General features: G+C 70.9%; 199 protein-coding genes, 3 pseudogenes and 1 riboswitch (2 of these 203 running past the window's edge). Of the genes and pseudogenes, 120 read left to right on the plus strand and 82 right to left on the minus strand.

Translation table 11 applies throughout. From position 1 onward, the window contains the following. A protein-coding gene (locus BLV01_RS10200) for an alpha/beta hydrolase (RefSeq protein ID WP_091798409.1) crosses the window boundary here: on the minus strand, positions 1–620 show its 5' portion. 121 nt of this gene lie to the left of the window's left edge; the window shows 620 of its 741 coding nt (coding positions 1–620); the start codon lies at positions 618–620; its stop codon lies off the left edge, out of view. Between the two features lie 226 nt (positions 621–846). Further along, positions 847–1,278 carry an OsmC family protein gene (locus BLV01_RS10205; RefSeq protein ID WP_091798412.1) on the minus strand — a complete coding sequence of 144 codons (432 nt, stop codon included), beginning with the start codon at positions 1,276–1,278 and terminating at the stop codon, positions 847–849. Between the two features lie 377 nt (positions 1,279–1,655). Here BLV01_RS10205 and fusA point away from each other — a divergent pair, with 377 nt between their 5' ends. The 14 genes from fusA to BLV01_RS10275 all read left to right on the plus strand — a co-directional run bounded on the left by fusA (position 1,656) and on the right by BLV01_RS10275 (position 15,890). Then, positions 1,656–3,719: an elongation factor G gene (gene fusA, locus BLV01_RS10210; RefSeq protein ID WP_091798415.1), complete on the plus strand. Its 2,064-nt coding sequence runs from the start codon at positions 1,656–1,658 to the stop codon at positions 3,717–3,719. Positions 3,720–3,755: 36 nt separating this feature from the next. Continuing rightward, positions 3,756–4,673, plus strand: a complete 918-nt coding sequence (locus BLV01_RS10215) for a tetratricopeptide repeat protein (protein WP_091798418.1) — start codon at positions 3,756–3,758, stop codon at positions 4,671–4,673. A 62-nt stretch (positions 4,674–4,735) separates the two neighbouring features. Further along, positions 4,736–5,152 carry a DUF4087 domain-containing protein gene (locus BLV01_RS10220; RefSeq protein ID WP_091798421.1) on the plus strand — a complete coding sequence of 139 codons (417 nt, stop codon included), beginning with the start codon at positions 4,736–4,738 and terminating at the stop codon, positions 5,150–5,152. Continuing rightward, positions 5,149–6,405, plus strand: coding sequence for a mechanosensitive ion channel family protein (locus BLV01_RS10225; protein WP_175485852.1), 1,257 nt, complete (start codon positions 5,149–5,151; stop codon positions 6,403–6,405). The genes BLV01_RS10220 and BLV01_RS10225 overlap by 4 nt, the downstream gene beginning before the upstream one ends. Positions 6,406–6,475: 70 nt before the next feature. Beyond that, positions 6,476–6,871 carry a thioredoxin family protein gene (locus BLV01_RS10230; RefSeq protein ID WP_091798427.1) on the plus strand — a complete coding sequence of 132 codons (396 nt, stop codon included), beginning with the start codon at positions 6,476–6,478 and terminating at the stop codon, positions 6,869–6,871. A gap of 85 nt (positions 6,872–6,956) precedes the next feature. After that, entirely contained in the window at positions 6,957–7,586 is a 630-nt protein-coding gene (locus BLV01_RS10235) for a LysE family translocator (protein ID WP_091798430.1), read from the plus strand. A gap of 156 nt (positions 7,587–7,742) precedes the next feature. Then, positions 7,743–8,474 carry a tellurite resistance TerB family protein gene (locus BLV01_RS10240; protein WP_091798433.1) on the plus strand — a complete coding sequence of 244 codons (732 nt, stop codon included), beginning with the start codon at positions 7,743–7,745 and terminating at the stop codon, positions 8,472–8,474. 120 nt (positions 8,475–8,594) lie between these two features. After that, positions 8,595–9,125, plus strand: a complete 531-nt coding sequence (locus BLV01_RS10245) for a hypothetical protein (RefSeq protein ID WP_139178599.1) — start codon at positions 8,595–8,597, stop codon at positions 9,123–9,125. A 378-nt stretch (positions 9,126–9,503) separates the two neighbouring features. Next, positions 9,504–10,265, plus strand: a complete 762-nt coding sequence (locus BLV01_RS10250) for a hypothetical protein (protein ID WP_091798441.1) — start codon at positions 9,504–9,506, stop codon at positions 10,263–10,265. Then, positions 10,262–11,008, plus strand: coding sequence for a hypothetical protein (locus tag BLV01_RS10255; RefSeq protein WP_091798444.1), 747 nt, complete (start codon positions 10,262–10,264; stop codon positions 11,006–11,008). Before BLV01_RS10250 ends, BLV01_RS10255 begins: the two co-directional genes overlap by 4 nt. 16 nt (positions 11,009–11,024) lie before the next feature. Beyond that, positions 11,025–11,480: a PIN domain-containing protein gene (locus BLV01_RS10260; protein WP_091798448.1), complete on the plus strand. Its 456-nt coding sequence runs from the start codon at positions 11,025–11,027 to the stop codon at positions 11,478–11,480. Between the two features lie 187 nt (positions 11,481–11,667). Then, positions 11,668–12,492, plus strand: coding sequence for an AraC family transcriptional regulator (locus tag BLV01_RS10265; RefSeq protein WP_091798451.1), 825 nt, complete (start codon positions 11,668–11,670; stop codon positions 12,490–12,492). A 168-nt stretch (positions 12,493–12,660) separates the two neighbouring features. After that, positions 12,661–13,632, plus strand: a complete 972-nt coding sequence (locus tag BLV01_RS10270; RefSeq protein ID WP_091798454.1) for a DMT family transporter — start codon at positions 12,661–12,663, stop codon at positions 13,630–13,632. 197 nt (positions 13,633–13,829) lie between these two features. Further along, complete coding sequence (locus BLV01_RS10275; RefSeq protein WP_091798457.1) at positions 13,830–15,890, plus strand: TonB-dependent receptor family protein; 2,061 nt, start codon at positions 13,830–13,832, stop codon at positions 15,888–15,890. A 24-nt stretch (positions 15,891–15,914) separates the two neighbouring features. Here BLV01_RS10275 and BLV01_RS10280 read toward each other — a convergent pair whose 3' ends face one another. The 5 genes and pseudogenes from BLV01_RS10280 to BLV01_RS10300 form a co-directional block, all read right to left on the minus strand. After that, complete coding sequence (locus tag BLV01_RS10280) at positions 15,915–16,406, minus strand: hypothetical protein (protein ID WP_091798459.1); 492 nt, start codon at positions 16,404–16,406, stop codon at positions 15,915–15,917. A 295-nt stretch (positions 16,407–16,701) separates the two neighbouring features. Further along, complete coding sequence (locus tag BLV01_RS10285; RefSeq protein ID WP_091798462.1) at positions 16,702–18,960, minus strand: DUF5916 domain-containing protein; 2,259 nt, start codon at positions 18,958–18,960, stop codon at positions 16,702–16,704. A 480-nt stretch (positions 18,961–19,440) separates the two neighbouring features. Then, complete coding sequence (locus BLV01_RS10290; RefSeq protein ID WP_091798464.1) at positions 19,441–20,898, minus strand: DUF3734 domain-containing protein; 1,458 nt, start codon at positions 20,896–20,898, stop codon at positions 19,441–19,443. Positions 20,899–21,028: 130 nt separating this feature from the next. After that, positions 21,029–21,814: a 3-hydroxybutyrate dehydrogenase gene (locus tag BLV01_RS10295; RefSeq protein WP_091798467.1), complete on the minus strand. Its 786-nt coding sequence runs from the start codon at positions 21,812–21,814 to the stop codon at positions 21,029–21,031. Positions 21,815–22,306: 492 nt separating this feature from the next. Then, positions 22,307–22,771: pseudogene (locus BLV01_RS10300) on the minus strand (SET domain-containing protein-lysine N-methyltransferase); the annotation flags it as partial. 239 nt (positions 22,772–23,010) lie between these two features. On the opposite strand from BLV01_RS10300, the gene BLV01_RS10305 reads away from it, so the two are divergent. The 9 genes from BLV01_RS10305 (at position 23,011) to BLV01_RS10345 (ending at position 30,050) form a co-directional block, all read left to right on the plus strand. Beyond that, on the plus strand, positions 23,011–23,490 hold the full coding sequence (locus BLV01_RS10305) for an SUF system Fe-S cluster assembly regulator (RefSeq protein WP_091798469.1): 480 nt from the start codon (positions 23,011–23,013) through the stop codon (positions 23,488–23,490). Positions 23,491–23,506: 16 nt separating this feature from the next. Then, positions 23,507–24,982 (plus strand): Fe-S cluster assembly protein SufB, encoded by a 1,476-nt coding sequence (gene sufB, locus BLV01_RS10310; protein ID WP_091798472.1) that lies wholly within the window; start codon positions 23,507–23,509, stop codon positions 24,980–24,982. Then, a complete protein-coding gene (locus BLV01_RS10315) occupies positions 24,979–25,182 on the plus strand; it encodes a hypothetical protein (RefSeq protein ID WP_091798475.1) in 204 nt (67 codons plus the stop codon). Before sufB ends, BLV01_RS10315 begins: the two co-directional genes overlap by 4 nt. Positions 25,183–25,231: 49 nt before the next feature. Continuing rightward, positions 25,232–25,612 (plus strand): hypothetical protein, encoded by a 381-nt coding sequence (locus BLV01_RS10320; protein WP_139178600.1) that lies wholly within the window; start codon positions 25,232–25,234, stop codon positions 25,610–25,612. A gap of 19 nt (positions 25,613–25,631) precedes the next feature. Further along, positions 25,632–26,396, plus strand: a complete 765-nt coding sequence (gene sufC, locus BLV01_RS10325; RefSeq protein ID WP_057946636.1) for a Fe-S cluster assembly ATPase SufC — start codon at positions 25,632–25,634, stop codon at positions 26,394–26,396. A 25-nt stretch (positions 26,397–26,421) separates the two neighbouring features. Next, a complete protein-coding gene (gene sufD / locus BLV01_RS10330; protein ID WP_091798481.1) occupies positions 26,422–27,717 on the plus strand; it encodes a Fe-S cluster assembly protein SufD in 1,296 nt (431 codons plus the stop codon). Between the two features lie 103 nt (positions 27,718–27,820). Continuing rightward, positions 27,821–29,062, plus strand: coding sequence for a cysteine desulfurase (locus tag BLV01_RS10335; RefSeq protein ID WP_091798485.1), 1,242 nt, complete (start codon positions 27,821–27,823; stop codon positions 29,060–29,062). Continuing rightward, positions 29,059–29,601, plus strand: coding sequence for a GNAT family N-acetyltransferase (locus tag BLV01_RS10340; protein WP_091798488.1), 543 nt, complete (start codon positions 29,059–29,061; stop codon positions 29,599–29,601). The genes BLV01_RS10335 and BLV01_RS10340 overlap by 4 nt, the downstream gene beginning before the upstream one ends. Before the next feature lie 125 nt (positions 29,602–29,726). After that, positions 29,727–30,050, plus strand: coding sequence for a Rieske (2Fe-2S) protein (locus tag BLV01_RS10345; RefSeq protein ID WP_091798491.1), 324 nt, complete (start codon positions 29,727–29,729; stop codon positions 30,048–30,050). 90 nt (positions 30,051–30,140) lie between these two features. Here the strand turns inward: BLV01_RS10345 and BLV01_RS10350 are convergent, their stop codons facing one another. The 3 genes from BLV01_RS10350 to BLV01_RS10360 all read right to left on the minus strand — a co-directional run bounded on the left by BLV01_RS10350 (position 30,141) and on the right by BLV01_RS10360 (position 32,740). Further along, positions 30,141–31,619 (minus strand): XVIPCD domain-containing protein, encoded by a 1,479-nt coding sequence (locus BLV01_RS10350; RefSeq protein WP_139178601.1) that lies wholly within the window; start codon positions 31,617–31,619, stop codon positions 30,141–30,143. 26 nt (positions 31,620–31,645) lie between these two features. After that, positions 31,646–32,131, minus strand: a complete 486-nt coding sequence (locus BLV01_RS10355; protein WP_091798497.1) for a hypothetical protein — start codon at positions 32,129–32,131, stop codon at positions 31,646–31,648. A gap of 243 nt (positions 32,132–32,374) precedes the next feature. Next, on the minus strand, positions 32,375–32,740 hold the full coding sequence (locus BLV01_RS10360) for a hypothetical protein (RefSeq protein ID WP_139178602.1): 366 nt from the start codon (positions 32,738–32,740) through the stop codon (positions 32,375–32,377). Between the two features lie 389 nt (positions 32,741–33,129). Here BLV01_RS10360 and BLV01_RS10365 point away from each other — a divergent pair, with 389 nt between their 5' ends. From BLV01_RS10365 to BLV01_RS10395, 7 genes are all read left to right on the plus strand, one after another. Next, the gene (locus tag BLV01_RS10365; RefSeq protein WP_091798502.1) at positions 33,130–35,430 is read left to right on the plus strand and encodes a TonB-dependent receptor; all 2,301 of its coding nucleotides are present in this window, start codon (positions 33,130–33,132) and stop codon (positions 35,428–35,430) included. Positions 35,431–35,531: 101 nt separating this feature from the next. Continuing rightward, the gene (locus tag BLV01_RS10370; RefSeq protein ID WP_091798505.1) at positions 35,532–36,218 is read left to right on the plus strand and encodes a Fe2+-dependent dioxygenase; all 687 of its coding nucleotides are present in this window, start codon (positions 35,532–35,534) and stop codon (positions 36,216–36,218) included. Continuing rightward, positions 36,215–36,850, plus strand: a complete 636-nt coding sequence (locus tag BLV01_RS10375) for a PepSY-associated TM helix domain-containing protein (protein WP_091798508.1) — start codon at positions 36,215–36,217, stop codon at positions 36,848–36,850. Before BLV01_RS10370 ends, BLV01_RS10375 begins: the two co-directional genes overlap by 4 nt. A gap of 40 nt (positions 36,851–36,890) precedes the next feature. Further along, positions 36,891–37,406, plus strand: a complete 516-nt coding sequence (locus BLV01_RS10380; protein ID WP_217633486.1) for a DUF2271 domain-containing protein — start codon at positions 36,891–36,893, stop codon at positions 37,404–37,406. 166 nt (positions 37,407–37,572) lie between these two features. Beyond that, positions 37,573–38,388, plus strand: coding sequence for a DUF4198 domain-containing protein (locus BLV01_RS10385; RefSeq protein WP_091798511.1), 816 nt, complete (start codon positions 37,573–37,575; stop codon positions 38,386–38,388). 3 nt (positions 38,389–38,391) lie between these two features. After that, the gene (locus BLV01_RS10390) at positions 38,392–39,567 is read left to right on the plus strand and encodes an FAD:protein FMN transferase (protein ID WP_254782589.1); all 1,176 of its coding nucleotides are present in this window, start codon (positions 38,392–38,394) and stop codon (positions 39,565–39,567) included. Beyond that, positions 39,564–41,216, plus strand: coding sequence for a sulfite reductase subunit alpha (locus BLV01_RS10395; RefSeq protein ID WP_091798514.1), 1,653 nt, complete (start codon positions 39,564–39,566; stop codon positions 41,214–41,216). Before BLV01_RS10390 ends, BLV01_RS10395 begins: the two co-directional genes overlap by 4 nt. Before the next feature lie 216 nt (positions 41,217–41,432). Here the strand turns inward: BLV01_RS10395 and BLV01_RS10400 are convergent, their stop codons facing one another. Next, positions 41,433–42,050: a HutD/Ves family protein gene (locus tag BLV01_RS10400; protein WP_091798517.1), complete on the minus strand. Its 618-nt coding sequence runs from the start codon at positions 42,048–42,050 to the stop codon at positions 41,433–41,435. 418 nt (positions 42,051–42,468) lie between these two features. Further along, positions 42,469–42,810 (minus strand): ComEA family DNA-binding protein, encoded by a 342-nt coding sequence (locus BLV01_RS10405; RefSeq protein ID WP_057950004.1) that lies wholly within the window; start codon positions 42,808–42,810, stop codon positions 42,469–42,471. A 218-nt stretch (positions 42,811–43,028) separates the two neighbouring features. Between BLV01_RS10405 and BLV01_RS10410 the strand changes: the two genes are divergently transcribed. Further along, the gene (locus BLV01_RS10410) at positions 43,029–44,558 is read left to right on the plus strand and encodes a M20 family metallopeptidase (protein ID WP_091798520.1); all 1,530 of its coding nucleotides are present in this window, start codon (positions 43,029–43,031) and stop codon (positions 44,556–44,558) included. A 215-nt stretch (positions 44,559–44,773) separates the two neighbouring features. Beyond that, complete coding sequence (locus BLV01_RS10415) at positions 44,774–45,073, plus strand: GlsB/YeaQ/YmgE family stress response membrane protein (RefSeq protein ID WP_343124241.1); 300 nt, start codon at positions 44,774–44,776, stop codon at positions 45,071–45,073. 221 nt (positions 45,074–45,294) lie between these two features. Here the strand turns inward: BLV01_RS10415 and cysN are convergent, their stop codons facing one another. Both cysN and cysD read right to left on the minus strand, forming a co-directional pair. Beyond that, positions 45,295–47,307 (minus strand): sulfate adenylyltransferase subunit CysN, encoded by a 2,013-nt coding sequence (cysN, locus tag BLV01_RS10420; RefSeq protein ID WP_091798522.1) that lies wholly within the window; start codon positions 47,305–47,307, stop codon positions 45,295–45,297. Then, the gene (cysD, locus tag BLV01_RS10425) at positions 47,307–48,272 is read right to left on the minus strand and encodes a sulfate adenylyltransferase subunit CysD (RefSeq protein ID WP_091798524.1); all 966 of its coding nucleotides are present in this window, start codon (positions 48,270–48,272) and stop codon (positions 47,307–47,309) included. The genes cysN and cysD overlap by 1 nt, the downstream gene beginning before the upstream one ends. A 507-nt stretch (positions 48,273–48,779) precedes the next feature. On the opposite strand from cysD, the gene BLV01_RS10430 reads away from it, so the two are divergent. Genes BLV01_RS10430 through BLV01_RS10440 form a run of 4 tightly spaced genes read left to right on the plus strand, consistent with a single transcriptional unit; the run spans position 48,780 to position 53,369 of the window. Then, on the plus strand, positions 48,780–50,597 hold the full coding sequence (locus tag BLV01_RS10430; protein ID WP_175485874.1) for an assimilatory sulfite reductase (NADPH) flavoprotein subunit: 1,818 nt from the start codon (positions 48,780–48,782) through the stop codon (positions 50,595–50,597). Next, on the plus strand, positions 50,597–50,884 hold the full coding sequence (locus BLV01_RS25380; RefSeq protein ID WP_139178603.1) for a hypothetical protein: 288 nt from the start codon (positions 50,597–50,599) through the stop codon (positions 50,882–50,884). Before BLV01_RS10430 ends, BLV01_RS25380 begins: the two co-directional genes overlap by 1 nt. Continuing rightward, positions 50,881–52,620, plus strand: a complete 1,740-nt coding sequence (gene cysI, locus BLV01_RS10435; RefSeq protein WP_091798527.1) for an assimilatory sulfite reductase (NADPH) hemoprotein subunit — start codon at positions 50,881–50,883, stop codon at positions 52,618–52,620. The genes BLV01_RS25380 and cysI overlap by 4 nt, the downstream gene beginning before the upstream one ends. Continuing rightward, the gene (locus BLV01_RS10440) at positions 52,617–53,369 is read left to right on the plus strand and encodes a phosphoadenylyl-sulfate reductase (protein ID WP_091798530.1); all 753 of its coding nucleotides are present in this window, start codon (positions 52,617–52,619) and stop codon (positions 53,367–53,369) included. Before cysI ends, BLV01_RS10440 begins: the two co-directional genes overlap by 4 nt. Before the next feature lie 118 nt (positions 53,370–53,487). Here the strand turns inward: BLV01_RS10440 and BLV01_RS10445 are convergent, their stop codons facing one another. Both BLV01_RS10445 and BLV01_RS10450 read right to left on the minus strand, forming a co-directional pair. After that, complete coding sequence (locus tag BLV01_RS10445) at positions 53,488–54,975, minus strand: NHL repeat-containing protein (RefSeq protein WP_091798533.1); 1,488 nt, start codon at positions 54,973–54,975, stop codon at positions 53,488–53,490. 516 nt (positions 54,976–55,491) lie between these two features. Beyond that, positions 55,492–56,475 (minus strand): LysR family transcriptional regulator, encoded by a 984-nt coding sequence (locus tag BLV01_RS10450; RefSeq protein WP_091798538.1) that lies wholly within the window; start codon positions 56,473–56,475, stop codon positions 55,492–55,494. A gap of 386 nt (positions 56,476–56,861) precedes the next feature. Between BLV01_RS10450 and cysG the strand changes: the two genes are divergently transcribed. The 6 genes from cysG (at position 56,862) to BLV01_RS10480 (ending at position 62,779) form a co-directional block, all read left to right on the plus strand. Beyond that, complete coding sequence (cysG, locus tag BLV01_RS10455) at positions 56,862–58,289, plus strand: siroheme synthase CysG (protein WP_254782605.1); 1,428 nt, start codon at positions 56,862–56,864, stop codon at positions 58,287–58,289. A gap of 47 nt (positions 58,290–58,336) precedes the next feature. Continuing rightward, positions 58,337–59,314: a cysteine synthase A gene (gene cysK, locus BLV01_RS10460; RefSeq protein WP_091798544.1), complete on the plus strand. Its 978-nt coding sequence runs from the start codon at positions 58,337–58,339 to the stop codon at positions 59,312–59,314. Positions 59,315–59,880: 566 nt separating this feature from the next. Beyond that, on the plus strand, positions 59,881–60,924 hold the full coding sequence (locus tag BLV01_RS10465) for an aminoglycoside phosphotransferase family protein (RefSeq protein WP_091798548.1): 1,044 nt from the start codon (positions 59,881–59,883) through the stop codon (positions 60,922–60,924). An 11-nt stretch (positions 60,925–60,935) separates the two neighbouring features. Further along, positions 60,936–61,655: an N-acetylmuramate alpha-1-phosphate uridylyltransferase MurU gene (gene murU, locus BLV01_RS10470; protein ID WP_091798551.1), complete on the plus strand. Its 720-nt coding sequence runs from the start codon at positions 60,936–60,938 to the stop codon at positions 61,653–61,655. Between the two features lie 58 nt (positions 61,656–61,713). Further along, entirely contained in the window at positions 61,714–62,265 is a 552-nt protein-coding gene (locus BLV01_RS10475) for an RNA 2'-phosphotransferase (RefSeq protein WP_091798554.1), read from the plus strand. Positions 62,266–62,269: 4 nt separating this feature from the next. Then, positions 62,270–62,779, plus strand: a complete 510-nt coding sequence (locus BLV01_RS10480) for an O-acetyl-ADP-ribose deacetylase (protein ID WP_091798557.1) — start codon at positions 62,270–62,272, stop codon at positions 62,777–62,779. Positions 62,780–63,752: 973 nt separating this feature from the next. Here BLV01_RS10480 and hda read toward each other — a convergent pair. From hda to BLV01_RS10495, 3 genes are read right to left on the minus strand one after another with little or no spacing between them, the layout of a single operon-like run. Next, the gene (gene hda / locus BLV01_RS10485; RefSeq protein ID WP_091798560.1) at positions 63,753–64,484 is read right to left on the minus strand and encodes a DnaA regulatory inactivator Hda; all 732 of its coding nucleotides are present in this window, start codon (positions 64,482–64,484) and stop codon (positions 63,753–63,755) included. Beyond that, positions 64,481–65,659, minus strand: a complete 1,179-nt coding sequence (locus BLV01_RS10490) for an AI-2E family transporter (RefSeq protein ID WP_091798563.1) — start codon at positions 65,657–65,659, stop codon at positions 64,481–64,483. Before BLV01_RS10490 ends, hda begins: the two co-directional genes overlap by 4 nt. A gap of 8 nt (positions 65,660–65,667) precedes the next feature. After that, positions 65,668–66,756 carry a DUF2066 domain-containing protein gene (locus BLV01_RS10495; protein WP_091798566.1) on the minus strand — a complete coding sequence of 363 codons (1,089 nt, stop codon included), beginning with the start codon at positions 66,754–66,756 and terminating at the stop codon, positions 65,668–65,670. 313 nt (positions 66,757–67,069) lie between these two features. Here BLV01_RS10495 and purM point away from each other — a divergent pair, with 313 nt between their 5' ends. From purM to BLV01_RS10535, 8 genes are all read left to right on the plus strand, one after another. Next, positions 67,070–68,134: a phosphoribosylformylglycinamidine cyclo-ligase gene (purM, locus tag BLV01_RS10500; RefSeq protein ID WP_175485853.1), complete on the plus strand. Its 1,065-nt coding sequence runs from the start codon at positions 67,070–67,072 to the stop codon at positions 68,132–68,134. 285 nt (positions 68,135–68,419) lie between these two features. Beyond that, positions 68,420–69,025, plus strand: coding sequence for a DUF2238 domain-containing protein (locus tag BLV01_RS10505; RefSeq protein ID WP_091798569.1), 606 nt, complete (start codon positions 68,420–68,422; stop codon positions 69,023–69,025). 60 nt (positions 69,026–69,085) lie between these two features. Then, entirely contained in the window at positions 69,086–69,538 is a 453-nt protein-coding gene (locus BLV01_RS10510; RefSeq protein ID WP_091798572.1) for a hypothetical protein, read from the plus strand. 32 nt (positions 69,539–69,570) lie between these two features. Beyond that, the gene (locus tag BLV01_RS10515) at positions 69,571–69,993 is read left to right on the plus strand and encodes a hypothetical protein (protein WP_091798574.1); all 423 of its coding nucleotides are present in this window, start codon (positions 69,571–69,573) and stop codon (positions 69,991–69,993) included. Positions 69,994–70,021: 28 nt separating this feature from the next. Next, on the plus strand, positions 70,022–70,444 hold the full coding sequence (locus tag BLV01_RS10520) for a DUF4259 domain-containing protein (protein ID WP_091798577.1): 423 nt from the start codon (positions 70,022–70,024) through the stop codon (positions 70,442–70,444). Positions 70,445–70,594: 150 nt separating this feature from the next. Then, positions 70,595–71,284: an HAD family hydrolase gene (locus BLV01_RS10525; RefSeq protein ID WP_091798581.1), complete on the plus strand. Its 690-nt coding sequence runs from the start codon at positions 70,595–70,597 to the stop codon at positions 71,282–71,284. Further along, a complete protein-coding gene (locus BLV01_RS10530) occupies positions 71,281–72,567 on the plus strand; it encodes a DUF5690 family protein (RefSeq protein ID WP_091798584.1) in 1,287 nt (428 codons plus the stop codon). Before BLV01_RS10525 ends, BLV01_RS10530 begins: the two co-directional genes overlap by 4 nt. A 60-nt stretch (positions 72,568–72,627) precedes the next feature. Next, complete coding sequence (locus BLV01_RS10535) at positions 72,628–73,785, plus strand: TIGR03364 family FAD-dependent oxidoreductase (RefSeq protein WP_091799134.1); 1,158 nt, start codon at positions 72,628–72,630, stop codon at positions 73,783–73,785. A 298-nt stretch (positions 73,786–74,083) separates the two neighbouring features. On the opposite strand, the gene BLV01_RS10540 is transcribed toward BLV01_RS10535, so the two are convergent. Beyond that, entirely contained in the window at positions 74,084–74,608 is a 525-nt protein-coding gene (locus BLV01_RS10540) for a hypothetical protein (protein ID WP_139178604.1), read from the minus strand. A gap of 368 nt (positions 74,609–74,976) precedes the next feature. Between BLV01_RS10540 and BLV01_RS10545 the strand changes: the two genes are divergently transcribed. Further along, positions 74,977–75,468 carry a hypothetical protein gene (locus BLV01_RS10545; protein ID WP_139178605.1) on the plus strand — a complete coding sequence of 164 codons (492 nt, stop codon included), beginning with the start codon at positions 74,977–74,979 and terminating at the stop codon, positions 75,466–75,468. 27 nt (positions 75,469–75,495) lie between these two features. Here the strand turns inward: BLV01_RS10545 and BLV01_RS10550 are convergent, their stop codons facing one another. Both BLV01_RS10550 and phnF read right to left on the minus strand, forming a co-directional pair. Further along, positions 75,496–77,649: a tetratricopeptide repeat protein gene (locus tag BLV01_RS10550; protein WP_139178606.1), complete on the minus strand. Its 2,154-nt coding sequence runs from the start codon at positions 77,647–77,649 to the stop codon at positions 75,496–75,498. 328 nt (positions 77,650–77,977) lie between these two features. Further along, positions 77,978–78,772, minus strand: coding sequence for a phosphonate metabolism transcriptional regulator PhnF (phnF, locus tag BLV01_RS10555; protein ID WP_175485854.1), 795 nt, complete (start codon positions 78,770–78,772; stop codon positions 77,978–77,980). A 136-nt stretch (positions 78,773–78,908) separates the two neighbouring features. On the opposite strand from phnF, the gene BLV01_RS10560 reads away from it, so the two are divergent. From BLV01_RS10560 to BLV01_RS10580, 5 genes are all read left to right on the plus strand, one after another. Beyond that, entirely contained in the window at positions 78,909–80,051 is a 1,143-nt protein-coding gene (locus BLV01_RS10560; protein ID WP_091798595.1) for an alpha-D-ribose 1-methylphosphonate 5-triphosphate diphosphatase, read from the plus strand. 1,020 nt (positions 80,052–81,071) lie between these two features. Beyond that, positions 81,072–83,318: a TonB-dependent receptor gene (locus BLV01_RS10565; RefSeq protein ID WP_091798598.1), complete on the plus strand. Its 2,247-nt coding sequence runs from the start codon at positions 81,072–81,074 to the stop codon at positions 83,316–83,318. Positions 83,319–83,461: 143 nt separating this feature from the next. Continuing rightward, positions 83,462–84,145 carry a phosphoribosylglycinamide formyltransferase gene (purN, locus tag BLV01_RS10570; RefSeq protein ID WP_091798601.1) on the plus strand — a complete coding sequence of 228 codons (684 nt, stop codon included), beginning with the start codon at positions 83,462–83,464 and terminating at the stop codon, positions 84,143–84,145. 116 nt (positions 84,146–84,261) lie between these two features. Beyond that, complete coding sequence (locus BLV01_RS10575) at positions 84,262–84,984, plus strand: DUF3108 domain-containing protein (RefSeq protein WP_091798605.1); 723 nt, start codon at positions 84,262–84,264, stop codon at positions 84,982–84,984. Next, positions 84,984–85,673 (plus strand): DUF3108 domain-containing protein, encoded by a 690-nt coding sequence (locus BLV01_RS10580; protein ID WP_091798609.1) that lies wholly within the window; start codon positions 84,984–84,986, stop codon positions 85,671–85,673. Before BLV01_RS10575 ends, BLV01_RS10580 begins: the two co-directional genes overlap by 1 nt. A gap of 176 nt (positions 85,674–85,849) precedes the next feature. Here BLV01_RS10580 and murA read toward each other — a convergent pair whose 3' ends face one another. Further along, entirely contained in the window at positions 85,850–87,106 is a 1,257-nt protein-coding gene (gene murA, locus BLV01_RS10585; RefSeq protein ID WP_091798612.1) for a UDP-N-acetylglucosamine 1-carboxyvinyltransferase, read from the minus strand. Positions 87,107–87,361: 255 nt separating this feature from the next. Next, on the minus strand, positions 87,362–87,598 hold the full coding sequence (locus BLV01_RS10590; protein WP_091798615.1) for a BolA family protein: 237 nt from the start codon (positions 87,596–87,598) through the stop codon (positions 87,362–87,364). Positions 87,599–87,938: 340 nt separating this feature from the next. Here BLV01_RS10590 and BLV01_RS10595 point away from each other — a divergent pair, with 340 nt between their 5' ends. The 15 genes from BLV01_RS10595 to ptsP all read left to right on the plus strand — a co-directional run bounded on the left by BLV01_RS10595 (position 87,939) and on the right by ptsP (position 100,193). Beyond that, a complete protein-coding gene (locus tag BLV01_RS10595; RefSeq protein WP_091798617.1) occupies positions 87,939–88,961 on the plus strand; it encodes a KpsF/GutQ family sugar-phosphate isomerase in 1,023 nt (340 codons plus the stop codon). Between the two features lie 105 nt (positions 88,962–89,066). Then, on the plus strand, positions 89,067–89,615 hold the full coding sequence (locus BLV01_RS10600; RefSeq protein ID WP_091798619.1) for a KdsC family phosphatase: 549 nt from the start codon (positions 89,067–89,069) through the stop codon (positions 89,613–89,615). Then, positions 89,612–90,178: an LPS export ABC transporter periplasmic protein LptC gene (gene lptC / locus BLV01_RS10605; RefSeq protein WP_091798621.1), complete on the plus strand. Its 567-nt coding sequence runs from the start codon at positions 89,612–89,614 to the stop codon at positions 90,176–90,178. The genes BLV01_RS10600 and lptC overlap by 4 nt, the downstream gene beginning before the upstream one ends. Continuing rightward, complete coding sequence (gene lptA / locus BLV01_RS10610) at positions 90,159–90,737, plus strand: lipopolysaccharide transport periplasmic protein LptA (RefSeq protein WP_091798623.1); 579 nt, start codon at positions 90,159–90,161, stop codon at positions 90,735–90,737. The genes lptC and lptA overlap by 20 nt, the downstream gene beginning before the upstream one ends. After that, positions 90,737–91,456, plus strand: a complete 720-nt coding sequence (gene lptB, locus BLV01_RS10615; protein WP_091798624.1) for an LPS export ABC transporter ATP-binding protein — start codon at positions 90,737–90,739, stop codon at positions 91,454–91,456. The genes lptA and lptB overlap by 1 nt, the downstream gene beginning before the upstream one ends. Positions 91,457–91,556: 100 nt before the next feature. Continuing rightward, a complete protein-coding gene (locus tag BLV01_RS10620) occupies positions 91,557–93,005 on the plus strand; it encodes an RNA polymerase factor sigma-54 (RefSeq protein ID WP_091798626.1) in 1,449 nt (482 codons plus the stop codon). A 335-nt stretch (positions 93,006–93,340) separates the two neighbouring features. Further along, entirely contained in the window at positions 93,341–93,676 is a 336-nt protein-coding gene (raiA, locus tag BLV01_RS10625; RefSeq protein ID WP_057946585.1) for a ribosome hibernation-promoting factor, HPF/YfiA family, read from the plus strand. Positions 93,677–93,730: 54 nt separating this feature from the next. Continuing rightward, positions 93,731–94,195 (plus strand): PTS sugar transporter subunit IIA, encoded by a 465-nt coding sequence (locus tag BLV01_RS10630; protein ID WP_091798628.1) that lies wholly within the window; start codon positions 93,731–93,733, stop codon positions 94,193–94,195. A 148-nt stretch (positions 94,196–94,343) separates the two neighbouring features. Then, the gene (gene hprK / locus BLV01_RS10635) at positions 94,344–95,294 is read left to right on the plus strand and encodes an HPr(Ser) kinase/phosphatase (RefSeq protein WP_091798630.1); all 951 of its coding nucleotides are present in this window, start codon (positions 94,344–94,346) and stop codon (positions 95,292–95,294) included. 62 nt (positions 95,295–95,356) lie between these two features. Then, entirely contained in the window at positions 95,357–96,211 is an 855-nt protein-coding gene (rapZ, locus tag BLV01_RS10640; RefSeq protein ID WP_091799140.1) for an RNase adapter RapZ, read from the plus strand. A 479-nt stretch (positions 96,212–96,690) separates the two neighbouring features. Next, entirely contained in the window at positions 96,691–97,089 is a 399-nt protein-coding gene (locus tag BLV01_RS10645) for an EF-hand domain-containing protein (protein WP_091798632.1), read from the plus strand. 64 nt (positions 97,090–97,153) lie between these two features. Next, on the plus strand, positions 97,154–97,471 hold the full coding sequence (locus tag BLV01_RS10650) for a hypothetical protein (RefSeq protein ID WP_091798635.1): 318 nt from the start codon (positions 97,154–97,156) through the stop codon (positions 97,469–97,471). Between the two features lie 216 nt (positions 97,472–97,687). After that, a complete protein-coding gene (locus BLV01_RS10655; RefSeq protein ID WP_091798638.1) occupies positions 97,688–98,080 on the plus strand; it encodes a PTS sugar transporter subunit IIA in 393 nt (130 codons plus the stop codon). 120 nt (positions 98,081–98,200) lie between these two features. Beyond that, positions 98,201–98,470 carry an HPr family phosphocarrier protein gene (locus BLV01_RS10660; RefSeq protein ID WP_091798641.1) on the plus strand — a complete coding sequence of 90 codons (270 nt, stop codon included), beginning with the start codon at positions 98,201–98,203 and terminating at the stop codon, positions 98,468–98,470. Positions 98,471–98,483: 13 nt separating this feature from the next. After that, complete coding sequence (gene ptsP, locus BLV01_RS10665; protein ID WP_091798644.1) at positions 98,484–100,193, plus strand: phosphoenolpyruvate--protein phosphotransferase; 1,710 nt, start codon at positions 98,484–98,486, stop codon at positions 100,191–100,193. Positions 100,194–100,217: 24 nt separating this feature from the next. Here the strand turns inward: ptsP and BLV01_RS10670 are convergent, their stop codons facing one another. Then, a complete protein-coding gene (locus BLV01_RS10670; RefSeq protein ID WP_091798647.1) occupies positions 100,218–101,360 on the minus strand; it encodes a serine hydrolase domain-containing protein in 1,143 nt (380 codons plus the stop codon). A gap of 317 nt (positions 101,361–101,677) precedes the next feature. Between BLV01_RS10670 and mgtE the strand changes: the two genes are divergently transcribed. Further along, the gene (gene mgtE / locus BLV01_RS10675) at positions 101,678–103,039 is read left to right on the plus strand and encodes a magnesium transporter (RefSeq protein WP_057946577.1); all 1,362 of its coding nucleotides are present in this window, start codon (positions 101,678–101,680) and stop codon (positions 103,037–103,039) included. A 66-nt stretch (positions 103,040–103,105) separates the two neighbouring features. On the opposite strand, the gene BLV01_RS10680 is transcribed toward mgtE, so the two are convergent. The 5 genes from BLV01_RS10680 to BLV01_RS10700 all read right to left on the minus strand — a co-directional run bounded on the left by BLV01_RS10680 (position 103,106) and on the right by BLV01_RS10700 (position 106,976). Then, complete coding sequence (locus BLV01_RS10680; RefSeq protein WP_175485855.1) at positions 103,106–104,290, minus strand: XVIPCD domain-containing protein; 1,185 nt, start codon at positions 104,288–104,290, stop codon at positions 103,106–103,108. After that, positions 104,242–104,805, minus strand: coding sequence for a hypothetical protein (locus BLV01_RS10685; protein ID WP_139178608.1), 564 nt, complete (start codon positions 104,803–104,805; stop codon positions 104,242–104,244). The genes BLV01_RS10680 and BLV01_RS10685 overlap by 49 nt, the downstream gene beginning before the upstream one ends. A 119-nt stretch (positions 104,806–104,924) precedes the next feature. Next, a complete protein-coding gene (locus tag BLV01_RS10690) occupies positions 104,925–105,860 on the minus strand; it encodes an aspartate carbamoyltransferase catalytic subunit (RefSeq protein WP_091798656.1) in 936 nt (311 codons plus the stop codon). Between the two features lie 64 nt (positions 105,861–105,924). Continuing rightward, on the minus strand, positions 105,925–106,413 hold the full coding sequence (ruvX, locus tag BLV01_RS10695) for a Holliday junction resolvase RuvX (RefSeq protein WP_091798659.1): 489 nt from the start codon (positions 106,411–106,413) through the stop codon (positions 105,925–105,927). Continuing rightward, on the minus strand, positions 106,410–106,976 hold the full coding sequence (locus BLV01_RS10700; RefSeq protein WP_175485856.1) for a YqgE/AlgH family protein: 567 nt from the start codon (positions 106,974–106,976) through the stop codon (positions 106,410–106,412). Before BLV01_RS10700 ends, ruvX begins: the two co-directional genes overlap by 4 nt. A gap of 393 nt (positions 106,977–107,369) precedes the next feature. Between BLV01_RS10700 and BLV01_RS10705 the strand changes: the two are divergent. Beyond that, positions 107,370–107,909 (plus strand): annotated as a pseudogene (locus BLV01_RS10705) (DNA-3-methyladenine glycosylase I); the annotation flags it as partial. 556 nt (positions 107,910–108,465) lie between these two features. Continuing rightward, complete coding sequence (locus BLV01_RS10710; RefSeq protein ID WP_091798662.1) at positions 108,466–110,274, plus strand: DUF4153 domain-containing protein; 1,809 nt, start codon at positions 108,466–108,468, stop codon at positions 110,272–110,274. A 139-nt stretch (positions 110,275–110,413) separates the two neighbouring features. On the opposite strand, the gene BLV01_RS10715 is transcribed toward BLV01_RS10710, so the two are convergent. The 3 genes from BLV01_RS10715 to BLV01_RS10725 are packed head-to-tail and all read right to left on the minus strand — an operon-like array spanning position 110,414 to position 113,666. Further along, a complete protein-coding gene (locus BLV01_RS10715; RefSeq protein WP_091798665.1) occupies positions 110,414–111,487 on the minus strand; it encodes a Rieske 2Fe-2S domain-containing protein in 1,074 nt (357 codons plus the stop codon). Beyond that, a complete protein-coding gene (locus BLV01_RS10720) occupies positions 111,484–112,599 on the minus strand; it encodes a hypothetical protein (RefSeq protein WP_254782590.1) in 1,116 nt (371 codons plus the stop codon). The genes BLV01_RS10715 and BLV01_RS10720 overlap by 4 nt, the downstream gene beginning before the upstream one ends. Continuing rightward, positions 112,596–113,666: an ATP-grasp domain-containing protein gene (locus tag BLV01_RS10725; protein ID WP_254782591.1), complete on the minus strand. Its 1,071-nt coding sequence runs from the start codon at positions 113,664–113,666 to the stop codon at positions 112,596–112,598. The genes BLV01_RS10720 and BLV01_RS10725 overlap by 4 nt, the downstream gene beginning before the upstream one ends. A gap of 498 nt (positions 113,667–114,164) precedes the next feature. Here BLV01_RS10725 and BLV01_RS10730 point away from each other — a divergent pair, with 498 nt between their 5' ends. Next, positions 114,165–115,064: a hypothetical protein gene (locus tag BLV01_RS10730; RefSeq protein WP_091798671.1), complete on the plus strand. Its 900-nt coding sequence runs from the start codon at positions 114,165–114,167 to the stop codon at positions 115,062–115,064. Positions 115,065–116,094: 1,030 nt separating this feature from the next. Here BLV01_RS10730 and BLV01_RS10735 read toward each other — a convergent pair. Next, a complete protein-coding gene (locus BLV01_RS10735) occupies positions 116,095–117,261 on the minus strand; it encodes a PilT/PilU family type 4a pilus ATPase (RefSeq protein ID WP_091798673.1) in 1,167 nt (388 codons plus the stop codon). Positions 117,262–117,375: 114 nt separating this feature from the next. Next, entirely contained in the window at positions 117,376–118,413 is a 1,038-nt protein-coding gene (locus BLV01_RS10740; RefSeq protein WP_091798676.1) for a type IV pilus twitching motility protein PilT, read from the minus strand. A 214-nt stretch (positions 118,414–118,627) separates the two neighbouring features. Between BLV01_RS10740 and BLV01_RS10745 the strand changes: the two genes are divergently transcribed. Next, positions 118,628–119,284 (plus strand): YggS family pyridoxal phosphate-dependent enzyme, encoded by a 657-nt coding sequence (locus BLV01_RS10745; protein WP_254782608.1) that lies wholly within the window; start codon positions 118,628–118,630, stop codon positions 119,282–119,284. A 20-nt stretch (positions 119,285–119,304) separates the two neighbouring features. Here the strand turns inward: BLV01_RS10745 and BLV01_RS10750 are convergent, their stop codons facing one another. Then, a complete protein-coding gene (locus BLV01_RS10750; protein WP_091798681.1) occupies positions 119,305–119,934 on the minus strand; it encodes an HAD family hydrolase in 630 nt (209 codons plus the stop codon). A 111-nt stretch (positions 119,935–120,045) separates the two neighbouring features. Here BLV01_RS10750 and proC point away from each other — a divergent pair, with 111 nt between their 5' ends. After that, complete coding sequence (gene proC, locus BLV01_RS10755; protein WP_091798684.1) at positions 120,046–120,882, plus strand: pyrroline-5-carboxylate reductase; 837 nt, start codon at positions 120,046–120,048, stop codon at positions 120,880–120,882. Then, the gene (locus BLV01_RS10760) at positions 120,879–121,340 is read left to right on the plus strand and encodes a DUF4426 domain-containing protein (protein ID WP_139178609.1); all 462 of its coding nucleotides are present in this window, start codon (positions 120,879–120,881) and stop codon (positions 121,338–121,340) included. The genes proC and BLV01_RS10760 overlap by 4 nt, the downstream gene beginning before the upstream one ends. Positions 121,341–121,682: 342 nt before the next feature. On the opposite strand, the gene BLV01_RS10765 is transcribed toward BLV01_RS10760, so the two are convergent. Then, entirely contained in the window at positions 121,683–122,705 is a 1,023-nt protein-coding gene (locus BLV01_RS10765; protein ID WP_175485857.1) for a lipase secretion chaperone, read from the minus strand. Positions 122,706–122,707: 2 nt separating this feature from the next. Beyond that, positions 122,708–123,652 (minus strand): lipase family alpha/beta hydrolase, encoded by a 945-nt coding sequence (locus BLV01_RS10770; RefSeq protein ID WP_091798693.1) that lies wholly within the window; start codon positions 123,650–123,652, stop codon positions 122,708–122,710. 293 nt (positions 123,653–123,945) lie between these two features. Here BLV01_RS10770 and BLV01_RS10775 point away from each other — a divergent pair, with 293 nt between their 5' ends. Then, positions 123,946–124,743, plus strand: a complete 798-nt coding sequence (locus tag BLV01_RS10775) for an ABC transporter substrate-binding protein (RefSeq protein WP_091798696.1) — start codon at positions 123,946–123,948, stop codon at positions 124,741–124,743. A 124-nt stretch (positions 124,744–124,867) separates the two neighbouring features. Here BLV01_RS10775 and aac(6') read toward each other — a convergent pair whose 3' ends face one another. Together aac(6') and pdxH are read right to left on the minus strand one after the other, a co-directional pair. Further along, the gene (gene aac(6') / locus BLV01_RS10780; RefSeq protein ID WP_091798699.1) at positions 124,868–125,326 is read right to left on the minus strand and encodes an aminoglycoside 6'-N-acetyltransferase; all 459 of its coding nucleotides are present in this window, start codon (positions 125,324–125,326) and stop codon (positions 124,868–124,870) included. Further along, on the minus strand, positions 125,323–125,928 hold the full coding sequence (pdxH, locus tag BLV01_RS10785; protein WP_091798701.1) for a pyridoxamine 5'-phosphate oxidase: 606 nt from the start codon (positions 125,926–125,928) through the stop codon (positions 125,323–125,325). Before pdxH ends, aac(6') begins: the two co-directional genes overlap by 4 nt. Positions 125,929–125,945: 17 nt before the next feature. On the opposite strand from pdxH, the gene BLV01_RS10790 reads away from it, so the two are divergent. Further along, positions 125,946–126,824, plus strand: a complete 879-nt coding sequence (locus tag BLV01_RS10790; RefSeq protein ID WP_139178610.1) for a kinase — start codon at positions 125,946–125,948, stop codon at positions 126,822–126,824. 138 nt (positions 126,825–126,962) lie between these two features. Here BLV01_RS10790 and BLV01_RS10795 read toward each other — a convergent pair whose 3' ends face one another. After that, entirely contained in the window at positions 126,963–127,166 is a 204-nt protein-coding gene (locus BLV01_RS10795; protein WP_057946557.1) for a dodecin family protein, read from the minus strand. Positions 127,167–127,323: 157 nt separating this feature from the next. Between BLV01_RS10795 and BLV01_RS10800 the strand changes: the two genes are divergently transcribed. Genes BLV01_RS10800 through BLV01_RS10810 form a run of 3 tightly spaced genes read left to right on the plus strand, consistent with a single transcriptional unit; the run spans position 127,324 to position 129,447 of the window. Beyond that, positions 127,324–127,890, plus strand: a complete 567-nt coding sequence (locus tag BLV01_RS10800; protein ID WP_091798704.1) for a shikimate kinase — start codon at positions 127,324–127,326, stop codon at positions 127,888–127,890. Then, the gene (gene aroB / locus BLV01_RS10805; RefSeq protein ID WP_091798708.1) at positions 127,887–128,993 is read left to right on the plus strand and encodes a 3-dehydroquinate synthase; all 1,107 of its coding nucleotides are present in this window, start codon (positions 127,887–127,889) and stop codon (positions 128,991–128,993) included. Before BLV01_RS10800 ends, aroB begins: the two co-directional genes overlap by 4 nt. A gap of 4 nt (positions 128,994–128,997) precedes the next feature. Next, positions 128,998–129,447, plus strand: a complete 450-nt coding sequence (locus tag BLV01_RS10810) for a hypothetical protein (RefSeq protein ID WP_139178611.1) — start codon at positions 128,998–129,000, stop codon at positions 129,445–129,447. A 169-nt stretch (positions 129,448–129,616) separates the two neighbouring features. Here the strand turns inward: BLV01_RS10810 and BLV01_RS10815 are convergent, their stop codons facing one another. After that, on the minus strand, positions 129,617–130,288 hold the full coding sequence (locus BLV01_RS10815; protein ID WP_139178612.1) for a hypothetical protein: 672 nt from the start codon (positions 130,286–130,288) through the stop codon (positions 129,617–129,619). Between the two features lie 206 nt (positions 130,289–130,494). Between BLV01_RS10815 and BLV01_RS10820 the strand changes: the two genes are divergently transcribed. The 3 genes from BLV01_RS10820 to hemE all read left to right on the plus strand — a co-directional run bounded on the left by BLV01_RS10820 (position 130,495) and on the right by hemE (position 132,782). Continuing rightward, positions 130,495–131,064: a hypothetical protein gene (locus BLV01_RS10820; protein ID WP_217633487.1), complete on the plus strand. Its 570-nt coding sequence runs from the start codon at positions 130,495–130,497 to the stop codon at positions 131,062–131,064. Between the two features lie 190 nt (positions 131,065–131,254). Then, positions 131,255–131,509 carry a WGR domain-containing protein gene (locus BLV01_RS10825; protein ID WP_074864201.1) on the plus strand — a complete coding sequence of 85 codons (255 nt, stop codon included), beginning with the start codon at positions 131,255–131,257 and terminating at the stop codon, positions 131,507–131,509. A gap of 196 nt (positions 131,510–131,705) precedes the next feature. Continuing rightward, on the plus strand, positions 131,706–132,782 hold the full coding sequence (gene hemE / locus BLV01_RS10830; RefSeq protein ID WP_091798717.1) for a uroporphyrinogen decarboxylase: 1,077 nt from the start codon (positions 131,706–131,708) through the stop codon (positions 132,780–132,782). A 237-nt stretch (positions 132,783–133,019) separates the two neighbouring features. On the opposite strand, the gene BLV01_RS10835 is transcribed toward hemE, so the two are convergent. From BLV01_RS10835 to BLV01_RS10850, 4 genes are all read right to left on the minus strand, one after another. After that, positions 133,020–133,325 (minus strand): cupin domain-containing protein, encoded by a 306-nt coding sequence (locus tag BLV01_RS10835; protein WP_091798720.1) that lies wholly within the window; start codon positions 133,323–133,325, stop codon positions 133,020–133,022. A gap of 144 nt (positions 133,326–133,469) precedes the next feature. Then, the gene (locus BLV01_RS10840; protein WP_254782592.1) at positions 133,470–137,135 is read right to left on the minus strand and encodes a hybrid sensor histidine kinase/response regulator; all 3,666 of its coding nucleotides are present in this window, start codon (positions 137,133–137,135) and stop codon (positions 133,470–133,472) included. Then, entirely contained in the window at positions 137,132–140,668 is a 3,537-nt protein-coding gene (locus BLV01_RS10845) for a hybrid sensor histidine kinase/response regulator (RefSeq protein WP_254782610.1), read from the minus strand. The genes BLV01_RS10840 and BLV01_RS10845 overlap by 4 nt, the downstream gene beginning before the upstream one ends. Positions 140,669–141,036: 368 nt before the next feature. Then, the gene (locus BLV01_RS10850) at positions 141,037–144,609 is read right to left on the minus strand and encodes a hybrid sensor histidine kinase/response regulator (protein WP_091798725.1); all 3,573 of its coding nucleotides are present in this window, start codon (positions 144,607–144,609) and stop codon (positions 141,037–141,039) included. A gap of 383 nt (positions 144,610–144,992) precedes the next feature. On the opposite strand from BLV01_RS10850, the gene BLV01_RS10855 reads away from it, so the two are divergent. The 3 genes and pseudogenes from BLV01_RS10855 (at position 144,993) to BLV01_RS10865 (ending at position 147,026) form a co-directional block, all read left to right on the plus strand. After that, positions 144,993–145,817, plus strand: coding sequence for a YceI family protein (locus tag BLV01_RS10855; RefSeq protein ID WP_091798728.1), 825 nt, complete (start codon positions 144,993–144,995; stop codon positions 145,815–145,817). After that, positions 145,814–146,350 (plus strand): annotated as a pseudogene (locus BLV01_RS10860) (cytochrome b); the annotation flags it as partial. The gene BLV01_RS10855 and the pseudogene BLV01_RS10860, both read left to right, overlap by 4 nt. 121 nt (positions 146,351–146,471) lie before the next feature. Continuing rightward, the gene (locus BLV01_RS10865) at positions 146,472–147,026 is read left to right on the plus strand and encodes a YceI family protein (protein ID WP_091798734.1); all 555 of its coding nucleotides are present in this window, start codon (positions 146,472–146,474) and stop codon (positions 147,024–147,026) included. A gap of 178 nt (positions 147,027–147,204) precedes the next feature. On the opposite strand, the gene BLV01_RS10870 is transcribed toward BLV01_RS10865, so the two are convergent. Next, positions 147,205–147,435 (minus strand): glutaredoxin family protein, encoded by a 231-nt coding sequence (locus tag BLV01_RS10870; RefSeq protein ID WP_091798737.1) that lies wholly within the window; start codon positions 147,433–147,435, stop codon positions 147,205–147,207. 214 nt (positions 147,436–147,649) lie between these two features. Between BLV01_RS10870 and BLV01_RS10875 the strand changes: the two genes are divergently transcribed. From BLV01_RS10875 to BLV01_RS27165, 9 genes are all read left to right on the plus strand, one after another. Further along, positions 147,650–149,053 carry an L-serine ammonia-lyase gene (locus BLV01_RS10875; RefSeq protein ID WP_091798740.1) on the plus strand — a complete coding sequence of 468 codons (1,404 nt, stop codon included), beginning with the start codon at positions 147,650–147,652 and terminating at the stop codon, positions 149,051–149,053. A 14-nt stretch (positions 149,054–149,067) separates the two neighbouring features. After that, entirely contained in the window at positions 149,068–149,817 is a 750-nt protein-coding gene (locus BLV01_RS10880) for a hypothetical protein (RefSeq protein WP_254782593.1), read from the plus strand. Between the two features lies 1 nt (position 149,818). Beyond that, positions 149,819–150,556, plus strand: a complete 738-nt coding sequence (locus BLV01_RS10885; RefSeq protein ID WP_091798743.1) for an alpha/beta fold hydrolase — start codon at positions 149,819–149,821, stop codon at positions 150,554–150,556. A 476-nt stretch (positions 150,557–151,032) separates the two neighbouring features. Continuing rightward, entirely contained in the window at positions 151,033–153,891 is a 2,859-nt protein-coding gene (locus BLV01_RS10890) for a xanthine dehydrogenase family protein molybdopterin-binding subunit (RefSeq protein ID WP_091798746.1), read from the plus strand. Further along, on the plus strand, positions 153,888–154,469 hold the full coding sequence (locus BLV01_RS10895) for a (2Fe-2S)-binding protein (RefSeq protein ID WP_091798749.1): 582 nt from the start codon (positions 153,888–153,890) through the stop codon (positions 154,467–154,469). The genes BLV01_RS10890 and BLV01_RS10895 overlap by 4 nt, the downstream gene beginning before the upstream one ends. Further along, a complete protein-coding gene (locus BLV01_RS10900) occupies positions 154,466–155,743 on the plus strand; it encodes a cytochrome c (RefSeq protein ID WP_091798752.1) in 1,278 nt (425 codons plus the stop codon). The genes BLV01_RS10895 and BLV01_RS10900 overlap by 4 nt, the downstream gene beginning before the upstream one ends. 177 nt (positions 155,744–155,920) lie before the next feature. Further along, positions 155,921–156,925, plus strand: coding sequence for an alpha/beta fold hydrolase (locus tag BLV01_RS10905; protein WP_091798755.1), 1,005 nt, complete (start codon positions 155,921–155,923; stop codon positions 156,923–156,925). Between the two features lie 577 nt (positions 156,926–157,502). Next, complete coding sequence (locus BLV01_RS25385; protein WP_139178613.1) at positions 157,503–157,832, plus strand: hypothetical protein; 330 nt, start codon at positions 157,503–157,505, stop codon at positions 157,830–157,832. 68 nt (positions 157,833–157,900) lie between these two features. Continuing rightward, positions 157,901–159,913: a glycosyl hydrolase family 18 protein gene (locus BLV01_RS27165; RefSeq protein ID WP_091799162.1), complete on the plus strand. Its 2,013-nt coding sequence runs from the start codon at positions 157,901–157,903 to the stop codon at positions 159,911–159,913. Positions 159,914–160,456: 543 nt separating this feature from the next. On the opposite strand, the gene BLV01_RS10915 is transcribed toward BLV01_RS27165, so the two are convergent. The 4 genes from BLV01_RS10915 to BLV01_RS10930 all read right to left on the minus strand — a co-directional run bounded on the left by BLV01_RS10915 (position 160,457) and on the right by BLV01_RS10930 (position 165,343). Continuing rightward, positions 160,457–161,665, minus strand: a complete 1,209-nt coding sequence (locus BLV01_RS10915; RefSeq protein ID WP_091798758.1) for a DUF3089 domain-containing protein — start codon at positions 161,663–161,665, stop codon at positions 160,457–160,459. Positions 161,666–161,895: 230 nt separating this feature from the next. Continuing rightward, the gene (locus BLV01_RS10920; RefSeq protein WP_091798761.1) at positions 161,896–163,041 is read right to left on the minus strand and encodes a homoserine dehydrogenase family protein; all 1,146 of its coding nucleotides are present in this window, start codon (positions 163,039–163,041) and stop codon (positions 161,896–161,898) included. Continuing rightward, entirely contained in the window at positions 163,038–164,249 is a 1,212-nt protein-coding gene (locus BLV01_RS10925; protein WP_091798763.1) for an O-succinylhomoserine (thiol)-lyase, read from the minus strand. Before BLV01_RS10925 ends, BLV01_RS10920 begins: the two co-directional genes overlap by 4 nt. 26 nt (positions 164,250–164,275) lie before the next feature. Then, positions 164,276–165,343, minus strand: a complete 1,068-nt coding sequence (locus tag BLV01_RS10930) for a homoserine O-succinyltransferase MetX (RefSeq protein WP_091798767.1) — start codon at positions 165,341–165,343, stop codon at positions 164,276–164,278. A 69-nt stretch (positions 165,344–165,412) separates the two neighbouring features. Then, a riboswitch (SAM riboswitch) is annotated at positions 165,413–165,547 on the minus strand. Positions 165,548–165,720: 173 nt separating this feature from the next. On the opposite strand from BLV01_RS10930, the gene BLV01_RS10935 reads away from it, so the two are divergent. The 7 genes from BLV01_RS10935 to BLV01_RS10965 all read left to right on the plus strand — a co-directional run bounded on the left by BLV01_RS10935 (position 165,721) and on the right by BLV01_RS10965 (position 173,577). Continuing rightward, complete coding sequence (locus tag BLV01_RS10935; RefSeq protein ID WP_091798770.1) at positions 165,721–166,821, plus strand: hypothetical protein; 1,101 nt, start codon at positions 165,721–165,723, stop codon at positions 166,819–166,821. A gap of 42 nt (positions 166,822–166,863) precedes the next feature. Then, a complete protein-coding gene (locus tag BLV01_RS10940) occupies positions 166,864–167,811 on the plus strand; it encodes a peptidoglycan DD-metalloendopeptidase family protein (protein ID WP_091798772.1) in 948 nt (315 codons plus the stop codon). 188 nt (positions 167,812–167,999) lie between these two features. Then, positions 168,000–169,604 (plus strand): peptide chain release factor 3, encoded by a 1,605-nt coding sequence (locus BLV01_RS10945; RefSeq protein WP_091798775.1) that lies wholly within the window; start codon positions 168,000–168,002, stop codon positions 169,602–169,604. A 5-nt stretch (positions 169,605–169,609) separates the two neighbouring features. After that, the gene (locus BLV01_RS10950) at positions 169,610–170,098 is read left to right on the plus strand and encodes a hypothetical protein (protein ID WP_091798779.1); all 489 of its coding nucleotides are present in this window, start codon (positions 169,610–169,612) and stop codon (positions 170,096–170,098) included. Positions 170,099–170,338: 240 nt separating this feature from the next. After that, positions 170,339–170,587, plus strand: coding sequence for a hypothetical protein (locus BLV01_RS10955; RefSeq protein WP_091798782.1), 249 nt, complete (start codon positions 170,339–170,341; stop codon positions 170,585–170,587). A 138-nt stretch (positions 170,588–170,725) separates the two neighbouring features. Beyond that, entirely contained in the window at positions 170,726–171,403 is a 678-nt protein-coding gene (locus BLV01_RS10960) for a PAQR family membrane homeostasis protein TrhA (protein ID WP_091798785.1), read from the plus strand. Positions 171,404–171,582: 179 nt separating this feature from the next. After that, on the plus strand, positions 171,583–173,577 hold the full coding sequence (locus tag BLV01_RS10965; protein ID WP_091798788.1) for an AsmA family protein: 1,995 nt from the start codon (positions 171,583–171,585) through the stop codon (positions 173,575–173,577). A gap of 116 nt (positions 173,578–173,693) precedes the next feature. Here BLV01_RS10965 and BLV01_RS10970 read toward each other — a convergent pair whose 3' ends face one another. The 4 genes from BLV01_RS10970 to mtgA form a co-directional block, all read right to left on the minus strand. Further along, complete coding sequence (locus BLV01_RS10970) at positions 173,694–174,296, minus strand: hypothetical protein (RefSeq protein WP_139178614.1); 603 nt, start codon at positions 174,294–174,296, stop codon at positions 173,694–173,696. Between the two features lie 251 nt (positions 174,297–174,547). Further along, the gene (locus BLV01_RS10975) at positions 174,548–174,976 is read right to left on the minus strand and encodes a CBS domain-containing protein (protein ID WP_091798794.1); all 429 of its coding nucleotides are present in this window, start codon (positions 174,974–174,976) and stop codon (positions 174,548–174,550) included. Continuing rightward, a complete protein-coding gene (locus BLV01_RS10980) occupies positions 174,936–175,979 on the minus strand; it encodes a glycosyltransferase family 2 protein (protein ID WP_091798797.1) in 1,044 nt (347 codons plus the stop codon). Before BLV01_RS10980 ends, BLV01_RS10975 begins: the two co-directional genes overlap by 41 nt. A 189-nt stretch (positions 175,980–176,168) precedes the next feature. After that, the gene (gene mtgA, locus BLV01_RS10985; RefSeq protein ID WP_091798799.1) at positions 176,169–176,933 is read right to left on the minus strand and encodes a monofunctional biosynthetic peptidoglycan transglycosylase; all 765 of its coding nucleotides are present in this window, start codon (positions 176,931–176,933) and stop codon (positions 176,169–176,171) included. 207 nt (positions 176,934–177,140) lie between these two features. Here mtgA and BLV01_RS10990 point away from each other — a divergent pair, with 207 nt between their 5' ends. The 4 genes from BLV01_RS10990 to BLV01_RS11005 all read left to right on the plus strand — a co-directional run bounded on the left by BLV01_RS10990 (position 177,141) and on the right by BLV01_RS11005 (position 185,564). After that, positions 177,141–178,055, plus strand: a complete 915-nt coding sequence (locus BLV01_RS10990) for an Hsp33 family molecular chaperone HslO (protein WP_091798802.1) — start codon at positions 177,141–177,143, stop codon at positions 178,053–178,055. 171 nt (positions 178,056–178,226) lie between these two features. Continuing rightward, entirely contained in the window at positions 178,227–179,069 is an 843-nt protein-coding gene (locus tag BLV01_RS10995) for an XOO1806 family protein (protein ID WP_091798805.1), read from the plus strand. A 448-nt stretch (positions 179,070–179,517) separates the two neighbouring features. Continuing rightward, positions 179,518–182,364, plus strand: a complete 2,847-nt coding sequence (locus tag BLV01_RS11000) for a TonB-dependent receptor (RefSeq protein WP_091798808.1) — start codon at positions 179,518–179,520, stop codon at positions 182,362–182,364. A 296-nt stretch (positions 182,365–182,660) separates the two neighbouring features. Then, positions 182,661–185,564, plus strand: coding sequence for a TonB-dependent receptor domain-containing protein (locus BLV01_RS11005; protein WP_091798811.1), 2,904 nt, complete (start codon positions 182,661–182,663; stop codon positions 185,562–185,564). Between the two features lie 211 nt (positions 185,565–185,775). On the opposite strand, the gene BLV01_RS11010 is transcribed toward BLV01_RS11005, so the two are convergent. The 6 genes from BLV01_RS11010 to BLV01_RS11035 form a co-directional block, all read right to left on the minus strand. Then, positions 185,776–187,047 (minus strand): aspartyl/asparaginyl beta-hydroxylase domain-containing protein, encoded by a 1,272-nt coding sequence (locus BLV01_RS11010; protein ID WP_254782595.1) that lies wholly within the window; start codon positions 187,045–187,047, stop codon positions 185,776–185,778. 304 nt (positions 187,048–187,351) lie between these two features. Beyond that, positions 187,352–188,299 carry a DUF4097 family beta strand repeat-containing protein gene (locus BLV01_RS11015; RefSeq protein WP_091798816.1) on the minus strand — a complete coding sequence of 316 codons (948 nt, stop codon included), beginning with the start codon at positions 188,297–188,299 and terminating at the stop codon, positions 187,352–187,354. A gap of 18 nt (positions 188,300–188,317) precedes the next feature. Continuing rightward, positions 188,318–188,965: a hypothetical protein gene (locus tag BLV01_RS11020; protein ID WP_091798819.1), complete on the minus strand. Its 648-nt coding sequence runs from the start codon at positions 188,963–188,965 to the stop codon at positions 188,318–188,320. Next, complete coding sequence (locus BLV01_RS11025) at positions 188,962–189,549, minus strand: RNA polymerase sigma factor (protein ID WP_254782597.1); 588 nt, start codon at positions 189,547–189,549, stop codon at positions 188,962–188,964. Before BLV01_RS11025 ends, BLV01_RS11020 begins: the two co-directional genes overlap by 4 nt. Before the next feature lie 370 nt (positions 189,550–189,919). After that, on the minus strand, positions 189,920–191,713 hold the full coding sequence (locus BLV01_RS11030) for a phosphoenolpyruvate carboxykinase (GTP) (protein ID WP_254782599.1): 1,794 nt from the start codon (positions 191,711–191,713) through the stop codon (positions 189,920–189,922). A 47-nt stretch (positions 191,714–191,760) separates the two neighbouring features. Next, complete coding sequence (locus tag BLV01_RS11035; protein ID WP_091798825.1) at positions 191,761–192,441, minus strand: TetR/AcrR family transcriptional regulator; 681 nt, start codon at positions 192,439–192,441, stop codon at positions 191,761–191,763. Positions 192,442–192,801: 360 nt separating this feature from the next. On the opposite strand from BLV01_RS11035, the gene BLV01_RS11040 reads away from it, so the two are divergent. The 5 genes from BLV01_RS11040 (at position 192,802) to BLV01_RS11060 (ending at position 199,570) form a co-directional block, all read left to right on the plus strand. After that, positions 192,802–195,288 carry an acyl-CoA dehydrogenase gene (locus tag BLV01_RS11040; protein WP_091798828.1) on the plus strand — a complete coding sequence of 829 codons (2,487 nt, stop codon included), beginning with the start codon at positions 192,802–192,804 and terminating at the stop codon, positions 195,286–195,288. Between the two features lie 285 nt (positions 195,289–195,573). Further along, positions 195,574–196,044: a hotdog fold domain-containing protein gene (locus tag BLV01_RS11045; RefSeq protein WP_091799168.1), complete on the plus strand. Its 471-nt coding sequence runs from the start codon at positions 195,574–195,576 to the stop codon at positions 196,042–196,044. A 241-nt stretch (positions 196,045–196,285) separates the two neighbouring features. Further along, entirely contained in the window at positions 196,286–198,529 is a 2,244-nt protein-coding gene (locus BLV01_RS11050; RefSeq protein ID WP_139178616.1) for a hypothetical protein, read from the plus strand. Between the two features lie 88 nt (positions 198,530–198,617). After that, a complete protein-coding gene (locus BLV01_RS11055) occupies positions 198,618–199,001 on the plus strand; it encodes a hypothetical protein (RefSeq protein WP_091798835.1) in 384 nt (127 codons plus the stop codon). Between the two features lie 323 nt (positions 199,002–199,324). Beyond that, positions 199,325–199,570 (plus strand): XAC0095 family protein, encoded by a 246-nt coding sequence (locus tag BLV01_RS11060; protein ID WP_091798838.1) that lies wholly within the window; start codon positions 199,325–199,327, stop codon positions 199,568–199,570. Between the two features lie 543 nt (positions 199,571–200,113). Here BLV01_RS11060 and BLV01_RS11065 read toward each other — a convergent pair. From BLV01_RS11065 to BLV01_RS11075, 3 genes are all read right to left on the minus strand, one after another. Further along, the gene (locus tag BLV01_RS11065) at positions 200,114–200,704 is read right to left on the minus strand and encodes a TonB family protein (protein WP_091798842.1); all 591 of its coding nucleotides are present in this window, start codon (positions 200,702–200,704) and stop codon (positions 200,114–200,116) included. A 115-nt stretch (positions 200,705–200,819) separates the two neighbouring features. Then, positions 200,820–201,401, minus strand: a complete 582-nt coding sequence (locus BLV01_RS25395) for a hypothetical protein (protein WP_139178617.1) — start codon at positions 201,399–201,401, stop codon at positions 200,820–200,822. 225 nt (positions 201,402–201,626) lie between these two features. Next, entirely contained in the window at positions 201,627–202,799 is a 1,173-nt protein-coding gene (locus BLV01_RS11075) for an MFS transporter (RefSeq protein ID WP_091799171.1), read from the minus strand. A gap of 496 nt (positions 202,800–203,295) precedes the next feature. Here BLV01_RS11075 and wrbA point away from each other — a divergent pair, with 496 nt between their 5' ends. Further along, on the plus strand, positions 203,296–203,895 hold the full coding sequence (gene wrbA, locus BLV01_RS11080) for an NAD(P)H:quinone oxidoreductase (RefSeq protein ID WP_091798855.1): 600 nt from the start codon (positions 203,296–203,298) through the stop codon (positions 203,893–203,895). A gap of 223 nt (positions 203,896–204,118) precedes the next feature. Here the strand turns inward: wrbA and BLV01_RS11085 are convergent, their stop codons facing one another. The 6 genes from BLV01_RS11085 to BLV01_RS11110 form a co-directional block, all read right to left on the minus strand. Further along, complete coding sequence (locus BLV01_RS11085) at positions 204,119–204,469, minus strand: DUF1304 domain-containing protein (protein ID WP_091798860.1); 351 nt, start codon at positions 204,467–204,469, stop codon at positions 204,119–204,121. 347 nt (positions 204,470–204,816) lie between these two features. After that, positions 204,817–205,944 (minus strand): NAD-dependent epimerase/dehydratase family protein, encoded by a 1,128-nt coding sequence (locus BLV01_RS11090; RefSeq protein WP_091798863.1) that lies wholly within the window; start codon positions 205,942–205,944, stop codon positions 204,817–204,819. Further along, entirely contained in the window at positions 205,941–207,287 is a 1,347-nt protein-coding gene (locus BLV01_RS11095; protein WP_091798866.1) for an NTP/NDP exchange transporter, read from the minus strand. The genes BLV01_RS11090 and BLV01_RS11095 overlap by 4 nt, the downstream gene beginning before the upstream one ends. Positions 207,288–207,500: 213 nt before the next feature. Next, on the minus strand, positions 207,501–208,652 hold the full coding sequence (locus BLV01_RS11100) for a hypothetical protein (RefSeq protein ID WP_091798869.1): 1,152 nt from the start codon (positions 208,650–208,652) through the stop codon (positions 207,501–207,503). 52 nt (positions 208,653–208,704) lie between these two features. Further along, positions 208,705–209,589: a metallophosphoesterase gene (locus tag BLV01_RS11105; protein WP_175485858.1), complete on the minus strand. Its 885-nt coding sequence runs from the start codon at positions 209,587–209,589 to the stop codon at positions 208,705–208,707. Further along, a complete protein-coding gene (locus tag BLV01_RS11110; protein WP_091798875.1) occupies positions 209,586–210,989 on the minus strand; it encodes an NTP/NDP exchange transporter in 1,404 nt (467 codons plus the stop codon). The genes BLV01_RS11105 and BLV01_RS11110 overlap by 4 nt, the downstream gene beginning before the upstream one ends. A 448-nt stretch (positions 210,990–211,437) precedes the next feature. Between BLV01_RS11110 and BLV01_RS11115 the strand changes: the two genes are divergently transcribed. Continuing rightward, on the plus strand, positions 211,438–213,030 hold the full coding sequence (locus tag BLV01_RS11115) for a GMC family oxidoreductase (protein WP_254782601.1): 1,593 nt from the start codon (positions 211,438–211,440) through the stop codon (positions 213,028–213,030). A 402-nt stretch (positions 213,031–213,432) separates the two neighbouring features. Beyond that, a complete protein-coding gene (locus BLV01_RS11120; protein ID WP_091798882.1) occupies positions 213,433–214,857 on the plus strand; it encodes a serine hydrolase domain-containing protein in 1,425 nt (474 codons plus the stop codon). A gap of 229 nt (positions 214,858–215,086) precedes the next feature. Here the strand turns inward: BLV01_RS11120 and BLV01_RS11125 are convergent, their stop codons facing one another. The 9 genes from BLV01_RS11125 to BLV01_RS11160 all read right to left on the minus strand — a co-directional run bounded on the left by BLV01_RS11125 (position 215,087) and on the right by BLV01_RS11160 (position 223,659). Continuing rightward, positions 215,087–215,617, minus strand: coding sequence for an SRPBCC family protein (locus BLV01_RS11125; protein ID WP_175485860.1), 531 nt, complete (start codon positions 215,615–215,617; stop codon positions 215,087–215,089). A gap of 288 nt (positions 215,618–215,905) precedes the next feature. Next, the gene (locus BLV01_RS26255) at positions 215,906–216,673 is read right to left on the minus strand and encodes a hypothetical protein (RefSeq protein WP_175485861.1); all 768 of its coding nucleotides are present in this window, start codon (positions 216,671–216,673) and stop codon (positions 215,906–215,908) included. A gap of 189 nt (positions 216,674–216,862) precedes the next feature. After that, positions 216,863–217,594 carry a hypothetical protein gene (locus tag BLV01_RS25405; RefSeq protein ID WP_139178619.1) on the minus strand — a complete coding sequence of 244 codons (732 nt, stop codon included), beginning with the start codon at positions 217,592–217,594 and terminating at the stop codon, positions 216,863–216,865. Between the two features lie 1,017 nt (positions 217,595–218,611). Next, positions 218,612–219,007, minus strand: coding sequence for a glycine cleavage system protein GcvH (gene gcvH, locus BLV01_RS11135; protein WP_091798891.1), 396 nt, complete (start codon positions 219,005–219,007; stop codon positions 218,612–218,614). Between the two features lie 136 nt (positions 219,008–219,143). Further along, positions 219,144–219,782, minus strand: coding sequence for a 2-hydroxychromene-2-carboxylate isomerase (locus BLV01_RS11140; protein ID WP_091798894.1), 639 nt, complete (start codon positions 219,780–219,782; stop codon positions 219,144–219,146). Between the two features lie 198 nt (positions 219,783–219,980). Further along, entirely contained in the window at positions 219,981–221,102 is a 1,122-nt protein-coding gene (gene gcvT / locus BLV01_RS11145) for a glycine cleavage system aminomethyltransferase GcvT (RefSeq protein ID WP_091798897.1), read from the minus strand. Positions 221,103–221,418: 316 nt separating this feature from the next. After that, positions 221,419–222,255, minus strand: coding sequence for a hypothetical protein (locus BLV01_RS11150; RefSeq protein ID WP_091798901.1), 837 nt, complete (start codon positions 222,253–222,255; stop codon positions 221,419–221,421). A gap of 2 nt (positions 222,256–222,257) precedes the next feature. Beyond that, the gene (locus BLV01_RS11155) at positions 222,258–222,698 is read right to left on the minus strand and encodes an NfeD family protein (RefSeq protein ID WP_091798904.1); all 441 of its coding nucleotides are present in this window, start codon (positions 222,696–222,698) and stop codon (positions 222,258–222,260) included. 1 nt (position 222,699) lies between these two features. Beyond that, positions 222,700–223,659, minus strand: coding sequence for an SPFH domain-containing protein (locus BLV01_RS11160; protein WP_091798907.1), 960 nt, complete (start codon positions 223,657–223,659; stop codon positions 222,700–222,702). A gap of 105 nt (positions 223,660–223,764) precedes the next feature. On the opposite strand from BLV01_RS11160, the gene BLV01_RS11165 reads away from it, so the two are divergent. From BLV01_RS11165 to BLV01_RS11175, 3 genes are all read left to right on the plus strand, one after another. Further along, positions 223,765–224,370, plus strand: coding sequence for an RNA polymerase sigma factor (locus BLV01_RS11165; protein WP_091798910.1), 606 nt, complete (start codon positions 223,765–223,767; stop codon positions 224,368–224,370). Beyond that, on the plus strand, positions 224,363–225,259 hold the full coding sequence (locus BLV01_RS11170; protein ID WP_091798913.1) for a hypothetical protein: 897 nt from the start codon (positions 224,363–224,365) through the stop codon (positions 225,257–225,259). Before BLV01_RS11165 ends, BLV01_RS11170 begins: the two co-directional genes overlap by 8 nt. Before the next feature lie 133 nt (positions 225,260–225,392). Beyond that, on the plus strand, positions 225,393–226,685 hold the full coding sequence (locus tag BLV01_RS11175; protein WP_217633489.1) for a PDZ domain-containing protein: 1,293 nt from the start codon (positions 225,393–225,395) through the stop codon (positions 226,683–226,685). 387 nt (positions 226,686–227,072) lie between these two features. Here the strand turns inward: BLV01_RS11175 and BLV01_RS11180 are convergent, their stop codons facing one another. The 3 genes from BLV01_RS11180 to BLV01_RS11190 all read right to left on the minus strand — a co-directional run. After that, positions 227,073–228,029, minus strand: a complete 957-nt coding sequence (locus BLV01_RS11180) for a DUF6607 family protein (RefSeq protein ID WP_091798920.1) — start codon at positions 228,027–228,029, stop codon at positions 227,073–227,075. Between the two features lie 70 nt (positions 228,030–228,099). After that, positions 228,100–228,663: a hypothetical protein gene (locus BLV01_RS11185; protein ID WP_091798922.1), complete on the minus strand. Its 564-nt coding sequence runs from the start codon at positions 228,661–228,663 to the stop codon at positions 228,100–228,102. Between the two features lie 3 nt (positions 228,664–228,666). Then, positions 228,667–229,317, minus strand: the 3' end of a protein-coding gene (locus tag BLV01_RS11190; protein ID WP_091799174.1) for a TonB-dependent hemoglobin/transferrin/lactoferrin family receptor. It continues 1,587 nt past the right edge of the window; 651 of the gene's 2,238 nt are visible here — the last part of the coding sequence; its start codon lies beyond the right edge, outside the window; its stop codon occupies positions 228,667–228,669.

Consider the following 229,317-nt stretch of genomic DNA (forward strand, 5'->3'; position numbering starts at 1 on the left):
ACGTGGCTGCCCGGCAAGGCGATCAGGCTGGCGCCGACCGCGGCGGCGAACCGTGCGCTGCGTTGCGGATCGACATCGGTATCGCCGTGGCTGGCGATGCACAGCACCGGGCAGGCCGGCACCGGCGCCTCGATCCCGGCCTGGGCCTGGCGCAGCGCCGCGCCGGATTCGTCGCGCCAGCGCCGCAGCGCATACAGCGCGGCGGCCTCGTCGGCGTCGGGCATGGCGCGGCGGGTCGAGGCCAGGCTCGCCTCGCGCCGCCACGGCACCCGCGCCGGCCAGTCGCGCGCCGGTTTCTCGGCCGCCCACGGCAGCGGCGGCAGCGGGTTGACCAGCACCAGCGCGTCGGCGAGATCGCCGCACAGCCACGCCAGCAACCCGCCGAGGCTGGCGCCGACCGCGGCGCGCGGGCGCGGCAGCGCGGCGAGGGCGGCGCGCATCTGTTCGCGGTAATCGTCCAGCGTGGTCGCTTCCAGGCCGGCCGGCGCGGGCTGCAGGTCGGGCGCGTGCGCAGCGATGCCGCGCGCGGCGAAGACCTCGCGCCACAGGTTCCATTCCCAGCCGCCGGCGCCGGCGCCGTGGATCAGCAAAGCGTGGCGGATGGCGGACGGCTCGGACATGCGGGGCGACGTTGTTGGGCGCGGCGACTGTAGCAGCGGCGCGAGCGGCGACGGCCGCAGCGCCGGCGCGACCGTCGAATCCGGAGTACCGGCCACCGCTGCGCGCGACGGACTCCGGCCTTGCCGATGGGTTCGCGCGTATCGCTACCAGCGTCTGGATTCGCGCCGCCGTTGCGGCGGCTGCGGGCGGTTGGCGACCGCGCGCGAACCGCCGCCCGGTCCGGCCTCAGGCCAGTTCGGCTTCCAGGCTCACCGGCACCGCGCTGAGCGCTTTCGACACCGGGCAATTGGCCTTGGCGTCCTCGGCGATGGCCTGGAACTTGGCCGCATCGATCCCCGGCACCTGCGCCTTCACCTTGAGCCGGATCTGCGACAGCGAGGGTCCGCCTTCCATCGACAGATCGACTTCGGCGCGGGTGTCCAGGCTGGCCGGCGGGTGCCCGGCCTCGGTCAGCTTGGCCGACAGCGCCATGGTGAAGCAGCCGGCGTGCGCGGCGGCGATCAGCTCTTCGGGATTGGTGCCCTTCTCTTCGCCGAAGCGGCTGTTGAAGCCGTAGCGGGTGTTGTCCAGCAGCCCGCTCTGCGGCGTGCTCAGGCGGCCCTGGCCGTTCTTGAGGTCGCCTTCCCAATGCGCGGTGGCGTGACGCGAGATACCCATGGTGTGCGGCTCCGATTGTTGGGGGAGGCCCAGGGTAGCGGCGAAGGTGTTACGGGACAGGGAACGAGCGGGCAAACACAGCGAAGGCGGCGAAGGGCGAACGGGACTGGCGCGAACGCGGCCGCCCCCGGGGACGTTCGTCCGCACCCTGCGCTCGCGTGTTTTCGTCGCTGCGCCCGTGCCGCACTGCACCACCGGCAATCGCCAAGCAGTGCGCGCTTCCGGCCGCCGGGCTTGACCCACCCGGCGCGCTGCGCGAGCCTGTCCTCCCGGCCCCCGCCGGCCCGCCATGACCGCCCGCCGAGCGCCACGCTCGGGCGCGCAGCGCGGACAGCCATGACGGCCTTCCGACCCTAGCCTCAGGGAGAAGTCCGCTCATGTCCTACAGCACAGAACAAATCCGCAACGTGGCCTTGGCAGGCCACCCTGGCGCCGGCAAAACCACGCTGTTCGAAGCCCTGCTGCACGCCGGCGGCGCAGTCCAGACGGCAGGCACGATCGAACGCGGCAGCACCGTGTCCGACTTCGATCCGATCGAGAAACAGCGCGGGCACTCGCTGGATTGCGCGATCGCCAGCATCGATCACGGCGCGGCGCCCAATCAGCTCGTCCACGTCAACCTGATCGACACCCCCGGCTATCCGGACTTCCGCGGTCCGACGCTGTCGGCGCTGGCCGCGGTGGAAACCCTGGCGGTGGTGGTCGATGCCGACAGCGGCGTGCAGTACGGCACCCGCCGGATGATGGAGCACGCCAAGGCGCGCGGCCTGTGCCGCGCGATCGTGGTCAACAAGATCGACCACGACGGCGCCGACACGGCACGGGTGCTCGCCGACCTGCGCGAGACCTTCGGCGCCGAATGCCTGCCGCTGAACCTGCCCGCCGACGGCGGCGCCCGCGTGGTCGACTGCTTCGGCAGCGCCGAAGGCGACAGCGACCTGGGCGCGGTCGGCGAGTGGCACCAGAAGATCATCGACCAGGTGGTGGAGATCAACGAGACGGTGATGGGGCACTACCTCGACCTCGGCGAAGGCGGCCTGTCCGGGCAGGAGCTGCACGACGCGTTCGAGCAATGCTTGCGCGAAGGCCACCTGGTGCCGGTGCTGTTCTGCTCGGCGCGCAGCGGCGCCGGCATCGCCGAACTGCTCGACACCGCCGAGCGGCTGTTCCCGCACCCCGGCGAAGCCAATCCGCCGCCGTTCGCCAAGGGCGCCGGCGAGGATGCGCAGCCGATCCAGGCCACGCCCGATCCCAAGGCGCACGTGATCGCCGACGTGTTCAAGATCGTCAACGATCCCTTCGTCGGCAAGCTCGGCGTGTTCCGCGTCTACCAAGGCACGGTGCGCAAGGACACCCAGTTGTTCGTCGACGACGGCAAGAAGCCGTTCAAGGTCGGGCACCTGTTCAAGCTCAAGGGCCGCGACCATGTCGAGATCGACCAGGCCGTGCCGGGCGACATCGCGGCCGTGGCCAAGGTCGACGAGCTGCATTTCGACGCGGTGCTGCACGACAGCCACGACGAGGACCACATCCACCTGGCGCCGCTGAACTTCCCGCGGCCGATGTTCGGCCTGGCGGTGGAGGCGGCGAGCAAGGGCCAGGAGCAGAAGCTGTCCACTGCGCTGCACAAGCTGGCCGAGGAAGACCCGTGCTTCCACGTCGAGCACGAGACCGAGACCAACGAGACCGTGATTCGCGGCCTGTCCGACCTACACCTGCGCATCAACCTGGATCGGCTCAAGGACAAGTACGGGGTGGAAGTGCAATCGCGCCCGCCGCGCATCGCCTACCGCGAGACCGTCGCCGGCCGCGCCGAGGGCCATCACCGGCACAAGAAGCAGACCGGCGGCGCCGGCCAGTTCGGCGAGGTGTTCCTGCGCATCGAACCGCTGCCGCGCGGCGGCGGCTTCGAGTTCGTCGACGAGGTCAAGGGCGGCACCATCCCCGGCCAGTTCCTGCCGGCGGTGGAGAAAGGCGTGCGCCAGGTGCTGCACGACGGCGCCGTGGCCGGCTATCCGATCCAGGACGTGCGCGTGGTGGTCTACGACGGCAAGTACCACAGCGTCGACAGCAAGGAAGTGGCCTTCGTCGCCGCCGGCAAGAAGGCCTTCCTCGACGCGATCGGCAAGGCCCGCCCGCAGGTGCTCGAACCCATCGTCGATCTGGAGGTCAACGCGCCGGAGCAGCACATGGGCGACATCAGCGGCGGCCTGGCCAGCAAACGCGCGCGCATCAACGGCACCGACAGCGTGCGCGGCGGCGAGATCGTGGTGCGCGCGCAGGTGCCGCTGTCGGAGCTGGAAGGCTATGCGGCCGAACTGAAGTCGGTGACCGCCGGGCGCGGCCGCTACTCGCTGGACTTCAGCCACTACGAACCGGTGCCCGGCACGGTGCAGCAAAAACTGGTCGAGGCCTACAAGCCGCGGCACGAGGAAGACTGATACCGTGTGCGCCCCCACCGCCACGGCTTCTTCGCCATGCCCAAGCCCCGCAGCGCGCGCGAACGCGCCGAACTGCTCAACGAGTACGGCCACCGCCTCGGCGCGCGCGGCGAGGACGAGCGCGCGCTGAGCTTCTACGCCCAGGCGGCCCAGGCCGATCCGGCCTGGGCCGCGCCGTGGTTCAACATCGGCCTGCTGCACAAATACTTCGGCGACTGGGACCAATCGCTGCTCGCCAACCGCGAAGCGCTGTCGCGCGAACCCGGCCACCAGGGCGCGTGCTGGAACCTGGGCATCGCCGCGACCGCGCTGCGCGACTGGCGCAGCGCGCGCGAGGCCTGGCAGCGCTACGGCCTGCCGATCGAACCCGGCGACGGCCCGCTGCAGGCCGATTGCGGCCTGGCGCCGGTGCGGCTGGACCCGGACGGCCGCGGCGAAGTGGTCTGGTGCGACCGGATCGACCCGGCCCGCGCGCGCATCCGCAACGTGCCGCTGCCCGACAGCGGCCATCGCTACGCCGACATCGTGCTCAACGACGGCGCGCCCAACGGCAGCCGCCGCATCGGCGAGCGCGAGTATCCGGTGTTCGATCAACTGCAGTTGTGGCAAGCCTCGCCCTACGCCACCTTCGAAGCCTGGATCGAAACGGCCGAGCCCGACACCCTGGCCGCGCTGGCGCAGCGCGCGCATCGCGACCACGGCCAGGCCCAGGACTGGACCGACAGCGTGCGCCACCTGTGCCGCGCCTGTTCGCTCGGCGACGCCGATGCCGACGCCGGCCATGACCACCCGCCGCTGCAGGCCTCCGCCGACGGCGCCGGCGCGCGCTGGGTCGGCCTGGCCGCGCGCGAGGAAGCCGGCGCGCGCGCGATCCTGGACGATTGGCTTCACGCCCATCCGGCGGCGCGCCTGCTGCAATGGCGCCTGGCCGTGCCGGCGGGCGCGGCGGACTGACGCCGACCGTCGAAGCCGCCGTGGCAGCGGCTACCATGGCGGCACTTCATGGAGAACCGCGCATGGCCCGTCACGGACGTTCCCTTTCGCTGCCGCGCCTGGCGTTGGCGTGCGCCGCCGTGCTGCTCGCCGGCCACGCCGCCGCGGCCGGCCCGAAGCCGGAAACGCGCTGCGGCTGGTTCATCAACCCGACCCCGGGCAACGCCTGGCTGATCGACCCCGACGCGCAATGGACCGTGGGCTTGCAGGGCGGCCATCAGGCCGAAGGCCCGTGGCCGCAGCCGCCGTCGGAAAAAGAGTGGGTCAAGCACGAAGGCGACCCGCGCGGCTACGGCTACGGCTGCGCCTGCCTGAAAGTCGTGACCGGTTTCGACCAAAGCATCGTCCGCATCCTCTCGGCCAAGGGCAAGCCGCTCGCGCAATGCCGCCGCGACCGCGCCCTGACCGCGCTGGAACCGGACTACAGTTCCGACCAATGACCGCCGCGCCCAAGCCGCCGCCGCTGGACCGCGACCCGGAGCTCGCCGAAGTCGTCTCCGACGCCATGGACGTGGTGTCGAACCCGACCGACCTGCTGGTCACCCTGCTGGCGCTGACCCTCGCCGCCGCGGTCGGCGTGCTGGTCACGCGCACGCTCAAGCAACGCATCGGCCACCAGCGCCCGGTGCTGCTGACCCTGGTCGAGTACCTGTGCACGCCGGTGCTGACCCTGCTGACGCTGGGGGTGTTGAGCCTGTTCGGCGGCTCGTTCGGCAATCCGCTGATCGGCCTGGCCGCGACCTTGCTGCTGCTGTTGCTGGTGATCCGGTTCTTCGGCATGGCCGTGGAACTGCTGTTCCGTCCGACCCTGCCGCTGAAGATCATGCTGCGCGCGGTGACCGTGGTGGCGTGGCTGGCGCTGGTGGTCGGGGTGTTCGTCGACCGCAGCCAGCCGCTGGCCAAGCTCTACGGCGCCAGCTTCAAGTTCGGCGGCATCAGCGTGTCCAGCCAGGGCCTGGTCGCCGGCCTGATCGGCGGCGTGGTGATCGCGATCGTCGCGCTGTGGGGCGACAAGACCGTCGCCAAGCTGCTGCGCCGCAGCCGCACCCTGCAGCCGAACTACATCCTGGCGCTGTCGCGCATCTTCAGCGTGGCGATCTGGATCGCCGCGACCCTGGCGATCTTCGCCGCCAGCGACATCAACATCACCGCCCTGGCCGCGTTCGGCGGCGCGCTCGGCATCGGCCTGGGCCTGGGCCTGCAGAAGCTCGCGGCCAGCTACATCAGCGGCCTGATCGTGCTGTTCGAGCAATCGGTGCGGGTCGGCGACAACATCGTCAGCAACTCGGTGTCCGGCCGGGTCACCCGCATGACCGTGCGCTACACCATGATCCGCACCCGCGACGGGGTCGAAGCGATCGTGCCCAACGACCTGCTGACCAACAACGTCATCGTCAACCAGTCCTGGTCGGACCGGAACCTGCGCCTGGTCTGCGGCGTGCTGGTCAAGGGCGACACCGACCTGGAACGGGCGCGCGCGCTGTTCGTCGAGGCGATGAACGCGCAGGCCCGGGTGCTGCAGGAGCCGGCGCCGCACGTGTACATCACCGGCGTCAACGACAAGGGCATCCAGCTCGACGGGCACTTCTGGATCTCCGATCCGGAGAACGGCCAGAACAACGTCGCCTCCGACATCTACGACGCGACGCTGGCCGCGTTCCGCCACAACGGGGTGCAGCTGGTCGCGCAATAGCGCCGGCCGGCGGGACGCAGCGTCCGCCGTACGTCCTGTCCGCACCGCCGCCGCGCAGTAGCATGGGCCGATGACCGACACCGCTCACCCGCGCTTCTTCTGGCAGTTCCCGATGCAACTGGTCCGGCACGCGCGGCTGGACGAGTTCCTGCCCGACGACGGCCGCCTGCGGATCTTGTTCCTGTGGGGCAAGGACTGCCCGAACTGCGATATCGCCAAGGGCCAGATGCTGCTCGCGCAGGAGCGCTTGCGCTGGCCGGACGTGGACTGGCTGCACGACAACGTCTACGAGGACGCGGCCATGGGCACCCACTTCGGCCTGCACGGGATCCCGGCGTTCCTGGTGTTCCGCGGCGCCAGGAAGCTCGGCCGGATCGGCCAATGGCCGGGCACCGAGGCCTTCGTCGCGGCGATCGAGAAGCTGCGCGCGGCCGATCCGGCGGCCGCGACACCACCGGCGGCCTGAGCGCGCACCGCCGCGCGGCCGCCGGCTTGGCGAGCGGCGCGAGCCGGCGCAGACTTCGGCTCCATCCCCTTCGCGCGCCGCCGCCATGTTCGACGCCTCCACCCTCGCCGCCTACCTCATCGCCGCCGCCGTGCTGGTGTTCATTCCCGGCCCGGGCACCGCCTGGATCGTCGCCCAGAGCGCCGCCGGCGGCACCGCGCGCGGCATCCAGGCCGCGTTCGGGCTGGAAACGGCGACCCTGATCCACGCCCTCGCCGCCGGCCTGGGCCTGTCGGCGCTGCTGGCGACCTCGGCGCTGGCGTTCGAAGTCCTCAAGTACGCCGGCGCCGCGTATCTGGTCTGGCTCGGCATCAAGGCCTGGCGCGGCGGCCCGGCGGCGACGGCGCAGGCCGGCGACGCGCCGCCGCCGGCGCGGATTTCCGCACGCCAGGTCTATTTGCGCTCGGTCATGACCGGCGTGCTCAATCCCAAGGTGGCGCTGTTCTTCCTCGCCTTCCTGCCGCAGTTCGTGCATCCCGAACGCGGCATGGTGTGGCTGCAGTTCCTGGTCCTGGGCGCGTTGCTGTCGCTGATCGGATTGAGCAACAGCCTGATCCTGAGCTTCGCCGTCGGCCGTTTCGGCCGCCGCTTCGGCGGCGGCGGGCGCTGGAAGGAGCGCCTGACCGGCAGCGTGTTCATCGCCCTGGGCCTGCGCCTGGCGGTGCAGCAGCGCTGAGCGGCGCGCGCGTCGGCGCCGTTACGACCGGTCGTGCGGATCGGACCTGCTTGAACCGGGCCTTTACGCAGCCGTGCCGCCGGATGCGCGCGGCTTGAACCGGCGCCGGCGCAACCACAGGTCGGGATATCACGACCTCGCACCGGAGCGCCGCGCATGAAGACCCAAGGCTTTCTCGACCAGTTGCTCAAGACCGCGCAGAACAGCCTGGGCGGCGGCGGCCTGGGCGACCTGCTCGGCGGCGGCAAGCCGCTGGCGCGGACCGAGCCGCAACGCGGCCACGAACGGCGCGAGGACGAAAAGCGCGGCCTGCTCAACGCCGACTTCGGCAAGGGCGCCCTGACCGGCGGCGCGCTCGGCCTGCTGCTGGGCAACAAGAAACTGCGCAAGCACGCCGGCAAGTTCGCCCTCGCCGGCGGCGTGGCCGCGGTCGGCGTGCTCGCCTACAAGGCCTACGGCGACTACAAGCGCCAGCAGGAAGGCCCCGGCGCCGCGGAACCGCGCACCGTCGACCGCCTGCCGCCGCCGCAGGCCGAACAGCACAGCCGCGCGATCCTGCAGGCGCTGGTCGCCGCGTCCAAGGCCGACGGCCACATCGACGCGCGCGAACGCGAGGCGATCGAAGGCGAGTTCGTGCGCATCGACGGCGACGCGCAGCTGCGCACGTGGCTGCACGCGGAACTGGAAAAACCGCTGGACCCGGCCGACGTGGCGCGCGCCGCCGAGACCCCGGAGATCGGCGCGGAGATGTACCTGGCCAGCCTGCTGGCGGCGGACGAACAGAACTTCATGGAACGCGCCTACCTCGACGAACTGGCGCGCCAGCTCAAGATCGACGACGCGCTCAAGGCGCGGCTGGAGCAACAGCTGCGCGACGCGCAGGGCTGAGCGCCGCGGGCGTCCGCCTTCGCGACGCCCGCCACGCTCCGTCGCCCGCGCAGTCGCCACCGGCCGAGGCAACCGCTAGCATCGCCGACGCGCCGCCCGGCGCGCCTGCGGACCGACGCCATGCGATTGCTGATTCCCGCCCTGCTCGCGCTGACCTTCGTCGGCTGCTCCTGCCAGCGCAGCGCCGACGACGACGGCGACAACGGCCGCACCCCGCCGGCCCAGGCGCCGGCAGCGCAAGCCGCCGCCACGCCCAGCGCCGCGCAGCTGCGCGCCCAGGCGCTGGAACAGCGGCGCCTGCAGGCCTACAACGACGCCGTCGGCACCCTGCACCTTTACCTGCAACGCGTCGGCGCCGGCGATCGCGACGCCGCCGACAAGTTCTGGGGCTACCAGCGCATGCCGCGCAGCAGCGAGGAAGGCGGCCTGCGCGCGCTCAGCAACCTGCGCGGGCTGCGCATCGAGAACCGGACGCCGGAGCCGCTGGACCGCGAACCGGTACCGGAACTGCTGCGCATTCCGGTCGAATTGCGCGCGACCCTGGAGAACGGCGAGAACCGTCGCTACACGGGCTGGTATCGCCTGCGCCGCAACCAGGTCGAACAACGCTGGGAGCTGACCGGTGTGCTGATAACGGCGAAGTTGCAGTAAACGCGAGTTCCGCGGCGAACGCGCGTCCCGCGATCGCGCCTCGCCAGGCGGATCGCAGCAGCGGTTGCGCCCTGCGCGAACTCACTGCACGCCCATGGCCGGATCGCAGCCGCGGCAGCCTCCCTGTAGGAGCGGCGCAAGCCGCGACCGCGCCCCTACCCGCCCGCGCGCGCATCCGCACCTGCGCACACCCGACCCCGCGCCGCGCCCTGAAGCGCAAAGCGCACCCGCCGATCCCGCACCGCTGAACCCACGCTGCGCACCGAGCCGCCGCGGCGGCGGACCGCCAACGCGCGAACGCCGCAGCCCGCCGGCGCGGCTTACACTGGCCGACTCGCGCCGCCATCGCGGCGCGCCCCGGATGTCCAGGATTCCGCCATGCGCCTTTCGCCCGTGTTCGCCCTGTTGACCGCCGCCGCGCTGGCGGCCGCGCTCGCCGCCTGCGGCGGCAAGGACGCCGCCGCGGGCGGCGACGGCACGGCCGCGGGCGAGGCCGCCGCGCTGCCGGTGCCCGAAGGCGGCGGCCGCGGCGGCATCACCGGCATGCCCGAAGCCGGCCAGCCCGGCCCGGCCGGCGCCCCGGTCGCCGAGGCGCAACTGGACGAGAACGGCAACCCGTTGCCGCCGGCCGATCCCGCCGCGCTGCCGGCCGATCCCGCCGCCGTCGCCGCGACCGATCCGGCCGTGCCGGTGCCGGCCAGCGCCGACCCCGCCAACGCCGATGCCGCCGCGGCCGGCAATCCGCCCGCCGACGGCGCCGCCACCGAACCCACCGCCGAGGACGCCGGCGCCGTGGTCCGCGATTACTACGCCGCGATCAACAGCCGCAACTACGGCCGCGCCTACGCGCTGTGGTCCGACGGCGGCCGCGCCAGCGGCCAGGACGCGCAACAGTTCGCCAACGGTTTCGCTCAGACCGCCGGGGTGAGCGTGGAACTGGCGCCGGCGGGCCGGGTCGACGCGGGCGCCGGCCAGCGCCATATCGAAGTGCCGGTCTCGATCACCGCCACCCAGCGCGACGGCAGCCAGCGCCGCTACGTCGGCGGCTACACCCTGCGCCGCACCGTGGTCGACGGCGCCAGCGCCGAACAGCGCGCCTGGCGCATCGCCAGCGCCGACATCCGCGAGCTTAAGCCGTGAGCGCGACCCGCCTCGCCGCCACGCTGGCGTTCGCCGCGGCCCTGGCCGGTTGCCAGCGCGAGGCGGCGGCGCCCGCGGCCACCGCAGCGGCCGCGAACAAGCCCGCTGCGACCGCCGCGACGGCACCGGCAACGACGACCGCGTCGAACGACGCGACCGCGCGGCCCGCGCTCGCGCCGGTGAGCGACTACGTGCTGCCCGGCGCGCTCGCGCCCGATCTTGGCGTCGAACAGCTGCGCCAGTTGTTCGGCGCCGACAACGTCGCCATCGACGAGCACCTGCCCGGCGCGGAAGGCGAGGAATTCCGCGGCGTGCGCCTGTTCGACGGCGACCCGACCCGGCGCGCGCGCGTCTATTTCCAGGACAGCGAGAAACTGCGCGGCCTGTCGATCGTCGTCGTCGACGAACCGCGCAGCCGCTGGCGCCTGGACAACGGTTTGAAGATGGGCCTGAAGCTGAGCGAACTGGCGCGCCTCAACGGCAAGCCGCTGCGCTTCTTCGGCCTGGACTGGGACTACGGCGGGATCGTTTCCGACTGGAACGGCGGCGCGCTCGCGCCGAAGGACGGCGATCCGGTGCGGCGCAACGCGCGCCTGGGCCTGGCCGAGGACGCACCCACGCAAGCCAAGGTGCCGGCCGGCGACGGCGAGTTCTCCAGCGACGACAAGCGCTACCCCCAGCAAGGCGCGTTGCTGCAAGTCGGCGAGTTGAGCGTGTCCTTCCCCGGCGAGGACGATCTTTGACGCCGCGGCCGCACGCATGAGCGCCGCGCCGCGGATCGTGCTCGACAGCAACGTCTGCCTGGACCTGTTCGCGTTCGCCGACCCGGCGGTGGCGCCGTTGCTGCAGGCGCTGCGCAGCGGCGCGGTGACCGCGGTCACCGACGCGCCCTGCCGCGAAGAATGGCAGCGCATCCTCGACTATCCCCAGCTCCGGCTCGATCCGGCGGCGCGCGCGCGCTGCCTGCGCGAGTACGACGAATTGCTGCGGCCGTTCGCGCACGCTGGCGAAGGCGAAACCAAGCTGCCGCGCTGCGCCGATCCGGACGACCAGAAGTTCCTGGAACTGGCCCATGCCGCGGGCGCGCGCTGGTTGCTCAGCCGCGACCACGCCCTGGTGGTGCTGGGGCGGCGCACCGCGCGGGCCGGCTGGTTCGAGATCATGACGCCGCGGACCTGGGTGGCGCTGGAGGCGTGGCGTTCGCGCAGGGATTGATCGCGGCCTGAGACAAAAGCGTCGGGCCTGAAGACCCTCCCACGACAGCCGGCTGCGGCCGAAGGCGCAGGCCCGTGTGGCAGCGCTCTTAGACCCGATGCGCCCTGCTTTTGTGGGAGGGCCTTCAGGCCCGATGCTTTCGTCTCAGATCGCCGCGCCCCCCAAACCCACATGCCATACTCGCCCCATGCAAGGCGTGCCCGCCCGCTTCGACGCCACCTCCGACGCCGCCCAGTTCCGGCAGGTCGCGCATCGTCCGGGGGTCGAGCTCTACCGCGCCCACATCGTCCGCCACTCCTTCGACCCGCACACCCACGAGGCCTACGGCCTGGGCGCGATCGAATCGGGCGTGGAGCGTTTCCGTTACCGCGGCAGCGACCACCTCGCTCCGCCGGACTCGCTGGTGCTGATGAATCCGGACGTGCTGCACACCGGCCACGCGGTCACCGCCGAGGGCTGGCGCTACCGGATGATCTACGTCGAACCCGAGGCCGCCGCGCGGATCACCGGCGAGCAAGGCTGGTGGTTCGACGACGCGGTGCGCCACGATCCGGCGCGCGCCCGCCGGGTCACCGCGCGCCTGGATGCGCTGTGGCATGCGCGCGAACCGCTCGCGTTCGACAGCCATCTGCACGCCTTGCTCGACGAATTCCGCGACCACGCGCGGATGCCGCGGCGGGCGCGGCCGGAAGCGCCCAAGCGCTTCGCCCCGGTGCTGGACTACCTGCGCGCGCAACTGGCCGAGCGGGTGACCCTGGAAGAACTGGCCGCGGTCGCCGAGCTGAGCCCGTTCCACTTCCTGCGCCAGTTCCGCGCGCAGTATCACGTCACCCCGCAACAGATGCTGATGGCGCTGCGCCTGTACGAGGCCAAGCGCCTGCTCGCCGCGGGCCTGCCTGCGGCGCGCATCGCCGCGGAGACCGGGTTGACCGACCAGGCCCACTTCACCCGCGCGTTCCAGCGTCGCTACGGGATCACCCCGGCGCGCTATCAGAAGCAGCTGCGCGGCTGAGCCGATAGTCCGCGGTAAGCGCGGCGCGGGCTGCGACTGCGAAACCGCGCTTGCGGCGCGATCGTGCGAGCCCTCGGTCGCGGCTCGCGCCGCACCTGCAGGGGCCCTTCGCGCCGGACCGCAATCTGGTACAAGACGCCGCCCGCCGCGCCGCGCCATCCTGCGGCCATGCTGCTAGGAACCCTCTACGCCCTGCTCGCCGGCCTGATCTGGGGCCTGGTCTTCGTCGGCCCGCTGTTGCTGCCCGAATACCCGGCCGCGCTGCAGTCGGTCGGCCGCTACCTCGCCTTTGGCCTGATCGCGCTGCCGCTGGCCTGGCTCGACCGCAAGGCGCTGCGCCAGCTCGGCCGCGCCGACTGGATCGAGGCGCTGAAGCTGTCGCTGATCGGCAACCTGCTCTACTACCTGTGCCTGGCCAGCGCGATCCAGCGCGCCGGCGGGCCGCTGCCGACGATGATCATCGGCACCTTGCCGGTGATCATCGCGATCAGCGCCAACCTGCGCAACGCGCGCCGCGACGGCCGTCTGCCGTGGGCGCGGCTGGCGCCGTCGCTGCTGCTGATCGCGCTCGGCATCGCCTGCGTCAACCGCGCCGAACTGCGCGAACTGCAGGCGCAGTCGCACGCCGACCTGCGCCGCTACGCGCTCGGCGGACTGCTCGCGTTCGGCGCGGTGATCTGCTGGACCTGGTACCCGCTGCGCAACGCCGACTGGCTGCGCGCGCACCCCGGCCGCAGCCCGCGCAGCTGGGCCACCGCGCAGGGCGTGGCGACGCTGCCGCTGGCGCTGGCCGGCTACATCGCGCTGTGGCTGTACATGGGCGCGACCCACTCGCCGTTCCCGATGCCGTTCGGCCCGCGCGCCGGCTATTTCGTCGCGCTGATGGTCGCCATCGGCCTGCTCGCTTCGTGGGTCGGCACGCTGTGCTGGAACGAAGCCAGCCAACGCCTGCCGACCGCGCTGGCCGGGCAGTTGATCGTGTTCGAGACGCTGTTCGCGCTGACTTACGCCTTCATCCTGCGCGGGCAGTGGCCGCCGGCGCTGACCTTGGCCGGAATCGGGCTGCTGGTGGCGGGCGTGCTGTGGGCGTTGCGGATCAAGCCGGTGCCGCCGGAGGTGGCGGTGGAAAGCGCGGCGTGAGTGGGGCTGCGATCCGGAACGAGAACATCGGGCCTGAAGGTCCTTCCGCAAAAGCGTTGCGCGGCGCGCCCATCAAGAGAGTCTGACGCGGTGTCGCGGCGCGAACGGCCAGGTCCGATGGCGCGGCATTTTGCCGCATCTGCGCGTGCGGACCCGGCACTAGGCTGGCCGACATTTTCCCGCGGCCAGGACCTCGCATGCGCATCGTCACGCTTTCGCCGGTTTTGCTGTCGCTGGCCTTCGCCGGCGCCGCCCATGCGCAGTCCGCCGCCGCCGAGGCGACCACGCTCGACCGCTTGCGCGTGCACGGCCAGCGTCCGACCACGGTCGCCGCCCCGGCGCAGGCGCGCGAGCGCCTGGCCCAGCGCGCCGGCGCGACCGCCTGGATCGATGGCGAGTCCTACCGCGGCGGCCGCGTGAGCACGCTGACCGATGCGCTCGGTTACGCGCCCGGCGTGTTCGTGCAGCCGCGCTTCGGCGCCGAGGAAGCGCGATTGTCGATCCGCGGCTCGGGCCTGCAACGCACCTTCCACGGCCGCGGCCTGGAACTGCTGCAGGACGGCAGCCCGCTCAACCTCGCCGACGGCGGTTTCGATTTCCAGGCGGTGGAGCCGCTGAGCGCGCGCTACATCGAGGTCTACCGCGGCGCCAACGCGCTGGAGTACGGCGCGGCCACGCTCGGCGGCGCGATCGATTTCGTCTCCCCGACCGGCTACGACGCCGCGCCGCTGCGCGCGCGCATCGAAACCGGCGCGTTCGGCTATCGCCGCGGCCAGTTCGCCGTCGCCGGCGCCGTCGGCGCCGCCGACGGCTACGCCAGCCTCAGCGGCCTGCGCCAGGACGGCTTTCGCGACCACGCCGCACAGGAAAACTATCGATTGTTCGCCAACGCCGGCTACCGCTTCGGCGACAGCCTCGACGGGCGCGTCTACTTCACCCATGTCGATACCCGCTCGGCCCTGCCCGGCAATCTCACCCTGGCCGAATCGCGGCGCGATCCGCGCCTGGCCGCGCCGGGCAACCTGTCGCTGGACCAGCGCCGCGACTATCGCCTGGACCGTCTCTCCGCCCGCCTGGCATGGTCGCCTTCGGCCGCCGGGACGCTGACGCTGTCGGCGTACTACGCCGACAAGTCGCTGCACCATCCGATCTTCCAGGTGTTGCGCCAGGACAGCCAGGACTACGGCCTGGACCTGCGCTGGCGCGGCCGCTACCAGGCGCTCGGCCTGCGCCACGACCTGGTCGCCGGCGTCGCCTACGCGCAAGGCGACGTCGACGACCGGCGCTGGTTCAACCTCGCCGGCCGCGCCGGCGCGCCGAGCAACCGCTTCGACCAGCGCGCGCGCAACGCCAAGCTGTACCTGGAAAACCAGAGCTGGCTGTCGCCGCAGTGGGCGCTGTCGCTCGGCGCGCAGGCGCTGCGTTCGCAGCGGCGCTCGCGCGATCTGCTGATCGCCGGCGGCCGCGACGAAAGCTTCGACCAGCGCTACCGCGGGGTCAGCCCCAAGCTCGGCCTGCGCTACCTCGCCGGCGACGGCCTGCAGCTGTACGCCAACCTCAGCCGCAGCCTGGAACCGCCGAGCTTCGGCGAACTCAGCGGCGGCCCCGGAGTGACGCCGGTGGACAAGCAGCGCGCCGACAGCGGCGAGTTCGGCCTGCGCCTGCAACGCGACACCCTGTCGCTGGATTTCGCCGTGTACCGCGCGCGCATCCGCGGCGAACTGCTCTCGCTCAACGACCGCGACGGCAATCCGCTCGGCACCGTCAACGCCGGCCGCACCCTGCACCAGGGCGTCGAGTTCGGCGCGGGCTGGAACTTCGCCCGCGCCTGGACGCTGTCGGCCAACTATCTCTACAACGACTTCCGCTTCGACCGCGACCGCGTCTACGGCGACAACGCGCTCGCTGGCGTGCCGCCGCAACAGTTGCGCGCGCAGCTGCGCTGGTCGGCGGACGAACGCCTGTACATCGAGCCAAACCTGGAATGGGCGCCGCAGGACTACTGGATCGACCACGCCAACAGCTTCAAGGCGCCCGGCTACGCGGTGGCCGGCCTGCGCGTGGGCGGGCGCATCGCCGCGCAGTGGAACTGGTTCGCCGATGCGCGCAACCTCGCCGGCCGCAAGTGGATCGCCAGCACCAACGCGATCGCCGATGCGCGCGGGCAGGACGGGCGCAACGTCCTGCCCGGCGACGGGCGCGCGCTGTATGTCGGGCTGGAATGGTCGGGCGAGCGCAGCGCAGCGCGCGGCGACTGAAGCGCGGCCGCCGCGCGCATGCGCTCAGTTCCAGCAGCTGCTGGGCTGGTCGATCACGGTGATCCAGAAGCGCGTGGCCGCATCGATGTTGCCGTAGGCCTGCCAGCCCCAACCGCCGTCGCCGTCGTGGTGGCCGGCCATGCGGTAGCCGGGGCCGAACTCGGCGCGGCAGAACGCATCGGCTTCGCCGCGCGACTTGAACGAATCGCCGCGCACCGCGCGGCTCAGGGCGATGTTGCCCTTGGCCCAGCCGTTGTAATAGTCGGTCGGCACCGGCGAAGGCGCGCCGTCCTGGTTCAGGCACAGCACCGGCAGGCGCGCCGAACACACGGTGTCGCCCCGGTAGGCGTCGCATTCGGGCGAAAAGCAGGCGACGCGATCCACGCCGTTGGCGTGGCCGGCCTTGCGCCAGGTCACGCCCTTGCCGCCGGCGGCGACGGCGGAAAACGCGATCAGGCTCAGCGCCAGGGTGCAGCCGGCGATACGGGCGGCACGGCGTATGGCACGAACGTCCATGGACTTGCTCCTTGTCGGAGGTAGGCGGGGACGCCGCCGCCCGCGTGCGCGCACGGCCCGGCGAGCGGCCGTGCGCGCGCGGGGAGACGCGCGCCGGCACGCGCAGGGGTTGGCGTGCCGGGGCGAACGTCTAGCACCGCCGCGCGCGCCGAACCGGTACTGCTAAGCCCTTTGCCGGCCGCATCGGCGATCCCAGGCGCGCGGTCACACCCCGCGCGCGCGGCCGATACCGGAACATCGACCCGCGCCGCGTTCGCGCGCCGCTACCGTCGTCGTCGCCTGCGCGCGACGGCGGTCAAATCTCGAACCGGTACGACAGCTTGACCAGCAACTGCTCGCTGTCGCGCAGGCCGAACGCATCGCCGAACTCGCTGCCGACGTCGCGCCGCCGCGCGCCTTCCTCGAACATCTCGCCGCCGCGCACGTAGGCGATGTACAGGTACGACAGCGGCGCCAGTTCGTAGCGGTAGCGGACCTGGAAGGCGAGATTGCGCAGGCTGAAGTCCGGCACCGCCTCGTCCACCGGCAGCGGCCGCCCGGCGCCGTCGACGCGGTAGACCTGGCGCCGGCGCGCGTCCACCGCGATGGTCTCCAGCCGCACCCGCAGCTCCTGCCTGTCGTCGATGAACCACTGCAGGCCGCCGTTGAGGCTGAGGATGTCGGCGCGGAAATCGGCGATGCGGTTGTCGCCGCGCCACAGCAGCCAGGCCGGATCGTGGTTGTATTCGAGCCCGGCGAACAGCAGCGTGCGGTCGCTGACCTGGTAGCTCGGCTCCAGGTACAAGGTGGCCCGGCCCTGCTCGAGATCGCCGAGCCCGTCGGCCTTGTAGTAGGCCTCGGTGTACAGCGACCACGGGCTGTTGCCCTGGCGCGGGCGCAGGCGTTCGTAGCTCAGGAAGCCCTTGGCCGGCATCCGCACCACGCCGTGGCCGCGGGTCAGCAGATCGTCGTGGCCGCCGCTCCACAGCGAGGCTTCGACGAACTCGGTGCCGCCGTCGCGCATGTTGCTCTGGCGGTTGACCGCGACCGCGTCGGCGATGCGCACGCCGTCGTCGCTGTAGCGCCGCGATACGGCGAAGTGCCAGTCCTGGCCGGCGTAGGCCGAGTCGGCCGGCAGCGCGGTCGTGCGCTTGGCCAGGTCGTAGCGCAGGTAGTTGAAGTTGTTGCGTTCCAGGTAGCCGAAGTCGTTGAGCATCAGCTCGCGCCCCAGGTGCAGGCCGTACAGTTGCTGGCGCCAGCCGCCGCCCATGTCGTAGTCCACCCGCAGCTGCGCGCCGCTGTCGCGCCGGTTGCGCCCGCGCTGCTGCACGTCGGACGCCACCACCGTGCCGCGCAGCGACCATTGCGCGTTCGGCGCCCAGCGCTGGTCGAATTCGTAGACGTTGGCGGTGCGGTCCTGGAACGGCCGCTCGACCCGGGTGGCCATCGCGCCCAGGCCGAAGCGCTCGAAATCGCGGGTGACGCGGGCGGCGTAGAAATCGCGGCCGGCCGCGTCGCCTTCGCTGGCGGCGAACACGCCGTAGTTGAGCCCGGCGGCGCTGCCGTTGAGCTTGATCGCCGCGGTCACGTCGCCCGAACCGTGGCCGTCGTCGGCCTGGCCGCCGACGCGGCGGGTGTAGATCAGCCGGCTGTTGTTGTACGAACCGAACGGCACGTCGAAGAAGCCCTGGTTCTCGGTGAAGAACGGGCGCTTGTCGCTGAAGAAGCTCTCGGTGGCGCTGAAGTTGACGGTCAGCTCGTCGCTCTCGACCTGGCCGAAGTCCGGGTTGACGGTGGCGCTGAGCTGGAACGCGCCGCTGGGTTTCCAGAACAGGTCGAAGCCGCCGTCGACGTCGCTGGCGTGGCCGACCGCGTCGCCGATGCCGACCACATACGGGGTGATCGCCAGCAGCGATTGCCGGTAGGCCGGCACCTCGACGCGGTTGAACGCGCTCAGGTAGCGCGCTTCGGTGTAGTGCACCGCCGGCCACGACAGGCGCTCGCCGCTGGACGCGACGACCCGGTCGAGCTGGATGCCCAGGGTGCGGGTGCCGTCGGCGCCGCCGCGCATCGGCGCGATGTGCCAGGGGATCAGCATCTCGGCCGACCAGCCCTGCTCGTCTTCGCTGGTGGCGTGCAGCCAGTGGCCGTCCCAGTCGTTGTTGAAGCGGTTCTCGTTGGTGACGGTGGCGTCGGTGATGCTGTTGGCCAGGGTCACGGTGAAGTTGTAGCCGGTGCGGCCGTCGCCGTCGAAATCGACGTAGAGGTTGACCCGGTCGACGGTGCCGTCGCCGTCGCGCTGGGTGTGCTGGCGCATGCGCGGCACTCCGGCCGGCTGGGCGTTGCGGAACGCCACGGCCAGGCCGCGCTCGGTCGCCATCAGCCAGGCCTGGGTCGGCAGCCGGCCCGGCTCGCGCGAGAGCGGCTGGGTATGGCGGAAGTCGTCGATGCGCTGGGCGCCGGCCCACTCCTGCGGGTCGATGCGCCCGTCGATCTCCACGGCGTGCGCGCATGGCGCGAGCAAGACGATGGCGCAGGCGGCGGCCAGCAGGCTGATGGTGCAACGATGGCGCATGGCGCGCTTCCCCGGACGGCGTGGACCGTTGCGGGCGAACGGCGCCGCGCACGGGTCGCGGCGAACGGCACCGCGACGGCGCGCAGACTAGCGGCGCGGCGGCTTTGCGCTAACTGGCGTAAGTCATGGCAACCCTCGGCGTTCGCGGCGCATCGGAGCCATGGGAGCGGCGCTCAGGCGGGCGCACGGCCGCGGCATGACAAAGGTCAAGCGGCGCAGGCCGCGGCGTCATTCCTGCAGGAGCGGCGCGAGCCGCGACCGCGGAGCATCGGACTCGCGCCGTCGGCGTGAACGAGCGCGGTCGCGGCTTGCGCCGCTGCTACAGGGGGCGACCGTGGTTTCGTACCCGACTGTAGGAGCTGCGCGAGCTGCGACCGCGGTAGGACCGGTTGCGTCGCAGCCGCGGTGTCGCGGTCGCGGCTTGCGCCGCTGCTACAGGGAATAACGCCGAAGCGGCCGGGCACAGCGGTACCGACGCGCTCAGGGCGCGGTCGCGTCGTGCGCCACGAACGCCGACTCGCCCAGCGGCAGTTGCAGCCAGTCCGGATGGCTCAGCGCCCGCGCGATGTCGCCCTGCCCCGACAGCCAGTGCTCGCGCATCGCCACCCGGCCGAACTGGTAGTCCTTGAAATGGCCGATCTTGGCGCGGTCGCGGTAGATCAGATGGATCACGCTGTAGCGGCGGTCGCAGGCCAGTTCGGCCGCGTGCTGAGCCCAGGGGTTGCTCGCGCGCACGTCCTCGGGGATCTCTTCCAGCAGTTCGCGCAGCAGCCGGCGGTAGTGCTGGAACACGCGCTGGGTGTCGGTGATCAGGCGGGTGCGGCTGGAGTACTGGATTTCCTTCTGCCGTTCGGCCACGTCGAGCAGGTTTTGCGGCAGCTCGCCGCGCGCGTTCCACAGGTCGACCTGGAACACCAGGGTGTCGCGGCGCGGGCTCGCGGTCAGCACCTGCGACAGCGGCGTGTTCGAGACCAGCCCGCCGTCCCAGTAGAACTCGCCGTCGATCTCGATCGCCGGGAACGCCGGCGGCAGCGCGCCGGAGGCGAGGATATGGCGCGCGTCCAGGCGCATCTGGGTGTTGTCGAAATATTCCAGGTTGCCGGTGCGCACGTTGACCGCGCCGACGCTGACGCGGATGCCGCCGTGGTTGAGCCGGTCGAAGTCGACCAGCCGCTCGAGCGTGGCGATCATCGGCGAGGTGTCGTAGAAGCTCGCCGCGGCGGGGCCGGGCTGGCCGCCGGCCCACAGCGACGGGTCGGGGCCGAGCCAGGCGCGCGGCTGGTAGAAACCGCGCTGGCCTTCGATCAGCGCGCGCCAGGCCTCCCAGGTGTCGAGCCAGGCGCGGGTGTCGGCGTCGATGCCGTCGAAGCGCGCTTCCTGGCCGAGCGTGGTCGCCGGGAACAGGTTCGGGCGCGAGATCGTGTCCCAGAACGCGCGCAGCGCGGCCATGCGCCGGTCTGGCGGGTTGCCGGCGATGATCGCGGTGTTGAACGCGCCGATGGAGATGCCGGCGATCCAGTTCGGCGCGATCCCGGCTTCGAACAGGCCTTGGTAGACGCCGGCCTGGTAGGCGCCGAGGGCGCCGCCGCCCTGCAGCACCAGGGCGATGTTCTCGGGCAAGGCGGGCGCGGCGTCCTGCACCCGCCGCGCCGATTCGCGGGTGGCGCGTTCGGTGGCTTCGGCGCGGCGCGCCTGGCGCGGGGTCGCCGGGGCGGGCCCGGCCGCGCGGCGGGCGCGGGCCGGCGGCGCAGCGGCGCGCGCGGCGGCGGGCGGACGCTTGGGCGGTTCCTTGCGCGCCGGGGTCTTGGCCGGCGGGTCTTGCTTGGCCGGCGTCGCCGGCTTGGGATCGCGCTTGGCCGGCGCGGACGGACGGGGATCGCGCTCGGCCGGCGCGCGCGCGGCGCGGGCGGCGGTCTTGCGGGAACGCGGAGCGGGCATGGTGGCCTCCGATCGTGGCGGCCGGGTCGTGGCGGCCCTGGGCGGGAGGGCCTTCAGGCCCGATGCCTGTGTTCCCATTCCAGCGATCGGATCGGGAGGCATCGGGCCTGAAGGCCCTCCACGCAGCGGTTTACTGCATGTACCAGCCGTGGCTGACCACGAAGCTCTGCCCGGTCAGCGCCGCGCTCGGGAACTCGGCCAGGAAGCGCACCGTCTGGGCCACGTCCTGGACCGTGGTGAACACGCCGTCGACGGTGTTGCCGAGCATGACCTTCTTGATCACCTCGTCCTCGCTGATGCCCAGTTCCTTGGCCTGCTCGGGAATCTGCTTGTCCACCAGCGGCGTGCGCACGAAGCCCGGGCAGACCACGTGGCTGCGCACGTTGTGCTTGGCGCCTTCCTTGGCCAGCACCCGCGACAGGCCCAGCAGGCCGTGCTTGGCGGTGACGTAGGCCGACTTCAGCGGCGAGGCCTCGTGCGAATGCACCGAGCCCATGTAGATCACCACCCCGCCCTTGTCGCCCTTGTACATGTGCGGCAACGCGGCCTTGGTGGTCAGGAACGCGCCGTCGAGATGGATGGCGAGCATCTTCTTCCAGTCGGAGAACGCGTAGTTCTCGATCGGATTGACGATCTGGATGCCGGCGTTGGACACCAGGATGTCGATGCCGCCGAGCTGCGCGACCACCTGCTCGATGCCGGCGTTGACCGCGGCCTCGTCGGTGACGTCCATGGCCACGCCGATGGCGCGGCCGCCGGCGGCGGCGATCTCGTCGGCCACCGCCTGCGCGCCGGCCTGGTTGAGGTCGGCGATGGCGATGGCGGCGCCGGCGCGGGACAGCTCGAACGCGATTTCCTTGCCGATGCCGCTCGCGGCCCCGGTGACGACGGCGACTTTGCCTTGGATCGAACTCATGGAACCACTCCTGGACGATGCGGAAGACGATGCGGGAAGCGCGCGCCGCGACGGCGGACCGGCGGCCATTGTCGCCGCACCGCGTTATCGCGGCGTGGCGGCGAACGCATCGCAGTGTCCTGGCGACGCGGGGGCGTCGGGAATCGGACCTTCGTACGCGGGGGAAGTTGCGCGGGGAGTTTGCGCAATCGGCCGGTCCGGACGTAGCCGGATGCCCCAGCTGCAGGAGCGGCGCAAGCCGCGACCGCGAAAACGAAGCGCCGGCGAAAGCCCAGCTTCTTACGCTTCACCCGGCCTGTGGGCCGGCCGGGACGTACGCAAGGCATCCGACTTGCGCGGACGCCCCATTGGCGCAGTCGCGGCTCGCGCCGCTCCTACAGGCAGCGGCCGCCGCCTCGCGCGGACCCGTCAGTCCTTGTTCTTGCCCTTCTTGTCCTTCTTTTTCTTCTTGTCCTTCTTCTTGTCCTTGTCCTTCTTCTTTTTCTTCTTGTCTTTCTTCGGCTGCAGCATCGTCCCGGTGCAGTCCGGCGAGCCGCAGCGGCACTCCCAGATCTTCTTGAGTTCCTTGGTGTGCTTCTCGGCCAGGGTGATGCCGTAGTTGTAGGACAGCTCCTCGCCCGGGACGATGTCGCGGATCGCCTCGATGAACACCTGGTCCAGGCGGCGGTCGTCGCCTTCGTCCTCGTTCAGCACCGCCTCGCAGTTGGGCGAGCAGCTGTGATTGATCCAACGCGCCGTATTGCCGTCGTAATTGGCGTCGATCACGTACTCGTCGTTGAGGGTGAACAGGAAGGTGTGGCCGGAGTCGGCATCGCCGGTGTCGCCGGCGTCGGCCTCCTCGTGGGTGCGGCGGCGGCCCTTGTACTCGATGACGCGTTCGCCCTTGGCGATCGGGGCGACGGCGAATACACCGTTGCCGTGGATGGCTGAACGACGGGCGGCGATCTTGCGCGGCATGACGATTTCCAAAATGACGAACCGGCATTCTCGCCTGCCGGGGGCGTCCGCCGCTATCGCCGGGGTCGCTTTTTCCGCCGCGTTCATGCCGATGCGCGTCGCCGCGCCGGGCTGCGGAGCCGGGCGCCGCGGCGTCGCCCAGGCCGCTGAATCGCGCAAAACCCCCGGCTGGCCCCCGGCGGAATAAAACCGTACAATTTCGGTACGAATTCAAGCCAGCCCTCAGCGCCCCCACGCCGATGCTCCGCGTCACCAAGCTCACCGACTACGCCACGGTCGTCCTGACCGTCCTGGCGGCCCAGCACGACCGCGTCCTCAGCGCGGCCGAACTGGCCGAACGGGCGGGCCTGGAAGCGCCGACGGTCAGCAAGGTGCTCAAGCCGCTGGCCCAGGCCGGGCTGGTCGAGGGCTTCCGCGGCGCCAACGGCGGCTACCGGCTGGCCCGTCCGGCCGACGAGATCGGCCTGATCGAGATCGTCGAGGCGATGGAAGGCCCGCTCGGCATGACCGAATGCAGCCTGCACGAAGGCCAGTGCGGCCTGGAGCGCCAGTGCGGCGTGCGCGCCAACTGGCGCTGGATCAACGACGTCGTGGTCGAAGCGCTCAGCAACGTCACCCTCGCCCAGATGCTCGCGCCCGCCCCGGCTTTCGCGTCCCCACTTTCCACCGAACCCGCCGCCACCGCCAAGCGCATCGACCTGCGCCTGGCCGGCGCATAGACAGTAGGCAGCCGCCATGGCCACCGACATCAAGACCGCGCCCGCGCAGGCGGGCGACCTCGCCAATCGCGAGATCCACGAGCAGCTCGGCCGCCGCTACGAGGCCGGCTTCGTCACCGACATCGAGTCCGACAGCCTGCCGCCGGGCCTGGACGAAGACACGGTGCGCGCCCTGTCGGCGAAGAAGAACGAGCCGCAGTGGATGACCGACTGGCGCCTGGCCGCCTACCGCCATTGGCTGACCATGCCGATGCCGCACTGGGCCAAGCTCAACATCGCCCCGATCGACTTCCAGGCGCTGAGCTACTACAGCGCGCCCAAGGCCAAGTACAACTCGCTCGACGAGGTGCCGCAGGAGCTGATCGACACCTACGACAAGCTCGGCGTGCCGCTGCACGAGCGCGCGCGGCTGGCCGGCGTGGCGGTGGACGCGGTGTTCGACTCGGTCTCCGTCGGCACCACCTTCCGCAAGGAACTGGCCGAGAAAGGCATCGTCTTCTGCTCGATGTCCGAGGCGATCCGCGAGCACCCCGAACTGGTGCAGAAGTACCTCGGCAGCGTCGTTCCGGTCGGCGACAACTACTTCGCCGCGCTCAATTCGGCGGTGTTCTCCGACGGCAGCTTCGTGTTCATCCCCAAGGGCGTGCGCTGCCCGATGGAGCTGAGCACCTACTTCCGCATCAACGCCGGCCACACCGGCCAGTTCGAGCGCACCTTGATCGTGTGCGAGGACCAGGCCTACGTGTCGTACCTGGAAGGCTGCACCGCGCCGATGCGCGACGAGAACCAGCTGCACGCCGCGGTGGTCGAACTGGTCGCGCTGGAAGACGCGCAGATCAAGTACTCCACGGTGCAGAACTGGTATCCCGGCGACGAGGAAGGCCGCGGCGGCATCTACAACTTCGTGACCAAGCGCGGCGAATGCCGCGGCGCGCGCAGCAAGATCAGCTGGACCCAGGTCGAGACCGGTTCGGCGATCACCTGGAAGTACCCCTCGTGCGTGCTGCTGGGCGACGACTCGGTCGGCGAGTTCTATTCGGTCGCGCTGACCCACCACCGCCAGCAGGCCGACACCGGCACCAAGATGATCCACGTCGGCAAGCGCACCAAGAGCAAGATCGTCAGCAAGGGCATCAGCGCCGGCCGCGGCCAGAACACCTACCGCGGCCTGGTCAAGGTGGAGAAGAGCGCCGCCGGCGCGCGCAACCACACCCAGTGCGACAGCCTGCTGATCGGCAAGAAGTGCGGCGCCCACACCTTCCCCTACATCGAGGTCAGGCACCCCGACGCCACCGTCGAGCACGAGGCCACCACTTCCAAGATCAGCGAAGACCAGCTGTTCTACTGCCGCTCGCGCGGCATCGGCGAGGAAGACGCGGTGTCGATGATCGTCGACGGCTTCTGCAAGAGCGTGTTCCGCGAGCTGCCGATGGAGTTCGCGGTCGAGGCCAAGAAGCTGCTGGAAGTGAGCCTGGAAGGTTCGGTCGGATGAGCGCGGGCGTCGTGCGCACCTTGCGTTTCGTCGCCCCGGACGAGCAAAACGCCGGTTCGTCGCGCTATTGGCGTTCGCGTCCGCTGGAAGAGCGCTTGCAGCAAACGCTGAACCTGCATCGCGAGGGCAACGAGTTGTTCAAGAACGGCAATCCGCCCTTCGCCTACGTCATCGAGTTGCGCGATGTCCCGGCTCCCTGACGACTGGCGCGACTTCCTCGCCGCACTGGGCGCGAACGGCGTGGATTACATGTTGGTCGGCGGCATCGCCCTCGGCGTGCATGGGCATGTGCGATACACCCAGGACATGGGCGTCTGGTTCCGCGGCACCGAGGACAACGCACGCCGGCTGATCGGCGCGCTGCGCGACTTCGGTTTCGCCGACCTGCAGGCCGAACCGGCCGCTTTCTGCGCTCCACGCGCGATGCTGGTCCTGGGAACGGAACCGAACAAGATCGAACTGATCAACTTCGCCGATGGCGTGGACTTCGACGAATGCTTCCCGAACCGGCTCATCGTGCCGCTCGCGGGAACCAGCGTCTCGGTCATCGGAATCGACGATCTGCGCAAGAACAAAAAGGCCGTCGGCCGCCTGCAGGATCTGGCGGACCTGGAACGGCTCGACGACTGAACCCACCAAGAATCCAGCCATGCTCAAGATCGAAAACCTCCACGTCTCCGTCGCCGGCAAGGAAATCCTCAAGGGCCTGACCCTGGAGCTGATCCCCGGCCAGGTGCACGCCATCATGGGCCCCAACGGCGCCGGCAAGTCCACGCTCGGCAACGTGCTCGCCGGCCGCGAAGGCTACGAGGTCACCGCCGGCAGCGTCGAGTTCGACGGCCGCGACCTGCTCGCGCTGGAGCCGGAGGAACGCGCCGCCGCCGGCGTGTTCCTGGCGTTCCAGTACCCGGTCGAGATCCCGGGCGTGAACAACACCTACTTCCTGCGCGCCGCGCTCAACGCCCAGCGCAAGGCGCGCGGCGAGGCCGAGCTCGATTCGATGCAGTTCCTCAAGCTGGTGCGCGAGAAGCTCGCCGTGCTGCACCTGAAGGACGAGCTGCTGCACCGCGGCGTCAACGAAGGCTTCAGCGGCGGCGAGAAGAAGCGCAACGAGATCTTCCAGCTGGCCTTGCTCGAACCGCGCCTGGCGATCCTCGACGAAACCGACTCGGGCCTGGACATCGACGCGCTCAAGGCCGTGGCCGACGGCGTCAACGCGCTGCGCTCGCCCGAGCGCGCGTTCCTGGTCATCACCCATTACCAGCGCCTGCTCGACTACATCAAGCCCGACGTGGTCCACGTGCTCGCCGACGGCCGCATCGTCGAAACCGGCGGCGCCGAACTGGCGCTGGAGCTGGAAGCGCACGGCTACGCCTGGCTCAAGGACCGGGTCGCGCCGCAGAGCGCGGCCTGACGGCGCGAGCACAGGAGACCACCCGATGAGCGCCTTGCTCGACGCTTTCGCTTCCGCCTTCGACGCCCTGCCCGCGCGCGAAGCCGCCGGCCTCGGCCAGACCCGCCGCGCCGCGCTCGACGCCGCGCTGCGCGACGGCCTGCCCGGCCCGCGCACCGAAGCCTGGAAGTACACCCCGCTGCGTTCGCTGGAACGCCGCGCCTTCGCCCCCGCCGACGCCGCGCCCGCGGCGTTCGACGCCGCCGCGGTCGCCGGCATCCCGGCGCCGCGCATCGTCTTCCACAACGGCCGCTTCGATGCCGTCCACAGCGACCTGTCCGGCCTGCCGGCGGGCGTGAGCCTGCAGCCGCTGTCGCGGGTGCTGGCCGGCGACGACGCGCGCGAAGCCAACTTCCTCGCCCGCCGCTTCGAGCGCGCCGACGAAGTGTTCGCCCGCCTCAACGCCGCGCTCGCCGACGAAGGCGCGGTGCTGCGCGTCGACGCCGGCGTGCGCGCCGACACCGCCGTGCACCTGGTGTTCGTCGCCAGCCCGAGCGAGGGCGACCGCGCCTGGCACCTGCGCCACCTGATCGAACTGCGCGAGGGCGCCGGCCTGACCGTGGTCGAGCACCACCTGGCCAGCGACAGCCACACCCACCTCGGCAACAGCCTGACCCACGTCCACCTCGCCCCCGATGCGCAGCTCGCGCACGCGCGGGTGCAGGACGAGGCGCTGGGCGCGACCGTCATCGCCCGCACCGACGCGGTGCTGGCGCGCGCCGCGCAGTACCGCCGCCTCGACCTGGAACTGGGCGCCGCGCTGAGCCGCCACGAACTCAACGCCGCGCTGCACGGCGAGGGCGCGCAGGTCCACGCCAACGGCGTGCTGCTGGCCACCGGCCGCCGCCATCTCGATACCCGCCTGGGCATCGATCATGTCGGCCGCGACACCCAGTGCGAACTGGTCTGGCGCGGCCTCGGCGCCGGCCGTTCGCGCGCCGCCTTCCACGGCGGCATCCTGATCCGCGAAGGCGCCGACGGCAGCAACGCCGAGCTGTCGAACAAGAACCTGCTGCTCAGCGAAGGCGCCGAGATCGACACCCAGCCGGTGCTGGAGATCCACGCCGACGAAGTGCAGGCCGCGCATGGCGCCACCGTCGGCCAGCTCGACGCCAACGCCCTGTTCTACCTGCGCTCGCGCGGCCTACCGGCCGAAGCCGCGCGCGCCCTGCTCACCGCCGCGTTCTGCCGCGAGACCGTCTCGGTGCTCGAGGACGACAGCGTGCGGGCGATGCTGGAGGTGCGGCTGAACCTGGCGCTGGAACGGCTGCAACCCGCTTGACGCGAGCGCTGCGCGCGGCGGCGCCGGGCGCGGGCGACCGCGCTTCGCCGCCCGCGCCCGCTTCGCCCACCTTCCCGCCTATTCCTCGCTTATCGGGATCACGATGACCGTCGCTGCCCCCACCACCACCGCCATCGACTGGGCCGCCGTCCGCGCCGATTTCCCGGTCCTCACCCGCGAAGTCCACGGCAAGCCGCTGGTCTATTTCGATTCGGCCAATACCGGCCAGAAGCCGAACGCGGTCATCGAGGCCGTCGACGATTTCTACCGCCGCCACAACGCCAACGTCAGCCGCGCCGTGCACACGCTCGGCACCGAGGCCACCGAGGCCTACGAGGGCGCCCGGGCCAAGCTGGCGCGCTTCCTCAACGTGCGCGGCGACGAACTGGTGCTGTGCAGCGGCACCACCTTCGCGATCAACCTGGTCGCCTATTCCTGGGCGCTGCCGCGGCTGCAGCCCGGCGACGCGATCGTGCTCACGCGCATGGAGCACCACGCCAACATCGTGCCGTGGCAGTTGGTGGCGCAGCGCACCGGCGCGACGATCAAGGTCGCCGAACTCGACGAACTGGGCCGCCTCGACCTCGCCCGGCTGTATTCGCTGCTGACCCCCGAAGTGAAGCTGCTGGCGCTGACCCACGTCTCCAACGTGCTCGGCACGGTCAACCCGGTGCGCGAGATCTGCCGCGAAGCGCGCAAGCGCGGCATCGCCACCCTGGTCGACGGCTCGCAGGCCGCGCCGCACCGCGCGCTCGACATCGCCGCGATCGGCTGCGACTTCTACGCCCTCACCGGCCACAAGATGAGCGGCCCCACCGGCACCGGCGCGCTGTGGGCGCGGCGCGAGCACCTCGACGCGATGCCGCCGTTCATCGGCGGCGGCGAGATGATCAAGGAAGTGCGCTTCGAAGGCACCGTGTTCGCCGACGGCCCGCGCCGCTTCGAGGCCGGCACGCCGAACATCGCCGGTTTCGCCGGGCTCGGCGCTGCGGTCGATTATTTGTCCGCGCTCGGCATGGACAACATCGAGGCGCGCGAACAGGCGCTGCTGGAGCGCTTCACCGCCGCGCTCGGCGAGGTCCCGGGCCTGCGCATCTTCGGCACCGCGCCGGACAAGGCCGCGGTGGTGAGCTTCCTGGTCGAGGGCGCGCACGCCCACGACCTGGCCACCCTGCTCGACCTGGAAGGCGTGGCGATCCGCTCCGGCCACCACTGCGCGCACCCGCTGATGCAGCATTTCGGGGTCCCGGCCACCTGCCGCGCCTCGCTGGCTTATTACAATACCTTCGAAGAAATCGACGCCTTCGTCGCCGCCCTCAACAAAGTCCGCACGCTACTCGCATGAGCCTCGACGCCCTGACGTTCCGCCCCGCGACCCTGGCCGACACCGACGCGGTCGTGGCCCTGGTCGAATCGGCCTATCGCGGCGACTCCGGCCGCCGCGGCTGGACCACCGAATCGGACCTGCTCGACGGCCGCCGCACCGGCGCCGACGAGATCCACGCCGTGCTGGCCAAGCCGCAGAACATGATCCTGCTGGCCGAGCTCGACGACGGCGGCGGCCCGCGTCTGCTGGCCTGCGCGCACATCGCGATCGAGGACGGCGCCGGCTATTTCGGCATGTTCTCGGTCGACCCGGGGCTGCAGAACGGCGGCATCGGCAAGCGCGTGCTGGCCCAGGCCGAGCGGATCGTGCGCGAGCAATGGCAGACGCCGACGATGCGCATGACCGTGATCAACGTGCGCGAGGAACTGATCCAGTACTACGTGCGCCGCGGCTACCTGCGCACCGGCCGGTTCAAGCCGTTCCCGTACGGCGACGCGCGCTTCGGCCTGCCCAAGCGCGAAGACCTGAGTTTCGAGGTGCTGGAAAAGGCGCTGTAAGGCTGGGGAAGCGGGGAAACCGGGGAAGCCCGCAACGGGTACCGGCCCGGCCTCGCGCGCCCCGGTTATCCTCCCTGCCGGTTCCCGTGCTCCTCTTTCCGCGTCACCCAACAAGGAAGCTGCCGATGAACGACTGGGTCTTCGTCTGCGCCACCTCGCAACTGCTGCCGGGCGAGTCCACCGTCGCCTGGGACGGCGACACCGCGATCTTCGTGTGCAACTACGACGGCGATTACTACGCGCTGGAAGACCGTTGCTCGCACGAGGACTTCGAATTGTCCTCCGGCACCTTCGACGCCGAACAGGCCAGCATCGAGTGCGTGCTGCACGGCGCGCGCTTCGACGTGCGCGACGGCCGGCCGCTGTGCGCGCCGGCGTACGAACCGGTGGCGAAGTTCCCGGTCAAGGTCGAGGACGGCGGGGTGTGGACCCGCGACGATCGCGAGTGAGGCGGTCGCGCGGCTGGTAAACAACTGCGGTTCCCAGCGCGGCCATCGGCCATATCGCCCGCAAGCGACGCAGGCCCGCAGGTTCACTCGTTACCGCGCCGGCGCCTTGAACGCCGGATCGTCCTGCATCGGCGCGGGCGGCGTGCGCTCGCCGCCATGCGCTTGCGCCGGCTGTTGGGCCAGCGTGGAGCGAATCTGCTGCGAGGCCTGCGCCAGGCTGGTGGCGCTGTCTTGCGTCGCCGGCAGCAAGGCCAGTTTCGCCGTCGGGTTGCCCAGTTCGCCCTGACCCGCGATCAGGCCGCTGCGGTCGTTGTTGAACACGGCGAAATCGATTCGATCCAGCCGCTCGTTCTGTCCGCCTTGCGGCCGCTGCGCGCCGGCGAGGCTGGCGTAGGCCAGATTGGCGGCGGCTTGCTGCAAGCGTTCGCCCAAGAGTGCGCCGGCGGGGATGTTCGGCGAACGCTCGATCGCGGCCAATGCCTGTTGGAAGCGTTCGTGGCCGGAGTGGGCGCGGTCGGTGATGGCCGGTGTTTCGGCGGGCGAAGGCGTCGGCAGGCTTGGCTCGGGCTGAACGGATTGCGTCGATGCGCCTTGCTCGGACGCAGGCGCACCTGGTTGCTGCATCTGCGCGCGCGGCGCGGGGCCGATATTGAACTCGGCGAAACTGCCCTCGCGGACCAGTCGATCGAGGTCGACCGTGATCTCCGGGTTGCTTGCGCTCCAGCCTGCGCCGATGTTCTGGTTGCCCTCGTCGGCGCGCTCGTTGTTCCCGTAAGGATTGCGCAACGTCACCCGTGGTTCGTTGGTCTGCGCATCGCGCGATACGCCCACCACCATGTAGGCGTGGCTTTCCTCAAGGCCATCGCGAACGTCCCGGCCCTGCGTCGCCATCGACACCGGGCGATGAGTCGCCAGCGCCTGCTCCACCTCAGCGTAAACCGCATCCAGCTCCAACTTGGCCCCCTGCAAAGGCGCCCGGTACGGCGGCGGCTCGGAAGGTTTGACATGGTCGGGGCCGGTGGGCCGCATCGGTGGGGCGTCGGGATTCCGGATCTGCAGGCTGCGGCCCGACTCGCCGGTCAAGGCATACATGCCGTCGGCCAGACCGCCGCCGCCCCTCGGATCGCCGATTGTGCGGTAGCCTCTGCTCAGATTTACTTGCCCCTGCGCATCGCGGCCATACAATTCGGCGAAACCGGCTTCGATTACGGTCGGCCACAGGGGGCCATTGCGCTCGCGGTTGTTGTCGGCGACACCGCCGCCCATCGCCCCGATATTCCGGCGAATATCCTCCTGCGACACGACAATCGATTCCCGGATCGGATCGCTCTGCCCTCGGCCGCGTTCCTCCGCGCTCGGCGGACGATAAAGCGTTACCGTGAACTCGCCGCTCTCGGCGTTAAAGCGAATAGCATCGCGTATCCGATCAGGCTGCTGTTCGCTGAGAGAACCCATCGGCGCAAGGAAATAGCAGTTGTAGATTTCGTCCTGATGAATATCCACGGCCCGCGGACGGCCATCAGTCCCATACAAATCGGCATTCGTGTACTGCCGTGCTTCCCTTGCCATATCTACTTCCTCTTGCGTTGCATGCCTCAGTTCTTTGCAGCAGGCACAAGCTCCAGATAACCGACCAGACGGCGTTCACCGGTATCGGGCAGAAAATCGCGGGTCAATACGAAGGCCACGTATCGCTTTGAGCCATCGCCGAATGTCCACAGAAAGAGCCGATAGTTGTCGTCGTCATACCAGCCTTCGACCAGCATCGTGCCGCCCAAGTTCTGGGTGACAAACTGATGCGCCTTTGAGCCGATCGACGCCCCTGCGGTGAACCCAGGCTCGGTCAAGACGAAACGCTGCCCGACCACCCGATACTCGTGCTTCAGATACTGCTCCACCCAGCTCACCATCGCCGCCTTGGCGCGCCGCTGTTCGTTCGGCGGCGACACCCGATCCCGCGGCTCGGGCGTCGCCCACTTCTGCATGTCCTTGAGCGTGCTGTTCGCTGGCTCGATGGTCTTGCAACTCGCCAACGCGCAACACGCCAGGACGAGTAAGACAACGAGGGGGCGGCACTTCACGGCGAAGCTCCTTTTGCCAGGTGCGACCAGTTTAGACCGTGCCAGTCGTCGGCGGGCATAGCCTCAGGCTCAAAGGCTCGGTTTGATCTAACCCTGCGGATCTTCCGAGTAAAAAGCGCACATTTAATGCCTCACAGATCGCACAAGCTCGAAATAACCGGCCAGAGCGCGCTACTGAGTACCGGGCAAGAAATCATTGGTGATCGCCAAAGCAACGTAGCGCGGCGAGCTATCGCCGAGCTTCTATAGGAACATCATGTAATTGTCATCGTCGAGCCAGCCATCGACCTGCATAGCTCCGCTCAAGGTCTGTGTGGCGTATTGATTCGCTTTGGAGCCCATCGCCGCAAAGTCAGTATCCCCAGGCGCGGTCAAGACGAAACGCCGACCGATCACGCGGTACTCGCGCTTCAGATACCGCTCGACCCATCGCACCATCGCCGCTTTGGCGCGCCGTTGTTCGTTCGCGGGCGACACGCGGTCCCGCGGCTCGGGCGTCGCCCACTCCTGCATGTCCTTGAGCGTGCCGTTCGGCGGCTCGATGGTTTTGCAACCCATCAGCGCGCAGCACACCAGGACGGACGCGACAGCGAGAGGGCGAAGCGTCATGGCGGGCATCCTTTTGCCGAAGACGTTCAGTGTAGAACTGGCTCTTCGTGAGCAAGCACGCCCTCTCGCCCCGATGTTTTTGAGTCGCCGACAAAGCGCCAGCGGATCGCCGCGCAACTGACCGGACCACGTCTGGCGCGCGGTCAAAAGGCATTCGAAGACGTCGCGCAATGAGCTCGAGTCCGCAAGCCGGGCGCGGCTTGCGCCGGGCGCCCGCATCGCCAGATGGCGACTGTTTGGCGGCGGCCCCATGCACAGATATGCGACGAAAACGGTTACAGCCGGGTTTCACGTTCAATTTTCGTTGCAAATGAGAATCCATCTCATTAGTATCCCGACCCGACGCGGCCCCCGGGGTCGCGGCCCTTTTCCTGCCCCCAGAGATTCCCATGTCGCCCACGAAGTTCGTCGTGTCGCCGCTCGCCGGCGCGCTCGCCCTCGCCATCAGCCTGCCCACCCTCGCCGCTCCCGCCCCGGCCCCCCAGGCCAAGGACGTGGAAGGCGTCGAGGTGCACGGCCAGCGCGTGCAGAAGGCCAGCAGCGGCAAGTACACCGCGAACCTGCGCGATACCCCGCAGACGGTCACCGTGATCGACCGCAACACCATCGACGGCCAGAACCTGCTGTCGCTGCAGGACATCCTCAGCACCCTGCCGGGCATCACCTTCGGCGCCGGCGAAGGCGGCGGCGGCTTCGGCGACAAGATCAACCTGCGCGGCTTCGACGCCACCAACGACATCACCGTCGACGGCGTGCGCGACAGCGGCATGTACAGCCGCACCGATCCGTTCAACCTGGAATCGGTGGAAGTGATCAACGGCGCCAACTCGGTCTATTCCGGCGCCGGCTCGGTCGGCGGCACCGTCAACCTGGTCAGCAAGTCCGCCGGGCTCAACGAGTTCCACAAGGCCTCCATCGCCGCCGGCACCGACGCCTACGCGCGCTTCACCAGCGACAGCAACTTCGTGCTCGGCGAAGGCACCGCGCTGCGCCTGAACACCATGGCGCACCAGAACGACGTGCCGGGCCGCGACGTCGAGGACAATCAGCGCTGGGGCGTGGCCGCCTCGCTCGGCTTCGGCCTGGGCGGCGACACGTCGTGGACCCTGAGCTACCTGCACCAGAGCGACGACAACACCCCGCAATACGGCCTGCCGTTCTTCAACGGCGACGTGCTGCCGGGCATCGACCGCGGCAATTACTACGGCTACAGCAACATCGACCGCCAGGAAGTCGAGCTCGATTCGCTGACCTCGGTGATCGATCACAGCTTCAACGAGCGCTTCAAGCTGCGCAATCTGACTCGCTGGCAGCAGGTCGACCAGTTCTCGCTGGTCGACGCCGTGCAGGGCACCTGGTGCCTGGCCAACGGCACCAATCCCACCGGCGCCGCCTGCGGCGCGACCCGCCCGGGCAACTACAGCCCCAGCGGCCCGCGCGGCTACGGCCGCGACACGCGCAACACCACGATCTACAACCAGACCGACCTGACGCTCAACTTCAACACCGGCGCGATCGAGCACAATCTGGTCGCCGGCTTCTCGATCCTGCACGAGAAGTTCGACCTCGACGTCACCAGCGACTTCCGCAACCCCAACGGCACCAACCCGTTCCTGGCGGGCCTGCCGCAGATGAACATCGCCAACCCGGACCACATCTATCGCGGTCCGCTCAACCGCACCCTGACCGGGCGCACCGAGGGCGAACTCGACAACCGCGCGCTGTACGTGTTCGACACGCTCAAGTTCAACGAGCAGTGGCAGCTGAGCCTGGGCGCGCGCTACGAGCGCAACGAGGGCAAAACCAACAGCGCCGTCGTCGTGCAGGCGCCGACCGCCGCCAACCAGCCGCTGCCGGCGCAGCCGATCGGCACCGTCACCGGCTACGGCGTGCCGACCAAGAGCAACGACGATCTGTTCTCCTACCGCGCCGGCCTGGTGTTCAAGCCGGTCGAGAACGGCAGCGTCTACATCGCCTACGGCAATTCCAAGACTCCGTCGAAGGCCTCGGTCAACGGTTCGTGCACGCCGCAGAACTGCTCGGTCGATCCGGAAACCGCGGTCAGCTACGAACTCGGCACCAAGTGGGACTTCCTCGACGGCCGCCTCGCGCTGACCGGTTCGGTGTTCCGCAACGACCGCAAGAACTACAAGGTCGCCGACCCGGCCAACCCGCTCAACCCGTCCGGCCTGCAGCAGCTCGACGGCCGCGCGCGCGTCGACGGCGTGATGCTCGGCCTGTCCGGCCTGCTGACCGACCACTGGGCGGTCTACGCCAACTACGCCTTCCTCGACAGCGAAGTGCTGCGCGGCGTGTCCAACCGTCAGGCGCAGCTCGGCCAGGACTTCACCAAGGGCGACCGCCTGCTGAGCGTGCCGGAGCATTCCTTCAGCCTGTGGACCACCTACGACCTCAGCCCGAAGTGGCAGATCGGCTACGGCGCGACCTACCAGGGCAAGATCTGGCTGACCCAGCACAGCGCGACCAACGTCAACGGCCCGCTGACCACCTACGGCAGCTACTGGACCCACCGCGCGATGGTCGCCTACAAGATCAGCCGCCAGGCCCAGCTGCAGCTCAACGTCAACAACCTGAGCGACGAAGAGTATTTCACCCGCATCCGCAACAACGGCTGGGCCACCCCGGGCGACGGCCGCCAGGTGGTGCTGAGCGCCAACTTCTCGTTCTGAACGCAAGCCAAGTGGCGGGAGGCGTCGGCTTCACGGTCTAATCGACGCTTCCCGGCCACGCGCGCCGCCCGGATCCGCCGGGCGGCCGCATCGAGGTAACCATGCTGCTGCACGTGCCCAAGGTTCTCACCGCCGAACAGGTCGCCCATTGCCGGGCGCGCCTGGACCAGGCCGGCTGGGCCGACGGACGCATCACCGCCGGCCACCAGTCGGCCAAGGCCAAGGACAACGCGCAGTTGCCGGAAACCGATCCGGCCGCGCGCGAGCTCGGCGCGCTGATCCTCGACGCGCTGTCCAAGAATCCGACGTTCTTCTCCGCCGCCCTGCCGCAGCGCGTGTATCCGCCGCTGTTCAACCGCTACGCCGGCGGGCAGTCGTTCGGCTTCCACGTCGACAACGCGATCCGCTACGACCGCAGCCGCGGCGGCATGGACGCGGTGCGCACCGACCTGTCGGCGACCTTGTTCCTCAGCGCACCCGACGAGTACGACGGCGGCGAGCTGGTCATCGAGGACACCTACGGCTCGCACAGCGTCAAGCTGCCGGCCGGCGACCTGGTGCTGTATCCCGGCACCAGCCTGCACAAGGTCACCCCGGTCACCCGCGGCGCGCGCATGGCGTCGTTCTTCTGGATCCAGAGCCTGCTGGCGGAAGACGCGCAGCGCCGGCTGATGTTCGAACTCGACGTGGCGATCCGCCGGCTCAACGCCGACGTGCCCGAGCATCCGGCGCTGGTGCAGCTGACCGGCGTCTACCACAACCTGCTGCGGCGCTGGAGCCAGACGTGAGCGCTGCGGCCGCCAACGGCGCCGATCCCAACCGCCGCGCGTACTGGCTCAAGACCCTGCACCGCTGGCACTGGATCAGCGCAGCGCTGAGCCTGGTCGCGCTGCTGCTGTTCTCGGTCACCGGCATCACCCTCAACCACGCCGCGCAGATCGAATCCAAGCCGCGCGTGGTCAATCTCAAGGAAACCCTGCCGGCGAGCCTGCTGCGCAGCCTGCGCGGCGAGCGCGCCGCCGACGCGCCGCTGCCGGGCAATGTCAACGACTGGCTCGCCGATGCGTTGGACGTGCGCACCGACGGCCGCAAGGGCGAGTGGAGCGACGGCGAGGTCTACGTGTCGCTGCCGCGTCCCGGCGGCGACGCCTGGATCAGCATCGACCGCGAGAGCGGCGCGATCGAATACGAACGCACCGACCGCGGCTGGATCGCCTGGCTCAACGACCTGCACAAGGGCCGCAACACCGGCACCGCCTGGCGCTGGTTCATCGACCTGTTCGCGGTGGCCTGCCTGCTGTTCGCGCTGACCGGCCTGTGGCTGCTGCAGTTGCACGCGCGCCAGCGCGGCAAGACCTGGCCGCTGGTGGTCGCGGGGCTGCTGCTGCCATTACTGATCGTCGTCTTGTTCATGCATTGAAGAATCCGCAGACATTCACCGCAACTTTCCGGAGCGCTCCATGAAGCCGTCCATGTTCAAGATCCTGATCCCGGCGCTGACCCTGCCGCTGCCGGCGTTCGCCGCCGATCTGGAACTCAACATCGAAGTGCCGCGCATCAACGCGGCCGAATATCACCGCCCCTACGTCGCCGCCTGGATCGAGAAAGCCGACAACTCCGTGGCCAGCAACCTGCTGGTCTGGTACGACGTGGACATGAAGAACGGCGAAGGCACCAAGTGGCTCAAGGACATGCGCCAGTGGTGGCGGCGCAGCGGCCGCACCCTGACGATGCCGGTCGACGGCGTCAGCGGCGCGACCCGCCCGGTCGGCCAGCACGCGGTCGCCTTCAAGGGCGCGTCCAAGCAACTCGCCGGCCTGGCTCCGGGTAGCTACACCCTGGTGGTGGAAGCCGCGCGCGAAGTCGGCGGCCGCGAAATGGTGACCATCCCGTTCGAGTGGCCGGCCAAGGCGCAGAAGCTGTCGGCACAAGGCAAGACGGAGTTGGGCAAGGTCGCGGTGACGGTCAAGCCGTGATGGCGCGGGCAACGAAGGCACTCGGCGGAAACAAGGCGATGGCGGGGTTTGCCGCTGCGCAGGTTTCCTGCCTGGTTCGTCGCCTCGTTCCCGCCGCTTCCGCACGGCCCCGCATCGCTTCGCTCTCCCTGTTTCCCCTCATTCCCTTCATTCCCGGACTCACGCCATGAACCTCAAACTCGCACTCGCCGCCGCCACCGCCGTCGCCGCGCTCGGCCTCAGCGTCACCGCCCACGCCCACAAGGCCTGGCTGCAACCCTCGCAGACCGTGTTCTCGGAGAAGGGCTCGTGGATGACGGTCGATGCGGCCGTATCCAACGACCTGTTCTACTTCAACCACGTGCCGCTGCCGCTGGAGCGGCTGCAGGTGACCGCGCCGGACGGCAGCGCGGTGCAAGCGCAGAACGGTTCCACCGGCAAGCTGCGCAGCGTGTTCGACCTGCAGCTGCAGCAGGAAGGCACCTACAAGATCGCGATGAACAACGAAGGCATGTTCGCCAGCTACAAGCTCGGCGGCGAAGCCAAGCGCTGGCGCGGCAAGGCCAGCGAGTTCAAGGGCGCAATCCCGGCCGGCGCGACCGAGGTCAACGCCTCCGAGAGCCTGGGCCGGGTCGAGACCTTCGCCACCGTCGGCAAGCCGAGCACGGGCGCGTTCAAGACCACCGGCAAGGGCATCGAGCTGGTGCCGGTGACCCATCCCAACGACCTGTTCGCCGGCGAAGCGGCGACGTTCCAGCTGCTGGTCGACGGCAAGCCGGCCGCGGGCCTGAAGATCGAAGTGGTGCCGGGCGCGACCCGCTACCGCAACGAACAGGCCGAGATCCACGTCGCCACCGGCGCCGACGGCAAGTTCGAGGTGAAGTGGCCGCAGGCCGGCATGTACTGGCTGGAAACCGCCAGCGAAGACGCCAAGACCACCCTGCCCGACGCCAAGCAGCGCCGCCTGAGCTACGTGGCGGTGTTCGAAGTGCTGCCGCAGTAAGCGATGGCTGCGCGCGCGCCGCAGGCGATGTGGTCGTGGACGGGCGCCGTGGCGCCCGCCCACGGCGCGGCTGCGCGCGCGCAGGACGGTTTCGCGCCGAGCGTCTTCGCGCCGGCGTCCGCGCCGAGCCTCGCCGCGCGCGCGACGTTCGACGCGTCGGCGATGTCCGCGCCCGCCGCGCTGCACGAGTTGCGCGGGCTGAGCATGGGTACGACCTGGTCGGTCAAGCTGGTCGCGCCCGTGTCGGCCCTGATCGGCCTGGAACGCGGCATCCAGGCGCGGCTCGCCGAAGTCGTCGCGCAGATGAGCACCTGGCAAGCGGATTCGGACATCAGCCGCTACAACCGCGCCGCAGCCGGCAGCGCGCACATCCTGCCGGCGCCGTTCGCCGAGGTGCTGCACGCGGCGCTGGCGCTGGCCGCCGACACCGACGGCGCCTACGACCCGACCATCGGCCCGCTGGCCGACCTGTGGGGCTTCGGCCCCGCCGGCGCGCGCACCCAGGCGCCGGCCACCGCGCCGCTGGCGCAGGCGCGCGAACGCGTCGACTGGCGCCGGCTGCGCTTCGATCCCGCCACGCGCGAGCTGTCCCAGCCGGGCGGCGCCTATCTCGATTTTTCCTCCATCGCCAAGGGCTACGGCGTCGACCGCGTCGGCGACTGGCTGCTCGCGCAGGGCGTGGCCGATTGGCTGGTCGAAGTCGGCGGCGAACTGCGCGCGCACGGGCGCAAGCCCGACGGCTCGGCCTGGCGCATCGCGGTCGAGCGACCCGGACGCGAGGACGAAGCCGCTGCGGTGATCGCGCTCGACGGCCTGGCCATCGCCACGTCCGGCGACTACCGGCGCTATTTCGAACAATCCGGGGTCGAGCCGTCCAACTGCGGACGCTCCGGCGCCGAACGCGCCGGCACGGCCGCCGGCGGCGCGCGCCGCTACTCGCATACGCTCGACCCGCGCACCGGCGCGCCGATCGACAACGCGGTGGCCTCGGTCACCGTCCTGCACGAACGCTGCATGCACGCCGACGCGCTCGCCACCGCCCTGACCGTGCTCGGCGCCCGCGCCGGGTTCGCCTACGCCAACCGCCGCCAACTCGCCGCGCTGTTCGTGCTGCGCGAAGGCAACGGTTTCGTCGCCCGCACCACGCCGGGCTTCGTCGCCCGGCAGCGTTCCGCATGACTTCGAACGCCGGCGCGCGCGAACGCGCACTCAACCTGTCGCTGCTCGGCAATGCGCTGGCGCTGCTCGCACTGGCGGCGCTCGCCGCGGCGTTGGCGCGCTGGCAGGCCGACGCCTGGCAGTGGGTCGCGCCCGGCCGCGGCCGCTGGTGGATGGCCGCCGCACTGGTCGCCGCCTATGCCGGCTTCGTCGCCGCGGTCGCGCGCTCGCGCAGGCGCAGCGCGCGACGCGAGGCCTTGCCGGCGATCCACGCCGACCGCCGCGGCGATTGGCTGGTCGCCTTCGCCAGCCAGACCGGCTTCGCCGAACAACTGGCGCGGCGCAGCTGGCAGGCGCTGCGCGACGCCGGCCTCAACGCCGACCTGGCCGTACTCGGCACGCTCGACGCCACGCAACTGGCGCACTACCGCCGCGCGTTGTTCGTGGTCAGCACCACCGGCGAGGGCGACGCGCCCGACAGCGCCGCGGCGTTCGTGCGCAAGGCGATGGGCGCGGCGACGCCGCTGCCGCAATTGGGCTTTGGGGTGCTCGCCCTGGGCGACCGCGAATACGTCGAGTACTGCGCATTCGGCCATCGCCTCGACCACTGGCTGCGCCACGCCGGCGCGCAGCCGCTGTTCGACCTGGTCGAGGTCGACAACGGCGACGCCGGCGCGCTGCGCCACTGGCAACACCACCTGGGCCTGCTCGCCGGCCGCACCGACCTGCCCGACTGGAGCGCGCCGGCCTATGCGCCGTGGCGCCTGCGCGAGCGGCGCATCGCCAATCCCGGCAGCGCCGGCGCGGCCGCGTTCCATCTTGCGCTGGTGCCGGCCGACGGTTCGGCGCTGCAATGGCGGGCCGGCGACATCGCCGAGATCGGGCCGCGCAACCCGGCCGACGAGGTTGCGCAATGGCTGGCCGCGAACGGCTTCGACGGCGCCGCGCGCGTGCGCCGCGACGAGGCCGAGACCGCGCTGGCCGATCTGCTGCAACGCTCGCGCCTGCCTGCCGCCGCCGACGCGCGCGGCCAGAGCGCGCAGGCGCTGGCCGACGCCCTGGCGCCGCTGCCGCACCGCGAGTACTCCATCGCCTCGGTTCCCGCCGACGGCGCGCTGCGCCTGCTGGTCCGGCAGATGCGCCGCGACGACGGCCGCCTCGGCCTGGGCAGCGGCTGGCTGACCGAACACGCCGGCGACGGCGCGGCCATCGACCTGCGCATCCGCACCAACCCGTCCTTCCACGCGCCCGACGATGCGCGGCCGCTGATCCTGATCGGCAACGGCACCGGCCTGGCCGGGCTGCGCGCGCTGCTGCGCGAGCGCATCGACGCCGGCCATCGCCGCAACTGGCTGCTGTTCGGCGAACGCAACGCCGCCTGCGACCTGCACTACCGCGACCAACTCGAAGCGTGGCTGGCCGACGGCCGGCTCGAGCGCGCTGACTATGCGTTTTCGCGCGACGGCGCGCAGCGGGTGTACGTGCAGGACCGCGTGCGCGAACGCATCGACCAGGTGCGCGAATGGGTCGACGCGGGCGCCGCGGTCTACGTCTGCGGCAGTCTGGAAGGGATGGCGCCGGCGGTGGACGCAGTGTTGCGCGAAGCGCTCGGCGACGAAGCGCTGGAAGCGATGGCGGCGCAGGGGCGGTATCGGCGCGATGTGTATTGATCGGTGCGCGTTCGCGGAGAACGCGGCGATCTGAGCGGGAAACGTCGGGCCTGAAGGCCCTCCCGCAGGTCCGCACGACCGCTGGAAGTCCGACTGTAAGAGCGGCGCGAGCCGCGACCGCGACACCGCGCCTACGACGCCAACCGCAGCACGCCGATCACGACGATCGCCGTCTCGCCTCCGCCGTCATTCGCGCAAACTGGTTGCCCACGCAGCTCAGGCTTCGCCGACGCGCACCAGCAACACTTCGCCGCCGCCTTCCAGCACATGGCGCAGGCGATCCTCGCCCGCCGCCAGGATCGCGGTATCGCCCGCCTGCAGCGGCGCCAGTCCCGAGCCGTCGGCGAAGTGCGCCTGGCCCGCCAGCAGGTGCACGGCCCAGCTCTGGCCAGGTTCGGCGAACAGCACCATCGGGCCGACCAGCGGCCGGTGCCAGAGCTCGGCGCGGACCCGGCCACGGCGCCACATCAGGTTGAAGTCGTGGGTCGGGCCGTCGATCAGCTCGCCGGTCACCGTGCGTTCGCCGGCGAAGCGCAGTTTGTCGTGCGGCGGGTGCAGCTCGACCGCCTCGCCCTCGTCGAAACGCAGGCGCAGGCCGTTGCCGCTGAGCAGGACCAGTTCGCGGTCGATCCCGGGGAAGGCCGAGAACGGCGCGTCGCTCTCGATCTCGGCGATGGACAGGCGCCAGTCCCAGTCCTGCTCGCCCTGCGCCACGCGGTCCTGGCCGGCCTCGCGGCGCATGCGCACGATCTCGCGGGTCCAGCCGAACTGGTTGCGCCAGCGCTCGCGGCGGTATTCGTTGGCGGGGATGCACCAGGACGGGCGGTCGGACATGGCTGCGCAGGGCTGGCTGAACGGAGCGGCCAGTCTAGTGGGTCTGGGTGGGGGGCCCAAGCGCTGGCGGTCCCGGGGCGGGGATCGAGGCGCATCACAACAGGCCGGGCCTGTGGGCCGGGGGCTGAGTGAGAACAGTGCTGGGCGGGGCTCGCGAGGGGTGGCGCCGGTGTTTGCCTGGCGCGGTCGCGGCTTGCGCCGTTCCTACAGGGGCCTGTAGTACGGCGTAGGGGCTTGGGGGTTTGTCGCTTCGGGGGCAGCGGCGGGGCTGCGTTGCTTCGGTTGGGTGCGCCCCGCCGCGGATCCATCCGCGGCGGGGCAGCGTACTTCCGTGTCCAGGGACCTCCCCCCGAATCCTTCGGGCATCCTTGCCCGATCAGCTACCGGCTCCGCATCCGTACGGTGCCGGCAGGCTTGTTCAGCGCTTACTGGCGGCGCGCGGCGCCGCGATGGCGCCGGCGGTGTTGATGGGGCGACCCTGCGCCGGCGCCCCACCCACCACGATACGGTCCCGGTTCTTTTCCACCGTCTTCAGACCGATCCCCTTGACCAGGGCCAGCTGTTCGACGCTGCGGAAGGCCCCGTTGGCCTTGCGGTAAGCGACGATCGCTTCTGCCTTGGACGCCCCGATGTTGAGCAGCACGCGGTCCAGCGTGGCCGCATCGGCGCTGTTGATATTGACCTTCTCGGAGGCGTAGGCGCTGCCGGCGAGGACCAGCGAGAGCACCAGCGACTTGGCGATGAGGGCAAACGACTTCATGTTGAGCTCCTTGAGATTGGATTCCGTTCCAGTCCGGCCGACTTGCTTCCTTGAGTCCTTGTCTGCCGGTGGAGACAGTCTCCATGTCTCGACGGGCACAGGTTATCGCCGCTTGCGCCCCGGCGAAGTCGGGCGGAGCCGCAGCGCAGGGTAGGAAAAGTCCTACACGCCCCGGCAGGCGTAAAATGGCGGCCTTCCCCAGCTCCGAGGCCCCGTTCATGGACGCCAGCAAGGTCGACCGCTACGTCGGTCAGAAGTGGGACGACGAAATCGTCCCGCAATTGGTCGAGTACATCCGCATCCCCAACAAGTCGCCGATGTTCGACGCCGACTGGGTCAAGCACGGCTACATGGACGATGCGGTCAAGCTGATGGAATCCTGGGCCAAGGCCCAGACCATCCCGGGCATGCAGGTCGAGGTGGTCCGGCTGGAAGGCCGCACGCCGCTGATCTTCATCGACATCCCCGCGTTTGCGGGCAAGCCCGCGCATGGCGCCGCCGATGCCTCGGCACAGACACGCGACGAGGATTGCGTGCTGTTGTACGGCCACCTGGACAAGCAGCCGGAGATGACCGGCTGGGACGACGGCCTCGGCCCGTGGAAGCCGGTGATCAAGGGCGACAAGCTGTTCGGCCGCGGCGGCGCCGACGACGGCTACGCGATCTTCGGCTCGCTGACGGCGATCCTGGCGCTGCAGGACCAGCAGGTCCCGCACTCGCGCTGCGTGATCCTGATCGAGGCCTGCGAGGAGTCGGGCAGCTACGACCTGCCGGCCTATGTCGACCACCTCGCCGACCGCATCGGCAAGCCCTCGCTGGTGGTGTGCCTGGACTCGGGCTGCGGCAACTACGAGCAGCTGTGGTGCACGACCTCGCTGCGCGGCCTGGCCGGCGGCAACTTCACGGTCAAGGTGCTCAGCGAAGGCGTGCATTCGGGCGACGCCTCGGGCGTGGTGCCGTCGAGCTTCCGCCTGCTGCGCCAGCTGCTGTCGAGGCTGGAGGACGAGACCAGCGGCAAGATCCTGATCGAAGGCCTGTACGTCGACGTGCCGGAAGAGCGCATGGAGCAGGCGCGCCAGGCCGCCAAGGTGCTCGGCACCGCGGTCTACGACAAGTTCCCGTTCCTGCCCGGCATGACGCCGATGGCCGAGGACCTGTCCGAACTGGTGCTCAACCGCACCTGGCGCCCGGCGCTGTCGGTGACCGGCGTGGACGGCATGCCGGCGCTGGCCTCGGCCGGCAACGTGCTGCGCCCCCACACCTCGGTGAAGCTGTCGCTGCGCCTGCCGCCGACCCTGGACGGCAAGCGCGCCGGCGAGCTGCTCAAGGAAGTGCTGCTGCGCGATCCGCCCAACGGCGCGCAGGTGTCGCTGGAACTGGAGAAGTCCTCCAGCGGCTGGAACGCGCCGGCGATGTCGTCGTGGCTGTCCCAGGCGATCGACGCGTCGAGCCGCGAGTTCTTCGGGGCGCCCGCGATGTACATGGGCGAAGGCGGCTCGATTCCGTTCATGGGCATGCTCGGCGAGAAGTTCCCGGGCGCGCAGTTCATGATCACCGGCGTGCTCGGCCCGCATTCCAACGCGCACGGCCCCAACGAGTTCCTGCACATCCCGATGGGCAAGCGGGTGACCGCGTGCGTGGCGCGGGTGGTGGCCGAGCATCACCAGGCCAGCCAGCGCGGCGAGACCACCGGTGCGGGAGTCGTCGCCGACAGCGGCGATCGTCACGGCGGCCACGGCTGCTGCTGAGCCCCGGCGCCGGGCCATGGACGAGAAAGCGGGCCGGTCGGCCCGCTTTTTCTTTGTCGGCTCGATAGCGGCCGGATCGCGAATGGTGCCGGCGCCGCTGCGCGCGCAGGCGAAAAGCACAGCGCGGCAGCGGGTGTTTCGGCCCGGCGGCACCGGCTTAACCCCCGCCCAATCCACCCGCCGCGCCCTCACGCGGCGGCGACGCCGGCGCTCACATGATCCCTGCGCACTCCATCCCGGTGCGCTCCATTCCTTCGAGGAGGCAGGCCATGTTCGGCGGCATCATTTCCACGATCATCATCGGCGCGGTCATCGGCATCCTCGCGCGCTTCTTCAAGCCGGGGGCGGATCCGATGGGATGGATCCTGACCATCCTGCTCGGCATCGCCGGCGCGTATGTCGGCAGCCTCATCTACGGCGGCGGCGGATTCATCGGGCTGATCGTGTCGGTGGTCTGCGCGATCGTGCTGTTGTTCCTGTACGAGTTCATCCGCAGCAAGTCGGCGAAGAGCTGAGCGGCGGTCCTCGCGTCGCTCGAACGAACGCCCCGGCGAAAACCGGGGCGTTCTGGTTTGGGCTGGACGGCGATCGCGCAGAAGCGTCGCCGTTTCAGTGGCGCGGCGCGGCTCGCGCCGCTCCTACAGGAGGCGAACAAAGCCGCAAGGCGCCCTGTAGGAGCGGCGCGAGCCGCGACCGCGACGCGACGGATCGCGGCGCGGGCACGAAGCCCGGCGGCTCAGCCGCGCAGGTAGTCGACCACGCGCTGGGCCAGCGCCTGCGAGTCCTCGTCCAGCGTCGCCAGATGCAGCTCCGGCGACTCCGGCGCTTCGTACGGCGAGTCGATGCCGGTGAAGTTCGGAATCTTGCCAGCGCGCGCCTTCGCGTACAGGCCCTTGACGTCGCGGCGCTCGGCTTCCTCCAGCGGCGTGTCGACGAAGACTTCGACGAATTCCTCGGTGCCGAACAGTTCGCGCGCCAGTTGGCGCTCGGCGCGGAACGGCGAGATGAAGCTCACCAGCACGATCAGGCCGGCGTCGGTCATCAGCTTGGCGACTTCGGCGACGCGGCGGATGTTCTCGACCCGGTCGGCGTCGGTGAAGCCCAGGTCCTTGTTGAGCCCGTGGCGGACGTTGTCGCCGTCGAGGATGAAGGTGTGGTGGCCGAGCGCGTGCAGTTGCTTGTCGACCAGGTTGGCGATGGTCGACTTGCCCGAGCCCGACAGGCCGGTGAACCACACGCAGCGCGGCTTCTGCTGCTTGGCGCGGGCGCGCGCGGCGTTGTCGACGTCGACCGGCTGCCAGTGGATGTTCTCGGCCCGGCGCAGGGCGAAATCGAGGGTGCCGGCGGCGACGGTGGCGTGAGTCTGGCGGTCGATCAGGACGAAGCTGCCCAGCTCGCGGTTGTCGCGGTAGGCCTCGAACGCGATCGGCTGGTCCAGGCCGATGTTGCACCACGCCACTTCGTTGAGTTCGAGCCGGCGCGCGGCCAGCTGGGCCTGGGTGTTGACGTCGATCTTGTGCTTGATCTCGGTGATGCTGGCGCTGACCGTGCGCGTGCCGATCTTGAGCCAGTAGGACCGGCCAGGCAACAAGGGGTTGCCATCCATCCACAGCAGGTGCGCGGCGAACTGGTCGGCCACTTGCGCCGGCTGCGCCGCGCCGGCGATCACGTCGCCGCGGCTGATGTCGAGTTCGTCGGCGAGGGTCAGCGTCACCGCCTGCCCCGCCACCGCCTGTGCCAGGTCGCCGTCGGCGGTGACGATGCGCTGCACGCGCGAGCGCCGGCCCGACGGCAGCGCCACGATCTCGTCGCCCGGGCGCACGCTGCCGGCGGCGACGGTGCCGGCGAAACCGCGGAAATCCTGGTGCGGGCGGTTGACCCACTGCACCGGCAGGCGCAGGCCCAGGTCGGCGCGGTCGCGGGCGACGTCGACGGTTTCCAGGTGTTCGAGCACGCTCGGGCCGCGATACCACGGGGTGGCGTCCGAGCGCGCGGTGAGGTTGTCGCCTTCCAGCGCCGACAGCGGCACCGCCTGCACGTGCGCGATGCCGAGCTTGGCCGCCAGTTCGCGGTACTCGTCGACGATGGCTTCGAACACGCTCTGGTCGAAGCCGACCAGGTCCATCTTGTTGACCGCCAGCAGCACGTGGCGGATGCCGAGCAGCGAGACGATATAGCTGTGCCGGCGGGTCTGGGTCAGCAGGCCCTTGCGCGCGTCGACCAGCACCACCGCCAGGTCGGCGGTGGACGCGCCGGTGGCCATGTTGCGGGTGTACTGCTCGTGGCCGGGGCAGTCGGCGACGATGAACTTGCGCCGCTCGGTGCCGAAGTAGCGGTAGGCCACGTCGATGGTGATGCCCTGCTCGCGCTCGGCGGCGAGGCCGTCGACGAGCAGGGCGAAGTCGATCTGGCCGTTGCGGGTGCCGTGGCGGCGGCTGTCGGCGTCGAGCGCGGCCAGCTGGTCCTCGAACAGGCGCTGGGTGTCGTGCAGCAGGCGCCCGATCAGGGTGCTCTTGCCGTCGTCGACGCTGCCGCAGGTGATGAAGCGCAGCAGGCTCTTGCTCTCGTGCTGCTTGAGGTAGTCGGCGACGGCTTCGCCGACGGCATGCGGGGTCGACGCCTGCGGATTGGCGAACGCCACCACGCTGCCGCCCGACTTGCCGCCGCCCGCGTCCGGCTTCGCATCGCCCGCGTCGCCGCGCTGCGCTTCGGCCAGCGCCGAATCCCGAATTCCGAATCCGGTGGCCATCAGAAGTAGCCCTCTTGCTTCTTGCGCTCCATCGAGGCGGACGGATCGTGATCGATCATCCGGCCCTGGCGTTCGGAGGTGGTGGCCACCAGCATCTCGGCGATGATCTTCTCCAGCGTGTCGGCTTCGGATTCGATCGCGCCGGTGAGCGGATAGCAGCCCAGGGTGCGGAAACGCACGTTGCGGACCTGCGGGGTCTCGCCGGCGCGCAGCGGCAGGCGCTCGTCGTCGACCAGGATCAGCGCGCCGTCGCGCTCGACCACCGGGCGCTGCGCGGCGAAGTACAGCGACGGCACCGGGATGCGCTCGCGGAAGATGTACAGCCACACGTCGAGCTCGGTCCAGTTCGAGATCGGGAACACGCGCACGCTCTCGCCGGCGTGGATGCGGGTGTTGTAGAGGTTCCACAGTTCCGGGCGCTGGTTCTTCGGGTCCCAGCGGTGCTGCGGGTTGCGGAACGAGAAGATGCGCTCCTTGGCCCGCGACTTTTCCTCGTCGCGGCGCGCGCCGCCGATGGCGGCGTCGAACTTGTTCCAGTCCAGCGCCTGCTTGAGCCCCTGGGTCTTCATCACGTCGGTGTGCACGGCCGCGCCGTGGCTGACCGGGCCGATGCCCTGGGCCAGGCCGTCGGGGTTCATGTGCACGCGCAGGTCGACGCCGGTCTCGGCGGCGCGGCGGTCGCGGAAGGCGATCATCTCGCGGAACTTCCAGCCGGTGTCCACGTGCAGCAGCGGGATCGGCGGGCGCGCGGGATAGAAGGCCTTGAGCAGCAGGTGCAGCAGCACCGAGCTGTCCTTGCCGATGGAATAGAGCATCACCGGGTTGCGGAACTCGGCCGCGACCTCGCGCAGGATGTGGATGCTCTCGGCCTCGAGCCGGTCGAGATGGCTCAGCGCCTGGGCCAGCGGCGTGGCGTTGTCGGAAACGGGATCGAAGGCGGCGCTCGGTACGGGTGACGCACTCATCGCAAAGGGGCTCGCTCGCCGCGTTCCTGGGACGGCGGGACGACGCGGCGGCGTCCGGCCTGCAAAAGGTTGGGTCCGACTTCCATGGACGCCTGCGCGGCGACCCGGCGTCCATGGAATCACAATGTTCGTTACCTGTCGCGCAAGCTGCGCCGGGCGGCGCGGTCCAAATGAGACACCGGTCGCGCCGGACCGCGCAGCGCGATCGTGAATGCGCGCGCGCCAGCGCTGCCCGCCGGGGGGGACCGGCCGCACGGCGACGGCCGGCGGCGACCGCGGCGGAGCCCGGACCGGACCCCGTTGCGGGCGTCGCCTTGGATCGCATTAGAAATCCCCCCGGATTCGGGGAGAAATGAACGCAAGGCATTAACGAATAACCGAGCATCCTTTCCGCGCGCCCGGCGTGCGCTCGTAGCCTGCTGACTCCGAAGCCAGACGCAGACCGCCACCGTGCCTGCCGCCGCCCCGTCCGCCGCGCTGCCCGCGCCGCCCCTCGCCGCTCCGCCCCTGCTCGCCGCGCCGCTGCCGGCCGATCGGCTGGATTCGCTCGCTCGTCTCACCGATGGACTGGATCGCGACAGCCTGTGGTGGCTGTCCGGCTATGCCGCCGGGCTGGCCCGCTCCGGCCTCGCCGTGGCCACGGCCGCCGCGCCGGCCGCGGTCGAGACCCGCACCGGCGAGCGCCTGACCATCGTCTACGGCAGCCAGACCGGCAACGCCAAGCGCCTGGCCGAACAACTCGCCGCGCAGGCCGAGGCCGCCGGCCTGGGCGTGCGCGTGCTGCGCGCCGACGCCTACCCGACCCGCGAACTCAAGGGCGAGCGCCTGCTGTACCTGGTGGTCAGCACCCAGGGCGACGGCGACCCGCCGGACGACGCGCGCGGCCTGGTCGACTTCATCGCCGGCAAGCGCGCGCCCGAACTCAAGGGCGTGCACTACGCCGTGCTCGGCCTCGGCGATTCGAGCTATCCGCAGTTCTGCGCGATCGGCGCGCGCCTCGACGCGCGCCTGGCCGAACTCGGCGCCACCCGCGCCTTCGCCCGCGGCGATGCCGACCTCGACATCGAGACGGTCTCCGGCCCGTGGCTGCAGCAGGCGCTGGCCCAGGCCAAGGACACCCTCAAGCCGGCCGCCGCGCACCTGGCGACGGTGACGCCGCTGCGCCCGATCGCGCCGGCCGCGCCGACCCATCACCGCGACGCCCCGTTCGCCGCCGAACTGATCGGCAACCGTCGCCTGATCGCGCGCGCCAGCAGCGCGCGCGGCGCGGTCGCGGCCGACAAGGACATCCGCCACATCGAGCTGTCGCTGGAGGATTCCGGCCTGCACTACCAGCCCGGCGACGCGCTCGGCCTGTGGCCGCGCAACCCGCCGGCGCTGGTGCAGGCGGTGCTGGAGACGCTGCAGCTCGACGGCGACGCCGCCGTCGCCCACGCCGGCCAGACCCTGCCGCTGCGCCAGTGGCTCGGCGACAAGCGCGAACTGACCAAGCTGGCGCGCCCGTTCGTCGCCAGCCACGCCGCGCACGCGCGCAGCGACGAACTCAACCGCCTGCTCGCGCCCGACCAATCGGCGCAACTGGCCGACTTGCTGGCGCGCAACCAGGTGATCGACCTGCTGCAGCGCTTCGACGGCGGCTGGTCGGCCGAGGAACTGGTCGCCGCGCTGCGCCCGCTGACCCCGCGCCTGTACTCGATCGCCTCCAGCCAGAAGGCGGTCGGCGAGGAAGCGCACCTGACCGTGGCCCACGTCGAGTACGAAAGCGAGCTCGGCCTGCGCTGGGGCGCGGCGTCGCACCAGTTGGCCAGCGCCGAGGAAGGCGAGCGCCTGCCGGTGTTCATCGAAGCCAACGAGCGCTTCCGCCTGCCCGCCGACGGCAGCCGCGACATCGTCATGATCGGCCCGGGCACCGGCGTGGCGCCGTTCCGCGGTTTCGTCCAGGACCGCGCCGCCGATGGCGCGTCCGGCCGCAACTGGCTGCTGTTCGGCAACCCGCATTTCCGCACCGACTTCCTCTACCAGACCGAGTGGCAGGCGGCCCTGAAGTCGGGCCAGCTGCACCGGCTGGACCTGGCGTTCTCGCGCGACCAGGCGCACAAGGTCTACGTCCAGCACCGCCTGCGCGAGCACGGCCGCGAACTGTACGACTGGCTGCAGAACGGCGCCCACCTGTACGTGTGCGGCGACGCCACGCGCATGGCCAAGGACGTGCACGCCGCGCTGCTGGCGGCGATCGCCGAGCACGGCGGCCGCAACGCCGAGGACGCCGAGGACTACCTCAACGATCTGCAACAACAAGGGCGCTACGCCCGGGATGTCTACTGATGTACGCCGTCGCTGTCCGCTGGTCGGAACACTACATCGTCGAACCGCGCCGCACGTCGCACGACGGCGCGGGGTTTGTGGCGTCTACTGAGCCTCGCGGGACGCTCGCCGCTGCGCCCGCAACGATTGCCCCGGCAGTCCGGATGGAGCGCGAACCCCGCGCCGGCGCTCACGAGCGCGCCGACAAGAACGCGCCGCCGCCGTCGCGACGCGCTCCGTTCGGGCTGCAACTGCGCGCCTCGCGCGCGGCCTTCGCCCGCGCCGCCTTCGCCGGAGCCGGCGCATGAGCGCGCATTCGGTGGAGGACATCAAACTCGCCAGCGCGCGCCTGCGCGGCAGCCTGCTCGACAGCCTGGCCAACCCGTTGACCGGCGCGCTCAACGACGACGACCAGACCCTGATCAAGTACCACGGCAGCTACCAGCAGGACGACCGCGACGTGCGCGAGGAGCGCCGCGTGGCCAAGCTGGAGCCGGCCTACAGCTTCATGATCCGCACCCGCACCCCGGGCGGCGTGGTGTCGCCGCAGCAATGGCTCAAGCTCGACTCCATCGCCACGCGCTTCGCCGAGCGCGGCCTGCGCGTCACCACGCGCCAGGCGTTCCAGTACCACGGCGTGATCAAGACCGAGCTCAAGGCGACGATGCAGGCGATCAACGCCGCGCTCATCGACACCCTGGCCGCGTGCGGCGACGTCAACCGCAACGTCGCGGTGGCGGCCAATCCGCAGTTCAGCGCCAGCCACGCGGAAGTCTTCGCCCAGGCCGCGGCGCTGTCGGAACACCTGCTGCCCAAGACCCGCGCCTACTACGAGATCTGGCTCGACGAGGAGCTCGTGGCCGGCAGCGGCAGCGAGGACGAGTCGATCTACGGCCAGGCCTACCTGCCGCGCAAGTTCAAGATCGGCTTCGCGATCCCGCCGTACAACGACGTCGACGTGTTCGCCCAGGACCTGGGCTACATCGCCATCCTCGAGGACGGCAAGCTGCTGGGCTACAACGTCACCATCGGCGGCGGCATGGGCGCGACCCACGGCGATCCGGAGACCTATCCGCGGGTCGCCGACGTGATCGGCTTCGTCACCCCGGACCAGGTGACCGCGGTCGGCGTGGCGGTGGTCACCGCCCAACGCGATTTCGGCAACCGCCAGCTGCGCAAGCGCGCGCGGCTCAAGTACACCATCGACGATCGCGGGCTGGACTGGTTCAAGGCGGAAGTCGAACGGCGCGCCGGTTTCACTCTCCTTCCGGCGCGTGCGTTCGCCTTCCGCCACAACGGCGATCGCTTCGGCTGGGTCGAGGGCGACGACGGCCGCGCGCACCTGACCCTGCGCCTGCCGGCCGGGCGCATCGTCGACGGCGCGCTCGACGGCCGCGGCGACGAAGTGACCCACCTCAGCGGCCTGCGCGCGATCGCCGAACTGTTGCTCGACGCCGAAGGCGCGCAGTTCCGGATGACCCCGAACCAGAACCTGACCATCGCCGGCGTGCCGGCGGCGCTGCGCGAGCGCGTGGATGCGCTGACCGTGCAGCACGGCCTGGACGGCTACCGCAGCGCCAGCCCGGTGCGGCGCAACGCGCTGGCCTGCGTGGCCTTGCCGACCTGCGGCCTGGCCATGGCCGAGGCCGAGCGCTACCTGCCCGAATTCGTCGATGCGGTGGAAGCGCTGCTGCAGCGCCATTCGATCGCCGACGCGCCGATCAACCTGCGCATCAGCGGCTGCCCCAACGGCTGCTCGCGCCCGTACCTGGGCGAGATCGCCCTGGTCGGCAAGGCGCCCGGCCGCTACAACCTGATGCTCGGCGCCGACCACCGCGGCCAGCGCCTGAACACGCTGTATCGCGAAAACATCGTCGAGGCCGAGATCCTCGCCGCGCTCGATCCGCTGCTGGCCGCCTACGCCGGCGAGCGCGAGGACGGCGAAGGCTTCGGCGACTACCTGGTGCGGCGCGAGGTCGTGACCGTGCCCTACCCCACGCCCACCGGCATTCCCGTCCAACTGGTTGCACAGGCCCGCCCATGAGCGCTCCGACCGATCCCGTCACCGCCGCCGAGTCGCCGCGCGCGCTCGCCGAACTCAACGCCTGGCTGGCCACGCAGACGGCCGAGCAGCGCGTGGCCTGGGCGCTGGAGAACACCGCCGGCGAGCACGCGCTGTCGTCGAGCTTCGGCGCGCAATCGGCGGTGTCGCTGCACATGGTCGCGCGGCAGGCGCCGCGGATCCCGGTGATCGTGATCGACACCGGCTATCTGTTCCCGGAAACCTATCGCTTCATCGACGAACTCGGCGAGCGCCTGGCGCTGAACCTCAAGGTCTACCGCCCGCAGATGGGCGCGGCCTGGATGGAAGCGCGCTTCGGCAAGCTGTGGGAGCAAGGCCTGGAAGGCCTGGAGCGCTACAACCGCCTGCGCAAGGTCGAGCCGATGCAACGCGCGCTGGCTGAGTTGGGCGTGCGCACCTGGATCGCCGGCCTGCGCCGCAGCCAATCCGGCAGCCGCGCAGGGCTGGAGTTCCTGCAGCTCAAGGACGGCCGCTGGAAGCTGCATCCGCTGGCCGACTGGAGCGACCGCGACGTGTGGCAATACCTGCAGGCGCACGACCTGCCGTACCACCCGCTGTGGCACGACGGCTATGTGTCGATCGGCGACGTGCACACCACGCGCCGGCTGGAGCCGGGCATGCGCGAGGAAGACACCCGCTTCTTCGGGCTCAAGCGCGAGTGCGGCCTGCATTTCGACAGCGAGCCGCTGGCCGAGGACAAGGCCGCCTGAGCGACGGCGGCGCGAGCGGACGCGACGCGCTCGATCCGCCCCACGCGCGCGCAGCAGCCGGCCCGCGCCGCGCAAGCCGGCAGGCTCGCCCAAGCCGGCGCGCGTAGCGACGCCGTGCTCATTCCACCGTGCAGCGCACCTGGAACCGCAACCCGCCGCCCGCGGCGATCGGCGGCAGCCGCACGCCGCCGCCGCTGAGACGGGCGAAGCTCAACTCGGCCGGCGCCGGACACGTCGCCGTACCGACGACGCTGCACGATCCCGCGACCACCTCGCAGTCCTTGAGCCCCGACGCGGCCGTGTCGCGCAGCAACGCCTGGTCGGCGACCGAAGGCCCGGCATTGCCCACCGCGAGGGTGTAGACGCTGGCCGCGCCGCTGCGCACGGTGTCGTCGCCGCGGTCGCTGGCGCCGGCGGCCGGCGTGTTGGTCTTGGTCACCGACAGATCGACCTCGCGTTCGTTGCCGAAGGTGCACAGCACGTCCGCGCCGGCGTTGTCGCGGTCGGGCATGACGAAGCGGCCCGATGCGCCGCGGCCGCTGGCGACCGCCGCGTTGCCGTCGGATTCGTTGACGCAAGTCCACGACGTCGCATAGCCGCCGAGTTGGGCGCTGCCGCTGGCCGCCTCGCCGATCGTGTAAGCGTTGCCGGGCAGGCCCAGCACCGGTCCGGCGACCGCCGCCTGCAGGCCGCCGGCGCCGCCGCCGGTGGTCGCCGCGTTGCCGGCGGCCCAGCCGCCGCCGCCGATGCTCAACGCGAACTGGTCGCCCGCCGCGTTGCGTCCGTCGGGCAGGTTCTTGCGCAAGCGGATGGTGTAGGGATAGCCGCACGAGGCCAGGTCGCTGCCGCTGGAAGTGCTTACCGGCCCGTTGGAGACCGCGCCGGTGGACGGATGCAGTTGCGAGACCGCGCCGTTCGCCCCCACCGTCAGCAGACCGTCGTTGAAGGCGATGCCCGGATAAGTGCCGCCGGAGCCGAGTTCGCCGGTCACCGGCGACGCCGCCATGTTCCCGCCCGCCGCCAGTTGCTGCGCGGTGACGCGATAAATGCGGCTGCCCGAGGCCGAATTGCCCGACACCAGATACAGGTTGCCGAGGTTGTCGAACGCCAGGTCGCCGTTGTTGCCGGAGACCTCGGTGATGGCGCCCGCCTGCGCCACCGCATTGCTGCGCGGGTCGTAGGAAAACAGGCCCCAGACGCTGTTGTTGCTCGTGTTGGCCTGGGGCGCGGCGGAGTAGAACAGGCGATTGGCCGGATTGAAACCGCCGGCGACGAAATTGCTGGCGAAGGCAGGCACGCCCGCCGGGATCGGCGATTGGGTCAGCGCGCCGGTGGCGGCGTTGTAGGCGAACACCCGGCCCTTGTCGGCGCCGCCGGCGACCACGCCGTAGATCACTTCGCCGCCGCCGGGCGGCAGGCCGATGCCGTTGAGCAGCGCGTTGCCGATCGCCGGCACGGTGGCGATCGTGGCGGTCGCGCCGGTGACCGGGTTCAGGCGCCGGATCACCCGGGTGTTCTGGTCGATCGAGTATTCGGTATCGACGCCGCAGGTGAAAGTCTGCGCAGCGGCGGGCGGCAGTGCCGGCGCGATCAGGCACGCGAGCAACAGGCGCAGCGCCCAGCCGCGCCCGCGCGGGCAGCGGCGCGCGGCGTGCGGACGCTCGGGTCGGCGTGCCGGCCGGGGCTCGGGCGCTGCGGGAACCGGTCTGGCGGCCGCGCCCGGTTGCGAAGCGGGCGCGGTTTCGATGCGGACGGGAATGATCACAAAAGGGCGGCCGGTCGGGTTTCTGGAGAAATCGACAGGACGCAACGAATTCAGACACGTTTTTTACGCCGCGTCGGCTCAGCCCAGCGTGGGCACGAACTGCACAGCCGGCACGCATGAGAAATGCAGACAACGCGCCAGGACGGCGGTTTTGGCGACCGACTCGCCACGCGCTTGGGACGCGGGACTCGGCCGCGTATCGGCGCCGCCGTCAGGCGCGGAGGCGGCGGCGCGGCGCCGTGGATGGCGGCGCCGCGCCGGTGCGGCGGACGCGGACCGACCGCGCGATCCGCACGCGGCGCAGCGGCTCCCGTCTCGCCTTCGTCGCGCGGGCCACGCCGCGCGCGGCGCCCAAGCTCAGGAACTGATCGACTGGGTCAGCTCGATCCAGCTCGGCGCCTTCGGCCATGCCGGTTCGAGATTGCCTTCCAGCACCCGGCGCAGGTCGCGCCGGTCGATCTGCGGCGCCAGGCCGTGGACCAGCTCCAGCGCGTAATCGCGCAACACCCGCGCGCGCGGGATCACCGCCCAGGTGATGCATTCGGGCACCGCGTCGGGCGCGGTCAGCGCCTTGAGGTCGTCGTCGCGCGAGGTCACCGCCATCTCGGCCAGCAGGCCCACGCCCAGGCCGGTGCGCACGTAGGTCTTGATCAGGTCGGCGTCGCGCGCGGTCATCGCCAGCTGCGGCTCGTGGCCGCCGGCGGCGAAGGCGCGGCGCAGCGAGGATTCGGGCCGGTTCGAGGATTCGTAGCTGATCAGCGGATGCGCCGCCAGTTCGGCCAGGGTCGGCGCGCGGTCGAGCTTGGCCAGCGCGTGCGCGCGCGGCACCAGCACCACCCGGCGCCAGCGGAACAGCGGCACCGCCAGGCCGCCCTCGGGCGGCGCGCCGGCGGTGCTGATCACCGCCAGGTCGGCGTTGCCGTGCGACAGATGCGCCAGCACCTCGCCGTCGGCCGCGGCCTGCAGGTGCACGCTGACCTGGGGGAAGTCGCGCTTGACCTGGGCGATCGCCGGCGGCAGCACATAGCGCGCCTGGGTGTGGGTGGTCGACAGCACCAGCCGGCCGGCGTGCTGGCCGCGTTCGTTGGCGGCGTAGGCGCGGATGTTGGACGCTTCCTCGAGGATGCGCCGCGCATGCGCGAGCACGCGCTCGCCGGCCGGGGCGATCGCTTCCAGGCTGCGGCCCTTGCGCACGAACAACAGAAAGCCCAGCTCGTCCTCAAGCTGCTTGAGCTGCTTGGACAGGCCGGGCTGGGTGGCGTGGACGCGTTCGGCGGCGAGGGTGATGTTGAGGCCGGAGTCGGCGATGGCGACCAGGTAGCGCAACTGGGTCAGGGTCATGGGGTGGCGATCCAGAATGAGTGTCGGGGCGGAATGCGGCGAACGGCGCAGCGGCGACAACAGCCGGCGCCCGCGTTGCCGCGGCAGCTCGGGCGCATCGCACGCATTCGCTGGCACTTCGCGTCCACGTATTTATCGCTCTATTCGGATGAAAGGATTTATAGATTAACCAGCCGTATATCCGCTGTCCAGTATCCGTCCGGCAACGCAGCGGCTCATTACGTGACGGCATGTGCAAAGGCGGGGCCGTCATTTCCGCGGCGCCGGGCGGCGGCCGTAGGGTCGTCGCATCCTCCTCCCGACGCACCCTCGCCGCCGTGACCCGCGCCTCGTCCCGCTCCGAACACGACCAACACCCGCCGGCCGGCGAACGGCCGGCCGGCGGCTTGTTCCCGCTGTTCGCCGACCTGCGCGGCCGCAGCGTGCTGGTGGTCGGCGGCGGCGCGGTCGCCCAGCGCAAGGCCGCGGCCCTGCTCGAGGCCGGCGCGCGGGTGCGGCTGGGCGCGCCTGCGCTCAATCCGGTGTTGCGCGCCTGGGCCGCGGAAGGACGCATCGAACACCTGCCCGGCGAATTCGCGCCGCACTGGCTGGACCAGGCCTGGCTGGCGATCGCCGCCACCGACGACGCCGCGGTCAACCGCGCCGTCGCCGCGGCCGGCGAAGCGCGGCGGATCTGGGTCAACGTGGTCGACGACGTCGAAGCCTCGGGTTTCCACGTGCCGGCGCGGGTCGAGCGCGGGCCGGTGCAGATCGCCATCTCCAGCGGCGGCGGCGCGCCGATGCTGGCGCGGCACCTGCGCGAACGACTGGAAACCGAACTGGACGAATCGCTGGGCGCGCTGGCGCAGTTGTTGAACCGCGAACGCGCGCGCATCCGCCGCCACTATCCCGACCTCGGCCAGCGCCGGCGCTTTTTCGAACGCGTGCTGGCCGGCCCGATCGCGGCGCTGCTGCGCGACGGCCGCCACGACGAGGCGCAGCGCGCGTTCGGCGCGGCCTTGATCGACGACAAGCCCGCCGCGGCGCCGGCCGGTTCGGTGGTGCTGGTCGGCGCCGGCCCCGGCGATGCCGGGTTGATGACGCTGCGCGGCCTGCGCGCGCTCAACCAGGCCGACGTGATCCTGCACGACCGCCTGGTCAGCCGCGAAGTGCTGCAACTGGCGCGGCGCGACGCCGAGCTGATCGAAGTCGGCAAGCAGGCCGGCAACCACCACACCACCCAGGAGCGCATCCACGAGCTGATGCTCGAGCATGCGCGCGCCGGCAAGCGCGTGGTCCGGCTCAAGGGCGGCGATCCGTTCGTGTTCGGCCGCGGCGGCGAAGAGCTGGAAACGCTGGCGCAGGCCGGCATCGCGTTCGAAGTCGTGCCCGGCATCACCGCCGCGCTGGCTTGCGCCGCCTACGCCGGCATACCGCTGACCCATCGCGACCACGCGCAGTCGCTGCGCCTGGTCACCGCGCATCTCAAGGATTCGGCCGGCGATCTCGACTGGCAGGCGCTGGCGCAGGAAAAGCAGACCCTCGCCGTGTACATGGGCGTGGCCGGGCTGGACGTGCTGCGCGACAAACTGATCGAACACGGCCGCGCCGCCAGCACGCCGTTCGCGCTGGTCGAGAACGGTTCGCGCCGCGAACAGCGCGTGGTCACCGGCACCCTGGCCGAGCTCGCCGAACGCGCGCAAGGCCATCGCGTGCAATCGCCGGCGCTGCTGATCGTCGGCGAAGTCGCGGCGCTGGCGCAGCGCCTGCACTGGTTCGGCGCGGCGCCGCTGACCGAACCGCCCGCCGACGCCGCACTGGCCCAGGCCGCCTGATTCCGCATCGCCCGATTCCTCATACCCCACGCCACGGGAGCCTCCTCATGTCGCTGCACGAAAGCATCCTCGACACCATCGGCGACACGCCGATCGTCAAGCTCCACCGCATCGCGCCCAAGCACATCACCCTCTACGCCAAGGTCGAATCGTTCAATCCCGGCGGCTCGGTCAAGGACCGCCTCGCGCTGGCGATCGTGCTCGACGCCGAACGCAGCGGCGAACTGAAGCCCGGCCAGACCATCGTCGAAGCGACCTCGGGCAACACCGGCATCGCCCTGGCGATGGTCGCCGCCGCGCGCGGCTACCCGTTCGTGGCGGTGATGACCGAGACCTTCTCGATCGAGCGACGCAAGCTCATGCGCGCCTACGGCGCCAAGGTCATCCTGACCCCGGCCGCCGAGCGCGGCACCGGCATGGTGCGCAAGGCCGCCGAACTGGCCGAGCAGCACGGCTGGTTCCTCGCCCGCCAGTTCGAGAACCCGGCCAACCCGGCCTATCACCGCAACACCACCGGCCCGGAAATCCTGCGCGATTTCGCCGGCAAGCGGCTGGATTACTTCGTGTCCGGCTGGGGCACCGGCGGCACCCTCAGCGGCGCCGGCCAGATCCTCAAGCTGGCCCGGCCGGAACTGAAGATCGTCACCTCCGAGCCGGCCGGCGCGTCGCTGCTGGCCGGCAAGGACTGGCAGCCGCACAAGATCCAGGGCTGGACTCCGGACTTCGTCCCGGCCGTGCTCGACCGCGGCATCGCCGACGAGATCCGTCCCATCGACGACGTGCTGGCGCGCGACACCGCGCGCCGCCTCGCCGCCGAGGAAGGCCTGTTCGTCGGCCTCTCCGCCGGCGCCACCGTCGCCGCGGCGCTGGAAGTCGCGCAAAGCGCGGCGGAAGGCTCGGTGCTGCTGGCGATGCTGCCGGACACCGGCGAACGCTATCTGTCGACGTTCCTGTTCGAGGGCGTCAACGAAGGCTCCGACGACGAGTGGCTGAAGTCGTTGCAGGCCGAGGAGATTGCCGCCTGAGCCAAGCGCGGCATACGCAGCGAAGCCGGGCGCGACCGGCGCGCGCCTAGGACGCACCGGCGCGGATGTGCCGCCGCGACGGGTCGGAACCCGCGCCGGCTTCGCTGCGTGCTGTACCCCGCGGCAACGCGGATTCGGGATCGTGGCTTCACCGTTTCGCGCTTCATCCGTTCCATCGAGTCGAAGCTTCACCGCTGCGCGCGCTCCAGGACCGGCGCGCGGCGAGGTTCACCCGGGCACCCGTAGGGCGGGGCCCGCGGCGCAGGACGCTGGGAGTGGCGGTGGCGACCGTTCCCAGCCGAGAGCGCCGCGGGCTTCGCCCTACACTTTTTTGCCGACCGGCGATAACGCTGCTCCCCTGCAGGAGCGGCGCGAGCCGCGACCGCGACAACGCAACTGCGCCGAAGGCAGCGACGCGAGCGGACGCCCCGCGGCCGCGGCTTGCGCCGCTCCTACCGCAAGCGGCCGCAACGACGCCCGCGGCCGCGACGTTCAGGCCGTGCGGTTGCGCTCCCCGCCCGGCCGGCTACCCTGTGCGCCGGCGGCCTTCGCCGCGTGGAGCCTGCATGACCCAGCCGCACCCCTCCGACCGCGACGCCGCGCGCCTGGCCTGGGCCCGCGCCGCGACCGGCGACGACCGCCTCGACCTCGTCCGCGCCTCCTTCGACGCCGGGTTCCGCAGCTACTGGCGCGGCCGCGTGCACGCCGGCGCGGCCCGGCCCGAAGGCGACGCCATCGTCATGGACTCGCCGCCGGAGTTGGAGGACCCGCGCCCCTGGCTGCGCCTGCGCGAAGTGCTGGAGGCCGGCGGCGTGCGCGTGCCGCAGGTGCACCGCGCCGACCCGGAAAAGGGCTTCCTGCTGCTGGAAGACCTCGGCCGCGAGACCGTCCTGCAGGCGGTGGAAGCCGGACGCGCCGACGCCGACGCGATGTTCGACGCCGCCTTCGAGCAGTTGCTGAAGATCCAGGCCCTGCCCTGCCCCGACGACCTGCCGCCGTACGACGAAGCCTTCCTGACCCGCGAGCTTCGCCTGTTCGACGAGTGGTTCCTCGGCCGCCACCTAGGCGTGTCGCTCGATTGCGGCGACCTGGAGCGGCTCGACCTGGCCTACCGCCGCATCCTCGACAACGTGCTGGCCCAGCGCCAGGTGTTCATCCACCGCGATTTCATGCCGCGCAACCTGATGCCGGTCGCCGGCGGGCTGGCGGTGATCGACTTCCAGGGCGCGCTGCGCGGGCCGATCGCTTACGACCCGATCAGCCTGTTCCGCGACGCGTTCGTCAGCTGGCCGCCGGAGCGAGTGGAGGCCTGGCTGGCGCGCTACCACGCGCGCGCCGTCGCCGCCGGCATCGCCCTGCCCGACTACGCCCGCTTCCGCCGCGATGCCGACTTCGCCGGGCTGCAGCGCCACATCAAGATCCTCGGCCTGTTCGCGCGCCTGCACCACCGCGACGGCAAGCCCAAGTACCTCGCCGACGCGCCGCGCTTCCTGGGGTATCTCGACCTGGTGCTGCCGCGCTATCCGGAGCTGCAGCCGCTGAGCGAGATCGTCGAGCGCTACGTGCGCCCGGCGCTGGCCGCGGGCGCGCACGCGCCGGCGCGCGCATGAGCGCGCCGGCGATGAAGGCGCTGATCTTCGCCGCCGGCCTGGGCGAGCGCATGCGGCCGCTGACCCTGCACACGCCCAAGCCGCTGCTGCCGGTGGGCGGCAAGCCGCTGATCGAGTGGCACCTGGAAAAACTCGCCGCGCTCGGCGTCGGCGAGGTCGTGGTCAACACCTCCTGGCTGGCCGACCGCTTCCCCGCCGCGCTCGGCGACGGTTCGCGCTGGGGCCTGCGGCTGCATTATTCCTACGAAGGTCCGGCCCCGCTGGAAACCGGCGGCGGCATGCTCAACGCGCTGGCGCTGCTGCAGGAAGGCGCGCCGGCGCAGGCGCCGTTCCTGGTCGCCAACGGCGACATCTGGACCGACTACGACTTCGCCGCGCTGCCGCGCGAGTTCGACGGCGACGCGCAGCTGCTGCTGGTCGACAACCCGCCGCAGCATCCGCGCGGCGATTTCCGCCTCGACGCCGACGGCCGCATCGGCAACGACGGCGACGACAGGCTCACTTACGCCGGCATCGGCCTGTACCGCGCTTCGCTGTTCCAGGACTGGCGCAGCGCGCTCGCCGACGCCGCCGGCTGCGAGCTCGATCCGCCGCGTTTCAGCGTGGTGCCGCTGCTGCGCCGCGCCGCCGACCAGGGCCGCCTGCGCGGCGCGCGCCACCGCGGCCGCTGGACCGACGTCGGCACCCCCGAACGCTTGCGCGAACTCGACGCGACGTTCGTCGCCGACTGACGGCGGCCGCGGCACTGGCGCCGGTTCCGGCGCGGGTCTAGCATCCGCGCCGACGCTTATGACCGATCAACACAAGAAACTCAGCAAGTTCCTCAGCCTCGTCCTCCGCCACGAACCGCAGGCCATCGGCCTGACCCTGGACGCCCAAGGCTGGGCCGACGTCGACGAATTCATCGCCAAGGCCGGCGCGCACGGCAAGCCGTACAGCCGCGCGCTGATCGAGCAACTCGTGCGCGACAGCGACAAGCAGCGCTTCAAGCTCAGCGACGACGGCCTGCGCATCCGCGCCAACCAAGGCCACTCCATCGACATCGACCTGGCGTTGCAGCCGGTCGAACCGCCGGCCTCGCTCTACCACGGCACCGCCACCCGCTTCGCCGGTTCGATCCGCCGCAGCGGGCTGGACAAGCGCAGCCGCCAGCACGTGCACCTCTCGCTCGACCGCGACACCGCGGTCAAGGTCGGCAGCCGCCACGGCACGCCGCTGGTGCTGCACGTGCGCGCCGGCGAGATGCACGCGCACGGCATCGCGTTCTATCGCGCCGACAACGGCGTGTGGCTCACCGACGCGGTGGCGCCGCAGTTCATCGACTGGCCGGCGCGAGGCTGAGGTGATGACGCTGCGCGCGATCCGCGCCGACATCACCACGCTGGCGCTGGACGCGATCGTCAACGCCGCCAACTCCTCGCTGCTCGGCGGCGGCGGCGTGGACGGCGCGATCCATCGCGCCGCCGGCCCCGGGCTGGTGGCCGAATGCCGCCTGCTCGGGGGCTGCAAGACCGGCGAGGCCAAGCTCACCGGCGGCCATCGGCTGCCGGCCAAGCACGTGATCCACACGGTCGGGCCGGTCTGGCGCGGCGGCGACCACGGCGAACCGGCGCTGCTGGCGGCGTGCTACCGCAACAGCCTGGCCATCGCCGCGCGCCGCGGCTTCGCATCGATCGCGTTTCCGTGCATCAGCACCGGCATCTTCGGCTATCCGGCCGAAGCGGCGGCGCGCGTCGCAGTGGAGACGGTGCGAGCGCATGCGCTCGCCGCCGAAGCGCCCACGGATGTGGTGTTGTGTTGTTTTGGCGAGGCCGACCTGGCGATTTACCTGGCCCTGCTGGGCGAGGACGGTTGAGGGACGCAGCGGCGAGCACACGAAGCCGCGTAGCCGCGCCGCCGCATCCCGAAGCCACCGCCCAGCCCCGATTCCTGCGAACGCTCCCATCCACCGAGGCAATGCAGCCACGGCCGTCATTCCGACGAAATCCGGAATCCATCTTGCCGTTGCTGCTGCTGTTGCCCTCAGCTTGGACGCAACCTCGCCCGAGGCCCATGTTCCGCAGCCCCGGAGGGCGCGCGCATGGATGCGCGCGTGCGCCATGGGACAGGATGTCCCTTATGGCGCAGCCCCGCGCCCGGTGCTGGACCTAGTGGCTCGTGACCTTAGAAAAGCGTTTTTCTTTGGTCACTTTCTTTTGGCGCGCTGCCAAAAGAAAGTAACTCGGCCGCTTGCGGACGAAAGCTCTTGATTGTCGCTTGTCGTCGCTCGTCAACGACGGCAGTGCAGTTGCGTATCCGACTGTAGGAGCGGCGCGAGCCGCGACCGCGACAAAACAACTTACGACGAAACTTACGCAATCGCCGCGCTGGCGCGGTCGCGGCTTGCGCCGCTCCTACAGGGGGCGTGCCGCGGCGGGGTCGGCCTCTGCGTGTTCGTACGTGTGAGGACAAGCAAACATCCAAAGCTTCCGTCCGCAAGCGGCCGGGTCACTTTCTTTGTCCAAAGCAACAAAGAAAGTAACCAAAGAAAAGGCATTACTGTTTCGGATCAAGAGCCACTATGGCTCACAGGGGCGCGGGGCCGCGCCATAAGGGGCATCCTGCCCCATGGCGCGCGCGCATCCATGCGCACGCCCTCCGGGGCTGCGGAACATGTGCTTCGCGTGGGGTTGCGTCCGGGCAAACAGCAACGGCAACGGCAAGAACAACGGCGAAACGGAATCCGGCGTTCGCTCGAATGGTGCGCTGAAACGGCGGACCGAGACGCGGCGCGAACAAGCAGAGCGCAGCCGCACCGCTTCGCCGGATCTCCCGACGCCGCTCCCGACTCAGGTTTCGTCGTCGATCGTGCGCTTGAGAAACGGCACGGTGATGCGCCGCTGCGCCGCCAGCGAGGCGCGGTCGAGCTTGTCGAGCAACTGGGTCAGGCCGCCGAGGTCGCGGTCCATGCGCTTGAGCATCCACTCCAGCGCCGCCTGCTCCAGCGCCAGCCCGCGCCGCTGCGCGCGCTGGCGCAGGACCTGGGCGCGGCCGTCGTCGTCGAGCGGGGTCAGCACGATGCGGGTGCACTGCGACAGGCGCGAGCGCAGGTCCGGCAGGGTCAGCTTGAGTTCGTCGGGGTTCTCGCGCGATGCGTAGATCACCGCGAGGCCGGCCTGACGCGCGCGGTTGTGGGTGTCGAACAGGGCGATCTCGTCCTCGCGCCGGCCGGCGATCGCCTCGATCCCGTCCAGCGCCAGCAGGTCGTTGTTGGTCTCCAGCGACTGCAACGCCTCGCGCACCCGCCCCACCGCCGCGGCCAGCGGCACGTAGGCGGCGCGGCGGCCGGACAGATCGGCCTGGGCGCACGCGGCCAGCAGCAGGTGGGTCTTGCCGACCCCGGGCGGGCCGGCCAGGTAGACCCAGTCCGCGCCGGTGGGATCGCGGTAGCCCGCGGTTTCCTCGTCGCTGCTCGCCAGCGAGCGCAACTGCGCGATCGCGCCGTCGGGCGCGTCCACATAGGTTTCCAAACGCTGGTCCGGCGAATGACGCAGGGCCAGCGGCAACTGCGGAATGCTCACTGCTGGCTCTCGCGCTCCGCTGCGTCCGCGCCCGCGGCGGCCGGCGCCAACGCCGGTTCCAGCAGCGCGGCCGGTTGCTCGCCCGCGTACAGGCGGCTATGGGTGTAACGCTCCTGGGCGTAGCGCAGCAGCACGTTGATCACCGCCGCGACCGGCAGCGCCAGCAGCATGCCGAGGAAACCGAACAACTGCCCGCCGGCCAGCACGGCGAAGATCACCGCCACAGGGTGCAGGCCGATGCGGTCGCCGACCAGCTTCGGGGTCAGCCAATAGCTTTCCACCACCTGGCCCACGCCGAACACCGCCAGCACGCCGAGCACGTGCTTCCAGTCGCCGTACTGCACCAGCGCGGCGACCACGCCCAGGATGATGCCGCTGGCCGGGCCGAGGTAGGGCACGAAGGTCAGCAGGCCGGCGACGATGCCGATCAGGATGCCCAGGTCCAGGCCCACGCCCCACAGGCCGACGCCGTACATCACGCCTAGCGCCAGCATCACCAGGAACTGGCCGCGCAGGAACGCGCCGAGCACGTCGTTGGATTCCTTGGCCAGGCGGCTGACCGTGCCGAGGTAGTCGCGCGGGATCAGCGAGGCGACGCGCTCGACCAACTTGTCCCAGTCGCGCAGGAAGAAGAACGTCAGCACCGGCAGCAGGGCGATGTTGGCGACCATCGCGATCAGGGCGAAGCCCGAGCGCGACAGGTAGCCCAGCAAGGTGGTGGCGACGCCGCCGGCGCGCTCCCAGTTGCTGCGCACCAGCTCGATCAAGTGGTTGAGGTCGAGCCAGACGCTGATCTGGAAGCCGGTGCGCTGCTCCAGCCACGGGATCGCGGTCTCGGTGAACCAGACGCGGTAGGTCGGCAGCGACACGATCAAGGTGGTGATCTGGCGCTCGATCAACGGCACCAGGATCACCAGCACCAGGGTCACCAACAGCGCCATCAGGGTGAACACCAGCGCCACCGAGGTGTTGCGCGAGCGGCCGGTGCGCTCGATCCGGTCGACCAGCGGATCGCCGAGCCAGCCGAGCATGGCGGCGACGACGAACGGGGTCAGCACCGGGGCCAGCACCCACAGCAGCCAGCACGCGCCCACCCCGAGCGCGGTCCATTGCAGGCGGCGCAGGAACAGGGCGATGTCTTCGAGCGGGGCGCGCACAGGCGTCGGGTCGGTCATTCGGAGGCTCAGTGCAGTTGGAACACGGGCGGTTGGCCTTCCAGGCCTTCCAGACCGACCAGGGTGCCGCCGGCGTCGGTCATGCGCTTGAAGCCGGGCAGGCCGGAGAGCAGGTCGAGGTCGAACTCCACGCTCTCGGGCGTGGCCCGGATCGGAACGATCTTGCGCACCACCGCCAGGCCCTGCAGGTAGCCGGCCAGGCGGATGTAGTCGTCGGCGCTGCGCACGCCGGTGAACACCACCCGGTAGGTGCCCGGGGCGCCGGCCACGCTGCGCTTGGCGTAGCGCTTCATCAGCGCGTCGGCCGCGCCGTCGGCGCCGCCGGCCATGACCTTGCGCGCATCCACGTCGGCGCTGTTCCAGCTGCCCAGCACCTTGCCGCCGTCGACGAAGGTCCAATCGCCCTTCCAGCCGCCGGTCTTGACCCGGTAGAGCTTGCCGATCAGCTGCATCGGCGGGCTGTAGCGGGCCGAGGCGCGCGCCACCGCGGCGGCGTCGCCGCGCCAGATCGCGCCGACGCTGGCCTGCTCGGCGGCGCTGCCGCTGGGCAGGCCGAGGCGGTAGCCGCGCTCGACCGCGCGGTTGAGCGCGGCGCGCGCGGCGTTGGCCTGGGCCAGGCCGACCAGGCGCGGGCCGCTGCCGTCGTCGATCGCCAGCCACAGCACCGGCTTGGGCCGCGGCTGCGGCCAGATCGGCAGGCCGAGGGTGGCGGCGAGCGTCTCGACCTTCTCCTGGTCGAAGCTGACCACCAGGGTGGTCTGGAAGGTCGGCGCGCCGGTGACCTGGGACACGCCCTCGTCCTGGCGGTAGTCGTAGCCGATGGCGTAGTCCTTGGCCCGGCGCAGTTCCTGGCCGACGCCGGGACGGCTGGCCGCGGCGCGGTCGCCGGACATCTTGCCCAGCACCTGGGCCAGCGCGCGCGCCATCGCGCCGTTGCGCTCGTTCTCGCTCTGGCCGCCGACCGGAACTTCGGCCGAATAGGCGCCATCGGCCTGGGCGCGGTCGCCCTCGACCCGCTGCGCGCTCGCGGCGAAGCTCGCCAGCAGCGCCGCGGCCATTGCCCACGTCCGGATTGCCTTACCCATCGACCCGCCCATCGCTGTCCCTATCTAGTTCGTGGAGCGGGCATCCCGCCCGCGTTGCGGACCGCCTGGCCCGGCCCGTGCGGCCATTCGCCGGCCCGGGGCCGACGGCGGCGTTCAAGGTCGGAAATGGTGCCGCAGGCGGGCCGGGGAGTCCATTCGCAGGCTGAATGGGTTGGAGCCGGCAAACCGCGGATACCCGCCGCAACACCGCGAAAGGCCCGTCCCGCCTGTCTTTCGCGATCGGCCGGCGGCGCCGCGCTAACGCCTGCCCCACCCGGGCCTGCTAAAATCGCCGGCTTCCCTCCGCGACCACCCCGGGGCCGCCGTGACCGCTTCCTCTTCCGACACCTCTCCCAAGCCCCTGACCTACCGCGACGCGGGCGTCGACATCGACGCCGGCAACGAGGTGGTCGAGCGGATCAAGCCGCTGGTCAAGCGCAGCTTCCGTCCCGAGGTGATGGGCGGGCTGGGCGGGTTCGGCGCGCTGTTCGACCTGTCGGGCAAGTACCGCGAGCCGGTGCTGGTGTCCGGCACCGACGGCGTCGGCACCAAGCTCAAGCTGGCCCAGCAGCTCAATCGCCACGACACCATCGGCATCGACCTGGTCGGCATGTGCGTCAACGACGTGCTGGTGCAGGGCGCCGAGCCGCTGTTCTTCCTCGACTATTTCGCCACCGGCAAGCTCGATGTGGACACCACGGTCGCGGTGGTCGGCGGCATCGCCCGCGGCTGCGAACTGGCCGGCTGCGCGCTGATCGGCGGCGAAACCGCCGAGATGCCCGACATGTACCCGCCGGGCGAGTACGACCTGGCCGGCTTCACCGTCGGCGCGGTCGAGAAGTCGCAGATCCTCGACGGCTCGCGGGTCAAGCGCGGCGACGTGCTGATCGGCATCGCCTCCAGCGGCCCGCACTCCAACGGCTACTCGCTGATCCGCCGGATCTTCGACCGCGCCGGCCGCCCGGGCGACGTCGCCGTCGGCGGCGTGCGCCTGATCGACGCGCTGATGGAGCCGACCGCGCTGTACGTCAAGCCGGTGCTGGAACTGCTGCGGGCCAACGGCGGCGAGCACACCATCCACGCCATGGCCCACATCACCGGCGGCGGCCTGACCGAGAACATCATCCGGGTGATCCCCGAAGGCCTGGGCCTGGACATCCGCACCGCCACCTGGACCCTGCCGCCGGTGTTCGACTGGCTGCAGCGCGAAGGCGCGGTGCCGCGCGAGGAAATGTGGCGCACCTTCAACTGCGGCATCGGCTTCGTGCTGGTGGTACCGGACGAAGCGGCCGCGGCGACCGAGGCCGACCTGCGCCGCCTGGGCCTGGCGCACTGGCGCATCGGCGAAGTCGTCGGCCACAGCGGCGGCGAGCGCGTGCACATCGGCTGAGCGCGGCGTTTCGCGATCGGCAGAACGGCGGGCCTCGGCCCGCCGTTTTTCGTTTGGGTCGGACGAGGACGGTGGGGTTCGTCGTGGTTGCGCTGGCGCGGTCGCAGCTTGCGCAGTTCCTACAGTCGGATACGAAACTTTCCGGAGCCCTGTAGGAGCTGCGCAAGCTGCAACCACATCACCGCAACCACGACGAAAACTGGGACACCTGTTCCCTTCTCCACCCCGCTCCGGTAGTTTCCCCTGCTCATCACCGGAACCTCCCGCATGCCCGCGCAAGGACGCATGAGCGCCCCCAAGAAAGCCGCCCTGGGCTTCGTCCTGGCCGTGTTCGCGATCACCTGGATCGCGCCGAAAAGCCCGTTCGAGCAGGCCATGCACAGCGTGCTGACCGTGCTCGGGCTGTTCTGGCTGTGGCGCCACGACCGCCGCTGGCCGCTGCGCGACGGCCACTTCCTCGCCATCTGCGGCTTCATGACCGCGCACTGCATCGCCGCGCGCTGGCTGTATTCCTACGTGCCCTACGACCAGTGGATCCAGTGGCTCAGCGGCGGCTGGTCGCTGGACCGCGCGCTGGGTTTCCAGCGCAACCACTTCGACCGCCTGATCCACTTCCTCTACGGCGCCTGCTTCGCCCCGCCGCTGCGCGAATACTTCCGCCAGCGCTGGCCGGCGCTGGGCGCGGGCCAGGCCTTCGTTTTGGCGGTGGCGGCGATCATGTGCACCAGCCTGGTCTACGAGTGGTTCGAATGGGCCATCGCCCTGACCATGTCGCCGCAGGATGCGGAGTCCTACAACGGCCAGCAAGGCGACGTGTGGGACGCGCACACCGATATGTTTCTTGCGACACTGGGATCGCTGGCGGCGTGGCCGCGCAAGCGCGCCGGCTGAGCGCACGACCGGCCGTCGCCGCCTCGCGCCGGCCGTAGCGAATCCAAGGAGCCGCCCGTCATGAACGATCCCCTGCCCACCGTCGCGCCGAACGCCGCGCCCGCGCCCGCGCCCGCGTCGAAGGACGCCGACCAGCTCGACCTGATCGGCATCCTCTACTACGTGCTCGCCGCGTTCGCCGCGCTGTTCTCGCTGTTCCCGCTGCTGCACGTCGGCATGGGCATCGCGATGCTCTCCGGCGGCTTCGACCAACCCGGCAACGGCCCGCCGCCCCCGCCGGCGGTCGGCTGGATGTTCGTGGCGTTCGGCTCGGTCTTCATCCTGTGCGGCCTCGCCTTCGCCGCGCTGCTGGTGTTCGGCGGCCGGCGCATGCGCCAGCGCCGCAACCACACGCTGTGCGCGGTCGTCGCCGGGGTGAGCTGCATGTTCATGCCGTTCGGCACCGTGCTCGGCGTGTTCGCGCTGGTGCTGCTGATGAAGCCGGAAACCAAGGCCTTGTTCCACGCGCGCTGAACCCTTCCTGCGAACACCTCAAGGACCGAGCCATGTCCCACCCCGCCCCGCCCGCTACCGCCTTCGGCGCCGAAGACGAATCGCAGCTCAAGCTGCTGTCGATCTTCTACTACGTGCTCGCCGCGCTCGGCGCCGCGGCCTTGCTGATGGCGGTCGGGATCACCGCGCTGCTGTTGGGCTACCTCGGCGCCGGCGGCCCCGGCCACGACGGCTCGGCCGCCGTCGGCGACCTGACCATGCTGATCGTGGTCATGGCGCTGTCGATCGGGCTCAGCCTGGCCAGCAGCATCCTGCAGTTCATGACCGCCCGCCGCCTGCGCCAGCGGCGCGGCCGCGGCCTGTGCCAGTTCACCGCGGCGATCACCTGCCTGTCGTTTCCGCTGGGTACGCTGCTGGGCGTGTTCACCTTCATCGTGCTGGCGCGTGCGCAGGTGCGGGCGGCGTTCGGCGACTGACTCACCGACACAACGCAAGGAGCGAAGCATGGGCGCATGGGGCGTGGGCACGTTCGAAAACGACGATGCCCTGGATTGGCTCGGCGATCTGACCGACACCGACGACAGCGCGGCGGTGCGCGCGCGGCTGGCGCAAGCGCTGGCCAGCGACTGCCTCGACGCGCCGGACGCCACCACCGCGCTGGCGGCGGCGGAAACCGTGCTGTCGATGCTGGACGCGCCGACGCCGTCGCTGGCCTGGCACGAGGAATTCGCCGCCTGGCTGCCGCGCCACGCGGCGGTGGCCGATGCGGCGCTGGGCGCGGCCGCCGTCGATGCCGTCGATCGGGTCCTGGGCGAGGACTCGGAACTGCGCGAACTGTGGGACGAAACCGACGACGCCGGCGACTGGCGCGCCGCGGTCGCCGCGCTGCGCTCGGCCCTGGTCGCGCGGCTGGGCGTCGCCCGCTGAACCCGCCGGCCCGCGCGCGCGGGCCGGGCGAGGACCGCTGAGCCGGGCGCGCCGCACTAGACAGGTCCACCCGCCTGTCGCCGCCGTGTCATCACCGGGTTGCGCCCGGCGCCGAAGCTCGAGGCCTGTTCCGCAGCGCCTCCGGTTTCCATGGACTACCGCCTCGCCCTGTTCGATATCGCCGGCACCACCGTGTCGGATCCGGGCTTCGTCGCCCAGGCCTTCGTCGGCGCCATGGGCGCCGCCGGCCATCCGATCGACCCGGAGGCCTGCCGGGCGCTGATGGGCTACCGCAAGCCCGAGGCCATCGCCCGCCTGCTCGGCGCGGCGGCCACGCCGGCCAAGGTCGAGGCCATCCACGACGATTTCGTCGCGCGCATGCTGCGCTGCTATCGCGAGCAGCCCGGGGTGGCGCCGTTGCCGGGCGCGGAATCGATCTTCGCCCTGCTGCGCGCGCACGGCATCAAGGTCGCGCTCAACACCGGGTTCTCGCGCGACATCGCGCAGGCCATCCTCACCCGGCTCGGCTGGAGCGAACGCATCGACGCGCTGATCGCCAGCGACGAAGTGCCCGCGGGCCGGCCCGCGCCGTACATGGCGCAGGCGCTGCTGCGCCGCTTCGGCATCGACGACGCGCGCCAGTTGGTCAAGATCGGCGACACCGAGGTCGACATCGGCGAAGGCCGCAACGCCGGCGCCGGGCTGGTGGTGGCGGTGACCACCGGCGCTTTCTCCCGCGCCGAACTGGAACCCTACGCGCCCGACGCCATCGTCGATTCGCTGTTCGAACTGCCGGCGCTGCTCGGCATCGACGCCGTCGCCCGCGACGACGCCGCATGAAACCCGCCGCCGCGACGCCGCTGCCGCAGTGGCAGCTGACCCTGCTCGCCGGCGGCGCGGCGCTGCTGGCCTACGCCAGCATGTACGCGTTCCGCAAACCGTTCGCGGCGGCGTCGTTCCACGGCCAGCACTGGCTGGAGGTGGACTACAAGGTCTGGCTGGTGGTGGCGCAGATCCTGGGCTACATGTGCAGCAAGTTCCTCGGCATCGGCGTGATCGGCGGCCTGCGCCGCGAGCGCCGCGCGCCGCTGATGCTGGCGCTGATCGGCAGCGCGTGGCTGGCGCTGCTGGGGTTCGCGCTGGTGCCGGCGCCCTGGAACATCGCCTTCTTGTTCCTCAACGGCCTGCCGCTGGGCATGGTCTGGGGCCTGGTCTTCAGCTACCTGGAAGGCCGCCGCACCACCGAGGCGATGGGCGCGATCCTGGCCTCGAGCTTCATCATGGCCTCCGGAATCGTGAAGAGCGTCGGCAAGTGGCTGCTGCTGTCGGGCGTCAGCGAATTCTGGATGCCGTTCCTGACCGGCCTGCTGTTCCTGCCGCCGCTGCTGATCGCGCTGCGCCTGCTCGAACGCGTGCCCGAACCCGACGCCGCCGACCGCGCCGCGCGCAGCCGGCGCCTGCCGATGAGCCGCGCTGAGCGGCGCGCGTTCGTGCGCCGGTTCCTGCCGGGGCTGGCGCTGATGATCGGCTGCTACGTGGCGCTGACCGTGGTGCGCGATTTTCGCGACAACTTCGAGGCGGAGCTGTTCGCGGACCTGGGCTACGGCAACAACGCGGGCGTGTTCGCCCTGATCGAAACGCCGGTCGCGTTGGCCGTTCTCGCGTTGACCGCGGGGCTGACGTGGTTCCGCGACAACCTGCGCGGCCTGATGGCGCTGCACGCGCTGATGTTCGCCGGCTTGCTGGTCGCCGGCATCGCCACCCTCGCCTTCCGCGCCGGCGCGCTGCCGCCGCTGTGGTGGCTGGCCCTGGTCGGCTTCGGCCTTTATCTGGCGTATGTGCCGTTCAACTGCGTGTTCTACGAGCGCCTGATCGCGACCTTCCGCGTCGCCGGCAACGTCGGCTTCCTGATGTACCTGTCCGACGCCTTCGGCTACCTGGGCAGCGTCGCGGTGCTGCTGGCCAAGGAATTCTCCGGCCTGCAGCTGTCGTGGACCGACTTCTTCGCCCACATCGTGCTCGCCCTGAGCGCGCTCGGCGGCGCCTGCCTGCTGGCCTCGGCCGCGTACTTCCACCATCGCGCCGGCCGCCGCGGCCGCGCGCCGGCGCTGGCGCCGGCCTGAGCGGGCGCTCGCGCCGCGCGTCCGCAGCCGCTTCCACCACTCCGCATGAACAACACCCGCATGAACAACCGTGATTCCGCCCTCGTCGTCGGCGCCGGCATCGTCGGCCTGGCCATCGCCCGCGCGCTCGCCGTGCGCGGCCACCGCGTCACCGTGCTGGAGCGCTACGACCGCGCGGTCGGCGCCTCGGTGCGCAACTTCGGCATGATCTGGCCGATCGGCGTGACCAACGGCGCCGCCTACCAGCGCGCGCTGCGCTCGCGCGCGATCTGGCAGGAGGTGATCGACGGCGCCAAGCTGTGGCACGACCCCTGCGGTTCGCTGCACGTGGCGTACGCGCAGGACGAATTCGACGTGCTGGCGCAGTACGCCGAGGCCAACCGCGCGCTGCGGCCGTGCGCGCTGCTCGGCCGCGACGAGGCGCTGGCGAAATCGCCGGCGCTGGTCGCCGACGGCCTGCGCGGCGCGCTGTTCAACCGCGACGAGTTGCTGGTCGATCCGCGCGAGGCGCTCGCCGCGCTGCCGGGCTATCTGCACGAACGCTACGGCGTCGAGTTCCATTGGCGCACGCCGGTCACTTCGGTGGAGACCGGCCGCGCGCATTCGGGCACGCGCCGGTTCGAGGCCGACCGGGTGTTCGTGTGCAGCGGCCCGGAGTTCGAACAACTGTTCCCGCAGCTGTACGCGGCCGCGCCGCTGACCCGCTGCAAGCTGCAGATGCTGCGGCTGGCGCCGCCGGCCGACGGCCTGCGCCTGGGCGCGGCGCTGTGCGGCGGGCTGTCGCTGGTGCACTACGCCGGTTTCCAGCAGGCCGCCGACGTGGCGCCGCTGCGCGCGCGCTACCAGGCCCAGTACGGCGAGCTGATCGAACTGGGCATCCACGTGATGGCCGCGCAGAACGGCCGCGGCGAGATCACCGTCGGCGATTCGCACGCCTACGCCCACACCCACGACCCGTTCGACGAACAGGCGATCAACGCGCGCGTGCTCGACTACCTCGGCGGCTTCCTGCGCCTGCGCGAGCCGCGTGCGCTGCAGACCTGGCACGGCATCTATCCCAAGCTCACCGACGGCAGCAGCGAGTTCGTCGCCGAGCCCGCGCCGGGCGTGACCGTCGTCAACGCGGTCGGTGGCGGCGGGCTGGGCATGACCCTGAGCTTCGGCCTGGCCGAGGAGATCGTCGACGGCCGCTACGGCGCGGTGCGCCGCGCGGCCTGAGCGGCGCGCGCCGGGCGCGGCGTCGCGCCGCGCCGGCAAGTCCATGCGCGGGCCATGGCGGCCTGACCCGCCATGGCCCGCGCCGTCCGGTTCGCTGGCTCCCCCGTCGAACCGTCCGCACCCACGACGCCGCGCGCGCTGCGCGCCGGCGAGCGCCGCGCCGGACCATCCCTGGCCGGCGCGGGGCGGGCGGCACGTCCCTGTGCCTGGCGCTCCGTCCGCCGCGTCCGCGTCCGGTCCGTGCGGCCCCGCGCGGGGCCCCGGAACGGCGCGGCGGCGCGGAGCCTTGCGCGGGGGCTTACCTGCCCCCTTCCACGACCGAACCGGGCATCGATTCGATCGTCTTGATCAGCAGTTCGTGCTCGCGCATGAACTCGCCGATGCGGTACTTCTCGCGCAGTTCGCGCACGCCTGCGTCGTAGTTGCGCACCGCCTCGATGCTCCAGTTGCCGCGGTCGATCGGGCCGCTGCCCTCGGGGCTGGCCACGGCCATGCCGCTGAAGCCGGCGTGGCGCTGGCACAGGCCGACGCCCGGGTTGGGGTTGTACTGCCAGCCCTGGCCGGTCATGGCGTTGTACTGGGCCAGGCAGTCGGCGTACTCGTAGGCGGCGATGAAGTGGAAATCCCACTGCCCGGTGCTGTTGTTCCAGCGCCGCACGTGCACGGTGTAGGCGTAGTAGCCGCCCCACGGCCCCGGCGACGGCACCGGGTTGGTCGTGTGGATGACGGTGGTGCCGCCGAGCATGCGCGCCGAGGCCGGCGCGGCGGTGCCCAGGCCGACGGCGGCGATCAACGCGGCCGGTGCGAGCCAATGGCGAATCATCGTGAAGCTCCTCCCCTTGCGGTGAATGGTGGACGACGACGGTGGCGGCGATGGCGCGGCGCGGAGCGGCGGTCCCCACCGCCGTGCGTATCGTTGGTGCCAGCCCGCGCCGTCCATTTAGCGCCGTGGCACCGCCGGGGGCGAGGAACAAGCCGGGTGCGAACCGGGACACGGCGGGAACGATTCGGCCGCCGCGCGCGCCGCCCGCGGGCGTAGTGCGTTTGCGGTCACGAAATCAGCGCGGCAGGGGTCAAACTTCGCCGTAAAACGACCCGTTTTGTACCCGCGAATTACTTGGACGCGGTTTGCGGCGGCTCCTAGGCTGGCTCCACATCGCGCTCCCCGCGATGGGCCCAGGAGAACCACCGATGCGCCAGACTTCCAAAGGAATGCTCCGCCATGGCAGCGGCCTCGCCGCGTTCGCCTTCGCCGCCGTCCTGACCGCCGGCAGCGCGTTCGCCCACCAGACCAATCCGCAGTGCTACGTCGACGGCGCGCAGGTGCGCCCGGTGGCGGCGTTCGCGTTCACGTCGCGGCAGGTCGCCAACTTCCATGCCGACCTGATGCGCCGGCCGCCGGGTTCGTGCCCGGCCGGGCCGGGCGGGAATGTGGCGAAGTCGTGCGGCCAGGTCGATCACTGGCACGTCGCCACGATCATGGCCGACGAGTACTGCGCCGGCCTGCAGGGCGCCGCGCGCGCCGCCGGGGGGCGCCCGGTTGCCGAGGTGAACGCGCCGGGCACCTATTTCGGCGACAACCACCATCTCAAGTACACCTATCGCGCCGACAGGCCCAGCGACGTGGTGTTGAGCGGCATGTGCGTGATCTGCATCACCATCCAGGCGCCGCCGTCGAAGTGACGCCGCCGCAACCGCGCCCGCCGCCGCTCAGACCAGCGCGTTGCGGCGGGTGTAGGCCAGCACCGCATCGACATGCCGCTGCAGTTCGCCGCGCACCGTTTCCTCCAGCGCGCACTCGGCCAGCACGTAGTAGCCCGAACGCAGCACGTCGCGCCAGCGCGGCTGGCGCGGCAGCTTGGACAGGCTCAGGTAGCGCTCCATCGCGCGCGCGCGCAGCCGGCCGTCGTCGACGGTGACCCGCCAGATGCGGCTTTTCTCGGCCAGCTCCAGCCGGCCCTGGCCAGTGCTGCGCTCCCAGGCCTCGACCACCGCCAGCATCAGTTCGACCAGGGCGCGGCGGAACGACTGGCGCAGCGCCTCGTCGCCGGAAGCGGCCGGCTCGACGTCCAGCGCCAGGGGCTCGGCCGGCCCGGCGCCGTCGTGGACGAGGTCCGCCGCCGGCTCGGCGACGGCCGCCGCCGCGCGTTGCAGGCCGAGCACCAGCGAGCCCTCGCCCTGCCCGCTCTCGCTCAACTGCCCCTGCAGCCGTTCGCCGCCGAGCGCGAACGCCAGCCGCTGCGGCGCCGAGGATTCCTCCAGCCGTTCCAGCGCCTGGGCGAACCCGCGCGCGTCGTCGGCGCCGAGCAACTCGCCGAAGCCGCGCCCGACCGGCGCGGTCGCGGCGCCGGGCCGCAGCAGTTCGCTGGCGGCGCGGTTGCCGGCGAGCACCTGGCCGGCGCCGTCGAGCACCAGCACCGCGTCCTCGCGGCTGTCCAACGCCGCCTGCAGGCGCGCGCGGTCGACGCCGAGTTCGGCCGCGGCGCGGCGGTAGTAGTCGATCTCCTCGTCCAGGCGCGCGCGCCGCGCCGCCTCGGCGACCCGCGCGCGCTGCTGCCGGCGCAGGAAGAACACGGTCAGCCCCAGCAGCGCGGCCAGCGCCGAGACCACGGTCAGCCACAGCGCGAGCGTGCGCACCTGGTTGCCCGAGGCCAGCGCGGCGATGGTGCGGTCGCGTTCGGCGGTTTCGAAGCGCACCTGCAGCCAGCGCGTCTCGCGGTCGTAGCGGGCTTCGCGCAGCGCCTGCGCGGCGCGCTCGGATTCGCGCAGCGCCGCCATCGCCTGCGGCCATTCGCCCAGCGCCTCGTGCGCGGCGGCCAGCTCGGCCAGCAGCGCCGGGCGGTCGCTGTCGTGCGCGGCCAGCGCGCGCAGCGCGGCGCTGGCGCGCTCGCGCGCCACGCCCGGCAGGCCGCGCAGGCGCGCCACCCGCGCGGCCTGCAACTGCAGCGGCGCCGGCGCGGTCTCGCCCTCGGCGGCGACGACCGCGGCCAGCCCGCTGTCGACCCAGCGCGAGGCCGCGGCGACGTCGCCGCGCAGCAACGCCGCGCGCGCCAGTTCCGCGTCGGTGCGCTGCTGGTACTTGCGGTTGCCGTCCTCGACCATCTGCGCGCGCGCCTGCAGCAACAGCGCCTCGCCGCCGGCCGCATCGCCGCTGTCGAGCAACGCCGCGCCCCAGGATTCCATGGTGTGCGCGGCCTCGATCCGGTTGCCGGCGGCGAGGTGGACATCGCGCGCCTGGCGGTAATAGCGCACTGCGGCGGCGAGGTCGCCCTGGTCGCGGTAGATCTCGGCGAGGTTGTTGAGCGGGCGCGCGGATTCGCCGCCGGGAATCTTGCGCAGCAACGCCAGGCTGGCGGTCTGCGCCTGCAGCGCGCCGCGCACGTCGCCCAGCCGCAGCAGCGCAGCGCCGAGGTTGTTCCAGTTCTTGCCCTGGGCCAGGCGGTCCTCCGAGCGCTCGGCCGCGGCCAGGGCGCGCTTGAACCAGTGCAGCGCCTGCAGCGGGCATTCGCGCCGGAATTCGATCACGCCGCGGCGCCGCGCCAGTTCCTGCGCCGTCGTCGGCCCGGGATCGGCGCCGGCCACCGCTTCGGCGCAGTCCATCGCCCGCGAAGCCTCGGCGTAGCGATGCGTTTCCACCAACGTGCGGTTGCGCTCGTACAACGCCGCGAGCAGCGATGGGTTCGCCGCGCCGGGATTGAGCTCGTATTCGCGCAGGCACTGCGCCGGCTCCGGCAATACCCGCGCCGCCGCTTCGGCGCAGACCGGCGCATCGGCCTGCGTCGAGACACCGGCGGCGGCGGCGCCGCACAGCGTCGCCAGCAACGCGGCCAGCGCCGCCCCTCGCACGAACGATTCCTTGGACACGACCCGCTCCCTGTTCCCCCTGCCGGAAGCTTTGCCGATCCGGGCGCGAAGCGGAAGCGACGCAGGCAGGCGCAGGCCGCGCCGGAACATGAACCAGCGCGCGAGCGATCACATTCGTTATGGACTTCAATCGCAATCGCGCGAATCGGGTGCGAAGCGCACACAATTCGCACACCGCTGTTCAGTGGCGAACGGGCCGGCCTCGGCGCCGGCTCGCGGCGTGGTCGGAAAACCGCCGGCGCGCCGCCGCGCATCGGCGGGAACGGACTTCAGTGCGGCGCGGCATGGCGCCCGGCGCGCGACGAACCGGACTGCGCCCCGGCCCCGCTCAAGCTTCGTTGGTGACCATCAGCTGCACCCAATCCCCGGCGAACGAGGTCACCCCGAACTGCACCGGCGCGCCCTGGGTGTCGACATTGAGCGAATGCACGCACAGCACCGGCCGCCGCGTGGATTGGCCGAGCACGCGCGCGACTTCGGCCGCGGGCAGCCGCGCCATCACCGCGGTGTGCTTGCGCAGGTAGTCGCGCACGCCGAACTCTGCCAGGGTGCGGGTCACAGAGAGCTTGTCCGCGAACACCTTGTCCAGCCCGGGAAACCGCGCGGCCGGGAACCAGGCCTGGCTGTGGTCGACCGTGCGTCCCTCGACCTCGCTGGAATACACCACCCGATGCACGCGCTCGCCCGCGAGCAGGCCCAGCGAGCGCGCCACCAGCCGCGGCGGCGCCTGGGTGCCGGCCTCGATCAGGCGATAGCGGCTTTCCACGTTGAGATCGTGCATCGCCTTGCCGAAGCGGGTGCGCCGGCCGATCGGGTAGTGGTACGGATGCTCCTGCACGAAGCTGCCGCGGCCGGTCTCGGTGCGCAGGAAGCCGCGTTCCTCCAGCGCCTCGATCGCGCGGCGCACGGTGTGGCGGTTGACGCCGAAACGCTTGGCCAGATCGAACGCGGACGGCAGCTTGTCGCCTTCGCTGAGCTGGCCGGCGCGGATGTCCTTGAGCAGCGCGGTCTCGATCTGCTGCCACAGCGGCATCGCGGCGTCGCGCTGGGCCGGCTCCGGGGCGGCCGGCTCGCACGCGGCCTGCCCGGCAACGGTGCGCTGTGCGGCGGCGGGGGATGTCATACAACCTCCATCTGCACTTGGTTCACTAGACAGGTCGCATCGCGCGTCCGTCCCCATCAGAACCCGCCGGCGTTGCATGACGGTGACAAGCGCCGATCCATCCGTCCACCGCTCGCCCGTCCGTCGCCGCGCCCGAATGCCCCTGCACGAACTGCTGCTCGACAACGCCCGCCTGGTCCTGCCCGACCGCATCGTCCACGGCCACCTGCGCGTGGCCGACGGCGTGATCCGGGAGATCGGCGAAGGCCGCCTGCGCACGCCGGCGGCGCGCGACTGCGAGGGCGACTACCTGCTACCGGGGCTGGTCGAACTGCACACCGACAATCTGGAAAAGCACCTGCTGCCTCGGCCCGGCGCGCATTGGCCGGCGGCCGCGGCGGTGCGCGCGCACGATGCGCAACTGCTCGCCGCCGGCATCGCCACCGCGCTCAACGCGATCTCGGTCGGCGAGGAAGAAGCCGAGCAGGCGGTCGACCCGCAAACCGTGCTGGCCGCGCTCGCCCAGGCGCGCGCGGACGGCGGCCTGCGCATCGAACACGCCGTGCACCTGCGCTGCGAACTGCCCTGCCCCGATCTTCCGCAGCGCCTGCAGCCCTTGCTCGGCGCGCCGCAGCTGCGGCTGCTGTCGCTGATGGACCACACCCCGGGCCAGCGCCAGTTCCACGACCTCGAACGCTACCGCGCCTACAGCGCGCGCCACGGCACCGCCCGCGACGACGCCGGCTTTCGCGCCCACGTCCGCCACCTGCAGGACCTGCAGCACCGCCACGCCGCCGGCCACCGCCGCCTGGTGCTGGCGATGGCGCGCGAACGCGGCCTGCCGCTGGCCAGCCACGACGATTCCGACCTCGGCCACATCGCCGAAGCGGTCGAAGCCGGCGCGCGCATCGCCGAATTCCCGGTCAACCTCGCCACCGCCCTGGCCGCGCGTGCGGCCGGCCTGAGCGTGCTGGCCGGCGCGCCGAACCTGGTGCGCGGCGGCTCGCACAGCGGCAACGTCGCCGCGAGCGAGTTGGCGCGCGCCGGCGCGCTCGACGCGCTGTCCTCCGACTACGTTCCCGCCAGCCTGCTGTTGGCCGCCTTCCAGCTCGGCGCCTGGGAGGCCATCGGCCTGCCGCGCGCGGTGGCGATGGTGACCCACGCCCCCGCGCGCGCCGCCGGTTACGACGACCGCGGCGCGCTGGCGGCCGGGCAGCGCGCCGATGTGTTGCGGGTGCGGGTGGTGCGGGGGTTTCCGCAACTGGAGGCGGTGTGGATCGCGGGGCAGCGGCGTTATTGATCCGGGGCGTTCGTTGCTTGGTTGGGCTGCGTTCGGCTTGCGATCCTCGGTGCTGTTGCCCTTGCTGTTGCTGTTGCCCTTGCTGTTGCTGTTGCCCTTGCTGTTGCTCTTTCCTTTGCCGTTCGCCCTGACGCAGCCCCGCCCGAGGCCCACGTTCCGCAGACCCGGAGGGCGCGCGCATGGATGCGCGCGTGCGCCGTAGGGGCAGGATGCCCCTTACGGCGCATCCCCGCGCCGGGTGCTGGACCTAGTGGCTCGTGACTTTAGACAAGCGTTTTTCTTTGGTTACTTTCTTTTGGCGCGCTGCCAAAAGAAAGTAACTCGGCCGCTTGCGGACGAAAGCTGTTGATTGTCGCTTGTCGTCGCTCGTCAACGACGGCAGTGCAGTTGCGTATCCGACTGTAGGAGCGGCGCGAGCCGCGACCGCGACAACGCAGCTACGACGAAACGTTCGCAATCGCTGCGATGGCACGGTCGCGGCTCGCGCCGCTCCTACAGGGGGCGTGCCGCGGTGGGTTCGGCTTTTACTGTGCGTCCGCCTGACGACAAGCGAAGATCCAAAGCTTCCGTCCGCAAGCGGCCGGGTCACTTTCTTTGTCCAAAGCCACAAAGAAAGTAACCAAAGAAAAGGCATTGCTGTTTCGAATCAAGAGCCACTAGGTCCAGCACCGGGCGCGGGGCCGCGCCATAAGGGGCATCCTGCCCCATGGCGCGCGTGCGCATCCATGCGCACGCCCTACGGGGCTGCGGAACATATTCTTCGCGTGGAGTTTCGTCCGAGCGAACGGCAACGACAAAAACAACAACTCAGCAACAGCCACGGCCGTAGCAACGGCAACGAAAGTATCGCCCTCCGTCGCCAACGCCCATTCAGCCCTCACCATCCTTCGCTTCCACCCGCCAATCCCCCGAAGCACTAGACAGGTACTCCACGCAGTCCGCATCGCGCGCCCGCGCCTTCATATCGCCTCGTTGTAATGCCGCCCCATCGCCCCCGCGGCGCGCATTCCACGAGATCCCATGACCGCCCCCACCCGTACTCCCCTGGCGCTGGCCCTGTTCGCCGTGCTGCCCCTGGCCGGCCACGCCGCCGCGCCTGCGGCCGATGCGGCCGCCGCCGGCGCGCCGCTGGATCGCGGCGACGCCGCCACGCTCGATACGATCTCGGTGATCGGCCACCGCGAAACCCGCCAGGTCCAGCGCATCGGCCAGATCGAACTGCAGGCGGTCGCGCCCGGCACCAATCCGGTCAAAGTGTTGGAGAAGCTGCCCGGCGTGCATTTCGTCAGCGCCGATCCGTGGGGCAGCTACGAATGGTCGAACCGCATCGCCATCCGCGGTTTCGCCCAGAACCAGCTCGGCTACGCGCTCGACGACATCCCGCTCGGCGACAATAGCTACGCCAACAACAACGGCCTCTCGCCCAACCGCGCGATCCTGCCGGAGAACGTGGCCGAACTCGAACTCGCCCAGGGCGCCGGCGCGCTGCGCATTCCCTCCACCAGCAACCTCGGCGGTGCGCTGTTGCTGCATTCGGCCGATCCGTCCGCCGAGTTCGGCGCGCGCGCCGGCCTGGCGTTCGGCGACAACGCCACCCTGCGCAGCTTCGTGCGCGTGGACACCGGCGAGCGCAACGGTTTCAGCGCCTACGTCTCCGGCATGCGCAACGAAGCCGACCGCTGGAAGGGTGCGGGCGTGCAGGAACAGCAGCAGTTCAACGGCAAGGCCGTGTACCAGTGGGACCAGGGCCGCGTCGCGCTGTGGCTGTCGACCTCGCGCCGCAACGAGACCGACGATCCGGATCTCTCGCTCGACCTGATCCGCCGCTGCGGCTACGGCTGGGACAACTACGCGCCCGACTGGCAACGCGCGCTCGACGCCGCCAACGGCCGCTTCAGCGGTTGCGTCAAGACCAAGGACGACGCCTATTACCTGGCCCGCGGCCTGCGCGACGACGACCTGGCGGCGCTGTCGGGCGAATTCGACCTGAGCGACGCGCTGCGCCTCAACGCCACCGGCTATTACCACCGCAATCAAGGACAGGGCCACTGGTTCACCCCGTACATCAACTCGCCGACGATTCCGATGGCACTGCGCATCACCAGCTACGACATCGAACGCAGCGGCCTCAACGCGCGCCTGAGCTACACCGTGGGCCAACACACGCTTGAAGGCGGGGTGTGGTTCGAGGACAGCGCGCACGGCGCCGGCCGCAGCTTCGTCGACATCGACGGCCCGATCGACGACCAGCGCTTCTTCGATCAGGACGAGTTCGCCCAGCGTCTGTTCCGCCAGCGCTTCGACACCCGCACCCGCCAGTGGTACCTGCAGGACACGATGCGGCTGTTCGACGAGCGCCTGACCGTCAACGCCGGTTTCAAGGGCCAGGACGTGGTCACCGACGGCACGGTGGTGGTGCCCGGCCGCGCCGGCGGCCGCCTGGGCGCGCGCGACAGTTTCCTGCCGCAGCTGGGCGTGGCCTGGCAGTTGAACGAACGCAGCGACGTGTTCGCCAACTACGCCGAAAACCAGGCCGCGTTCCGCCCCGGCGTCAACGGCGCCTGGTCGCTGACCCAGGCCTCCTTCGACCTCAGCCGCGACCGCGCCAGGCCCGAGCAGTCGCAAACCCTGGAGCTGGGCTGGCGCTACGGCGACGACCGCTACCAGCTCTCCACCACGGTCTACGGGGTGAACTTCGAGGACCGGCAACTGGTGATCGTGCCCTGCCCGGGCGTGGTCAGCTGCCCGAACCAGTTCGCCAACGTCGGCAAGGCGCGCACCCTCGGCGGCGAGGTCGCGTTCGTGTGGACGCCGGCCGAACGCGTGCGCTGGCTGGCCAGCTACGCCTACAACGATTCGCAGTACCGCTCCGACTACGTCGCCGGCGGCCAGCGCGTGCCGGTGCGCGGCAAGCGGATGGTCGACACGCCCAAGCAGTTGTTCGCGACCGAACTGAGCTACGGCATCGGCGATGTCGAACTGCGCCTGGGCGGCAAGTACACCGGCAAGCGCTACTACACCTACAGCAACGACGCCGGGACCGATGCGTTCTGGCTGTGGGACGCCGGGGTGAACTGGAACCGGCGCGACCTGGGCCGGATCAAGTCGCTGCGGGTCGGGCTCAACGTCTACAACCTGCTCGACAAGACCTACATCGCCACCCTCGGCAGCAACGGCTTTCGCGACTACGACCCGCAGGGGACGTTCCAGACCCTGCTGACCGGCGCGCCGCGGCAGTGGTTCGTGTCGATGGATGCGCAGTTCTGAGGACGGCGGCCGCGGCGCCCGCGGGCGCCGCGGCCCGAGGCGAACCGCGCGGGATCGGGACCGGCCGCCCGGCCCACGCCCCGCCCCACCGCGATCCCGCGGATCGCCTAAAATGCCCCACCGCTCCCACGGCTCCGCCCGCAATGCCCCAGCCGCTTCCCCGCATCGCCGTCCTCGCATCGGGCCGCGGCAGCAACCTGCAGGCCGTGCTCGACGCGATCGCCGCCGGCACCCTGGCCGGCGAGGTGGTCGGGGTGTTCTCCGACAAGCCCGCCGCGGCGGCCCTGCAACGGGTCGCGCCGGCGCGGCGCTGGTCGGCCGCGGCCAAGGCCTACCCCAGCCGCGAGGCGTTCGACGCCGACCTGGCCGAGGCCGTCGCCGCCGCGCGCCCGGACTGGATCCTCTGCGCCGGCTACCTGCGCATCCTCGGCCACGCCTTCGTCGAGCGCTTCCGCGGCCGCATGATCAACATCCACCCCTCGCTGCTGCCCAAGTACCGCGGCCTGCACACCCACGCGCGGGCGATCGAGGCCGGCGACGGCGAGCACGGCGCCAGCGTGCATTTCGTCATTCCCGAGCTGGACGCCGGCACGGTGATCGCACAGGCCGTGGTGCCGGTGCATGCCGGCGATACGCCGGAAACCCTGGCCGAACGTGTCCTGGGCGTGGAACACCCGCTGCTGCTGGCGGTCATGCGCCTGGCCACCTCGGGCCGACTGGCTGAACACGGCGCAACCGTCCAGGTCGATGGTCATCCGCTATTTACGCCGCTGCGTTTAGATTGCGCCGGCCGTCTGACCGATCCCGTCAGCGGCGTCGCGGCCTGAAACCGCGGCCGCGCCCAGGCGCGGCGAGTCCGACCCGCACGCCCTACCCGCAACAACGACCGCAACGCCGCACCTCCCCTTTCGCGCCTTGCGCACCAGGACCCGCCCGCGTCGCCATGAAGCCCTTCCTGCCCCTGCTGCTGGCCGCGCTGACGGGCGCGGCCGCGCCCACCAGCGCGCTGGCGCTGGAACCGTTCGTGGCCAATTACCAGGTGTTCAACGGCGGCAAGGCGCTCGGCGACGCCACCATGCAGGTCAAGCCCGAGGGCGGCGGCCACTGGCGCATCGACCTGGACATCCGCGCCGAGCACGGCATGATGAGCCTGGCCGGCGCCGCCGCGCAGCAGACCACGGTGTTCGACGTGGTCGGCGACGCCTACCGGCCGCTGAGTCAGAAGATGGTGCGCAAGGTGCTGTTCTCCAAGCGCGTGATCGACGGCAACTACGACTGGAGCCAGCGCAGCGCGCAGTGGACCGGCGACGTCAAGGAACACCGGCGCAAACCGATCCCGCTGCAGGACGGCGACATGAGCGGGCTGCTGATCAACCTCGCCGTGGTCCGCGACGCCCAGCCCGGCAAGACGCTGAGTTACCGGTTCGTCGATTCCGGACGCGCCCGCCCGCACCAATATGTGGTGCAGCAGGAGCTGGAAGGCGTCAAGATCGACGACATGAGCTTCAACGCGATGCGCGTCAACCGCGTGCAGAGCGGCAACGAGGAGACCTCGATCTGGGTGGTGGACGGCGTCCCGACCCCGGTCCGCATCCTGCAACGCGAAGACGGCCAGGACACCTACGATCTGCGCCTGGTCGAATACAAAGGAGTCAACGAACAATGATGACCACGAAGTCCGCAAACTTTTTCCGCATGGCCGCCCTGGCCGGCGCCCTGGCCGCGTTCAGCGCGCCGGCGCTCGCGGTCAAGCCGTTCAGCGCCGACTATTCGGCCAGCTACATGGGCATGCAGGGCGCCGGCCGCATGACCGTGTCCCAGGCCGACGGCAACCGCTGGAAGTACGAGCTGTCGATCACCAGCCCGCTGGCCGAGCTGCGCCAGACCACCACCTTCGACGAGGCCGGCGGCAAGCTGCGCCCGCTCAGCGGCAGCGACACCAGCAAGGTGCTGACCAAGAAGAAGAACGTCAACGCCAGCTACGACTGGTCGCGCGGCGTGGCCACCTGGAGCGGCGACATCAAGCCCGACCGCTCCGGCCCGATCAAGCTGCAGAGCGGCGACCTCGACGGCCTGCTGGTCAACCTGGCGATCGTGCGCGACACCGTCGCCGGCAAGCCGATGAGCTACCGCATGGTCGAAGACGGCAAGGTCAAGGAATTGAGCTACAGCGTGGTCGGCAAGGAAGCGATCACGGTCGGCGGCAAGTCGCAGCAGGCGACCAAGGTCTCGAGCAAGAACGGCGACAAGGAAACCATCGCCTGGGTCGTCGCCGACGTGCCGGTGCCGGTGCGCATCCTGCAGCGCGAGAACGGCAGCGACGCGATCGACCTGCGGGTGCAGGCGGTGCGCTGAGGCCGCCTCCAGGCCGACCACGAAAAAGCCCCGCGTTCGCGGGGCTTTTTCGTTTCTGTGGAGCCTTCCGCGGGAGGGCCTTCAGGCCCGGTGCTTTTGTTTCGGATCGCGGCGATCGGATCGAAAGGCATCGGGCCGGAAGGCCCTGCCACAAGAGCCGAAGCCCTGGAGCCGAATCAATCGACCCGGCGGATCTTCGCCCCCAGCCCCGACAGCTTCTGCTCGATGTTCTCGTAGCCGCGGTCGAGGTGGTAGATGCGATCGATCGTGGTCTCGCCCTGCGCCACCAGCCCGGCCAGGATCAGGCAGGCCGAGGCGCGCAGGTCGGTCGCCATCACCGGCGCGCCGCTGAGCTTGGCGACGCCGCGCACCACCGCGGTGTGGCCGTCGACGCGGATGTCGGCGCCCAGGCGCAGCAGTTCGTTGACGTGCATGAAGCGGTTTTCGAAGATCGTCTCGTTGATCACGCCGGCGCCTTCGGCGGTGCTGTTGAGCGCCATGAACTGCGCCTGCATGTCGGTCGGGAACGCCGGGTACGGCGCGGTCACCAGATCCACGGCGCGCGCGCGGCGGCCGCCCATGTCCAGGGTGATGCGGTCGCCGTCGACGTCGATCTTGGCGCCGGCGTCGCGCAGCTTGTCGAGCACCGAATCCAGGGTGTCGGCGCGGCTGCCGGTGACGGTGACGCGGCCGCCGGTCATCGCCGCGGCGACCAGGAAGGTGCCGGTCTCGATCCGGTCGGGCAGCACGTCGTGGCTGCCGCCGTGCAGTTTTTCGACGCCGTGGACCACGATCCGGCCGCTGCCGGCGTTCTCGATGCGCGCGCCCAGGGCGTTGAGGCAATCGGCCAGGTCGACCACCTCCGGCTCCATCGCCGCGTTCTCCAGCACGCTGGTGCCCTCGGCCAGGGCTGCGGCCATGAGCACGTTCTCGGTGCCAGTCACGCTCACCACGTCGAAGACGAAGCGCGCGCCCTTGAGCCGGCCGTTGCTGTGCGCCTTGATGTAGCCGTTCTCGACCACGATCTCCGCGCCGAGCGCCTGCAGGCCCTTGATGTGCTGGTCCACCGGACGCGAGCCGATCGCGCAACCGCCCGGCAGCGACACTTCGGCCTGGCCGTACTTGGCCAGCAGCGGGCCGAGCACCAGCACCGAGGCGCGCATGGTCTTGACCAGTTCGTACGGCGCGACGTGGCTGTTGACCGTGGTCGGGTCGACCGTGATCGAGGCGCCTTCGCTGCTGACGCCGGCGCCGAGTTCGCCCAGCAGCTTGGCCGTGGTCAGCACGTCGTGCAGGCGCGGCACGTTGCGGATGGTCACCGGCGCATCGGCCAGCAAGGTCGCGCACAGGATCGGCAGGACGGCGTTCTTGGCGCCGGAAATCTGGACCTCGCCGTTGAGCGGCTGGCCGCCTTGCACCACGATTTTTTGCATTGACGGATTCGCTGAAGTCGAAAGAAGAAGAGTCGAAAGGGCAAGCGCGAGGCGGCGGCCGCGCGGCCGGCGCCTGGCGAAGATAACGTGCGCGGCGTCGCCGCGGCAGCGCGACGGCCTAAGCGGATCGCGGGACGCCCATGGTAGAAGCTGGCGCCGCCGGTTGAGTGAGGCGACGGTGAAGTGCCCGGGCCGGGCCGCCCTGGCCGGCCGGCCGGACGCGGGGCGCCCGGCCGCGGACGCGGCGCGCGCCGGTCAGGCCTGGCCGGCCTCTTCCGGGGTCAGGGTCTTCAGCGCCAGGGCGTGGATCTCGCCGCCCATGCGCTCGCCCAGGGTCGCGTAGACCAAGCGGTGGCGGGCCAGCGGCAGCTTGCCGCGGAAGGCCTCGGCGACCACGGTGGCTTCGAAGTGCACGCCGTCGTCGCCGCGCACCTGCGCTTGCGCGCCCGGCAGGCCTTGTTCGATCAGGGAGCGGATGATGTCGGGGTTCACGGCGGGACCTCTGGACGGGAGCGGGAAGAGTCGGGGATCGGGCGGGAGCCGCCCGGCGGGCCGCCAGCGGCGCGACGGGGGACGCAGACGCCGCCCGGCCGCAGCCGCGGGCCGGCTGAATGTGGAGCGCCCGGCAACCCGGGATGTGCCTGCGGGACCGGCGCGGAGCGGGCGAACCGCTTAGAATTGGCGGCTTAGCCTAGCGGAAAGCCCCCGCTACCGGAATGCCGGTGGCCGCAACGGCCGATTCCATCGACCGAGCCCCCGCGCGGGCACGGTCGAGCGTTTCCGCCCTCGCCGCCGCCGTCCGCCCCCGCCGTTCCCAGGATCGCCCCGCCCCATGACCCAGCCCGCTCCCGCCCGCGACCCGCGCACCACGATCCCCGCCGGCTCCGAGGCCGGCCTGGCCGACAGCGGCCGGCGCGTGTTCGCGATCGAGGCCCAGGCGCTGGCCGCGGTCGCCGCGCGCATCGACGGCGACTTCACCGCCGCGTGCACGCGCATCCTCGCCGCGAGCGGCCGGGTGGTGTGCACCGGCATGGGCAAGTCCGGCCACATCGCGCGCAAGATCGCCGCGACCCTGGCCTCGACCGGCACCCCGGCCTTCTACGTCCATCCGGGCGAGGCCGGCCACGGCGATCTGGGCATGATCACCGACGCCGACGTGGTCCTGGCCCTGTCGTACTCGGGCGAGAGCGACGAAGTGCTGATGCTGCTGCCGGTGCTCAAGCGCCAGGGCAACACGGTGATCGCGATGACCGGGCGGCCGCAGTCGACCCTGGCGCGCGAATCCGACGTGCACCTGGACGTCAGCGTGCCGGCCGAGGCCTGCCCGCTCGACCTGGCGCCGACCTCCAGCACCACCGCCTCGCTGGCGATGGGCGACGCGCTGGCGGTGGCGCTGCTGGAAGCGCGCGGCTTCACCGCCGACGACTTCGCCCGCTCGCACCCGGCCGGCGCGCTCGGCCGCCGCCTGCTGCTGCACATCACCGACATCATGCACGCCGGCGACGAGGTGCCGCGGGTCGGCGCGGACGCCAGCGTCAGCCAGGCGCTGGTGGAGATGAGCCACAAACGACTGGGCATGACCGCGGTGGTCGACGACGACGGCCGCCTGATCGGCCTGTACACCGACGGCGACCTGCGCCGCACCCTCGACGACCGCGGCGTGGACCTGCGCTCGACCCGCATCGCCGAGGTCATGACCCGCGCGCCCAAGACCATCGGCGCCGACGCGCTCGCGGTCGAAGCCGCGCAGCTCATGGAAACGCACAAGATCAGCGGCCTGCTGGTCGTGGATACTGAACGCCGCGTGGTCGGTGCCTTGAACATTCACGACCTGTTGCGAGCGCGGGTGGTTTAAGAGCCGGGAATCGGGAATCGGCAACCGCGAAAGCGGTCCTTGCCCGTCCGGTTCCAGGCGCAAGCTCTCGCTTTGACGACTCCCCATTCCTCATTCCCGATTCCCGTGCCCTACAGCCACCTCAACGACTACCCCGCCGACATCCGCGAGCGCGCCGCGCGCATCCGCCTGGCCTGCTTCGACGTCGACGGCACGCTGACCGACGGGCGCCTGACCTACGACGAAGGCGGACGCGAGTACAAGAGCTTCCACGTCCAGGACGGCCAGGGCCTGGCGCTGTTGCGCAAGCACGGCATCGCGGTGCATTTCGTCACCGCGCGCGGCGGCGCGATTGCCGCGCATCGCGCGGCCGAGCTGGGCGCGAGTTCGCACGGCGACGTCAAGGACAAGCTGGTCTGCGTCAAGCAGATCGCCGAAGGCCTGTCGCTGACGCTCGAACAGGTCTGCTTCATGGGCGACGACCTCGCCGACCTGCGCATCCTGCCGCACGTCGGCCTGGCGGTGGCGCCGGCCAACGCGCACCCGTGGGTGCGCGAGCGCGTGCACTGGCGCACCCACGCGCGCGGCGGCGAAGGCGCGGCGCGCGAGCTGTGCGACCTGCTGCTCGGCGCGCAGGGCCACGCCGAGGCGATCCTCGCCGGAGCCCTGGGATGAACTGGCGCCTGCTCTCGACCCTGGTCCTGCTCGCCGCCGCCGCGCTGACCGGCTGGGCGTGGTGGACGCAACGCGACAAGCCCGCCGCGGCCAAGGCGGCGTCGCGCCCGGACTACGTGCTGACCGACTTCGACGTGGTCGTGCTCAACAAGGAAGGCCGCGAATCCTTCACCCTGCGCGCGCCGAAGCTGACCCGCGATCCCAGCGACAAGACCATGGACATCGCCACCCCGCTGTTCCTGATCCCGGCCAAGCCCGGCAGCAACGGCGGCCCGTGGGAAGTGCGCTCGCAGCGCGGCTGGGTCAACGCCGGGGGCGACGAAGTGCGCCTGCGCGGCCAGGTCAAGGCCGACAGCACCAACGCCGCCGGCAAGCCGATCAACATCGCGACCGAGGAACTGAACGTCTTCCCGGACGCCAACAAGGCGACCTCGGACGTCGCGGTCAACATGACCCAGCCGGGCACTATACTGACCGGTCTGGGTCTGGACGCCGACCTCGAAACCAAGAACATCATCCTCAAATCCAACGTCAAGGCGCGCTATGAAGCGAAAGCCCGCTAACCTGCCGGCCCTGTGCCTGGCCGCCCTGTTGCTGGTGCCGGCCGCGAGCGCGCATGCGCGCTCCTCCGACCGCAACCAGCCGATGAACGTGGACGCCGACCGCAGCGACTGCTCGGTCGCCAGCGACACCGGCCCGTGCGTGCTCACCGGCAACGTGGTGATCGTGCAGGGCACGCTGCAGATCAAGTCCGCCAAGGCCGACATCAAGCGCGCTGACGGCGACATCAGCTACGTCACCCTGACCGGCTCGCAGGTCACCTTGAAGCAGGAGCTCGACGACGGCTCGCCGTTCAACGGCCGCGCCAACAAGGTCGACTACGACATGCCCAAGGACATCGTGATCCTCACCGGCAACGCCTTCGTCGACAAGGCCGGCGACACGATCAAGAGCGAGCGCATCGTCTATAACATGAAGACCGGCCAGGTCGAGAGCGGCGGCACCGGCAGCCGCGTGTCGATGCAGCTGCAGCCCAAGAACAAGGACGCTTCGGCCCCGCCGCCGCCGGCGTCCAAGCCCGCCCCGGCCAAGCCCGCCCCGGCCAAGAAGGGAGGCGGCTGATGCTGGTCGCCCAGGGCCTGCGCAAGGCGTACCGCCAGCGCGAGGTGGTGCGCGACTTCGGCCTCACCCTCGACGCCGGCGAAGTGGTCGGCCTGCTCGGCCCCAACGGCGCCGGCAAGACCACCTGCTTCTACATGATCGTCGGCCTGGTGCCGGCCGACGCCGGCACGATCGTGCTGGACGGCAAGGACATCACCAGCGAGCCGATGTACGCGCGGGCCAAGTACGGCGTGGGCTACCTGCCGCAGGAACCCTCGGTGTTCCGCAAGCTCAGCGTCGCCGACAACCTGCGCCTGGTGCTGGAGCTGCGCCAGGACCTGGACAAGGCCGGGATCGCGCGCGAGCAGGCCAGCCTGATGGAAGAGCTGCAGATCGCCCACGTCGCCGACCAGCTCGGCGCCAGCCTGTCCGGCGGCGAGCGCCGGCGTGTGGAGATCGCCCGCGCCCTGGCCGCCCGGCCGCGGCTGATGCTGCTGGACGAACCCTTCGCCGGCGTCGACCCGATTTCGGTCGGCGAGATCCAGCGAATCGTGCGCCATCTCAAGAATCGCGGCATCGGGGTGCTGATCACCGACCACAACGTGCGCGAAACCTTGGGCATTTGCGACCGTGCGTATATCCTGAACGACGGTGGCGTGCTCGCGCAGGGGGCTCCGGACGCGCTGCTGGCCAATCCCGATGTCCGTCGCGTATACCTGGGCGACTCCTTCCGTCTGTGACCCCTGCGGTTGCCGGGCGTGAGGCGACGCCCGCGATGCGCGACCCGGCTGCCTGCGCCGTGCGGGCGGCCGTCCCAACCGGTCGCGTCATCCATCGAACATGAAGCCCCGCCTCCAAGCCTCCCTCGGACAACAGTTGGTGATGACGCCGCAATTGCGGCAGGCGATCCGCCTGCTGCAGCTGTCGGCCGTCGAGCTGGAAGCCGAACTGGCGAGCGCGGTGGAAAGCAATCCGCTGCTGGACTGGACCGAGCCGGCCGCGCCCGAGCCCGGCGAACCGGTCCACGCCTCGACCGTCACCTCCTCCTCCAGCGCCGAGGAAAGCTCCGGCGGCGAAGGCCCCGGGCCTGAATCCACGCCCGAGCCGGAATGGACCATGGACGACGGCGAGACCTGGTACGAGCGGGTCGGCCCGTCCGACCACGACGACGACTCGCCGGCCGCCGAACAGGTCGCCGACGCCGAGACCCTGCTCGACCACCTGCTGTGGCAGCTGCACCTGAGCCCGCTGTCGCTGCGCGACCGCAGCATCGGCGTGGCCGTCATCGAGGCCATCGACGACGACGGCTACCTGCGCGAACCCTTGCAGGCCATCGCCGATTCGCTGGCGCCGGAGCTGAGCGTCGGCGAGGACGAGGTCATGACCGTGCTGCACCAGGTGCAGCGCTTCGATCCGGTCGGCACCGGCGCGCGCTCGCTGGCCGAATGCCTGAGCCTGCAGCTGGGCACGCTGTCCGACGACACCCCGGGCAAGGCGCTGGCGCTGCAGATCGCCTGCGGCCCGCTGGAACGGCTGCCGCGCATCGGCGTGCCGGGCCTGGCCGCCGAGCTCAAGCTGGAGCTGGCCGAAGTCGAGACCGCGGTGCAGTTGCTGCGCTCGCTCGATCCGCGCCCCGGCGCGCAGATGGGCGCGATCTCCACCGACACCTATGTCACCCCGGACGTGGTGATCTGGCGCCAGCACGGCCTGTGGCGGGTCGCCCTGTCGGAATCGATGCGCCCGCGCATCAGCATCCACCGCGGCTACGAAGGCATGATCCGCCACGCCAGCGCCGCCGACGCCAGCTACCTGCGCGGCCACCTGCAGGAAGCGCGCTGGCTGCTCAAGAGCCTGGAAGCGCGCGGCGACACCCTGCTCAAGGTCGCCCGCTGCCTGCTCAAGCAGCAGGCCGCGTTCCTGGAATTCGGCGACAGCGCGCTGCGGCCGCTGACCCTGCGCGAGGTCGCCAACGAGATCGGCCTGCACGAATCCACCGTCTCGCGCGCGATCGCGCGCAAGTACGCGCGCACCCCGCGCGGCACCGTGCCGCTGCGCGCGTTCTTCGCCTCCGGCATCGACACCGGCTCCGGCGGCGAGGCCTCCAGCACCGCGATCCAGGCGATGATCCGGCGCCTGATCGAGGCCGAGAACCCGCGCAAGCCGCTGTCCGACGCACGCCTGGCCGAGACGCTCAAGGCCACCGGCGTGCCGGTGGCGCGGCGCACCGTCGCCAAGTACCGCGAGGCGATGAGCATCCCGTCGTCGCAGGACCGCGTGCGCATGGCCTGAGCGAGGCCGCCGCGTCCGCTCCGGCCTGCTTCCCGGCACTTCTCAGCACCTGGCGCGACCGAGCCGCGGCTTATGCCGATTGCGCCCGTTGTCATTGCAAAAACTTTACGGCGCCGAAAAATCCCCGGCCGATCAAGGCCTTCGCGCGCGCCTAAGACCAAAGCACGAGGCCGGCCCCTTGCGCCGGCGTCTCATCGTGAGATGCTGGACCCCCTGGTCACGGCCAGGGCGTCACCCGGTTCCGTTTCGGTCCGGATGGGCCGGACGGAACTACGACGTTCAGGTTGGAACGCTCTGAAGTTCTGCATTCATCCGCGACGTGAAGGAGGTCCCCGATGCGTATCGAAACCCACGGCCAGCAGATCGAAGTCACGCCCGCCCTGCGCGACTACGTGGAATCCAAGCTGGCCCGTCTGCAACGACACTACGACCAGCCTTTCGACGTCCGTACCCAGCTCAGTCTCGACAAGCCCGACCATCGCGCCGAGGCCACCCTCAATCTCGCCGGCCGCACCCTGCACTGCGATGCCGCGGCGGTAGACATGTATGCCGCCATCGACCTGCTCGCCGACAAGCTCGACCGCCTGCTGATGAAGCACAAGAGCAAGCTGGTCGACCACCACCGCGGCGAAAGCCTCGCCCGCAATGGCGAAATCGGCGAAATCGGCTGACTTCAGGCGTAAACTCCGCGCCAGCCAAGCAACGCAAGCCACACCCAAGCCGTCATGCCGCTTTACGACCTGTTGAGCGCGGAGCGCGTTGCGATCCTCGGAAACCCCGGCGATCGCAACGCGGTGCTCGAAACCGCCGCCCGCCTGCTGTCCGGCGGCGACCCGCGCACCGCGGCGGCGCTGGATCTGGGCCTGCGCGAGCGCGAGCGCCTGGCCAGCACCGCCATCGGCCACGGCGTGGCCATCCCCCACGGCCGCACGCCGCTGCTGGAAACCAGCTGCGGCGCGTTCCTGCGCCTGGCCCAGCCGGTCGACTTCGGCGCCGCCGACGGCGAGCCGGTGGACCTGGTGCTGGCGATGGCGGTGCCCGAGCACCACGTGCAACAGCACCTGCAACTGCTGGCCGAACTGGCCGAGCGCTTCGCCGATGCGGACTTCCGCAACTGCCTGCGCAGCGCCCCGAACGCGGCCGAACTGAGCCACCGCCTGCTCGATTGCTGCCGGCGCAGCGCGGCGTAAGCGCGGCGACCGCGCGAACGCAACGCGGGAACCTGCGCGGCACCCGGCAACGCAGGGCCGCGGCAAGCGGCCGTCCGCACGCCTGTTCGGTTCCGCGCCGCGCTTTCGCCGCGCGCCCGTCGTCCGAACCCCGTAAACTGCCGTCCCCATGAGCAAAAGCATCCGCGCAGGCGAATTGTTCGAGCAGCAGCGCGAGAAGCTGGCGCTGCGCTGGCTCGCGGGCCAACGCGGCGACGGCCGCCTGGTCGAGGCGGTCAACACGGTCGCGCGGCGGCCGTCGCTGGCCGGCTACCTCAACGCGATCTATCCCAACAAGGTGCAGATCCTCGGCACCGAGGAGCTGACCTGGCTCGACGGCCTGGACTCGCGCCTGCGCTGGGAGACCATCGAGAAGATCATCCAGTACCGGCCGCTGGCCCTGGTCATCAGCAAGGACCAGCCCTGCCCCGAGGACCTGCGCATCGCCGCGGAGGAAAGCGACACCCCGCTGTGGGCCTCGCCGCGCCGCGGCCATGAGCTGCTCAACCACCTGCAATACCACCTGGCGCGCGCGCTGGCGCCGCAGATCACCCTGCACGGCGTGTTCATGGAGATCTACTCCATCGGCGTGCTGATCACCGGCGAGTCCGGATCGGGCAAGAGCGAGCTGGCCCTGGAGCTGGTGACGCGCGGGCATCGGCTGGTCGCCGACGACGCGCCGGAGTTCACCCAGATCGCCCCCGACGTGCTCGACGGCACCTGCCCGGACATGCTGCAGGACCTGCTGGAAGTACGCGGCCTGGGCGTGCTCAACATCCGCCAGATGTTCGGCGACACCGCGGTCAAGAACAACAAGTACCTGCGCCTGGTCGTGCACCTGACCAAGCCGATGAGCGAGCCCAAGGCCACCGGCATCGAGCGCCTCACCGGCGACACCAGCCTGCGCCGGGTGCTCGACCTCGACGTGCCGATGATCACCCTGCCGGTCATGCCGGGCCGCAACCTCGCGGTGCTGACCGAAGCGGCCACGCGCCTGCACAGCCTGCGCATGAAGGGCCTCGACCCCGCCGCGGCGTTCATCGCCCGGCACAGCAATTTCCTGGAGCGCGGAGAATCGTGAGCGGCGTCGAGTCCAATCCGGCCGGGGCGAACCACGCGGCCGAGGCCAGCGGTTTCACCCTGGTGATCGTCAGCGGCATGTCCGGCTCGGGCAAGTCGGTGGCGCTGAACACCTTCGAAGACCTGGGGTTCTACTGCGTCGACAACCTGCCGGCCGAGTTGCTGCCGCAGTTCGTGCAGAACGTGATCAAGGCCGAGGACGGCATGCCGACCAAGCTCGCGGTCGGCATCGACGTGCGCAACCGCCACAGCGACCTGGCCAACATCCCCGAGTGGCTGTCGGCGGTGGGCGCGCTCGGCGCCGACCCGCGCCTGGTGTTCTTCGAATCCAGCGACGCGGTGCTGCTCAAGCGCTACGCCGACACCCGCCGGCGCCATCCGCTGAGCCAGTTCGGGCTGGCGCTGGCCGATGCGATCTCGCTGGAGCGCCAGGTGCTCAAGCCGCTGCGCCAGATCGCCGACGCCATCGTCGACACCAGCGAATTCAACATCCACCAGCTGCGCCGCCACGTCATCACCGAGTTCGGGCTGGGCGTGGAAGCGGGCATGTCGCTGCTGTTCGAATCCTTCGCCTACCGCCGCGGCGTGCCGGCCGACGCCGACTTCGTGTTCGACGCGCGCGCGCTGCCCAATCCGCACTGGAACCCGGCGCTGCGGCCGCTGTCCGGCCGCGACGGCGGCGTGCGCGACTACCTGGAGACCCAGGCCGACGTGCAGCTCTACGTCGAGCAGGTCGGCCAGTTCCTCGACACCTGGCTGCCGCGGCTGCAGGGCGACAGCACCCGCAGCTACGCCACCATCGCCTTCGGCTGCACCGGCGGCCGCCACCGCTCGGTGTACCTGGCCGAACGCATGGCCGAGCACGCGCGGCTGCGCGGATGGAACGAAGTGGCGGTGCATCACCGCGAGCTGGACTGAGCGCGGGCGAGTCGCCGTTTCCGACGTAGTCGCATTGCCGCGGTCGCGGCTCGCGCCGCTCCCAAGTCGCTTCGCCAAGCCGCTTCCCGCCCTGTAGGAGCGGCGCGAGCCGCGACCGCGAATGCGCAACTACGACGCCGCTTTCGACGCAGCGGCATTGCCGCGGTCGCGACTTGCGTCGCTCCTACGGTCGCTTCGCCAAGCTGCGTTGCGCCCTGTAGGAGCGACGCGGGCCGCGACCGCGAATGCGCGGCTACGACGCCGCCCACAACGCAACCTCGTCGCAGCAACCATCGCGCATACCCCCCGCCGCGAATGAATCGCCGCCGACCGGCGCATGGCGAAAATCCTCGGGAAATTACGAAATTTTCCCATCTCTGTGCCGCTGCGCTTGCGCCTGGACTCGTAGCGTCGGAACCACGCCGGAGCCGCGCGCCGCGCATCCGATGCCCCGGCGCTCCCCCACACGGAGCCGCGACATGACCCTCATGACCCGCACGCTCGCCTCGCGCCGGCTCGCCATGCTGGCGATGGCCGTGGCCGCCGCCCTCGCGCTGCCGGCCGCGTTCGCGCAAGACCAGACCGCGCCGCGCGCCAGCGACCACCGCGACCACACCGCGCCGATGCAGCGCACCGAACCGCCGGTCAACGACACGAGCGGCGCCGACACCCGCACCCCGCCGCCGCCGAGCGACGCCATCGGCCCGGCCGCCTTCACCGAACTCGACGCCAACGGCGACCAGAAGATCAGCCGCGACGAGGCCGCGATGGACGCGCGCCTGGCCGCCAATTTCGCCGTCCACGACCTCGACCGCGACGGCTACCTGTCGCTGTCGGAATACCAGGCCGGCCAGAACAAGCGCAGCGGCGATCGCTGACCGCCGCCCCGCCCGCCGCCGGCCTCCACCCCCAACGCGCTGACCCGGTCAGCAAAGGATCGAGATGAGCAAGCACGACACCCGCACCCTGCGTCCGCGTTCGCTGGCCCTGGCGCTCAGCGCCGCGTTCGCCGCCGTCCTGCTGGGCGCCTGCAAGCAGCCCGAGCAGGCGCCGCCGCCGGACCCGGCGGCCGGCCCGGCTCCGGCCGCCCCGGCCGATACCGTCCCGCCTGCCGACGCCGGCGCGCCGCCGGCCGACATGCCGCCGCCGGCGGACACTCCGCCGACCGATGCGCCGCCGGCCGACCCGGCCGCGCCCGCGCCGCCGCCGCCGGACGAAAGCCGCAACAAGGGACAGACCGAGACCCCGCCGAAGCAGTAAGCGGCGCGAGGTTTCCTGGCAAGGGCCGCCTTCGGGCGGCCTTTTTTTCGGATCGCGCCGGCCGGCCGCATCGAGACGGCTCAAGGGGTTTTGCGCACCAGACAGGGCCTCGGCATGCCTGCGGCACGCACCATCTCGCACATCCGGCCCACTGCGAGCGCCGATCGACCGTTCGGGCGCTTCCGGCCTGTCACCGTGCTCTGTTAACTTGGAGGCATGTCCGTAGGCGTCCTTCTCATCACCCACACCGGAGTCGGCAGCGCGATGCTGCAGGTCGCCGGCCGCCTGTTGAATCCGCTGCCGCTGCGCACCGAAGCGTTCGAAGTGCCGTTCGACGCGGATCTCGACCAGTTGCTGCCGCAGGCCAGCGCCGCGCTGCGCCGGGTCGACGGCGGCGACGGCGTGCTGCTGCTGACCGATCTGTACGGCGCCTCGCCGAGCAACCTCGCCGCGCGCGTGGCCCGGCTCGGCACGCCGGTGCGGCGGGTGTCGGCGCTGAACCTGCCGATGCTGCTGCGGGTGATGAACTACGCAGAACTGGACCTGGACCAATTGCCCGCGGTCGCCGCGGCCGGCGCCCGCAACGGCGTGCTGCACGACGACGCATGACGGCGGCGGCGTCGCCGCGACGCCGCCGCCTCGACAGGAAGCCCCTTGAACGCATGAAGCAAGCCCCACATCACCGCCGTCCGCGCACGCTGCGTTTGACCATTGCCTGAGGACCCCGACATGATCGAACGCGAACTCACCGTTTCCAACCGACTGGGCCTGCACGCCCGCGCCACCGCCAAGCTGGTGCAGGTGCTGTCGGCCTTCCGCAGCAACGCCACGCTCACCGCCAAGGGCCGCGAGGTCAACGCCAAGAGCATCATGGGCGTGATGCTGCTCGCCGCCGGCCAGGGCACCCACGTCAAGCTGCGCGTCGAAGGCGAGGACGAGGCCAACGCGGCCGAGGCCGTGGTCGCCCTGTTCGAACGCCGTTTCGACGAAGACAGCTGAGCCGGAGGCGCGGATGCGGCAGGAATTCCATGGAGTCGGCGCCTCGCGGGGCAGCGCGCTCGGGCGCGCCCGGGTACGGCTGCCGCATGCGCTGGAAGTCGCCGAGGAACGCATCGGCCGCGACCAGGTCGAAAGCGAACTGGCCCGGCTGCACGCGGCCATCGACACCGTCCGCGGCGAGATCCACGTCCTGCGCGAGCGCCTGCACGGCGCGCTCGCGCACGAGGTCGGCGAGTTCCTCGACCTGCACACCCTGCTGCTCGACGACCCCGAGCTGCTGCAGGGCCTGGACGCGCTGATCCGCACCGGCCACTACGCCGCCGACTACGCCCTGCGCCTGCAGCGCGACCGCATCGCCTCGGTGTTCGAGGCGATGGACGACGCCTACTTCCGCAGCCGCGTGGACGATATCGACCAGGTCATCGGCCGCATCCACGCCGCCCTGCACCGGCGCGACCACGACACCCAGGGCGTGGCCGGCGAGATCCTGATCGCCGACAACGTCGCCCCGGCCGAACTGGCGCAGTTGCAGGCGCAAGGGGTGATGGCGATCGTCACCTCCGCCGGCAGCGCGCTGTCGCACAGCGCGATCCTGGCGCGCAGCCTGCATCTGCCGCTGGTGGTGGGCACCGCGCAGGCGCTGCTGAAGATCAACGACGGCGACGCGGTGGTGGTCGACGGCGGCACCGGCACGGTGATCCTGGAGCCCAACGCCGACGACCTGCGCAGCCACCGCGCGCGGATGCGCGAGCTGGCGCGCGAGCGCAAGCAGCTGCACCGGCTGCGGCGCGAGCCCACCATCACCGTCGACGGCGTCGACATCAAGCTCTACGCCAACGCCGAATCGCGCGAGGACGTGGCCGAGGCGCACGCTCTCGGCGCCGCCGGCGTCGGCCTGTACCGCACCGAATTCCTGTTCCTGCAGCGCAACGAGCTGCCCGACGAGGACGAGCAGTTCCGCGCCTACCGCGACGTGGTGCTGGGCATGACCGGCCGCGTCGTCACCATCCGCACCCTCGACCTGGGCGCGGACAAGGCCGACAAGACCGGCCTGGCCCTGCGCGACGAACCCAACCCGGCCCTGGGCGTGCGCGGCGTGCGCCTGTCGATGGCGCGCGACGGCCTGCTGGAAACCCAGCTGCGCGCGATCCTGCGCGCGTCGGGCTACGGCCCGTTGCGGGTGCTGGTGCCGATGGTCAGCGCCAGCGAAGAGATGCGCGCGGTGCGCACGCTGCTCGACAAGGTCGCCGTCGACCTGCGCCGCGAAGGCCACGAGATCGCCGAGCGGGTGCCGCTGGGCGCGATGATCGAGGTGCCGGCCGCGGCGCTGGCGCTGCCGGCCTTCATCGGCGCGGTCGATTTCCTGTCGATCGGCACCAACGACCTGGTCCAGTACCTGCTGGCGGTGGACCGCAACAACGAAGCGCTCGGCGACATGTACACGCCGCTGCATCCGGCGGTGCTGCGGGTGATCCGCGACGTGATCAAGCTGGCCAAGGCGCGCGGCAAGCCGGTGGCGGTGTGCGGCGAGATGGCCGGCGACCCGGCGTTCGCGCCGCTGCTGCTGGCGTTGGGGCTGGAGGAATTCAGCCTGCATCCGGCGACGCTGCTGGAGCTGCGCCGGGCGATCCGCGGGCTCAGCCTGGAAACGCTGCGCAAGCGCGCGCCGGCGCTGCTGCGCGCGCGCGACCGCGCCGGAATCGAGGCCTGGCTGCGCGCCTGAGCGCCGGCCGCGCCGGCGCCGCCGTCAGGGACATTGCGGCGCGCGCTGCGGCGGGGTCAGCGGGCCCGGCTGCGCAGCGCCGCCGCGCACCCCGCTCAGGACCGCGAACGCCGAGTTGCGCAAGGCCTGGCCGGCGTTGCCGTCGCGACTGTTGGCGAAGGCGAACACGCCGACCCGGTGGCGCGGGTCCACGGTCATGAACGACGAATAGCCCTGCACCAGGCCGTCTTTGTACAGAAGGTCTTCGCCGAGCTGCCAACCCAGGCCCATCGCCAGACCGTCCACCGCCTGTAGTTGGGTCAGGGCGATTGCGCGGCCCAGCGCATCGCCGGACGGCGCGAACTGGCGCTGCAGGAAACTCAGCATGTCGGCCAGCGTCGAGGACAGCGCGCCTGCGCCCAGCGCCGCCGAATCCATGACGATGGCGGCCGACTCGATACCCGCGTACTGGCCGCCGTCGATCGCGAACGAGCGCAGCAGGCGGTCGCGCACCGCGGCGTAGCCGACCTGGGTCGAGGACAGCCCGAGCGGTTCGACCAGCCGCCGCATCGCCAACTGCGGCCAGCGCCAGTAGCGCGGCCCCCAGCCGGCGCTGGCGATCTGGCGCGGATCGGCCCAGGCGCCCGCCAGCAGCGCGCCGAGCAGGGCGAACCCCTGGTTGCTGTAGAACCAGCGTCGCCCGGGCGGGTAATGCGGCTGGAACGAGGCGAGGAAGCGGGTGCTGGCGTCGAAAGCGTAGTTGCCGAACGTGTACGGCGGGCACGGCCCCTTGGGATAGCCCGCGGTATGCGTGGCCAGGTGCCGCAGCGTGATCGGGGTGCCGTCGAACTCGTGCAGGGTCACGCCCACGGGCAGCAGTTCGGACACCGGCGTGTCCAGACGCGCATGCGACCCCGGCAGCTCGCCCAGTTCCGACAGCGCCAGCAAGGTCGCGGTGAAGACCTTGGTGTTGGATCCGATCATGAACACCAGATCCTCGACCGCCGGCGCGGCGCCGGCGCCGTCGCACAACGGCAGCTCGCCCAGGCCGAAGCAGTAGCGCGCCCGGTCGTGGACCACGCCGACCAGCAAACCGGGGGACAGGCCGGGGGCCACCGCATCGCGCGCCACCAAGGGTTCGAAATGCAGGCGCACCAGTTGGTCGACGGTGAGCGCGATGTCGGTCATGACCGTTGCCTTCCCTGGCGTCCGCAGCGCGGACGAATGCGCGCGAGTCTAACCAGCGGCCGCGGCGGAGTGATTCACTGCCGCTCACCGCATGCGGCGCGCGTCGCGCGCGGCCGGCGCGCGGGCGGATGCGGCGGGCGCCAGCGCCGGTCGTCGGTTCGCATCGCGGCGCGGCGTTCGCGCGCCAGCCGCGAGTCCCGGCGCCGCCGCCGCGCTTCGTCACTGGGCTTTGCCGGGGGCGCGGGCGATAATGCCCGCGCTTTCGCTCCCCTCGCCGGCTTCGTGGCCGCGCCCGTCCCCCTGCCAGGAAGTACCGCATGGCCGAAGCCGTCCGCCACGACAAGACCGCACGTCAACTGCGCCTGCTTTCCGATGCGCTCGACAGCGGCCGTCTGGGCCCGGTTCGCCGCCTGGTCAACACCCTGTCCCCCGCCGAGATCGGCAACCTGCTCGAATCGCTGCCGCCGGGCAAGCGCCAGGTGGTGTGGGGCCTGGTCGATCCGGAAGACGACGGCGAGGTGTTGGTCCACGTCGGCGAGGAAGTGCGCGAAAGCCTGCTCGCGGACATGGACACCGACGAGATCGTCGCCGCGGTCGAGGACCTCGACATCGACGACTTGGCCGACCTGGTCGAGGACCTGCCCGACACGGTCATCGACGAAGTGCTCAAGTCGATGGACCGCGAGAACCGCGAGCGCCTGGAGCAGGTGCTGTCCTATCCCGAGGACACCGCCGGCCGCCTGATGAATCCCGATGTGGTGACGGTGCGCGCCGACACCACCATCGATGTGGTCCTGCGTTACCTGCGCCTGCGCGGCGAGCTGCCCGAACACACCGACCACCTGTACGTGGTCAGCCGCCGCCACCAGTACCTGGGCCGCATCGCCCTGGCCGCGCTGCTGACCCACGAGCCCGGCACCGCGATCAACAAGCTGATCGACGACGAGCAACCGGCCATCGACGTCGGCGAGACCGCCGGCGAAGTCGCGCGCCAGTTCTCCGATCACGACTGGATCAGCGCGCCGGTGGTGGACGACAACAACATCCTGCTCGGCCGCATCACCATCGACGACGTGGTCGACATCATCCGCGAGGAGGCCGAGCACCAGGCCTTGAGCGCGGCCGGCCTGGACGAGGACGAAGACCTGTTCAGCCCGGTCCGGCGCGCGTTCCGGCGCCGCCTGATCTGGCTCAGCGTCAACCTGTGCACGGCCTTCCTCGCCGCCAGCGTGGTCGGCCAGTTCGAGGACTCCATTGCCAAGCTGGTGGCGCTGGCCGCGCTGATGCCGATCGTCGCCGGCATGGGCGGCAACGCCGGCACCCAGGTGCTGGCGCTGATGATCCGCGGCCTCGCCCTGGGCCAGATCGGCGCGTCCAACGTCGGCGTGCTGTTGCGCAAGGAACTGTCGGTCGCGCTGATCAACGGCCTGGTGCTCGGCATCGGCCTGGGCCTGATCGTGTTGATCTGGTTCCGCCAGCCGGGCCTGTCGTTCGTGATCGGCAGCGCGCTGACCATCAACCTGCTGACCGCCGCCACCGGCGGCGTGCTGGTGCCGATCACCCTCAAGCGCCTGGGCTTCGATCCGGCCCTGGCCGGCGGCGTGATCCTGACCACGCTGACCGACGTGATGGGGTTCTTGAGTTTCCTGGGGTTGGCGACGTTGATTTTGCTGCGCTGAGCGATCCAAGCTCGCGCCGCCGGGGCGCACTGGTCCTCGCCGCCCTGCGCGACACCCAGACTCGCATCACCGGGTGAATCCGGGGCCGTTCTTGGCAGTGCCTTCGGGATCGTGCGCCAGTTCCTGCTGCGCGAGTCGGGTCTGCGCGGATGGAGCCGGACCGATCGCCTCTGCTTGCCGGTAGCGTTGCTCGACCGGAACCGCAAGCGCCTGCGCGGTCGGCATGTGCGTGCGATTCGCGTACGGATCCGGCGATGCGTCGGGCCGCGAGCGGAACAAATGCAGTATTTCACCCGCGCCGAGGCCGCCGCCCTGCCTGTTGAACGCAAGCTGCGGAGCGTCCAACAGGGCGAACCCTTTTTCCTTCGCCATCATCAGGGCGCTGGCGGCCAGTCTTTCGCTGCCCTCGTCCCAGGCTTTTCCGGACTGCCGATCCAGGTCGCGCACTTGCCCGCGCAAATGTTCGAACAGGCCATGGTCCGGATGGGCGGGATCGCGCGGATCGCTTCCGCAACCGGAGGACGAACGCTGCAGTCCGGGTTCGATGTATCGGGCGTAGTCCCTTAAATAAGCATCGCGGTGGGTGATCAGGCCATCGCGATTCATGTCCGCGGGCGGATTGTTGAGCGTGTAAGGCGCGTCCGCCACTTTGGCGGCGATCCGTTCGACCGCCGCAGCATCGTCCAGCCGGCCCGCCCTCCAGTCGCCGTAGCGCGCCCCCAGTTCGACTTCGTTGAGATAGCCGATGGAACCGAACGGCTTGCTGTCCTTGAACGCTTCGACGTTCTCCAGTTCCTTGAAGATGGGGAAGGCGTTGAAAATCGCTTCCGCTTCGAGGCCGGCCCGGTACTCTACGTATTGCTCGGCAGTGCGGCCGGTGAAGGCAATGGAACCGGTGTTGTATCGGTCGTGGCCGACTTCGTGCGCGAGCGTGCCGAACATATGGCGCTGCGGCCACTGCGACGCCCCCGGAGCCAGCATTCCCATCCAGGCGTTGCGATCGACGACGATCTTCGGCGGACTCTCCGGGGAATAAAACGCAAGACCGATACCCGGCCGTTGGTCGATGATGCCGCCGCGTTCGAAAAAACCGGCGAATCCCGCTGCGGCGGTCGGCGACTCGAGTATCCATCCTCGCATCGCGGCGGGCATTTGCTGGAATCGCGGCTCGTCCCGCAGGCGCTGGAATGGATCGGTTCCGCTCACCGCGCGGAGGTCGCGGCCGGATAAATGTTGATCGAATCGATGCACCGATACGTCGATGGCGTCGTCGTGAACTCGACCCGAATCCCCGCGCTCTGCGCTTTGTAGGTGCTTCCGCGGTCGGTGCCGTGCGCGTCCTGTGTCGCCTCAGCGCGCGCCCCGATCCATCCGGCAGCCAGTTCGGGCGATACGCAGGGTTCGGCCGCGACGCCGATATCGATCTGCCCGCTCAGCTCGCCGATCCAGGCGAAGCTCAACACGTTCCCATCCGCGAGTTTCACCGGCCCATCGCCGGAGAACTGCCGCGCCTGAAGCGGCTTCATGACGAAGACGCGGTGCAATGCGGCCTCCGCCCTGCGCTGACCGCCCTCGCCCTCAAGCGGCCAACGCAGCAGGTTTTCGAGGGTTGTGGCGTCCGCGGGTCCGGCCGGCGGCGGCTGTGTGGACGCCCTGGTTGCCACCGTGCCGCAGGAAGTAAGACCCGCGACGGCCGCGGTCAACGCGAAGACGCAAGCCAGACGCATCGACGCAAGACTGGCGCACATAAAAGCCATGAAATTCAAGCCCTTCCGTTCCCTGTGCAATTTCACGCTAGCACAGATCGAGGAGGGCCGAAGCGTGGCGGGCGCCGCATGCAAGCGGTCTTGACCGGGCCGCGCGCCCCCTTCCGGGCCGCGCCCGCTCACCCCTTGAGCAACGCCTCCAGCACCGCCATCCGCGCGGCCACGCCGTTGGCGACCTGGGTCAGGATCAGCGATTGCGGGCCGTCGGCGACCTCGTCGGTGATCTCCACGCCGCGGTTCATCGGGCCGGGGTGCATCACCACCGCGTCGGGCGCGGCGCGCTTGAGCCGCGCCGCGGTCAGGCCGTAGTCGCGGTGGTAATCCTCGAGCGAGGCGACCAGGCCTTCTTCCATGCGCTCGCGCTGCAGGCGCAGCATCATCACCGCGTCCACGCCTTCCAGCGCCGCGTCGAGGTCGTGGCCGACGCTGCAGCCGTCGAGCGTTCGGTCGTCGGGCAGCAGCGAGGCCGGGCCGACCGCGCGGATCTCGGCCGCGCCGAGCGCCTTGAGCGCCTGCAGATCGGAGCGCGCGACGCGCGAGTGCTTGATGTCGCCGACCATCGCCACGCGCAGGCGCGAGAAGTCGCGGCCCTTGGCCTGGCGCAGGGTCAGCATGTCGAGCAGGCCCTGGGTCGGGTGCGAGCTGCGGCCGTCGCCGGCGTTGACCAGGCAGGTGCCCGGACGCGCGTGCGCGGCCAGTTCGGCGACCGCGCCGTCCTCGCGATGGCGGATGACGAAGCCGCGCACGCCCATCGCCTCGATGTTCTTCAGCGTGTCCAGCGCGGTCTCGCCCTTGCTGGTGGACGAGGTCGAGGCGTCGAAGTTGAGGATGTGCGCGCCGAGCTGCTGCGCGGCCAGCTGGAAGCTCAGGCGGGTGCGCGTGGACGGCTCGAAGAACAACGTGCACACCGCGATGCCGGCCAGCGCGCGGCTGTCGTAGTGGCCTTCGGCGAAGGCCTGGGCGCGGATCAGCAGGGCGTCGAGCGAATCGCGTGCGGCGTCGCGCAGGCTGAGCAGGTGGCGCGAGCCGCCGTCGGCGGAAACGTAGGTGGTCATGGGCGGTGCGGGCGTGCGGGGAAAAGGGTCGAAGTCGGCGGGGCCAGGAGCGGCGGCGCCGGCCTCAGGAATGCGGAACCTGGTCGATGTCGGTGGCATCGTCCGGCGCGGCCAGCCAGCGCTCGACGATCACCGCCGCGGCCACCGCGTCCAGCGCCTCGGCGTCTCGCCGGCGCTTGCGGCCTTCGGCGCGGTCGGCGGCGAAGCGGTGCGCGGCCTCGACCGAGCTGGAACGCTCGTCGACCAGCACCACCGGCAGCTTGTAGCGCGCGCGCAGCTGGCGGGCGAAGGCGAGCGCGCGCTGGCGCGCGGGCTGGTCGCCGCCTTCGAGCGTCATCGGGTCGCCGACGATCAGGCCGTCGGGGCGCCATTCCTTTTGCAGGCGGTCGATCGCGCCCCAGTCGGGGCTGGCGCCGTGCACGTCGATCACCGCCAGCGCGCGCGCGCCGTGGCCGAACGCGCTGGCCACCGCCACGCCGATGCGGCGCGAACCGACATCGAATCCGAGGACGGTGCCGTCGCGTCGGATCGGGTCGGAGGCGCCTGCGCTCATGCGTGTCCGGCGTAATCGGCCAGGTGGGCGAAATCCACGCCGATGCGGCCGGCCGCGGCATGCCAGCGCGCGTCCAGCGGCAGCTGGAACAGCAGCTCGGCGTCGGCCGGCGCGGTCAGCCAGTCGTTCTCGGTGATCTCGTGTTCGAGCTGGCCCGAGCCCCAGCCGGCGCAGCCCAGCGCGACGATGGCGTGGTCGGGGCCTTCGCCCTTGGCCATCGCCTCGAGGATGTCGCGCGAGGTGGTCAGGAACAGGCGGTCGGCGATGGCCAGGGTCGAATCCCAGCGCGCGCCGCCGTCGTGCAGGACGAAGCCGCGCTCGGGGTGGACCGGGCCGCCGGCGAGCACGATCTGCGCGCGCAAGGCTTCGTCGCCGCCTTCCACGCCCATCTGCCCGAACACTTCGCCCAGGGTGTATTCGGACGGGCGGTTCACCACGATGCCCATCGCGCCGTCGTCGTCGTGCTGACAGATCAGCGCGACGCTGCGCGAGAAATTGGTGTCGGCCAGCGCGGGCAGCGCGATCAGGACCTGATTGGCGAGGGGCGTGGGCATCACGGTCATGGGGGCCATTCTAGCCTGCCCGGCCGTTAAGCGGGGTCGTGGGGCGGACCGAGGTCGCCATAACGCGAAATGCGGCCGGTTCGGGACGATCAAAGCCGAAACGGCCGGGGCCCGACGCGCCCGGTCCGGCGCCGCCGCTTGCTCGGAACGACTCGCCCGAATGGCGCTCCCTGGTGGGCAGGGCTTCGGCCACGACGCTCTTGTCCCGGGATCACCGTGCAGCCCTGAATCGACGCCATCGCAGCGAACAGCGTCGGGGCAGAAGCCGCTCCCACTAAGGAATCCCTCCCGCGTACTTCGCGCGATCCGGCCAGCCGCGGACCTGGATTCGCCGCTCCTGCATCGCGACAATCCCAGGCCAGGCCGCATCCGCGGCACGCCACGAGGCTTTCCATGTCCGGCTACTGCGACATCGCCCCCGGCCACCCGATCCACGGCGATTACCACGACCGCGAGTACGGCTTCCCGCAGCGCGAGGAATCCGACCTGTTCGAGCGCCTGATCCTGGAGATCAACCAGGCCGGCCTGAGCTGGGAGACGATCCTGCGCAAGCGCGAGGGCTTCCGCCGGGCGTACGGCGGCTTCGACGTCGACACCGTGGCCGCCTACGGCGAAGCCGACCGCCTGCGCCTGCTCGACGACGCCGGGATCATCCGCAACCGGCTCAAGGTCGATGCGGCGATCCACAACGCCCAGGTCGTGCAGCGCCTGCGCGCCAGCCACGGCGGCTTCGCCCAGTGGCTCGACGCGCACGTCCTGCACGAGGGCGAGCCGCGCGACAAGGCCGGCTGGATCAAACTGTTCAAGCAGACCTTCCGCTTCACCGGCGGCGAGATCACCAACGAGTTCCTGATGAGCCTGAGCTACCTGCCCGGGGCGCATCGCGAGAGCTGCCCCGCGTATCGGCGGATCGAAAGGATCGGGCCGTACTGGAAGCGCACGCAGGAAGCGGCGGCGAAGGCCGGCGCGAAGGGGGCGAAGGCCGGGGCCGCGAAGCCCGCAGCGCAGAAGGCGCCGGCAACCAAGCCGGCCAAGGCGACCGCCGCTGCGGCCGGCCCCGCTAAGACTGCGAAGGCCGCCGCGGCCAAGCGCGCGCCGACGAAGCCGAAGAACGCCGCGCCGCGCAAGCCGCGCCCGGGCTGAGCGAGATCGTGGCGCGCTGCACCGTCATTCCGGCGGAAGCCGCAATCCATTTTGCCTTTGGCTCTACCCTCAAGCGAAGCAGCGGCAAAGCAAGATCGAAACGGGTTCCGGCTTCCGCCGCAACGACAGCGGCAAGGCCGCCGGATCGCAGGCGACGGGGTCGGACACAAACGCATTGGGCACCATGCGCCTGCGCGCGCCAGGACGCGTTCCGGCCGCATCCGCAACCGCTCCACCCGCGCCGGCCGACTTCATCGCCCGCTCACCCAACCGCCCCATCCTCCCCGCGCCACCTGCGACACCGGCCGCGCCCGAGCGCCGGCCCGAACCGATGCAAAGGACCCGCATGACGCCCGATTCCGTTTCCACACCCGCCCCCGCCGAACTCGACCGCAACACCCGCGGCTTCATCGTCGCCGTCGCCCTGCTGCAAGGCCTGCTGCTGTATCTGGCGCGGATCGGCACCGGTTTGGGCTTCGAACTGGAAGTGAGCTGGTACGCGATGGTGCTGTCGGTGCCCACGGCGATGCTGCTGTCGGTGCAGCGCCTGGACGACCATCGTTTCTGGAGCAACGCCGGCCTGCTCGCCGCCGTCTACCTGCCGCTGTCGCTGTGGGCCGGCTGGAGCGCCACCGGCGCGCCGGACCTGAGCGAGGCCACGGTGCTGGGGCCGTTCGCGGTCAGCCTGGCGATCGGCCTGTTCGTCGCCCTGCCCTACCTGCAATGCCGGCTCAGCCACGGCCGCTGGCGCGCGCCGTACCGCGAACTGTTCGAACACGGCTGGCAGAACGCGCTGACCCTGATCCTCACCGCCGCCTTCGTCGGCATCTGCTGGGCGGTGCTGGGCCTGTGCGCGGTGTTGTTCAAGCTGATCGGCATCGAGTTCTTCGCCGACCTGTTCTCCACCCGCAGCTTCGTCCATCTCGCCACCGGCGTCATGGTCGGCCTGGGCGTGCTGGTCGGACGCACCCAGCAGCGTCCGGTGCAGATCGCGCGGCAGATCCTGTTCGCGATCTTCAAGGGCCTGCTGCCGCTGGTGGCGCTGATCGCGCTGCTGTTCGTCGCCAGCCTGCCGTTCACCGGCCTGGAAGCGCTGTGGAAGACTCGCTCGGCGACCCTGATCCTGATGTGCCTGATCGCGACGGTGGTGCTGTTCGTCAACGCGGTCTACCAGGACGGCGAAGGCGAGCCGCCCTACCCGCGCTGGCTGCGCGGCGTGGTCGACGCGGCGCTGCTGACCCTGCCGGTGTTCGCCGCGCTCGGCCTGTACGCGCTGAGCCTGCGCATCGGCCAGTACGGCTGGACCGGCGAGCGCTTCTGGGCGGCGCTGGCGTCGGTGGCGCTGAGCCTGTACGCGCTGGGCTACGCCGCGGCCGCGCTGCGCCGCGGCGGCGGCCAGTGGCTCGGCGGATTGCGCCGGGTCAACGTCGCGGTGTCGCTGGTGCTGCTGGCGCTGGTCGCGGCCGCCAACGGCTGGATCCTGGATCCGCATCGCCTCGGCGTGGGCTCGCAGCTCGCGCAACTGGCGCGCGGCACGGTCGAGCCGGCCAAGTTCGACCTGGCCTACCTGCGCTTCGACAGCGGCCGCCGCGGCTACCAGGCGCTCAAGGCGCTGGAGAACGACCCGCGCTTCGCCGCGAGCGCGCCGCTGGCGCGCGCCAATCTCGAACGCGCGCTCGCCGCGACCACGCGCTGGGAGTACCGCATCGAGTCGCGCGAAACGCCCAAGACCGAGACGCCCGAGCAGGCGCTGCAACACATCGCCGCGGCCAAGAGCGTCGGCACGATCGACCCCGCCTGGATCCAGGCGGTGATCAAGCAGACGTTGAAGACGCCCAGTTGCCTGGACGACGACGGCGCCTGCGCGCTGGTCGCGCCGGACCTGGACCGCGACGGACAGCCCGAGTACCTGCTGTGCAACGTGCGCGACTGGGGCAACCGCTGCTACGCCTACGCGCGCGAGGCCGATGGCTGGCGCCGGATCGGCGAGAGCTATCTGTCGCAGTCCGCCGACGGCTTCAAGGAACGGCTGCTCGGCGAATCCGTGCAGGTGGTGCCGCGGCGCTGGGGCGATGTCCGCGTCGGCGCGCAGGGCAAGCTGATGCGCCTGGACCCGGTTTCGGACTGCGAAGGCAACAAGGACTGCGAGCCCTGAGCATATCTGCGCGGGCGCCGCGTCGGGCGCCCGCGCATGTCGGGGCCGAGTTTCCCGGGACGCGACGTTCGCGGCCCGCGGCGTCGGCGACCTGCAGCATTTGCGACTCACCGCACCCGCGGCCCGCGACAGCCGCGACTTACAGCATCAGCGCCACGTCCCTCGCCTGCGCATCCGCGGGCGCCGCGCCGTGGTTCCAGAACGCCTCCACCCACGGTCGCACCAGATCCAGTTGGGTCGACGCGCCGCGCACCGCGCCGAAGCGGCGCAGGTTGTCGGACTGCAGCGCCAGCATCCGCGCGTCCTGGTCGTTGACCCGCTTGAGCAACGGCCACACCAGCGCGCGCACCAGCCACGCCGGCGCCCAGCGGTTCTCCACGTGCAGGGTCGCGAACACGGACGTCGTCGCCGCATCGCACGGCGCGAAGTGCAGGCTGATGCGGACGATGCCGCCGTTGGCGTAGCGGTATTCGATCTGCGCGCTGCCGGGCGCATCGAACAACGCGCGCTCGCTTTCGCGCGGCGATTCGAACAATCGGTACAGCAGCCCCGATTGCTGGGCCTGGCCGAGGTAATCGACGACGAACCCGTGCGGCGACGGCGCGAAGCGCGCGGTCGCCGGCCGGCGCGCACCGCCGCGCCGGACCAGGCCCGGATGGATCCAATGGGTATGCAAAGGATCGAGGAAGTTCTCGATCGCATCGACGATGTGCGCGCGCCATCGGGTCTGCCACAGGAACCGGCGCGAACCGGGCGGATTGCGCCGCGCCATCGCCGGCAACTCGCCCTCGTCGCGGCCGTCGGGCCGCAGCCAGACCAGGCCGTCGTGCTCGCGCACCGCCGCAGCGCGCACGCGCACCTGCGGCAAGGCCGCGTCGGCCGGCATGCCGGGGATCTCGCACAGCCGGCCTTGCGCGTCGAAACGCCAGCCGTGATAAGGGCACGACAGCCCGCCATCGCCGCAGCGGCCTTGCGACAGCGGCGCGTGCCGGTGCGGGCAGCGGTCCTCCAGCGCGAACGCACGGCCGGCGCCGTCGCGCGCCAACGCGTACGGCCGGTCGAGCAAGGTCGCCGCGAGCGGCGCGGCGCGCAGGCGCTCGCTGCACGCCACCGCAAACCAGCGCGAGGCGTGCGAAGGATGCCAGCCGCCCGCGCGCGCCGCGTCCTGGGTGGCGCGGGCGTCGGCAGGGACGGCGCGGTCGTCGGGCGTCATAGCTGGAATCTTCGCATGATCGGCACGCCGGCCCGGCGGGTCAGCGCCGACAGCCAGCCCAGCGCGCGCTGCGTTGGCGCCGGCAGGTGGCGCGCGTAGACCGCGCTGTACTCGATGCTCGGCTGGCCGCCGCGCAGGCGCTTGAAGCCGGCCGCGCCGGCGCTGAAGTTGATCGCATCGCCGCCGGCGATGGCGCGCTCGAACGTGGTCGCGGTCAGCAGGCGGTACAGGCCCAGCCGCTGCGGTTGGTCGGTGTCGTAGCCGACGATCGGCGTGGTCAGCGTGCGCCCCTGGGCGAACACCCCGGCGATGCACGACAACCGCCCCGCTTCGTCGCGGAAGCCGTCCAGCCGCAGCAGCCCGGCGCGGTGCCAGCTGCGCACGAACGCTTCGGTGTAGCGCGGATTGCAGCGCGAATAGCGATCCATGTACAGCCGCGCGTACAGCCAGGCGATGCGCGCGTAGTCGGCGCCGCCGATGTCGCCATCGCCGGCGCGGCGCGGCTGCTTGCGCGCCAGGCGCAGGTCGATCCGCAGGTTGTGGCGTCGCTGCGCCAGCGCGGCGACGTCGCGGAACAGGTACACCTGCCGGCTCGGGATCAGCAGGAAACCGAGCCGCTCGCATTCTTCCAGCCAGTCGGCGTGATCGTCGCGGTTGAGCGAGCGCAGCCACACCGCGTGCCCGGGCCAGCGCTGCAGCGCGGCCTGCAGCAGGCGCTGCACGCAGCCGATCCGCCAGCGCGGATACAGATTGGTCGACAGCCACCAGTTGTTGATCGCCACCGCGCGGTCGATTCGTGCGCCGCGCAGCCAGCGGTCCAGGCCGCGGCCGGCGGCGCGGATCGGCGCGCGCAGCAGCGCCGGCGCGTAACGCAGCGCCTCTTCGGTGGCGTAGGCGCCGTAGGTGGTGCGCGGCGAGCAGACCCAGGCGTTGTCCTGCGCCTGGCCGTCGTCGATGCTGACCGGATAGCTGCGTTCGCCGTCGTCGATCAACTGCGCCTGGGTGTCGAGGTTGGCGACCAGCGCGCGCGAATCGGCGCCGGCGTGGATGCGCGCGAACGCATGCGCGCGCTGGGAGAAGAGTTCGTCGGCGATGCGCGCGGCGGCGTTCACAGGTCCGGCAACTCCTCGCCGTCCCATTCGATGTCGCGCGTGGCCGCCTCGCGCAGGCCGCCGCCGCGGCGCAGCGCGCTGGCGGCGTACGCGCCCAGGTCGGCCAGCCCGCCCAACGGCGGCAGGCGGTCGCCGGGCACCGACAGCACATCGTCGGCGCGGCGCCAGTCGCGCAGCCACGCGCGCGCGCGGCCCTGCGCCAGCGCCTGCGCGAGTCCCGCGCCGAGCATCACCGGCGCCAGCATCCGCGGCCGCGCCGGGCGCGCCTCGAGGCAGGCGATGTCGGCGCCCAGCAACGCCGCCGGCAGATCGTCGCCGGCGCCGAACAGGTGCACGCCGCTGGTCGCGCGCGGATTGCATTCCAGCACCGTCGCGCTGCCGTCGTCGCCGACGATCCAGTCGAACGAGACCTGCCCGGTGTAGCCGATCTTGGCGACGAAGCGCTCGACGAAACCGCGGATCGCCGCGTTCGGCGCCGGTTCGAAATAGAAACTGGAGCTGCGGCTGAGCCGGTACGCCGGCCGGTAGACCGAATGCGCGAGCAGCCGGCCGCGGTCGGCGACGCTGTAGGAACACAGCTCGGTGCCGGCGTGGAAACGCTGCGCAACCCAGGCCTGCGCCAGCGGCAACGGCGCCGCGTCGGCCGGCATGCCCTGCGGATACAGGCGCACGTGCACGCCGAAGCGCGAATACTCGGGCTTGAGCACCAGCGGCCGCCCGGCGGCCCACTCGCGCGCTTGCCCGATGTCGTACACAGCGGCGCTGTCGGGCACGTTCGCGCCGCAACCGCGCGCCAGTTCGAGGAAACGCAGCTTGCTGTGCAACTCGCGCAGCTTGTCGAAGTCGTCCACCAGCACGCGCACGCCGGCCGGCAGCGCGCCGCGATAGCGCGAGAGCCAGAACGCTTCCTCGCAGGTCGGCACGATCAGGTCGATGCGGCGCTGCGCGACGATACGCGCCAGATCGGCCGCGAAGCGCGCCGCGTCCAAACGCGGGCCGGCGATCGGCTCGCTCGCGCCGGCCGCGCTCGACCAGCCCGACAGGCGGCAGGACACGCTGTCGGCCACGATCGCACCGGCCCGTCCGTCATGACGGAAGCGACGGGCGATTTCGAGAGCGGCAGGCGCGCGGGCGCCGAGAACCAAGACGTTGGGCATGACAGCGCGGCGGAAGGGACGGGCGGACACGACGCGCGCGCGCAGCGGCGAAACGACCGGACGGCCGGCAAGCATCGAAGCATGTGACCGTGTTGGCAAGTCTTGGGCGGGCGGGCTGCCTTGGCTGGCGTGCGCGCCTCCCCGTTTCGCGATGCGGCCTGCCTCGATACCGCAGCCTTCGCGGGATGCTGCCGCCGCTCATCGCCGGGAACGCCGGCCCCGGCCGTTCCTGCCGGAAGAAATAAATCCGCCCGATCAACGGCTTACCTGAAAATCGCGGCCCCGACTCCGGCCGTGCTGGGGTCCGCCCCAGGTACTCCCGCCCGCGCCCGGCTTGCTAGGGTGAATCGCTGAAAACGCTTTCCCTGCGCGCCGGCGAGGCCGGACGCCCACCAGGAGGGTTTTCCCATGACCGACGCAAGCTCGGGAGTCTCCGGCTCCGACTCTTCCCAGAACGCCCAGAACGCCGCTAACCAGGCAGCCGAAACCGCGGCCGCGGAACGGGCCGCCGCCGACAAGGCCGCCGCCGAAGCCGCCGCCGCGGCCGCGCTGAACGCCGTGCAGGCGACGCCGGTCGACCTCAGCGTCTCGCCCACCGCGATCTCGCAGCTCAGCGCCATGACCGTGAACACCGCGCCGAGCCTGTCCTCGCTGCAGACGCTGGGCGGCGTGCCCACCGCCGCGACCTACGCCGACATCGCCCAGGCGACCCCGGCCACGCCGGCGGTCACCGAATACAACGCCTGGGCGGCGAGCTTCAGCATCACCCCGAACGATCCGGCGACGGTGGAAACGGCGCCGCTCAGCGCGTTTTCCATCAATGTCGGGCTGAATCATGTCGGCGACGTCAACGCCAACCTCGAAGCGCGCATGGGCATCGCGCCGGCGCAGGTCACCTTCGCCGGCAAGCTGAGCTACACCGACGGCATCACCAGCTACAGCCTCAGCGGCGTGGCCGGCCCCTTCGGGGGCGTCGCCGATCCCAACTACGGAATCACCGCCACCACTGCGACCGAACTGGACTTCGGCAAGCTCGGCCTGAGCCTCAATGTCAACGCGAATGCCGACGGATTCACCAATGGCACGTTCGGCGCCAACGTCAGTACCCCGCTGTCGGAGGGCTGGAATGGAGTCGCGGGCGTCAGCGTCGGCGCCGACCGCAATGGCGTGAACGCGGTGGAAGGCACGTTGGGCGCGAACTACAACGCCAACGGCGCTTCGCTCGGGGTCAGCGGAAGCGGTCGGGTGGATACGCGGACCGGGGATGTCAGTGGCGGGGCCAAGTTCAATCTTGGGATCAAGTTCTGAGCTTACGCAACGGAACAAACCCTGCACCCGGCCGCGCACGACTTGGCCGCTACGGAAGCCCACGACCTTTTGTATCGGCTCTTGGGCCCCGTGCGTAGGCGACTGCAAAGATCCCGCGCAATTGAATTTAACAGCGCACGCTCGGGCAAAAACGAAGCGATAGGAAAGACTTTCCACGCAGATGGGCGTCATCACGTAGCAGCGTCGAGCTGCGCGCGGGCGATACCAGCGGATACTCCGGGGCGCACGCCAATGGACGGTTCTAAACGCGGATCAATCAGTTCAAGCGATCCGATGCCGCTGTCATCCTCTGTTCCCGGTCTCGGATTGGGCGCCAGATCGCCGTTGGAGCGGCAAAAGGCGGGGTCGCTCTTTAGCATTTCCCGGACGTTTTCATCTCGGACACATCAGCTACGACGAAACGAGCCAGATCCGGCGGGCGGCACTTCTCCACCCAGGCCCTGGCCGCGTCCACCTCGGAACAAAAGGCCCATCGGAACCCCTTCCAGCGCCGTGAATCGTGCTGGTCACGTCCGGCATGAAAGTAGATATCGGTGATGTAAACAATCTGTCCCGGTTGGACAGCGAAAACTACGGTAGGCCGATCCCCGCAGAACGCCAGCTCGTAGCTCGTCCCGATCAGCGGATCGCCCGCGGCATACCGTTTGATCGACGAAACACCGATGGTTTCCTCGCCTTTGGATGCACCTAGGAAATACCCGTCAGTCGGCGGCCGGTTCAAACGCGCGGGCGTGAAGCCGGAAAGATGGAATTTACCGTCCCTGACCTTACCGGGGAATCCGTAAGTGACGACGTTTCCACATTCGTATGCGCGCCTATGAGCAGCAGCGAATTCTTGTTCCAGTCGATGCGATCCGGATTCTGCGCCTGCGCGCCTCCCATCATCCCCATCGCCACGGCCGACACCAATAGGCGCCTCACACCAACTTCCTTCACGATTCGAGCCCAACGAAAAAGAAGCCAGCTTTCGCTGGCTTCTTCGGACAACCGACTCGATGCGGCAGACGCGTCACCGCACCTCCGCCACCTCCACCCCGTCCAGCCCCTGCGACAGGGTCCGCGCGTCGCCGCCCTGCGCCAGCTTGATCCGCAGGCGCACTTCGTTCTGCGAGTCGGCGTAGCGCAGCGCGTCTTCGTAGCTGATCTCGCCGGCCTGGTAGAGCTCGAACAAGGCCTGGTCGAAGGTCTTCATGCCGAGCTGGGTCGACTCCTTCATCAGTTCCTTGAGCTTGTGGATCTCGCCGTCGCGGATGTAGTCCTGGGCCAGCGGGGTGCCGAGCAGGATCTCCATCGCCACGCGCCGGCCCTTGCCGTCGGGGGTCGGGATCAGCTGCTGGGCGACCACGCCCTTGAGGTTCAGCGACAAGTCCATCAACAGCTGGTTGCGGCGGTCTTCGGGGAAGAAGTTGATGATGCGGTCCATCGCCTGGTTGGCGTTGTTGGCGTGCAGCGTGCACAGCACCAGGTGGCCGGTTTCGGCGAAGGCGATGGCGTGGTCCATGCCTTCGCGGGTGCGCACCTCGCCGATCATGATCACGTCCGGCGCCTGGCGCAGGGTGTTCTTGAGCGCGGCGTCCCAGCTGTCGGTGTCGATGCCGACTTCGCGCTGGGTGATGATGCAGCCCTCGTGGCGGTGCACGAACTCGATCGGGTCTTCGATGGTGATGATGTGGCCGGTCGAGTTCTGGTTGCGGTAGCCGATCATCGCCGCCAGTGAGGTCGACTTGCCGGTGCCGGTGGCGCCGACGAAGATGATGATGCCGCGCTTGGTCATCGCCAGCGTCTTGATGATCGGCGGCAGGTTGAGTTCGTCGACGCTGGGGATCTTGGTCTCGATCCGGCGCAGCACCATGCCGACCTGGTTGCGCTGGTAGAAGCAGCTCACGCGGAAGCGGCCGACGCCGGTGACGCCGATGGCGAAGTTGCACTCGTGGGTCTTCTCGAACTCCTCGCGCTGCTGCGGGCTCATCACGTTGAGGACGAGGTCGCGGCTCTGCTGCGGGGTCAGCGGGTTCTGGGTGATCGGGGTGATCTTGCCGTGCACCTTCATCGACGGCGGCATGCCGGCGGTGATGAACAAGTCCGAGGCGCGCTGGTGCGCCATCAGCTTGAGGAAGGAGGTGAAGTCGATCGCGCCGGAGGCGGTGGTCGGGTTGGTCGGGGCGGGCGTGTTCATGCGGCTACCTCCTCGGGAGGTCGATTACGGCGGCGTGGATCGCCGGGGGGATGGGGCTCGCGGCAGGGCGCGGCGTCGAGGCGGCGGCGCGGGGCCGCGCCGCCGGGCGCGGCGTCACTCGAACAGGCGCTTGTCCTTGGCGTATTCCTTGGCCTGCGGGCGCAGGATCAGGCCGCGCTTGACCAGGTCCTGGAGGTGCTGGTCCAGGGTCATCATGCCGTAGGACTGGCCGGTCTGGATCGCCGAGTACATCTGCGCGACCTTGTCTTCGCGGATGAGGTTACGGATCGCCGGGATGCCGACCATGATCTCCCAGGCCGCGGTGCGGCCGCCGCCGACCTTCTTCAGCAGCGCCTGCGAGATCACCGCGCGCAATGATTCCGACAGCATCGAGCGCACCATCGGCTTTTCGCCGGCGGGGAACACGTCGATGATGCGGTCCACGGTCTTGGCCGCCGAGGAGGTGTGCAGGGTGCCGAACACCAGGTGGCCGGTTTCCGCCGCGGTCAGCGCCAGGCGGATGGTTTCCAGGTCGCGCAACTCGCCGACCAGGATGTAGTCGGGATCTTCGCGCAGCGCCGAGCGCAGGGCCTCGTTGAACCCGTGCGTGTCGCGGTGGACCTCGCGCTGGTTGATCAGGCACTTCTGCGAGGTGTGCACGAACTCGATCGGGTCTTCGACCGAGAGGATGTGCGCGTACTCGTTCTTGTTGATGTGGTCGATCATCGCCGCCAGCGTGGTCGACTTGCCCGAGCCGGTCGGCCCGGTCACCAGGATCAGGCCCTGCGGCTGCTCGATGAGCTGGCGGAAGATCGGCGGGCAGCCCAGGTCCTCCAGGCTCAGCACCTCGGAGGGAATGGTGCGGAACACCGCGCCGGCGCCGCGGTTCTGGTTGAAGGCGTTGACGCGGAAGCGCGCCAGGCCGGGGATCTCGAACGAGAAGTCGACTTCCAGGAACTCTTCGAAGTCGCGCCGCTGCTTGTCCGACATGATGTCGTACACCAGCGCGTGGACCTGCTTGTGGTCCAGGGCCGGGATGTTGATCCGGCGCACGTCGCCATCGACCCGGATCATCGGCGGCAGGCCGGCCGAAAGATGCAAGTCGGATGCTTTGTTCTTTACCGAAAACGCCAGAAGTTCGGCGATATCCATGCGTGCTCCCCGCACTGCTCTAGGACCCGCCGCGCGGGTCCGGAAAAACCAGCCACTTGGTCGCGCTGCCGTGGAACGGCCCGATCGCAACCGTAAAGCTGGAACCAAACCACCCCCAAGAGGCAGTATAGCCCCGCAACGGCTACGCCGTTCTACCCTTTCTCACAGGATTTCCCGCGTGCACGAGCACGTTCTGCATCACATCTTGCAACAGTTGCGCGACGCGGCGCACGACGCCGGCCGGCCGGTGCCTGGATTGCTTGCGGTCAGCAAGACCCAGGATGAGACCGCGGTCGCGAATCTGGCGCTGCAGGGCCAGTCGGCCTTCGGCGAGAACTACGTCCAGGAGGCGGCCGGCAAGCGCGCGGCCATGGCCGCCACGGCCGCAGCCGGGCGGGCGCTGGAGTGGCACCTGATCGGCCACCTGCAATCGAACAAGGCCGCCGAGGCGGCGGCGCTGTTCGACTGGGTGCACACCGTGGACCGGGCCAAGCTGGTGGCGGCGCTGGCCCGCCACCGCCGCGCCGACGCGCCGTTGAACGTCTTGCTGCAGGTCAACATCGACGACGAGGCCAGCAAGCACGGCTGCCGTCCCGACGAGGTGCCGGCGCTGGCCGCGGCGGTCGCCGCCGAGCCGGCGCTGCGCCTGCGCGGGCTGATGGTGATCCCGACCCCGCACGCCGAACCGGAACAACGCCGGCCGTCGTTCCGTCGCGCCAAGGCCCTGTTCGACGCCCTCGCCGCCGGCCACGCCGGCGTGGACACCTTGTCGATGGGCATGAGCGACGACTTCGCCATCGCCATCGCCGAGGGCGCGACCCTGGTGCGGATCGGCACCGCCCTGTTCGGCGCGCGCGCGCGGCCGGCATAGGCGGCGAAGGTCGGCGCGGCTCAGCCCGCCAGCCGCTCCACTTCGGCCAGCACCTGGTCCAGCCCGGCGATCGTCCCGTCGCGGGCGTCGTCGGCCTGGCGCCGCAGCCAGCGGCTGTGCATGCCGAACTCGCGCGGCCCCAGCCAGTCGTCGGCGGAGGTGTCGCCGATCATCAGGACCTCGGCCGGCGCGCACCCCAGGCGCTCGCAGACATAGGCGTAGATGGCGGGGTCGGGCTTGATCGCGCCGACCTCGAAGCTCCAGGCGCAGGCGTCGAAGTCCAGCGGCAACAGCGCGCGGACCGGCGCCGCATACGGCGCGGCCAGATTCGAGCACAGGCCCAGCCGCAGGCCGCGCGCCGCCAGCGCCTGCAGGGCCGCGGCCGCATCGTCGAACAGGCGCACGCTCGCCAGCTCGGCCTGCAGGTCGCGTTCCAGCGACGCCAGTTCCTGCGCTTGCAGTCCGGCGCCCAGCAACGCGGCGGCGCCGGCCAGCCCGACGTCGTGGCTCATGATCCGCGCGGCGTCCCCGGCCCGGCTGCGGTAGCCCGTGGCTTCGAGCAGGCGGATCAGGCGGCGGAACGGATGCCGACGTTCCTGCATGTACACCAGCGTGCCGAATACATCGAACACCACGGCCCGTATCGCCATCGTCGGTTCCTGCGCAGCAAAACCGCAGCCTAGCCGATCCGCGCCGGCGCGCCCGGCCGGGCCGGGCCGAATTGCTATCCTGCGCGGGTACTCACTCGTGCCAGACCCGCCATGTCCGAAGCCGCATCCCCTTCCTCCGCGCCGATCGCCTTCGTCGGCGGCGGCAACATGGCCCGCAGCCTGATCGGCGGTCTGATCGCGCGCGGCGCCGATCCCGCCCGCATCCGCGTGGCCGAGCCGGTCGCGGCGTTGCGCGAAGCGCTGGCGCGCGACTTCGGCGTGCCGGTGTTCGAGCGCGGCGAGGACGCGGTCGACGGCGCGCAGCTGTGGCTGCTGGCGGTCAAGCCGCAGGTGATGCGCGAGGTGTGCGCGTCGCTGGCCGCGCTGGCGCGCGCGCAGGCGCCGCTGGCGATCTCCATCGCCGCCGGCATCACCGCCGGCCAGCTCGAACGCTGGCTCGGCGGCGACGCCGCGGTGGTGCGGGCGATGCCGAACACGCCGGCGCTGCTGGGCGCCGGCATCACCGGCCTGTACGCGAACGACGCCGCGCGGCCGCGCTTCGCGCAGGCCGCCGAGCTGCTGTCGGCGGTCGGCCCGACCGTGCGCATCGACGACGAGGCGCAGATGGACGCGGTCACCGCGGTGTCCGGCAGCGGCCCGGCCTACCTGTTCCTGCTGGCCGAGGCGATGCAGCAGGCCGGCCAGGCCCAGGGCCTGAGCAGCGAGGCCGCGCGCGCGCTGGTCACCCAGACCCTGCTCGGCGCGGCCACCATGCTGGGCGCCAGCGAGGAACCGGCGGCGACCCTGCGCGCGCGGGTGACCTCGCCCGGCGGCACCACCCAGGCCGCGGTGGAAACGTTCGAAGCCGGCGGCTTGCGCGAACTGGTCGACCGCGCGATCGCCGCGGCCACCGAGCGCGGCCGGCAACTGTCGGCGGCCAACGAATGAGCCGCCGCGTCATAGCTTTGCTGGCGCTGGCGCTGCTCGCCGGCTGCGGCCGCGACCCGTCGGTGCCGCCGAGCCAGGGCAACGCCGCCGGCAGCGAGACCGTGCGCCAGGGCGATGTGTACCTGCACGTCACCGCGGTGCAGACCGACAAGCTGCCCGAACAAGTGGTGCGCCGCTACGGCGCCCAACGCGACGCGCGCACGGTGCTGGTGGTGATGTCGCTGCGCCTGGGCGACGGCGCCGACGCCAAGGCGCTGACCGCGCAGCGGGTCGCGGCGACCGCGACCGACCTGCTCGGCCGCAAGCAGACCCTGGCGATGCGCGAGTTCCGCGACGGCGAGCTGGTGGACTACGTCGGCACCGCCCAGGTATCGCCGCCGGACACGCTGCGCTTCGACGTGACGATGGACAGCGGGCACGGCATCCATCCGGCCAAGTTCAACCGCGATTTCTTCTGAGCGGTTCGGCGGTGGCAGGGGCTTCGGGGCCGATGCCTTGCTGGTTGATGCGGCGCCGCGACCTGAGCGAACAGCGTCGGGGCTGAAGCCCCTCCCACAAGGGCGGGCCGATGCGCGCCAGGCTGTTGTGGGAGGGCCATCAGGCCCGATGCTTTTCTGTCCGATGCGACGCCGCGACCCGAGCGAACAGCGTCGGGGCTGAAGCCCCTCTCACAAGAGCTGGCCGATGCGCGCCAGGCTGTTGTGGGAGGGCCTTCAGGCCCGACGTCTTTCTGTCCGATGCGAAGCTGCGACCTCAGCGAAAAGTCTCAAGGCTGAAGCCGCTCGCATCGACGATGCATCTCACCGCCCGGGCAAGCCGTCGTTGCGCGTCAGCGCATCCACCCGGCGCCGTTCGTTCGGCGCGAAGTCCGCGAGCAAGGCGTCCAGCCGCTGGCGCCGCTGCGCCTCGCTCAGGCCGCCGTCGGCGAGCACGCGCTGGCGTTGCGCGGCATAGCTGCGCAGGCGCAACTGCCATTGCGCGCGGCGTTGGTCCAGTTCGGCCAGGCGCTGCGCCGCCGCGACGCCGTACTGCGCTTCGCGCTGGGCGTAGCGCGTCGCCGCGTCGGTGCCGTCGTGCTCGAAGCGCTGGTTCTGCGCCAGCGCATCGCGCAACTGCGCGCTTGCCTGCAACGCGGGTTCGGCGGCCGCGGCGCGGTCGAGGTCGGCCAGGGCGTTCACGCGCGTCTTCGCATCCAGCCCCTGCTGCGCCAGCAACTCACCGCGCGCCGCGCCGCGCTGGCGCGCCAGTTCGTAGTCGGCTTCTTCCTGCGCATAGAAAGCCTGCGCGAGTTCCTCGCCCAGGCGCTCGCGGCGCAAGGCGCGCACCTGCGCGAACGCGGCCTCGGCGCCGCCGGCGGCCTGGGCCAGGGCCACCGAATCGCGCTCCAGCGCGACGTAGGCGTCGTACCAGGCCAGCACCGTCGCCAGCGCCGGCGGCGCCAGTCGCGGATGCAGGTGCAGGGCCAGGGCCGAACGGATCGTCTCGGGCGAGCGTTCGCCGCTGCGCGCCAGGAAGTAGTCGAACAGGCGGCGCAGTTCGCGGTCCGCGCGCGGGCGGCCGAGCGCGTCGAGCGTGGCCGCGCCGTCCACGTCGGTATCGCGCAGCGAATCGGCGGCGCGCGCCGGTTCCGCCGCGACCGGGCCCGACCCGCGCGCGTCCGCCGCGCGCGGATCGGGATCGGCGAGCTGGCCGCCGTCGCCGCTGCTGACCACGGTCGCCGACGACAACAGCGGCCGCTCCAGCAATCCGCCGACCGCGAACACCGCGGCGATCGCCAATACCGCGACGATCGCCATGGCGATGACCAGCGCGGTCGCGCGCATGCTTACAGCCCCGCGTTCTTGAGCCGGTTGAGGTGGGCGCGGTAGACGCTGGTCGGATTGGCGCTGAACAGCCCGCGCAGGCCGGCGATCTGGTTGACCTCGTCGAGATGGTTCCATTCGTAGTCGTCGCGGATCACCTGGCCCCAATGGCTGGAGCAGCGCCCGACCAAACCGTCGTTGGCTTCGCCGCCGAACAGCAGGCCGCCTGCGATCATCGCCGGGTCCGAGGCGTCGAACCAGTTGGTCGAGTTGGACGTACCGCCGAACGAGTAATAGCGCACCCCGCCGGCCGCCGCCGCGCCGTTGCCGCAGGCGGTGGTCGGCTTGCCCTGCGGATAGCGCGCGTTGAAGTTCGCCGAGCCGGCGCTGTCGAGCGCCTTGAGCGCGGCCAGCGAATCCTGCGGCGACTGGCCGCCGGACAGCGCGCCGATCAGCGAGGAAAACGCGTTCACGAACGAGGCGATCAACGGCCGCAGCGGCGAGCCGTCGGGCACGGTGGTGCCGATGAAGTCGGCGACCTTGCTGCCGGCGTGCGGCGAGCCGATCGAGGTCATCGACGCGACCAGGTCCGGCCGCACCGCCGCGACGTAGCGCGCGGTCGGCCCGCCCTGGCTGTGGCCGACCAGGTTGAACTTGGTGTAGCCGTGCAAGGCCTGCAGGGTTTCCAGCTGGTCGATCAACTGCTCGCCGCGCACTTCGTTGGCGTTGGCCGCCGAGACCTGGGCCACGTACACCTGCGCGCCGCCGGAACGCAGCGCCTGCGGGATGCCGAACCAGTAGTCGTAGACGCCGCCGATGGCGTCGAAGCCGAACAGGCCGTGCACCAGCACCACCGGGTAGCGGGTCTTGGTGTAGTCGTCGGCGCTGGCCGGGAAGGCCGCGGCGCAGCACAGCAGGGCGAACAGCACGGGCGCGCCGAACAGACGGCGCAGGTTGAGTCGCGACATGGTCCCTCCCAAGGACACGACGGCAGCGCGCCGACGGGTCGACTGTACGAATGGGTATGGCGCGGACACGCCGCGCTGCACCATACCGTGGGGAACTGTGATCCCGGCGGGAGAAACGAGGGTGCGGCGGCGGCCGTCGCGGCGGAAAATGCTGCGTCGCATCGTAGTTTGCGCGGTAACCGTGGTGTTGCGGCTGCGCCAAGGCACCCACCGACCCAGGCCGCCTCCACCCGCAGTCGCCCCACCCGCCCGCATCGCCGACAATGCCCCTCCCGCTGTCGACTCCTGGACCCATGGGCCCGCAACGCATCGTCTGCCTCACCGAGGAACCCACCGAGACCCTGTACCTGCTCGGCGAGCAGGACCGCATCGTCGGCATCAGCGGCTTCACCGTGCGCCCGCCGCAGGCGCGCAAGGAAAAGCCCAAGGTCAGCGCCTTCACCAGCGCCAAGATCGGCGAGATCCTCAAGCTCAAGCCCGATTTCGTGATCGGGTTTTCCGACATCCAGGCCGGGATCGCCGCCGAGCTGATCAAGCACGGCGTCGAGGTGTGGATCAGCAATCACCGCAGCGTCGCCGGCATCGTCGACTACGTGCGCCGGCTCGGCGCGCTGGTCGGCGCGGGCGAGCGCGCGCATGCGCTGGCCGGCGAACTGGAACGCAATCTCGACGCCGCGCGCGAGCGCGCCGCGCGCCTGCCGCGCCGGCCCAAGGTCTATTTCGAGGAATGGGACGACCCGCAGATCACCGGCATCGCCTGGGTGTCCGAGCTGGTCGGCATCGCCGGCGGCGACGACGTGTTCCCCGAACACGCGGCGATGCCGCTGGCGCGCGACCGCATCCTGGCCGACCCGCTCGAAGCCGCGCGACGCGCGCCGGAGCTGATCCTGGGCAGTTGGTGCGGCAAGAAATTCCGTCCCGAGCAGGTGGCCGCGCGCGAAGGCTGGAGCGAGGTGCCGGCGGTGCGCGACGGCGAGCTGCACGAGGTCAAGTCGCCGATCATCCTGCAGCCGGGGCCGGCGGCGCTGACCGCGGGCGTCGACGAGTTGAGCCGGATCATCGAAGGCTGGGCGCGGCGGCGCGCGGGCTGAGTTCGTTCTCGCAAGCGCTGCGCCGCGGCTCTTGTGGGAGGGCCTTCAGGTCCGAGGCTTTGCGCACAGGTCGCCGCGAACTGACACAAAAGCATCGGGCCTGAAGGCCCTCCCACAAGAGCGCTTATTCCGCATCCAGCCCGCGGCGGAAATACACCACGCGTTCGGTCTCTTCGAAGCCGCAAGCGGCATGCGCGCGGTGCGCGTCGGCGTTGTCGAGCAAAGCATCGGAGGCCAATTCGCGGCAGCCGCGTTCGCGGCCCCATGCCGCCACCGCCGCGACCAGCGCGCGCCCGATGCCCAGCCCGCGACGCGACGGCGTCACGTACCAGCCCTCCAAAAACGCCACCGGCGACGACTCGGTGCCGTTGACGTAATCGCGGCGCAGGCTGGCCTCGGCGAACCCGCACAGGCCCTCGCCGTCCTCGGCCACGAACGCGATCCGGCGCGCGTCCTCGAACCAGTCGTCCAGTTCGCCGGCCAGTTCCGCCGGCGACGGCTCCGGCCACAGCTGCGCCCGCAACCGCGCCCAGGCGCCGCGATCGGCCGCAACGGCCGCGCGCACGCGCCAGGGCGGATTCACGGATACAGCATCCGCTTGCTGTAGGCGCCGGCGCGGTCGCTTTCGTACAACCAGCGCTCGTGCAGGCGGAAGTCGGCGCCGTACCAGAACTCGATCTTGTCGGCGCGCACGCGCAGGCCGGTCCAGCGCGACGGGCGCGGCACGTCGCGGCCGTCGAAGGAGCGATCGGCCTCGGCCAGGCGCTGTTCGAAGGCGTCGCGGCCTTCCAGGGTTTCCGACTGCTTCGACGCCCACGCGCCGAGCTGGCTGCCGCGCGGGCGGCTGGCGAAATAAGCGTCGGCTTCGGCGTCGGAGACGATCTCCACCGCGCCTTCGATCCGCACCTGCACGCCGTGGCGCACGCGCGGCCAGTGGAACAGCAGCGCGGCGTGCGGATTGGCCTGCAGCTCGCGGCCCTTGCGGCCGTCGAGGTGGGTGTAGAACACGAAGCCGCGCGCGTCGTGCGCCTTCAACAGCACCGTGCGCACGGACGGGCGGCCGTCGAGCGAGGCGGTGGCGACGCTCATCGCGGTCGGATCGGGCTCGCCGGCCGCGCGCGCTTCGGCGAACAGCGTGTCGAACGTGGCGAGGGCTTCGTTGAGCAAATCGGCGGTCTGGTTCATTGCGCTATTGTGAGCGCATGTCGCCGCGCCCGCACCTGCCCGCCGCCCGCGCGCCCGCCACATCGGGCAAAGCCGCCGCCGCGGGCAGCGACGCCGCGCACGGTTTCCCTGCGGCGTTCGTCGCCGCCGCGCTCGCCGACGCCCTGGCGATCCGCGCGCCGGCCGGCCACGCGCGCGTGTATGCGATCAGCGGCCTGCAAGGCAGCGGCAAATCGACGCTGGCCGCGCAGCTGGCCGCGGCCGCGCAGGCGCGCGGGCTGCGCACGGCGGTGCTGTCGATCGACGATTTCTATCTCGGCCGGCGCGAGCGCCTGCACCTGGGCCGACAGGTGCACCCGTTGCTGGCCACGCGCGGGCCGCCGGGCACCCACGACGCCGCGCTGGCCTGCGCCCTGATCGAGGACCTGCGCCACGGCGCCGCGGTGCGCCTGCCGCGCTTCGACAAGCTCGCCGACACCCGCCTGCCGCCGTCGCGCTGGCCGCGCGCGCACGGGGTCGACCTGGTGGTATTGGAAGGCTGGTTTTTGGGCGCGCCGGCGCAGGACCCGGCGCAACTGGCCGAGCCGGTCAACGCGCTGGAACGCGACGAAGACGCGCACGGCGTCTGGCGCGATTACTGCAATCGCGCCCTGGCCGCGGACTATCCGCCGCTGTGGGCGCGGCTGGACCGTCTGCTGTTCCTGCAGCCGCCGGGGTTCGAGGTGGTGGCGGGCTGGCGCTGGCAACAGGAGCAAGCGCTGCAGGCGCGCCATCCGCGCCGCCAGGGCATGACCCGGACGCAGGTGCAGCGCTTCGTGAGCCTGTTCGAGCGGGTCAGCCGGCAGGCGCTGGCGCGGCTGCCGGGCATCGCCGATCGGACGGTGGTGCTGGATGCGCAGCGCAGGCCGCAAGCTTAGCCCGATCGATCGCCCCGGAGCGGAGAGCGTCGGGCCTGAAGGCCCTCCCACCGAAGCCCATGGCATCGGCGTGTGAGAGGCCTGGCCCTCGTGGGAGGGCCTTCGGGCCGAGGCTGCCCTTTCAGCCGCGACGCCCGCTCACTTCACCACGAAGCTGATTTTCAGGTTCACCCGCCACTCCTGGATGTTGCCGGCCGCATCGGTGGTGACCTTGATCTCGTTGACCCAGGCGCCCTGGATGTCCTTGACCGATTCGGCGCACTTGGCCAAACCGGACTTGACCGCGTCCTCGATGCCGGTGGTGGAGGAAGTGCTGAGTTCGATGACCTTGGCGACCGACATATGCGTCTCTCCTGTGGCGCGCGGCGGGAACGGGGCCGCGCCGCGGCGCGCGCGGGCCGGCGACGGCGGGAACTGCGAGCCTAGGCCGGGGCTCGTTAAGCCGGCGCAAGCGTCGCGGCGGCGCAAGCGCGGGCGCGGCGTGCCCTACAATCGCGGCATGAATCCGGCGAGCAATCTGATCCTGGTCGGGCCGATGGGCTCGGGCAAAACCTGCATCGGCAAGCGCCTGGCCGAGCGCTTCGGCCTGCGCGCGGTCGACGCCGACCGCGAGGTCGAGCTGCGCGCCGGCGCGCGCGTCGCCGAAATCTTCGAACACGAGGGCGAAGCCGGCTTTCGCGCGCGCGAGAGCGCGGTGCTGGCCGAGCTGCTGGCCGGCGACGGCCTGCTGCTGTCCACCGGCGGCGGCGCGGTGCTGGCGGCGGACAACCGTCGGCTGTTGCGCGAACGCGGTTTCGTCGTATACCTGCAGGTCAGCGTCGAGCAGCAGCTCGAGCGGCTGGCCCAGGACCGCAGCCGCCCGCTGCTGGCGCGCGGCGACCGCGAACAGGTGCTGCGCGATCTCGCCCGGGTGCGCGCGCCGCTGTACGCGCAAGCCGCCGACCTGCAATTCGACACCGGCGCCGGCGGCGCCGGCGAGGCCGCGCTGGGCCTGGCGCGGCAGCTCGACGCGCTGTGGCGGCGCCCGCCTTCGTCCACGCCTTCCCCCCTTGGAGCCACCGCATGAGCGCGCCGCGCAAAGTCGAAGTGTCCGGCGACGCCGGCTACAGCATCGAGATCGGTCCCGGCCTGCTCGCCGACGGCGCGCGCCTGGCCAGGCCGCTGCGCGGCCGCCACGCGCTGCTCGTCAGCGACGGCAACGTCGCCCCGCTCTACCTCGACGGCGTGCTGGCCGCGCTGGCGCAGGCCCGGCCCGAGCTCAGCGTCGCCACGTTCGCGATCCCGCCCGGCGAACACGAGAAGACCCTGGAGCGCTTCAGCCAGTGCCTGCACGCGCTGTCCGAGCTCGGCGCGACCCGCGACGCGACGGTGATCGCGCTCGGCGGCGGCGTGGTCGGCGACCTCGCCGGCTTCGCCGCGGCCTGCTGGATGCGCGGCATCGACTGCGTGCAGCTGCCGACCACGCTGCTGGCGATGGTCGATTCCTCGGTCGGCGGCAAGACCGCGGTCGACCTGCCCAGCGGCAAGAACCTGGTCGGCGCGTTCCATCCGCCGCGCGCGGTGATCGCCGACACCGCGGCGCTGCGCACCCTGCCCGACCGCGAGCTGCGCGCAGGCCTGGCCGAGGTGGTGAAGTACGGCGCGATCTTCGACGCCGGCTTCCTGGACTGGCTGGAAAGCCACGCCGAGGCCCTGCTGGCCCGCGACGACGCCGCGCTGGCCGAGGCGATCGCGCGCAGCTGCGCGTTCAAGGCCGACGTGGTCGCGCGCGACCCCTACGAACGCGGCGACCGCGCCATGCTCAACTTCGGCCACACCTTCGGCCACGCCATCGAGACCGAGCAAGGCTACGCCGGCACCAGCGGCGACGGCCTCAACCACGGCGAGGCGGTGGCGGTGGGCATGGTCCTGGCGGCGCGGCTGTCGGCCGCGCTCGGGCGCGCCGGCGCGGCCGACGCCGAACGCCTGCAGCGCCTGCTCGAACGCCTGGGCCTGCCGGTGCGCATCCCCACCGGGCTCGACCCGCAGGCGCTGCTGGCGCGCATGCGCCTGGACAAGAAGGCCGACGCCTCCGGCCTGCGCTTCGTGCTGTGGGATCGCGCCGGCGCGGCGCGGATCGTGTCGGGCGTGGCGGACGAGCAGGTGCTGGCGGTGTTGCGCGCCGGCTGAGCGCGTGCCGCCGCCGTCCGCGCAAACGCGGATGCGCCGGCGGCGGGCATCCACCGATGGATCGGCGCGGAAACCGGAAATGAAGCCTTTCGGCAGATTCGCCTTGCTCGCCCTGTTGCTGCCCGCCGCAGCGCTGGCGGGCGGCTACCTCAACGCATGGGCGGCGCTGGATGCCTGCGCCGACCAGGCCTACCGCGAAGGACGCGAGCGCGAAGGCCACGACATGAAACTGCGGCCGCTGCCGTTGCGCCGCGATCGAGTATCGGCGCGGATCGTCGCGCCGTTCGTGGTCGAGGCCAGCTACCTGCTGCCGCGCGGCCTGCACGGCACCGTCTACTCGCGCACTTACTTCGTCTTCGCCGGCCATCGGCGCGTGCTGGAGGCGCACGTCGTCCGTCTCGTCGACAACGAGCCGCGCCGTCCCCACGCTGTCGGCGCGCTTGCGCGGGGTTGAACGCCTCGCCCCAGGCCCGGACCCGACCCCGCCCGGCAAGACCACGCGCCGATTCGTTCCGGACGGCAGCAGCGGCGCGAGCCGCGATCGCGAAACCACGACTGCATCGAAGGCGGCCGCCGCCGCAAAAATCGGCGGCGGCGTACGCGATGCGGTTCGCTGAGCCAGGTCAGCCCGGCCAGCCCTGGGCGTGCTCCAGGTAGCTCACGTGGCCGTCGAGCAATTCGGTCAGGTAGACCCGGGTCAGGATCGGGTGCGCTCCCCACACCTGGCGTGAGCGGGTCTTGACCGGGTTCCCCCCGGCGTAGCGCTGGCAGTACTGCACCGCGGGGTATTCGGGCTGGCCGACGTTGTTGGCCAGGCCCAGCGCCCAGTGTTCCCAGCTGTACCAATGGTCGCTGGCCATGACCACCGAGTACGAGGTCGGCGCGGTGCCGTTGGCGGCGGACAGGGTCAGTCCGGCGGCGACCGCGCACAACCGCGCGAGCGCGTCGCTGCAGGCTTGCTGCGCGTCGTCGTCGAGGTCGATGAAAGCGGCCTGGAAGTTCGCCGCCAGCGCCTGCGCCTGCGCCGTCGCCGCGGCGCCGCCGATGTCCTGCTGCACCCACTGCACGAAGCCCGGGTTCAGGCCGACGATCAGGCCGGCGGCGTTGAGGACGAAGGCCTGGGTGGAGATCGTCGGCGGGGTGTTGTCGGCGTGCCCGCCCGGGCCGCCGAACAGGGCGAAGCCCCAGCACGGCGCGTCGGGATAGGGATCGTCCCAGTCCGCATCGAGTACGACGCCCGCGTCGAGGTTGCTCGCGGCCAGTCCCTGCAGTTGTGCGTTGCTCAGTTGCGGCATCGTCCGGCTCCGGTCGTGGTCCATCCACGTTGTCCTGTCTGCAACGCCGCCGCGGCGCGGCTGTGAAGCCGCGCGACCGGCGGCGCGCCGGCACAACACGCTCGTCGGGCCGGGCCGGCCGCAGCGCCGCGCGGATCGCCCCCGCCGCGCTTCACAGCGCCGCCCGCGCCGCGTTTCGTCCCGCATCGCCCATCGGATCGCGTCGCATGGCCGCCGTGTCGTTGCTGGAAATGCTGCTGTTGCGCCGCGCCCTCGCCCGTCCCGCACCGGCGCCCGCCGATGCGGACGAACCCGCCCCTCCCACCGACCAGGAGCCCGCCGTGCCCAACGAATTCGAATTCCTCGACAAACACTACGACCCCACCGACCTGCCCGAAGTAGCCGCGCAGACCGCGCTGGAACGTTTCGGCAACTACCCCAACGCGCGCACCAGCACGGTGATCTTCGGCGTGTCCTGGCAGGCGCTGACCGACTCGATCCAGCACGCGGTGCTCAACTACAACAACGGCGGCATCTTCGACACCTCGGTAGCCGCGACCCTGAGCGAGGACACCCGCCAGTGGCAGATCATGCTGACCGGCCTGCGCTACGTGAACGCCACCCGGACCATGGTCGCCGGGCGCCCGCAGTACACGGTCGGCGAGTACTCCAACGGCTCGATCTTCCTCAACGCCGAGGCGCTGGGCGGGCAGTTGCTCGGCGAAGTGGTGCATCTGTCCAACGGCTTCGGCGACTGGGTCCAGAACGTCGAGCTCAAGAACCCGCCCTCGTATTGAGCCCGCGCGGCCGGCGGGCCGGCGGCCGCGCGCCGTCGGCCCGCCCCGCCGCCCGGTCGCGCCCGCGCGCCGGCCGCGCCCGGCGCTGGCCCGCACTCCCGTCGCGAAACCGCGGCGTCCGCCCCGCGACGGCGCCGCCTGCAGGCCCACGCCGGCTGCCGCGGCCAGCGCCTGCGGCTACAATCGGCCAGTGCGCCTCCTCCTCCAACAACGCCCCGACGGCCACGAAGCCCCGCGCTTCGTGCAACTGATGCTGCAGCCCGACCTGCTCGGCGGCTGGACCCTGGTGCGCGAAAGCGGCCAGATCGGCGGCCGCAGCACGGTCCGGCGCGAGCAGTTCCTGGACCGCGACAGCGCGTTCGCCGCGCTGGAGCAGGCGCGCGACCAGCAGCTCAAGCGCGGTTTCCAGCTGATGTTCAGCCAGGGCGCCGAAGCGCCGCGATGACCGCGAGCGCGGCGCCGCCGGCGCGGGTGGGACAAACCGCCACTGCCGCCGTCCCCCGGCGCAGCCCAGACTGCGCGCCAACCGCGTTCGCGCCGCCACGGCCGCGACAGCGCCCGCGCCCGGCCCGCGACGCCCGCCATCGCATCGCGCGCTGATTCCCCGACTTCCCGACGAACCCCACGGCCCACGCCCGACCATGTCCAGCCAGCCCCTCGCCAACGATCGCTTCCTGCGCGCCCTGCGCCGCCAACCCGTCGACCGCACGCCCGTGTGGCTGATGCGCCAGGCCGGCCGCTACCTGCCCGAGTACCGCGCCACCCGCGCCCAGGCCGGCAGCTTCCTGCAACTGGCCAAGAACCCCGAGCTGGCCTGCGAGGTCACCCTGCAGCCGCTGCGCCGGTTCCCGCTGGACGCGGCGATCCTGTTCTCCGACATCCTCACCGTGCCCGACGCGATGGGCCTGGGCCTGTACTTCGCCGAGGGCGAAGGCCCGAAGTTCGAGCGCCCGATCCGCAGCGCCGCCGACATCGACAAGCTCGGCGTGCCCGACATGGAGACCGACCTGCGCTACGTGATGGACGCGGTGCGCACCATCCGCCGCGAATTGAACGGCTCGGTGCCGCTGATCGGTTTCTCCGGCAGCCCGTGGACCATCGCCTGCTACATGGTCGAAGGCGGCGGCAGCGACAACTACGCCCGGGTCAAGTCGCTCGCGCTCAACGAGCCGGCGGCGATGCACAAGCTGCTGGGCGTGGTCACCGACGCGGTGATCGCCTACCTCAAGGCCCAGTACGCGGCCGGCGCGCAGGCCCTGCAGGTGTTCGACACCTGGGGCGGGGTGCTGTCGCCGTCGATGTACCGCGAGTTCTCGCTGCGCTACCTGCAGCGCATCGCCGCCGAACTGCCGCGCGGCGACGGCGAGACGCGCGCGCCGCTGATCCTGTTCGGCAAGGGCAACGATCCCTACCTCGACGAGCTCGCCGCCAGCGGCGCCGAGGCGGTCGGCGTGGACTGGACCATCGGCCTGGGCGACGCGGCGCGACGCATCGCCGGGCGCACCGCGTTGCAGGGCAACCTCGACCCGGTGACGCTGTACGCCTCGCCCGAGGCGATCCGCCGCGAAGTCGGGCGCGCGCTCGACGACTACCGCGACGGCAACGGCGGCTCGCGCGAAGGCCACGTGTTCAACCTCGGCCATGGGCTGTCGCCGGACATGTCGCCGGAGCACGTCGGCGCGCTGGTGGCGGCGGTGCACGAACTCAGCGCGCGCTGACGCGCCGGTTCGCGCGGCGACGAAAAACCGGCGTCCGCGCCGGTTTTTTCGTTGCCGCGCCGGGGGTTGGCGCGGGTTCGTCGCGATGGCCGGGCGGGCACGCTGCGCATGCGCACGATGGGCGCGGCGAACAGGCGGTCGCCGCGAACGATCCGGCACGCGTCGTCTTGCGCCGACACGACCGCCGCGAAACCACCGGCCTTCGCGAGCCGCGAGACGGTTCCCGCGGCCGGCGCCTCAGTGCAGATGCACCGCCAGCCAGACGCTGCCGTCGGCGACCTTGCGCACCGTATGCGGCGTGCCGGCCGGCAGGAACAGATGGTCGCCCGCGCGCAGGGTCACCGTCTCGCCGGCGACGTCGAGTTCGGCTTCGCCGCGCAGCAGCGAGACCCACTCGTCCTGCGGCTGGACGTACGCAGTCGGCTGGATCCGCGCGGAGCTGACGATGCGTTCGACCACCAGGTTCTTGTGCGTGAGCAGCGCCTCGAAGCGCTCGCCTTCGGCCGGCGCGTCGGCGCCGGCGAACAGGTTTCCGATCTGCATGGCGCTGATGGCTCCGGTTAAGGGCGGCGCGGGCCGCGAACGCGTCCATTCGACTACGCCGCGGCCGTGCGCGCGCGGACGCGGGTCAAGCAAACGCGACGCGCGGCAGCGGTTCGGCCTGGTGCGGGCGGCCGCTGCGCGCCGCTACGCTTCGCCGCGGCGCGCGACGATCAGCTCGTCGATCGCGTCGGCCAGCATCGCGCCGGTCACCGGTTTGCGCAGGAAGCGGTCGAAGCCGGCCTGGGCCGCCTGCGGTTCGGCGTCGGCGTCGGCGCGCGCGGTCACCGCCACCAACGGTTGGACGAAACCTTGCGTGCGCAGTTGCCGCGCCAGGTCCAGGCCGTTGATGCCCGGCAGGTCGAGGTCGAGCAAGGCGATGTCGAAGCGCGCGGTCGCCACCTCGGCCAGCGCGGCCAGGCCGTTGCCGACGTGGGTGACGCGGTGGCCGTGGGTGCGCAGCAGGCCGGCGATGACTTCGGCCACGGTGGCGTCGTCCTCGACCAGCAGGATCGCCAGCGGCCCGGCGTGCGGCCGCGCCACCGCGCGCGCGCCGCGCTCGGCGCCCGCGCCGGACGGCGGCTCGGCGTTGGACAGCGGCAGGTCGAACACGAACCGCGCGCCCTGGCCCGGTTCGCTGTACACCGCGATTTCGCCTTCCATCGCCGCCGCCAGTTCCTGGCTGATCGCCAGGCCCAGGCCGCTGCCGCCGTAACGCGCCGCGGTGCGCGCGCCTTCGGCCTGCTCGAAGCGGCGGAACAAACGCTGCTTCTGTTCTTCGTTGAGGCCCGGACCGGTGTCGCTGACCTCGAAACGCACGCCCTGCGGGGTCAGCCGCTCGACCCGCAGGCCGACCGTGCCCGCGTCGGTGAACTTGATCGCGTTGCCGAGCAGGTTCAGCAACACCTGGCAGACCCGGCTGGCGTCGCCGCGCAGGCCGCGCGGCGCGTTCGCGGCCACCTCCACCTCGAAGGTCAGCCCGCGCTGCTGCGCCAACGGCCGCATCAGGTCGGCCGCCTGCGCCACCAGCGCGCGCAGGTCGAAGGGCTCGTGCGCCAGTTCGAGCTTGCCCGATTCGATCCGCGCCAGGTCCAACGCGTCGTTGACCAAGCGCAACAGGTGTTCGCCCGCGCGCCGGATCGATTCGGTGTAGCCGCGCTGCTTCTGGTCCAGCGGCGTATCCAGCAGCAACTCGCTCATGCCCAGCACGCCGGTCATCGGCGTGCGCACTTCGTGCCCCAGCGTCGCCAGGAACCGGGTCTTGGCCAGCGAGGCCTGCTTGGCCACTTCGCGCTCGTGCTCGGCGCGCTGCCAGGCCAGCCGGCGCTGCAGGCGGTTGCGGTGCGCCATCAAGATCCACGCCAGCAGCAGCGCCAACAGCGCCACCGCGGCGACCACCGCCCACCAGCTCCACCACCACGGCGAGTCCACGTGCAACTGGATCGTCAGCGGCGGCGACCACACGTTGTCGGCGGTCTTGGCCATCACCTGCAGGCGGTAATCGCCGGGCGAGAGCTGCGAGAACACGCGCTCGCCGCTGGCGCCGACATCGACCCAGCCCGGGTCGAAGCGGCTCAGGCGGAAGCGGTAGCGGTTGTTCTGCGAATTGTTGAACGACAGCAGCCGGGCGACGATGCGCAGGTCGCGGTCGCCGTCGGCAACGAACACCGCCGGCACCCGCCCGGGCAGCGCCTTGCGCGGGTCGGCGTCTTCGGTCGGGAAGGCGACCTTGCGGCTGCCGCGGCGCACCTCCACGCTTTCCACGATCAACGTCGGCGCGGCGCGGCTGGGCTTGACCATCGCCGGGTCGAACAGCACCAGGCCCTCGGGGCTGCCGATCAGCAGGCGGCCGTCGCCGGGGCGCGCCACCGGCGCGCGCGCGAATTCCTGGCTCGGCAGGCCGTCCTTGACCCCGTACACCCGCGCCGTGCGCGCATACGGATCCACCCGCACCAGGCCGCGCTTGCTGGTCATCCACACCAGGCCGTTGGCGTCCACCGCCAGGCCGCGCACTTCCGTCGCCGGCAGGCCGTCGCGCACGTCCAGGCCGAAGTCGCGGTGCAGGCGCTTGCCGTCCCAGCGGTAGGCGTCGAGGGTGCCGAAGCCGCCCAGCCACATGCGCTGGCCGTCGGCGAACACGAAGCTCTGGATCGCGCTGCCCGGCGCCAGCCCCGGCACCGGCACGAACCGGCGCTCGCCGGCGTCCCAGCGCAGCAGCGCGGAACCCGCGGCCAGCCACAGCGAACCGTCGGGGCCGTGGCCGCCGAACGGGATCACCACGCTGGCCGGCAGGCCGCGCTCGCCGGCGTGCAGGGTCTCGCGCACCCGGCCCTCGCCGTCGCGCGCCTGCACTTCGCCGGCGCTGCCGATCAGCCAGACCAGCTCGCCGCTCTCGACCAGGTCGACCGAGCCGGTGATCGCGCGGTCGTCGCCGCGGTCCATGTGCCAGGTGCGGATCGTGCGGGTCGCCGGGTCGATCCGCGCCAGGCCGCCGTACCAGGTCGCCCAGACCTTGCCGCGGCGGTCGGCGAGCACGTGGTAGAGCACGATGCCGCCGCTGAAGCCCTTGGCCACGTGTTCGATCGCGCCGGTTTCCGGGTCCAGCTTGTCGAGCGCGCCGCCGCTGCCGACCAGCCACATGTCGCCGTCGTCGGCCGGCGCGATGCCGCGCACGTAGCCGTTGGCCATCGAGGCCGGATCGTCGATGCGCCGGATCAGCACCGAGAACTGGCGCCAGTTCGGCGGCAGGTACCACAGGCCGTGGCCGTTGCTGCCGAACCACAGGCCGCCCTCGCGGTCCTCGTAGGCGCCCGACCAGTTCGGCCGCACCAGGCCCTGGCTGGTGGCGCTGAACAAGGGCACCACTTCGACGCCGTCGGCCCCGCCCACGCCCAGGCCCTGCGGCAGGTCGAACCAGTACTGCCCGGCGCGGTCGCGCGCCAGCACGTCCATGACCGCGTACTTCGAGGCGAACGCCGACCACGGATCGGCGCGGTAGCGTCCGTCCGGGGTGCGCAGGCCGACCCCGCCGGTGGTGCCGAACCAGACCGCGCCGTCGCGCTCGAAGCCGATCGAATTGAGGATGTTGGACTTCAGCGCGCCGGCCGGCACGCGTTCGAAATCGCGGCCGGTCCAGCGCGCCGCGCCGTCGCGGGTGCCGACCCACAGCACGCCGTCAGGGGCGACGCTGAGCGCGACCACGCCTTCGCCGGGCAGGCTGCGCGGATCGCCTGCGCGCGGCATGAAGCGGCGGATCTGGCCGTCCTCGCCCATCCGGTACAGGCCGCCGCGCTCGGTGCCGAACCACAGCGCGCCGTCGGCGGTGGAGGCGATCGACCACACGCAGTCGTCGTCGAGGATCGGGGTGTTGCTGCGGTCGAAATAGGTCCAGCGCTTGCGCTGCGCGTCGAGCATGGCCATGCCGCCCTGGGCGGTGCCGACCCAGACCCGGTTGCGCGCGTCCACGTGCACGGTCCACACGAAGTTGTCGCGCAGGCCCTGTTCGCGCTGCCAGATCCGGTAGCCGGTGCCGTCGTAGCGCGCCAGGCCCTCGCTGGTGGCGATCCACAGGTAGCCGTGGCGGTCCTCGGCGATGCGGTTGATGGTGTTCGACGGCAGGCCGTCGGCGACGGTCAGCTGGCGCGGGCGCGGCGTTTCCGGCAGGCCGGCGCTGGCCGGCGCGGCCCACAGCGCGGCCAGCAGCGCGGTCGCGGCGACCGCGGCGCGCAGCCCGGCGGCGGCCGCGCGCAGCCACGTGCGCGCCGACGCGGGCGCGGCGGCGCGGGTGCGGCAGGCGGCGCCGGCGCGGTTCACGACGCGTCCGCCGCGTCGACGACGCGGTCGATGGCTTCGGCCAGCATCGCGCCGGTGACCGGCTTGCGCAGGAACAGGTCGAACCCGGCGCGGCGCGCCTGCGGCTCGGCGTCGGCGTCGGCACGCGCGGTCACCGCCACCAGCGGCCGCGCGAAGCCCTGCACGCGCAGTTGCCGGGCGAGGTCGAGGCCGTTGATGCCGGGCAGGTCGAGGTCGAGCAGGGCCAGGTCGAACCGCGCGGTCGCGGTTTCCGCCAGCGCCGCCAGGCCGTTGGCGACATGGGTGACGCGGTGGCCGTGCGCGCGCAGCAGGCCGGCGATCACCTCGGCCACGGTGGCGTCGTCCTCGACCAACAGGATCGCGCGCGGCACGCTGCGCTCCGGCGCCACCGGCACCCGCGGCGAGTAGCGGTCGCGCGGTTGCGACGGCGCCGGCGGCGCGGCCGCCGGCAGCGGCAGGTCGAGCACGAAGCGCGCGCCCTGCCCGGCCTGGCTGACCACGCTGACCTGCCCGTCCATCGCCGCGGCCAGCTCCTGGCAGATCGCCAGGCCCAGGCCGCTGCCGCCGTAGCGCGCCGCGGTGCGCGCGCCTTCGGCCTGTTCGAAGCGGCGGAACAGCCGCGCCTTCTGTTCGTCGTTGAGGCCCGGCCCGGTGTCGCTGACCTCGAAGCGCACGCCCTGCGGCGACAGCGCCTGCACCCGCAGGCCGACCCGGCCGTGCTCGGTGAACTTGATCGCGTTGCCGAGCAGGTTCATGAGGATCTGGCTGACCCGGTGCGCATCGCCGCGCAGGCCGGCCGGCGCGTCGGCGGCGATCTCGACCTCGAACGCCAGCCCGCGCTGGCGCGCCAGCGGCTGCATCAGCCCGGCCGCTTCCTCGACCAGCGCGTGCAGGTCGAACGGGCGGTCCTGCAGTTCCAGCCGGCCCGACTCGATCCGGGCCAGGTCGAGCGCGTCGTTGACCAACCGCAACAGGTGTTCGCCCGCGCGCTTGATCGACTCGGTATACCCCCGCTGCTTTTGATCCAACGACGTGTCCAGCAGCAACTCGCTCATCCCCAGCACGCCGGTCATCGGCGTGCGCACCTCGTGCCCCAGCGTCGCCAGGAACCGGGTCTTGGCCAGCGAGGCCTGCTCGGCCACCTCGCGCTTGTGCACCGCCAGTTGCCACGCGCTGCGCCGGCCCAGGCGGCGCCGGTAGGCGACCGCAACGATGCCGATCAGGACGATGCCGATCGCGGTGAACACCAGCTGCGCCCAGGTCGAGCGCCACCACGGCGGCTTGACCCGCAACTCGAAGGCGACCGGTTCGGACCAGATGCCGTCGGCGCCGGCCGCCTTGACCAGCAGCCGGTACTCGCCCGGGTCCAGGCGCGAGAACACCCGCTCGCCGTTGGCGCGCTGCTCGATCCAGTCCGGGTCGTAGCCCTCCAGCTTGAAGCGGTAGATGTGCGAGCGCGGGTCCAGGAACGACATCAGCCGCGCGACCACGCGGAAGTCGCGGTCGTCGGATTCCAGTTGCACGCTGCCGCCGGCCGGCGACAGCGCCCAGTCGTCTTCCTCGCGGCGCACGCTGAGGCTTTCCAGCGACAGCCGCGGCGGCCGCGCGTTCGGGAACGGCGTGTCCAGGTCGAACAGGACCAGACCGTCCAGCGACAGCGCCGCGGCGATGCCGTCGGCGTTGCGGTGCGGCGTGGTCCGGGTCAGCTCGACGTTGGGAATGCCGTCGCCCAGGCCGAACAGGCGCAGCCGGCGCGCGTCGGGCGAGACCATCAGCAGGCCGCGCGCGGTGGTCGCCCAGACCGTGCCGTTGCGGCTGGTCAGCAGGCCGGAGACGTTGGTGTCGGGGTAGTCGGCGGTGTTGTCGATGCGCCGTTCCAGGCTGAGCTTGCCGTCCTTCCAGCGATACGCCTCGAGCGCGCCGGTGCGCGCCAGCCACAGCCGCTGCGGGCCGGCGAAGCTCATCGCCTGGATGTCGGCGAACTCGCCGCCCGGCACCGCGACGAAGCCGTCGCCGTCCCAACGGTGCAGGCCGGTGCCGCCGGCGAACCAGGGCTGGCCGTCGGGCCCCGGGCGGAAGGTGCCGGGGCTGGTCAGGAAGCCGGCGGTGGCCAGCGTGCGCTCGATCGGGCCGGGCGCCAGTTCCTCGCCGTCGGCGCTGTAGCGGTGCACGCTGCCGTCGGACAGCCAGATCCACAGCCCGCCGTCGGCCTGTTCGTGCAGGAACCACACCGTGCCCTGCAGGCGCGGGCGCTGCGGGTCCAGCGGCCAGCTGCGGCCCTGGCCGCTGGCCGGGTCGAACAGCACCAGGCCGCCGGAGTGGCCGATCCACAGCCGCCCGTCCGGGCGCGCGTACAGCGTGTGCATCCACTTCAGGCCCAACTCGCGGCTGCCCACCACCGGTTCCAGCGTGCCGCTGCCGGCGCGCAGGCGGTACAAGTCGGTGGCGGTGAGCATCCAGAAGCCGCCGTCGCCGTCGGGGGCGACGTCGCGCGCGTCGAGCCGGTCGATCTGGCGGCCGCCGACCGAGGTCACCGAGGCGAAGCGGTTCCAGTCCGGCGGCAGGTAGACCAGGCCCTGCGAATAGGTGATCAGCCAGATTCCGCCTTCTTCGTCGCGCAGCATCTGCAGCACGCCGCTGCGGTAGTCCCACAGGCCGTCGCCGGCGTCGTCCTGGAGCAGGCGCACGTTGTCGTCGGCGTCGACCCGGTACAGGCCGGCGGTGGTGCCGATCCAGCGGCCGCCGGACAGGTCGCTGATGACGATGGCGTTGCTGGCGTCCTCGCCGAGCTTCCACGGCGGCCGGGTCATGCGGTCGTCGGCGCCGAGCCGGAACAGCCCGCCGCTGGTGCCGACCCAGATCGAACCGTCGGCGTCCTGCGACAGTTCGCCCACGCCCAGGCCGGCGGTCTCGTCGCGGCCGATGCGTGCGAAGCGGCACTGGTCGTAGCGCGCCAGGCCGTTGGCGGTGCCGACCAGCAGGCGCCCGCGCGGATCGGCCATCAGCGCGGTGACCGGCCCGCGCGGCAGCCGCGCGGCGGCGCCGGCGCCGGGCACGAAGCGCTCCACGCTGCGGCCGTCGGGCGCGATGCGGCACAGCAGGCCGTCGGAGGTCGCGGTCCAGATGGTCCCGTCCGGGGTGCCGGTGAGGAAGGTGACGTTGTCGCTGCAGCTGGCGTTGGCGCCGTCGAAGGAGATGCGCTCGAATTCCTTGCGGTCGGCGCCGAGCCAGCTCAGGCCGTCGCGGCTGGCGACCCAGACGCGGTCGCCCGAATCGATGTAGAGGTCTTCGAGCATGTTGTCCGGCAGCGAGCCGGACAGGCCGATGATGTGGCGCCACAGGGTGAACTCGACGCCGTCGTAGCGCGCCAGCCCGTCCTCGGTGGCCATCCACAGGTAGCCCTGGTGGTCGAGCTCGGCGGCGACCACCGACTTGGGCAGGCCCTGTTCCTGGCCGAAGCGGCGGAAGCGCGGGGTTTCCGGCAGGCGCGCCTGGGCCTGCTCGACGCATTGCACCGCGCACAGCGCCAGCATCAGGAGCAAGCCACAACAACGTCCCAGCACGGGGCTCCTCCTGGAACGCGAGCGATTGAGTCCCGGAAAGGCCGGTGCGCGTATCGTCGCAACGGGGGGAAGCGGGCGCAAGCGCGCGGCCTCGGCGCCGAATGCGCTGGCGGTCACAACCGCGCGGCGGGCTGAGCGCAAAGCGTCGGGCCTGAAGGCCCTCCCACAACAGCATCGGGCCCGAAACAGCGCGGGGCCGGCGGCATTGCGCGCAGGGCCAGGCTCTTGTGGGAGAGCCTTGGCACTTGCTGGGAGAGCCTTGGCACTTGCTGGGAGGGCCTTGGCTCTTGTGGGACGACCTTCAGGCCCGACGCTTTGCGCTCAGCCCGCCCGCACCCTCACGCCTCGCGCTCGAACAACGCCCGCAGCGCCTCGGCCAGCATCGCGCCGGTCACCGGCTTGCGCAGGAAGCGGTCGAAGCCGGCCTTCGCCGCCTGCGGTTCGGCGTCGGCATCGGCGCGCGCGGTCACCGCCACCAGCGGTTGGGCGAAACCTTGCGCGCGCAGCTGGCGGGCGAGGTCGAGGCCGTTGATGCCGGGCAGGTCGAGATCGAGCAGGGCCAGGTCGAAGCGCGCGGTCGCCACTTCGGCCAGCGCGGCCAGGCCGTTGGCGACGTGGGTGACGCGGTGGCCCTGGGTGCGCAGCAGGCCGGCGATGACCTCGGCCACGGTCGGATCGTCCTCCACCAGCAGCACCGCGCGCGGCCCGACGTGCGGCCGCGCCAGCTTCGGTTCGTTCGCTGCGGCGCTGTGCGCCGGCGGCTCGGCCTGCGCCAGCGGCAGGTCGAACACGAAGCGCGCGCCCTGCCCCGGTTCGCTGTGCACCGCGATCAGGCCTTCCATCGCCGCCGCCAGTTCCTGGCTGATCGCCAGGCCCAGGCCGCTGCCGCCGTAACGCGCCGCGGTGCGCGCGCCCTCGGCCTGCTCGAAGCGGCGGAACAAGCGCTGCTTCTGTTCTTCGTTGAGGCCCGGGCCGGTGTCGCTGACCTCGAAACGCACGCCCTGCGGGCTCAGCCGCTCGACCCGCAGGCCGACGGAGCCGGTATCGGTGAACTTGATCGCGTTGCCGAGCAGGTTCAGCAGGATCTGGCACACCCGGCTCTGGTCGCCGCGCAGCCCGGCCGGCGCATCGGCGTCGACGTCGACCTGGAAACGCAGCCCGCGCTGCTGCGCCAGCGGCCGCATCAGGTCGGCCGCCTGCGCCACCAGCGCGCGCAGGTCGAAGGGCTCGTGCGCCAGCTCGAGCTTGCCCGATTCGATTCGCGCCAAATCCAGCGCGTCGTTGACCAAACGCAACAGGTGCTCGCCCGCGCGCCGGATCGATTCGGTGTAGCCGCGCTGCTTCTGGTCCAGCGGCGTGTCCAGCAACAACTCGCTCATGCCCAGCACGCCGGTCATCGGCGTGCGCACCTCGTGCCCCAGCGTCGCCAGGAACCGGGTCTTGGCCAGCGAGGCCTGCTTGGCCACTTCGCGCTCGTGCTCGGCGCGCTGCCAGTTGAGCCGCCGCGCCAGCCGCCGCCGGTACGCCATCGTCGCCCACCACGCCGCCAGCGCGATCAGGCCCAGCAGCGCCGCCAGCGCCGGCGGCGTGCGCCACCACGGCGGCCGCACGTTGAATTCCAGGGTCCGCTCCAGCGCGGCGTTGCCGTTGGCGTCGACCGCGCGCGCGCGCAGCACGTAGCTGCCCGGCGGCAGGCCGGCGAACACCCGCTCGCCGCTTTCGCCGACCGCGACCCAGTCGCTGTCGTAGCCCTCCAGCCAGGTGTAGTAGCGGTTGGCCTGCGGATCGTCGAACGAGAGCAGGCGCAACTGCACGCGCATCTCGCGGTCGTCCGGCGCCAGCGTCGGCAGCGCTTCGTAGCGCGAGGCGCGCTCGGACCCCGACGGCCGCACCGGCCGGTGCAGCGGCAGCGGCACCCAGCGGCCGTGGCGGCGCACGTCGAGCTGGTGCCACACCAGCCGCGGCTGGCGCGCGGCCGGGTCCGGCCAGGCGGTGTCGATCAACACCACGCTGCCGTCCGACAGCGACGCGGCCAGGGTGCCGTCGGCGGTCAGCACGCTGGTGCGGCGCAGGAACTCCTGGCTGCTCATGCCGTCCTGCACGCCGAAGCGGCGCAGGCGCTGGGCCTTGGGGTCCCAGCGGAACAGGCCGCGCGCGGTCGGCAGCCACAGCCGCCCGTCGCGGTCGCGGAACAGGCCGGTGCCTTCCACCGCCGGAATGCCGCGCTCGACCCCGGCGCGTTCGCGCAGCTGCCAGCGCCCGCCCTCGCGCCGGTAGTGCTCCAGGCCGTTGAGGCGCTGCAGCCACAGGCTGTCGGCGTTTTCGAACACGAAGCCGAACACGCGGTCGCCGGGCAGGCCCGGCACCGCGGCCATGACGTTGCGCGCGGCGTCGCGGCGCAACAGGCCCTCGCCCGAGGCGATCCACAGCGCGCCGTCGGGGGCGAAGCCGATCGCGTCGAAGTCGCCGTTGCCGATGCCCTGCTGCGGGCCGACCGCGATCGTCGCCAGCACCTTGCCGGTGTCGGGATCGCGCTGCTGCAGCCCTTGGGTGAGGTAGGAAATCCACAGCGTGCCGTCGGGCGCGATCGCGACCCGGTCGGGTTCGCCGGGCAGCACCGGGTCTTGCGCCGAATCGTCGCTCCAGTCGCGCCAGGCGCCGGAGGGATCGATCCGCACCAGGTTGTTGCGGCTGGTGGCGATCCACAGCCGGCCGCGGCGGTCCTCGACCGCGGTGTTGGGGATGCCGCCCTTGCCGAGCGCATCGTGCGGGCCGTCGGCGACCGGCTCGACCACGCCGTCCTGGCCCAGCCGCTCGATCTCGCCGCGCGCGCCGATCAGCCAGAAGCCGCCGCGCGCCGACGGCGCCAGCGCGGTGTACAGCTCGCTGCTGAGGGTGCCGCGCTCGCGCGAATACTGGGCGATGCGGCGCCAGTCCGGGCGCAGGTAGCCGACCCCGACGCCGGCCAGCGGGAACCAGAACGAGCCGTCGTCCTGGCCCAGGATCTGCTGCACCGGCCGCGCCGGCCGCGCCGGGCCCAGCGCCATCGGCGCCGGCACCGTCTGCGGCGTGGCCCGCCAGATGCTGCGCTGGGTGCCGATCCAGAAACTGCCGTCGCGGTCCGGCGCCAGGCTCAGCACCGCGTTGAGCTGGGCGAACATCACCGAATAGTCCGGATCGCTCCAGCGCCCGTCGCGCTCGCGCCGGTGCAGGCCGGTCTTGCTGCCGACCCACAGCGCATCGCCGACCGGGGCCATGGTGAACACCCACGGCGCCGGGTCGTCGCCGGGCAGCGGGTAGCGCTCGAAATCGCTGCCGGTCCAGCGCGCCAGGCCCTTGAACGTGCCGATCCACAACTCGCCGCGGTCGTCGAAGGCCAGCGACAGCACGGTCGAGGACGGCAGGCTGCGCGGGTCGCCGTCCTTGGGCATGAAGCGCTCGATCCGGCCGTTGCGGTCGATCCGGTGCAGGCCGCCGCCGTAGGTGCCGAACCAGACCTCGCCGTTGCGGCTGGCCACGCTGAAGGTGTCGTCGCTGCCGATCTGCGGATGCGCGGTGCGGCTGTACTGGACGAAGCCCTCGCGGCGCGCGTCCATCATGCTCAGCCCGCGGCCCTCGGCGGCGACCCAGATGCGGTCGCGGTCGTCGACGGTGACCAGGGCCAGGTCGTTGCCGGGCAGCGAAGCCGGATCGCCGGGCACATGCCGCCACACCTTCATGCCGACGCCGTCGTAGCGCGCCAGGCCATCGGTGGTGGCCAGCCACAGGTAGCCGGCGTGATCGAAGGCCATGCCGTTGACCTTGCTCGACGGCAGGCCGTCGGCGACGCCGATGATGCGCGCGCGCGGCGCCTCGGGCACGCCGGCCGCGGCCCAGGCGGGCGCGAGCGCGGCCACCGCCACGGCCACCATGGCCAGGCAGGCGCACCATCGCGGCCTTCCCCGTATCAGCGCTTGCAGCATCCGGTTCCCTCGCACAATGAAACAAGCCATCCTGGCAGCGCGCCGGCTGCGCCGGGAGCAGCGAAACTGACGCCTCGCTGACACTGGGCTGACCACATTCTGGCATCCGGATTACGGTTTCGCCGGTCCGGCTGCGACATATTCCCCTGGCATAAGGCTCGGCGATAACCGCATCGGCAGGCAAGTCGCGAAACCGCGGCCCTGTCGCGCCGCACCGGCGCGACGCCCCCGGGCGCCGCCGCGGCCCGGGTCGAAACGGAGCGTTGCGCGCGCCTGGACACGGCCTTGCGCCGCTGTGCCTAGAATCCCTGCCGAACCTTGCCGGAGCTGCCATGTCTCTCAATCGTCCCTGCGCCATCGTGCTGGCCGCGCTCGCCGCATTCGCCGGCGCCGCGACCGCGACGCCGGCGGGCGCGCAGCGGGCAGACGCCGAGCCGGCGGCCAAGCCGGCCGCCGCGGCGGCGGACGCGCGGACCGCGGCGGCCCCGGCCGCCAAGGCCGATCCGGGCACCTACGGCTTCGATCCGGTCCACACCCGGGTCATGTTCGCGCTGTCGCATGCCGGCTTCTCCCAGGCCATCGGCACCGTCTCCGGCGCCGCCGGCACCCTGCGCTTCGACCCGGCCGACTGGCGCGGCGCCCATCTCGACGTACAGGTGCCGCTGACCCGGCTCGACCTGGGCGACGGCAAATGGAACAAGGCCGCGCTGGCGCGCAACCTGCTCGACGGCAAGCGCTGGCCGAGCGCGCGCTTCGTCTCTGAGCGGGTCGAACCGGCCGCCGGCGACCCGCAGCGCTTCGAGGTCTGCGGCACCTTGAGCCTGCACGGCGTCGACGGCCCGCTGTGCCTGCAGGTCAAGTTCAACCAGCTCAAGCGCCATCCGCTGCCGCCGTTCCACCGCACCGCCGGCTTCTCCGCCACCGCTACGCTCAGCCGCGCCGCGTTCGGCATCGACGCGTGGAAGTCGGTGATCGGCGACGAGGTCGAGCTGCGCATCGAAGCCGAAGCGGTGCGCGACAAATACGTAGGCGATTCTCCCCAGGGCGCGGCCGAGGCCGGCGCCGGCGAAGACGACGCCCGCCAGGATTCCGTGCGACCCGATCCCGCACCGCCCACCCCCGCCAACGCTCAGCCCGAACCGGAGCCCCGCCGATGACCTTGAAGAACACCGCCGACCGATGGGGCGCCGTCAGCCAGTCGCTGCACTGGCTGATCGTCTTGCTGATCGCGGCCATCGCCGTCATCGGCCTGACCATGACCGACATGCACAACGGGCCGTCGAAGATCAAGATCTACGCCCTGCACAAATCGCTCGGCCTGACCCTGCTGACGCTGGTGACGCTGCGCTTGCTGTGGCGCATCTACGCCGGCGCGCCCGCGCCGGTGGCCGGCACCCCGCACTGGCAGGAACGCATCGCCTCGCTGACCCACTGGGCGCTGTACGCGCTGATGTTCGCGCTGCCGCTGTCGGGCTGGCTGTTCAATTCCACCGCCGGCTACCCGCTGCAGTACTTCGGCCTGTTCAACCTGCCCAAGCTCGCCGCGCGCAACGAAGAACTGGCCCAGCTGACCCGCAACCTGCACGAAACCGGCTTCTGGCTGCTGCTGGCGCTGGTGCTGGCGCATGCGGCGGCCGCGTTCTACCACCACCTGTTCCAGAACGACGCCACCCTGACCCGGATGCTGCCGGGCCGGCGCCGCAGCTACGACGCCATCGCCGACGCCGCCAACGGCCACGGCGCGTCCAGCGCCGACGCCCCAGCCCCGCTCGCGTCCACCGTTTCCGCCCCCGCTTCCCCGGAGAACCGCAATGCGCCTTAAGTCCCTGGCCCTGGCCGCCGCCCTGACCCTCGCCGCCGCACCGGCCTTCGCCGCCGACTACGTGCAGCAGGCCGGCTCGACCCTGACCTTCGCCACCAAGTACCAGGGCGAAGTCTTCGCCGGCACCTTACCCGGCTTCACCGCCCGGCTGAGCTTCGACCCGGCCAAGCTGGAAGGCTCCAAGCTCGACGTGGTGATCCCGCTGGCCGGCGCCAACTCCAAGAACGCCGAACGCGACGACACCCTCAAGGGCAACGATTTCTTCGACATCGCCAAGTTCCCGCAGGCGCGCTACACCGCGACCAAGTTCCGCAGCCTGGGCGGCAACAACTACGCCGCCGACGGCAGCCTGACCCTGCGCGGGGTCAGCAAGCCGGTGACCTTGAACTTCACCTGGACCCCGGGCGCCAAGCCGGTGCTGGCCGGCAAGGCCACGGTCAAGCGCCTGGAGTACAACGTCGGCGCCGGCGACTGGGCCGACACCTCGATCATCCCCAACGAAGTGGCGGTGAGCACCAAGGTCACCTTCGCGCCGGGCAGCTGAGCCGCCCGCGCCGACAAAGACGGCGCCCCACGCGGGCGCCGTTTTTTTGCGCGACCTACGCGATCCCCCTGCAGGAGCGGCGCAAGCCGCGACCGCGACAACGCGACTGCGGCGAAACCCGCGACGCAACTGCGTTGCCGCGGTCGCGGCTCGCGCCGCTCCTGCAGGGGCTTCGGCCTCACTCCGCCGCCTGCAGCCACGCCGCCAGCCGCCCGGCGTCGAACGGCCAATCCAGCTCCGCCCCGCGCGCCTCGTCGCGCAGCACCGGCACGCGGGTGCCGTAACGCGCTTCCAGCGCCGCGTCCTCGTCGATAAAGACGCTCTCGAACTCCGGCGCGCGCGCCTGCGCCAGCACCGCCAGGGCCAGGTCGCACAGGTGGCAGTCGTCGCGTTGGAACAAAGTCAGCACAGTCGCTCCCTCATCCGTCGTGCGCCGGCACGCTCGCGCCGGCGCGCCTCAATGCGCCCGGGTATGGCCGAATCGCGCGCAAAGCGGCGAAAACCCGCCGCGGGGCGTGCGCGGCCGCGCGTAGAATAAGCGGTATACACACCCGCGCGGTGCCGGCGCGACGCGCCGCGCGCGGGCCGCCAGCAACGCCCGACCCCAGTTGGAGCAGCCAAACGTGGCCGTCAGTAGTTTCGACCTGTTCAAGATCGGCATCGGTCCGAGTTCCTCGCACACCGTCGGCCCGATGCGCGCCGCCGCGCGCTTCATCGAGCGCTGGCTGGTGGAAGGCTGCGGCACCGGCGAGCCCGGCGCCGACCTGGCCCGCACCGCGCGCGTGCGCGCCGAGGTGTTCGGCTCGCTGGCGCTGACCGGCCGCGGCCACGGCACCGACAAGGCGGTGCTGATGGGGCTGGAAGGCCATTGGCCGAACCAGATCGATCCGGACATCATCCCGGCCGCGCTGGAGCGCATCCGCAAGACCAAGCGCATCAATTTGTTCGGGCGCCACGAGATCGGCTTCGACGAGAAGCACGACCTGATCATGAACAAGCGCCAGAAGCTGCCGTTCCACACCAACGGCATGCGCTTCACCGCGTTCGACGCGAACGGCGAGGTCATCGCCACCCGCGATTACTACTCGGTCGGCGGCGGCTTCGTGGTCAACCAGGACGAGGCGGCCGAAGACCGCATCGTCGCCGACACCACCGACCTGCCCTACCCGTTCCATTCCGGCGACGAGCTGCTGGCGCAGTGCGCGCGCAGCGGGCTCAGCATCGCCCAGCTGATGATGGCCAACGAGCGCGTCTGGCGCAGCGACGAGCAGATCAACGCCGGCCTCGACGAAATCTGGGCGGCGATGCAGTCGTGCGTGAACCGCGGCATCCGCGAGACCGGCACCCTGCCCGGCGGCCTGCACGTCTCGCGCCGCGCGCCGAGCCTGCACGCCGAACTCGCCGCCAAACCCGAGGCGGCGATGCGCGATCCGCTGACCGTGCTCGACTGGGTCAACCTCTACGCGCTCGCGGTCAACGAAGAAAACGCCGCCGGCGGCCGCGTGGTGACCGCGCCGACCAACGGCGCGGCCGGCATCATCCCGTCGGTGCTGCACTACTACGACCGCTTCTGCCCCGGCGCCAACCTGCAGGGCGTGCGCAACTTCCTGCTGACCGCGGCCGCGGTCGGCATCCTGTACAAGGAAAACGCCTCGATCAGCGGCGCCGAAGTCGGCTGCCAGGGCGAAGTCGGCGTGGCCTGCTCGATGGCCGCCGCCGGCCTGGTCGGCGCGCTCGGCGGCAGCCCGAGCCAGATCGAGAACGCCGCCGAAATCGGCATGGAACACAACCTCGGCCTGACCTGCGACCCGATCGGCGGGCTGGTGCAGATTCCCTGCATCGAGCGCAACGCGATGGGCGCGGTCAAGGCGATCAACGCCTACCGCATGGCCATGCGCGGCGACGGCAAGCACAAGGTCAGCCTGGACAAGGTCATCAAGACCATGCGCGACACCGGCCGCGACATGCAGGACAAGTACAAGGAAACCTCGCGCGGCGGCCTGGCGGTCAACGTCATCGAGTGCTGAGGACGCGCAACGGCATGGACGCCCCGCAGCGACACATCGACGACGGCCGCGGCCTGTGGCGCTACGCCGGGCTGATCGAGGTGCGCTGCCCGCGCTGCGCGCAACCCGGCCAAGTGCGCGCGCCGAGCGGCCAGGACGGCGAAGTGCGCTTCGCCTGCACCGGCTGCGGCCTCAGCGCGGCGACGGTGTCGTGCTGCGGCCTGCACGCGGCGCAGCGCGACTGGTACGGGCCGGTGCGCCTGTACGGCCGCCGGCCCTGCGGCTACTGCGGCCACCAATGGCTGGGCGTCGACCGGATCTACGACGGCAAGCCTGCGCGCACGCCGCAGCGGCTGAGCGTGCGCTGCCGGGTGTGCGCGCGCGACAGCGAGGTCGAGGTGCAGACCACGCCGCACCGCGGCCACGAACCGCGCGACCCGCACCTGGGCCTGCCGCTGCGGCTGCTCGAACCCACGCGCCACGGCCTGCTGTGGGCCTACAACGCGCAGCACCTGGACGAACTGCGCCGCTACGTGGCCGCGACCCAGCGCGAGCGCCTGCGCAGCGCCGGCAACGCCTCGATGATCTCGCGCCTGCCGGCGTGGATGAAGCTGGCGCGGCACCGCACCGCGATGCTCAAGGCGCTGGACCGGCTGGACGCGCGGTTGCGCGCCGACGACGGCGCCGAGGCGGCCACCGCGACGCCGGCGCGCACGCCGGCGCACGGACGCGTCCGCGCCGACGCCCGCCCGCGCGGCGGCGCGACCCGACGCCGGCGCGGCTGACATGCGCGCCCTGGTCCTGCCCGGACTCGACGGCGGCGGCGCCCTGCTGGACGACTTCCTCGCCGCGATGCGGCCGCGCCTGGATGGGCAGGCGCTGGCGTATCCGGGCGATCCGGCGCTGGGCTACGCGGAACTGATCGACTGGGCCTGGCCGCAGCTGCCCACCGACGCACCGTTCGCGCTGATCGGCGAATCCTTCTCCGGCCCGGTCGCGATCGGCCTGGCCGCGCGGCGCCCACCGCAGCTCAAGGCGCTGGTGCTGTGCGCCTCGTTCGTGCGCGCGCCGCGGCCGCCGTGGTCGCCGCTGGGATTGGCCGCGCTGCCGGCGTGGACGCAGCGCCTGCCGCTGCAACGCGCGCCGCTCGCCGCGGTCGCGCGCGCGACCCTGGGCCGATGGTCGACCGCGCCACGCCGCCAACGCCTGCGCGCCGCGCTGGACGCGCTGGACCCGGCAGTGCTGCGCCGGCGCCTGGGCGAGATCGCCCGCGTCGACGCGCGCGCGGCGCTGGCCGAGGTCGCGGTGCCCACGCTGTACCTGCGCGCCGGCGCCGACCGGCTGGTCTCGCGCGACAGCTGGGAAGAGATCCGCCGCGCACGGCCGCAGACCGACTGCATCGCGCTGGATGCGCCGCACTTCGTGCTGCAGGCCTGCGCCGACGAGGCCGCCGCGCGGATCGGCCGATGGCTGGATCGCGGGAGCGGCGTCGGCTCCGATGTCCTTCGATCGGATGCGTCGTAGCGACCTGGGCGAAGAGCGTCGGGCCTGAAGGCCCTCCCACAAAGGCCCGCGAAACCGTGGCAGGGGCTTCAGCCCCGATGCCTTTCGATCCGGTGCTTCGCAGCGACCTGAGCCAAAAGCATCGGGCCTGAAGGCCCTCCCACAAGCGCCTGCCCACTACAGCAGCCCCTGCTCTTGTGGGAGGGGCTTCACCTTTCGATCCGATGCGTCGCAGCGACCTGAGCCGAGAGCATCGGGCCTGAAAGCCCTCCCACAAGGGCAGCGATTGCTGTGGTGGGCAGGCGCTGCCCTTGTGGGACGGCCTTCAGGCGCGACGCTCTGCGCCCCGACGCGACCCAACCCCACGCCACCGCCCACGTTCTTTGACCCCTCCCGCCACGCCCCGCACGCACCGCCCGCGGCCGCGCGGATTTCACCGCGTTTTGCCCCGCAGCATGCGCTTACTATGGCCCGACGCCAGCCGGAGCCAGCCGCTCATGCCAGCCCGCCTCAGCCGCCGCGACTTCCTCAAGTGCAGCGTCATCGCCGGTATCGGCGTCTACGTCGCCGCGCCCGGCAGCGCCGCGCTGGCGGCCTTGTTCGAGAAGCAACGGCTGCGGCCGATGCCCTGGGACCCGGCCACCGGCCATATCCGCTACCGCACCGACGCCACCGCCAAGGCCAGCGGCGAAAAACTCTTCAGCTTCGACATGCGCTCGCGCGACCTGCCCGGCTGGCCGCGCGAACAGGCCCACGCCATGTTGCTGCGCGCCACCCTCGCCGACCGCGCCTACCTGGGCTTCGACCTGTCCGTGCTGCCGGCCGACCTGCAGCCCGACCGCGTCGTCAGCGCCGACGATCTCGCCCGCGACCGCGTCGCCTTCCCCGCGTTCTACGGCGAAGACCTGCTGCTGCCGCCGGGCAAGACCCCGGCCTACCTCGGCCAGGCGGTCGCGCTGCTGATCTGGAACGACTTCGCCCGCTTCCGCGCGGCCAAGAGCCGGCTCAAGTTCCGCCCCGAGCTGATCCGCTGGGGCGCGCAGGCCGGCCCGATCGAGCGGCCGCCGTGGGCGAGCTTCCGCTATGTGCGCGTCGGCGGCGCCGACGCCTACGCCGACGACGTCTATTCCAGCTACAAGGACACGGTGCTGTTCCCCACCGGCTACCGCAAGCAGAATCCGCAGTGGGTCCAGGGCGACGCCGCCGGCAAGCTCGATGCGCAGGGCGTGGCGCACGCCGATGCGATGGCGGCCGAACTGGACAAGCCGGCGCCGGACAAGCTGGTGATCGAACGCGAGTACTTCTCGCAGTCCATCGACACCGCCGCGATGGAACTCGACAACGCCAACGGCTGGTTCGATGCCGACACCGGCACCGTGCACTTGGTCAGCGCGACCCAGTCGCCCAACGAGATCGCCGAGGAAGGCGCGCGCATGCTCGCCGCCACCGGCTTCGGCGTGAAGCGGCTGGTGCTGCATCCCTGCTACACCGTTGGCTACGGCTCCAAAGACCACAACCCGTTCCCGTTCGTGGCGCTGATGGCCGCGCTGTACGGCGGCGGCCGCCCGGTGCGGCTGGCCAACGACCGCTACGAGCAGTTCCAGTCCAGCCTCAAGCGCCACAGCTTCCGCATGCGTTACCGGCTGCAGGCCGACCGCGCCAGCGGCAAGTTCGAGATCTTCCACGGCCGCATGACCGGCGACGGCGGCGGGCGGATGAACTTCTCGCCCTCGGTGTGCCTGGTCGCGGCGACCGCGGCGCAGTCGATCTACTACGTCCCGCGCAGCGACCTGAGCAGCACCGTGATCGCCTCGCGCGCGCTCGACGCCGGCTCGGCGCGCGGCTACGGCACCTTGCAGAGCATGGGCGCGACCGAGATGCTGGTCGACGAGGTCGCCGCCGAACTGGGGCTGGATCCGATCGAACTGCGCCTGCGCAACGTGTTCGCCACCGGCATGAAGAACACCCAGGGCGCGATCCCGGCCGGCGCGCAGCGCGCCGACGAGGTGCTGCGCAAATCGCGCGCGCACCCGCTGTGGGCCCGGCGCGAAGCGCGCAAGCGCGAGTACGAGGCCGCCCATCCGGGCAAGCGCTACGGCGTCGGCTACGGCTGCGTGCAGAAGGACTACGGCACCGGCGGCGAGGCCGCGTTCGCCGAAGTCGCGCTCACCGCGCAGGGCCGCATCCGCCTGCGCCACATCGGCATCGAGATGGGCACCGGCATGGCCACCAGCCAGGCCGCGGTGTGCGCGAAGTGGCTGGGCCGTCCGGCCGACGAGGTGCTGACCGGCGAGACCGACTGGGCCGCGCTGCCGATGCACGCCACCGACGACACCTGGACCATGTCGCAGGCGACCCAGGACGCGCACGTCGGCGATCCGCGCTGGACGCCGAACTACGCCAGCCCGTCCAGCGCCAGCAACTCGGCCTACTTCTTCAGCCACGCCACCCGCGAGGCGGCGCGGCTGGTGTTCACCCAGGGCCTGTGGCCGGCGGCGCTGGCGCTGTGGGGCCAGGGCTTCGGCGGCGGCCAGCTGGCGCCGTTGTCGGTGCGGCGCGAGGACGCGCGCTGGGTCGAAGGCAAGCTCAGCGCCGGCGGCCTGGCGCCGCTGACATTGCAACAGCTCGCCGCCAAGGCCTTCGAACTGGGCCTGGCCACCGGCGCGACCGTGCACAGCTTCAACCGCTGGCAATGGGCCCAAGCCGAATTCCCGCTGTCCGGCGACGACGCGCGGCTGCCGCTGGACGGCGTCGCGCTGCGCTGGGGCGACGGCAGCGGCGACGGCGCGGGCGCGCCGACCGCCGACGGCTACCGCATGATCGCGCGCAGCCGCGCGCATTACCCGCCGACCCAGCGCAACAACGCCGGCGTCACCTACTACGCGGCCATCGGCACCATCGCCGAGGTGGCGGTCGACACCGCCACCGGCCAGGTCGAACTGCTCGACCATCATTCGATCCTCGAATGCGGCACGCCGATCGTTCCCGAACTGGTATCGAGCCAGCTGCAGGGCGGATTGGCGATGGGCATCGGCCATGCGCTGCACGAATTCCTGCCGCTGTACGAGGACGGCCCGGGCGACGGCAGCTGGAACTTCAACCGCTACCAGCTGCCGCGCGCGCGCGACGTCGCGGTGTGGGCGCAGACCGGCGAGATCCTGCCGCCGCTGTCGCCGTCCGACGCGCCCAAGGGCATGGCCGAGGTGGTGATGATCGCGGTGGTGCCGGCGATCGCCAATGCGGTAACCCACGCCATCGGCCATCGCTTCCGCGAACTGCCGATCACCCCCGACAAGATCCAGGCCGCGCTCGCCGCCGCCGAATCAGCGCCGCGCGCGCAGCAGGCCCACGCATGAGCCAGAACAGCCTGCGCCTGAAGCCGTTGACGCTGCGGATCAACGGCCGCGACCACGGCCCCATCGACGTGCCCGACGACATGATGCTGGTCGACGTGCTGCACGAATACCTCGGCCTCACCGGCACCCGCTTCGGCTGCGGCCAGGGCGTGTGCCGCGCCTGCACCGTCATCGTCGACGACGAACACGGGCCGCGCGAAGTGCGCAGCTGCATCACCGGCGCGCATTACTTCCAGGGCAAGCCGATCCGCACCGTCGAAGGCCACGCCAAGCGCGGCGACGACGGCGCGCTGCTGGAGCTGTCGGCGGTGCAGCAGGCCTTCCTCGATCACTTCAGCTTCCAGTGCGGCTATTGCACGCCGGGCTTCGTCAACGCCGCCACGGTCTTGCTCGAACGCCTGGGCAAGCAGGCGGCGCGCGACTACGACCGCGAGGAAGTGCGCGCGCTGATCCTGGAAGCGCTCAACCCGCACCTGTGCCGCTGCACCGGCTATGTGCGCTATTACCAGGCGGTCGAGGCGCTGGTGCTGCAGCTGCCGACGGTACGCCTGCGCAAGCAGGCGGAGGCGCCGCGATGAGCAAGCGCCGCTGGAAACGCCTGATCGCCTGGGTGGCGCTGATCGCGCTGGTGTGGTTCGCGCTGGATTGGCTGGCCGGCTGGTGGTATCGCCGCGGCCCCGCGGTGCAGGTCGACGCCGCGCCGGCGCAGATCGAGCGCGGCCGTTACCTGGTCGCCGCCGCCGACTGCGCGGCCTGCCACACCGCCGACGGCGGCGCGCCGTTCGCCGGCGGGGTGCCGCTGGCCTCGCCGTTCGGCGTCATCCACGGCACCAACATCACCCCCGACGCGCAGACCGGCATCGGCCGCTACAGCGCCGACGACTTCTTCCACGCCATCACCCGCGGCGAAGCGCGCGACGGGCACCAGTTGTATCCCGCGATGCCCTACGTCTCGTACAAGACCATCGCCCGCGCCGACAGCGACGCGATCTACGCCTACCTGATGACCCGGCCGGCGGTGAAGCGCGAGAACAGCGCCAACGGCGTCGGCTTCCCGTTCAACATCCGCACCGGCATCCACGCCTGGAACCTGCTGTTCGCCGGCGCGCAGGCGCGGCCGGCCTCGCAGGGGCAGTCGCCGCAGTGGAAGCGCGGCGAGTACCTGGTCGAAACGCTCGGCCATTGCGGCGAATGCCACAGCCCGCGCGGCTGGCTCGGCCAGGTCGATCGCTCCAACCCGCTGGCCGGCAACGACGCGCTCGGCCGCTTCGCCGCGCCCGACCTGACCCCGCAAGGCCTGGCGCAACGCGGCTGGGACCGCACCGGCCTGCTGGCCTACCTCGGCCGCGGCGTCGCCGCGCATGCGGTCGCGTCCGACGAAATGCTCAAGGTGGTGAACCTGTCGACCAGCCGGCTGAGCCAGGACGACGTCGGCGCGATCGCGAGCTACCTGCTCGGCGATGCGCCGCCCGCGCCGATGGCGCTCGCGGGTGCGAACGCGGCAGCGGGCGGCGACGGCGCGCCCGCGCAGTCGCGCTACTTCGCCCTGTGCGCCGGCTGCCACGGCCGCGACGGCCAGGGCGTGCCGCACGTGGCGCCGGCGCTGGCCGGCAACAGCGGCGTGCGCGACCCGAATCCGCACAACCTGATCGTCGCCATCCTCGACGGCTTGCCCGAGCACGACTTGCCCGGATTGGAACGGATGCAGGACATGCCGGGCTTCTCGGCGCAGCTCAGCGACCAGGATGTCGCCGAACTGGCGCAGTGGCTGCGTGCGCGCTACGGCGGGCAGAGCGCGCAGGTGTCGGCCGAGCGAGTCAAGAAGTTGCGCGAGAGCGCCGGCAAGCACTGAAACCGCACGGCGAACTGGAACGACAGCGTCGGGCCTGAAGGCCCTCCCACAAGCGTCCGACGCTTCGTCCTGCTTTTGTGGGAGGGCCTTCAGGCCCGACGCCCTTCGCCCCGGTCGCCAAAACCCGCTCCATCGCCGCAAGGTACGATGCCGACACCCCACCGCACCGACTCCGCCATGCGCGCCTTCGCCCTCGCTACGCTGCTGATCCTGCTCGCTCCCGCGCTGCGCGCCGAGCCCGCGCCCAAGCCCGCGGCCTACGGCGCCGAACTGGACGGCTTCGACTACCCCTACCCGGTGCAGCGCTACCGCTTCCAGTCGCAAGGCGAGGCGGTGCAGATGGCCTACCTCGACGTGCGCCCCGAGCGGGCCAACGGCCGCACCGTGGTGCTGCTGCACGGCAAGAACTTCTGCGCCGCGACCTGGGAATCGGCCATAGCGGCATTGCGCGACGCCGGCTACCGGGTGATCGCGCCCGACCAACTCGGCTTCTGCAAATCCAGCAAGCCCGCCCACCACCAGTACAGCCTGCACGAACTGGCCGCCAACACCCACGGCTTGCTCGCCTCGCTCGGCATCGAACGCGCCGACATCGTCGGCCACTCGATGGGCGGCATGCTCGCCGCACGCTATGCGCTGATGTATCCGCAAGCCACCGCGCGCCTGGCGATGGTCAATCCGATCGGCCTGGAAGACTGGAAAGCGCTCGGCGTGCCGTGGCGCAGCGTCGACGACAATTACGCGCGCGAGCTCAAGACCACCGCTGCGACCATCCGCAAATACCAGCAGGAGGTCTACTACGGCGGCCAGTGGAAACCCGAGTACCAGCGCTGGGTCGACATGCTCGCCGGCCTGTATGCCGGCCCCGGCCACGAACGCGTCGCCTGGAGCCAGGCGCTGACCTCGGAGATGGTGTTCACCCAACCGGTCGTGCACGAGTTCGCGCGCCTGCGCGTGCCGACCGTCCTGTTCATCGGCCAGCGCGACCGCACCGCGATCAACCGCGATCTGGCCGACGACGCGCTCAAGGCGAAACTGGGCTTGTATCCCGAACTCGGCCGCGCCGCGGCGAAGGCGATCGCCGGCGCGAAGCTGGTGGAGTTCGACGACCTGGGGCATTCGCCGCAGGTGGAAGCGCCGCAGCGGTTCGAAGCGGCGTTGCTGGATGCGCTGCGCGAGTGATGCGCTGCCCGACCGGCAGCTTGGGCTGAGCGACCAAGCTCGCGCGATGAATCCTGCCGACAAGCGCATGCGTGGCAGGGGCTTCAGCCCCGATGCGTTTCGACCCGCTCGCCGCGCCACGATTTGAACCAAAAAGCGTCGGGCCTGAAGGCCCACCCACGATTCCTCGCCCAGACGTTGTGGGAGAGGCTTCAGCCTCGACGCCTATCGATCCGCTCGCTACGTCATGACCTGAGCCGACAGCATCGGGCCTGAAGGCCCTCACACGATTCCTCGCCCAGACGTTGTGGGAGGGGCTTCAGCCCCGACGCTTTTCGATCCGCTCGCCGCGCCGTGTCCTGAGCCAAGCGCATCGAACCCAAAGGACTTCCCACGCCGCGGCGCTCGCTCGGGCGCTTTGCCGTCCGTGACGCCGTTTTGACTCGCAAGCCGACCTTGCTGTCCATTGGACATCGATCCAAGTCACTGTTTTTCAACATCATCTCGCGCCACGACTCGCTGCGCCGCAGCAATCCGCGCCATTTCCGGCAAACGTTGTCACGAGGTTCTGTGAACCAGCCCGCAAAGACTCGGACACTTGGTTGACAACGTTGTCACGCGGCGCCAGTTTCCCGATCCGAACGGCACGCCGATCGGTTCGCCGCCGCGGCAGCAGGGAGGGAACACGCGTCAGCGCGGTGACGTCGCGGTCGCAACGCAGGGCAATCGATTTCGCGCACGGCCGGCCTATCGCACCGGTCCGGCCGCCTCGGGCGGCGGTGCGCCGCAACGCCGCAACACACACGACGGCGCAACGACGCCGATCGACGAGGAGGCCCGAGCCTCCCATGCAATTGGAAGGTTCGACGACCTTCCTTCGACACGGGCGGGAATCGCCGTCGGCCGCGCGCGGCCGGCGAAGTCATGACTATGCATCGGGAGAGAGGAAGCACCATGAGACACGCACGGTCCGCCAACCTGCTGTTGCTGTCGGGCATGCTCGCCGCGTCGTCGATGTCGACGGCGTGGGCGCAAGCCGCCTGCAACGGCGTTCCTGCCTGGAACGCCTCCACCATCTACGCCGCCGGCGACAAGCTGACGTACCAAAATCGCCTGTACCAGGCCACCGGCCCGATCTGGAACACGCCGCCGACGCATTGTCCGAGCTGCAACTACTACACCGACCTGGGCGTGTGCGGCACCGGCCCCGGCAACCAGCCGCCGACGGTGAGCCTGACCGCGCCGAGCAACGGCGCCACCTACAACGCCGGCGCCAACATCGCCGTCAGCGCCAACGCCGCCGACAGCGACGGCTCGGTCGCCAGCGTCGAATTCTTCCGCGGCACCACCTCGCTCGGCGTCGACACCTCCGCGCCGTACAGCGTGACCTGGAACAACGCCAGCGCCGGCAGCCACAGCTTCACCGCCGTGGCCAAGGACAACCAGAACGCGACCACGACCTCGTCCGCGGTCAGCGTGACCGTCAGCGGCGGCTCCAGCGACACCACTGCGCCGAGCGTGCCCGGCGGGCTGGCTTCGTCCGCGCAGACCTCCAACAGCGTCTCGCTGAGCTGGAACGCGTCCACCGACAACGCCGGCGGCAGCGGCGTGGCCGGCTACGACGTCTACCGCAACGGCAGCCTCGCCGGCTCGCCGGCCACCACCAGCTACACCGTCTCCGGCCTGAGCCCGAGCACCAGTTACAGCTTCACCGTGCGCGCGCGCGACAACGCCGGCAACGCCTCGGCGCAGAGCGGCTCGATCAGCGCCACCACCAAGCCCGGCGGCGTCGGCGGCAACAAGCACAAGATCGGCTACTTCGCCCAGTGGGGCATCTACGGCCGCAACTACCGGGTCAAGAACATCGACACCTCCGGTTCGGCGGCGAAGATCACCCACATCAACTACGCCTTCGGCAACGTGCGCAACAACCGTTGCGAAGTCGGCCTGACCATTCCGTCCGACCCGAACACCGGCGCCGGCGGCGACGCGTTCGCCGATTACAGCAAGGCCTTCCAGGCCGGCGAGAGCGTCAGCGGCGCGTCCGACACCTGGGACCAGCCGCTGCGCGGCAACTGGAACCAGCTCAAGCAGCTCAAGGCCAAGCATCCGGGCCTGAAGGTGCTGATCTCGCTGGGCGGCTGGACCTGGTCGCGCGGCTTCTCCAGCGCGGCGCGCCCCGAAAACCGCCAGGCCTTCGTGGCTTCGTGCATCGACGCCTACATCAAGGGCAACCTGCCGGTCACCGACGGCGCCGGCGGCGTCGGCGCGGCGGCGGGCGTGTTCGACGGCATCGACATCGACTGGGAATACCCGGTGGCCTGCGGCATCGAGTGCGGCAAGCCCGAGGACAACGCCAACTTCACCGCGCTGATGGCCGAGTTCCGCCGCCAGCTCAACGCGGTGCGGCCGGGCCTGTTGCTCACCGTCGCGGTCGGCGCCGGCGTCGACAAGATCCGTGTGACCGATCCGGGCGCGTACCACCAGTACCTGGACTTCATCAACGTGATGACCTACGACTTCCACGGCGCGTGGGATCCCAAGACCGGCCATCACTCGGCGCTGTACGCCTCGCCGAACGATCCGTCCACCGGCGATCAGAAGCTGTACAACTCCAACGACGCGATCCAGGCCTTCATCACCCGCGGCGTGCCGGCTTCCAAGATCAACCTGGGCATCGGCTTCTACGGCCGCGGCTGGACCGGCGTGCAGAACGTCGCCAACGGCCTGTACCAGAACGGCACCGCGGCGCCTGGCACCTACGAGGCCGGCATCGAGGACTACAAGGTGCTCAAGAACAAGCCGGGCACGATCTACACCGACGCCACCGCCCGCGCCACCTGGAAGTACGACGGCAGCACCTTCTGGAGCTACGACACGCCGCAGCTGATCAACGAGAAGATGCAGTACGTCAAGGCGCAGAACCTCGGCGGCGCGTTCTTCTGGGAGTTCAGCGGCGACGACGCCACCGGCAGCCTGGCGACCGCGATCGACGACGGCCTGAAGTGAGTCCCGGCTGATCGATTCCAGCAGCAAGCCCCTCTCCCGTCCGCGGGAGAGGGGTCGGGGCGAGGATCCTCGTCGCCTCTCTCGTTTTCGTCTGAAGCGCTTCAGGGGCGTTTCGAAGTCCAAGTTTTGCAAAGCCACGGCGAGCGATACGTCGCGGCGATCTGCAGCGGAGCGCCGGTCATCCCCCCGATCGGCGCTCCGATTTCGTTTTTGCGGTTTGCGGTTTGCGGTTTGCGGTTGGGGGATGATGCGATCCGGACGCCGAGCGTCGAGGCCGAGCGCGCTGGCGCGGAAGCGATGTTGGAAGCCGCGTCGCGACCTGGGAAAAGAGCATCGGGCCTGAAGGCCCTCCCACAAGAGCGAAGCGTCGGGTCTGAAGACCATCCCACAAGGGCAAAGCGTCGGGCCTGAAGACCTTCCGACAAGGGCAAAGCATCGGGCCTGAAGGCCTTCCCAAGCGCAGCGGCCGGCGAGGCTGTGCTGTAGTGGGAGGGCCTTCAGGCCCGATGCTTTTCGCTCAGTTCGCCGCGCGACCCGCCGCGCTCAATGCCCGCGCTTGCGCCCCGCTGCCGGCCTGGCTGCCGGCCTGGCCGCCGGCTTCGCCGCCACCGGCGCCGCGCCGCCGCGCATCGCCGCCGCGCGCCGCGCGGCGTTGGCGCGGATGTCCATGTAGAACAGCTGGTAATCGTTGACGTGCTGGTCGCCGCCGAACCACCACTGCCGCCATTCGCCGTCCGGCAACGTGGTCTGCAGCAGGCCGTCGCCGTCGCAACGCGCGCTCAGCCGCCGCGGTTGCGGCTCCGGCAGCGGACGGTTGCGCTCGGCGTGGATCGCGCCCAGATGCGCCGATTGCGGGCTGGACTCGCCGTCCGCGCGCCAGGTCACCGGGTTCACGCACAGCAGGCGCGGATGCTCGACGCTGCGGAAGCCGCCGGGGTACCAGGCGCGCACCTGATCGAAGCGCTTGGGCCGTTCGCCCGGCTCGAACGCGCCGGCCTCGATCGCGTTGAAGAACACCGCGCAGCCGGTCTGCTCGGGCGTCGCGCACAGCGGCACGCCCGGGATCGTACGCCGCAGCGCGTCCTCGGGCACCGCCGCGCCGACCAGATAGGCCGCGACTAGGCGCTTGCGCAACGCCGGGTCGGCGGACAGGTCGGACATCAGTTCCGACACCAGGCGCAGACCGTGGCCGCTGCCCTGGCTGTGCGCGGCGATGATGAAGGGGCGCCCGTGCGACCACTGGGTCACGAAGGTCTCGAACGCCGCGCGCACGTCGCGGTAGGCCAGGTCCAGGGCCTTGTCGCGGTCGGCGTCGGAGCTGGAGAGGTAACCGTTGAGGGTCATCTGCCGGTACTGCGGCGCATACACCCGGCCGACCTCGTTGAAGGCGCTGGCCTGCGCGCGCAAGGCGAATTCGGTGCCGCGGTTGGCCTGCTCGTCGTCGAGCGGCTGGTTCCAGCCGGCGCGGCTGAAATAGGTGGTGGGATGGATGAAGAACACGTCCACGGGCGCATCCGCCTGGCGGTTGCGCATGCCGATCGGGGTGGCGTCGGCGCCGTCGCGCTTGTCCGGCAGCGCCGCCCAGAAGCGCGCGTCGCGGTAGTCCGGCGCGGCCGGTTCGGGGGTGCGGTCGAACTCGCGCTTGGGATCGAGCACCATCCGCTTCACCGGGGTGACCACCCGCTGCATCGGGGTGCAGCCCGCGCTGCACGCCAACGCGACCGCCACCAGCCAACCCGCGCCGTTCTTCATGCCCACCTGCCCGTAGTCTGGAATGCCGGCGCGGCCGGAAGGATTCCGGCAACGCCGCGCCGCATTCTAGGACGGCCGCACGGTACGTGTCGGCCGATTTGCACGGATTATGTGGTGCCGGCATGTAGCCGCCGCGTCGTAAGCTTTTGCGGTTTGTAACAAAGGGTGACTGCGACCGGTTTCCCGGTGCGCACCGGCCCGATGCGCGGCCCCGGGCACCGCCGCGGCGTTCAGCCAGCCAGCCGCAGCACGTCGTCGAGCAGGCCCGCGGCGGTGACCTCGGCGCCCGCGCCGGGGCCCTGGATCGCCAGCGGCTGGGCGCGATAGCGGTCCGACCAGATCGCGACCTTGTTGTCGGTGCCGGCGCCGCCGGCGAGCGGATGGTCGCCGGGCAGGGACTGCAGCCCGACCTGGGCGACGACGCGGCCGTCCGCCGCGCGCTCCAGGCGGGCGATGAAGCGCAGCCGCTCGCCGTTCTTGTAGGCCTGCGCGTAGCGCTCGCGCAGCGGCGCGTCGAGCGCCGGCAGCGCGGCGTCGACGCCTTCGCGGCTGAGGATCGCCAGTTCCGGCGGCACCAGCGAGGCGACCTCGACCTCGCCCGCCTCCAGCGCCACGCCGGCCGCGCGCGCCAGGATCAGCAGCTTGCGCCGCACGTCCTCGCCGGACAGATCGTCGCGCGGGTCCGGCTCGGTGTAGCCGGCGTCGCGCGCCTGCCGCACCAGCGCCGAGAACGGGCGCATGCCGTCGTACTGGTTGAACAGCCACGCCAGCGAGCCCGACAGCACCCCGGCGATGGCGTGGATGCGGTCGCCGCCGGCCTGCAGCTCGCGCAAGGTGCGCAGCAGCGGCAGGCCCGCGCCGACCGTGGCGCTGTCGCCGTAGCCGGCGCCGCCGGACGCGCAGGCCTCGCGGATCGCGCGCCAGCGCGCCAGGGTGGTGCCCTGGCCGATCTTGCACGCGGTGACCACGTGGATGCCCTGCGCCAGCCATTGCGCATGGCGCTCGGCGACCGCCTCGCTGGCGGTGGCGTCGATCACCACGCGCGCGCCGCAGCCGCCGGCCAGGGCCTCGGCCACGCTGTCGAGCGAGCTGCGCTGGTCAGACGCGGCCAGCGCGCTGGCCGCGTGCTCGGGCACGATCCCACCGGCGTCGGCCGCGGCGCGGCGCGAATTGGCCACGTGCACCAGCTGCAGGCGTTCGCCGAGCGGACCGCCGCGCCAGCCGCCCAGCCGCGCCAGCACCGCGCCGCCGACCGTGCCGGTACCGAGCAATGCCACCCGCGCAGGCGCCGCGCCGACCGTTGGGGAGGGACGCAGCGCCGGCGCCTGCGCGATGGCTTCGGCCCCGTGCAGGGCGCTGGCGGCGACGGCGCTCATCGTTTCGCGCGCGCCGCCGTGGCCACCGCGGCGCTGGCGCGGTCGAGCGCGGCCTGCAGATCGGCGATCAGGTCGTCGACGTGCTCGATGCCCACCGACAGGCGCAGCAGGCCGTCGCCGATGCCGGCGGCGGCGCGCGCTTCCGGCGACATCGCCGCGTGGGTCATGGTCGCCGGATGCGCGACCAGGCTCTCCACGCCGCCGAGCGATTCGGCCAGGGTGAAGCAGGTCAGGCCGTCGACGAACGCGCGCACCGCATCCACGCCGCCGTCGATCTCGACGCTGAGCATCGCGCCGAAACCCTTCTGCTGGCGCGCGGCCAGCGCATGGCCCGGATGCGAGGCCAAGCCCGGGTAATGCACCACGCGCACGGCCGGATGCGCATCCAGCAGTTCGGCGATGGCCTGGGTGTTTTCCTGGTGCACGCGCAGGCGCGCATCGAGCGTGCGCAGCCCGCGCAGGGTCAGGAAGGCGTCGAACGGCGAGCCGGTCAGGCCCAGCGCATTGGCCCACCACACCAGCTTCTGGTGGTGGTCCTCGCTCTTGGCCACGACCGCGCCGCCGACCACGTCGCTGTGGCCGTTGATGTACTTGGTGGTGGAGTGCACGACCAGGTCGGCGCCGAACGCGATCGGCCGCTGCAGCGCCGGCGACAGGAAGGTGTTGTCGACCACGGTCAGCGCGCCCTTGGCCTGCGCGGCCTCGATCACGAAGCGCAGGTCGGTGATGCGCAGCAGCGGGTTGGACGGGGTCTCGATCCAGACCACGGCCGGATCGCTCGCCAGCGCCTCGGTCAGCGAACGCGGGTCGGTCAGGTCGGCGGTGATCAGCTCGAACGCGCCCTTGGCGGCGAGCGCGTTGAACAGGCGCCAGCTGCCGCCGTAACCGTCGTGCGGCACCACGATGCGGTCGCCGGGCTTGAGGAAGGCGTGCAGCACCAGGGTGATCGCGGACATGCCGGTGGAAGTGATCACGCCGCCGGCGCCGCCTTCGAGTTCGGCCAGCGCCTCGCCGAGCAGGTCGCGGGTCGGGTTGCCGCTGCGGGTGTAGTCGTACTGGCGCTTGTCGTTGAAGCCGGCGAAGCTGAAGTTCGACGACAGCACGATCGGCGGGGTCACCGCGCCGTAGGCGGTATCGCGGTCGATGCCGGCGCGCACGGCGGCGGTACAGGCGTTGCGGGCGAGGGTCGGGGTCGATTCGGTGGTCATGCGGGCCGCTCCTTAGTAGTGAATGCTCAGGCGGCCGCCGACGTACAGTTGGCCAACGCTTCGCGAAGAATGGTGTCGATCTGGGACTGTTCTTTCAGGCAGGCGTCGTGGCCGTAGATCGAGCGCAGCACGCGCAGGCGGGTTTCGCCGCGCAGGCGCTCGACCAGGTCGTGGGCGTCGCCCAGCGGGATCAGGCGGTCTTCGCCGACCGCGACCACGGTGACCGGCAGGCGGATCGAGGCTGGATCGACCTGCTGCAGGTCGATGGATTCCGACAGGCGCAGGAACGCGGTCGGCGAGGTGCGGGCCACGTACTTGTGGCCGCAGTGGTCCAGATAGTCCTCGGCGTCCACGCGCACGCGGCCGTCGACGACCTGCGCGGCGCCGAAGCGCTCGGCGAATTCTTCCGGGGTGCGGTAGCTCAGCACCGCCAGCTCGCGCGCCAGCGCCAGGCCCTGCGCTTCGTCGCACTGCAGCGCGCCGAGCGCGACCGCGCGGCGCTGCAGCGCGCGCCAGGCGGCGGCATACGGATGGGCGCGGTGGGTGCCGCTGATCGAGACCAGCGACTGCAGCCGCTGCGGATGGCGCGCGGCGAACTGCAGGCCGACCATGGCGCCGTAGGAATAACCGACGAAGGCCTGTAGGCGGGCGATCTTCAGCGCATCGAGCAGGACCGCGACGGCGTCGGCCTGGTCGGCCGGATCGATCGCCGCGTCGAGCGTGCCGTCGGCGCCGATCCAGTCGAACGAGACCAGGCAGTGCTGCGCCGGATCCAGCGAACGGCCCGCGCCGACCTGGCTTTCCCACCAGCCCGCCTCGGCGAATTCGCGGCTCGGCGCGAGGTGGCGGTGGGCGGAGATGCCGCCGGCGACGAACAGCGCCGGCAACGCGCGGTCGCCCTGGATTTCGTAGCGCAGGCGCAGCGCGCGGCGGCCGGCGTGGCGCAGGTCGAGTTCGATCGCGATCTCGCCGCGGACGGCGCGCGGCGCCGGCGCACGCTCGAAGGCGGCGGCCGAGGCGGCATAGGAAGCGTAGGAATCGCTGCGTTCGACGCTGGCGGCGCGGCTGTCGACGGTGCTGGGGGCGAAGCTCATGGCGGGCATCCGGAAGTGAACGGACCACCGAGCTTGCAAGTCGCGCACGCGCTGCTGGGCGCGTGTTCGCAACCATCTTCCGACCAACGCCTCTACGTCTCGATGACGGGGCGGGCCGCAGGAATTGGCACCTTCACGCAGCTTGCGCTGCGTTGGGTTGCCCCGGCTTCTAAGGGCCTGTCCCTCAGCCGGTCTCGATGGATGGGCACAGTCTGCCGAGCGTATGGAGGCGTGTCAATCGCTTCATCCGCATATAGCGATTTATTATTTAGCCGCCCGGCCCGAGGGCCGCCGCCGCGGCCCGGCGATGCCCGGATCGCGCCCGCGCGGGCCGCGCCGACACCCGCTCGCCATCGCCGCCGCATACACTTGCGCCGATGAACAGCCGCCTCGTCGCCGTCCTGCTCGCCACCGTCCTGCTGTCCGCCTGCGCATCCGCGCCGCCGCGGCCGGCCGAACCGCGCCGCAGCGCCGAGCTGCCGCCGGGAACGCGCAGCCTGCCCGAACGCTTCGTCTCCGCGCCCCAGGCGAGCGACGAACTGGACTCGCTGGCGACCTGGCCCGTCGCCGACGGCTCGACCTGGCTGATCGCCACCGCCAAGTCGACCCACCGCCTGGCCGTGTACGACGCCGACAGCGGCCGGCGCCTGCGCGAATTCGGCGAGAAAGGCGCGGCGCTGGGCCAGTTCAGGCGCCCCAACGGAGTCGCCGTGTTCGGCGACTACCTGTTCGTGGCCGAGCGCGACAACCACCGCGTGCAGGTGCTGCGCCTGCCCGAGTTCGCGCCGCTGGCCAGCTTCGGCGAGGCGCAGTTGCGCAGCCCGTACGGCCTGTGGGTCAACGAGACCGCGCCGGACGAGCTGGAGGTCTATGTCACCGACAACTTCATGTACGGCGCCAAGTTCGACCAGGTGCCGCCGCTGAACGAACTCGACCAGCGGGTGCGCCGCTACCGCCTGCGCTTCGACCCCGACGGCCGGGTCGGCAGCGAATACCTGGGCGCGTTCGGCGACACCAGCGACGCCGCCGCGCTGCGCATCGTCGAATCCATCGCCGGCGACGCCGCCGGCGACCGCCTGCTGGTCGCCGACGAAGACCTGAGCCACGGCTCGACCCTGCGCGAGTACAGCCTGGCCGGCCGCGCCACCGGCCGCGCCCTGCCCGCCGGCAGCTTCGCCGCCCAGGCCGAGGGCGTGGCGCTGTGGAGCTGCGCGCGCGGCGCCGGCTACTGGGTCGCGGTCGACCAGCTCGACCCGCAGACCGTGTTCCATGTCTACGAACGCGACAGCCTGCGCCCGGTCGGCAGCTTCCGCGGCGAGCGCACCGCGCACACCGACGGCATCGCCCTGCACGCGGCCGCCACCCGCGCGTTTCCCTACGGCGCGCTGTACGCGGTCGACGACGACCGCTCGGTCGCCGCCTTCGACCTGGGCGACGTCGCCCGCGCCCTGCAACTGCAATCGGACTGCCTCGACTAAGCCCGCCCTCTCGCCAGCCCCGACGGGCCTTGCCGCCGAACCATGCCGCGTCCGACTTCCTTCATCGTCCTCAGCCTGATCCTCGCCGCCGCCACGCTCGCCGCGCCGGCGGCGCGGGCCGGCAAGCTCTATCGCTGGACCGACCGCAACGGCGTCACCCACTACGGCGACCGCGCGCCCAGCGACGCGCTCGCCGCCGCGACCGGCGCGGCCGAGGTCAAGGTGATTCCGTACCGCTCCGAGCCCGGCTCGATCGCGCGCCTGCGCGTGCAGCAGGACGGCGACCGCTACCTGGCCTGGGCCGACAACAGCCTGGCCGGGCCGATCGAGGTGCGGCTGGACTTCAACCACAGCAACAACATCATCGGCAGCCCGCTGCTGCCGGCCAGCGCCACCCTCGACCCGCGCGCCAGCGCGGTGGTCAGCGTGCTCAGCGCGCAGGACCCCGGCCGCGGCGGCGATTTCGAGCTGAGCATGCGCTCGGTGCCGGGCGACCCGCGCGCGCGGCCGCAGAACGCCGAGTACCTGCTGCCGCTGCGCCAGCAGCAGTTCCGCATCGACCAGGGCTACGGCGGCCACTTCAGCCACAGCGAGCCCGAGCACCGCTACGCGATCGACTTCGCCGCCGACATCGGCACCCCGGTGCTGGCCGCGCGCGAGGGCACGGTGATGCAGGTCGAGTCGGACTTCGACAAGGCCGGGCTGAACCTGGAGAAGTTCGGCGACCGCGCCAACTTCGTGCGCATCCTCCACGACGACGGGACCATGGCCCTGTACGCCCACCTCAAGGCCGACGACGGGGTGATGGTGCGGGTCGGCCAGCGCGTGCGCGCCGGCCAGCAGATCGGCCTGTCCGGCAACACCGGCTTCAGCACCGGCCCGCACCTGCACTTCGCCGTGCAGGTCAACCGCGGCATGCGCCTGGAGTCGATCCCGTTCCGCATGACCGGCCCGCAGGGCCCGCTGCGCCTGGGCGGCGGGACCCGCTAAGTCCCGCAGCCCCCTGTAGGAGCGACGCGAGTCGCGACCGCGGGGCTTCAAGCTCGCGCCGGCCGCCGCAGGTCGCGGCCGCGACTCGCGTCGCTCCTACAGGGGGACCGCCCGGGCACCCGCCCGGCCGGCAGGTATAATCCCCGCCCTCTCCTGCCTACCCGACGCGCCCCGGGCGCGCCGTTCCCATGTCCGAAGTCACCCAGCAAGCCCTGCGCCGCCGCACGTTCGCGATCGTCTCGCACCCCGACGCCGGCAAGACCACCCTGACCGAAAAGCTGCTGCTGTTCGGCGGCGCGATCCAGATGGCCGGCTCGGTCAAGGGCCGCAAGGCCGCGCGCCATGCCACCTCCGACTGGATGGCGCTGGAAAAGGAGCGCGGCATCTCGGTGACCTCCTCGGTGATGCAGTTCCCCTACGAGGGCCGCATCGTCAACCTGCTCGACACCCCCGGCCACGCCGACTTCGGCGAGGACACCTACCGCGTGCTGACCGCGGTGGACTCGGCGCTGATGGTGATCGACGTGGCCAAGGGCGTGGAGGAGCGCACGATCAAGCTGATGGAGGTGTGCCGCCTGCGCGACACCCCGATCATGACCTTCATCAACAAGCTCGACCGCGAAGGCAAGAACCCGATCGACCTGCTCGACGAAGTCGAAAGCGTGCTCGGCATCCAGTGCGCGCCGATCACCTGGCCGATCGGCATGGGCCAGCGGCTCAAGGGCGTGGTCCACCTGCTGACCGGCGAGGTGCACCTGTACGAACAGGGCCGCAACTTCACCCGCCAGGACTCGACCATCTTCGCCTCGATCGACGACCCGGCCCTGGCCGCGCGCATCGGCGAGAACATGCTGGCCGAACTGCGCGAGGAGCTGGAACTGGTCGAAGGCGCCTCGCATCCGTTCGACAAGGCCCGCTACCTGGCCGGCGAGCAGACCCCGGTGTTCTTCGGCTCGGCGGTCAACAACTTCGGCGTGCAGCTGCTGCTGGACTTCTTCGTCGAGCACGCGCCGGCGCCGAAGCCGCGCGAGACCACCGGCCGCGAGATCCAGCCGACCGAGGACAAGCTCACCGGCTTCGTGTTCAAGATCCAGGCCAACATGGACCCGCAGCACCGCGACCGGGTCGCGTTCATGCGCATCTGCTCGGGCAAGTTCAGCGCCGGCATGAAGGCCTTCCATTCGCGCACCGGCAAGGAGCTCAAGCTCGCCAACGCGCTGACCTTCATGGCCTCCGACCGCGAGATCGCCGAGACCGCCTTCCCCGGCGACGTGATCGGCATCCACAACCACGGCACGATCTCGATCGGCGACAGCTTCAGCGAAGGCGAGAACCTGTCCTTCACCGGCATCCCCAACTTCGCCCCGGAACTGTTCCGCCGCGCGCGCCTGCGCGATCCGCTCAAGCTCAAGCAGCTGCAGAAGGGCCTGGCGCAGCTGTCGGAAGAAGGCGCGACCCAGTTCTTCCGCCCGCTGATGAGCAACGACCTGATCCTCGGCGCGGTCGGCGTGCTGCAGTTCGACGTGGTCGCTTACCGTCTGAAGGACGAGTACAGCGTCGACGCCAGCTTCGAGCAGGTCAGCGTCGCCACCGCGCGCTGGATCCGCTGCGACGACGCCAAGAAGCTCGAGGAATTCCGCGAGAAGAACGCGATGAACCTGGCCATCGACGCGGCCGGCGAGCTGGTCTACCTCGCCCCGACCCGGGTCAACCTGCAGCTGGCGCAGGAGCGCGCGCCGGGCGTGCAATTCCTGGCCACGCGCGAGCACGCCCACGCCGTCGCGGTCGACTGAGCCCCGTGTCGCGCCTGCGCCAATGGTGGTTGTACTTGTTGAGCAAGCGCAGCGAAGTCGCCGCGCTCGACTACAAGGACGCCTACATGGGCAAGGTGATCATGGACATCCACCGCCTGCGCAGCGACAAGGCGCAGGCGCTGGTGCCGCTGCACGCGCTGCAGCCGATCCACCGCATCGACCGCGAATCGGCGCTGCAGGCCACCCGCGCCCGCGCCCAGGCGCTGGCCGCGCGGCGCGAGGAACTGCTCGCGCGCGGCCGGCTCGACCTGGCCGCGCTGGCCGAGATCATCCCGTCGGTCTCGCAGATCAAGGTGGTCGCCGACGGCGCGCGCTGGCTCGCGTTCGAGGGCAACGGCCGCCTCTACGCCATGCGCGAGGCGTTCGGCGACAACTGCGAACTGCTGGTGGAAGTCGAGGAATACCGCTTCCCCAAGCCGCACAAGATCCAGCGCCGGCTGCGGCGGGTCCGCACGCTCAACGCATTGGAGTGAGCGCGTCGCGACTACGCCGCAACGCCGCGATCCCCCTGGAGCGGCGCAAGCCGCGACCGCGACAACGAAACCACGACGCAGCCGCCCGAAGCGAGCCGCAACCGCACGATCGCGGCCCGCACCGCGCCAGCCGCCGCACCCACCGCTGCCCGGACCCGCTCGCCCAACGACGCAGCACCGCCGCCCACGCTCGGCTAGCCTGTCTGCCCCGGCGTTCGGCCGGCATCGCGAGGAACGGGCATGGGCATGGCGTTGGTGATCCTGGGTTGCGCAGTCGGCCTGGCCGGCGCGCTGTGGCTGCTGGCGCTGGCGTTCCGGGAACACATCGGCTGGGGCGTCGGCGCGCTGCTGTTCGCGCCGGTCCTGGCGCTGTTCGCCGTGCTGCACTGGGATCGCGCGCAAACCCCGGCGCTGCTGAACCTGGCCGGGCTGGCGCTGGCCGCGATCGGCGTGTTCATGGGCGCGGCGCCGATGCGCGAGGCGGGATGAATCCGGTCAGCGGCGTCGCCGCGGCGCCCGGCTTGAGCGCAGCGCCGCGTCGATTCGCGACGCCGCGCACTTAACCCCAACGGTCGGTTCGCCCACGCCGTTAGCATTTGCCCCGCAGCGCGCTAGGATGCGAGGACCATGCCCGCCGCCCACGCCCCCGCACACGGCGACCACTCGATCCGCGAGGAGTTCGCCAACGCCCTCACCCACGGTCTCGGCGCCACCGCCGCGCTGGCCGGCGGGTCGGTGATGATCACCCTGGCCGCGCTGCACGGCGACGGCTGGCAACTGGGCAGCGCGATCGTGTTCGGCATCAGCCTGCTGCTGCTGTACATCGCCTCCACCCTCTACCACGCGATCCAGCACCCGGTGGCCAAGGGCCGGCTCAAGGTCTTCGACCATTGCGCGATCTACCTGCTGATCGCCGGCACCTATACCCCGTTCACCCTGATCGGCCTGCGCGGCCCGTGGGGCTGGGGCCTGTTCGCGGCGATCTGGGGCCTGGCCGCGGCCGGGATCGTGTTCAAGCTGTACTACACCGGCCGCTTCAAGCTGCTGTCCACGGCGATCTACATCGCCATGGGCTGGCTGGTGCTGGTGGCGATCAAGCCGCTGCTCGACGCGCTCGACGCCTGGACCCTGGGTTGGCTGCTCGCCGGCGGCCTGTGCTACACGCTGGGCACGGTGTTCTACCACCGCCCGTCGCTGAAGTACTCGCACGCGATCTGGCACCTGTTCGTGGTCGCCGGCAGCGTCTGCCATTACATCTCGGTGCTGTCGCAGGTCGTGCCCTCGCCGGAAACGATGGCGGCCTGAACGCCGCACGCCGCGTCCACCGCGCATTCACCTTCGCTTTACCGGCCCGTGGCGATGGTGGGGCCAACGTAGCGAACAGGCCCGTAGCGATGGGCCGGCTCCCGGACTGACGAGACTTGGCCGAAACCGGCCCGGCGCCAGTTCCGACTTGCATCGCCGCCGGCTCGCGCCTTCCCGCGATGAACTCTCCCGACTTGCGAACGCCCGACTCCACCGTCGCCGCCAGCGCCGGCCCGCCCGATGCGGGCGCTCCCGCGCCGCCGCGCGCGTGGCCCCGTCGCCATCCGTGGCTCAGCGCGCTCGGCCTGCTGGCCGCCGGCGTCGCGATTCTGATCGCGCTGTGGGACTGGAACTGGTTCAAGGGCCCGATCGAACGCCAGGTCGAGGCGCGCACCGGGCGCAAGCTGCAGATCGGCGGCAATCTCGACGTCGACCTGGGCCGGGTGCCGGTGATCCGCGCCGACGCGCTGAGCTTCGCCAACGCGGCGTGGGCGAAGGCGCCGAGCATGGCCAGCGTCCAGCGGCTGGAGCTGGCGATCGAGTTCTGGCCGCTGCTCAAGGGCGAGATCCGCATTCCCGACATCCGCCTGACCCAGCCGCGCGTGTACCTGCAGAGCGACCGCGAACACGGCGGCAACTGGGTGTTCGGCAGCGGCGGCGGCGAGCTGCCGACGTTCCGCCGCATCTGGATCGACGACGGCCGCCTGGAATTCCTCGACCCGGCCGGCAAGACCGACCTGCGCCTGGACATCGCCAGCCGCGAACCCAAGCGCGAAGACGCCGCGCCGCCGGTCGAGGTCGCCGGCAAGGGCCGCTGGAAGAACAACCCCTTCACCCTGCAAGGCCGCGCCGAATCGCCGCTGGAACTGCGCGACACGGTCAATCCCTACCGCATCGACCTGCGCGCCGTCGCCGGCGCCACCCGCGCCCACGCCCGCGGCGAACTGGTCGATCCCTTCCACCTGCGCGACTTCGACCTGCAGTTCGCGCTCAGCGGCAAGAACCTCGCCGACCTGTACCCGCTGATCGGCGTGGCGATCCCGCCGACCCCGCCGTACGCGCTCGACGGCCGCCTGCGCCGCAGCGACGCGCTGTGGCGCTACGACGGCTTTACCGGCAAGGTCGGCGACAGCGACCTGGCCGGCAACGCCAGCGTCGATACCGCCGGCCAGCGGCCCTACCTGCGCGCCGACCTGGTGTCCAAGCGCCTGGACTTCGACGATCTCGCCGGCTTCGTCGGCGCCGCGCCGCAAGGCGGCCGCGGCGAGAGCACCAACCCGGAACTGGCCGCGCAGCACGCCCGCCAGGACGCCAGCGCGCGGCTGCTGCCCGACACTCCGTACCACCTGGAAAAGCTGCGCTCGATGGACGCCGACGTGAAGCTCAAGGCCGCGCGCATCGAAGCGCCGGGCTGGCCGCTGGACGACATGCAGGCGCGCCTGCTGCTGGAAAACGGCCTGCTCAAGCTCGACCCGCTGAACTTCGGCGTCGCCGACGGCGACATCCGCTCCACCGTCACCATGGACGCGCGCGCCGCGACCCTGCGCACCCGCGCCGACATCCAGGCCCGCCGCCTCAACCTGGCCAAGCTGATGCCGGGGGTGAAGCTGGGCCAGGACGCGATCGGCAAGGTCGGCGGCCGCATCGCCCTGGCCGGCAGCGGCAACTCCATCGCCAAGATGCTCGGCGGCAGCGACGGCAGCGTCGCGGTCGGCATGGGCCAGGGCCAGATCAGCAACCTGCTGATGGAGTTCACCGGCATCGACGTGGCCGAGATCCTCAAGTTCAAGCTCACCGGCGACCACAAGATCCCGATCCGCTGCGGCTTCGGCGACTTCGCGGTCAAGGACGGGGTGATGACGGCCAAGTCGCTGGCCTTCGACACCAGCGACACCGTGCTGGTCGGCAGCGGCACCATCGACCTGAACCAGGAAACGCTCGACCTGACCATCCGTCCTAAGCCCAAGGACCGCAGCCTGTTGGCGCTGCGCACGCCGCTGCTGGTGACCGGCACGTTCAAGAACCCCAACGCGCGGCCCGACTACAAGCGCCTGGGCTTGCGCGGCGCCGCGGCGATCGCGCTCGGCGCGATCGCGCCGCCGGCGGCGCTGCTGGCGACGCTGGAACTGGGCCCGGGCAAGGACACCGGCTGCGTCGGCCACGTGGTGAATTGAGCGCCGACGTTCCGGCGGGCGCGCCGTTCGGGTGAGCGGTTGCGGCCCAGCGTTCCGCCCAAGCCAGCGCGAGCGTTCGCGCGCCGTGCGCGGCCCGCCGCCGCGCGCGGCCGCCGTCAGTGCGCCGCGGCGCGGATGTAGTCCTTGCCGTCGTAACGCAGGTAGATCGGGCTGATGTGGCCGTCGTCCTCGGTCTCTTCCACGTCGTACTCGAAGCCGCCATCGGCCGAGCGCCGCTGCGCCACCACCCGCAGCCGGCGCAGGCAGGACTCGAGGTCCTGATTGGAGGTCATCGACATCGAACCCAGATCGAATTCCAGGTGCCGCAGCTTCACCTCGCGGCCGTCGCGGCAACGCCCGCCGTCGCGCTTGGGATCGCTCGCCGCCTCGGCGCGCACCAACACCTGGTAGACGTCATCGCGCTTGCCCTGGGCGAGGATCGCGACGCTGTCGAACCGGTCCGCGCGCTGGTTGAAGAATTCGGCTGCGCTCTCCTCGAGGCTGCGCTCGGGAACGCCGACCGAGAGCGTGCGGCCGTCGGCCGAAATCGTGGCCGTGGCCGGGCCCTGGGCCAGGTCCGGCGGCGCGGCCGGCGCCGCGGCGACGGGCGGCCCGGCGTCGGCCGGCGCGGCGCGGTCGCAGGCGGCCAACGAAAGCGTCAACGCCAGCGCGCCTGCCACCGCGGCGCCATGCGGACGGAGCGAACGCAATCCATTCATCGAGCTGTGTATCCCTACGAAAGATGCCCGACGATAACAGCCGTGCGGCCGAGGCGGGAAACTCGGCGCGCCCAGCCCGCACGACGGCGCAGCGCGCCGGCTTCATCGGCGCGCGCGATGCCGAACAGGCGATGTCGAATCGTCCAATGCGCCAGACGCGACGCCGACGCCCGCGCCACGCGAACCGCCATCGCCTCGCCCGGCCGCGCGCGATGCCGCGCCGGACGCCGCGGCATCGCCGGCGACCCCGCTCAGCTGGCGATATAGCGCTGCAGTTGATCCAGCTCGACCCGCTGGTCCTCGATCACCGCCTTGACCAGGTCGCCGATCGACACCACGCCGACCACCTGGCCGTCTTCCAGCACCGGCAGATGGCGGATGCGCTTGTCGGTAACCAGTTGCATGCAGCGCTCGGCGGTGTCGCCCAGGCTCACGCTGATGACCTGCGCGGTCATGATGTCGCGCACCGGCGTGTCCGCCGACGAGCGTCCCTGCAGCACGATCTTGCGCGCGTAGTCGCGCTCGGACAGGATCCCGGCCAGGCGCGCGCCGTCCATCACCAGCACCGCGCCGATGCGTTTCTCGGCCATCAGCCGGATCGCCTCGATCACCGGCGCGTCCGGGCCGATCGCGAACACCTCAGGGGCTTTCGTCTCCAACAGTTGCCTTACTGTGCGCACGGCCGTCTCCTTGCGCGAGCGTGGGGAACGTAGGAACGCGAGTCTGCTGCGAGCATACTCCGGCCGCCGGCTGCCAGGTGTCGACGAGATATAAAGGCCGGCGCTTGGATTCCTCGTACAGCCGGCCCAGGTACTCGCCGATCAGCCCCAGCGCGATCAGCTGCACCCCGCCGAGGAACAGGATCACCGCCATCATCGTCGGCCAGCCCTGCACCGGATCGCCGAACAGCAGCGCCTTGAGCACCACCTTGAGCGCGAAGGCGAACGCCAACGCCGCCGTGGCCAGGCCCAGGTAGGTCGCCAGCCGCAGCGGCGCGGTGGAGAAACTGGTGATGCCCTCCAGGGCCAGGTTCCACAACCGCCAGAAATTGAACTTGCTGCGCCCGGCCGCGCGCGCGCCGCGGTGATACGGCACCCCCACCCGGTTGTAGCCGACCCAGCCGAACAGGCCCTTCATGAACCGGTGGCGCTCGCGCAGCTGCCGCAGCGCCGCCAGCGCGCGCGGCGAGAGCAGGCGGAAGTCGCCGGTATCGGCCGGGATCGGGGTGCGCGACAGCCGCCCGATCACCCGGTAGAAGGCGTGCGCGCTGGAGCGCTTGAACCAGCCCTCGCCCTCGCGTTCCAGGCGGGTGCCGTAGACGTCGTCGTAGCCTTCGCGCCACTTGGCCACGAACTGCGGGATCAGCTCCGGCGGGTCCTGGCCGTCGGCGTCCAGGATCAGCGCCGCGCCGGTCTCGACCAGGTCCAGCCCGGCGGTCAGCGCCGCTTCCTTGCCGAAATTGCGCGACAGCCGCAGCAGGCCCACGCGCGGATCGGCCGCGGCGAAGCCCAGCAGGATCGCCCAGGTCGCATCGCGGCTGCCGTCGTCCACGTACAGCACCTGCCCGTCGACGCCGTCGCCGGCCAGCGCGTCGAGCGCGGCGGCGATACGCGGCTGCAGCAGGGGCAGGCTCTGCGCTTCGTCGAAGGCGGCCAGGACGACGGTGACGCGTTCGCGGTTCATGCCGCGCATAGTAACGACGGCGGCCGGCGCGGGCACGGCCGCCGGGCTGTGCCGGCTCGCATCGACCGGTGTTTCCGGCCCCTGCCGGCCGCGGGGCTTCGCCGTCGCCCGAGGCGGCCGCCGACGGATTCGGCGGCGGCCGGACCCGGCGGTTTCCCGCTCAGCCGATTCGCCGGCGCGGCGCCGCGCTCATTCGATCTGCTTGAGGTAGCCGCTGCCGCCGATGTTGCGCATCTGCCGCTGGATCGCATTGGTGCGCCGCTGCACGTAGGGGCCCGGCTTGACGATGCTGTAGCGCTTGGGATTGGGCAGCACCGCGACCATGCGCGCGGCCTCCGCCGGCGCGAGCCGGACGGCGTCCTTGCGGTAATAGGTGCGCGCGGCGGCCTGCGCGCCGTACACGCCGTCGCCGAATTCGGCGATGTTGACGTAGACCTCCATGATCCGGCGCTTGGACCACATCGTCTCGATCAGCAGCGTGTACCAGGCCTCCAGGCCCTTGCGCACCCAGCTGCGCCCGGCCCACAGGAACAGGTTCTTGGCGGTCTGCTGGCTGACCGTGCTGCCGCCGCGGACCTTGCGCCCGCGCTCGTTGTTCTTGCGCGCCTTCTCGATCGCGCGCAGGTCGAAGCCGAAGTGCTCGGCGAAGCGCTGGTCCTCCGAGGCCACCACCGCCACCGGCAGGCTCGGCGAGATCTCGTCCAGGTCGCGCCAGTCGTAGGCCAGGCGGAAGCCGAAATCGCCCCCGCCCCAGGCCTGGCCCTGGCGGATCAGCATGAACGCCGAGAACGGCGGATCGACGAAGCGCAGCACCGCCACCTGCAGCGCCGAAGCCAGCACGAACAGGAACGGCAGGGCGAGCAACCAGCGCAGCCAGCGCCGCGCGCGCCGGGGCGGCGCGGCCGCGGACGGCGGCGCGGCGGCCGCGGCCGGAACCGGGCCGGGAGCCTTCATGTTCAAACCTTGCACCGGCGCATCCGCGTCCCCACTCTTGGCGCAGGACGGTCTGCCCGTGTCGGCCTCGCTCGCACCGGTCGCAACCGCATTGCCTTGCCCCCCCCGTTCACAGGAACGTGCGCATTATCCGCCAAGCCGCGTCCGGCGCATCCCGGTGCGGCGCTCGCGGCGTGCGCCGCTTGCCTTCCAAAGAGTACGACGACGATGACCGACCCCGTCTCCACCGACAGCCACGACCGCCTCACCCGCTTCCTGATCGAGGCCGCCGGCGTGCGCGGCGTGCACGTGCGCCTGGACCGGGCCTGGCAGCAGATCCGCGAACGCGAGCAGTACCCGCAGGCCGCCGCCGAACTGCTCGGCGAAGCCGCGGCCGCGGCGGCCTTGTTCACCGGCCACGCCAAGGTCGACGGCCGGCTGTCGGTGCAACTGCGCGGCGAAGGCGCGCTGCGCACCCTGTTCGCCGAATGCACCGCCGCCGGCACCCTGCGCGGCATCGTCCAGCTGGCCGAGGACGGCGGCGAAGTCTCGCGCGACCTGCGCCAGCTCGGCGCCAACGCGGTGCTGGCGATCACCATCGAGAACCCCAGCGCCGGCGGCCGCGACCCGATCCGCTACCAGGGCCTGGTGGCGCTGGAATCGGACTCGCTGGCCGGCGCCTTCGAAGGCTATTTCCGCCAGTCCGAACAACTGCCCACGCGGCTGCTGCTGGCCGCCGACGGCGACCGCGCCGCCGGGCTGATGCTGCAGAAGCTGCCCGGCGACGGCGGCGACGAGGACGGCTGGACCCGGGCCGGCGCCCTGTTCGACACCCTCGGCCAGGCCGAGCTGCTGGACCTGCCCGCCGACGCCCTGCTGCACCGGCTGTTCAACGAGGACGGCGTGCAACTGCTCGGCGGCAAGCCGCTGTCGTTCGCCTGTTCCTGCTCGCGCGAGCGGGTCGAGGCGATGCTGGTCTCGCTCGGCCGCGAGGAAGCCGAGGCCGCGGTCGAGGCCTCCGGCGGCGAGGCGCAGATCCGCTGCGAGTTCTGCGGCCAGAGCTACCGCTTCAGCCCCGACCAGGTGGCCGGCCTGTTCGCCGCCGCCGCGGCCGAACTGGAGGCGCCGCAGCGGGTCCAATGACCCGTCCAAGCAGCCGACCGGCGGTCGCCTGAACGGTCCCGGCCGCACCGATCTGGGACCGTTTTCTGATTGTTAAATAAACATAAACCCTCTATAGTCGATTCGTAATTCCGGGGAACTCGACCGGCTTCATTCGGTCTTAACGACGGTCCGCGCCAACACTCTTCCGTAATGTCCAAGCTCCTGCGCCAGTTGCCGCTTGCCCTGACCCTCGCCCTCGGCGTGGCGGCGGGCGCGCATGCGCAGGCCAAGCGCGACACTACTTATTTGCCGGTCTGGAACCAGAACAACGGCAAGCTGGAGTACCTGCTCCAGCTCGAACCGGCCGACCGCGCCGGCGTGCGCTGGAAGAGCGGCGCCAACACCCTCGACGCCACCGTCGGCCTCGACGCCAACGACGGCCTGGGCCTGGTCTGCGACCGCAAATCCGGCCTGGCCGGAGCGATCGGCAACCTCGCCAACCACTGCCTGCTGGCCGCGCTCGACGACGACGACCACAGCAACAACCGCCAGTTCTCGGCCGGGGCCAGCCTCAGCCGCCCGGGCGGACGGGTCGGCGTCGCCCTCGGCAACGGCCGCGAGACCCTGCCGGCCTGGATGAGCCCGAACAACCGGCCCAGCCGGGTCGACCAGAACACCCTCACCGTCTACGGCCAGAAGAACATCGGCCGTGAGGCGATGGTCTCCATCGGCGGCACCTGGGCCCGCGCCAAGCTGATTCCGGCCGGCGAGATGCCCAACCTGGCCGACCACTGGAACAGCAAGAGCATCACCGTCGGCGCCGCCTACGGCAATTTCGGCGCCAACATCGTCGGCCGCGTGGTCGACACGCCCGGCCAGCCGGGCCAGTGGGAAGGCCTGGGCGTCGGCCTGACCTGGCGCACCCCGTGGAGCGGCCAGCTCACCGTCGGCGCCGAGAACGTGGTCACCCGCGGCAAGAACCCGTTCGCGCCGGGCACCGGCGACAAGGACGAAGGCACCGTGCCTTACGTCCGCTACGAACAAGACCTCTGATCGGCCTGCGCGCAGACGCGCGCGCACCGCATCGCCGCTCCGCTCCCGTCCGTCCCGCCCCGCTGCCGCCCTCGGCGCGTCGTCGCGCGCCTGCCGCCCAGGCCTCAGCTACCAAATTTTTGTGACAAAAATCGCATTTCTACAATGAAATGCGTTTGGCATTCGCGCGGCATTCCATCGCACTCGACGCCGTCTGGCGCACATGGTTACGCCCGTAACTGCAAGCTGCGCCTGGATTTCTCCCCCTCGAACATACGCCAGGGAACGGATTGGTCGGGAGATCGCCGCCCCCCGGTTCTGTCACAAATGAACGCGCGGGGGCAATTAACAACACTTTAATTTTCTCCAGTGTGCGGGTACGATCCGGACAACTTGCTGGATTTGGCGTCTTTTTTGACATCACCGGCGAGGCCCCTGGGTACATCAGACAAGACTCGGAGAGAGAGAAATGACCTTCAAGACCACCCAGCTCCGCGACGCGATTACCTTCGCGCTCGCAGTGGGTAGCACCGCTTTGATCGGCACTGGCGCCGCATACGCCCAGAACGCCGAGAAGGAAGCGACGACGCTGGACCGCGTCGAAGTCACCGGTTCGCGCATCAAGCGCGCCGATATCGAGACCTCGCAGCCGGTCTTCTCGATGTCCCGCGTGCAGATCGAGCAGCAGGGCCTGACCTCGGTCGGCGACATCCTGCAGAACATCACCACGAACGGTTCTGCGCTCAACAGCACCTACAACAACGGCGGCAACGGCGAGACCCGCGTCGACCTGCGCAACCTCGGCGCCGACCGCACCCTGGTGCTGGTCAACGGCCGTCGTTGGGTCGGCGGCACCGGCCTGGGCGGCGCGGTCGACCTGAACACCATCCCGACCGCCGCGGTCGAGCGCATCGAAGTCCTGAAGGACGGCGCCTCGACGATCTACGGCTCCGACGCCATCGCCGGCGTGGTCAACATCATCCTGCGCCGCAATTTCGACGGCGCCGAAGCCAACGCCTACATCGGCCAGTTCGACAAGGGCGACGGCAGCCGCGAGGCCTACGACTTCACCATCGGCTCCACCTCCGACCGCTGGTCGGCGATGCTGGGCGTCGGCTACGTGAAGGAAGAGCCGATCTGGGCGGGCGACCGCAAGATCTCGGCCGTGCCGGTCTACGGCGCCGTGCCGGGCACCGGCAACAGCCCGAACACCCCCGACGGCCGCTTCGCCTACTTCGGCCCGATCCCGGGCGGCAGCGGCGCGACCCGTCTCGACGGCACCCCGGGCTACTTCGTCCCGAACGGCCAGCCGGGCGGTCGTCCGTACACCGCCGCCGACGCGTTCAACCACGCGCCGCTCAACTACCTGCTGACCCCGCAGGAGCGCACCTCGGTCTTCGGCGACGCCACGCTGAACATCACCGACAAGGTCTCGTTCCGCACCACGGTCACCTACAACGAGCGCAAGTCGCAGCAGATCCTGGCGCCGATGCCGGTCAGCCTGGGCCGCGCCGCCGCGGGCACCAACGCTGCCGACATCGTCATCAGCAAGGACAACGCCTACAACAACACCGGCCGCGACATCGACTACGTCCAGCGTCGTTTCGTCGAGACCGGCGGCCGCATCTACAACCAGAACGTCAAGACCTACGCCTTCAACGGCGTGTTCGAAGGCTCGTTCGACGTGGGCACCCGCAACTTCTCCTGGGAAGCGGGCATGTTCTACGGCAAGAACGACCAGACCGACACCACCAGCGGCTTCCAGAACGTCTCGGCCCTGCGCAACGCGCTTGGCCCGAGCTTCGTCGACGCCAACGGCCAGCTGCGCTGCGGCGCCAACGGCAACGCGATCGACCGCTGCGTTCCGCTGAACCTGCTCGGCGGCGCCGGCACCATCACCCGCGAGATGCTCGACTACGTCGGCTTCGAAGCGCACGACGTGTACGGCTACGAGCAGAAGACCTACTACGCCAGCATCGGCGGCGACCTGTTCGACCTGCAGGGGGGCGCGATGGCGTTCTCGTTCGGCCTGGAGCACCGCTCCGAGTCGGGCTTCGACCATCCGGACGGCCTGATCAACTCCGGCGACACCACCGGCAACGCCCGTACCGCCACTCAGGGCGGCTACGACCTGGACGAGGCCTACCTCGAACTGGCGATCCCGCTGCTGGCCGACCTGCCGGGCGCCAAGCTGCTCGACTTCAGCCTGGCCACCCGCTACTCGGACTACAGCAACTTCGGCGACACCCTCAACAGCAAGTTCGGTTTCCGCTGGAAGCCGATCGACGACCTGCTGATCCGCGGCAACTGGTCGGAGGGCTTCCGCGCTCCGTCCGTCAGCGAGCTGTTCTCGGGCGTGAGCGACACCTTCGAAGACGTGGCCGATCCCTGCGCCGGCTTCCTGCCGCCGGGCAACGTCCCGAACCCGAACCGTCCGGCGGGCTGCACCGGCACCCCGTACATCCAGTCCGCTTCGCAGATCCGCACCACCGTCGGCGGCAACCAGCAGCTGGGTCCGGAAAAGTCGAAGTCCAAGACCCTGGGCTTCGTCTACAGCCCGGGCTGGGCGCCCGGCCTCGACGTCGCCCTGGACTGGTGGAACGTCAAGATCGAAGACGCCATCTTCACCCAGACCGCGCAGGAAATGCTCGACACCTGCTACCGCCAGGGCAACAGCGCGGTGTGCGGCCTGATCCAGCGCGATCCGGCCACCGGCGAAATCGTCAACATGCTCGCCGTGCCGAACAACGTCGGTGAGATCGAAGTCGAAGGCTACGACCTGACCGTCGGCTACCGCCTGCCCGAGTTCACCTGGGGCAAGCTGTCGGTGAACTGGGATTCGACCTACATGACCGATTACACGGTCACCGATCCCATCACCACCGGCAAGAACCGCGTCGGCGAATACCGCGGCGGCTCGGCGCGCGACAACTACTTCCGTCTGCGTTCGAACCTGTCGCTGAACTGGGAACTGGGCTCGGTCGGCGCCACCGCCAACCTGCGCTACTACTCCAGCCAGACCGAAGACTGCGCCGGCGCCAACCTGGCCAACCCGGTCAACATCCCGCTGCTGTGCTCGGATCCGAACCGCGTCACCGCCGCTGGCAAGGACCCGGAGAACCACATCCCCAGCGTGACGTACACCGACCTGTCGGCTTACGTCCAGGTGCCGTGGAACGCCAAGGTCACCGTCGGCGTCAACAACGTGTTCGACCGCGACCCGCCGGGTTCGGCCACCACGTTCGCCAACAGCTTCGACCCGGCGTTCGAAGTCCCGGGCCGTTTCTTCTACATGCGCTACACCCAGCGTTTCTGAGCCTTCTAGGTTCCTGACGCTTCGACTACGGCCCCGCAAGGGGCCGTAGTTTTTTGTGCGCCTGGCGCCCGCCCCGCCCTCTCTCCGGTCCTGCGGACCTGTCCGGTCGCGGACAAGCGGGCGCGCTGCAACGGGTAGCACAAATCTCCCCGGAGCATTGTTCTTAACAACACTTTAATTACTGGAACAGGAGGACTACTATCGGACCGGCTTTGCCAATTTGGGCGCAAACCTTTTCGCCCGCTGGCCATCGCCTTTGCCGACCCCCGAATCATTCAGGACACTTGGAGAGAGAGATGACCCTGAAGACCAACAAGTTGCGCGACGCGATCACCTTCGCGTTGTGCGTGGGCGCCACCAGCCTGGCCGGCATCGGCTTGGCCAACGCCCAGGACGGCGCTACCCCCGCTGCGCCGGCCGCCGCGCAAGAGGCGACGACCCTGGATCGCATCCAGGTCACCGGTTCGCATATTTCGATTCCCGGCCTCACCACCAACAGCCCGGTGATGACCGTCGACCGCGAAGAGATCAACCGCAACCAGCCGGTCACCGCCGAGGACTTCCTCAAGGTGCTGCCGGGTGCGACCCCGGCGATCGGTCCGGGCGTCAACAACGGCGCCAACGGCGGTGCCACCATCAACCTGCGCGGCCTCGGCGACAACCGCACCCTGGTGCTGATGGACGGCCGCCGCGTCGTACCGTTCAACCTGTTCGGCGTGGTCGACACCAACGTGATCCCGCTGGCGCTGATCGACAGCGTCGACCTGGTCACCGGCGGTGCCTCGGCGGTGTACGGCGCCGACGCGGTGTCGGGCGTCGTCAACTTCGTGCTCAAGCGCAACTTCGAAGGCGTCGAGGTCAACACCAGCTACGGCCAGTCCAGCAAGCAGGACGCCGACCGCCGCAACACCACGGTCACCATGGGCGTGAACCTGGACGACGGCAAGGGCAACGTGGTGCTGAGCGTCGGCAAGACCGACAACGATCCGCTGCTGCAGGGCGGCCGCAAGTACAGCGTCTTCACCCTGGATTCCACCGACGGCAGCCAGGGCGGTTCGAGCGTCGGCATTCCGACCCGCATCGGCCCGATGGGGCAGTTCAATCCGGCCACCGGCGCGTTCGGCGGCATCAACCAGCGCTTCAACTACAACCCGTTCAACTACTTCCAGACCGAACTGGACCGTTGGCAGGCCACCGCGCTGGGCCGCTACGAATTCAACGAGCACGCCGAAGCCTATGCGCAGGTGCTCTACACCCGTTCCGACGTGACCTCGCAGATCGCCCCGGGCGGCCTGTTCGGCGCCGGGTTCGACGTCAGCATCGGCAACCCGCTGCTGCCCGAGCCGGCCCGCCAGCAGCTGTGCTCGACCTTCAACATCGCCGCTCCCGACTGCGTCGTCGGCAGCGCCGCGACCTTCAACTCGTCGGTGCTGCGCCGCTCCACCGAGTTGGGCACCCGCAGCACCGACTTCCAGAACAAGGTCTTCCAGACCACCCTGGGCGTGCGCGGCAAGATCAACGACAACTGGCGCTACGACGCTTACTGGTCGCACGGCGAAGCCGACCAGCTCGTCGTCAACGGCGGCTTCCTGTCCTACACCCGCAGCCAGCAGGCGCTGCTGACCCGCGACGGCGTCAACTGCGTCGATCCGAGCGGCGGCTGCGTGCCGATCAACCTGTGGGGTCCGGAAGGCTCGTTCGGCACCGACGCCAAGAAGTTCCTGGAAGTGATCACCTTCGCGACCCAGCGGGTCGAGCAGGAAGTGTGGTCGGGCACGGTCAACGGCGACCTCGGCGACGAGTTCAAGAGCCCGTGGGCCGAGTACCCGATCGGCCTGGCGTTCGGTCTGGAAGGCCGCAAGGTCGAGGCGATGAACCAGGCCGACGCGGCCTCGCGCGATCCCAACGAAGTCCAGGGCGCCGGCGGCGCCAACCCCGACGTGCGCGGCAACCTGACCCTGCGCGAGGCCTATGTCGAAACGATCGTTCCGCTGATCAGCGGCAAGAGCGGCGCCTACGCTCTGAACTTCGAAGCCGGCTACCGCCACAGCCAGTTCAAGTCGGGCCAGACCGACGTCGACTACGGCAGCTACAAGTACGGCCTGGAATGGGCGCCGATCGAAACCCTGCGTTTCCGCGGCATGTTCCAGCGCGCGACCCGCGCCCCCAACGTCAACGAGCTGTTCCAGCCGCTGACCAGCAGCCTGGACAACAGCGCGGTCGATCCCTGCCAGGCTTCGGAACTGGCCAAGGTCGGCGGTCCGACCAGCGCCACCGGCGCGCTGTGCGTCGCCACCGGCGTGCCGGCGGCGATCCTCAACAGCGCCAACGGCATCGACGGCCCGAACTCCGGCCAGGCCTACGCCTACATCGGCGGCAACCCGATCCTGGGCCCGGAAAAGGCCGACACCCAGACCCTGGGCCTGGTGTGGCAGCCGACCAACGACTTCTCGGTCACGCTGGACTACTGGAAGATCGACATCAAGGACGCGATCACCCGTCCGCTGCTCGGCGACGCCCTGTTCGGCTGCTACGACCAGGCGCTCAACCCGACCCTCAGCGTCAACCATCCGATGTGCCAGCTGATGATCGGTGCGCGTCACCCCACCGACGGCTCGCTCAACGAAGGCGCGCGCGGCCCGTTCCTGGACCGCTCCAACAAGGGCCGGATCAAGACCGACGGCTGGGACCTGGGCGTGCGCTACGGCCTGCCGCTGGCCAACGAATGGGGCCGCATCGACTTCGCCCTGGATCTGACCAAGACCGACTCGTACGACTACCAGGCCGATCCGCTGGTGTACAAGCACGAGTGCGTCGGCGTCTATGGCGTGTCGTGCAACGTCGCCGCCGGCATCATCTACGACTACAAGTCGAACTTCCGCGCGGTGTGGTCGATCAAGGACTTCGAGCTGGGCCTGAACTGGCGCCACCTGAGCTCGGTCGACGTCGAGCCGGGCCCGATCACCTGGTACAAGCCCTACACCTCGATCGACGCCTACGACTACTTCGACCTGACCATGGCGTATGAGTTGCCGTGGAACGCCCGCATCAACTTCACCGTGACCAACCTGGCCGACAAGACGCCGCCGGTCGTGGGCGGCAACATCGGCAGCACCACCTACAACAGCGGCAACACCTTCCCGCAGTTCTACGACACCCTGGGCCGTTACTACACCCTGGGCCTGACGATGCGGTTCTAATAAAAAGCGTTACGATCCGAGTCATTGGAGGCGGGCTTCGGCCCGCCTCTTTTTTTGCCCCGGAATCGGGAATCGGGAATCCGAAGAAAGCATCGGCGAACCGAGCTGTTGTGGGAGGGGCTTCAGCCCCGACGCCTTCCGACCCGCTCGCCGTCGCGCTCCGGGACACCCGCATCGAAGCAGCAACCAATGCCGCCGTCGCCCCGGCGCCTCAGCTCTGCGCGCCGGCCAGGAACTCGCGGTGCGCGGCCATCATCGCGTCCACCATCCCCCGCTCGGCCAGCGACAGCAGCGGGTTCCACACGTCGAAGATCAGCACCACGCGCAGGTCGTCGCTGTCGTTGCGCGCTTCGTGCTCGATCGAATCGTCGAAGATCAGGGTTTCGCCGACCTTCCACTCGCGGCGCTCGAAGCCGACCCGGTAGCTGCAGTTCTCCGGGACGATCAGCGGCAGGTGCGCGACCAGGCGGGCGTTGGTCTCGCCGTGGTGCGGCGGGATGTGGGTGTGCGGCGCCAGCGCCGAGAACATCGCGTTCGGGCAGACGTCGGCGATGCCGGCCATCTCCACCGCCTCCAGCGCGGCGCGGGTGGCCGGGCAGCGCGCCAGGTGCGCGTCGACCGGCTGCGAGTAGCTCCACAGCTTGTAGGTGCTCCAGCGCCGCGAATGGTTGAGTTCGCGCCATTGGTTGACCGGGTCGCCGGGCTGGTACTCGATGTAGGGCGTGAACTCGGCCTGCTCGTCGCGCAGCGCCTGGCGCATCTCGCGCAGGATGTCGTAGGTGCGGCTTTCCAGCTCGGCCACCCAGGCGAACTGTTCGCGCTCGAAGAACGGGATCGCCGGCAGCCGCGGCACGCACAGCTGGTTGCTTTGCGACAGATAAGGCTTGCTGCGGCCGACCATGATCGAGGCCGCTTCCTGCCAGCGCCCGCGCGCGCCGAACGCCAGCGCTTCGCGCGGGCCGCCGACGCGGTGCTCGAGGAACGCGGCGAATTCGTCGCGGTATTGCTCGACCTTGCGCTGCGCCTGCTCCAGCTGCGGGCGCAGCATGTCCGGCCAGTGCGCTTGCGGCGGCGCCACCGTCAGCGCGTTCTGCCAGGCCAGCGCGGCCGCGCGCGCCTGGCCCTGGCGCTCCAGCCACGAGGCCTTGGCCAGCAAGCCGGCGAGGAAGTACGGATCCAGCGCCAGCGCGGCCTGGATCGCTTCGGATTCGCCCTGGGCGTTGCCGCGCTCGCGCTCGACCATGCCGATCGACAGCAGGATCATCGGGTCCTGCGGCGCGGCCGCATGCGCGGCGCGCAACAGCTCGATCGCGCCCTGGGCGTCGCCGCGCTGCAGCGCGTGGACGCCGAGGCTGTAGAGCGCCTGCGGATGCTGCGGCGCGAGCGCGCGCACCTGCTGCCACAGCCGCTCGGCGTCCTGCCAGCGGCCCGCGCGCGAAGCCAGGCCGGCGGCCTGGACCAGTTGGTTGACCTGTTCGCTCAAGACCGCGCCCCTGCCCCGGGTGATGGTGATCGGCCAGACCATACACCGCCGGGCGCGCTTCGCGCATCGCGCGCAACCGGCGAAGCGAAGCATGGGTTCGCTGGTTTGCCCGGTCGTAGGGCTATCGGCGAATCGGCCAACGCAGCCGGCAACCCACGAACGCAGCGCGAGGACGCAGGGCGCCACCTCGCCCACCGCATCCGCCGCTAAAACGACGACGGGCGCGAACCGGATCGGTTCGCGCCCGTCGCAGGCGACATCCGCCTCCCCGCCCTGCCCTACGCGGCAGGCCAAGGGGCGCCGCTCAGTTCAGGTCCAGGGTCGCGTCGCCGGAGAAGGTCTCCATCCGCACCCGGCCGCTGCCGCTGCCGTAGCGCTGCTCGAAGCTCGAACCCGGGCCGTGCTTGGGCCGCTGGATCTGCGCGTCGGGCGCGCGCAGGTCGCCGCTGAAGCTTTCCCCGCGCACCACCGCCGACAGGCTGCGCGGCAGGCGCAGGCGGACGTCGCCGCTGACCGTCTTCAGGCCGATCTCGCCGCCGTCGGCGAGGGCCACGTCGATGCGCAGGTCGCCAGACACCGACTCGCCGGACACCTTGTTCAAGCGCGACTCGTGCGCCGCGACGTCGATGCGTCCCGACACCGACTCCACCGAGACCTCGCCGGTAAGGCGGCCGCGCAGGTCGAGATCGCCGCTGACCGTCTGCGCCGAGACCTTGGGGCTGTTGAGGGTCAGCCGCAGGTCGCCGCTGACGCTCTCGATCTCGGCCTCGCGCGGCGCGCCGGCCACCACCACGTCGCCGCTGACGCTGTCGACCTTGAGCTCGCGCGAGGCCACGCCGGTGACGTCGACGTCGGCCGAGACCGCGTCGATGTCGAGTTTGGCGCGCAGCGGCACGGTGATGCGCAGGTCGGTCGGCTCGCTCTTGTCGCCGCCGGCGAGGAAGCCGATGCCGCTGCCGCGGTTGGGGTAGCGCACCTTGATCGACAGCTGCTGGCGGTCGCCTTCGATCTGCAGCCGCTCCACGCCGTCGCCGAGCTCGCCCTCGATCTTGACCTCCGGGCGGTCCCAGACGCGGACCTGGATCGAGCCTTTGACGTTGTCGATCTCGACGCTGCCGAGCCCGTCGAGCGGCCGGCTTTCGTTGATCGGGGTGGACGCCGAGGCCGGCAGCGCGGCGCCCAGGGCGAGGGCCAGCAGGCTGCCGGAGCAGGCGCGCAGGACGCTGCGGCGGCGAAAGGTGGCGGGCATCATCGGAGCGATCTCCTCGGATCAGGTGTAGGCCAGGCGCTGGGCGAGCGCGAGGCGGCGTGCGTAGGTGCGGCGCAGCTGTTCCAGCAGCATCCGCGAATCGGGGTCGTGCGAGAGCGCGTCGAGGATCAGCGCGGCGTTGCGGTCGAGGTCGTCGAAGGCCGGCTTCATCGCCACCGTGGCCGACGACACCGGCTCGACTTCGCGCAGCGCGGCCTGGTACTGCAGGGTCATGCCCTGGGCCTCGCGCTGGACCAGGCTCGGCGCGGCGGCCTGGGCCGCGGCGCCGCGGCCGGCGACCGCCTCGGCGGCCGGCGCGGCCGGGCCCTGCGCATGGAAGTGCGCGCCGATGCCGACCGCGAGCGCGGCCACGCTCGCGGCCAAGGCCAGCGGCGCCATCCAGTTGCGGCGCGCGGCGGCCGGGCGCGGCAGGGCGACGATCGCGGCCGGTTCCGGCGCGGGGCGGGCGGCGGCGGGCTCGACCCGCGCCGACGGCGACTCCGTACCGGCCGGCGCCTGCTCGCCCAGGCGCGCGGCGATGCCGGCCCACAGGTCGCGCTCAGGCGGCTGGTCGCGGCGCAGCGCGCGCAACTGCCAGCGCAGCGCATCGGGCAGTTCGCCTTCGCCGGCGCGCTCGGGGCCGCGCGGGTGGAGCTCGTTCTCGTTCATGCCTGTTCTCCGAGCCGGGCGCGCAGCAGGCTGCGCGCGCGATGCAATTGCGCCTTGGAACTGCCGACCGCCATGCCGAGTTCGACCGCGATCTCCTCATGCTTCCAGCCTTCCACGTCGTACAGCACCAGCACCGCGCGGGCGCGCGGCGGCAGGCTGGCGACGGCGCGTTCCAGGTCCATCGACAACGCGGTGACGTGGCCGGCCGAATCGGCGCTGCCGAGGGTGTCGAAGGTTTCCTCGTCGCTGTCCTCGAACGGCCGGCTGCGGCGGCCGCGCAGTTCCATCAGCGCGGTGTTGACCGCGAGCCGGTGCAGCCAGGTGCCGAAGGCCGACTCGAAACGGAAGTTCGGCAGCGCCTGCCAGGCGCGGACGAAGGCTTCCTGGGTCAGGTCCTCGGCGCGGGCGCCGTGGTAGCCGACCAGGCGCGCGATCACGCCGTGCACCCGGCTGGCGTGGCGACGGTACAGCGCCTCGAAGGCGGCCACGCCGCCGGCGGCGGCCTGCGCGACCAGGGCCTGGTCGGCGTCGGCGTCGAGCGCGGGGGCGGCGTCGGGCATGGTGTCGTTCACGGCGGTCAGCATACTGAGTCCGATGCGGGGTCGGGGCTCAGGGTTTAAGGGCATCGGGGCGGGAAACAGGGCGATGGGCCGGCGGCCGCGGACCCGTCGGCCGGTCTGGCGCGCGCTCCAGGCGTCATTCCCGCGAACGCGGGGATCCAGGGCTTTATCGCGACAGGACTCTGAAGTCTCTGGATCCCCGCCTTCGCGGGGATGACGTCTGCAACAGGCGCGGCTCGGCCGTATGCGGCCGCAACGGACGTCGCCCGAATCGCCGGCCGGAACGTCGACGGCCGCCCAGACGACGCGGCCCGAATGCCAGGCATCCGGGCCGCGCGGTCGAATCGCAACGCCCGCCCCTCTTCCGCCCGGAAGAGAAGCGGCCGGGCAGCTGTCAGCCCTTCAACGCCGCCGCGATGCGCTGCTGCTCGTCGTGCAGCGCCTGCGGCATGCGCGGGCCGTACTCGCGCAGGTACTCACCGATGCTGTCGAACTCGGCGCTCCAGCCGGCCGGGTCGAAGCCGAACAGCTTGGCCTGGGCCTCGTCGCTGAGCGCGACGCCGTCGAGGTTGAGGTCGCTCGCCTTCGGCAGGTGCCCGATCGGGGTGTCGGCCGCGCCGGCCTCGCCCTTGACCCGGCCGATCATCCACTCCAGCACGCGCAGGTTGTCGCCGAAGCCCGGCCACAGGAACTTGCCGTCGTCGCCCTTGCGGAACCAGTTGACGTGGAACACCTTCGGCAGCTTCGCGCCGCCCTGGTCGAACGACAGCCAATGGCTGAAGTAGTCGGCGAAGTTGTAGCCGCAGAACGGCTTCATCGCCATCGGGTCGCGGCGCATCACGCCGACCGCGCCGGTCGCGGCGGCGGTGGTTTCCGAGCCCATCGCCGCGCCGACCAGCACGCCGTGGGTCCAGTCGCGCGCCTCGAACACCAGCGGCACCAGCGAGGCGCGGCGGCCGCCGAACACGATCGCCGAGATCGGCACGCCGGCCGGGTTCTCCGCCTCGGGCGAATAGCTCGGGCACTGCCTGGCCGAGACGGTGAAGCGCGCATTCGGATGCGCGGCCGGGCCCTTGGCCGCGTCGAAGGCGTTGCCGCGCCAGTCGGTGACCGGGCTCTGGCCGTTGTCCAGGCCTTCCCACCACGGCTGGTGGTCGGCGGTGACGCCGACGTTGGTGAAGATGGTGTTGGTCTGGATCGAAGCCAGCGCGTTCGGGTTCGACTTGGCCGAGGTGCCCGGCGCGACGCCGAAGTAACCGGCCTCCGGATTGATCGCGTACAGGCGGCCGTCGGCGCCCGGACGCATCCAGCAGATGTCGTCGCCGACCGTCCACACCTTCCAGCCGGCCTGGCGATAGCCTTCCGGCGGGATCAGCATCGCCAGGTTGGTCTTGCCGCAGGCCGACGGGAACGCCGCGGCGATGTAATGCGTCTCGCCCTGCGGGTTCTCGATGCCGACGATCAGCATGTGCTCGGCCAGCCAGCCCTCCTGGCGCGCCTGGTGCGAGGCGATGCGCAGCGCATGGCACTTCTTGCCGAGCAGGGCGTTGCCGCCGTAGCCCGAGCCGAACGACTTGATCGCCAGCTCGTCGGGGAAATGCATGATGAAGCGGCGCTCTGGATCGAGCTCGCCGATCGAATGCAGGCCGCGCACGAACGAATCGCCGGACTCGATGCGCTTGAGCGCGGCGGCGCCCATGCGCGTCATCGTGCGCATGTTGGCGACCACGTACGGCGAATCGGTGATCTCCACGCCGCACCGCGCCAGCGGCGAGTCGATCGGGCCCATGCAGTACGGGATCACGTACATCGTGCGTCCCTTCATGCAGCCCTCGAACAGCGCGTCCATCTTGGCGTGCCCTTCGCGCGGCGCCATCCAGTGGTTGTTCGGGCCGGCGTCTTCGCGCTCGTTGGTGCACACGAAGGTCAGGTGCTCGACGCGGGCGACATCCTCCGGGTGCGAACGGTGCAGGTAGCTGCCCGGGTGGGTGTCCTGGTTCAAGGTCTCCAGGGTGCCGTCGGCCAGCATCCGCTGCAGCAGCGCCTGGTATTCGGCGTCGCTGCCGTCGCACCAGTGGATCTGGTCGGGACGGGTCAGCGCAGCCACCTGCGCCACCCACTGGTTGAGCGCCGGCAACGAACTGCCCGCGCTCCCCGGCACGGCAGTCGCGGGGGCGGGATCTTTCAAATTGGCATTCACGGCAGTGCGCTCCGGGGGATCGGAAAGGAAACGGGTTACGACGAGGGAATGAGCGTGGCCATCATGTGCTCGACATAGGCCTCGAACTCGTCGTGTTGCATGCGGGTCTGGTGCAGCTGCAGGTTCAGCTGCAGGAAGCCGACGTAGGCGGCGTAGAGCAGGCGCGCGCGATGCTGCGCGTCGGTGCGGCTCAGGCCGGCCTGGCGGAACGACGCGGTGAGGTAATCCAGGCGGCGTTCGGACACGCGCCCGATCACCGGCTGCACGGCCGGATGGTCCAGCGCCTTGAGCAGCTCGGAATAGATGATGTGCGACTTGACCTCGTGGGCGACGAGGTGGAACAGCGAGCGCAGGCGCTGGCGCGGGTCGGGGATCGGTTCGAGCTGGCCGAACACGGTTTCCTGTTCGACTTTCTCCCAGCGCTCCAGCGCCGCGACCAACAACGCATCGCGCGAGGGGAAGTGCCAGTAGAAGCTGCCCTTGGTCACGCCGAGACGGCGCGCCAGCGGTTCGACCGCGACGGCGGCGACGCCTTGTTCGGCGATCAGATCGAGCGCGGCCTGCGCCCAATCGTCGGCGCTCAGGCGTCCGCTGCGTTCGGGCTTGGCGTCGGCCTTGCCCTCGCTCTTGGCGGAGGCGGACGACGCGGAGGACTTGGCGTCGGCGGACGCGGTGTCGAGCGCGGGCTCGGGCTTGTTCGAGGCGGGCTGGTTCATGGATGACAAGTTTATCCATACGCCTCGGTCGGGGACAGTACGCAGTGCAGCAAACCCTGCATTGAGTCAGGTTCGCAACGGCCCGGGAAATTGCTGCAATGCAACAGAACTTCGGCGAAAACGCCCGATGCCCGGACCGGCGGGGCGCGAACGCAGCGTTGCGCGAAAAACCGCGGCGGGTCGGTTGACAGCACTCCAAGGGCGAACCCATACTCGACCGTATGTTATGCGTTTGATGCCAGCGTTTGAATGGACGGCATCACGCGCGAACCACCCGAACAAGCCCTAAATGGGGCCTGGCTCCCAAAGTCCGGCCTTCACCGCCAGATTGATTCCAGCCGCATCCCCTGGAGCGCCGTCATGAGTATCGCGATCCCCTTCCTCGCCTTCCTGCTTATCGGCGCGATCGCCGCCTACCACCGGCTGCGATTGCCGGTGTGGGCCGCGCTGACCGCGACCGCGCTGGTCGCCTGCTGGCTGCTCGGCGCCAACCCGACCGCGACCATCGTCGCCGCGGTGCTGGTCGCGCTGATCGCGCTGCCGCTGCTGATCCCGGCGATCCGGCTGCCGTTCATCACCAAGCCGCTGCTGGGCTTCTACACCAAGATCCTGCCGCCGCTGTCGGAAACCGAGCGCACCGCGCTGGAGGCCGGCACGGTCGGCTTCGAGGGCGAGCTGTTCTCGGGCAAGCCCGACTGGCAGCAGCTGCTGAGCCAGCCCAAGCCGGTGCTGACCGCCGAGGAGCAAGCCTTCCTCGACGGCCCGACCGAAGAGCTGTGCAAGATGACCAACGACTGGCAGATCACCCACGTCGATGCCGATCTGTCGCCGCAGCTGTGGGACTACATCAAGAAGAACAAGTTCTTCGGCCTCAACATCCCCAAGGAATACGGCGGCCTGGGCTTCAGCGCGCTGGCCAACCACAAGGTCATCCAGAAGCTGGCGTCGATGTCGAGCGTGGTCAGCTCCACCGTCGGCGTACCCAACTCGCTGGGCCCGGCCGAGCTGCTGATGCACTACGGCACCCAGGAGCAGAAGGACCACTACCTGCCGCGCCTGGCCGACGGCCGCGAAGTGCCCTGCTTCGGCCTGACCGGCCCGTGGGCCGGTTCGGACGCGACCTCGATCCCGGACTACGGCATCGTCACCATGGGCGAGTGGAACGGCGCGCGCGTGGTCGGCGTCAAGCTCACCTTCGACAAGCGCTACATCACCCTGGCGCCGGTGGCCACGCTGATCGGCCTGGCGTTCCGCATGTACGACCCGGACGGCCTGATCGGCGACAAGCGCGACATCGGCATCACCCTGGCGCTGGTGCCGCGCGACACCGCCGGCGTCGAAGTCGGCCGCCGCCACTTCCCGCTCAACTGCACCTTCCAGAACGGCCCGATCCACGGCCGCGAAGTGTTCATCCCGCTGAGCCAGCTGATCGGCGGCGAAGCCTACGCCGGCAAGGGCTGGCAGATGCTGGTGGAATGCCTGTCGATCGGCCGTTCGATCACCCTGCCCTCCTCCGGCAGCGGCGGCGCCAAGATGGGCGCGATCGTCACCGGCGCGTATGCGCGCATCCGCAAGCAGTTCGGCCTGTCGGTCGGCCGCTTCGAAGGCGTCGAGGAAGCGCTGGCGCGCATCGCCGGCCACGCGTACGCGGTCAGCGCGCTGTCGCAGGCCACCGCCGCGGCGGTCGCGCGCGGCGAAAACCCGGCCGTGCCCTCGACCATCGCCAAGTACCACTGCACCGACATGGCCCGCGACGTGGCCAAGGACGTGATGGACATCCACGGCGGCAAGGGCATCATCCTCGGCCCGAAGAACTACGCCGGCCGCAACTGGCAGGCGGTGCCGATCATGATCACGGTGGAAGGCGCGAACATCATGACGCGCTCGCTGATGATCTTCGGCCAGGGCGCGATCCTGTGCCACCCGTGGGTGCTCAAGGAAATGAAGGCGGCGATGCTGCCCGACAAGGCCGAAGCGCTGCGCGAGTTCGACAAGAACCTGTTCGGCCACATCGGCTTCGCCATCTCCAACGCGGTGCGCAGCCTGTGGTACGGCCTGACCGCCTCGCGCATCGGCGCCGCCCCGGGCGATACCTACACCCGCCGCTACTACCGCAAGCTCAACCGCTATTCGGCCACGCTGGCGCTGATGGCCGACACCTCGATGCTGCTGCTCGGCGGCAAGCTCAAGTTCAAGGAATCGCTGTCGGGCCGCCTGGGCGACGTGCTCAGCCAGCTCTACATCGCCAGCTCCATGCTCAAGCGCTACGAGGACGAAGGCCGTCCGGTCGGCGACCAGCCGCTGCTGGCCTGGGCCTTCCACGACGCCGTGCACAAGATCGAACTGGCGCTGTCGGGCGCGCTGCGCAACTTCCCGATCCGTCCGGTCGGCTACCTGCTGTGGGCGCTGATCTTCCCGTGGGGCCGCCGCGCGCAGGCGCCGAGCGACCGCCTCGGCCACCGCGCCGCGGCGCTGCTGATGTCGCCCAACGACGCCCGCGACCGCCTCGCCGAGGGCGTGTTCCTGACCCCGTGCGCGAACAACCCGGCCGGCCGCATCAACAGCTACCTGCAGAAGGTGATCCTGGCCGAGCCGGTCGAGCGCAAGTTCCTCAAGGCGCTGAAGAACAGCGACATCCAGGCGCTGGACTTCGCCGGCCAGCTCGACGAGGGCGTGCGCGAAGGCTGGATCACCGCCGATGAACGCAAGCAGCTGGAAGAACTGCGCGAGATGACCATCGACGCGATCAGCGTGGACGACTTCGACGCTGCCGAGCTGCGCTCGGCGGGTTACAAGCCGTATCCGCAGGACAGCGCCGGCCGCGGCGACACGCGCGCGGCGGCGTAAGCGCGCGGCGCCCGCGCATGCGAGGCGATGCATGACTGGAACGGCGGGCCTTCGGGTCCGCCGTTTTGGTATGCGGCGCTTGCGGCGCCCGACCGCGGCCGATCAACCGCGACGCCACCCTCCTACCGTCATTCCCGCGAAGGCGGGTTCCGCTTTACTTCGGCGAAGCCGAACATCCAGAGACTTCAGAGTCATGTCGCGGTAAAGCCCTGGATTCCCGCCTTCGCGGGAATGACGATTGGTAAGGACTGCGCGAACTCCCTCTTCAACGACGAGCCCAGCACCATGAGCGCCAACGTCCTCGCCCTGTACAAAAAACTCACCCGCTACCCCGCCGGCCACTGGCTGTTCTCGCGCGCGGTCTGCATGAAAGCGCCCTACTTCGGCAGCATCAAGCCGCGCTTCGAATCGCTGGAACCCAACCGCTGCACCGCGACGATCAAACACCGCCGCGCCGTCACCAACCACCTCGGCACCGTCCACGCCATCGCCATGTGCAACCTCGCCGAACTCACCGGCGGCGTGATGACCGACGTCAGCATCCCCAAATCCATGCGCTGGATTCCCGTCGGCATGCAGGTCGAATACCTGAAGAAAGCCGTCGGCACGCTGCGCGCCGTGGCCACCCCGGCCGCGCCCATCGTCGAGTCCGATGCGCCCTACGACCTGCCGGTGAACGTGGACATCCACAACCCGGCCAACGAAACCGTGTTTCGCGCGCGCATCACCATGCGCGTGTCGCCGCGCAAATCGTAAGCGCTGCGCGACCGCTCGTCGGCTGTAATCCCCGCGGCGACCGCGCGCGTCCGTGCACGCGGGTCGCCCGCGTTGGTCAGGGGTAGGAGATCCATCCCCCACAGGACGTAGCGCCGGACCGTCATCCGCTGTACTTCCCCCGTTCTTCTCGCTCTTGCCTGCCGACCGCGCGGGCCGGGTCTTCCTGTGCCGTCGCGCAGCCGCGCGGCGGCGTGTCCCTATGCCGATGAGGATAGCCGTCATGGCCAAGAGCCCCGCCCCCCAAGCAACGCTGACGTTGAAGATCGAACTGGAGAAACCCGCGCAAGGCGAACTGCACGCCTACGCCTTCGACCGCAACGGCCGCATGATCGCCCGCGCGCCCGTGCGCGACGGCGCGACCACGCTGCCGTTGAGCGAGAAACAAGCGCGCGAAAGCCGCGTGTTCCTCGCTCCCGACAACGCCGACAAACAACCCACCCTGCGCGACATGCAGCGCGCCCACGGCTACGAGATCGTGCTCGCCGACGGCCTGCGCGGACGCCTGACCGATCGCGTGCGCGTGCCCGGCCGCATCGTGGATCTGTGGCCGTTCTGCTTCTGCCCGGTGCGCGGCCGCGTGGTGCGCCCGGTCGGCCCCGCCGGCCACACCCAGGATCGCCCGGTCTGCGGCGCGCGCGTGCACATCTGCGAAGTCGACCGCTGGCCGCGGATCATCGCCCAGTTGCCCGACCGCGACATCCTGCGCCTGCGCGACGACCTGCTGCACGCGGTGCTGCGCAAGATCCCGGTGCCGCCGCGCCCCGGCCCCGATCCCGGCCCGATCGCGCGCATACGCTCGCCGCTGCGGTTCCCCGGCGTAGAAACCGCGATCCATCCGCAGCCGCAACCCAACCTCGCCGCGCTCGCGCGCAAGAGCGCCGACCGCGTCGCGCTCAACCCGCAACCGCTGCCGCCGGGCATCGCGCTGCAACTGCAGGGCACGCCGCTGGCGGGATTGACCGCATCCTCGGTCAACCAGGTCCGCAGCGCGCTCACCCTCAACATCGATTCGCTGAAGTACTACCTGTGCCTGTGGCCGTGGTGGTGGTGGCGTTTCCGCTGCGACGAGTTGGCGGTGGTCGAGACCGACGCCTTCGGCCGCTTCGAAAAACTGCTGATCTTCCGCTGCGACGGCGACCATCCCGACCTGTATTTCTGGGTCGAATACCCCATCGGCGGCAGTTGGGAAACCGTGTACCGCCCGCCCATCGCCTGCTGGACGCACTGGAACTACGTGTGCGGCAGCGAGGTGACCTTGCGCGTGGACGACCCGCGCGTGCCCGCCTGCGGCGGCGACCCCGACCTGCCGGGCCTGAGCGTGGCGGTGATGTCGATCGGCCGCGGCGTGAGCCTGAGCGAGATCCAGAACAACGGCCTCAGCGACGACGGCGCGCCGTTCGGCGGCAAGATCGAACCGCGCGTATGGATGAGCCGCGGCAACCTCATCGCCGCCGGCGTCACCCACTATCGCTGGTCGTACCGGCGCCTGACCGGCCCAGACGGCGCCGCGCCCGCCGTCGGCGCATGGACCATCGTCACCCGCGACGTGACGCGCCACTACTCGGTGCTCGGCCCGGGCGGCCTGCCCGCGTTCCCGTCCGACCCGATGGGCCCGGACGGCGACAACAAGTTCCGCATCCAGCCGCCCGACCCGCCCGCGCCCGGCTTGGACTGGGAAACCCTGGACGAACGCGAAGACCTCGCCAGCGCGCATTTCGAAACCACGCTGCTGCCCAGCGGCCTGCCCGCCGGCGCCAGCGACGCGGAGAAAGCCGCGGCCACGGCCGGACAGTACGAACTCAAGCTGGAACTGCTGCGCGCCGACAACAGCGTGGTCGATTGGACCGCCGCCGGCATCGCCCTGGCCATCGCCGACGAAGCCGCGCCGTTCGGCGCCGACGAAGTCGACACCGTCGCCGCGCCCGCGTTCAACCGCTTGATGAGCGGCGCGCACCTGGTCGGCTTCCGCATGATCCTGCGCGTGGACAACAACCGCTGCGACGCCGACATCCGCCCGGTGTCCGGCGCCGGCCTCGGCGTGGATGCCGAATGCGGCTTCATCGAGTACCAGCCCGGCGCGGTGGCGACCGTGTCCTTCCTCGCCCGCCACCCGTGGGGCTTCGCCACCTTCGACTACACCACCACGCGCGGCACCGCCACCGCCGTGCCTCAGGCCGATACCGGCGGCATCGTCGGCGCCGCCAGCGCGGCGTCCACCGACGGCAACTTCAGCGAAGGCCCGGACTTCGTCTATTCCAAGCCGGTGCCGGTCAACACGCTGCTGACGGTGAACCCCGGCCTCGGCGGCGGCTGCGCCAACGCCGCGTTCGCCGAAGTGCTCAACGTCTGGGGCACCGCCACCGACGGCTACGGCAGCCTGGGCTACAACGCCCACGACGCCGCGGCCTACGCGTTGGCGGTGCCGTGCGATTGCCATGGCAACGGCAACGGACACGACCACTGAAATCCGCGTCCGCCCCGCGCGCACGCACGCGCGCGGGGTGCGACACCGGTGCGCGCCCGCGGCGGCGCGCATCGGCTAGAGTGCGCGCATGGACGCCACCGCCTGGATCTACCTCGCCGGCTTGCACAGCCTGGGTTTCGCGTTGTTCCACGTGGGGTTCTGGAAGCTGTTCGGCTGGCGGCAAACCTTGCGCAGCGCGACGGTCGCCGACCGCGCGATCATCCAGATCCTCAACCTGCGGCTGATCTACGTCGCCGCCGGCGTCGCCGTTTTGTGTTTCTGCTTCGCCAACGAATTGCACAGCACTCCGCTCGGGCGCGCGGTGCTGTTGGGCATGTCGTTGTTCTGGGTCGGGCGGACGATCGAGCAGTTCGTGTTTCTGCGGATCAATCGGCCGATGGTGCATGCGTTGACGGCGCTGTTCGTTTTGGGGGCGGTGTTGTTCGCGGTGCCGTTGTGGCTTTCGGTTTGATGTGCATCGTGTGCGTCAACGTTGCGCACGACTGAAAAAAGCTTCGCGAACGGCTATTGACAAGCGTTTTTGCGAGTAGCAGGCTCCGCGACGGAGCGTAGAAACTCCTTACGTAGCGGTAGCCACCTCCGAAATACCGGTGGTTTTTTTTGTGCCCGTTCTTCGGGCACTGCCGACGCATGCGTCCTGCGTCGGGAGGGCGGCGAATACAACACCCGAAAGGGGAATAAGCCCGCCGTCTACGTACGGTTTCTAACCTCCCGACATCCCGCCTGCGCGTCCGCGCAGCGCAGGCCACTGGCTCATGGAGAGGAGTACCGCTTATGCCCCGAAGAACCGCGCCCGCGATCCCCGCGCACTACGTCCTGCTGCCCGCCGACGCCTACCACGGCCTGCAAGCCTTCCGCGACGAACTGATCGGCATCGCCCAGACCATCGACCCCGCCACCGCCCCGTCGCCCGACCTGCGCAGCAAACCCGAACGATCGCGCCGCCGCGCCCTGGCCCACGTGTTCCGCCTGTGGGCCGACCAAGTCCACGGCAACCTGCAGACCGCCCGCGCCGACTAAGCCCCTTCACCGCCCACCGGTCGCCGTCCAGCCGGCGGCGACCTTCGGCCCCGCCCCAGACGCGCCCCGAACCGCCGCGAACGCACGCCGCGCCGCCTCAATCGCAACGCTCCCAGGCTTGCGCGCAAGCCGATCCGGGCCAGCCGCAAGCCACCGCGCTCCGCCGTCGGCCCGTGCCGCCCGGGCGCAAGCCCCGAACTGCCGGCCGCAAGCCGTCCAGCCTTGCGATGCCGCGTCTTTTCGCTTTGCGCGCCGGCCAAATCGCGTTGCCCGCAACACCCGATGCATCGGCCGCAAGCCTTTTTGCCTTGCGCGCAGCGCCGAATGGATCGTGGCCGCAAGCTCCGGAGCGTTGCGCGCAAGCCTTCCGGGTTGCGCGCAAGGCCATCCGTCTTGCGCGCAACGCTCAGCGGACCTGCCGCGAGACGCATCCGCTCGCGGCCGGGATTCGGCGGTTTGCGGCCGGCCGACTTCGTCTGGCGCGCTTGCGTCCGCAAGCCTACGAGCCGCTATCCGGCGATGCATCCGAACGTGAGCAGGCGTTCATCCGCCGCAGCCCAAGGTCGCGACGAGCTCAATCGGCTGCGCCCGAGGCGGGAATCGCCAGCCCTCGACGACACGGCCCGCGCGCCGGTCGCAGTTTGGATCGCGCGACGACTGCCTGAACCTGACATCTGCGGCCGCACCATCGGGCGAGACAACGAACTGGACTTTCACCCTGGGCCCCGCCGGATCGCCAAGCTTGCCGGCCTTGTCGTTTATCGGCTTCGGCGCAGCGCCTGCCGAATGGATCAGCGCCAGCACATCAAGCGCAGGGCCCTGGCCCCAGGAAGCATTCCCCGAGCGCTTGCTTACGACGATCTTGTCCTTGCCAGGGGCGCCTTCGATTCCGGTAAACGGCGTGACCTCCCACTCGGAGCTTCGCTCCACCGCGGGCGCAACCGGCCCACAGCCGGCGATGTGGCGCCGGCAATAGAATTGCGCGATGACGCCGGCCTGGCGTTGCGTGACGCCCGATTGGAGATCGACCGGACCGATCTCGTCGGCCAGATCCCGCGCCACCGTCTTGATCTCTTGCGCGTTCGCGAACGAGCAAGTGCCGAGCAACAGAACCGACAAGACGGTTTTTTTCATTAGCCCAATTGTCCATGTACGGGCGCCGATCTTCGCGGCGGGTCCGGCCGCAAAGGCAGGGCCGCGTTGCCGGGGCTTGAACCTCGCAGCCCGCCCCGATGATTCGAGCTCCGGCCTAATCGGGGTGCTGGGGGAACGTGTCCTTTTGCATGCGCGTGCACCCGCCGTTCCGGGTGAAGAACGGGGGCGCGACCGCGATTTCGCTATGGCATCGGTATCCGACGTCGTACTGGACCCGCCGATACTTGAATCCGAACTTCTTCTGCAGCGAATCCAGAACGCAGGATGCCCGCAAGTCCCCTGCCCGTAGCAGACAGTGCTTCGCCGCGCGCGCGACGATGCGCTGTGCCGTGTCGTGCCTGCGCTTTGTGTAGCCCTCGTCGGGATCGAGGAAATAGAACAAGACGAAGGCGGCGTCCCATGCTTCTGCAGACGACTTGGCACCGACCCCCATTACTTCCTGACACCAATCGCCCCCGCAGAACTCGATGGAGCCTTCCGCGGCACGAGGCCAGTATTTCGCTGCCGGATAATCGCTTTTGAGCGTTTCCAGCGCCTGCAACGCATCGGGAGCCGCGTGGACAGCGGGAACGGTCGCGAGCGATGCAATAAGCGAAGCACAAACGGCGAGTAGGCGCATGGCATCACCAAGTTGCTGGAGCGCGCGGAGCAGGCGGGTACGCTGCAACGCGATCATCGGCCAAGCCGTCCGGCGACACAAGAATCGGGTGGCTCGGCTTCGGCTTCCAGCGGGTCATGCCGCTCGCTTCACGAGGGCAAATGCACGAAGCCGCGCCTTGCGACACCGCCCAGGCCTGGCCGGCTCACGTCCAGACGAGTACGTATCAGGCCGACCCGACCCCAGCCAAAGCTCCGATCAAGCAAACGCCCCGCACTGGCGGGGCTTTGCTTTCGAACCCGCTCAGCCGGCGCCTTCCGGCTCGGGCTCGGGTTCCGCCGCCTGCCCCACCGACATCAGCACCACCCCCACCACCACCGACAGCCCGACCAGCGCCGCCGCTGCATACCCCACCCCGCCGACGCCGACCGCATCGATCACCCGCCCGCCGATGATCGCGCCGACGCCGATGCCGAGGTTCGCGCCGGACACGTTGAGCGCGGCGGCGAACGCCGGGGCCTGCGGGGCGGACTTCATCACCCGCACGTGGCTGACCGGGAACAGCGCGGCCTGGGTGATGCCCCACAGGGCCAAGGCGACGGCGAACAGCGGCAGGGTCTGCACCGACGGCACCACCAGCACCAGGCCCATCGCCAGCGGCACGCTGAAGATCAGCGAGGCGCGCAGCGGGTGGCGATCGACGATGCGCCCGCCCAGGGTGTTGCCGATCAGGCCGACCGCGCCGAAGGCCATCAGCGCCCAGCCGACCACCGAGCCGTTGAAGCCGGCCAGGCGCTCGAACATGTCGGCCAGATAGGTGTAGGCGGTGAACATGCCGGCGAACAGGATCACCGACATCAGCACGTGGCCGACCACGCGCGGGTCGCGCAGCACGCGGAACTGTTCGCCCAGCTTCGGCGGCTGCGCGCCGCGGCTGTCGGGCAGGAAGGCGTAGAGCATGCCGGCCTTGAGCAAGGACGCGACGGCGAGCGCGACGAACGCGGCGCGCCAGCCGAACGCGTCGGCGATCAGGGTGCCGGTGGGGACGCCGATCACGGTGGCGCAGATCACGCCGAAGGAGATCATCGAGATCGCCTTGCCGGCGCGATCCTGGCCGGCGATATCGACCGCGGTTTCGCTGGCCAGCGCCCAGAACACCGGCACGCCGAGCGCGGGGATCAGGCGCGCGAGCGCCATCACCCCGAGGTTCGGCGCCATCGCCGCGACCACGTTGGAGGCGGCGAACAGCAGCAGCACGATGATGAAAAGGCGCTTGCGCTCGAAGCGGGCGAAATAGGCGGTGAGGAACGGGCCGCTGGCGGCGACCGCGAAGGCGAACAGGGTCACCAGCAGGCCGGCCTGCGACACGCTCACGCCGAGGTCGCGCGAGAGCGAGGGCAGCAGGCCGACGAGGATGAATTCGGTCGTCAGCACGGTGAAGCCGGCGGCCGAGAGCAGGATCAGGGGCAGTAACACGGCGGACTCCAAAGACGGCATGTCGCCGGCGCGCGCGATTGCGCGCCGGAGCGACGAGGAAGAGAAGGGATTCGCAGGGAACCGGGCCGGCGTGGCGTGGCCGGCGAGTGCGTGCACTCTAGGCGGGCGCGAGGGCGGGATAAACCGCAACGCCGCGCCGGTATTGTTCCGGAGCGGGGACAATGCGCGCAAGCCCTGGCGTTGCTGGGTTTGGCGGGTTCGGCGCGGATCGGGACTGTTTATCCCGGATCGCGAACTAGTAGCGCGCGACCGGGTGCGGCACAGTGGCCGGCGCTCGTGGGAGGGCCTTCAGGCCCGATGCTGTCCGCTCAGGTCGCAGCGATCCGAAACAAGCGCATCGGGCCTGAAGGCCCTCCCGCAAAAGCAGGGAACCTCGGGCCCGGAGGCCCTCCCACCCGTTCGCCGACACCCGTCACACCGCCTGAAACATCGCCGGCCTAGGCTCGACGCCCTGTCCAACCCGAGGCGACCCGACATGGCAAAGGTTCTGGTGCTTTATTACTCCGCGTACGGCCACTGCGAAAAGATGGCCGAAGCCGTCGCCGAGGGCGCGCGCGAAGCCGGCGCGCAGGTCGACATCAAGCGCGTGCCCGAGCTGGTGCCCGAGGACGTCGCGCGCAAGTCGCACTACAAGCTCGACCAGGCCGCGCCGGTCGCCCAGATCGCCGACCTGGAGCACTACGACGCCATCGTCGTCGGCACCGGCACGCGCTTCGGCCGGATGTCTTCGCAGATGGCCAACTTCCTCGACCAGGCCGGCGGGCTGTGGGCCAAGGGCGCGCTGCACGGCAAGGTCGGCGCGGCGTTCACGTCCACCGCGACCCAGCACGGCGGCCAGGAGACCACGCTGTTCTCGATCATCACCAACCTGCTGCACTTCGGCATGGTGATCGTCGGCCTGAACTACGGCTATTCCGGGCAGATGCGCCTGGACGAGGTCACCGGCGGCTCGCCGTACGGCACTACCACCATCACCGGCGGCGACGGCTCGCGCCAGCCGACCCAGAACGAACTCGACGCGGCGCGCTACCAGGGCCGCGAAGTGGCGCAGACGGCGCTGAAGCTGCACGGCTGAGTTCGGCCGCCGCGTCGCGCCCGCGCTGGGTTGCGCCGGTGGCGGATGCGGCGATTCGATTCGCCGGCGCGGCTTCGGCGGATGGAAGCGGTTTGTGGGAGGGCCTTCAGGCCCGACGCCTTTCGATCAGCTCGGAACGAAAAGCGTCGGGCCTGAAGGCCCTCCCACAACAGCAGGCCGCGCTACAGGTCCCGCATGCCGGCGGCCTGAGCGGCCGCCGCGATCACAGCAGCCACCACGCCGCCAGCGCGGCGATCGCCGGCACGGCCTGCACGTAGAAGATCCGGCGGCTGACGGTCGCCGCGCCGAACGCGCCGGCGACCACCACGCAGGCCAGGAAGAACGTCGCCACGTCCTGGCGCGCGCACACCAGCGCCCACACCAGGCCGGCGACCAGGAAGCCGTTGTAGAGCCCCTGGTTGGCCGCCAGCACCTTGGTCTGCTCGGCCTTGTCCGCGTTCATGCGGAAGGTCTTCATGCCCAGCGGTTTGGTCCACAGGAACATTTCCAGGACCAGGAACCAGGTGTGCAGCAGGGCGACCAGGGCGGTCAGGGCGACGGCTAGCCAGGGCATGGGGCGGGCTCTGAAGTAAGAAAGCGCAGCATAAGCCCTGGGCGAGAGTTTGCGCCGAGGCGTGGGGCGCGCCATGCCTTCCGGGGCCAGCGGCCCCTCGCCCCGTTGCGACGGTAGGAGCGACGCAAGTCGCGACCGCGGCAACGCGACTACGACGCGACCTGCGCGATGGCTGCGTTTTTGCGGTCGCGACGTGCGTCGCTCCTACAGGGGGCGTACCGCGGCGGCTTTCGTCGTTGTTTTGTGGCGTGTGGAAGCGGGCGATGCCGTTGGATCGCGCCCTTCCGCAACGACGGCAAGCATCACCGCCCCGTCCGCACCGACGCGAGGACGCAACCCGCCCCAGCTCAACCGCCCTGCTTCTCCTGCGCATGCCACGCCGCCAGCACCTCGGCCTCGCGCTGCGCCGACAACCCGGCCTTGGGTTTGGCCCGGCGCTCTTGCGGCAGCTTGCGCCACCACGCCAGGGTGTCGCGCACGGTGTCGCGCAGCGGCCGGTAGCCCAGGCCCGCCGCGCGCGCCTTGTTCACCGAGGTGCGGCCGAAGCCGGCGTACTCGCCGCGGGCGGGAATCCACACCGGCATGTCGCTCCACGGCGCCACTTTCTGCGCTTCGAGGAAATCCGCCGGCGCCCAGGTCAGGGTCGACTTCTTGCCCGCGGCCTTCTGTGATTCGCGCAGCAGCGCGCCCATGGTCAGCGCGCCCGGCTCGGCGTCGGCGTTGTAGATGCCGACGTGGCCGCGCTCGATGCACGCCAGCAGGAACGCGGCGAGGTCGCGCACGTCGATGAACTGGGTCGGGTCCTCGGCGCTGCCGGGCGCGAGGATCTCGCCGCCGCGGTCGGCGCGCGCCGGCCAGTAGGTGAAGCGGTCGCTGTTGTCGCCCGGCCCAACGATCAGGCCCGGCCGCACCACCGTCGTGCGGCCCGGCAGTTCGGCCTCGGCCGCCTTCTCGCACAAGGCCTTGAGGCCGCCGTAGGTCTCGCCGGTGACTTCGGTGACGTTGGGATCGGACAGCACCGCCAGCGCCGAGGTCTCGTCGGACGGCGCGTCGTTCTTGGCGTAGACCGAGATGGTCGAGACCAACAGATACTGCTTGACCTTCGGCGCGAGCGACTTCGCCGAGCGGGTCACGTCGGCGGGAATATAGGCCGAGGTATCCAGCACCGCATCCCACGTGCGCTCGCCTTCCAGCGCCGAAAGATCGGTCTTGCGGTCGCCGTGCAGTTGTTCGATGTCGCGATAGTCCTCGCCGGAGAACTTGTCCGGGTTGGTCTTGCCGCGATTGAACAGGGTCAGGGTGTGCCCGCGCTTGCGCGCGGCTTCGACGAAATGCGGGCCGAGGAAGCCGGTGCCGCCGAGCACCAGCAGTTTCAGCGGTTGCGGCTTGGCGGCGGCGAGCGCGCCGGCGGGCAACGCGAGCAGGCTCGCGGCAGCCGCGCCGGCGGCGAGGAATTCGCGGCGATCGATGGTCATGCGGCACCTCGTGGGTTGGGTTCGGTAACGGAGGAAACGGGGTCGGCCGCGCCCGTCAGGCCGCGTTGCGCGCGCACGATGCTCCAGGCGCCGGCGGTCATGCCGGCGGCGGCGAGCGCGCCGGCGGCGAACACGGCTTGGGTGCCGAGCAAGGCGACCGCCTTGTGCACCCAGACGAAGGCCAGGTCGGTGCCGCGGAACACCGCGGTGTCGATCACCGCCTTGCCTTTGTAGCGCGACGGCCGGTCCATGCGCGTGTACAGCGTCTCGCGCGCCGGCTTGGACAGGGCGAATTCGCTGGCGCGCTGCGCGACCTGCACCACCGCCACCATCATCGGCAGCGGCGAGGCCATCAGCGCGGCGAAGCCGAGCATCAGGATCAACCCCGGCATCAGCAGCGCCGGGGCGACGCCGTGGCGGTCGAGCAGCCAGCGCGTGAGCAACAGTTGGGTCAGGATCGCCAGCAGGTTCACCGCGCTGTCGATGCGGGCGAAATAGCGCGTGGCGGCTTCGGCGCTGGGGTAGAACTCGCGCGCGATCGCCGACTGCTGGTTGTACAGCAGCGTGGCCGCGCCGACGCTGAAAAACAGGGTGATCGCCATCGCCCGCAGCGCCGGCCGCTGCCACACCAGCTTCAGGCCGGCCCAGACCGAACCGCCCATCGCGCCCTCGCCGCTGGCCAGCCCGTGCGCGCGCTCGCGCGCCACCGCCCACGGCCGCAGGCGCACCACGCACAGCACGCACACCGACAGGAACCCGGCCGAGACCAGCAGCAGGTTGGCCACGCCCAGCGGCTGCACCAGCCACTGCGTCAGCATCGGCCCGAGCACCGCGCCGGCGGTGCCGCCGGCGCCGATGTAGCCGTACAGGCGCCGCGCCTGGCGGTCGTCGAACACGTCGGCCATGTAGCTCCAGAACACCGTCACCGCGAACAGGTTGAAGATCGCGGTCCAGACGAAGAACACCATGCCGCGCCCCGGCACGCCGGCGTGGAAGGCCCAGTGGAAGCCGAACAGGCAGACGATGAACACGCCGTACACCAGCGGCAGCAGCGCGCGCCGCGGGAAGCGCGCGACCAGCGCGCCGTACACCGGCTGCAGCGCCAGCATCGCCACGAAGGTGCAGGTGAACAGCACCTGCAGCACGAAGTCCTTGAGCTCCCAGCCGTGGCCGCGCGCGAACTCGATCCAGGCGTGCGGGAACACGGTGGCGGCGTCGGCCGAGGCGCCCATCGCGTCGCGCACCGGGCGCAGCACGTAGTAGCCGCACAGCAGGCAGAAGAAGTAGAGCAGCGACCACCACAGCGGCGGCGTCTGCGACAAGGCGCGACGCAGGCCGCTCATGCGCGCGCTCCGCGCCGGCCAAGCGTCGCCCAGGGTTCATCCCCGCCGCGCCGCGCGCCGTCCGGCGCGCACGCACGACCGCATCCGCACCGCCCGCAAGGCTCGCGCATGGCCGCCACTCCCGTTTCCCGCAGACAAGCTAGCGCTGGGCGAACGGCGGCGGCGTCTGCGGATGGTCATCCCGACCTTCGGCATAGGCCGCGGACGCGTCGCTCAATCGCGCTCCAGCGCCCGCAGCACGTCGGCGCGCTGGGCGATCGGCCGGGACGGATCGATCCGCACCAAGGTCGCGCCGGTGCGCGCCAGCGCCGCGGCCGCCGCGGCGGCGCCGTTGTCGTCGACGAGCACGTACACGCGCCGGCCGGCCTGGCAGCCCGCCGGCGCGTCCTGCGCGGCCTTGGCCAGGGACACGATCAGCCCGGCCTGCTCGGGCGGCTCGGCGAAGGTCGTGGCGAACACCAAGGCGCGCGGATCCTTGCCCGGGTTCGACAGGGCGTCGACGATCCGCCGCTGCTCGGGCAGGTCGGCGCGGCCGGCCTGCAGTTGCACCCGCATCAGTTTCGGCGCGGTCCCGCGTCCGCCGGGGTCCAGGCGCCGGTAGGCTTCGGTGAGGTAATGGTTCCAGGCGCGGTAATCGCCGGTGTCCGGCGCCAGCAGCGGCGCGCGCTGGAACGCCTTCGCCGCCTCCCAGCGCAGTTGTTCCCGGGCGATGGCCGGCGCGGCCCGGACATACGCGCGCTGCAACGCGGCCGCGTAGCCGGGCGCGCGTTGTCCGGTCGCGGCGTCCAGGGCCAGTTCGACGTAGCCGGCGGGACTCAGGTCGCGCCCGTTGTTGTTGGGAATGCTCACCCGCAGCCGCAGAGTGCGCCCGTCCGCGGAGAACGCGTGCGCGCGGCCCCAGCCGATCGAGCTGACCGAACGCGGCAAGGCGCGGATGTAGTCGGCCGGCAGCAACTGCGCCAGGCTCAGTGCGCGCACGCTGCGGCCGGTTGCGCCGTACAGCACGACCACGCGCGGGCCATGGCCTGCTGCGGCGTAATCGTCGAAGGTCGCCACCTGGCCGCTGTCCGACACCACGCTCCACGACGGCGCCACCGGATTGCGTAGCGGCCCGCGCCACACCTGCGCCCAGCCCGTGCCTTGTCGGCGTTCCACCCGCGCTTGCGCTGCGTTCGCGGGCGCAACGTCCTCGCGGGCCGGCAGGGAAACGTCCGCCGACGGCGTCACCGTCAGCCGGTAGCGGCCATTGCCGGACAGGTAAGTCTCCACGCGCGGCGGCAAAAAAGTATCGGCCTGCGCCGGCCGCCACGGCCACAGGCCGGCCAGCGTCAGCGCGAAGGCGCACCCCATCGCATTGCGGTCCATCGGCTCGCGCTCCTCGTCCGCCCGGGCGGCGCGGCCACCTTAGCGCAAACGCTCAGCGCGGCGCCGGCGCGCGCGCCGCCGCGCGCAAGGTCAACCGCGAAATCTCCGGCGGCACCCCGAACCGCACCGGCAGGATGCTGGTGCCGATGCCGGTGGAGACGAACAGCGACTTGCCGTCTTCGACGAGGTAGCCGCCGGCGTAGCGCAGTTGCGCCGGCACCACCGGGGTGCCGAACCACGGCAGTTGCACCTGGCCGCCGTGAGTGTGGCCGGCGATCGTCAGCGAGGCGCGCGGCGGGATTTCGGGGAACAGGTCGGGGTTGTGGGTCAGGGCGATCGCCGGGGCGTCGTCGCTCACGCCGGCGAAGGCGCCGGCGATGTCGTGGCGGGTCTCCCACTTGTCGCCGATGCCGACGATCCACAGCGTGCAGCGCCCCAGCGCCACTTTGCGCGCCTGGTCTTCCAGCACGATCACCCCGGCCGATTCCAGCGCGGCGCGGACCTTGCCGCCGTCCTTCCACCAGTCGTGGTTGCCGAGCACCGCGTACACCGGCTTGCGCGCGGTCAGCGGCTTGAGGTGCGGGGCCAGTCGGTCGGCGGAGATGTAGCTGCCGCCGAGCACGCTGAGGATCACGTAGTCGCCGGCCATCAGCACCGCCGGCGCGTCGCTGGCGACCAGCCGGGCGACGATCTCGTCGAGCTTGTCCAGGCCGTTGTGCGGCGAGCCGGTGTGCAGGTCGGCGACCACGTCCAGGCGCAGGCCTTCGCACTCGCGCGACCAGTGCGGCAGGGCGAAGGCGTAGTCGCGCTCCACCAGCTGCCGCGGTTCCCAGAAGAAGCCCCAGGCCAGGCAACCCAGCGCGACCAGCGTCGCGCCGACGAACAGGCGCTGCAGCCACGGGTTGCGCGGCCACGGCCGCCAGCCGCGCGGGGTCACCCGCGCGCGTCCTTCGCCGTCGCGTCCTTCGCCGCCTCGTCCGCGCCGCCGCGCTGGACCCAGCGCGCCAGGTTCCAGCCGACCACGCCGGCGCCGACCGCGACCGCCGCGCTGATCCCGGCCAACCCGGCCACGCCGGCGCCGGCGCCGCGCAGGGCGACCATGGTGCTGGCGACCATCACGTCGCCGAACCGCCACACCGCGGTGTCGACCGCGTTCTTGCCCTTGTAGCGCAGGGTGCGCGCGGCGCTGGCGAACAGGCTCTCGCGCGCCGGCCCGACCATGCCGTAGGACAGGCCGCGGCTGACCACCAGCGCCACCGCCACCGCCGGCAGCGGGCCGACCAGCCCGGCCGCGCCCGGCGGCAGCATCGCCACCAGCGCGCCGTAGCCGGGGAACAGTTCGGTCAGCGGCGCGTAGGCGTTGCCGACCCACGCCGCCAGGCTCAGCACCGCCACCGTCGCCACCGACCACACCCCGATCACCGCCGCCGCGCCGCGCCGCGACAGCAGCCACGGCGTGATCAGCACCTGGGTGCTGAGCGCGACGATGTTGGTCATCAGGTCCAGGTCGGCGGCGAAGCGGGTGCGCGAGACCGCGTCGGTGAAGGTGGCCTTGGAGTAGTCCACCACCAGCCCGTAGTTGACCGTGCCGATCCAGTCGCCCAGCAGCATCAGGATCGCCATCGAACGCACGAAGGGATTGGCGAAGATCTGCTTGAGCCCGTCGAACATGCCGCCGCCGATCGCCGCCTCGTGCAGGCCCTCGAAGCGGCGGGTGCCGTGCACGCGCGACCACTGCCCCAGCGCCAGCACCAGCACCAGCGCCAACGCGAGCAGGCCGGCGGAGACCAGCAGCAGCGGCGCGACCCCGATCGTGCCGACCAGCTCGCGCGTAAGCGCCGGCCCGACCAGCGAGCCGACCGTGCCGCCGATGGCGATGATCGGGAACAGCCGCCGCGCCTGTCCTTCGCTCCAGATGTCGGTCATGAAGCTCCAGAACACCGACACCACGAACAGGTTGAACACGCTGATCCAGACGAAGAACACCACCCCCAGCGTATGCGCGCTGAGCGGGCCGCCGTCGCCGAACAACGGCACGAAACCGAACAGGCAGGCGATGAAGAAGCCGTACACCAGCGGCACCACCAGCCGCCGCGGGTAGCGCGAGACCAGCGCCGAGAACAGCGGCGTCAGCGCCAGCGTGGCCAGGAACGAGGCGGCGTAGAACCACGGCAGCTGGGTCGAGCCGACCGCGGCGCTGAGCTGGTCGCGCACCGGCCGGATCACGTAGTAGGCGGTCAGCACGCAGAAGAAATAGGCCAGCGACAAGGCCACCGCGCGCCATTCCCCGGTGTGGACCCGTCCGCCGGACAGGGTGGCGCCTTGCACTGCCGACATCGCGTCGCTCCATGAGTGGACCGGCGACGGCGCGCCGCCGGTCCTGCAGATCGTGGTCGGCCGCGCGCCCTGGACGCTTCGTCCCCGGGCCCGCCGCGGCCGCCGCCGCCCCGCGCCGCCGTGCGGCGGCGCGATTGCCGGCACGGTAGCCCAAAGGCCTCGGCCGCCGCTACCACCGCGCGTGGCGCCTGGGCGGCGCCCGCGGTTTCGCGGCGCAAGCCGCGTATCTACCTGTAGCAGCGGCGCAAGCCGCGACCGCGGGGGCGCCGGTCGCGCCGCCTGCGCGGTATCGCGGCCGCAACTCCCACCGCGCCCACGCGCGGATACGCGACCCGCGCCCGCTCCACCGCGCCGGGCCCGCAATGTTGGGAGCATTTACTCTAGCCCCGGCGCTTACGGTCGCCCGATGAGCGCCGCACGCCACGCGGCGCCGCAGCGGGAACCGCCAGTGCCCACCGAGTTCGACTACATCATCATCGGCGCCGGCTCGGCCGGCTGCGTCCTCGCCAACCGCCTCAGCGAAGACCCCGACACCCGGGTGCTGTTGATCGAAGCCGGCCCGCGCGACTACCACCCCTTCATCCACATGCCCGGCGGCATCGCCAAGCTGGTCAACCAGAAGGGCGTGAACTGGGACTACGACACCGCGCCGGAGCCCCAGCTCGACGGCCGCACCCTGTGGTGGCCGCGCGGCAAGGTGCTCGGCGGCTCCAGTTCGATCAACGCCATGTGCTACATCCGCGGCGTGCCCGGCGACTACGACGAGTGGGCCGCGCTCGGCGCCGACGGCTGGAGCTGGAACGACGCCCTGCCCTACTTCAAGCGCAGCGAGCGCAACAGCCGCGGCGACGACGCCCTGCACGGCAGCCTCGGCCCGCTGTACGTGTCGGACCTGCGCCACACCAACCCGCTGTCGTCGGTCTTCGTCGATGCCGCCGAGCAGGCCGGCTACGCCCGCAACCGCGACTTCAACGGCCCGCAGCAACAAGGCTTCGGCTTCTACCAGGTGACCCAGAAGAACGGCGCGCGCTGCTCCAGCGCGGTGGCGTACCTGGACCCGGCGCGCGAGCGCCGCAACCTGCAGGTGGTCACCGGCGCGCTGGTCAACCGCATCACCTTCGAACACGGCCGCGCCACCGGCGTGGTCTACCGCCACGGCGGCAGCGCGCTGCACCAGCGCGCGACCCGCGAGGTGCTGCTGTGCGGCGGCGCGATCAACTCGCCGCAGCTGCTGATGCTCTCGGGCATCGGCCCGGCCGCGCAGCTGCGCAAGCACGGCATCGAGGTGCTGGCCGACGCCGCGCAAGTGGGGCACAACCTGCAGGACCATCTCGACATCTGCACCCTGCACCACGCCACCCAGCGCATCACCTACGACCGCGCCAGCGAACTCAAGGTGATCTTCGACTACTTCCTGCGCGGGCACAGCGGCATCGGCAGCAGCAACATGGCCGAAGCCGGCGGTTTCGTGCGCTCGCGCCACGCCAGCGACGAGCGCGCCGACATCCAGTTCCACTTCGTCCCGGCGATGCTCGACGACCACGGCCGCCACCGCCTGGCCGGCGACGGCTACACCGTGCACGCCTGCTTCCTGCGCCCGCGCAGCCGCGGCCATCTGGAACTGGCCAGCGCCAGCGCCGGCGACAAGCCGCGCCTGCATCCGAACTACCTCGGCGACGCCGAGGGCTTCGATCTGAAGATGACGATCGAATGCGCCAGGCTCTCGCGCGACCTGCTGCGGCAGAAGGCCTTCGACGGCTACCGCGGCGCGCCGATCTTCCCCGCCCGCGACGACCTCGACGACGCCGGCCTGGAAGCCTTCGTGCGGGCCAAGGCCGAGAGCATCTACCACCCGGTCGGCACCTGCCGCATGGGCCGCGACGACGCCTCGGTGGTCGACCCGCAACTGCGCGTGCGCGGCGTCGAAGGGCTGCGGGTGATCGACGCGTCGGTGATGCCGACCCTGATCGGCGGCAACACCAACGCGCCGACGATGATGATCGCGGAGCGCGCGGCGGACCTGATTCGCGGGCGGGGTTGATTCGCAACGGGGTTGATTCGGGATTCGGGATTCGGGATTCGGGATTCGGGATTCGGGATTCGGGAATCGGGAATCGGGAATCGGGAATCGGACCGAGGCTGCCGGCGCTGGCGCGGTTGTGGGAGGGGCTTGAGCCGCGACGCTCTTGTGCCAGACCGCCGCGATCCGACCGAACGGCGTCGGGGCTGAAGCCCCTCCCACAACAGCCTCGCGCCCGCCCTGCTTCGTCGCGGCCCAGCCTCGCACTTCCCCACCACCGAAAAGCCACGTGCCCAGACCGGGCCGCGCTTTGCAGAAAAACAATTAATCCCTGAAAAAACATCAACCTGAATGCGGTTGTTGCCCAACTCCCTGAGATCGGAGCTAGAATCGGGACACCCCGGTCTTTGCAGGCGCTGAGCGATGAAACGCGATCTTTCCCGACGCTCACTCAACCCGTGGCGCCTGGGCGCCCTCGCCGGCCTGCTGACCCTGACCCTCGGCTCGACCGCGCAGACCTCGTTGCGCTGGCAGCCCGCCAATCCGTCCCTGCCCACGCCGGTGTCCACCGATGCGGTCGCGCGCGGCCAGGGCGTCGACGGCACCGCGCCGCAGGGCCTGGGCATCGGCGCGCCGGCCAACGCCAACGTGCGCGTGCAGCCGCTGGCCGCCGGCTTCGACGTGCAGCAGTTCGAAGCCATGGCCCAGGCGATGGTCGCCGACCAGCGCATTCCGGGCATGGCCATGGCCATCGTCCACAACGGCCAGATCCTCAGCGCGCGCGGCTACGGCATCACCGACGTGCGCAACGCCGAGGCGATCGACGCCCACACCGTGTTCCGCCTGGCCTCGCTGTCCAAGAGCTTCGCCGGCACGCTCACCGGCCTGCTGGTCAACGACGGCACCCTGCGCTGGGACAGCAAGGTCGTCGACTACATGCCCGGCTTCCAGATGGTCGACGCCAACGCCGCGCACAACGTCACCGTCGCCGACGTGCTCAGCCATCGCGTCGGCCTCGGCCACAACACCTACGACCGCGACCTGGAGAACTACGCCGACTACCGCGTGCTCACCCAGAAGCTCGCCTACGCGCCGATGACCTGCCAGCCGGGCACCTGCTACGGCTACCAGAACATCGCCTTCAGCCTGATCGGCGACGTGGTGTTCGCCGCCACCGGCGATTTCTACAGCCAGGAAGTGCAGCGCCGCCTGTTCAAGCCGCTGGGCATGAACGACGCCAGCCTCGGCCTGGAAGGCATCACCGCCAGCGCGCGCTGGGCCAAGCCGCACGTGCGCGCGCGCGGCGGCTGGGCCTCGGTGACGCCGAAGCCGACCTACTACCAACTGCCGCCCGCCGCCGGCGTCAACGCCAGCGCCAGCGACATGGCGCAGTGGCTGATCGCCCAGACCGGCCACCGCCCCGACGTGCTGCCGCTGCCGCTGCTGGCGACCCTGCACCAGCCGCTGGTCGATACGCCCAGCGAGATCCGCGGCTCCAGCTGGCGCCGCCAGCGCATCGGTTCGGCCGGCTACGCGCTGGGCTGGCGGGTGTTCGACTACGCCGGCCACCGCGTGGTGTTCCATGCCGGCGCGGTCCAGGGCTACCGCGGCATGGTCGCGATGATCCCCGAGCGCGACCTCGGCATCGCGGTGCTGTGGAACAGCGAGAGCGGCCTGCCGACCGGCCTGCTGCCGACCATGCTCGACCGCGCCATCGGCATGCCGGTGCAGCGCTGGCTCGACGTCGACGGCTTCGACGACCCGGGCCTGTACGCGTCCGAGGGCATCGGCCCGACCCGCGAGGTCAACGGCAGCAACGCGCAGAAGTCGACCGCGGCGCCGCGCTGAGCGCCCGCTGCGGCAGGACATGAAAAGGCCCGCTTCGGCGGGCCTTTTCGTTTGCGACTGTCGCACCCCTCGCTCGCGCTGTCGCAGGAGCGACTCCTGCGCCGTTGCGGGAGGGACGCCCGATGCTGCTGTGGGAGGGACTTCAGTCCCGACGCTTTCCGCTGCGATCGCCGCGACCCGAAAAAAGCCTCGGGACTGCAGTCCTCCCACAAGAACCTGGCCCCTGCCCTCAGCGCGGATCGTTCTCCAGCACCTGCTTGAGCCGGGCCAGCCCCTGCTCGTAGTCCTTGCCGACCATCTTCTCCATCAGCAATCCGAACCAGCGCGCGATCGGGTTGTAGCCGTGGTCGCTGTCCAGCGCCCAGGTCACCCGGGTGCCGTCGCCTTCGGCCGCGAGCGTGTAGCTGGCGGTCGCCCGGCTGCCGTCGAACTCCAGCGCCACGGCGATCTTCTGCGGCGTCGACGCCTCGATGCGCTGGCTGCCGCGCCCGACCGTCTCGCCGTCCCAGGCCATGGCCGCGCCGACGCCGGACGCCGGCCCGGAGTAGCGGTACTTCGCGTCCGGCTCCATCGCGTACCACGGCGACCACTCGTTGAAGCGCTTGAACGAGTCGAGCATGGCGTAGACCTGCGCCGGCGGCCGCTCGATCGCGATCGAGCGCTCGACGTGGGTGGTCGACGGCAACAGCAGCCCGCCGCCGGCGCAGACCAGCGCCAGCAACAGGACCAGATAGAGCAGCCCCTTGAGCAGTGCTTTCACGACGCGGTCCCCTACCGGTGGCGTTGCGCCGATGCTAGCGCCCCGGCGCGGGCAGCGAGGTGAGGATATGGGTTCGCCGACGGAAGGCGGACGCGCCGCGGCGGCGGCGGGAGGCGGCCCTGATCGCGGCCGCGTGCGGGCGCCGACCTGTCGCGGCTCCGCGGGCCGAGCGCCGTGCAGGCGCGCCGGCCAGGCGACGCGACGATCCGCGTCCCCTGAAAGAAAAAACTCTCCCCCCGCCTGGGCTGCGGGGAGAGAGTCGGGTTACAGCTTAATCGGGGCGCTGATTCAGATCAGCGGCGCCGGGGTCGCCGGCATGGCGGCGGCCTTCGGCTTGCGGGCGCGCTTGGCGGCCTTCTTCGGGGCCTTCTTCGCAGCCTTCTTGGCGGTCTTCTTGACAGCCTTCTTCGCGGTCTTCTTGGTGGCCTTCTTCGCCGCCTTCTTGGCGGTCTTCTTCACGGCCTTCTTGGCGGTCTTCTTGACGGCCTTCTTGGCGGTCTTGCGGACGGCCTTCTTGGCGGCCTTCTTCACGGCCTTCTTGGCGGTCTTCTTGGTGGCCTTCTTCGCCGCCTTCTTGGCGGTCTTCTTCACGGCCTTCTTGGCGGTCTTCTTGACGGCCTTCTTGGCGGTCTTGCGGACGGCCTTCTTGGCGGCCTTCTTCACGGCCTTCTTGGCGGTCTTCTTGGTGGCCTTCTTGGCGACCTTCTTAGCGCCGGCCTTCTTGGCGACCTTCTTCGTCGCTTTCTTGGCGGCGGACTTCTTAGCGGCTTTCTTAACGGCCATGGGATGGCTCCTCGTCAGTGGTCGATCAGGGATGATCAGGGTTGTAGCGGTAAGCCCAGTTATAAAGACTCTGTGGTGGCAGAGCCGCGGGAGTCGGACCCGCGTGCAACCGCCGGCGCGCGAGGCGCGTCGGAACGGATCGGGGATCGCGTCCGGCCGTGGCGGCGGCAGGACCGATGGCTGGCCCGCCCAGGTGGCGAGCCGGGGCGGAAGCGGCCGCGCAACCGCGCGGCCAAACAAAAACCCGGGCCGCCGAACGCGTACCGGGTGCATTGCAAGACGCCTGCGATGTCATCGGGACTTTGGATGTCATCGGCGAAGAGAGCGGGGCCAACATTTCTGCAGAGGAAGCGAATCCTGCGTCCACCGTTTTGACTGTCCGGGCGGAGGTTCGATTTGTGCTGCGTGTTGTCGCGCTGGCTGTTCTCACTCTCATGGCAGTAAACGTCTGCTGGGCGAAACCTAATCACGCTTTTTGCAACTGTCAACAACCCCGGCGATTTTTTCTTCGCCGGCCCGACCGGCCCGGCTCGGCCGGCGCGCGCGCGCGCATCGCGCAACAACGCACGCGCGCAGCGAACGCTGCGCGAAAGAATTTCGACGACCACGCTGAAACCCAAGCGTGGCGCGGGTTTCGGCGCAGTCGCGTTTTTTCTTTTCGCGCATCGCGCGATGCGCGCATGCGTTCGCCGACGCACGCGAAGCGTTCGCGGCGACCTGTACCGGAAAGAAAAATTCCCTTCCGCCGACGCCGCCGATTTCGCGTCGCACAAGCCCGAATGCGCGAAAGTGCGCGAACTTTTTTTCCCCGCGACCGGCGTCGGGAAGGTCGGCGGCGACGACCGCCGCGTCGGCGACGGCGCGTGCGAACGCGTCGGCGCGAACTGCACGATGCGCGCGGGCGACGGCGGCCGCGGCGCGCCGACGTCGACGAGCGGCGGTCGCGGTTCGCCGGCGCGAGCGCAGCGTGCGGCGACCGCGCCGGTCGCGCGCGGACGCAGCGGCGACGCCGCCGCAAGCGCATTGGCGGCGGCGCCGCGGCGCGCGCGAAACGCTACGCGAAAGTGGAGCGCGCGCTGCCTGGCCGACGAAGCGTCGTCGTGTCCGGCGGCGCGCGTCGGCGATGCCGGCGGCGACGGCGCGCGCAAGCGAACGCGCCTCGGCGCCGGTGCCGAAGCAGCCGGCGGCCTGCATCGCGACCGCGGCGCGCGACGGCCGCGGCGACCGCGCCGGCAAGCGATCGCGAGCGCGACCGCGCGGTTTTTCCCGCGCGAAAACGATTCGCGCGCGCGGCGAACGCGGCGACGCCGATGCGGTCCTGGCTTATCGGCGCGGCGGCAGCGCCGCGGCGGCGGGCGTCGCCGGCATCGCCCGGCGACGCGCACGCGCCGTGCGCGCCTGCGGTCCGCGCCGCCATCGCGGCGCCGCCGCCGACCCGCACGCGGCCAGCTGCGACGACGGCGCGACGCGCGCGATTGCGTTATCCCGGCGTCAACGGCGCAGCCGTGAATGCCACTTCGTATTCGCATTCGAGTGTCGCTCGGCGGCATGCACGGTGAGCTTTCGGCAGTCGTCGGCACGACGATGCAGCGGACCCAAGCGTGTCGCGGCCGACGCTTCTTCCGCCAGCGGGCGCCGCCGTGGTGGGAAGGTTCGAGTCGCGATGGCTTCGGCGCGGTCGCGAGGAGCGTCCGGCCGCGACGGAAAGAAAAGCATCGGGCCTGAAGGTCCTCCCACAGGAAAGCCACGGCGAGGGACCTTGCCGCCATGGCGGGATCGCCGGTGGTTGTGGGAGGGGCTTCAGCCCCGACGCTTTCGGCTCAGGTCGCGCGGAAGGTTCGACTGCGGCGGAAAGAAAAGCGTCGGGCCTGAAGGTCCTCCCACAGGAATGCCGCGGCGAGGGACCTTGCCGCCATGGCGGGATCGCCGGTGTTTGTGGGAGGGGCTTCAGCCCCGACGCTTCCGGCTCAGGTCGCGCGGAAGGTTCCGCTGCAGAGGAAAGGCTCCGCGCCTGAAGGCCCTGCCGCGCGCTGTCGGCTCCGGCGCTGTCGGCCCGGTCCGCGACGCCCGTGCGGTGACGCCTGCGCGCCGGGCTGCGCGCTCGCAGCGCGCAGCCGATAACGAAACGGGGAGCCAGTCCCGGTGCCGCGTCGCGGTCCGGTCCTGCGCTCCCCGTGGGGCCGTGGCCGATGGTCGGCCGCGGCGGACGGCTCAGTGGTCGTCGTCTTCCAGCAGCTCGGCGTAGTCGTCCGGCGACAGCAGCTCGTTGAGCTGGTCCGGCTCGTCGATGGCGACGGTGTAGATCCAGCCTTCGCCGTACGCGTCCTCGTTGATGGTCTCCGGCTTGTCGGCCAGCTCGGTGTTGACCGCGGTGACGGTGCCGGAAACCGGCGCGTACACGTCCGAGGCGGCCTTGACCGATTCGACCACCGCCGAGGCGTTGCCGGCTTCGACGCGGTCGCCGACGTTGGGCAGCTCGACGTAGACCAGGTCGCCGAGCAGGCCCTGGGCATGGTCGGAGATGCCGACGGTGACTTTGCCGTCGCCTTCGACGCGGGCCCACTCGTGGGACTTCATGAACTTCAGATCGCCGGGAATTTCACTCATGGCAGGGGGCCTCGGACGTTGCGGGGAGCCGCGGATGATGGCGCGTAGTTTAACGATGCTGGCGCGTCATGGGAGGGGGTGACGACGATCGGCGGCGTCGGCGCAGTTCAGGCGCCGCCGCGGCCGGCGCCGCGGTTCAACGCGGCGCCGCGCCGGCACCGGCCAGGAACGGCGCGCGACCGCTGGCCAGCGCTGCGCGCAGCGCGTCGACGCGATCCTGGCCCCAGAACGGCTCGCCGTTCAAGACGTAGCCCGGCAGGCCCGGCAGGTCGCAGGCGATCGCCGCGGCGGTGTTGTCCTGGTAGGCCGCGGCCACCGCGCCGGTGTCGGCCGCGGCGAGGATCGCATCGGCATCGTGACCGGCGTCGCGCAACGCGCGCGCCAGCACCGCGCGGTCGGCGATGTCCTCGTCGTGCGCCCAGATCGCGCGGAACACCGTGTCCATGTACTGCGCCGGATCGCGCCCGGCCCGCGCCAGCGCGATCGCGCAGCGGTCGGCCAGGCCCGGGTCGACCGGGAAGTGCTTCGGCGCCAGGTTCAGCGGCACGTCGCGCTCGGCGCGCGCGCGCTGCAGCTCGACCACGCGATAGCGCTGCCGCGCCGGCGCGCGCTGGCCCAGCGGCAGGCCGCCGTTGGCGGAGAACAGTTCGAAGATGCGCACCGGCTTGTAGCGCAGGTGCGCGCCGGTCTCGCGCGCCAGCGCCAGCAGCGGCGCGTGGCCGAGGTAGGCGTAGGGCGAGATCAGGCTGAAGTAGTAGTCGACGGCGACGCTCATGCACGGCTCCGTTCATGTCGATGCCTGGTGCGGCGCGGGGGCCGGACCGGGAGGGCGGCGGCGCGGCCCGGCGGTGCGCCGGGTCGCTCGCCAACGATGCCCGCCCAGGATCGGGCGGGCCCGGTCGCGCGGATCGGGATCGGGCGGTTCGCGATTGCACGCATGCGAACCGCGCGAACCCGGTCGCGCGAACGCGGATCAGCCGAGCACGCCGTCCTGGGCCTGGCCGTCGCGCACGAACGGGAACTTGACCACGCGCACCGGCACTTCCTTGCCGCGGATGTCCACGCGCACGTTGCCGGCCGCGCCGAGCGCGATCTCGCCGGCCGGCACGCGCGCGAACGCGATCGACTTGCCCAGGGTCGGCGAGAACGTGCCGGAGAGGATCTCGCCGTCGCCGTGCGCGGTCAGCACCTTCTGGCCGTGGCGCAGCACGCCCTTCTCGTCCATCACCAGGCCGATCATCTGCCGCGGCGCGCCGCCGGCCTTGTGCGCTTCGAGCTTGCCGCGGCCGATGAAGTCGCGGCCTTCGTCGAGCGCGACGGTCCAGGCCAGCGCGGCCTCGTACGGCGAGACCGTGTCGTCCATGTCCTGGCCGTAGAGGTTCATGCCCGCTTCCAGGCGCAGGGTGTCGCGCGCGCCCAGGCCGGCCGGCTTGACGCCGGCGGCGAGCAGCGCGTCCCACAACGCCACCGCGCGGTCTTCCGGCACGATCACTTCGAAACCGTCTTCGCCGGTGTAGCCGGTGCGGGCGACGAACAGTTCGATGCCGTCGGCGGTCTGCGCCTGGCCGGCGACGAACTTGCCGAGCTTGCCGATGCGCGCGCGGTCGTCCTCGCGCAGCAGGCCGATCAGTTTCTCGCGCGCGTTCGGGCCCTGCACCGCGATCATCGACAGCTCCGGGCGCTCGGTCACGCTGACGCCGAACGCGCCGGCCTGCTGGCCGATCCACGCCAGGTCCTTGTCGCGGGTGGCGGCATTGACCACCAGGCGGAAATAGTCTTCCTCGTGGAAGTAGACGATCAGGTCGTCGATGACCCCGCCGTCCTCGTTGAGCATGCAGGTGTACAACGCCTTGCCGCTCTTTTGCAGCTTGTCGACCGAGTTGGCGACCAGGCGGCGCAGGAACTCGCGCACGCGCGCGCCGCGCAGGTCGACCACGGTCATGTGGCTGACGTCGAACATGCCGGCGTCGCGGCGCACCTGATGGTGCTCCTCGATCTGCGAGCCGTAGCTGATCGGCATGTCCCAACCGCCGAAATCGACCATCTTGGCGCCGAGTGCGCGATGGGCGTCGTTGAGAATGGTCTTCTGACTCATGGGCGCGGCCTGCTCTGCTGGGTGGGGGTGGGAACGCGGGATTATCCCAGAAGCGCGCGCCGTGCGGGCTTGCCGGATTTCGGTACTGCGGCGAATGGTGGCGGCTTGCGCAGGCAGTTCGACTCCGGCGCGTCGGGCTTGGGTCGCGATGAACGTCCCGCATTGCCGGAAGAAAAGCGTCGGGCCTGAAGGCTCTCCCACAACAGAGCAGGCCTTTCGCATCAAGAAAGGACGGCTGTTGTGGGAGGGCCTTCAGGCCCGACGCCTTGCGATCAGCGCGCCGCGCCGCACGCGGCCCGATCGCACGAAGCGCCGCTCACTCGCCCTCGGCGCCTTCGTTGTAGCACTGCACCTCGGCCGCCTTGATCTCGACGAAGCGGCCCTTGCTGCGGTCCAGCCGCACCGCCCAGCGCACCGCGTCGAAGGTTTCGCGCGCGGCGGCGTTCTCCACCAGGGTATCGACGACGGCGATGACGCCCGGATCGCCGGCGCCGTCGAACAAACAGGTCGAGATCGACACGCGCTCGCCGCGTTGCAGCCGCGGATAAGCGACCACGTCGGTGATCTTCCAGCGCGCTTCGTTGCCGGCGCGGCCGATCAGTTCGGCGGCGTACAGCAGTTGCGAGCGGTCTTCGTTGTCGTCGATGGTGCCGATGCTGCGCGCGCAGATTTGCTCGGCGCTGCGGCCGCTGCCGACGCAGCCGCCGGTGTTGGAGCGGTAGCCGTCCGGATACGGCGGCACCACCCGGCCGATCCAGTCGCGCGTCGCCAGCTTGTCGTCGCGCACCGCCGGCGGCCGGCTCAGGATCGGGCCGCTCGGCACCGGGCCGGCCGACGCCGGCGCGTTCTGCTTCGATCCGCCCTGCGGCGGCGGGTTCTGCATCGGCACGCCGCGGGCCGGCGCGTTCTGGACAGGCGCGTTCGGCGCCGATCCGCTTTGAGTCGATCGGGCCTGGCTCGTCGCGCCCTGGACGGTCTTGTCCTGCATCGGCTTGCGGTCCGCCGGTTTGCTTTGCGCCGGCTTGGCCGGCGTCGGCACGGTCGGCCCGGCCTGCGCGGCCAGGCACAGTCCCAGCGCGCACGCGCCCAGCGCCGCCGACGCGCGTCGGCGCGCCGCTGCGCGCGACCACGGCCTGGCGCAGCGCGCGGCCACGCTCAGCCCGCCGCTTCCACGTGCAGCACCATGGCCTCGGCGGCGACCACGCGCACCAGCGCGCCGGCCGGCAGGTCCGGGCCGCTCACGTCCCAGAACGCGTCGGCGATCTGCACCCGCCCGCGCCCGGCGACGATGCCGCGCTCCAGCGGCACCACCCGGCCGATCAACTGCTCGGCGCGACGGTTGAGCAGCGGCTGGTCGCTGGCCGGTTCGCGCTTGCGGAACCAGCTGCGGTAGACCTGCACCGAGGCGAAGCTGAGCACCACGAACGCGGCGACCTGCACCAGCAGGGTCAGCTCGGGCAAGGCCAGCACCAGCACGAACACCGCCGCCGCGGCCAGGCCGAGCCAGAGCATGAACGCCCCCGGCGCCATCGCCTCGGCCGCGAACAGCAGCAGCGCGATGGCGGCCCAGGCGACGGTCGGCCAGTTCCAGCTCATGTCAGCCTCCGCTGCGCGGCGGGCGCGCATTCGCGCCGCCCTGCTGCTGGGCCATCGCGTCCTTGGCCAGTTCGGCGATGCCGGCGATGGAACCGATCACGCCGGAGGAATCCATCGGCATCATCACGAACTTCTGGTTCGGCGCCTGCGCCAGCGCCTTGAACGCTTCGATGTACTTCTGCGCGACGAAGTAGTTGATCGCCTGCACGTTGCCGGCGGCGATCGCGTCGGACACCAGCTGGGTCGCCTTGGCCTCGGCTTCGGCCAGGCGCTCGCGCGCCTCGGCTTCGCGGTACGCGGCCTCGCGCTTGCCCTCGGCTTCCAGGATCGCGGCCTGCTTGTCGCCCTCGGCGCGCAGGATCTCCGACTGCCGGTGGCCCTCGGCCTCCAGGATGTTGGCGCGCTTCTCGCGTTCGGCCTTCATCTGCCGGGCCATCGAGTCGACCAGGTCGCGCGGCGGCTGGATGTCCTTGAGCTCGATCCGGTTGACCTTCAACCCCCACGGATGGGTGGCCGCGTCGACCGCGTTGAGCACCTTGGTGTTGATCTCGTCGCGCTTGGACAGCGATTCGTCCAGGTCCATCGAACCGATCGCGGTGCGGATGTTGGTCATCACCAGGTTGAGGATCGCCACTTCCAGCTGGGCGACTTCGTACGCCGCCTTCGCGGCGTCCTGCACCTGGAAGAACACGATCCCGTCGACCTTGACCACCGCGTTGTCCTTGGTGATCACGTCCTGGCTGGGGACTTCCAGCACCTGCTCCATCATGTTGATCTTGCGGCCGACGTCGTAGATCACCGGGATCAGGAAATGCAGGCCGGGGTCCATGGTGTGGGTGTAGCGGCCGAAGCGCTCGACCGTCCACTGGTAGCCCTGCGGGACCATGCGCACGGTCTTGAACAACAACACCACGCCGGCGAATACCAAGACCAGCGCCAGAATCGAACCGGCAGCGCCCATGTCGTCCCCCTTCGTCCTTATAGATAGGCGCAGTATAGGCCTTGGCGCCGGCTGCGACCCTTCACGCCCCCGCTGCATCCTTGCCTGGGAATGCCACCCGAACCCATGCCCCTGCCGCCGCCCGCGCCCGCGCCCGACCGGCCCGTGTCGAGCTTCGCCATCGACGTCCCGGAGACGTTGCTGGCGCGCGCCCGCGCCGGCGACGGCGCCGCGTTCGAACAGATCTACCGCTGGTTCGAACGGCCGGTGTTCACCCTGGCGGTGCGCATCGCCGGCGATCGCGACGAAGCCACCGAAGTCCTGCAGGAGACCATGCTCAAGGTGCTCACGCGGATCGGCGACTTCCGCGGCCACCGCGACGGCAGCGGCACGCCGTTCTGGGGCTGGCTGCGCCAGATCGCGGTCAACGAGGCGCTGATGCGCCTGCGCAGCCGGCGCCGCCACGAGCACGCCGACAGCGAGGACGAACACCTGGCCGACGACCGCGCCCCGCCGCCGCCGGCCGCGGCCGACGCCGCCGCGCTCGGGCGCGCGCTGGCGCAACTGCCCGAGGCCACCCGCAGCGTGCTGTGGCTGTACCACGCCGAGGGCTACACCCATGAGGAGATCGCCACGCTGATGCAGCGCTCGATCAGTTTTTCCAAGTCGCAGCTCGCGCGCGGCAGCCGCCGCCTGCGCCAGTTGCTGGAACCGGAGCAGGCCCATGCCTGAGCAGTCCCCCACCCCGTCCGACTGGGCCGGCGCGTTCGCCGCGCTGCCCGCCGAAACGCCGCCCGCCGGCGGCTGGGCGCGCCTGGCCGAACGCCTGGGCGAACCGCCCGTCGCTGCAGTGCCGGCCGCGTCCGTTGCCGCCCGCGCGCGCCGAGCGCGCCAGCGCTGGGCGCTGGCGGCGATGCTGGCCGCGGCGCTGCCGCTGGGCCTGTGGCTGGGCCTGCGCACGCAGCGGCCGGCGCAAGGCCCCGCGTCCGCGCCGCTGGCGCAACAGGCGTCGCCGGCCGCAGCGCCGCAGCGCGATGCGACCGACCCCGCCGCCGCACCGGCGCACGCCGACGGCGCAAGCCAACGCATCGCCGCGACGCCACCCGCACAACGCAGCCGCGACGGCGCCCTCGAACCGCGTCCGACGCCGGCCCCTGCAGCGGCTGATACGACCCGACCGGCCGACGCCGCGACCCGCGAACGGCGCCTGGCCACGACCGCGAACGCACCGCAACCGCGCGCGGCCGCCGCGGCCCCGTCCGGCGCGACCGCATCGGCGGCCTCGCACGATGCCGCCCGCGCCTCCGACGACGCCCGCCTGGCCACGCAGCTGCGCGAACTGCAGGCCGAGTCGGCCCAGCTCGAAGCGCTGGTGGCCGCCGCGCGCGACGAACGCGTCGCCAGCGCCGCCGCCGCGGTCATGAGCGCCGACCTCGACCAGCGCCTGCGCCTGATCGACACCGCGCTGATCGACGGCGCCCTGCCGGCGCCCTCGCGCGTGGCGCTGTGGCGCGAACGGGTCGACTCGCTGCGCGCGCTGGCCGGGGTGGAAAGCACCCAGCGCTGGTTCGCCGCGCGCGGCGGCGAGCGCTACGACGGCGCGCTGGTGCGCGTGGACTGAGCGCCCGATGCCGATGCCCGCATCCACCCTGCCCGATCGCGCGATGCCCGGCTGCGGCCCGACGTCCGCTATCGCGTCCCCGAACCGCAACGCCCGCCGCATTCCATTCATGCCCATCCGCCCGGAGGCCGTCATGTCGTCCCATTTCCTGCTCCCCGCTGTGCTGGCCGCTGCGGTCGCCGGCGCGCTCGCGGCGCCCGCCGTCGCTGCGCCGGCCGCCGCCGCCCCGGTGCGGACCGACACCTATAGTTATGTCTACCGCTACAGCGGCGACGGCGCGCCGCCGCAGCTGCTGGCGCAACTGACGCCCGAGCCGCCGCGCGGCGGCGCCCATTCGCGCGACGCCATGCCGCGGCCGATGCCGTTCGGCCCGGTGTTGATCAGCGACAACCAACGCCGGCCGCAGCTCGGTGTGATCCTCGCGCCGGACGCGCGCAGCGGCGTGTCGATCCTCGCCGTCACTCCCGGCAGCGCGGCGGCGCGCGCCGGCCTGCACAGCGGCGACCGCCTGCTCGCGGTGGACGGCCGCAAGATCGCCGGCGCCGACGGCGACGCGCGGCTGGGCAACGCGCGCGAACTGCTGGGCGCGCTCAAGCTCGGCAAGTCCGTGCGCATCCTCTACCAGCGCGGCCAGCAGCAAGCCACGCTCGAGGTCGAGCCGCAGGCCGGCGAGCGGGTGATGATGTTCCGCAACGTCGACGGCAGCCAGTACGTGCTCAACACCGAGGTGCGCAGCATGCGCATCGACCGCGACGGCCGGGCCGGCGCCGGCGAGGCCGGGGTCGCGGTGGCGCCGGGCGTGCGCACCGAGATCTACCGCATCGGCCCGGACCTGGACTGCGACGGCAAGGATAAGAGCAAGCGCGCGGCCTGCAACATGCCGCTGATCAGCGAGGCGATGCGCTGGAACGGCCTCAACCTGGCCTCGGTCGATCCCAAGCTCGGCCGCTACTTCGGCGCCCAGCGCGGCGTGCTGGTGATCAGCGCGCCGCTCGAGCTCAAGGGCCTGGAGGCCGGCGACGTGATCCAGAGCGTCGACGGCCGCGCGGTCGACACGCCGCGCGAGGCGATGGACGCGCTGCGCGGCAAGCGCGAGGGCGCCCAGGTCGAGATCGGCTACCTGCGCGACCGCAGCAACGCCAAGCTCAAGCTGACCGTGCCCAAGGCGGTGGCCTGGGTGCCGCCGCCTCCGCCTCCGCCGCCGCCGCCCGCTCCGCCCGCGCCGCCGGCGCCGCCGACACCGCCTGCGCCGTCTGCGCCGCCGGTCGCGCCCGCTCCGCCGCCCCCGCCGCCCCCGCCGCCGCCGCCCCCGCCTCCGCCGCCGCCGCCGCCGCCGCCGCCCAAGGGCAAGATCGTGGCGGCACCGCCGGCGCCGCCCGCGCCGGTGCAGCTTGCGCGCAGCGCGCAGGGCTACCGCGTCGATTGAACCGCGTCGATCCGGCCGGGCCGCACCGATCGCGCAGACGCGACGCGCGGCCTGGATCGCGAGGGTCGGATCGTAAGAACTGAGTCGCGCGGTTCAAGCCGCGGGATTCGGGCCGCACGATTCGGCTCTGGCGGCCTCAGATCGCGCCGCGTTCCCCACTTCCCCAATCGGGGCCGGCCGCCAAGCGCGCCCGGCCCCATTTTTTCGCGCCGCCAACGGCGCGTTCGCGCTGCCGACAGCGGCCACCCCGCCAATCCACGTTCGCGCCGCGAACGACACGAAGCAAAGAAAAGGCCGGGCATCCCTGCCCGGCCCGTTCCGATCGTCGCTCGGGCACCTGCGCTCCTGCGCGGGGCTGGCCGGGAATGTTCTTCCGCCCCGCGCCGCTTACTCGGCCGGCGCCGCGACCACCCACTTGGCGAACACCGCGTCGATGTCCTTGTCGGCGACCTTCTTGCCCTCTTCCAGCTTGCCGGCCTGCTCGAACAGCGGAATGATCATCGCCATGCCGTCGACCTTGGTCTTCAGCCGCACGCCCGGGGCCTTGCCCAGATAGCGCTCCCAGCGCTGGCGCACCTTGGCCCAGTAGCCCTGGGTCGCCTGCCAATAGGTGTAGGCCGGCTTGAAGTCCACATCCTTGGTTTTGACGTAGTCGTTGAAGCCGAACTCGCGCGCTAGTTCTTCCTGGCTGCCGTCGGGCTTGCGCAGCACCTTGGTGTTGAACTGCTCGTGGGTCCAGCCGTTCGGGGTCAGGGTGTGGCGGTTGATCGCGACGATGGCGTTGTAGTCGCTGCGCTTGGTGTACTCGCGTCGCGGCAGCGGGCGCCAGCTCGGGTCGCTGGTCCAGGTGGCGTTGCCGTGGGCGTAGTCCCAGCGGCCGGTGCCGCAGTAGCGCGGCGCGTCGCTGACCTCGAACACGCACTGGGTCCAGGCGCCGCGGTTGAGCCCGGCCGGGATCGTGCGCACCTGCCAGGTCTGGTCGGCGCTGAATTCGAAGCGCTGCGGCGCTTCGAACGTCCAGTCCTGGCGCCAGTGCTTGGTCACGTGGCCGCTCTTGCCGTCGACCAGGATGTGCTGCAGCACCAGCTTGGTCGGCGTGTCCTCGACCACGATCACGGTCTCGTTGCCGCCGCTGCGCATGGCCGGCCCGCGCTCGTAGCCGGGCTTGAGCAGCACGGTTTCGTCGAAGGCGAAATCGACCAGGTACTCGCCCTGCATCGCCAGGATCGAGGCGCGGTCGCGGGCCGGGTCGGCGGTCGGGGCGGGGTTGGATTGGGCCAGCGCCAGCGGGCTGGAGAACAGGCAGATCGCCAGCGCGCTGGCACGGAAATGACGGGGATTCATGAGGTCTGGATTGGCTCTTTGGCTGTAAGGGAAATAAGGAAACGCAAGCAATGGCAGCGGCGGTGCGCGCTCAGCGCCGCGCCGCGTCGGCGGCCGAAGCCAGGCAGCAGCAGGCGTCGGCGCATTCGTCCAGGCGCGCGCCCTCGCCGGCGGCGATGCGCCGCGCCTGGGCCAGGCCCAGCGGCGACAGCGCGGCCGGGTCGGCGAGCAGCACGCAGTGGCCGTCGGCATCGCGCAACACCCGCAACCGCAGCGCCTGCGCGCGGCGCGCGCCGCGCAGGCGCCGCCACCAGCGCGCCAGCGCCGGGACGACGGCCGGACGGATCGGGCCGGCCGCGTCCGGCAGCGCCGCGGCGACGTCGTCCCAGGCGAGGAAGTCGCTGTCCGGCAGCAGGTACAGCCGCCAGCATTCGCGCCCGCCGCCGTCGCGGAAACGCAGCGCTTCGCCGCCGGCGTCGCCCAGGCGTTGCGCGCTGCGCGCCGCCAGCCAGCCGTCGAGGGCGTCGCGCTGGCGGCGCGGATGCACGCACAGCACCGTCGCCACCGCCGCCAACCGCTCCGGCGCGGGCAGCGCGGCGCGCGCGTCGCCGCGATCGGGCAGCAAGACGAAGGCGGACGCCGGCGCGGCGCGCATGGCTTACCAGCTCACCGCCACGCTGGCGCCGACGTTGCGGCCCGGCGCGGTGTAGCGGTCGAGGATGGCGCTGGACGCGGTCAGCGCGCCCGGGACGTCGCCGCTGTCCCAGTACTTCTTGTCGCCGAGGTTGAACACGCCGACGTTGAACTTGGCGCCCGGGGCGAATTCCCAATGCGCCAGCAGATCGAGCACGCCGTAGCCCGGCGCGGCGAAGCGGTTGGCCTCGGGCAGATCGCTCTTGTGGCGGGCGAAGCGGCCGGCCAGTTCCACGCCCCAGCTCTCGCGGTCGTAGGCCACGCCGACGGTCGCGGTCAGCGGCGCGATCGATTCCAGCGGACGGTCGTCGGTCTTGTCCTCGCCCTTGCTGTAGGCCGCGGCGAAGCGGGTCGACCAGCCGGCCAGCGACGGATACAGCTCGCCGAAGTCCACGCCGCCGCGCAGCTCGACGCCGCGAATGCGCGCCTTGTCCACGTTCTGCGACTGGAACACCATCAGCGGCGTCTGCGGCGGCGAGCTGACCAGGCGGTTGGACTCGATGAAGTCCTTGTAGTCGTTGTAATAGCCCGACAGCTGCGCGTAGACCGCCTTGCCGCTGTAGCGCAGGCCCAGTTCGTAGCCGTTGCTGGTTTCCGGCTTGAGGTCGGCGTTGGG

The organism is Lysobacter sp. yr284 (assembly GCF_900107375.1).
In the GTDB taxonomy this organism is placed as follows: domain Bacteria; phylum Pseudomonadota; class Gammaproteobacteria; order Xanthomonadales; family Xanthomonadaceae; genus Lysobacter.

Coding starts and splice junctions, on each gene's coding strand:
- BLV01_RS10205 (WP_091798412.1), bottom strand. CDS start 1,278: ATGGGTATCTCGCGTCACGCCACCGCGCATTGGGAAGGCGACCTCAAG.
- fusA (WP_091798415.1), top strand. CDS start 1,656: ATGTCCTACAGCACAGAACAAATCCGCAACGTGGCCTTGGCAGGCCAC.
- BLV01_RS10215 (WP_091798418.1), top strand. CDS start 3,756: ATGCCCAAGCCCCGCAGCGCGCGCGAACGCGCCGAACTGCTCAACGAG.
- BLV01_RS10220 (WP_091798421.1), top strand. CDS start 4,736: ATGGCCCGTCACGGACGTTCCCTTTCGCTGCCGCGCCTGGCGTTGGCG.
- BLV01_RS10225 (WP_175485852.1), top strand. CDS start 5,149: ATGACCGCCGCGCCCAAGCCGCCGCCGCTGGACCGCGACCCGGAGCTC.
- BLV01_RS10230 (WP_091798427.1), top strand. CDS start 6,476: ATGACCGACACCGCTCACCCGCGCTTCTTCTGGCAGTTCCCGATGCAA.
- BLV01_RS10235 (WP_091798430.1), top strand. CDS start 6,957: ATGTTCGACGCCTCCACCCTCGCCGCCTACCTCATCGCCGCCGCCGTG.
- BLV01_RS10240 (WP_091798433.1), top strand. CDS start 7,743: ATGAAGACCCAAGGCTTTCTCGACCAGTTGCTCAAGACCGCGCAGAAC.
- BLV01_RS10245 (WP_139178599.1), top strand. CDS start 8,595: ATGCGATTGCTGATTCCCGCCCTGCTCGCGCTGACCTTCGTCGGCTGC.
- BLV01_RS10250 (WP_091798441.1), top strand. CDS start 9,504: ATGCGCCTTTCGCCCGTGTTCGCCCTGTTGACCGCCGCCGCGCTGGCG.
- BLV01_RS10260 (WP_091798448.1), top strand. CDS start 11,025: ATGAGCGCCGCGCCGCGGATCGTGCTCGACAGCAACGTCTGCCTGGAC.
- BLV01_RS10265 (WP_091798451.1), top strand. CDS start 11,668: ATGCAAGGCGTGCCCGCCCGCTTCGACGCCACCTCCGACGCCGCCCAG.
- BLV01_RS10270 (WP_091798454.1), top strand. CDS start 12,661: ATGCTGCTAGGAACCCTCTACGCCCTGCTCGCCGGCCTGATCTGGGGC.
- BLV01_RS10275 (WP_091798457.1), top strand. CDS start 13,830: ATGCGCATCGTCACGCTTTCGCCGGTTTTGCTGTCGCTGGCCTTCGCC.
- BLV01_RS10280 (WP_091798459.1), bottom strand. CDS start 16,406: ATGGACGTTCGTGCCATACGCCGTGCCGCCCGTATCGCCGGCTGCACC.
- BLV01_RS10285 (WP_091798462.1), bottom strand. CDS start 18,960: ATGCGCCATCGTTGCACCATCAGCCTGCTGGCCGCCGCCTGCGCCATC.
- BLV01_RS10290 (WP_091798464.1), bottom strand. CDS start 20,898: ATGCCCGCTCCGCGTTCCCGCAAGACCGCCGCCCGCGCCGCGCGCGCG.
- BLV01_RS10295 (WP_091798467.1), bottom strand. CDS start 21,814: ATGAGTTCGATCCAAGGCAAAGTCGCCGTCGTCACCGGGGCCGCGAGC.
- BLV01_RS10305 (WP_091798469.1), top strand. CDS start 23,011: ATGCTCCGCGTCACCAAGCTCACCGACTACGCCACGGTCGTCCTGACC.
- sufB (WP_091798472.1), top strand. CDS start 23,507: ATGGCCACCGACATCAAGACCGCGCCCGCGCAGGCGGGCGACCTCGCC.
- BLV01_RS10315 (WP_091798475.1), top strand. CDS start 24,979: ATGAGCGCGGGCGTCGTGCGCACCTTGCGTTTCGTCGCCCCGGACGAG.
- BLV01_RS10320 (WP_139178600.1), top strand. CDS start 25,232: ATGTTGGTCGGCGGCATCGCCCTCGGCGTGCATGGGCATGTGCGATAC.
- sufC (WP_057946636.1), top strand. CDS start 25,632: ATGCTCAAGATCGAAAACCTCCACGTCTCCGTCGCCGGCAAGGAAATC.
- sufD (WP_091798481.1), top strand. CDS start 26,422: ATGAGCGCCTTGCTCGACGCTTTCGCTTCCGCCTTCGACGCCCTGCCC.
- BLV01_RS10335 (WP_091798485.1), top strand. CDS start 27,821: ATGACCGTCGCTGCCCCCACCACCACCGCCATCGACTGGGCCGCCGTC.
- BLV01_RS10340 (WP_091798488.1), top strand. CDS start 29,059: ATGAGCCTCGACGCCCTGACGTTCCGCCCCGCGACCCTGGCCGACACC.
- BLV01_RS10345 (WP_091798491.1), top strand. CDS start 29,727: ATGAACGACTGGGTCTTCGTCTGCGCCACCTCGCAACTGCTGCCGGGC.
- BLV01_RS10350 (WP_139178601.1), bottom strand. CDS start 31,619: ATGGCAAGGGAAGCACGGCAGTACACGAATGCCGATTTGTATGGGACT.
- BLV01_RS10360 (WP_139178602.1), bottom strand. CDS start 32,740: ATGACGCTTCGCCCTCTCGCTGTCGCGTCCGTCCTGGTGTGCTGCGCG.
- BLV01_RS10365 (WP_091798502.1), top strand. CDS start 33,130: ATGTCGCCCACGAAGTTCGTCGTGTCGCCGCTCGCCGGCGCGCTCGCC.
- BLV01_RS10370 (WP_091798505.1), top strand. CDS start 35,532: ATGCTGCTGCACGTGCCCAAGGTTCTCACCGCCGAACAGGTCGCCCAT.
- BLV01_RS10380 (WP_217633486.1), top strand. CDS start 36,891: ATGAAGCCGTCCATGTTCAAGATCCTGATCCCGGCGCTGACCCTGCCG.
- BLV01_RS10385 (WP_091798511.1), top strand. CDS start 37,573: ATGAACCTCAAACTCGCACTCGCCGCCGCCACCGCCGTCGCCGCGCTC.
- BLV01_RS10390 (WP_254782589.1), top strand. CDS start 38,392: ATGGCTGCGCGCGCGCCGCAGGCGATGTGGTCGTGGACGGGCGCCGTG.
- BLV01_RS10395 (WP_091798514.1), top strand. CDS start 39,564: ATGACTTCGAACGCCGGCGCGCGCGAACGCGCACTCAACCTGTCGCTG.
- BLV01_RS10400 (WP_091798517.1), bottom strand. CDS start 42,050: ATGTCCGACCGCCCGTCCTGGTGCATCCCCGCCAACGAATACCGCCGC.
- BLV01_RS10405 (WP_057950004.1), bottom strand. CDS start 42,810: ATGAAGTCGTTTGCCCTCATCGCCAAGTCGCTGGTGCTCTCGCTGGTC.
- BLV01_RS10410 (WP_091798520.1), top strand. CDS start 43,029: ATGGACGCCAGCAAGGTCGACCGCTACGTCGGTCAGAAGTGGGACGAC.
- BLV01_RS10415 (WP_343124241.1), top strand. CDS start 44,774: ATGATCCCTGCGCACTCCATCCCGGTGCGCTCCATTCCTTCGAGGAGG.
- cysN (WP_091798522.1), bottom strand. CDS start 47,307: ATGGCCACCGGATTCGGAATTCGGGATTCGGCGCTGGCCGAAGCGCAG.
- cysD (WP_091798524.1), bottom strand. CDS start 48,272: ATGAGTGCGTCACCCGTACCGAGCGCCGCCTTCGATCCCGTTTCCGAC.
- BLV01_RS25380 (WP_139178603.1), top strand. CDS start 50,597: ATGTACGCCGTCGCTGTCCGCTGGTCGGAACACTACATCGTCGAACCG.
- cysI (WP_091798527.1), top strand. CDS start 50,881: ATGAGCGCGCATTCGGTGGAGGACATCAAACTCGCCAGCGCGCGCCTG.
- BLV01_RS10440 (WP_091798530.1), top strand. CDS start 52,617: ATGAGCGCTCCGACCGATCCCGTCACCGCCGCCGAGTCGCCGCGCGCG.
- BLV01_RS10450 (WP_091798538.1), bottom strand. CDS start 56,475: ATGACCCTGACCCAGTTGCGCTACCTGGTCGCCATCGCCGACTCCGGC.
- cysK (WP_091798544.1), top strand. CDS start 58,337: ATGTCGCTGCACGAAAGCATCCTCGACACCATCGGCGACACGCCGATC.
- BLV01_RS10465 (WP_091798548.1), top strand. CDS start 59,881: ATGACCCAGCCGCACCCCTCCGACCGCGACGCCGCGCGCCTGGCCTGG.
- murU (WP_091798551.1), top strand. CDS start 60,936: ATGAAGGCGCTGATCTTCGCCGCCGGCCTGGGCGAGCGCATGCGGCCG.
- BLV01_RS10475 (WP_091798554.1), top strand. CDS start 61,714: ATGACCGATCAACACAAGAAACTCAGCAAGTTCCTCAGCCTCGTCCTC.
- BLV01_RS10480 (WP_091798557.1), top strand. CDS start 62,270: ATGACGCTGCGCGCGATCCGCGCCGACATCACCACGCTGGCGCTGGAC.
- BLV01_RS10490 (WP_091798563.1), bottom strand. CDS start 65,659: ATGACCGACCCGACGCCTGTGCGCGCCCCGCTCGAAGACATCGCCCTG.
- BLV01_RS10495 (WP_091798566.1), bottom strand. CDS start 66,756: ATGGGCGGGTCGATGGGTAAGGCAATCCGGACGTGGGCAATGGCCGCG.
- BLV01_RS10505 (WP_091798569.1), top strand. CDS start 68,420: ATGAGCGCCCCCAAGAAAGCCGCCCTGGGCTTCGTCCTGGCCGTGTTC.
- BLV01_RS10510 (WP_091798572.1), top strand. CDS start 69,086: ATGAACGATCCCCTGCCCACCGTCGCGCCGAACGCCGCGCCCGCGCCC.
- BLV01_RS10515 (WP_091798574.1), top strand. CDS start 69,571: ATGTCCCACCCCGCCCCGCCCGCTACCGCCTTCGGCGCCGAAGACGAA.
- BLV01_RS10520 (WP_091798577.1), top strand. CDS start 70,022: ATGGGCGCATGGGGCGTGGGCACGTTCGAAAACGACGATGCCCTGGAT.
- BLV01_RS10525 (WP_091798581.1), top strand. CDS start 70,595: ATGGACTACCGCCTCGCCCTGTTCGATATCGCCGGCACCACCGTGTCG.
- BLV01_RS10530 (WP_091798584.1), top strand. CDS start 71,281: ATGAAACCCGCCGCCGCGACGCCGCTGCCGCAGTGGCAGCTGACCCTG.
- BLV01_RS10535 (WP_091799134.1), top strand. CDS start 72,628: ATGAACAACCGTGATTCCGCCCTCGTCGTCGGCGCCGGCATCGTCGGC.
- BLV01_RS10540 (WP_139178604.1), bottom strand. CDS start 74,608: ATGATTCGCCATTGGCTCGCACCGGCCGCGTTGATCGCCGCCGTCGGC.
- BLV01_RS10545 (WP_139178605.1), top strand. CDS start 74,977: ATGCGCCAGACTTCCAAAGGAATGCTCCGCCATGGCAGCGGCCTCGCC.
- phnF (WP_175485854.1), bottom strand. CDS start 78,772: ATGACATCCCCCGCCGCCGCACAGCGCACCGTTGCCGGGCAGGCCGCG.
- BLV01_RS10560 (WP_091798595.1), top strand. CDS start 78,909: ATGCCCCTGCACGAACTGCTGCTCGACAACGCCCGCCTGGTCCTGCCC.
- BLV01_RS10565 (WP_091798598.1), top strand. CDS start 81,072: ATGACCGCCCCCACCCGTACTCCCCTGGCGCTGGCCCTGTTCGCCGTG.
- purN (WP_091798601.1), top strand. CDS start 83,462: ATGCCCCAGCCGCTTCCCCGCATCGCCGTCCTCGCATCGGGCCGCGGC.
- BLV01_RS10575 (WP_091798605.1), top strand. CDS start 84,262: ATGAAGCCCTTCCTGCCCCTGCTGCTGGCCGCGCTGACGGGCGCGGCC.
- BLV01_RS10580 (WP_091798609.1), top strand. CDS start 84,984: ATGACCACGAAGTCCGCAAACTTTTTCCGCATGGCCGCCCTGGCCGGC.
- murA (WP_091798612.1), bottom strand. CDS start 87,106: ATGCAAAAAATCGTGGTGCAAGGCGGCCAGCCGCTCAACGGCGAGGTC.
- BLV01_RS10595 (WP_091798617.1), top strand. CDS start 87,939: ATGACCCAGCCCGCTCCCGCCCGCGACCCGCGCACCACGATCCCCGCC.
- lptC (WP_091798621.1), top strand. CDS start 89,612: ATGAACTGGCGCCTGCTCTCGACCCTGGTCCTGCTCGCCGCCGCCGCG.
- lptA (WP_091798623.1), top strand. CDS start 90,159: ATGAAGCGAAAGCCCGCTAACCTGCCGGCCCTGTGCCTGGCCGCCCTG.
- lptB (WP_091798624.1), top strand. CDS start 90,737: ATGCTGGTCGCCCAGGGCCTGCGCAAGGCGTACCGCCAGCGCGAGGTG.
- BLV01_RS10620 (WP_091798626.1), top strand. CDS start 91,557: ATGAAGCCCCGCCTCCAAGCCTCCCTCGGACAACAGTTGGTGATGACG.
- raiA (WP_057946585.1), top strand. CDS start 93,341: ATGCGTATCGAAACCCACGGCCAGCAGATCGAAGTCACGCCCGCCCTG.
- BLV01_RS10630 (WP_091798628.1), top strand. CDS start 93,731: ATGCCGCTTTACGACCTGTTGAGCGCGGAGCGCGTTGCGATCCTCGGA.
- hprK (WP_091798630.1), top strand. CDS start 94,344: ATGAGCAAAAGCATCCGCGCAGGCGAATTGTTCGAGCAGCAGCGCGAG.
- BLV01_RS10645 (WP_091798632.1), top strand. CDS start 96,691: ATGACCCTCATGACCCGCACGCTCGCCTCGCGCCGGCTCGCCATGCTG.
- BLV01_RS10650 (WP_091798635.1), top strand. CDS start 97,154: ATGAGCAAGCACGACACCCGCACCCTGCGTCCGCGTTCGCTGGCCCTG.
- BLV01_RS10655 (WP_091798638.1), top strand. CDS start 97,688: ATGTCCGTAGGCGTCCTTCTCATCACCCACACCGGAGTCGGCAGCGCG.
- BLV01_RS10660 (WP_091798641.1), top strand. CDS start 98,201: ATGATCGAACGCGAACTCACCGTTTCCAACCGACTGGGCCTGCACGCC.
- ptsP (WP_091798644.1), top strand. CDS start 98,484: ATGCGGCAGGAATTCCATGGAGTCGGCGCCTCGCGGGGCAGCGCGCTC.
- BLV01_RS10670 (WP_091798647.1), bottom strand. CDS start 101,360: ATGACCGACATCGCGCTCACCGTCGACCAACTGGTGCGCCTGCATTTC.
- mgtE (WP_057946577.1), top strand. CDS start 101,678: ATGGCCGAAGCCGTCCGCCACGACAAGACCGCACGTCAACTGCGCCTG.
- BLV01_RS10690 (WP_091798656.1), bottom strand. CDS start 105,860: ATGACCACCTACGTTTCCGCCGACGGCGGCTCGCGCCACCTGCTCAGC.
- ruvX (WP_091798659.1), bottom strand. CDS start 106,413: ATGAGCGCAGGCGCCTCCGACCCGATCCGACGCGACGGCACCGTCCTC.
- BLV01_RS10700 (WP_175485856.1), bottom strand. CDS start 106,976: ATGACCGTGATGCCCACGCCCCTCGCCAATCAGGTCCTGATCGCGCTG.
- BLV01_RS10710 (WP_091798662.1), top strand. CDS start 108,466: ATGACGCCCGATTCCGTTTCCACACCCGCCCCCGCCGAACTCGACCGC.
- BLV01_RS10715 (WP_091798665.1), bottom strand. CDS start 111,487: ATGACGCCCGACGACCGCGCCGTCCCTGCCGACGCCCGCGCCACCCAG.
- BLV01_RS10730 (WP_091798671.1), top strand. CDS start 114,165: ATGACCGACGCAAGCTCGGGAGTCTCCGGCTCCGACTCTTCCCAGAAC.
- BLV01_RS10735 (WP_091798673.1), bottom strand. CDS start 117,261: ATGAACACGCCCGCCCCGACCAACCCGACCACCGCCTCCGGCGCGATC.
- BLV01_RS10740 (WP_091798676.1), bottom strand. CDS start 118,413: ATGGATATCGCCGAACTTCTGGCGTTTTCGGTAAAGAACAAAGCATCC.
- BLV01_RS10750 (WP_091798681.1), bottom strand. CDS start 119,934: ATGGCGATACGGGCCGTGGTGTTCGATGTATTCGGCACGCTGGTGTAC.
- proC (WP_091798684.1), top strand. CDS start 120,046: ATGTCCGAAGCCGCATCCCCTTCCTCCGCGCCGATCGCCTTCGTCGGC.
- BLV01_RS10760 (WP_139178609.1), top strand. CDS start 120,879: ATGAGCCGCCGCGTCATAGCTTTGCTGGCGCTGGCGCTGCTCGCCGGC.
- BLV01_RS10765 (WP_175485857.1), bottom strand. CDS start 122,705: ATGCGCGCGACCGCGCTGGTCATCGCCATGGCGATCGTCGCGGTATTG.
- BLV01_RS10770 (WP_091798693.1), bottom strand. CDS start 123,652: ATGTCGCGACTCAACCTGCGCCGTCTGTTCGGCGCGCCCGTGCTGTTC.
- BLV01_RS10775 (WP_091798696.1), top strand. CDS start 123,946: ATGGGCCCGCAACGCATCGTCTGCCTCACCGAGGAACCCACCGAGACC.
- pdxH (WP_091798701.1), bottom strand. CDS start 125,928: ATGAACCAGACCGCCGATTTGCTCAACGAAGCCCTCGCCACGTTCGAC.
- BLV01_RS10790 (WP_139178610.1), top strand. CDS start 125,946: ATGTCGCCGCGCCCGCACCTGCCCGCCGCCCGCGCGCCCGCCACATCG.
- BLV01_RS10795 (WP_057946557.1), bottom strand. CDS start 127,166: ATGTCGGTCGCCAAGGTCATCGAACTCAGCACTTCCTCCACCACCGGC.
- BLV01_RS10800 (WP_091798704.1), top strand. CDS start 127,324: ATGAATCCGGCGAGCAATCTGATCCTGGTCGGGCCGATGGGCTCGGGC.
- aroB (WP_091798708.1), top strand. CDS start 127,887: ATGAGCGCGCCGCGCAAAGTCGAAGTGTCCGGCGACGCCGGCTACAGC.
- BLV01_RS10815 (WP_139178612.1), bottom strand. CDS start 130,288: ATGCCGCAACTGAGCAACGCACAACTGCAGGGACTGGCCGCGAGCAAC.
- BLV01_RS10820 (WP_217633487.1), top strand. CDS start 130,495: ATGGCCGCCGTGTCGTTGCTGGAAATGCTGCTGTTGCGCCGCGCCCTC.
- hemE (WP_091798717.1), top strand. CDS start 131,706: ATGTCCAGCCAGCCCCTCGCCAACGATCGCTTCCTGCGCGCCCTGCGC.
- BLV01_RS10835 (WP_091798720.1), bottom strand. CDS start 133,325: ATGCAGATCGGAAACCTGTTCGCCGGCGCCGACGCGCCGGCCGAAGGC.
- BLV01_RS10845 (WP_254782610.1), bottom strand. CDS start 140,668: ATGCTGGCGCTGTGCGCGGTGCAATGCGTCGAGCAGGCCCAGGCGCGC.
- BLV01_RS10850 (WP_091798725.1), bottom strand. CDS start 144,609: ATGGTGGCCGTGGCGGTGGCCGCGCTCGCGCCCGCCTGGGCCGCGGCC.
- BLV01_RS10855 (WP_091798728.1), top strand. CDS start 144,993: ATGTCTCTCAATCGTCCCTGCGCCATCGTGCTGGCCGCGCTCGCCGCA.
- BLV01_RS10865 (WP_091798734.1), top strand. CDS start 146,472: ATGCGCCTTAAGTCCCTGGCCCTGGCCGCCGCCCTGACCCTCGCCGCC.
- BLV01_RS10880 (WP_254782593.1), top strand. CDS start 149,068: ATGGACGCCCCGCAGCGACACATCGACGACGGCCGCGGCCTGTGGCGC.
- BLV01_RS10885 (WP_091798743.1), top strand. CDS start 149,819: ATGCGCGCCCTGGTCCTGCCCGGACTCGACGGCGGCGGCGCCCTGCTG.
- BLV01_RS10890 (WP_091798746.1), top strand. CDS start 151,033: ATGCCAGCCCGCCTCAGCCGCCGCGACTTCCTCAAGTGCAGCGTCATC.
- BLV01_RS10895 (WP_091798749.1), top strand. CDS start 153,888: ATGAGCCAGAACAGCCTGCGCCTGAAGCCGTTGACGCTGCGGATCAAC.
- BLV01_RS10900 (WP_091798752.1), top strand. CDS start 154,466: ATGAGCAAGCGCCGCTGGAAACGCCTGATCGCCTGGGTGGCGCTGATC.
- BLV01_RS10905 (WP_091798755.1), top strand. CDS start 155,921: ATGCGCGCCTTCGCCCTCGCTACGCTGCTGATCCTGCTCGCTCCCGCG.
- BLV01_RS27165 (WP_091799162.1), top strand. CDS start 157,901: ATGCTCGCCGCGTCGTCGATGTCGACGGCGTGGGCGCAAGCCGCCTGC.
- BLV01_RS10915 (WP_091798758.1), bottom strand. CDS start 161,665: ATGAAGAACGGCGCGGGTTGGCTGGTGGCGGTCGCGTTGGCGTGCAGC.
- BLV01_RS10920 (WP_091798761.1), bottom strand. CDS start 163,041: ATGAGCGCCGTCGCCGCCAGCGCCCTGCACGGGGCCGAAGCCATCGCG.
- BLV01_RS10925 (WP_091798763.1), bottom strand. CDS start 164,249: ATGACCACCGAATCGACCCCGACCCTCGCCCGCAACGCCTGTACCGCC.
- BLV01_RS10930 (WP_091798767.1), bottom strand. CDS start 165,343: ATGAGCTTCGCCCCCAGCACCGTCGACAGCCGCGCCGCCAGCGTCGAA.
- BLV01_RS10935 (WP_091798770.1), top strand. CDS start 165,721: ATGAACAGCCGCCTCGTCGCCGTCCTGCTCGCCACCGTCCTGCTGTCC.
- BLV01_RS10940 (WP_091798772.1), top strand. CDS start 166,864: ATGCCGCGTCCGACTTCCTTCATCGTCCTCAGCCTGATCCTCGCCGCC.
- BLV01_RS10945 (WP_091798775.1), top strand. CDS start 168,000: ATGTCCGAAGTCACCCAGCAAGCCCTGCGCCGCCGCACGTTCGCGATC.
- BLV01_RS10955 (WP_091798782.1), top strand. CDS start 170,339: ATGGGCATGGCGTTGGTGATCCTGGGTTGCGCAGTCGGCCTGGCCGGC.
- BLV01_RS10960 (WP_091798785.1), top strand. CDS start 170,726: ATGCCCGCCGCCCACGCCCCCGCACACGGCGACCACTCGATCCGCGAG.
- BLV01_RS10965 (WP_091798788.1), top strand. CDS start 171,583: ATGAACTCTCCCGACTTGCGAACGCCCGACTCCACCGTCGCCGCCAGC.
- BLV01_RS10970 (WP_139178614.1), bottom strand. CDS start 174,296: ATGAATGGATTGCGTTCGCTCCGTCCGCATGGCGCCGCGGTGGCAGGC.
- BLV01_RS10980 (WP_091798797.1), bottom strand. CDS start 175,979: ATGAACCGCGAACGCGTCACCGTCGTCCTGGCCGCCTTCGACGAAGCG.
- mtgA (WP_091798799.1), bottom strand. CDS start 176,933: ATGAAGGCTCCCGGCCCGGTTCCGGCCGCGGCCGCCGCGCCGCCGTCC.
- BLV01_RS10990 (WP_091798802.1), top strand. CDS start 177,141: ATGACCGACCCCGTCTCCACCGACAGCCACGACCGCCTCACCCGCTTC.
- BLV01_RS10995 (WP_091798805.1), top strand. CDS start 178,227: ATGTCCAAGCTCCTGCGCCAGTTGCCGCTTGCCCTGACCCTCGCCCTC.
- BLV01_RS11000 (WP_091798808.1), top strand. CDS start 179,518: ATGACCTTCAAGACCACCCAGCTCCGCGACGCGATTACCTTCGCGCTC.
- BLV01_RS11005 (WP_091798811.1), top strand. CDS start 182,661: ATGACCCTGAAGACCAACAAGTTGCGCGACGCGATCACCTTCGCGTTG.
- BLV01_RS11015 (WP_091798816.1), bottom strand. CDS start 188,299: ATGATGCCCGCCACCTTTCGCCGCCGCAGCGTCCTGCGCGCCTGCTCC.
- BLV01_RS11020 (WP_091798819.1), bottom strand. CDS start 188,965: ATGAACGAGAACGAGCTCCACCCGCGCGGCCCCGAGCGCGCCGGCGAA.
- BLV01_RS11025 (WP_254782597.1), bottom strand. CDS start 189,549: ATGCTGACCGCCGTGAACGACACCATGCCCGACGCCGCCCCCGCGCTC.
- BLV01_RS11035 (WP_091798825.1), bottom strand. CDS start 192,441: ATGAACCAGCCCGCCTCGAACAAGCCCGAGCCCGCGCTCGACACCGCG.
- BLV01_RS11040 (WP_091798828.1), top strand. CDS start 192,802: ATGAGTATCGCGATCCCCTTCCTCGCCTTCCTGCTTATCGGCGCGATC.
- BLV01_RS11045 (WP_091799168.1), top strand. CDS start 195,574: ATGAGCGCCAACGTCCTCGCCCTGTACAAAAAACTCACCCGCTACCCC.
- BLV01_RS11050 (WP_139178616.1), top strand. CDS start 196,286: ATGGCCAAGAGCCCCGCCCCCCAAGCAACGCTGACGTTGAAGATCGAA.
- BLV01_RS11055 (WP_091798835.1), top strand. CDS start 198,618: ATGGACGCCACCGCCTGGATCTACCTCGCCGGCTTGCACAGCCTGGGT.
- BLV01_RS11060 (WP_091798838.1), top strand. CDS start 199,325: ATGCCCCGAAGAACCGCGCCCGCGATCCCCGCGCACTACGTCCTGCTG.
- BLV01_RS11065 (WP_091798842.1), bottom strand. CDS start 200,704: ATGAAAAAAACCGTCTTGTCGGTTCTGTTGCTCGGCACTTGCTCGTTC.
- BLV01_RS25395 (WP_139178617.1), bottom strand. CDS start 201,401: ATGATCGCGTTGCAGCGTACCCGCCTGCTCCGCGCGCTCCAGCAACTT.
- wrbA (WP_091798855.1), top strand. CDS start 203,296: ATGGCAAAGGTTCTGGTGCTTTATTACTCCGCGTACGGCCACTGCGAA.
- BLV01_RS11085 (WP_091798860.1), bottom strand. CDS start 204,469: ATGCCCTGGCTAGCCGTCGCCCTGACCGCCCTGGTCGCCCTGCTGCAC.
- BLV01_RS11090 (WP_091798863.1), bottom strand. CDS start 205,944: ATGACCATCGATCGCCGCGAATTCCTCGCCGCCGGCGCGGCTGCCGCG.
- BLV01_RS11095 (WP_091798866.1), bottom strand. CDS start 207,287: ATGAGCGGCCTGCGTCGCGCCTTGTCGCAGACGCCGCCGCTGTGGTGG.
- BLV01_RS11100 (WP_091798869.1), bottom strand. CDS start 208,652: ATGGACCGCAATGCGATGGGGTGCGCCTTCGCGCTGACGCTGGCCGGC.
- BLV01_RS11110 (WP_091798875.1), bottom strand. CDS start 210,989: ATGTCGGCAGTGCAAGGCGCCACCCTGTCCGGCGGACGGGTCCACACC.
- BLV01_RS11120 (WP_091798882.1), top strand. CDS start 213,433: ATGAAACGCGATCTTTCCCGACGCTCACTCAACCCGTGGCGCCTGGGC.
- BLV01_RS26255 (WP_175485861.1), bottom strand. CDS start 216,673: ATGCACCCGGTACGCGTTCGGCGGCCCGGGTTTTTGTTTGGCCGCGCG.
- BLV01_RS25405 (WP_139178619.1), bottom strand. CDS start 217,594: ATGCAGGCCGCCGGCTGCTTCGGCACCGGCGCCGAGGCGCGTTCGCTT.
- gcvH (WP_091798891.1), bottom strand. CDS start 219,007: ATGAGTGAAATTCCCGGCGATCTGAAGTTCATGAAGTCCCACGAGTGG.
- BLV01_RS11140 (WP_091798894.1), bottom strand. CDS start 219,782: ATGAGCGTCGCCGTCGACTACTACTTCAGCCTGATCTCGCCCTACGCC.
- gcvT (WP_091798897.1), bottom strand. CDS start 221,102: ATGAGTCAGAAGACCATTCTCAACGACGCCCATCGCGCACTCGGCGCC.
- BLV01_RS11155 (WP_091798904.1), bottom strand. CDS start 222,698: ATGAGCTGGAACTGGCCGACCGTCGCCTGGGCCGCCATCGCGCTGCTG.
- BLV01_RS11160 (WP_091798907.1), bottom strand. CDS start 223,659: ATGGGCGCTGCCGGTTCGATTCTGGCGCTGGTCTTGGTATTCGCCGGC.
- BLV01_RS11165 (WP_091798910.1), top strand. CDS start 223,765: ATGCCCCTGCCGCCGCCCGCGCCCGCGCCCGACCGGCCCGTGTCGAGC.
- BLV01_RS11170 (WP_091798913.1), top strand. CDS start 224,363: ATGCCTGAGCAGTCCCCCACCCCGTCCGACTGGGCCGGCGCGTTCGCC.
- BLV01_RS11175 (WP_217633489.1), top strand. CDS start 225,393: ATGTCGTCCCATTTCCTGCTCCCCGCTGTGCTGGCCGCTGCGGTCGCC.
- BLV01_RS11180 (WP_091798920.1), bottom strand. CDS start 228,029: ATGAATCCCCGTCATTTCCGTGCCAGCGCGCTGGCGATCTGCCTGTTC.
- BLV01_RS11185 (WP_091798922.1), bottom strand. CDS start 228,663: ATGCGCGCCGCGCCGGCGTCCGCCTTCGTCTTGCTGCCCGATCGCGGC.